This is a genomic window from Pseudomonas sp. TWR2-1-1 (assembly GCF_049897045.1).
Taxonomy (GTDB): Bacteria; Pseudomonadota; Gammaproteobacteria; order Pseudomonadales; family Pseudomonadaceae; genus Aquipseudomonas; species Aquipseudomonas versuta.
Window position 1 is genome coordinate 401,820 of sequence record NZ_JAFCVM010000002.1, and the last position, 178,246, is coordinate 580,065.

At 58.8% G+C, this 178,246-nt stretch carries 154 protein-coding genes and 3 pseudogenes (1 of these 157 running past the window's edge); 62 read left to right on the forward strand and 95 right to left on the reverse strand.

The genetic code is table 11. The features are described 5' to 3' along the window. The 18 genes from tilS to rpsB form a co-directional block, all read right to left on the reverse strand. Positions 1–1,226, reverse strand: the 5' portion of a protein-coding gene (gene tilS, locus ACP7BO_RS06800; protein WP_426209254.1) for a tRNA lysidine(34) synthetase TilS. Its footprint begins 91 nt before the window's first position; 1,226 of the gene's 1,317 nt are visible here — the first part of the coding sequence; its start codon is at positions 1,224–1,226; its stop codon lies off the left edge, out of view. Positions 1,227–1,316: 90 nt separating this feature from the next. Continuing rightward, positions 1,317–2,264, reverse strand: coding sequence for an acetyl-CoA carboxylase carboxyltransferase subunit alpha (locus ACP7BO_RS06805; protein WP_060694724.1), 948 nt, complete (start codon positions 2,262–2,264; stop codon positions 1,317–1,319). 184 nt (positions 2,265–2,448) lie between these two features. Further along, the gene (dnaE, locus tag ACP7BO_RS06810) at positions 2,449–5,970 is read right to left on the reverse strand and encodes a DNA polymerase III subunit alpha (RefSeq protein WP_426209256.1); all 3,522 of its coding nucleotides are present in this window, start codon (positions 5,968–5,970) and stop codon (positions 2,449–2,451) included. 78 nt (positions 5,971–6,048) lie between these two features. Next, on the reverse strand, positions 6,049–6,672 hold the full coding sequence (gene rnhB / locus ACP7BO_RS06815; RefSeq protein WP_060694729.1) for a ribonuclease HII: 624 nt from the start codon (positions 6,670–6,672) through the stop codon (positions 6,049–6,051). An 11-nt stretch (positions 6,673–6,683) separates the two neighbouring features. Further along, positions 6,684–7,814 (reverse strand): lipid-A-disaccharide synthase, encoded by a 1,131-nt coding sequence (lpxB, locus tag ACP7BO_RS06820; RefSeq protein ID WP_426209258.1) that lies wholly within the window; start codon positions 7,812–7,814, stop codon positions 6,684–6,686. A 2-nt stretch (positions 7,815–7,816) separates the two neighbouring features. After that, complete coding sequence (gene lpxA / locus ACP7BO_RS06825; protein ID WP_060694733.1) at positions 7,817–8,593, reverse strand: acyl-ACP--UDP-N-acetylglucosamine O-acyltransferase; 777 nt, start codon at positions 8,591–8,593, stop codon at positions 7,817–7,819. Then, positions 8,590–9,030 carry a 3-hydroxyacyl-ACP dehydratase FabZ gene (gene fabZ, locus ACP7BO_RS06830; RefSeq protein WP_003440450.1) on the reverse strand — a complete coding sequence of 147 codons (441 nt, stop codon included), beginning with the start codon at positions 9,028–9,030 and terminating at the stop codon, positions 8,590–8,592. Before fabZ ends, lpxA begins: the two co-directional genes overlap by 4 nt. Before the next feature lie 109 nt (positions 9,031–9,139). After that, positions 9,140–10,195, reverse strand: coding sequence for a UDP-3-O-(3-hydroxymyristoyl)glucosamine N-acyltransferase (gene lpxD, locus ACP7BO_RS06835; RefSeq protein WP_397454605.1), 1,056 nt, complete (start codon positions 10,193–10,195; stop codon positions 9,140–9,142). Positions 10,196–10,197: 2 nt separating this feature from the next. Next, positions 10,198–10,701 carry an OmpH family outer membrane protein gene (locus tag ACP7BO_RS06840; RefSeq protein ID WP_060694737.1) on the reverse strand — a complete coding sequence of 168 codons (504 nt, stop codon included), beginning with the start codon at positions 10,699–10,701 and terminating at the stop codon, positions 10,198–10,200. Between the two features lie 45 nt (positions 10,702–10,746). Then, positions 10,747–13,107: an outer membrane protein assembly factor BamA gene (gene bamA / locus ACP7BO_RS06845; protein WP_060694738.1), complete on the reverse strand. Its 2,361-nt coding sequence runs from the start codon at positions 13,105–13,107 to the stop codon at positions 10,747–10,749. A gap of 75 nt (positions 13,108–13,182) precedes the next feature. Continuing rightward, positions 13,183–14,535 carry a sigma E protease regulator RseP gene (gene rseP, locus ACP7BO_RS06850; protein ID WP_397454606.1) on the reverse strand — a complete coding sequence of 451 codons (1,353 nt, stop codon included), beginning with the start codon at positions 14,533–14,535 and terminating at the stop codon, positions 13,183–13,185. Between the two features lie 44 nt (positions 14,536–14,579). Beyond that, positions 14,580–15,767 carry a 1-deoxy-D-xylulose-5-phosphate reductoisomerase gene (gene ispC, locus ACP7BO_RS06855; RefSeq protein ID WP_397454607.1) on the reverse strand — a complete coding sequence of 396 codons (1,188 nt, stop codon included), beginning with the start codon at positions 15,765–15,767 and terminating at the stop codon, positions 14,580–14,582. After that, positions 15,764–16,570: a phosphatidate cytidylyltransferase gene (locus ACP7BO_RS06860; protein WP_397454608.1), complete on the reverse strand. Its 807-nt coding sequence runs from the start codon at positions 16,568–16,570 to the stop codon at positions 15,764–15,766. The genes ispC and ACP7BO_RS06860 overlap by 4 nt, the downstream gene beginning before the upstream one ends. After that, entirely contained in the window at positions 16,570–17,325 is a 756-nt protein-coding gene (gene uppS / locus ACP7BO_RS06865) for a polyprenyl diphosphate synthase (protein WP_073509627.1), read from the reverse strand. Before uppS ends, ACP7BO_RS06860 begins: the two co-directional genes overlap by 1 nt. 15 nt (positions 17,326–17,340) lie before the next feature. After that, positions 17,341–17,898, reverse strand: a complete 558-nt coding sequence (frr, locus tag ACP7BO_RS06870; protein WP_426209264.1) for a ribosome recycling factor — start codon at positions 17,896–17,898, stop codon at positions 17,341–17,343. Further along, positions 17,895–18,638, reverse strand: a complete 744-nt coding sequence (gene pyrH / locus ACP7BO_RS06875; protein WP_003440426.1) for a UMP kinase — start codon at positions 18,636–18,638, stop codon at positions 17,895–17,897. The genes frr and pyrH overlap by 4 nt, the downstream gene beginning before the upstream one ends. Positions 18,639–18,844: 206 nt before the next feature. After that, the gene (gene tsf / locus ACP7BO_RS06880) at positions 18,845–19,714 is read right to left on the reverse strand and encodes a translation elongation factor Ts (RefSeq protein WP_060694748.1); all 870 of its coding nucleotides are present in this window, start codon (positions 19,712–19,714) and stop codon (positions 18,845–18,847) included. 206 nt (positions 19,715–19,920) lie between these two features. After that, the gene (gene rpsB, locus ACP7BO_RS06885; protein WP_003440422.1) at positions 19,921–20,664 is read right to left on the reverse strand and encodes a 30S ribosomal protein S2; all 744 of its coding nucleotides are present in this window, start codon (positions 20,662–20,664) and stop codon (positions 19,921–19,923) included. A gap of 265 nt (positions 20,665–20,929) precedes the next feature. On the opposite strand from rpsB, the gene map reads away from it, so the two are divergent. From map to dapC, 3 genes are all read left to right on the forward strand, one after another. Then, positions 20,930–21,820, forward strand: a complete 891-nt coding sequence (gene map / locus ACP7BO_RS06890) for a type I methionyl aminopeptidase (protein ID WP_426209267.1) — start codon at positions 20,930–20,932, stop codon at positions 21,818–21,820. Between the two features lie 65 nt (positions 21,821–21,885). After that, entirely contained in the window at positions 21,886–24,588 is a 2,703-nt protein-coding gene (locus ACP7BO_RS06895) for a [protein-PII] uridylyltransferase (protein ID WP_397454609.1), read from the forward strand. Positions 24,589–24,614: 26 nt separating this feature from the next. Next, a complete protein-coding gene (gene dapC / locus ACP7BO_RS06900) occupies positions 24,615–25,814 on the forward strand; it encodes a succinyldiaminopimelate transaminase (RefSeq protein WP_426209269.1) in 1,200 nt (399 codons plus the stop codon). Between the two features lie 85 nt (positions 25,815–25,899). Here dapC and ACP7BO_RS06905 read toward each other — a convergent pair whose 3' ends face one another. Further along, positions 25,900–27,543 (reverse strand): Na+/H+ antiporter, encoded by a 1,644-nt coding sequence (locus ACP7BO_RS06905; protein WP_397454611.1) that lies wholly within the window; start codon positions 27,541–27,543, stop codon positions 25,900–25,902. A 229-nt stretch (positions 27,544–27,772) separates the two neighbouring features. Here ACP7BO_RS06905 and ACP7BO_RS06910 point away from each other — a divergent pair, with 229 nt between their 5' ends. Genes ACP7BO_RS06910 through ACP7BO_RS06925 form a run of 4 tightly spaced genes read left to right on the forward strand, consistent with a single transcriptional unit; the run spans position 27,773 to position 30,881 of the window. Further along, positions 27,773–28,135 carry an ArsC family reductase gene (locus tag ACP7BO_RS06910; RefSeq protein WP_060694754.1) on the forward strand — a complete coding sequence of 121 codons (363 nt, stop codon included), beginning with the start codon at positions 27,773–27,775 and terminating at the stop codon, positions 28,133–28,135. Between the two features lie 45 nt (positions 28,136–28,180). Further along, on the forward strand, positions 28,181–29,215 hold the full coding sequence (gene dapD / locus ACP7BO_RS06915; RefSeq protein ID WP_397454612.1) for a 2,3,4,5-tetrahydropyridine-2,6-dicarboxylate N-succinyltransferase: 1,035 nt from the start codon (positions 28,181–28,183) through the stop codon (positions 29,213–29,215). Between the two features lie 59 nt (positions 29,216–29,274). Further along, entirely contained in the window at positions 29,275–30,480 is a 1,206-nt protein-coding gene (locus ACP7BO_RS06920) for an aminotransferase class V-fold PLP-dependent enzyme (protein WP_060694757.1), read from the forward strand. Continuing rightward, complete coding sequence (locus ACP7BO_RS06925) at positions 30,477–30,881, forward strand: SufE family protein (protein WP_426209273.1); 405 nt, start codon at positions 30,477–30,479, stop codon at positions 30,879–30,881. The genes ACP7BO_RS06920 and ACP7BO_RS06925 overlap by 4 nt, the downstream gene beginning before the upstream one ends. 140 nt (positions 30,882–31,021) lie before the next feature. Here the strand turns inward: ACP7BO_RS06925 and tcdA are convergent, their stop codons facing one another. Further along, positions 31,022–31,843: a tRNA cyclic N6-threonylcarbamoyladenosine(37) synthase TcdA gene (gene tcdA, locus ACP7BO_RS06930; RefSeq protein ID WP_426209275.1), complete on the reverse strand. Its 822-nt coding sequence runs from the start codon at positions 31,841–31,843 to the stop codon at positions 31,022–31,024. Positions 31,844–32,118: 275 nt separating this feature from the next. Here tcdA and ACP7BO_RS06935 point away from each other — a divergent pair, with 275 nt between their 5' ends. From ACP7BO_RS06935 to ACP7BO_RS06950, 4 genes are all read left to right on the forward strand, one after another. Then, the gene (locus ACP7BO_RS06935) at positions 32,119–34,710 is read left to right on the forward strand and encodes a glycosyltransferase (RefSeq protein ID WP_060694761.1); all 2,592 of its coding nucleotides are present in this window, start codon (positions 32,119–32,121) and stop codon (positions 34,708–34,710) included. Between the two features lie 109 nt (positions 34,711–34,819). Next, positions 34,820–35,971 (forward strand): succinyl-diaminopimelate desuccinylase, encoded by a 1,152-nt coding sequence (gene dapE, locus ACP7BO_RS06940; RefSeq protein ID WP_397454617.1) that lies wholly within the window; start codon positions 34,820–34,822, stop codon positions 35,969–35,971. Further along, complete coding sequence (locus ACP7BO_RS06945; RefSeq protein ID WP_426209277.1) at positions 35,971–36,780, forward strand: putative RNA methyltransferase; 810 nt, start codon at positions 35,971–35,973, stop codon at positions 36,778–36,780. Before dapE ends, ACP7BO_RS06945 begins: the two co-directional genes overlap by 1 nt. Positions 36,781–36,860: 80 nt before the next feature. Further along, entirely contained in the window at positions 36,861–37,241 is a 381-nt protein-coding gene (locus tag ACP7BO_RS06950) for a hypothetical protein (protein ID WP_426209279.1), read from the forward strand. Positions 37,242–37,332: 91 nt separating this feature from the next. Here ACP7BO_RS06950 and ACP7BO_RS06955 read toward each other — a convergent pair whose 3' ends face one another. Continuing rightward, entirely contained in the window at positions 37,333–37,542 is a 210-nt protein-coding gene (locus ACP7BO_RS06955; protein ID WP_397454620.1) for a cold shock domain-containing protein, read from the reverse strand. A gap of 239 nt (positions 37,543–37,781) precedes the next feature. Between ACP7BO_RS06955 and plsB the strand changes: the two genes are divergently transcribed. Both plsB and ACP7BO_RS06965 read left to right on the forward strand, forming a co-directional pair. After that, complete coding sequence (gene plsB, locus ACP7BO_RS06960) at positions 37,782–40,292, forward strand: glycerol-3-phosphate 1-O-acyltransferase PlsB (RefSeq protein ID WP_426209282.1); 2,511 nt, start codon at positions 37,782–37,784, stop codon at positions 40,290–40,292. Between the two features lie 98 nt (positions 40,293–40,390). Continuing rightward, positions 40,391–40,792, forward strand: a complete 402-nt coding sequence (locus ACP7BO_RS06965; protein ID WP_397454623.1) for a YbaY family lipoprotein — start codon at positions 40,391–40,393, stop codon at positions 40,790–40,792. A gap of 138 nt (positions 40,793–40,930) precedes the next feature. Here ACP7BO_RS06965 and ACP7BO_RS06970 read toward each other — a convergent pair whose 3' ends face one another. Both ACP7BO_RS06970 and ACP7BO_RS06975 read right to left on the reverse strand, forming a co-directional pair. Next, the gene (locus ACP7BO_RS06970; protein WP_426209285.1) at positions 40,931–43,996 is read right to left on the reverse strand and encodes an efflux RND transporter permease subunit; all 3,066 of its coding nucleotides are present in this window, start codon (positions 43,994–43,996) and stop codon (positions 40,931–40,933) included. 5 nt (positions 43,997–44,001) lie between these two features. Then, positions 44,002–45,102 carry an efflux RND transporter periplasmic adaptor subunit gene (locus tag ACP7BO_RS06975; RefSeq protein ID WP_060694776.1) on the reverse strand — a complete coding sequence of 367 codons (1,101 nt, stop codon included), beginning with the start codon at positions 45,100–45,102 and terminating at the stop codon, positions 44,002–44,004. 90 nt (positions 45,103–45,192) lie between these two features. On the opposite strand from ACP7BO_RS06975, the gene ACP7BO_RS06980 reads away from it, so the two are divergent. Beyond that, positions 45,193–45,831 carry a TetR/AcrR family transcriptional regulator gene (locus ACP7BO_RS06980; RefSeq protein WP_060694779.1) on the forward strand — a complete coding sequence of 213 codons (639 nt, stop codon included), beginning with the start codon at positions 45,193–45,195 and terminating at the stop codon, positions 45,829–45,831. Between the two features lie 91 nt (positions 45,832–45,922). Here the strand turns inward: ACP7BO_RS06980 and ACP7BO_RS06985 are convergent, their stop codons facing one another. After that, positions 45,923–46,705 (reverse strand): class I SAM-dependent methyltransferase, encoded by a 783-nt coding sequence (locus ACP7BO_RS06985; protein ID WP_426209288.1) that lies wholly within the window; start codon positions 46,703–46,705, stop codon positions 45,923–45,925. Positions 46,706–46,798: 93 nt separating this feature from the next. On the opposite strand from ACP7BO_RS06985, the gene ACP7BO_RS06990 reads away from it, so the two are divergent. Continuing rightward, complete coding sequence (locus ACP7BO_RS06990) at positions 46,799–47,419, forward strand: energy transducer TonB (protein WP_426209290.1); 621 nt, start codon at positions 46,799–46,801, stop codon at positions 47,417–47,419. On the opposite strand, the gene ACP7BO_RS06995 is transcribed toward ACP7BO_RS06990, so the two are convergent. The 5 genes from ACP7BO_RS06995 to ppc all read right to left on the reverse strand — a co-directional run bounded on the left by ACP7BO_RS06995 (position 47,416) and on the right by ppc (position 53,153). Further along, on the reverse strand, positions 47,416–48,279 hold the full coding sequence (locus ACP7BO_RS06995; protein WP_397454628.1) for a DUF72 domain-containing protein: 864 nt from the start codon (positions 48,277–48,279) through the stop codon (positions 47,416–47,418). The genes ACP7BO_RS06990 and ACP7BO_RS06995 overlap by 4 nt on opposite strands. Before the next feature lie 4 nt (positions 48,280–48,283). Further along, positions 48,284–48,580: a hypothetical protein gene (locus tag ACP7BO_RS07000; protein WP_060694788.1), complete on the reverse strand. Its 297-nt coding sequence runs from the start codon at positions 48,578–48,580 to the stop codon at positions 48,284–48,286. Between the two features lie 235 nt (positions 48,581–48,815). Further along, a complete protein-coding gene (gene tsaB / locus ACP7BO_RS07005; protein WP_397454630.1) occupies positions 48,816–49,493 on the reverse strand; it encodes a tRNA (adenosine(37)-N6)-threonylcarbamoyltransferase complex dimerization subunit type 1 TsaB in 678 nt (225 codons plus the stop codon). A 95-nt stretch (positions 49,494–49,588) separates the two neighbouring features. Beyond that, entirely contained in the window at positions 49,589–50,236 is a 648-nt protein-coding gene (gene adk, locus ACP7BO_RS07010; protein WP_060694792.1) for an adenylate kinase, read from the reverse strand. Between the two features lie 286 nt (positions 50,237–50,522). Next, positions 50,523–53,153: a phosphoenolpyruvate carboxylase gene (gene ppc, locus ACP7BO_RS07015; protein ID WP_426209293.1), complete on the reverse strand. Its 2,631-nt coding sequence runs from the start codon at positions 53,151–53,153 to the stop codon at positions 50,523–50,525. Between the two features lie 270 nt (positions 53,154–53,423). On the opposite strand from ppc, the gene ACP7BO_RS07020 reads away from it, so the two are divergent. Both ACP7BO_RS07020 and ACP7BO_RS07025 read left to right on the forward strand, forming a co-directional pair. Beyond that, the gene (locus tag ACP7BO_RS07020; protein WP_060694797.1) at positions 53,424–53,837 is read left to right on the forward strand and encodes a DUF4398 domain-containing protein; all 414 of its coding nucleotides are present in this window, start codon (positions 53,424–53,426) and stop codon (positions 53,835–53,837) included. A 66-nt stretch (positions 53,838–53,903) separates the two neighbouring features. Then, positions 53,904–54,683 (forward strand): OmpA family protein, encoded by a 780-nt coding sequence (locus ACP7BO_RS07025; protein ID WP_060694799.1) that lies wholly within the window; start codon positions 53,904–53,906, stop codon positions 54,681–54,683. A 122-nt stretch (positions 54,684–54,805) separates the two neighbouring features. Here the strand turns inward: ACP7BO_RS07025 and ACP7BO_RS07030 are convergent, their stop codons facing one another. The 19 genes and pseudogenes from ACP7BO_RS07030 to ACP7BO_RS07120 all read right to left on the reverse strand — a co-directional run bounded on the left by ACP7BO_RS07030 (position 54,806) and on the right by ACP7BO_RS07120 (position 74,975). Then, a complete protein-coding gene (locus ACP7BO_RS07030; RefSeq protein WP_397454633.1) occupies positions 54,806–55,126 on the reverse strand; it encodes a hypothetical protein in 321 nt (106 codons plus the stop codon). Continuing rightward, complete coding sequence (locus ACP7BO_RS07035) at positions 55,123–56,034, reverse strand: alpha/beta hydrolase (RefSeq protein WP_397454634.1); 912 nt, start codon at positions 56,032–56,034, stop codon at positions 55,123–55,125. The genes ACP7BO_RS07030 and ACP7BO_RS07035 overlap by 4 nt, the downstream gene beginning before the upstream one ends. Before the next feature lie 112 nt (positions 56,035–56,146). Beyond that, entirely contained in the window at positions 56,147–57,424 is a 1,278-nt protein-coding gene (locus ACP7BO_RS07040) for a flavohemoglobin expression-modulating QEGLA motif protein (RefSeq protein ID WP_060694806.1), read from the reverse strand. A 31-nt stretch (positions 57,425–57,455) separates the two neighbouring features. Next, on the reverse strand, positions 57,456–58,004 hold the full coding sequence (locus tag ACP7BO_RS07045) for a hypothetical protein (RefSeq protein ID WP_426209297.1): 549 nt from the start codon (positions 58,002–58,004) through the stop codon (positions 57,456–57,458). A 12-nt stretch (positions 58,005–58,016) separates the two neighbouring features. Continuing rightward, positions 58,017–58,733: a TetR/AcrR family transcriptional regulator gene (locus tag ACP7BO_RS07050; RefSeq protein WP_397454637.1), complete on the reverse strand. Its 717-nt coding sequence runs from the start codon at positions 58,731–58,733 to the stop codon at positions 58,017–58,019. A 232-nt stretch (positions 58,734–58,965) separates the two neighbouring features. Further along, positions 58,966–60,468, reverse strand: coding sequence for a lysine--tRNA ligase (lysS, locus tag ACP7BO_RS07055; RefSeq protein ID WP_060694812.1), 1,503 nt, complete (start codon positions 60,466–60,468; stop codon positions 58,966–58,968). Between the two features lie 116 nt (positions 60,469–60,584). Then, positions 60,585–61,680, reverse strand: a protein-coding gene (gene prfB / locus ACP7BO_RS07060; protein ID WP_125863035.1) for a peptide chain release factor 2 whose coding sequence is annotated in 2 segments (ribosomal slippage) — positions 60,585–61,607 and positions 61,609–61,680 — 1,095 coding nt in all. Because the reading frame shifts where the segments join, the coding sequence is not laid out codon by codon here. 209 nt (positions 61,681–61,889) lie between these two features. Next, on the reverse strand, positions 61,890–62,894 hold the full coding sequence (locus ACP7BO_RS07065; RefSeq protein ID WP_426209300.1) for a diguanylate cyclase domain-containing protein: 1,005 nt from the start codon (positions 62,892–62,894) through the stop codon (positions 61,890–61,892). Positions 62,895–62,946: 52 nt separating this feature from the next. After that, entirely contained in the window at positions 62,947–63,957 is a 1,011-nt protein-coding gene (locus ACP7BO_RS07070) for a chemotaxis response regulator protein-glutamate methylesterase (protein ID WP_397454640.1), read from the reverse strand. Then, complete coding sequence (locus ACP7BO_RS07075) at positions 63,954–66,242, reverse strand: hybrid sensor histidine kinase/response regulator (RefSeq protein WP_426209303.1); 2,289 nt, start codon at positions 66,240–66,242, stop codon at positions 63,954–63,956. Before ACP7BO_RS07075 ends, ACP7BO_RS07070 begins: the two co-directional genes overlap by 4 nt. Then, entirely contained in the window at positions 66,239–66,925 is a 687-nt protein-coding gene (locus tag ACP7BO_RS07080) for a chemotaxis protein CheW (protein ID WP_397454642.1), read from the reverse strand. Before ACP7BO_RS07080 ends, ACP7BO_RS07075 begins: the two co-directional genes overlap by 4 nt. Next, positions 66,922–68,196 (reverse strand): CheR family methyltransferase, encoded by a 1,275-nt coding sequence (locus ACP7BO_RS07085; protein WP_426209305.1) that lies wholly within the window; start codon positions 68,194–68,196, stop codon positions 66,922–66,924. The genes ACP7BO_RS07080 and ACP7BO_RS07085 overlap by 4 nt, the downstream gene beginning before the upstream one ends. Beyond that, a complete protein-coding gene (locus tag ACP7BO_RS07090; RefSeq protein ID WP_397454645.1) occupies positions 68,193–68,708 on the reverse strand; it encodes a chemotaxis protein CheW in 516 nt (171 codons plus the stop codon). The genes ACP7BO_RS07085 and ACP7BO_RS07090 overlap by 4 nt, the downstream gene beginning before the upstream one ends. Beyond that, positions 68,708–69,874: pseudogene (locus tag ACP7BO_RS07095) on the reverse strand (methyl-accepting chemotaxis protein); the annotation flags it as partial. The pseudogene ACP7BO_RS07095 and the gene ACP7BO_RS07090, both read right to left, overlap by 1 nt. After that, positions 69,851–70,270 (reverse strand): annotated as a pseudogene (locus tag ACP7BO_RS07100) (MCP four helix bundle domain-containing protein); the annotation flags it as partial. The pseudogenes ACP7BO_RS07095 and ACP7BO_RS07100, both read right to left, overlap by 24 nt. Before the next feature lie 261 nt (positions 70,271–70,531). Then, entirely contained in the window at positions 70,532–71,251 is a 720-nt protein-coding gene (locus ACP7BO_RS07105) for a tellurite resistance TerB family protein (protein ID WP_397454646.1), read from the reverse strand. Positions 71,252–71,285: 34 nt separating this feature from the next. Then, the gene (locus ACP7BO_RS07110; protein ID WP_397454647.1) at positions 71,286–72,392 is read right to left on the reverse strand and encodes an NADH:flavin oxidoreductase/NADH oxidase; all 1,107 of its coding nucleotides are present in this window, start codon (positions 72,390–72,392) and stop codon (positions 71,286–71,288) included. Between the two features lie 152 nt (positions 72,393–72,544). Then, positions 72,545–74,254, reverse strand: a complete 1,710-nt coding sequence (recJ, locus tag ACP7BO_RS07115) for a single-stranded-DNA-specific exonuclease RecJ (RefSeq protein ID WP_426209308.1) — start codon at positions 74,252–74,254, stop codon at positions 72,545–72,547. Positions 74,255–74,432: 178 nt separating this feature from the next. Continuing rightward, positions 74,433–74,975 carry a YaeQ family protein gene (locus ACP7BO_RS07120; protein ID WP_016781928.1) on the reverse strand — a complete coding sequence of 181 codons (543 nt, stop codon included), beginning with the start codon at positions 74,973–74,975 and terminating at the stop codon, positions 74,433–74,435. Positions 74,976–75,214: 239 nt separating this feature from the next. Between ACP7BO_RS07120 and ACP7BO_RS07125 the strand changes: the two genes are divergently transcribed. Then, a complete protein-coding gene (locus ACP7BO_RS07125) occupies positions 75,215–76,414 on the forward strand; it encodes a CaiB/BaiF CoA transferase family protein (protein WP_397454650.1) in 1,200 nt (399 codons plus the stop codon). A gap of 98 nt (positions 76,415–76,512) precedes the next feature. Next, complete coding sequence (locus ACP7BO_RS07130) at positions 76,513–77,328, forward strand: TIGR02285 family protein (protein WP_426209310.1); 816 nt, start codon at positions 76,513–76,515, stop codon at positions 77,326–77,328. Positions 77,329–77,493: 165 nt separating this feature from the next. Here ACP7BO_RS07130 and ACP7BO_RS07135 read toward each other — a convergent pair whose 3' ends face one another. From ACP7BO_RS07135 to xerD, 5 genes are all read right to left on the reverse strand, one after another. Beyond that, a complete protein-coding gene (locus ACP7BO_RS07135) occupies positions 77,494–77,898 on the reverse strand; it encodes a response regulator (RefSeq protein ID WP_426209312.1) in 405 nt (134 codons plus the stop codon). A 157-nt stretch (positions 77,899–78,055) separates the two neighbouring features. After that, a complete protein-coding gene (gene thrC, locus ACP7BO_RS07140) occupies positions 78,056–79,465 on the reverse strand; it encodes a threonine synthase (protein WP_397454653.1) in 1,410 nt (469 codons plus the stop codon). Positions 79,466–79,571: 106 nt separating this feature from the next. Then, positions 79,572–80,876, reverse strand: a complete 1,305-nt coding sequence (locus ACP7BO_RS07145; RefSeq protein WP_060694839.1) for a homoserine dehydrogenase — start codon at positions 80,874–80,876, stop codon at positions 79,572–79,574. A 136-nt stretch (positions 80,877–81,012) separates the two neighbouring features. Beyond that, complete coding sequence (locus tag ACP7BO_RS07150) at positions 81,013–81,744, reverse strand: thioredoxin fold domain-containing protein (protein WP_426209314.1); 732 nt, start codon at positions 81,742–81,744, stop codon at positions 81,013–81,015. A 147-nt stretch (positions 81,745–81,891) separates the two neighbouring features. Then, positions 81,892–82,788: a site-specific tyrosine recombinase XerD gene (gene xerD / locus ACP7BO_RS07155; protein WP_060694843.1), complete on the reverse strand. Its 897-nt coding sequence runs from the start codon at positions 82,786–82,788 to the stop codon at positions 81,892–81,894. Between the two features lie 120 nt (positions 82,789–82,908). Between xerD and ACP7BO_RS07160 the strand changes: the two genes are divergently transcribed. Next, a complete protein-coding gene (locus ACP7BO_RS07160; RefSeq protein WP_426209316.1) occupies positions 82,909–84,708 on the forward strand; it encodes a cation:proton antiporter in 1,800 nt (599 codons plus the stop codon). A gap of 38 nt (positions 84,709–84,746) precedes the next feature. Here ACP7BO_RS07160 and ACP7BO_RS07165 read toward each other — a convergent pair whose 3' ends face one another. The 6 genes from ACP7BO_RS07165 to ffh form a co-directional block, all read right to left on the reverse strand. After that, positions 84,747–85,169, reverse strand: a complete 423-nt coding sequence (locus ACP7BO_RS07165; protein ID WP_426209318.1) for an acyl-CoA thioesterase — start codon at positions 85,167–85,169, stop codon at positions 84,747–84,749. Between the two features lie 94 nt (positions 85,170–85,263). Then, on the reverse strand, positions 85,264–85,614 hold the full coding sequence (rplS, locus tag ACP7BO_RS07170; protein ID WP_060694850.1) for a 50S ribosomal protein L19: 351 nt from the start codon (positions 85,612–85,614) through the stop codon (positions 85,264–85,266). 45 nt (positions 85,615–85,659) lie between these two features. After that, positions 85,660–86,412, reverse strand: a complete 753-nt coding sequence (gene trmD / locus ACP7BO_RS07175; protein ID WP_003440270.1) for a tRNA (guanosine(37)-N1)-methyltransferase TrmD — start codon at positions 86,410–86,412, stop codon at positions 85,660–85,662. Positions 86,413–86,414: 2 nt separating this feature from the next. Next, complete coding sequence (rimM, locus tag ACP7BO_RS07180; protein ID WP_426209320.1) at positions 86,415–86,954, reverse strand: ribosome maturation factor RimM; 540 nt, start codon at positions 86,952–86,954, stop codon at positions 86,415–86,417. Between the two features lie 5 nt (positions 86,955–86,959). After that, complete coding sequence (gene rpsP / locus ACP7BO_RS07185) at positions 86,960–87,211, reverse strand: 30S ribosomal protein S16 (RefSeq protein ID WP_003440261.1); 252 nt, start codon at positions 87,209–87,211, stop codon at positions 86,960–86,962. 249 nt (positions 87,212–87,460) lie between these two features. After that, positions 87,461–88,837 (reverse strand): signal recognition particle protein, encoded by a 1,377-nt coding sequence (gene ffh / locus ACP7BO_RS07190; RefSeq protein WP_060694855.1) that lies wholly within the window; start codon positions 88,835–88,837, stop codon positions 87,461–87,463. A gap of 208 nt (positions 88,838–89,045) precedes the next feature. Here ffh and ACP7BO_RS07195 point away from each other — a divergent pair, with 208 nt between their 5' ends. The 3 genes and pseudogenes from ACP7BO_RS07195 (at position 89,046) to ACP7BO_RS07205 (ending at position 92,343) form a co-directional block, all read left to right on the forward strand. Further along, the gene (locus tag ACP7BO_RS07195; RefSeq protein WP_060694857.1) at positions 89,046–89,858 is read left to right on the forward strand and encodes a cytochrome C assembly family protein; all 813 of its coding nucleotides are present in this window, start codon (positions 89,046–89,048) and stop codon (positions 89,856–89,858) included. Positions 89,859–90,053: 195 nt separating this feature from the next. Then, positions 90,054–90,749 (forward strand): annotated as a pseudogene (locus ACP7BO_RS07200) (transporter associated domain-containing protein); the annotation flags it as partial. 277 nt (positions 90,750–91,026) lie between these two features. Then, entirely contained in the window at positions 91,027–92,343 is a 1,317-nt protein-coding gene (locus tag ACP7BO_RS07205) for an MFS transporter (protein ID WP_426209323.1), read from the forward strand. 81 nt (positions 92,344–92,424) lie between these two features. Here ACP7BO_RS07205 and purT read toward each other — a convergent pair whose 3' ends face one another. The 5 genes from purT to ACP7BO_RS07230 form a co-directional block, all read right to left on the reverse strand. Then, positions 92,425–93,606, reverse strand: coding sequence for a formate-dependent phosphoribosylglycinamide formyltransferase (purT, locus tag ACP7BO_RS07210; RefSeq protein WP_397454657.1), 1,182 nt, complete (start codon positions 93,604–93,606; stop codon positions 92,425–92,427). A gap of 73 nt (positions 93,607–93,679) precedes the next feature. Further along, entirely contained in the window at positions 93,680–94,156 is a 477-nt protein-coding gene (locus ACP7BO_RS07215; protein WP_060694866.1) for a preQ0 transporter, read from the reverse strand. 203 nt (positions 94,157–94,359) lie between these two features. After that, positions 94,360–94,566, reverse strand: a complete 207-nt coding sequence (locus tag ACP7BO_RS07220; RefSeq protein WP_426209326.1) for a DUF1289 domain-containing protein — start codon at positions 94,564–94,566, stop codon at positions 94,360–94,362. Next, entirely contained in the window at positions 94,563–95,087 is a 525-nt protein-coding gene (locus ACP7BO_RS07225; protein ID WP_060694870.1) for a gamma carbonic anhydrase family protein, read from the reverse strand. Before ACP7BO_RS07225 ends, ACP7BO_RS07220 begins: the two co-directional genes overlap by 4 nt. A 41-nt stretch (positions 95,088–95,128) precedes the next feature. Further along, positions 95,129–95,731, reverse strand: a complete 603-nt coding sequence (locus ACP7BO_RS07230) for a CoA pyrophosphatase (RefSeq protein WP_003440220.1) — start codon at positions 95,729–95,731, stop codon at positions 95,129–95,131. Between the two features lie 144 nt (positions 95,732–95,875). Here ACP7BO_RS07230 and ACP7BO_RS07235 point away from each other — a divergent pair, with 144 nt between their 5' ends. The 7 genes from ACP7BO_RS07235 (at position 95,876) to nagE (ending at position 104,486) form a co-directional block, all read left to right on the forward strand. Beyond that, positions 95,876–96,433, forward strand: a complete 558-nt coding sequence (locus tag ACP7BO_RS07235; RefSeq protein ID WP_426209329.1) for an NUDIX hydrolase — start codon at positions 95,876–95,878, stop codon at positions 96,431–96,433. Between the two features lie 35 nt (positions 96,434–96,468). Next, positions 96,469–97,035, forward strand: coding sequence for a L,D-transpeptidase family protein (locus tag ACP7BO_RS07240; protein WP_060694873.1), 567 nt, complete (start codon positions 96,469–96,471; stop codon positions 97,033–97,035). Positions 97,036–97,305: 270 nt separating this feature from the next. Next, complete coding sequence (locus ACP7BO_RS07245; RefSeq protein ID WP_397454660.1) at positions 97,306–98,049, forward strand: GntR family transcriptional regulator; 744 nt, start codon at positions 97,306–97,308, stop codon at positions 98,047–98,049. Between the two features lie 27 nt (positions 98,050–98,076). Next, positions 98,077–99,174 carry an N-acetylglucosamine-6-phosphate deacetylase gene (nagA, locus tag ACP7BO_RS07250; protein ID WP_397454661.1) on the forward strand — a complete coding sequence of 366 codons (1,098 nt, stop codon included), beginning with the start codon at positions 98,077–98,079 and terminating at the stop codon, positions 99,172–99,174. A gap of 13 nt (positions 99,175–99,187) precedes the next feature. Then, positions 99,188–100,198 (forward strand): SIS domain-containing protein, encoded by a 1,011-nt coding sequence (locus ACP7BO_RS07255; protein ID WP_397457304.1) that lies wholly within the window; start codon positions 99,188–99,190, stop codon positions 100,196–100,198. 36 nt (positions 100,199–100,234) lie between these two features. Further along, positions 100,235–102,751 carry a phosphoenolpyruvate--protein phosphotransferase gene (ptsP, locus tag ACP7BO_RS07260; RefSeq protein ID WP_397454662.1) on the forward strand — a complete coding sequence of 839 codons (2,517 nt, stop codon included), beginning with the start codon at positions 100,235–100,237 and terminating at the stop codon, positions 102,749–102,751. Positions 102,752–102,782: 31 nt separating this feature from the next. Continuing rightward, on the forward strand, positions 102,783–104,486 hold the full coding sequence (gene nagE / locus ACP7BO_RS07265; RefSeq protein WP_426209333.1) for an N-acetylglucosamine-specific PTS transporter subunit IIBC: 1,704 nt from the start codon (positions 102,783–102,785) through the stop codon (positions 104,484–104,486). A gap of 111 nt (positions 104,487–104,597) precedes the next feature. Here nagE and ACP7BO_RS07270 read toward each other — a convergent pair whose 3' ends face one another. Together ACP7BO_RS07270 and purL are read right to left on the reverse strand one after the other, a co-directional pair. Continuing rightward, positions 104,598–104,909, reverse strand: coding sequence for an NGG1p interacting factor NIF3 (locus ACP7BO_RS07270; RefSeq protein ID WP_397454664.1), 312 nt, complete (start codon positions 104,907–104,909; stop codon positions 104,598–104,600). A 4-nt stretch (positions 104,910–104,913) separates the two neighbouring features. After that, entirely contained in the window at positions 104,914–108,810 is a 3,897-nt protein-coding gene (gene purL / locus ACP7BO_RS07275; RefSeq protein WP_426209335.1) for a phosphoribosylformylglycinamidine synthase, read from the reverse strand. 285 nt (positions 108,811–109,095) lie between these two features. On the opposite strand from purL, the gene mltF reads away from it, so the two are divergent. Continuing rightward, entirely contained in the window at positions 109,096–110,553 is a 1,458-nt protein-coding gene (mltF, locus tag ACP7BO_RS07280) for a membrane-bound lytic murein transglycosylase MltF (protein WP_060694887.1), read from the forward strand. Positions 110,554–110,719: 166 nt separating this feature from the next. On the opposite strand, the gene pdxJ is transcribed toward mltF, so the two are convergent. The 9 genes from pdxJ to lptF all read right to left on the reverse strand — a co-directional run bounded on the left by pdxJ (position 110,720) and on the right by lptF (position 119,256). Next, on the reverse strand, positions 110,720–111,463 hold the full coding sequence (gene pdxJ / locus ACP7BO_RS07285; RefSeq protein WP_426209337.1) for a pyridoxine 5'-phosphate synthase: 744 nt from the start codon (positions 111,461–111,463) through the stop codon (positions 110,720–110,722). Positions 111,464–111,506: 43 nt separating this feature from the next. Beyond that, on the reverse strand, positions 111,507–112,196 hold the full coding sequence (recO, locus tag ACP7BO_RS07290) for a DNA repair protein RecO (protein ID WP_397454667.1): 690 nt from the start codon (positions 112,194–112,196) through the stop codon (positions 111,507–111,509). 220 nt (positions 112,197–112,416) lie between these two features. After that, complete coding sequence (era, locus tag ACP7BO_RS07295) at positions 112,417–113,319, reverse strand: GTPase Era (RefSeq protein ID WP_010655991.1); 903 nt, start codon at positions 113,317–113,319, stop codon at positions 112,417–112,419. Next, positions 113,312–114,001, reverse strand: a complete 690-nt coding sequence (gene rnc, locus ACP7BO_RS07300; RefSeq protein ID WP_060694895.1) for a ribonuclease III — start codon at positions 113,999–114,001, stop codon at positions 113,312–113,314. The genes era and rnc overlap by 8 nt, the downstream gene beginning before the upstream one ends. Continuing rightward, positions 113,998–114,165, reverse strand: a complete 168-nt coding sequence (locus tag ACP7BO_RS07305) for a hypothetical protein (RefSeq protein ID WP_157883481.1) — start codon at positions 114,163–114,165, stop codon at positions 113,998–114,000. Before ACP7BO_RS07305 ends, rnc begins: the two co-directional genes overlap by 4 nt. A gap of 96 nt (positions 114,166–114,261) precedes the next feature. Continuing rightward, positions 114,262–115,116, reverse strand: a complete 855-nt coding sequence (lepB, locus tag ACP7BO_RS07310) for a signal peptidase I (protein ID WP_397454669.1) — start codon at positions 115,114–115,116, stop codon at positions 114,262–114,264. Positions 115,117–115,121: 5 nt separating this feature from the next. Further along, positions 115,122–116,921, reverse strand: coding sequence for a translation elongation factor 4 (gene lepA, locus ACP7BO_RS07315; protein WP_029612404.1), 1,800 nt, complete (start codon positions 116,919–116,921; stop codon positions 115,122–115,124). A gap of 162 nt (positions 116,922–117,083) precedes the next feature. Further along, positions 117,084–118,145 (reverse strand): LPS export ABC transporter permease LptG, encoded by a 1,062-nt coding sequence (gene lptG, locus ACP7BO_RS07320; protein ID WP_060694899.1) that lies wholly within the window; start codon positions 118,143–118,145, stop codon positions 117,084–117,086. Next, entirely contained in the window at positions 118,138–119,256 is a 1,119-nt protein-coding gene (gene lptF, locus ACP7BO_RS07325) for an LPS export ABC transporter permease LptF (protein ID WP_060694901.1), read from the reverse strand. The genes lptG and lptF overlap by 8 nt, the downstream gene beginning before the upstream one ends. 318 nt (positions 119,257–119,574) lie before the next feature. Here lptF and ACP7BO_RS07330 point away from each other — a divergent pair, with 318 nt between their 5' ends. The 5 genes from ACP7BO_RS07330 (at position 119,575) to rlmF (ending at position 126,158) form a co-directional block, all read left to right on the forward strand. Continuing rightward, a complete protein-coding gene (locus ACP7BO_RS07330) occupies positions 119,575–121,065 on the forward strand; it encodes a leucyl aminopeptidase (RefSeq protein ID WP_397454671.1) in 1,491 nt (496 codons plus the stop codon). Between the two features lie 63 nt (positions 121,066–121,128). Continuing rightward, positions 121,129–121,569 (forward strand): DNA polymerase III subunit chi, encoded by a 441-nt coding sequence (locus ACP7BO_RS07335; RefSeq protein WP_397454673.1) that lies wholly within the window; start codon positions 121,129–121,131, stop codon positions 121,567–121,569. A gap of 7 nt (positions 121,570–121,576) precedes the next feature. Continuing rightward, a complete protein-coding gene (locus ACP7BO_RS07340; RefSeq protein WP_060694908.1) occupies positions 121,577–121,969 on the forward strand; it encodes a DNA polymerase III subunit chi in 393 nt (130 codons plus the stop codon). Positions 121,970–122,150: 181 nt separating this feature from the next. Then, positions 122,151–124,997 (forward strand): valine--tRNA ligase, encoded by a 2,847-nt coding sequence (locus ACP7BO_RS07345; protein ID WP_397454675.1) that lies wholly within the window; start codon positions 122,151–122,153, stop codon positions 124,995–124,997. A 144-nt stretch (positions 124,998–125,141) separates the two neighbouring features. Next, positions 125,142–126,158, forward strand: coding sequence for a 23S rRNA (adenine(1618)-N(6))-methyltransferase RlmF (gene rlmF, locus ACP7BO_RS07350; protein ID WP_060694912.1), 1,017 nt, complete (start codon positions 125,142–125,144; stop codon positions 126,156–126,158). A 166-nt stretch (positions 126,159–126,324) separates the two neighbouring features. Here rlmF and ACP7BO_RS07355 read toward each other — a convergent pair whose 3' ends face one another. After that, positions 126,325–126,606 carry an HU family DNA-binding protein gene (locus ACP7BO_RS07355; protein ID WP_003440137.1) on the reverse strand — a complete coding sequence of 94 codons (282 nt, stop codon included), beginning with the start codon at positions 126,604–126,606 and terminating at the stop codon, positions 126,325–126,327. A 386-nt stretch (positions 126,607–126,992) separates the two neighbouring features. On the opposite strand from ACP7BO_RS07355, the gene yejK reads away from it, so the two are divergent. Both yejK and ACP7BO_RS07365 read left to right on the forward strand, forming a co-directional pair. Continuing rightward, entirely contained in the window at positions 126,993–127,997 is a 1,005-nt protein-coding gene (yejK, locus tag ACP7BO_RS07360) for a nucleoid-associated protein YejK (protein WP_060694913.1), read from the forward strand. Continuing rightward, a complete protein-coding gene (locus ACP7BO_RS07365) occupies positions 127,997–128,347 on the forward strand; it encodes a glutaredoxin family protein (RefSeq protein ID WP_060694915.1) in 351 nt (116 codons plus the stop codon). Before yejK ends, ACP7BO_RS07365 begins: the two co-directional genes overlap by 1 nt. Before the next feature lie 164 nt (positions 128,348–128,511). On the opposite strand, the gene ACP7BO_RS07370 is transcribed toward ACP7BO_RS07365, so the two are convergent. From ACP7BO_RS07370 to ACP7BO_RS07405, 8 genes are all read right to left on the reverse strand, one after another. After that, positions 128,512–129,447 (reverse strand): glutathione S-transferase family protein, encoded by a 936-nt coding sequence (locus tag ACP7BO_RS07370; RefSeq protein ID WP_426209344.1) that lies wholly within the window; start codon positions 129,445–129,447, stop codon positions 128,512–128,514. Positions 129,448–129,490: 43 nt separating this feature from the next. Then, positions 129,491–129,766 (reverse strand): GIY-YIG nuclease family protein, encoded by a 276-nt coding sequence (locus ACP7BO_RS07375; protein ID WP_029612406.1) that lies wholly within the window; start codon positions 129,764–129,766, stop codon positions 129,491–129,493. Beyond that, on the reverse strand, positions 129,763–130,233 hold the full coding sequence (locus ACP7BO_RS07380) for a nuclear transport factor 2 family protein (RefSeq protein ID WP_426209346.1): 471 nt from the start codon (positions 130,231–130,233) through the stop codon (positions 129,763–129,765). The genes ACP7BO_RS07375 and ACP7BO_RS07380 overlap by 4 nt, the downstream gene beginning before the upstream one ends. Positions 130,234–130,296: 63 nt before the next feature. After that, entirely contained in the window at positions 130,297–131,589 is a 1,293-nt protein-coding gene (locus tag ACP7BO_RS07385; protein WP_426209348.1) for a CynX/NimT family MFS transporter, read from the reverse strand. A 276-nt stretch (positions 131,590–131,865) separates the two neighbouring features. Next, on the reverse strand, positions 131,866–132,630 hold the full coding sequence (locus ACP7BO_RS07390; protein ID WP_073515014.1) for an amino acid ABC transporter ATP-binding protein: 765 nt from the start codon (positions 132,628–132,630) through the stop codon (positions 131,866–131,868). A 13-nt stretch (positions 132,631–132,643) separates the two neighbouring features. After that, on the reverse strand, positions 132,644–133,741 hold the full coding sequence (locus ACP7BO_RS07395) for an amino acid ABC transporter permease (RefSeq protein WP_060694923.1): 1,098 nt from the start codon (positions 133,739–133,741) through the stop codon (positions 132,644–132,646). Positions 133,742–133,751: 10 nt separating this feature from the next. Further along, entirely contained in the window at positions 133,752–134,933 is a 1,182-nt protein-coding gene (locus ACP7BO_RS07400; RefSeq protein WP_397454686.1) for an amino acid ABC transporter permease, read from the reverse strand. Positions 134,934–134,998: 65 nt separating this feature from the next. After that, positions 134,999–136,027: an amino acid ABC transporter substrate-binding protein gene (locus ACP7BO_RS07405; RefSeq protein WP_397454688.1), complete on the reverse strand. Its 1,029-nt coding sequence runs from the start codon at positions 136,025–136,027 to the stop codon at positions 134,999–135,001. A 421-nt stretch (positions 136,028–136,448) separates the two neighbouring features. On the opposite strand from ACP7BO_RS07405, the gene ACP7BO_RS07410 reads away from it, so the two are divergent. Together ACP7BO_RS07410 and rhlB are read left to right on the forward strand one after the other, a co-directional pair. Then, complete coding sequence (locus tag ACP7BO_RS07410; RefSeq protein ID WP_426209351.1) at positions 136,449–137,105, forward strand: alpha/beta hydrolase; 657 nt, start codon at positions 136,449–136,451, stop codon at positions 137,103–137,105. An 84-nt stretch (positions 137,106–137,189) separates the two neighbouring features. Further along, the gene (gene rhlB / locus ACP7BO_RS07415; protein ID WP_426209353.1) at positions 137,190–138,680 is read left to right on the forward strand and encodes an ATP-dependent RNA helicase RhlB; all 1,491 of its coding nucleotides are present in this window, start codon (positions 137,190–137,192) and stop codon (positions 138,678–138,680) included. A gap of 54 nt (positions 138,681–138,734) precedes the next feature. Here rhlB and moaE read toward each other — a convergent pair whose 3' ends face one another. From moaE to moaC, 3 genes are read right to left on the reverse strand one after another with little or no spacing between them, the layout of a single operon-like run. Next, a complete protein-coding gene (gene moaE / locus ACP7BO_RS07420; protein ID WP_426209355.1) occupies positions 138,735–139,187 on the reverse strand; it encodes a molybdopterin synthase catalytic subunit MoaE in 453 nt (150 codons plus the stop codon). A 2-nt stretch (positions 139,188–139,189) separates the two neighbouring features. Beyond that, the gene (gene moaD, locus ACP7BO_RS07425) at positions 139,190–139,435 is read right to left on the reverse strand and encodes a molybdopterin converting factor subunit 1 (RefSeq protein WP_426209357.1); all 246 of its coding nucleotides are present in this window, start codon (positions 139,433–139,435) and stop codon (positions 139,190–139,192) included. Further along, a complete protein-coding gene (gene moaC / locus ACP7BO_RS07430) occupies positions 139,432–139,905 on the reverse strand; it encodes a cyclic pyranopterin monophosphate synthase MoaC (RefSeq protein ID WP_426209359.1) in 474 nt (157 codons plus the stop codon). The genes moaD and moaC overlap by 4 nt, the downstream gene beginning before the upstream one ends. 147 nt (positions 139,906–140,052) lie before the next feature. On the opposite strand from moaC, the gene ACP7BO_RS07435 reads away from it, so the two are divergent. Beyond that, the gene (locus ACP7BO_RS07435; protein WP_060694942.1) at positions 140,053–140,499 is read left to right on the forward strand and encodes a DMT family transporter; all 447 of its coding nucleotides are present in this window, start codon (positions 140,053–140,055) and stop codon (positions 140,497–140,499) included. A gap of 150 nt (positions 140,500–140,649) precedes the next feature. Here the strand turns inward: ACP7BO_RS07435 and ACP7BO_RS07440 are convergent, their stop codons facing one another. Beyond that, positions 140,650–141,549 (reverse strand): LysR substrate-binding domain-containing protein, encoded by a 900-nt coding sequence (locus tag ACP7BO_RS07440; protein ID WP_397454698.1) that lies wholly within the window; start codon positions 141,547–141,549, stop codon positions 140,650–140,652. A 39-nt stretch (positions 141,550–141,588) separates the two neighbouring features. Here ACP7BO_RS07440 and ACP7BO_RS07445 point away from each other — a divergent pair, with 39 nt between their 5' ends. Together ACP7BO_RS07445 and ACP7BO_RS07450 are read left to right on the forward strand one after the other, a co-directional pair. Next, the gene (locus tag ACP7BO_RS07445) at positions 141,589–142,722 is read left to right on the forward strand and encodes an efflux RND transporter periplasmic adaptor subunit (RefSeq protein WP_426209361.1); all 1,134 of its coding nucleotides are present in this window, start codon (positions 141,589–141,591) and stop codon (positions 142,720–142,722) included. After that, positions 142,719–145,760, forward strand: a complete 3,042-nt coding sequence (locus ACP7BO_RS07450) for a MexW/MexI family multidrug efflux RND transporter permease subunit (protein WP_426209363.1) — start codon at positions 142,719–142,721, stop codon at positions 145,758–145,760. Before ACP7BO_RS07445 ends, ACP7BO_RS07450 begins: the two co-directional genes overlap by 4 nt. Positions 145,761–145,820: 60 nt before the next feature. Here the strand turns inward: ACP7BO_RS07450 and ACP7BO_RS07455 are convergent, their stop codons facing one another. Together ACP7BO_RS07455 and ACP7BO_RS07460 are read right to left on the reverse strand one after the other, a co-directional pair. Next, on the reverse strand, positions 145,821–147,215 hold the full coding sequence (locus tag ACP7BO_RS07455) for a PhoH family protein (RefSeq protein ID WP_397454701.1): 1,395 nt from the start codon (positions 147,213–147,215) through the stop codon (positions 145,821–145,823). Between the two features lie 349 nt (positions 147,216–147,564). Next, positions 147,565–148,686: a polysaccharide deacetylase family protein gene (locus tag ACP7BO_RS07460; protein ID WP_426209366.1), complete on the reverse strand. Its 1,122-nt coding sequence runs from the start codon at positions 148,684–148,686 to the stop codon at positions 147,565–147,567. A gap of 154 nt (positions 148,687–148,840) precedes the next feature. Between ACP7BO_RS07460 and yaaA the strand changes: the two genes are divergently transcribed. The 15 genes from yaaA (at position 148,841) to ACP7BO_RS07535 (ending at position 168,202) form a co-directional block, all read left to right on the forward strand. Continuing rightward, the gene (gene yaaA, locus ACP7BO_RS07465; RefSeq protein ID WP_073509581.1) at positions 148,841–149,620 is read left to right on the forward strand and encodes a peroxide stress protein YaaA; all 780 of its coding nucleotides are present in this window, start codon (positions 148,841–148,843) and stop codon (positions 149,618–149,620) included. A 634-nt stretch (positions 149,621–150,254) separates the two neighbouring features. Then, a complete protein-coding gene (locus ACP7BO_RS07470; protein WP_397454704.1) occupies positions 150,255–151,571 on the forward strand; it encodes a nucleotide sugar dehydrogenase in 1,317 nt (438 codons plus the stop codon). A 105-nt stretch (positions 151,572–151,676) separates the two neighbouring features. Further along, on the forward strand, positions 151,677–153,158 hold the full coding sequence (gene alg8 / locus ACP7BO_RS07475) for a mannuronan synthase (RefSeq protein ID WP_426209369.1): 1,482 nt from the start codon (positions 151,677–151,679) through the stop codon (positions 153,156–153,158). 35 nt (positions 153,159–153,193) lie between these two features. Further along, positions 153,194–154,363, forward strand: a complete 1,170-nt coding sequence (locus ACP7BO_RS07480; RefSeq protein WP_426209371.1) for a PilZ domain-containing protein — start codon at positions 153,194–153,196, stop codon at positions 154,361–154,363. Positions 154,364–154,365: 2 nt separating this feature from the next. Continuing rightward, positions 154,366–155,853, forward strand: a complete 1,488-nt coding sequence (algK, locus tag ACP7BO_RS07485; RefSeq protein ID WP_397454706.1) for an alginate biosynthesis TPR repeat lipoprotein AlgK — start codon at positions 154,366–154,368, stop codon at positions 155,851–155,853. Continuing rightward, positions 155,850–157,325, forward strand: a complete 1,476-nt coding sequence (locus tag ACP7BO_RS07490) for an alginate export family protein (RefSeq protein ID WP_426209374.1) — start codon at positions 155,850–155,852, stop codon at positions 157,323–157,325. The genes algK and ACP7BO_RS07490 overlap by 4 nt, the downstream gene beginning before the upstream one ends. A 26-nt stretch (positions 157,326–157,351) precedes the next feature. After that, a complete protein-coding gene (algG, locus tag ACP7BO_RS07495; RefSeq protein ID WP_073509578.1) occupies positions 157,352–158,923 on the forward strand; it encodes a mannuronan 5-epimerase AlgG in 1,572 nt (523 codons plus the stop codon). Positions 158,924–158,934: 11 nt separating this feature from the next. After that, positions 158,935–160,368, forward strand: a complete 1,434-nt coding sequence (locus tag ACP7BO_RS07500; RefSeq protein WP_060694967.1) for an alginate O-acetyltransferase — start codon at positions 158,935–158,937, stop codon at positions 160,366–160,368. An 8-nt stretch (positions 160,369–160,376) separates the two neighbouring features. Further along, entirely contained in the window at positions 160,377–161,498 is a 1,122-nt protein-coding gene (locus tag ACP7BO_RS07505; protein ID WP_397454711.1) for a mannuronate-specific alginate lyase, read from the forward strand. 199 nt (positions 161,499–161,697) lie between these two features. Continuing rightward, positions 161,698–163,248, forward strand: coding sequence for an MBOAT family O-acyltransferase (locus ACP7BO_RS07510; RefSeq protein ID WP_397454713.1), 1,551 nt, complete (start codon positions 161,698–161,700; stop codon positions 163,246–163,248). 12 nt (positions 163,249–163,260) lie between these two features. Continuing rightward, positions 163,261–164,439 (forward strand): alginate O-acetyltransferase, encoded by a 1,179-nt coding sequence (locus ACP7BO_RS07515; protein ID WP_426209378.1) that lies wholly within the window; start codon positions 163,261–163,263, stop codon positions 164,437–164,439. A 31-nt stretch (positions 164,440–164,470) separates the two neighbouring features. Then, the gene (locus ACP7BO_RS07520; protein WP_060696966.1) at positions 164,471–165,127 is read left to right on the forward strand and encodes an alginate O-acetyltransferase AlgF; all 657 of its coding nucleotides are present in this window, start codon (positions 164,471–164,473) and stop codon (positions 165,125–165,127) included. Between the two features lie 102 nt (positions 165,128–165,229). Beyond that, positions 165,230–166,681 carry a mannose-1-phosphate guanylyltransferase/mannose-6-phosphate isomerase gene (locus tag ACP7BO_RS07525; protein ID WP_397454715.1) on the forward strand — a complete coding sequence of 484 codons (1,452 nt, stop codon included), beginning with the start codon at positions 165,230–165,232 and terminating at the stop codon, positions 166,679–166,681. Positions 166,682–166,908: 227 nt separating this feature from the next. After that, entirely contained in the window at positions 166,909–167,373 is a 465-nt protein-coding gene (locus tag ACP7BO_RS07530; protein WP_060694977.1) for a hypothetical protein, read from the forward strand. 10 nt (positions 167,374–167,383) lie between these two features. Beyond that, positions 167,384–168,202: an SDR family oxidoreductase gene (locus ACP7BO_RS07535; RefSeq protein WP_426209380.1), complete on the forward strand. Its 819-nt coding sequence runs from the start codon at positions 167,384–167,386 to the stop codon at positions 168,200–168,202. Positions 168,203–168,328: 126 nt separating this feature from the next. On the opposite strand, the gene ACP7BO_RS07540 is transcribed toward ACP7BO_RS07535, so the two are convergent. Further along, positions 168,329–169,213 (reverse strand): LysR substrate-binding domain-containing protein, encoded by an 885-nt coding sequence (locus tag ACP7BO_RS07540; protein ID WP_426209382.1) that lies wholly within the window; start codon positions 169,211–169,213, stop codon positions 168,329–168,331. Between the two features lie 109 nt (positions 169,214–169,322). On the opposite strand from ACP7BO_RS07540, the gene ACP7BO_RS07545 reads away from it, so the two are divergent. Both ACP7BO_RS07545 and ACP7BO_RS07550 read left to right on the forward strand, forming a co-directional pair. Beyond that, positions 169,323–170,546, forward strand: a complete 1,224-nt coding sequence (locus tag ACP7BO_RS07545) for an MFS transporter (RefSeq protein ID WP_426209384.1) — start codon at positions 169,323–169,325, stop codon at positions 170,544–170,546. Between the two features lie 14 nt (positions 170,547–170,560). After that, the gene (locus ACP7BO_RS07550; protein WP_060696967.1) at positions 170,561–170,956 is read left to right on the forward strand and encodes a hypothetical protein; all 396 of its coding nucleotides are present in this window, start codon (positions 170,561–170,563) and stop codon (positions 170,954–170,956) included. A 111-nt stretch (positions 170,957–171,067) separates the two neighbouring features. On the opposite strand, the gene ACP7BO_RS07555 is transcribed toward ACP7BO_RS07550, so the two are convergent. Genes ACP7BO_RS07555 through ACP7BO_RS07570 form a run of 4 tightly spaced genes read right to left on the reverse strand, consistent with a single transcriptional unit; the run spans position 171,068 to position 175,856 of the window. Further along, positions 171,068–171,934 (reverse strand): efflux RND transporter periplasmic adaptor subunit, encoded by an 867-nt coding sequence (locus tag ACP7BO_RS07555; protein WP_060694985.1) that lies wholly within the window; start codon positions 171,932–171,934, stop codon positions 171,068–171,070. Positions 171,935–171,944: 10 nt separating this feature from the next. Continuing rightward, positions 171,945–172,145, reverse strand: coding sequence for a DUF1656 domain-containing protein (locus tag ACP7BO_RS07560; protein WP_060694986.1), 201 nt, complete (start codon positions 172,143–172,145; stop codon positions 171,945–171,947). Further along, the gene (locus ACP7BO_RS07565) at positions 172,135–174,321 is read right to left on the reverse strand and encodes an FUSC family protein (protein ID WP_397454721.1); all 2,187 of its coding nucleotides are present in this window, start codon (positions 174,319–174,321) and stop codon (positions 172,135–172,137) included. Before ACP7BO_RS07565 ends, ACP7BO_RS07560 begins: the two co-directional genes overlap by 11 nt. 23 nt (positions 174,322–174,344) lie before the next feature. Further along, positions 174,345–175,856, reverse strand: a complete 1,512-nt coding sequence (locus ACP7BO_RS07570) for an efflux transporter outer membrane subunit (RefSeq protein WP_397454722.1) — start codon at positions 175,854–175,856, stop codon at positions 174,345–174,347. 213 nt (positions 175,857–176,069) lie between these two features. Here ACP7BO_RS07570 and ACP7BO_RS07575 point away from each other — a divergent pair, with 213 nt between their 5' ends. Together ACP7BO_RS07575 and ACP7BO_RS07580 are read left to right on the forward strand one after the other, a co-directional pair. Beyond that, positions 176,070–177,002 (forward strand): LysR family transcriptional regulator, encoded by a 933-nt coding sequence (locus ACP7BO_RS07575; RefSeq protein ID WP_060694992.1) that lies wholly within the window; start codon positions 176,070–176,072, stop codon positions 177,000–177,002. Between the two features lie 142 nt (positions 177,003–177,144). Then, positions 177,145–178,134 (forward strand): 2-hydroxyacid dehydrogenase, encoded by a 990-nt coding sequence (locus ACP7BO_RS07580; protein ID WP_426209388.1) that lies wholly within the window; start codon positions 177,145–177,147, stop codon positions 178,132–178,134. Positions 178,135–178,246: the final 112 nt, after the last annotated feature.

Genomic DNA, 178,246 nt, shown 5'->3' on the forward strand with positions numbered 1-178,246 from the left:
GCCAATAATTGCTCATTTACGTACAGAAGCGGCAATCTGCCACGGGCAAACAATGGCAGCCCCTGTTCATTGAGCAGTCGCTTCAAGTCACGATGACCACGATTTTTCACCGCCATCACCTCGCCCCCCTGACGATAGCGCACTTGCAGCGAACCACCCGGCGCTTGCCCCGGCAATTGCAATTGACCGTTACCCGGCAATGCCAGTGGCAGAAGCGGATTATCCCATTGCACGGGAGCTATCGGCTGGCGCAGCCAGTCACCCGCCAGCCACCAGATTCTCCCGCCAGCACGGTGCAATTGGCCTTCGGCAAGTTTCCACACCGGCTGCGCATCGGCACGCGCATCACGCAAGGCATCCCAGCCGGCCCAATGATCGGTATCTGGCAATCGACCGAGGGCAGCCAACCAGTGACGCAAAGCGTTACGTTGACGGGCGGGAGAAAGGCTGGTGATCGGCGCAAGTTCCAAAGAGGGCAACCCTAGCCAGTCAAACTCGCTGACAGATCCCGCCTCCTGCAGATCCTGCCGGGCCAGTTCATCGAGCAAGCCTTGTGCCTCGGCACAGTGGGACGCGCTGCGGGCCATGCTGGCGGCGGCTTGCGGCCAGCGCCGGGTCAGCAGCGGAAAAATCTCATGGCGCAAATAATTTCGCGAAAAGTCGGTGCGGGCATTGGATGGATCTTCAATCCAGCTCAGGTTGTGCTCCTGCGCGTAGGCCTCCAGATGAGCGCGTGGAACATCCAGTAAAGGTCGACATAGATCGCCTTCGCCCAGACGACGCTGATGCGGCATCGCAGCCAGCCCGCTCACCCCGGCCCCGCGCAACAGACGAAACAGAAAGGTTTCGGCCTGATCATCGCGATGCTGGCCGGTAAGCAGCACTTCTTGCGCCTGGGTAAGCGCCACAAACGCCTGGTAGCGCGCATCACGCGCAGCGCGCTCAAGGCTTGCTCCGGCTTGCACGTGCACGCGCACAACCTGCAGCGGCACTCCAAGAGCATCACAGAGTGCCTGGCAATGAGCCGGCCACGCATCTGCCGCAGCCTGAAGACCATGATGGATATGGATGGCACTCAAAGGAGGCAGAGAATGGATTTGACGCAGTTGAGCGAGAAGATGCAGCAGCACGGTCGAATCAAGACCGCCGGAGAACGCTACATGCCAGGCCCTGGCATTGCGCCAGGGCTCGAGGGCTTTGAGAAGCTGGATTGAGAGGTTGGACATCGCACAATCCTGTAGGAGCGAGCCTGCTCGCGAGCGTTTCAACGCAGCGACGAAGAGCTCGCGAGCAAGCTCGCCCCTACAACGCTCCTGTCAGAGACCGTAGCTCATCAGGCGCTCATAGCGACGCTTGAGCAACGCTTCGTGATCCAGTTTTTTGAGCATGTCCAGCTGAGAAGCCAGCTCGGCACGAATCGAAGCGGAAGCCGCCACCGGATCACGGTGCGCGCCACCCAATGGCTCGGTGATGACCTTGTCAACAATGCCCAGACCTTTCAGGCGCTCGGCGGTAATGCCCATTGCTTCAGCAGCGTCCGGCGCTTTTTCGGCGGTTTTCCACAGAATCGATGCACAACCTTCCGGCGAAATCACCGCATAGGTCGAGTACTGCAGCATGTTCAACTGATCGCAGACGCCGATTGCCAATGCGCCGCCCGAACCACCTTCACCGATTACGGTGGCGATGATCGGGGTTTTGAGACGCGACATCACACGCAGGTTCCAGGCAATCGCTTCACTCTGGTTGCGCTCTTCAGCATCAATCCCGGGGTAAGCGCCTGGCGTGTCAATGAAAGTCAGGATCGGCATCTTGAACCGCTCGGCCATTTCCATCAGGCGGCAGGCCTTGCGGTAGCCTTCAGGACGCGGCATACCGAAGTTGCGACGTACCTTTTCACGTACTTCACGGCCCTTCTGGTGACCAATCACCATCACTGGCTGATCGTCCAGACGGGCAATACCGCCAACAATGGCAGCGTCGTCCGAGAAGTGACGGTCGCCGTGCAGCTCATCGAACTCGGTGAAGATGTGATCGATGTAGTCCAGCGTGTAAGGGCGGCGCGGGTGACGGGCCAGACGGGCAATCTGCCAGCTGGTCAGCTTGCCGAAAATATCTTCAGTCAGCGTTTTGCTTTTGTCTTGCAGACGAGAGATTTCATCGCTGATGTTCAGCGAATTGTCGTTACCAACCAAGCGCAACTCTTCGATTTTGGCTTGCAGGTCAGCAATCGGCTGTTCGAAATCAAGAAAATTCGGGTTCATAAGCATCCGTCTTGGGTCGGCGGCAAAGCATGCCAGAAGATTTAAAACCCAGCATTTGCTGGCGTTTTTAACCGAACTGGGGCAGCCGGTTGATCTGTATCGCGCCTACCTTAAGGGACAGGCGCTCTCAGGTCGAGATTAAAAATTCGGGTCGAGGTCAGGGCGCTTCTCGCACCCCTGACCGTCAACGGTATTGGAGGAAGACGTTGTCTCGCCCAAACTGGTCACGCAACGCTTGAATCAAGCTGTCAGCCGGATCAATTCTCCAGGTCTCGCCAAACTGCAGCGTCGCCCTGGCGCCCACACCGGTGTATTCCATAGTGATCGGGCACGCCCCGCGGTGTTTCTTGAACAAATCGCCCAGCCAGCGCAGTTGATCACCTTTAAGCGCGGACTGTGCAACTTTCAGACGCAGGCTCTCGGCCAGGCTGGTGCGGGCATCTTCCATGCTCATCACCCGCTTGACACGCAAACGCAACCCGCCGGAGAAGTCGTCATTGCTGACCTCACCTTCGACCACCACCATGGCATCGGTCTGCAACAGCGACTGCGCCGAATGGAACGCCTCGGCAAACAGCGATGCTTCAATCCGCCCCGACCGGTCGTCGAGGGTGATGAAGCCCATCTTGTCGCCTTTTTTGTTCTTCATGACCCGCAACGCGATGATCATGCCGGCGACGGTCTGGGTATCCCGGGCAGGCTTGAGATCAATGATGCGCTGGCGGGCAAAACGGCGAATTTCACCTTCATACTCGTCAATCGGGTGGCCGGTCAGGTACAGACCCAGAGTATCTTTCTCGCCTTTGAGACGCTCTTTAAGCGTCAGCTCTTTCGCTTTGCGATGATTGGCGTAGACATCGGCATCCGCCTCGACGAACAGGCCGCCAAACAGGTCGGCATGCCCGCTGTCGTGGGTGCGCGCGGTTTGTTCCGCAGCCTTGATCGCCTCTTCCATTGCAGCCAGCAATACCGCGCGGTTCTGGTCGATACTCGCCTGCCAGGCCTTGGGCTCATCATGGAAAAACGGCCCAAGACGGTCCAGCGCTCCGCTACGAATCAGACCATCGAGCGTTCGTTTGTTAATACGCTTGAGGTCGACCCGGGCGCAGAAATCGAACAAATCGGTGAACGGGCCGTCCTGGCGAGCTTCGGTGATAGCCTCTACCGGCCCCTCGCCTACGCCTTTGATGGCGCCCAGCCCGTAAATGATCCGGCCTTCGTCATTAACCGTGAACTTGAACTCCGAAGCATTCACATCCGGCGCGTCGAGACGCAGCTTCATGGTGCGAATTTCTTCGATCAAGGTCACGACCTTGTCGGTGTTGTGCATATCCGCCGACAGTACCGCAGCCATGAAGGGTGCCGGGTAATGGGTTTTCAGCCATGCCGTCTGGTACGACACCAGGCCATAGGCAGCAGAGTGGGATTTGTTAAAGCCATAACCGGCAAATTTCTCTACCAGGTCAAAAATGTTACCGGCAAGGTCGCCATCAATATTGTTGTTGGCACAACCTTCGATAAAGCCGCCGCGCTGCTTGGCCATTTCTTCGGGCTTTTTCTTACCCATGGCCCGACGCAGCATGTCAGCGCCGCCAAGGGTATAACCAGCCATGACCTGGGCAATCTGCATCACCTGTTCCTGATACAGGATGATGCCGTAGGTCGGGGCCAATACCGGCTTGAGGCCTTCGTACTGGTAGTCCGAGTGCGGATACGCCAGTTCGGCGCGACCGTGTTTACGGTTGATAAAGTCATCAACCATGCCTGACTGCAGCGGCCCTGGACGGAACAGGGCCACCAATGCAATCAAGTCTTCCAGGCAGTCGGGCTTGAGCTTTTTGATCAGCTCTTTCATGCCGCGCGACTCAAGCTGGAAGACCGCCGTGGTTTCAGCTTTCTGCAGCAGTTGATACGTCGGCTTGTCGTCCAGCGGGATGAAGGCGATATCCAGGGGTGGTTCATCCACCTTGGCGCGATCACGGTTGATGGTTTTCAGCGCCCAGTCGATGACCGTCAGGGTCCGCAGCCCCAGGAAGTCGAACTTCACCAGACCGGCAGACTCAACGTCGTCCTTGTCGAACTGGGTTACCAGGCCACCGCCCTCTTCGTCGCAATAAATCGGCGAAAAGTCGGTAAGTTTGGTCGGCGCGATGACCACACCACCCGCGTGCTTGCCGACGTTACGGACTACGCCCTCAAGCTTGCGGGCCATGTCCCAGATTTCAGCGGCTTCTTCATCGACCTTGATAAAGTCACGCAGGATTTCTTCCTGCTCATAAGCTTTTTCCAGGGTCATGCCGACTTCGAACGGAATCATCTTCGACAGTCGATCGGCCAAGCCGTAGGACTTGCCCTGCACCCGCGCCACGTCACGGATTACCGCCTTGGCAGCCATCGAACCAAAGGTAATGATCTGGCTTACTGCGTTGCGGCCATATTTTTCGGCCACATACTCAATGACCCGGTCCCGACCGTCCATGCAGAAGTCGACGTCGAAGTCGGGCATCGATACCCGTTCCGGGTTAAGGAATCGCTCGAACAGCAGGTCGTATTCCAGCGGATCAAGGTCAGTGATCTTCTGTACATAAGCCACCAGCGAGCCGGCACCCGACCCTCGACCCGGACCCACGGGCACGCCATTGCTTTTAGCCCACTGGATAAAGTCCATTACGATCAGGAAGTAGCCGGGAAACCCCATCTGGATGATGATATCCAGCTCGAAATTCAGCCGGTCGACATAAACCTGGCGCCTGGCGTCGTAATCTTCGGTGGTGTCTTTGGGCAACAGAACGCTGAGGCGATCTTCCAGGCCGTCAAAGGACACCTTGCGGAAATACTCATCGATGGTCATGCCATCGGGAATCGGGAAGTTGGGCAAAAAGTGTTTGCCCAGCTTCACTTCGATGTTGCAGCGCTTGGCGATTTCTACCGAGTTGGCCAGTGCTTCGGGCAAGTCACTGAACAGCTCGGCCATTTCTTCGGCGCTTTTCAGATACTGCTGATCGCTGTAGTTCTTGGAGCGGCGCGGGTCATCCAGCGCCCGGCCTTCACCGATGCATACACGGGTTTCGTGAGCTTCGAAGTCCTCTTGCTTGAGGAAACGCACATCGTTGGTCGCCACCAGCGGCGCGCCGACTGTTTCAGCCAGCGCCACTGCCGCGTGCAAGTGCTCTTCGTCATTGGGGCGTTTGGTGCGTTGAACCTCGAGATAGAACCGGTCCGGGAATACGGTCATCCATTCGCGGGCCAGAACCTCGGCCTCTTCAGTGTTGCCACTGATCAGTGCGATGCCAATTTCACCCTCTTTGGCTGACGAGAGCATGATCAGGCCTTCTGCAGCCTCGGCCACCCACTCGCGTTCAATGATGACCTGGCCGTTACGCTGGCCATCAATGAAGCCCCGGGAGATCAACTCGGTCAGATTGCGATAGCCGACACCGTTCATCGCCAGAAGACTGAGACGGCTCACCGGGTTCTCCGGATCCTTGTTCGACAGCCACAGGTCAGCGCCACAAATCGGCTTGATCCCGCCGCCCATGGCCGCTTTATAGAATTTGACCAACGAACACATGTTGTTCTGATCCGTCACCGCTACGGCAGGCATATTCATGCCGGCCAGGGTTTTGATCAGCGGTTTGATCCGCACCAGGCCATCGACCAGGGAGTATTCAGTGTGCAGGCGCAGGTGAACGAATGAAGCCGGCATGGTGATCCTGTCTATAAGCTTTGAGAAACAACAAGGCCCGGATTGTACCGGGCCTTGGCAAAAACATCAGCCTTGGGGCTAAATCTCGAGTGCCTCGCGGGCTTCCCATGCCCGACGCACCGGGCCAAACGAACGCCGATGAATCGGTGTAGGCCCAAGGCGCTCGAGCGCCTCAAGGTGTACCGCAGTCGGGTACCCTTTGTGCCCGCCGATGCCGTAGCCGGGATAGATCAGCTCAAAGGCTGCCATCTCGCGGTCACGACTGACTTTGGCTAGAATCGATGCCGCTGCAATCGCTGGCACCTTGCTGTCGCCTTTAACCACTGCCTCAGCGGGCATCGCCAGCTTGGGGCAACGGTTGCCATCGATCATGGCCAGCTTGGGCGTAATGCTCAGGCCTTCGACAGCACGCTGCATGGCCAGCATGGTGGCGTGCAAAATGTTCAGCTCGTCGATTTCCTCAACTTCAGCCCGGGCAATACACCAGCTAAGGGCTTTTTCGCAGATTTCGTCGTAGAGTTTTTCGCGACGAGCTTCGGTGAGCTTTTTCGAATCGTTGAGCCCTGCAATAGGGCGCGCAGGGTCGAGAATAACCGCGGCTGTCACTACCGCGCCGCACAACGGGCCGCGGCCCACCTCATCGACTCCGGCCACAAGGTCTTCGGCCAGATCGACCAGATTGAAATCCAGTCCGATTTGCATGGTTACTTTACTCATTTTGATTGCGCAATCAGATCCAGCACCGCTTTGGCGGCCTGATTGGAAGCGTCGAGACGCAATGTGCGGTGAATCTCGTCAAAGCCCCGGGTTTGTTCTTCGCCACCGTCCAGCAAGGGCAACAGCGTTTGCGCCAATGACTCTGGAGTCGCCGCATCCTGCAACAACTCAGGCACCAACATCCGTTGAGCCAGCAAGTTGGGCAATGACACGTAAGGGCTTTTGACCAGACGCTTGAGTATCCAGTAAGTCAGCCGTGCGAGGCGATAAGCCACCACCATCGGACGCTTGTACAACAGCGCTTCCAGGGTAGCCGTGCCAGATGCGATCAATACTGCATCACAGGCCGCCAGAGCCAAATGCGAGCGCCCATCGAGCAGGGTCAACGGCAAGTCGCGACCTGTCATCAACTGTTCAATTTGCTCCCGACGTGCAGCATTGGCGCAAGGCAAGACAAACCGTACATCGGGTCGTGCTTGGCGAATTTTTTGCGCAGCATCCAGAAACAAACCACCCAGTTTGCCCACTTCGCCACCGCGGCTGCCCGGCATTAACGCGACCAACGGCCCATCAGGCAAGCCCAACTCGGCTCGTGCAGCGGCCTTGTCGGCCTCAAGTGGAATCGTGTCTGCCAGGGAATGCCCGACGAAACGCACAGGCACGCCGTGCTCTTCATAGAACCTGGCCTCAAAAGGCAGCAACGTGAGCATCAAATCGCAACCTTCGCGAATTTTGAGCACGCGTTTCTGGCGCCACGCCCACACGGAGGGGCTAACGTAATGCACGGTCTTGATCCCGGCACGACGTAATTGAAGCTCGATATTGAGAGTGAAATCAGGCGCATCGATACCGATAAAGACGTCGGGTTTTTCTGCGATCAGGGTCTGAACCAGCAGCTTGCGGCGCTTGAGCAACTCGCGCAAACGACCCAGCACTTCCACCAGCCCCATTACCGACAAGCGCTCCATCGGGAAGTAAGAGGTCATACCCTCAGCTTCCATCAATGGACCACCAACGCCGATAAACTCGATATCAGAATGGTGGGCCTTGAGCGCCCGCATCAATCCTGAGCCCAGAATGTCGCCCGAAGCCTCTCCTGCCACCAGCGCGATACGCAATCTGGCCATGACTAGCGCGTAATGCCGCGAGTGGAGGATTGAATCGACTCGACAAACATTGCGACTTCCGGAAATTGCAGCGCGGGCTCAGCCAGTTCGGCAAGAGCCTGGTCTACGGTCAAACCCTGGCGATAGACCACTTTGTAAGCGCGACGCAATGCATGAATGGCATCTTCACTGAAACCACGACGGCGCATGCCTTCGAAGTTCATGCTGCGCGCTTGCGCGGGGCTGCCGAATACAGTCACGAACGCAGGAACATCCTTGCCAATCGCAGTGCCCATGCCTGAAAAGCTGTGCGCACCGATATGGCAGAATTGATGAACCAGAGTAAAACCTGAAAGGATTGCCCAATCACCCATATGTACATGGCCCGCCAATGCGGCGTTATTGACCAGAATGCAGTGATTGCCGATGACGCTGTCATGGCCGATGTGGGCATATGCCATGACCAGGTTGTGATCACCCAGGGTCGTTTCAGCACGATCCTGAATGGTCCCGCGATGAATGGTGACCCCTTCACGAATAACGTTGTGGTCACCGATCACCAGGCGGGTTTCTTCGCCTTTGTACTTCAGATCAGGTGTGTCCTCGCCTACCGAAGAAAACTGGTAGATGCGATTGTGTTTACCGATCCTGGTTGGGCCCTTGAGAATCACATGCGGCCCAATCACTGTCCCCTCGCCGATTTCCACACCTGCGCCGATGATCGACCATGGGCCGACCTCGACGTCGTCGGCCAGAATGGCCGTCGGATCGATGATTGCGCGAGGGTCAATCAAACTCATAGTTTGCGTTCCGCACAGATAATTTCAGCAGAGCAAACTGGCTTGCCATCAACCGATGCCTGGCACTCGAATTTCCAGATCTGACGCTTGCAGCTCAGAAACTTGGCTTCAAGGATCAACTGGTCACCCGGGGTCACCGGTTGACGGAAGCGCAGCTTGTCGGAGCCCACGAAATAGTAAAGCGTGCCGTCGGCAGGCTTCAGGTCGAGCATTTTGAAACCCAGAATGCCAGCAGCCTGAGCCATCGCCTCAATGATCAAAACGCCGGGCATGATCGGGTGCGCCGGGAAGTGACCGTTGAAGAAAGGTTCATTGATGCTGACATTCTTGTAGGCACGAATGCGCTTGTTCTCGATATCCAGATCCACCACCCGGTCCACCAGCAGGAACGGGTAACGGTGGGGCAGATATTCGCGAATCTCGTTGATGTCCATCATTTCGTGGGGAAGCCTGTAATAAAGATTGGGCGCGCGCGACTAAGGCGCGCTCCTCTAGCAAATCAAGGAAGCAAACCAGTGGCTATGCACACTTGATATGGAAAATGTATTAGCCCTCTGAAGAAGCTTTACCGCTTGGGGTCACTTCTCCAACGTGCTTTTCCAGATGTTTGAGCCGTCTGGCGATATCGTCCAGCTGACGGATACGTGCCGCACTCTTGCGCCATTCGGCCGCCGGTTGCATGGCGGTACCAGAAGAGTAGGCGCCGGGCTTGGTAATCGAGTGAGTCACCATCGTCATACCAGTCAAGAACACGTTGTCACAAATTTCAATGTGCCCTACTAGACCGACTCCACCCGCCAACATGCAGTGTTTGCCGATTTTAGTGCTACCGGAGATGCCCACGCAGGCAGCCATCGCCGTGTGGTCACCGACCTGAACGTTGTGCGCGATCTGTATCTGGTTATCCAGCTTGACGCCATTACCGAGCACCGTATCAGCCAGAGCACCGCGGTCGACGGCAGTGTTGACGCCAATTTCGACATCATCACCGATGGTTACACCACCAATCTGCGCGATCTTTTGCCAGATACCCTTCTCGTTGGCGAAACCAAAGCCTTCACCGCCCAGGACAGCACCTGACTGAATCACTACTCGCTTACCGATGCGTACGTCGTGATAAAGCGTTACCCGCGGAGCCAGCCAGCCGCCCTCACCGATTTCACAACGTGCCCCGATAAAGCACTGGGGACCGACCGTGACACCAGCAGCAATACGTACACCACTCTCAATCACTGCAAAAGCGCCAATGCTGGCCAGCGGATCAATCAAGGCATCAGCAGCAATGACTGCAGACGGATGAATGCCGGGAGCCGCCTTGGGCTTGGGATCGAACAAGTGGGAAATGCGGGCGTACGCCAGATAAGGATCAGGCACCAATAACGCATCACCGACATAATCCTCAGCATCGGCCGGCTTGAGCAGTACAGCTCCAGCATGGCAGTCGACAAGGAATTTTCGGTACTGGGGATTGGCCAGAAAGCTCAACTGAGCTGGGCCAGCCTCTTGTAAAGTGGCTAGCCCAGTAATTTCTTTCTCCGCGTTGCCACGCAAGGTGGCACCGAGGAACTCGGCCAATTGGCCGAGCTTTATAGTCGCAGTCATAATTACTTCAGCTGATTCATGCGCTCGATAACCTGGCGAGTGATGTCGTACTGAGGTTTGACATCAATTACAGCACCACGCTCGAACACCAGGTCAAAGTTGCCTTTCTTGATGACTTCTTCAACAGCGCTATCCAGTTTTGGCTTCAGCTGCTTCAGCATTTCACGGTCAGCAACTGCTTTGGCTTCGTTCAGCTCCTTGGACTGGAACTGGAAGTCGCGGGCCTTTTGCTTGAATTCAAGCTCCAGACGCTCACGCTCGCCCTGCTGCATTTTATCGCCGCCTTTTACCAGACGATCCTGAATACCCTTGGCGCTGCTTTCCAGGCTTTTGAGCTTGGTCAGTTGCGGGCCAAATTTCTTCTCGGCATCCACGGCATAACGCTTGGCCGCGTCGGATTCAAGCAACGCCATCTGATAGTTCAGTACGGCAATTTTCATGTCGGCAAAGGCCGGACCAGCTACCAGAAGCGAAGCCAGGAGAACCAATTGAGTCAACTTACGCACGATGCACCCCTAAAAAAACTGTTGTCTGTATCTAAAGTCAGGCTTTTAGAAAGTCTGGCCGAGGGAGAACTGGAAAACCTGAGTATCGGCGTTATCCGGTTTCTTGACCGGCATCGCCAAGCTGAAGCTTAGCGGGCCCAGTGCAGTCACCCAGGTCACACCGACACCGACAGAGCTGGCCAAATTGCTAAAGCCGATATCGCAATCCTTGGTCTCGCCCTTGCAGTTGGTGTCGAACACGTTACCCACATCCCAGAACACGGAGGTCCGCAGGGAACGCTGATCTTTGACGAACGGCATAGGGAACAGAACTTCGACGCCACCCTGGATCAGCACGTTACCACCGAATGGTAGAGGATCCTGATCCGGGTCAGCGATAGTACCCACGTTACCGGTCTTATCAAAACCACGGCTTGGGGTACTGCGAGGACCCAAAGCGCTGTCCTTGAAGCCACGTACCGAGTTGAAACCACCGGCGTAATAGTTCTCGTAGAACGGCAGACCTTCGGTCGAACCGTAACCGTCGCCATAGCCCAGCTCTGTGTGCAGACGCATGGTGTAGGTGTCGGTCAACGGCTGGAACAACTGGGCACGATAGTCCAGTTTATAGAACTGCAAGTCGCTGCCAGGAATGGTCGTCTCAAACACCAGGCTCTGCGAGCTGCCGCGTGTTGGCAGTACACCCTTGTTCAGAGTCGACTCGGACCAGCCTACGGACGCCTTGAAGTTGAGGTACTTGTCGCCTTCACGGTTTACGAAGTCAAAGATCTCGTCAACGGTGTACTGACCGGTACTGATTTCATCCTGCTGTACGGTCAGACCGTAGGTCAGACGCGAGGTGTCGCTGATCGGATAGCCCATGCTGACGCCTGCACCCAGGCTGTCCACGGAGTAGTTGGCTACGTCAACGTCCAGCTCTTTGTAGTCAGTGGTGCGGTAGAAAACGTTGTAGCCCAGGCTTACACCGTCTGCAGTCCAGTACGGGTCAACGTAGCTGAAGTTGTAGCGGCTCTGGTATTCACTGCGGGTCAGGCCGATGCTGACCTTGTTACCCGTACCCAGGAAGTTGTTCTGCGTGATCGAGCCACCCAGAATCAAACCTGCGCTCTGGGCAAAACCGACGCTGGCGGTGATCGAACCCGAAGCCTGCTCTTCTACGGCGTAGTTCACGTCAACCTGGTCGTCAGTGCCTGGCACTGCCGGAGTTTCAACGTTCACTTCCTTGAAGAAGCCCAGGCGCTCAAGGCGGACCTTGGACTGGTCAATCAGGTAAGTCGACGCCCAGCCACCTTCCATCTGACGCATTTCGCGACGCAGAACCACGTCTTCAGACTTGGTGTTGCCGCGGTAATTGATGCGGTTCACGTAAGCACGCTTGCCCGGATCAACCACAAACGTGATGGCCACAGTGTGGTCTTCAGGATTTGGCTGAGGCACACCGTTTACGTTTGCGAAGGTGTAGCCCTCGTTACCCAGACGACGCGTAATCAGCTCGGAGGTAGTGGTCATCAGCTTGCGCGAGAACACCTGACCCGGCTGGACCAGCAACAGCGACTTGATCTGATCTTCAGGAACCTTGAGGTCACCGCTCAGTTTCACTTCGCCGACGTTGTATTTTTCGCCTTCATTCACGTTGACGGTGATGTAGACGTTCTTTTTGTCAGGGGTGATCGATACCTGGGTCGAAGCGATATCCATATTGATATAGCCACGATCGAGGTAATAAGAGCGCAGACGCTCAAGGTCACCCGACAGTTTTTCACGCGCATACTTGTCGTCATTCTTGAAGAACGACAGCCAGTTGGTGGTTTTCAGTTCGAAGAGATCAACAAGATCTTCTTCCGGAAAGACGGTGTTGCCCACCACGTTGATGTGCTGGATAGCAGCAACCGTGCCTTCATTGATGTTGACCTTCAGGGCAACCCGGTTACGCGGTTCAGGCACCACTTCGGTGTCTACCGTCGCCGAGTAGCGGCCTTGGGCAACATATTGGCGTTGAAGCTCGTTGCGTACACCTTCAAGGGTTGCACGCTGGAAGATTTCACCTTCGGCCAGGCCCGACTGTTTGAGTCCCTTCATCAGGTCATCAGTGGAGATCGCCTTGTTACCGTCGATCGTGATGCTGGAGACGGAAGGACGTTCGACAACCGTAATGACAAGCACATTGCCATCACGACCCAGTTGGATATCCTGAAAGAACCCGGTTTTGAACAACGCACGAGTGGATTCCACCAAACGGCGGTCATCCGCTACTTCACCCACGTTCAGAGGCAACGCGCCAAACACACTACCGGCGGAAACCCGCTGCAGCCCGTTGACACGGATATCAGAGATAGTGAAGGACTCGGCGTGAACTTCGGCGATCATCAGTACGGCGAGAACCGCAGTTAGCAGCAGACGTTTCATGAAGTCCTTTCTTATTCCAACTGGCAATAAACAAACTGCCGCAAAATGCGGCAGATTCGCAATTCAGCGAAGTGTTTACAGACGTCCCAGATCGTTGACCAAGGCTAACAACATCACCCCGACCACCAAACTGATACCGATCTGCATCCCCCAACCCTGCACCCGATCCGACAAGGGACGACCACGCGCCCACTCAATCAGATAAAACAATAAATGCCCCCCATCCAGTACAGGGATGGGCAACAAGTTCAGAACCCCAAGGCTAATACTCAGATAAGCCAGGAAATTCAGGAAATCCGCGACACCCGACTGGGCAGAAGCGCCCGCCACTTTAGCAATGGTTATCGGTCCACTCAAGTTTTTTACCGAGAGCTCACCGAACAACATTTTCTTCAGTGAGTCGAGGGTCAATACACTCATGGTCCACGTACGCTTTGCACTCTCCCCAATTGCGGCGAGCGGGCCGTAGCTGACCTCGCGAATCATCTCCGGTGGCAAATCGACACCTTTGACCCCGGCCCCCAGATAACCTGTTGCAGCCTTGCCCTCACCGCGAGCTGCCAGGGTAACTGGAACATCAAGCGCAACCCCGTCGCGCTCGACATGCACCACAACACGGGCATCTGGCCGGACGCGAACCCAATCCACCACTTGCTGCCAGTCGTTGATGGCCTGATCGTTAATCGCCAACAGCTTGTCACCGGTTTTAAGTCCGGCAGCCTGTGCTGGGCCTTTCGGGTCAAGCTCTGCCAGAACCGCTGGCAACTCGGGGCGCCATGGGCGAATACCCAGTGACTTGATCGGGTCCGGCTCGGCAGCGGCCTTGAGCCAGTCATGCAGGATCAACTGATGCGAGGTCTCGACGTCCGAGCCCGGGCCGCGCACCGCGATCTGAATGGAACCACTTTCACCCAGGCGACGGACCAGTTGCAGATTTACGTTCGACCAGCCGACTGTTGGCTCACCATCTATGGAAACGATTTCCTGGCCTGCCACCAAACCTGCCTGGGCTGCCAGGCTGGCGCTTTCTACGGCACCAATGACAGGACGCACCTGCTGGCTGCCCATCATTGCCAGCACCCAGAAAAACGCCATCGCCAGCAAGAAGTTGGCAATTGGCCCGGCAGCAACAATGGCTATGCGCTGACCAACGGTCTTGCGATTGAAGGATTGATCCAGCTGATCGACCGGAACCTCGGCCTCGCGCTCGTCGAGCATTTTTACGTAGCCACCCAAAGGAATGGCTGCGATGACAAACTCGGTGCCCTGACGATCATGCCAGCGCAGCAAAGGCGTACCAAACCCCACGGAGAAGCGCAGAACCTTGACGCCGCAACGGCGCGCCACCCAAAAGTGACCGAATTCATGAAATGTGACCAGCACACCCAATGCCACCAGGGTGCCAACAATCATATAAAGCGCACTCATCTCGTTTCTCCGCGATCCTGTCCGGTTCCGGCAAGCACCACTTGTCAGCCGTTACGTTTCAACCACTGTTCTGCCCGCATCCGCGCCTTGGTGTCAGCGTCAAAGACTGCTTCCAGCTCGCTTACGGCAACCACCGGCTCACTGTTCAAAACATCTTCAATGATACGGGCGATCTGCGGGTAACGGATTCGGCCATCAAGAAAGGCCGCAACCGCTATTTCGTTTGCCGCGTTCAGCATGGCTGGCGCACTGTTGCCCGCCATGGCTGCTTCACGGGCCAGACGCAAGCAAGGGAAACGCTGCTCATCCGGGCGTTGAAAGTCAAGACGCGCAACCGCAAACAGATCCAGCGGTGCGACACCCGAATCAATACGCTCCGGCCAGGCCAAAGCATTTGAGATCGGGGTGCGCATATCCGGGTTACCCAGCTGAGCGAGCACCGAACCATCCACATAATCAACCAGTGAGTGGATCACGCTCTGCGGATGGATGACCACCTCAACCTGATCCGGCCTGGCATCAAACAGCCAGCAGGCCTCAATCAACTCCAGACCCTTGTTCATCATGCTGGCTGAGTCTACGGAAATCTTGCGCCCCATCGACCAGTTGGGATGAGCGCAAGCCTGATCCGGAGTAACGTGCTCCAGGTCTGCCAGCGGCGTTTGACGGAAAGGCCCGCCAGACGCGGTCAACAGAATCCGACGAACACCAACGGCACCCAGGCCACGCGCAAAATCCTGTGGCAAGCATTGGAAAATGGCGTTGTGCTCGCTATCTATGGGCAACAACACCGAACCACTGCGACGCACAGCCTGCATAAACAGGTCGCCCGTCATCACCAACGCTTCTTTATTCGCCAACAGGATTTTCTTGCCCGCATTCACGGCCGCCAGGGTCGGGCGCAGGCCCGCGGCACCGACAATCGCGGCCATGACCGAGTCAACCTCAGGCGCCGATGCGATCAGGCACAAGCCCTCCTCACCCACCAACACTTCGGTATCGAGCCCTGCAGAACGCAAGCCAGCCAGCAACTGGCTGGCTGAACGATCATCCGGCACCACTGCCACCTTCGGCCTGTGCACCACACACAACGCCAGCAGTTCGGCGAGACGGCTGTAACCGCTCAGCCCGAACACCTGATAGCGATCAGGGTGACGGGCAACAACATCCAGAGTACTCAGGCCAATGGAACCCGTAGCCCCCAGAACAGTAATCTGTTGTGGACGACTCATGACGCCGCCATCCACAGCAATACAGCAAATACAGGGATCGCCGCAGTCAGACTGTCAATGCGATCCAGAACACCGCCATGACCAGGCAGCAGGTTACTGCTGTCCTTGATCCCGGACTGGCGCTTGAACATGCTTTCCGTGAGGTCACCCACCACCGAAATCAATACGATCACGGCTGCACCCACCAGCGCGGCAAACATCTCGGATGCACTCCAGCCGCGCACCACACCGACCACAGCAGTGATCAACAAGCTCAGCAACAAGCCGCCAAACACACCTTCCCAGCTTTTGCCCGGGCTGACTTTGGGTGCGAGCTTGCGCTTGCCGAATTTACGACCCGAGAAGTAAGCACCGATATCCGCGCCCCACACCAGAACCATCACTGCCATGATCAGCCAGTTACCCAGCGCCATTGCCTTGATCAGCACCAGACCCTGCCAGGCCGGCAGCAGGATCAACAGACCGATGACCAGCTTGGTCGCCGTTGTTGACCAATGCACCGACGATTGCGGAAAGGTCAGTACCAGATAAGTTGCCACCGCCCACCACAAGACCGAAGCACCCAGCACCCACGGTGCCAGATCAGGGAATAGGTGCAGGCCAAACAGCAGCACGGCCACGACCAAGGCAAAGGCCACACGCGCCGGCTGGGCTTCAAAGCCCGCCAGACGCGCCCATTCCCAGGCCCCGAGGGTTACAACCAGGCCAATGAACAGCGCGAAGCCGGCCCCCTCAAGCAGGAAAAAACCGCACAAGGCAATTGGCAGCAAGATAAGAGCAGTAATGATTCGTTGTTTAAGCATTAAACCCGGGCTCCAGCCTCAACCTGCTCGCTCGTTTTACCGAAACGTCGCTGGCGAGAAGCGAAATCAGCCAATGCATGACGCATGGCTTCGTGTTTGAAGTCCGGCCAGAACAGGTCGGAGAAGTACAACTCGGAATAGGCCAGCTGCCACAGCAAAAAATTGCTGATGCGATGCTCGCCACCGGTGCGGATACACAGATCCGGCAAAGGCAAATCACCCGTTACCAGGCAGGTTTGCAACAAGGCCGGGGTGATCTCTTCTGGCTGCAATTGCCCCGCCTGAACCTGACGAGCCAGTTGCTGCGCAGCCTGTGCGATGTCCCACTGACCACCATAGTTGGCAGCAATCTGCAGCACAAAGCGATCGGAGCCCACGGTCATTTCTTCCGCTTCACGCATCGCCTTCTGTAGATCGGGATGAAAGCGTGAGCGGTCGCCAATGATCCGCAGACTGATGTTGTTTTCATTGAGGCGCTTGGCCTCACGACGCAGTGCCCTGAAGAACAAATCCATCAAGGCACTGACTTCAGCTGCCGGGCGCTGCCAGTTTTCACTGGAAAACGCGAACAGCGTAAGCACCTCGACCTTGGCCTTGGCACATACTTCAATCACTGCACGAACTGCGTCCACTCCCGCTTTATGCCCGGCAACACCCGGCATAAAGCGTTTTTTCGCCCAGCGATTATTACCATCCATGATGATCGCGACGTGTCGCGGCACCGATGAAGGTTCAGCCTGCTTGGTCTTTTCCATAAAACGCCCAGACCCTTATACGGCCATCAGGTCCGCTTCTTTCTGCTTGGTGGCGGTTTCGATATCAGCTACTGCCTTGTCGGTCAGTTTCTGAATATCATCAGCGGCACGACGCTCTTCGTCTTCGCTGATTTCCTTTTCCTTGACCAGATCTTTCAACTGGCTCAGGGCATCGCGACGAATGTTACGCACGGCGATGCGGGCATCTTCAGCCGCGTCACGCGCCTGCTTGACGAACACCTTGCGGGTTTCTTCAGTCAGGGCAGGCATGGAGATCAGCAGCAATTCGCCCAGGTTGGTCGGATTGAGGTTCAGACCGGCGCTCTGGATTGCCTTGTCTACCGCGCCAAGCATATTGCGCTCGAACGCGACAACTTGCAGGGTACGGGAGTCTTTAACGGTAATGTTCGCTACCTGGCTGATCGGAGTATCCGAGCCGTAGTAAGGCACCATCACGCTGCCCAGGATGCTCGGGTGCGCCTTGCCGGTACGAATCTGGCCAAATGCGTGGGACAGAGACTCCAGCGATTTCTGCATGCGCGTTTGAGCGTCTTTTTTGATTTCGTTGATCATTGTTGACCTTCCTCGATCAGAGTGCCTTCAGCGCCGCCGTGGACAATATTCAGCAGGGCGCCGGGCTTGTTCATGTTAAATACACGCAATGGCATTTTGTGGTCGCGGCACAGGCAGATAGCCGTCAAATCCATTACACCCAGCTTGCGATCCAGCACTTCATCATAAGTCAGATGATCGAACTTCTCGGCATGCGGGTCTTTGAATGGATCTGCGGTATACACGCCGTCAACCTTGGTTGCCTTGAGCACCACATCTGCGTCAATTTCAATGGCACGCAAGCAAGCAGCCGAATCCGTCGTAAAGAACGGGTTACCGGTACCTGCTGCAAAAATCACCACGTCCTTGGCGTTCAGGTGGCGCATGGCCTTGCGACGATCGTAATGATCAGTCACACCCACCATGGAAATGGCCGACATTACGATGGCGGAGATATTCGCACGTTCCAGCGCGTCGCGCATGGCCAGGGCGTTCATCACGGTTGCCAGCATGCCCATATGGTCGCCTGTAACCCGATCCATACCTGCAGCACTCAGCGCAGCGCCACGGAACAGGTTGCCACCACCAATCACCAACCCTACCTGAACACCGATACCGACCAGTTGGCCGACTTCCAGTGCCATGCGGTCGAGTACCTTGGGGTCGATCCCGAACTCTTCAGAGCCCATCAGGGCTTCGCCGCTTAGCTTGAGTAGAATGCGTTTATAGCGAGCTTGATAACCACTGCCCTGCTGAGCCATTGCGAATCTCTCCTGCCGCGTTTTATAAAAAATCTGTGCGAGGCTGTTTACAGCCCGCGCTTACTCTAGCTTGGCACTGCACAGCAGCACCATCGGAACACTATTTTGTAAACCGGTTCCGCCGGGAAGGGAAAATACCTACCCATTTGAAAAGAGGCTGCGCGCGTGAGCGGGCAGCCTCTTCGGGTCGACAGTTTAGAACCGTCTTATTGCTTGCTTGCAGCCACTTGTGCAGCAACTTCAGCAGCGAAGTCATCAACTGGCTTCTCGATGCCGTCGCCTACTTTGAAGTAGGTGAAGGAAACGATTTCAGCGCCGGCTTTCTTGGCCAGTTCGCCGACCTTGATTTCCGGGTTCTTAACGAAAGCTTGTTCAACCAGGCTGGCTTCAGCCAGGAACTTGCTGATACGACCGGCAACCATTTTTTCAACGATTTCTGCTGGCTTGCCTTTGATCTTGTCTTCGTTGAGGCTCATGAACACGGCTTTTTCGCGTTCGATAGCGTCAGCGGAAACTTGCGATGGCAGCAGGAACTCAGGGTTGCTTGCAGCTACGTGCATGGCGATGTCACGTGCCAGCTCGGCGTTGCCGCCTTTGAGTGCAACCACAACACCGATTTTGTTGCCGTGCAGGTAAGCATCAACAACGTCACCTTCGATGCGGGCCAGGCGACGGATGTTTACGTTCTCGCCTACTTTACCAACCAGAACCAGACGATCAGCTTCTTGCGAAGCGATCAGCGGAGCTGCGTCGGTCAGCTTGTCAGCGAAAGCTTTTTCTACGCTGTCAGCAACGAATTTTTTGAAGTCGTCTTGCAGAGCCAAGAAGTCGGTTTGCGAGTTAACTTCAAGAATAACGGCAGATTTGCCATCTTCAGCAACTTTAACTGCGATAGCGCCTTCAGCAGCAACGTTGCCTGCTTTTTTGGCAGCCTTGATGGCGCCCGAAGCACGCATGTCATCAATGGCTTTTTCGATGTCGCCGCCAGCCTTGGTCAAGGCTTTCTTGCAATCCATCATGCCTTCGCCGGTACGCTCACGCAGTTCTTTAACCAACGCTGCAGTAATCTCTGCCATTTCAAAATTCCTCTTGGATAGGTTTTCAACCATTCCACCCGACCGAACGGGCGTTCAATTCGTGTGAAGCAGGCCTCGATGCAACCCTGTCAGCCACAATCTGAAACAGCAACGGCAGGGCAACTTCCAACAAATGGATTTCGAGGTGGCAAAAAGGGGGCCAAGCCCCCTTTTTGCGTACTGAGTAAACGCTAGGCGTTAATTACTCAGCCTTCAACTACCGCTGCAGCCGGAGCTTCTTCGACGAAAACGTCGGTGCCGCCAGCAACGTGGTTACGGCCTTTGATCACAGCATCAGCCATCGCACCCATGTACAGCTGGATAGCGCGGATTGCGTCATCGTTACCCGGGATGATGTAGTCAACACCTTCTGGGCTGCTGTTGGTATCGACAACGCCGATAACCGGGATACCCAACTTGTTAGCTTCGGTGATCGCGATACGCTCGTGGTCAACGTCGATAACGAACAGTGCGTCAGGCAGACCGCCCATGTCCTTGATACCACCCAGGCTACGATCCAGCTTTTCCAGATCGCGAGTGCGCATCAGCGCCTCTTTCTTGGTCAGCTTGGCGAAAGTACCGTCTTCTGCCTGGATTTCAAGGTCACGCAGACGCTTGATGGAAGCACGGATGGTTTTGAAGTTGGTGAGCATGCCGCCCAACCAGCGGTGATCGACGTACGGCGAACCGCAACGGGTTGCTTCTTCAGCAACGATCTTGCCAGCGGAACGCTTGGTGCCGACGAACAGAATCTTGTTTTTGCCCTGGGCCAGACGCTCTACGAAAGTCAGAGCTTCGTTGAACATTGGCAGGGTTTTTTCAAGGTTGATGATGTGGATCTTGTTACGCGCGCCAAAGATGTATTTACCCATCTTCGGGTTCCAGTAACGGGTTTGGTGACCGAAGTGCACACCGGCCTTCAGCATATCGCGCATGTTGACTTGGGACATGGTAGTTCCTTAATAAGTCGGGTTAGGCCTCCACGTATCCCAACGACCAACCAGCAGCTTCGAGCTGAAGGCACCCAGGTCATCGTGTCGATACGTGTGTGGGTTTGTGCTTAGCGGGCTATACCCGGAAAGCGGCGCATTTTATACCACAAGATGCGCAAAAAACGAAACACGGATTCAGACTTTCTTCCTCGCCCTTTTGCACAGGGTCCGCAATAGAGCCAGAATGCCCCATTCTATTAAGAGAAGCGATGGCGAGAGGCTCATGATTATCGCCGACCGTCTGTTAGAATCGCATTTTTATGGCGGTGTGCAGCACCACAGCACCCCCCGAAATCCTGATGATGAGCGCCAACGCGCGAAGAGAGCCCGAATGACCGTCACCCTCAAAACTCCCGAGGACATCGCAAAAATGCGTATCGCCGGCAAACTGGCCGCCGAAGTCCTGGAAATGATCGCCGAACACGTCAAGCCCGGCGTTACCACCGAAGAGCTGGACCGCATCTGCCATGACTACATCGTCAATGTGCAGCAGGCCATCCCCGCGCCGCTCAACTACAAAGGCTTCCCGAAGTCCATCTGCACCTCGATCAACCACGTGGTGTGCCATGGCATCCCGGGCGACAAAGTCCTAAAAGACGGCGATACCCTGAATATCGACGTCACTGTGATCAAGGACGGCTACCACGGCGACACCAGCCGCATGTTCCACGTCGGCAAAGTGCCGGTATGGGCCGAGCGCCTGTCGCAGGTGACCCAGGAATGCATGTACAAGGCCATCGAAATCGTCAAGCCGGGCTGCCGCCTGGGCGACATCGGCGAAGTCATCCAGAAGCACGCTGAAAAGAACGGCTTCTCGGTCGTACGCGAATTCTGCGGTCACGGTATTGGCAAGGTGTTCCACGAAGAGCCGCAAATCCTGCACTACGGTCGCGCTGGCACCGGCATGGAACTGAAAGCAGGCATGACCTTCACCATCGAGCCGATGATCAACCAGGGCAAAGCCGATACCAAAGTCCTGGGCGATGGCTGGACCGCCATCACCAAGGACCGCAAGCTGTCTGCACAGTGGGAACACACCCTGCTGGTGACCGAGACGGGCTACGAGATCTTCACCCTGCGCAGCGATGACACCATCCCTCGCGTCTCGGCCTGACACCTCAAGACATCTATATAGATTCTCCCTATATAAAAGCTATACAGCGATAGGAAAGCCAATCGATGCCGCAGGTGGATCCCGAACTTTTTGACCGCGGCCAGTTCCAGGCCGAACTGGCATTGAAGGCAAGCCCCATTGCCGCTTTCAAAAAGGCGATCCGCCAGGCACGAGAGGTCCTGGACGAGCGCTTTCGCAATGGCCGTGATATTCGACGCCTGATCGAAGATCGCGCCTGGTTCGTCGACAATATCCTGCAACAGGCGTGGGAACAGTTCAGCTGGAGCGACCAGGCCGATATCGCCCTGGTGGCCGTCGGCGGTTATGGCCGCGGCGAACTGCACCCCTACTCCGACATCGACCTGTTGATTCTGCTCGACAACGCCGATCACGAAATTTTCCGCGACTCCATCGAACGCTTTCTGACGCTGCTCTGGGACATCGGTCTCGAAGTAGGCCAGAGCGTGCGCTCGGTGGACGAGTGCGCCGAGCAGGCCCGCGCCGACCTGACCATCATCACCAACCTGATGGAAAGCCGCACAGTGGCCGGCCCCGAGCGCTTGCGCCAGCGCATGCTCGACGTCACCAGCACCGAACACATGTGGCCCAGCAAAGACTTCTTTCTGGCCAAGCGGGCCGAGCAAAAAGCCCGCCACCACAAATACAACGATACCGAATACAACCTGGAACCCAACGTCAAGGGTTCGCCCGGGGGCCTGCGCGACATCCAGACCATTCTGTGGGTGGCCCGCCGCCAGTACGGAACCCTCAACCTGCGCGCCCTGGCAGGCGAAGGCTTTCTGGTCGAAAGCGAGCACGCCCTGCTGGCCTCCTCGCAAGAGTTTCTGTGGAAAGTGCGCTATGCCCTGCACATGCTGGCCGGGCGCTCTGAAGATCGCCTGTTGTTTGATCACCAGCGCAGCATCGCCGAACTGCTCGGCTTTACTGGCGCGGACACCAAACAAATCATCGAAAACTTCATGCAGCAGTACTACCGGGTGGTCATGAGCATCGCCCAGCTCAGCGACCTGATCATCCAGCACTTCGAAGAAGTGATTCTGGCCCCCGAAGATGCTGCGCCGCCCACCCCGCTGAACTCGCGCTTCCAGCTGCATGACGGCTACATCGAGGCCACCAGCGACCATGTGTTCAAACGCACGCCGTTTGCCATGCTCGAAATCTTCCTGCTGATGGCCCAGCACCCCGAGATCAAAGGCGTGCGCGCCGACACCATTCGTCTGCTGCGCGAACACCGCTATCTGATCGACGACGACTTCCGCAAGGACATCCGTAACACCAGCCTGTTTATCGAGCTGTTCAAGTGCAAGATCGGCATTCATCGCAACCTGCGCCGAATGAACCGCTACGGCATTCTCGGACGCTACCTGCCCGAATTCGGCTTTATCGTCGGGCAAATGCAGCACGACCTGTTCCACATCTATACCGTCGATGCGCACACCCTGAACCTGATCAAACATCTGCGTAAATTGCAGTACACCCAGGTGTCAGAGAAATTTCCGCTGGCCAGCAAATTGATGGCCAAGCTGCCCAAGCCCGAGCTGATTTACCTGGCCGGGCTCTATCACGACATTGGCAAAGGCCGGCATGGCGACCACTCCGAGATTGGCGCGGTCGATGCCGAAGCGTTCTGCATCCGCCACCAGCTGCCGCAGTGGGATACACGCCTGATTGTGTGGCTGGTGCAAAACCACCTGGTGATGTCGACCACCGCCCAGCGCAAGGACCTGTCCGACCCGCAGGTCATCCATGACTTTGCCCAGATCGTGGTCGACGAGACCCATCTCGACTACCTGTATGTGCTGACCGTGGCGGATATCAACGCCACCAACCCGACACTCTGGAATTCATGGCGCGCCAGCCTTTTGCGCCAGCTCTACACCGAAACCAAGCGGGCCCTGCGTCGCGGCCTGGAAAATCCGGTGGATCGCGAAGAGCAGATCCGCCAGACCCAAAGCGCCGCACTGGACATACTGGTGCGCAACGGCAACGACCAGGATGACGTGGAACAACTCTGGTCACAGCTGGGCGACGACTACTTCCTGCGCCATACCTCGGCGGATGTGGCCCTGCACACTGAAGCCATCCTGCAACAACCGGCAGATGGTGGCCCGCTGGTACTGATCAAGGAAACCACCCAGCGCGAATTCGAAGGCGGCACCCAGATATTCATCTATGCGCCCGATCAGCATGACTTCTTCGCCGTAACCGTAGCGGCGATGGACCAGCTCAACCTGAACATTCATGACGCGCGCATCATCACGTCCAGCAGCCAGTTCACCCTCGATACCTACATCGTGCTCGACAATGATGGCGACACGATCGGCAACAACCCGGCGCGCATCGAAAAAATTCGCGCAGGGCTGACCGAAGCCCTGCGCAACCCCGACGACTACCCCAACATCATCCAGCGTCGGGTACCGCGCCAGCTCAAGCACTTTGCATTCGCGCCCCAGGTAACAATTCACAACGACGCGCAACGCCCGGTGACCGTACTGGAACTCAGCGCTCCCGACCGCCCGGGCCTGCTGGCCCGCATCGGGATGATCTTTCTGGAGTTCGACCTGTCGCTGCAGAACGCCAAGATTGCCACCCTGGGCGAGCGCGTCGAAGACGTATTTTTCATCACTGACGAAAACAATCAGCCACTGTCCGACCCGCAGCTGTGTATGCGCTTGCAGGAAGCCATCGTTGAACAGCTGACCGTCGACAAAGACTCAACCCCTGAACCGTGGCGCCTGAGCATTTAAGCGCCGCCGAGCGAGACCCGCATCCAATGAACAACGCTCTAAACCAGCTGCAGCCTTATCCGTTCGAAAAACTGCGCGCCCTGCTTGGCAGCGTGCAGCCCAACGCCGACAAACGCCCGATTGCGTTGTCGATTGGCGAACCCAAACACCGCTCGCCGGACTTTGTGGCCAAGGCGCTGGCCGACAATCTGGACCAGATGGCTGTCTACCCCACTACCCTGGGCATCCCTGCCCTGCGCGAAGCCATTGCCAGCTGGGCCGAGCGACGTTTCAACGTGCCAGCAGGCTGGCTCGACCCGGCGCGCAACATCCTGCCGGTCAACGGTACCCGTGAAGCGCTGTTTGCCTTCACCCAGACCGTGGTCAACCGTGGCGACGACGCGCTGGTGATCAGCCCGAACCCGTTCTACCAGATCTACGAAGGTGCAGCGTTCCTTGCCGGTGCCAAGCCGCACTACCTGCCGTGCCTGGCAGAGCATGGCTTCAACCCGGACTTCGACGCTGTATCGGCCCAAACCTGGGACAACTGCCAGATCCTGTTCCTGTGCTCACCGGGCAACCCGACAGGCGCACTGATCCCGCTCGACACCCTGAAAAAGCTGATCGCCCTGGCCGACAAACATGACTTCGTGATCGCCGCGGACGAGTGCTACAGCGAGCTGTACTTCGACGAGCAAACGCCGCCTGTGGGCCTGCTCAGTGCCTGCGTGGATCTGGGTCGCGAAGACTTCAAGCGCTGCGTGGTCTTCCACAGCCTGTCCAAACGCTCCAACCTGCCGGGCCTGCGTTCGGGTTTCGTGGCCGGGGATGCCGAGATTCTCAAGGCGTTTTTGCTATACCGCACCTACCACGGCTGCGCGATGCCGGTGCAAACCCAGCTGGCCAGCATTGCGGCCTGGAATGACGAAGCCCACGTGCGCACCAACCGCGACCTGTATCGCGAAAAATTCGGTGCCGTGCTGGAAATCCTGAGCCCGGTACTCGACGTACAGCGCCCGGATGGCGGCTTCTACCTGTGGCCCAGGGTTGAAGGCGATGATGCAACGTTCTGCCGCGACCTGTTCGCCGAGGAACACGTCACGGTGGTACCGGGCTCGTACCTGTCCCGCGAAGTCGACGGCTTCAACCCCGGTGCCGGCCGTGTGCGTATGGCGCTGGTGGCCCCACTGGCTGAGTGCGTAGAAGCCGCAGAGCGGATTCGCGAATTCATCCTGCGCCGCAAATAACCCCTGAGCCTGCAGGAGCGAGCTTGCCTCGTGATCTTTCAAGATCAAAAGATCGCGAGACAAGCTCGCTCCTACATATGCCGGGCTACTTCACAGTTCCCAGGTTCGCCTCGCTCAAGTCAAGATCGCGCAAGACTTCACTGAGCACGTCATCGCCGATTTCGTGGTGGCGACGCAAGCTGTACAACTCCAGACGCTGCGCCCTGAGTGCCTTGAGCCGCAATCGGCTTTCCAGCTGGTCCATCTGCGACGCCAGCGCCTGGGCTTCCGCCGAGTCATTGAATGCTTCGAGCTGATGCCGGTATTCAGACATGATCCGCGCCTTCAACTCTGCAGCCAAAGCCGCCTGAGCCGCATCCTGCTTCTGGGGGTCGACCACCTCTTCAACCTCCAGCGCATGAATCGCCGCTTCCGCCGTACGCCGCCACGCCTCTCGTACTTCAGCCCGCATGGCATCGTCCGGACTCTTGGGGATACCGCGCAACAACAGGGGCAAGGAAATGCAGGCCACGATCAATGACAGCAAAATCACCCCGGCGGCAATGAAGATCAACAATTCGCGCTCCGGGAAATCCAGGCCTTCGCTGATCAGCAGTGGCACCGACATCACGCCCGCCAGTGTCACCGCCCCACGCACCCCGCCCACGGTCAGCAACCAGCAGGAGCGCGCGGTCGGCACCATGGTCAGCTCCTCCTTGCCCCGCAAGCGGCGCAAGAGGACAGACAGGCGCCAGATGCTCTGCACCCAGATAAAGCGCAGCGCCACCAGGACCATAAAGATCACCACCACATCCAGGCAGCGATACATCAAGGTTGGCCAAAGTGTGGGCTCCAGCCGCACGACGGCCTTGATGATGTCCGGCAACTGCAGGCCCAACAGCAAGAAGATCAGGCCATTGAAGGCAAATTCCAGCAGCGACCACACACTGCGGTTCAGTAACCGGGTACTGGTTTGACGCGGCAACAAATCCAGCCAGCTCTGCATCATCCCCGCCGCTACCGCCGACAAAATACCCGAAGCCCCCAGGCGCTCGGCCAATACATAAGCGGCAAACGGCAGCAGCAGCATGAACACCACATGCGTGGCCGGATCATCCCAGCCGCGTGTAATCATCCACGAGCGCATACGCCCTACAACCCAGCTCAACGCCACACCGATCGCCAGGCCGCCGCAGGCCACCAGCAAAAAAGTCACGCTGGCATTGGCCAGCGAAAACACCCCGGTGATGGCTGCCGCCAGGGCGAACTTGAAGGTCACCAGGCCGGTCGCGTCATTCATCAACGCCTCACCTTGCAACATATGCATCAAGGGTGCCGGCAGCCTGTTTTGAGCAATCGCCGATACGGCCACCGCATCCGTCGGCGACAGTACCGCAGCCAGCGCAAAGGCGACCGGCAAAGGAATGGCCGGCAATAGCCAGTGAATGAAGTAGCCGGCACCGACCACAGTGAACAGCACCAAACCGACGGCCAGCGTCAAAATGGGCCCCCGCAGGCGCCAGAACTCACGCTTGGGCATGCGCCAGCCGTCCGAGAACAACAGCGGCGGCAAAAACAGAAACAGAAATAACTCCGGGTTCAGCGCCACGTGCAACCCCAGGGTTGGCCACGCCAGCACCGCACCGGCAGCAATCTGCACCAGAGGTAAAGGCAGTGGAATCACACGCCCCAATAAACGCGAGACACCCACCAGCATCAGCAAGATGAGGACGGTATAGGCAGTTTGCATATCAGCAGGATTCCCGAACAATAAGCCTTGAAACATATCAGGCAACAATATTTGCATTGCGTACCATAGTAGCCTTTAAGGGCAAACTCTGACCGCTGAACAAAAGTCGCAATGCGACGACATGTCACACAGACATGCCAAGCTTGCACCCGGCCGCGCCCAAGCGCGCTGCACATGGCATAATCTGCGACCGCTCATTTCCAGGCATCTCCACAGGAGGGGCAATTCAGTGACCGATTCGAACAAGACGTTGCACCTTTTCGGCATCAAAGCCTGCGACACCATGAAAAAGGCTCGCACCTGGCTGGATGAACATGCAGTGCGCTACGACTTCCATGATTACAAAGCCGCCGGTATTGACCGCGAGCACCTGACCCAATGGTGCAACGAACACGGCTGGCAAGTAGTACTCAATCGCGCCGGTACAACCTTTCGCAAGCTCGACGACGAACGCAAAGCCGATCTCGACCAGGCCAAAGCCATTGAACTGATGCTCGCCCAACCCTCGATGATCAAGCGCCCGGTGCTTGATCTCGGTGACAAAACCCTGATTGGCTTCAAGCCAGATCTTTATGCGGCGGCCCTTCTTTAAAACAGAGCTAAAGCCCGCCCATTTATTTTTGTAAGAGGTATTTGCATGTCTACTACCCTGTTCAGCGCGGCCTTCGGCGTCGGCACCCAAAACCGTCAAGGCGCATGGCTGGAAGTGTTTTACGCCCAACCGTTGATCAACCCTTCGGCCGAACTGATCGCTGCCATCGCCCCGATCCTGGGCTACACCGGCGGCAACCAGGCGATCACCTTCACCACCGCGCAAGCGGCACAAATGGCAGAAATCGCCAAGCCTATCGACGCTGCCCAAGCGGCACTGCTGACCCGCCTGGCAGAAAGCCACAAGCCGCTGGTCGCCACTCTGCTGGCCGAAGATGCTGCACTGACGTCCACCCCCGAGGCCTACCTCAAGCTGCACCTGCTGTCCCATCGCCTGGTCAAGCCCCACGGCCTGAGCCTGGCTGGCGTGTTCCCGCTGCTGCCGAACGTAGCATGGACCAGCCAGGGCGCCATCGACCTGGGCGAGCTGGCCGAGCGTCAACTCGAAGCCCGCCTGCGCGGCGATTTGCTGGAAGTGTTCTCGGTCGACAAGTTCCCGAAAATGACCGACTACGTGGTCCCGGCCGGCGTGCGTATCGCTGACAGCGCGCGTATCCGTCTGGGTGCTTACATTGGTGAAGGCACCACCGTGATGCACGAAGGTTTCGTCAACTTCAACGCTGGCACCGAAGGCCCTGGCATGATCGAAGGCCGTGTCTCGGCCGGTGTATTCGTCGGCAAGGGCTCGGACCTGGGCGGCGGCTGCTCCACCATGGGCACCCTGTCGGGTGGCGGCAACATCGTGATCAAGGTCGGCGAAGGCTGCCTGATCGGCGCCAACGCCGGTATCGGTATCCCGTTGGGCGACCGCAACACTGTTGAGTCCGGGCTGTACGTCACCGCCGGCACCAAAGTTGCGCTGCTGGACGAAAACAACCAGCTGGTCAAAGTGGTCAAGGCCCGTGACCTGGCCGGCCAGCCAGACCTGCTGTTCCGCCGCAACTCGGAAACCGGCGCGGTGGAATGCAAAACCCACAAGTCGGCCATCGAGTTGAACGAAGCACTGCACGCTCACAACTAAGCGTCTGTCTGCCACTGACGGGGCCAGCCTCTGGCCTCGTCAACAGAGCCTTGAACACCATGCTTTTGCCTTCTCCCTGGCGCGCTGACTTCCCTGCCATCGCCGCCATGCAACGTCAGGACCAGACCTATCTGGACAACGCTGCAACCACGCAAAAACCCCAGGCCCTGCTCGACGCACTGCAGCATTACTACGCCAATGGCGCAGCCAATGTGCACCGGGCCCAACATCTGCCGGGCGCCCATGCGACCCAGGCGTTTGAAAACACCCGCCAGAAAGTGACGCAATGGCTCAACGCCAGCGACTGCGGGCAAATTGTTTTCACCCACGGCGCCACCTCGGCGCTGAACCTTCTGGCCTATGGGCTGGAACACCAATTCAGCCAGGGCGATGAGATCGTTATCAGTGCCCTGGAACACCACGCCAACTTGCTGCCGTGGCAACAACTGGCACAGCGCAAAGGCCTGAGTCTGGTGGTACTGCCACTGGATACCGACGGCGTGATCGACCTCGAAGCCGCCGCCCGCCTGATCACCCCGCGCACCCGCCTGCTGGCCGTCAGCCAGTTATCCAATGTGCTCGGCGTGTGGCAGCCGCTGCCTGCGCTGCTGGCCCTGGCCAAAGCGCAAAATGCACTGACCGTGGTTGACGGCGCCCAGGGCATCGTCCACGGCCGGCATGACGTAAATGCGCTGGGTTGCGACTTTTATGTGTTTTCCAGCCACAAACTCTATGGCCCGGACGGTGTGGGCGTGCTGTTTGGCCGCCATGGCGCGCTGGCCCGCTTGCAGCACTGGCAGTTCGGCGGCGAGATGGTGCAGGAAGCTGACTACCAGAGCGCGACCTTTCGCCCCGCCCCGCTGGGCTTTGAAGCCGGAACCCCGCCCATTGCCGGCGTGATCGGTCTGGGCGCGACCCTCAGCTATTTGTCCACCCTGGATCAAGCAGCCGTTGCAGCCCACGAAGGCGCATTGCACACCCTGCTGATCGACGGATTGAAACAACGCCAAGGGCTTCGCCTGCTGGGTTCGCCACAACTGGCGCTGGTGAGTTTTGTGGTTGAGGGCGTGCACAATGCCGACCTTGCACACCTGCTGACCGAGCAAGGGATCGCTGTACGGGCCGGTCATCACTGCGCCATGCCATTGCTTAAAAGCTTCGGGCTGGCCGGTGCCATCCGCGTGTCGCTGGCGCTGTACAACGATTCGCAAGATATCGAGCGCTTCTTCGATGCCCTCGATCAGGCGCTGGAGTTGCTGCGATGACCTTGCCCGCTGACGCACAGGCCGCCCTCGACAGCTTTGAACACTGCAATAGCTGGGAACAACGCGCGCGCCTGCTGATGCAATGGGGCCAACACCTGCCAGAGCTGAACGAAGCGGACAAAAACGAGACCAGCCGCGTGCATGGCTGCGAAAGCCAGGTGTGGCTGGTCGGTACGCTTCAAGACGGCCGCTGGCAATTTGCTGCCAGCAGCGATGCGCGATTGATCCGGGGTCTGGTGGCACTGTTGCTGGCACGGGTCAATGGCTTGTCCACTGAGCAACTGCAAGAGGTGGATTTGCCCGCCTGGTTCAATCAGTTGGGCCTGAGCCGCCAGCTGTCACCGTCACGCAGCAATGGCCTGAATGCGGTGCTGCAGCGGATGCGGGAACTGGCAAGCTGAACGCATTGCCAGGGTTTGCCCGATCCGATGCTGCAGGTGCGAGCTTGCTCGCGAGCTATTTATCGAGCCAGATTGAATGGCGAGTAAACGCGGCAATCTTGAGAAGCTCGCGAGCAAGCTCGCTCCTACAGAGTTATGCGTTAAGAGCCTGTGGGAGCTGGTTTGACCCGCTCCGAAGGCCGCCGCACACCCGCCACTATCTTGTCCACGGCCTTAGTGGCTGCAACCATGCCAAAAGTGGCCGTCACCATCATCACCGCGCCGAATCCCCCGGCACAATCAAGCTTGACCCCATCCCCGACAAAACTTTTCTGCAGGCAAATGCTGCCGTCAGGTTTTGGATAACGCAGTTGCTCGGTCGAAAACACGCACGGCACGCTGTAATGACGGGTCATGGTGCGCGAGAAGCCATAATCGCGGCGCAAGGTCGATCGCACTTTTGAAGCCAGAGGATCATTAAAGGTACGGTTTAAATCGCACACCTGAATCAGCGTCGGGTCAATCTGCCCGCCCGCACCACCGGTGGTGATGATCTGGATCTTGCGCCGCTTGCACCAGGCAATCAGTGCCGCCTTGGCATTCACGCTGTCGATACAGTCGATCACGCAATCAATATTAGGGGTGATGTACTCGGCCATGGTTTCGCGGGTCACGAAGTCCGCGACCTCATGCACCGTGCAGTCAGGATTGATCTGGCGCAGACGCTCGGCCATCACTTCGACCTTGTCCCGACCAATGGTTGAGCTCAAGGCATGTAACTGGCGATTGCTGTTACTGACGCAAACGTCATCCAGGTCAAACAGCGAAATCTCGCCCACACCGCAGCGGGCAATGGCTTCTGCCGCCCACGACCCGACGCCGCCCACACCGACGATTGCCACATGCGCTGCACGCAGCCGCTCCAGGCCTTCTATGCCATATAACCGGGCAACGCCGGCAAACCGCGGATCTTCTGTACTCATGACCATCACCCTAAAACCGGCGCGCATTATAGGGGGATGACCTGTGGTTTTGTATCTTTCCTAGAGGCGATGCGACCAAGCCTGCTTTAATAACCTTTGGAGCAACTAGATAAGAGCTACAAGTAATAAAGAAAGAACTTAAACAGGCAGTCGCTGCCAAACGCCGGACCTGATTCCGTGCGCTATACGGTAGGTCAGAGCGCAGTGTAGGATGCGCGCCGCTTGGTCTCTGCCGAACGATCTTCGTTCCACTCCTTTTGGAACCCGAAAAAGTTATGTCATCGCGTAAATTTGGACTCAACCTGGTGGTGGTGCTGGCCATCGCCGCTCTGTTCACCGGCTTCTGGGCGCTGATCAATCGCCCGGTCTCTGCGCCCAACTGGCCCGAGCAAATCTCCGGTTTTTCGTACTCGCCGTTCCAGCAAGGCCAGTACCCGCAGAAAGACCAGTACCCGACCGACGATGAAATGCGTCGCGATCTGGAGATCATGAGCAAGCTGACCGACAACATCCGGACTTACTCGGTTGACGGCACCCTGGGCGATATTCCCAAGCTGGCGGAAGAATTCGGTTTGCGGGTCACCATCGGGATCTGGATCAGCCCGGACCTTGAGCGCAATGAGCGCGAAATCCAGAAAGCCATCGAACTGGCCAATAATTCGCGCAGCGTAGTGCGGGTTGTGGTGGGTAACGAAGCCCTGTTCCGTGAAGAGATCACCCCGGAAGACTTGATCGTGTTGCTGGACCGGGTGCGGGCTGCCGTCAAGGTTCCGGTCACCACCTCCGAGCAATGGCACATCTGGGAGAAATACCCGCAGCTGGCCAAGCACGTCGACCTGATCGCTGCGCACATTTTGCCGTACTGGGAATTCATCCCCGTGGACAAAGCCGGCCAGTTCGTACTGGACCGTGCCCGCGACCTGAAAAAAATGTTCCCGAAAAAACCGCTGCTGCTTTCGGAGGTTGGCTGGCCGAGCAACGGCCGCATGCGCGGTGGCGCCGATGCCACCCCGGCAGACCAGGCCATTTACCTGCGCACACTGGTAAATACCCTGAACCGTCGCGGCTACAACTACTTTGTGATCGAAGCCTTCGACCAACCGTGGAAAGCCAGCGATGAAGGTTCGGTAGGGGCGTACTGGGGCGTGTACAACGCTGCGCGCCAGCAAAAATTCAACTTTGAAGGCCCGGTCGTCGCCATCCCGCAGTGGCGGGTACTGGCCATTGGTTCAGTGGTCATGGGCTTGCTGTCGCTGGCGTTGTTGCTGATCGACGGGTCCGCCCTGCGTCAGCGCGGCCGCACCTTCCTGACCTTCACCGCGTTTCTGTGCGGGTCAGTGCTGGTGTGGATCGGTTACGACTACAGCCAGCAATACAGCACCTGGTTCAGTCTGACCGTGGGCATCCTGCTCGGGCTCGGTGCATTCGGGGTGTTTATCGTCCTTCTGACCGAAGCCCATGAACTGGCTGAGGCCGTATGGATTCGCAAGCGGCGGCGCGAGTTTCTGCCGGTTGAAAACGAAGACGCCTACCGGCCAAAAGTTTCGATTCATGTGCCGTGCTACAACGAGCCGCCGGAGATGGTCAAACAGACCCTCGATGCGCTGGCGAACCTGGACTACCCGGACTTCGAAGTGTTGATTATCGACAACAACACCAAGGACCCGGCGGTCTGGGAGCCGGTACGCGACTACTGTGCAACCCTTGGCCCGCGCTTCAAGTTCTTCCACGTTGCCCCGCTGGCCGGCTTCAAGGGTGGCGCGCTGAACTACCTGATCCCGCACACCGCGCCGGATGCCGAAGTGATTGCCGTGATCGACTCCGATTACTGTGTTGATCGCAACTGGCTCAAACACATGGTGCCGCACTTTGCCGATCCGAAAATCGCCATCGTGCAATCGCCCCAGGACTACCGCGACCAGAACGAAAGCACCTTCAAAAAGCTCTGCTACTCGGAGTACAAGGGCTTTTTCCATATCGGCATGGTCACCCGCAATGACCGCGACGCGATCATTCAGCATGGCACCATGACCATGACCCGGCGTTCCGTGCTCGAAGAGCTTGGCTGGGCAGACTGGTGTATCTGTGAAGATGCTGAATTGGGTCTGCGCGTGTTCGAAAAAGGGTATTCCGCAGCCTATTCCCACAATAGCTACGGCAAAGGGCTGATGCCCGACACCTTTATCGACTTCAAGAAGCAGCGATTCCGCTGGGCCTACGGTGCGATTCAGATTATCAAGCGTCACGCCTCCAGCCTGTTGCGCGGCAAAGATACGCAATTGACCCGTGGCCAGCGCTATCACTTCCTCGCGGGCTGGTTGCCGTGGGTGGCCGACGGCATGAACATCTTCTTCACCGTGGGCGCCCTGCTGTGGTCGGCGGCGATGATCATTGTGCCGACGCGGGTTGACCCGCCGCTGCTGATTTTCGCTATCCCGCCATTGGCACTGTTTGTGTTCAAGGTGGGCAAGATCATCTTCCTGTACCGCCGTGCCGTGGGGGTCAACCTCAAGGACGCCTTTGCCGCGGCCCTCGCAGGCCTGGCCCTGTCCCACACCATCGCCAAAGCGGTCCTGTACGGATTTTTCACCACCAGCATTCCGTTCTTCCGCACGCCGAAAAACGCCGACAACCACGGGTTCTGGGTCGCCATCTCGGAAGCCCGGGAAGAGGTGTTCATCATGCTGCTGCTCTGGGGCGCTGCTCTGGGGATTTTCCTGGTCCAGGGCCTGCCGAGTAACGACATGCGCTTCTGGGTGGTCATGCTGCTGGTGCAATCGCTGCCGTATCTGGCGGCGCTGGTCATGGCCTTCTTGTCTTCTCTGCCAAAACCGGTTGAAGCGCCAGAAGAGCAGCCAGCGGCATAAATTCACCGCAACCACTAAACGGCGGCCTCTGGTCGCCGTTTTGCTTTAAGATATCCGCCCTTTTGTGCCTTGCCCGCCTCTATACGCGCCCAGCCTCGGAGTTCACACCATGACGGCCCACGCCGACCTTTCGCCGACCCTGCAACTTGCCTGCGATTTGATCCGTCGCCCTTCCGTGACCCCGATCGACGCCGATTGCCAGAAGCTGATGATGCAGCGCCTGGGCGATGCCGGCTTCAAGCTCGAACCCATGCGCATCGAAGACGTAGACAATTTCTGGGCCACCCACGGTAACCACGAAGGCCCGGTGCTGTGCTTCGCCGGCCATACCGACGTGGTCCCCACCGGCCCGGTACAAGCCTGGCAAAACGACCCGTTCGACGCGCTGATCGATGAACACGGCATGCTCTGCGGCCGTGGCGCCGCTGATATGAAAGGCAGCCTGGCAGCCATGCTGGTCGCCGCCGAACGCTTCGTCGCCGACTACCCGGACCACAAGGGTTCGGTCGCGTTCCTGATCACCAGTGACGAAGAAGGCCCGGCCCATCACGGCACCAAAGCCGTGATCGAGCGCTTCAGGGAGCGTAATGAACGTCTGGACTGGTGCATCGTCGGCGAACCGTCGAGCACCACCCTGGTCGGCGATGTGGTTAAAAACGGCCGTCGCGGTTCGCTGGGCGCCAAGCTCACCGTTCGCGGGGTGCAAGGTCATGTGGCCTACCCGCATCTGGCCAAAAACCCGATTCACCTGGCCGTTCCCGCACTGACCGAACTGGCCGCCGAACATTGGGATAATGGCAACGCCTTCTTCCCGCCGACCAGCTTCCAGATCTCCAACCTGAACTCCGGCACCGGTGCGACCAACGTTATCCCCGGCGACCTGGTTGCGGTGTTCAACTTCCGGTTCTCCACCGAGTCCACGGTTGAAGGCCTGCAACAGCGGGTTGCTGACATCCTCGACAAACACGACCTGGACTGGCACGTCGAGTGGGCCCTGTCCGGCCTGCCGTTCCTGACCGAGCCGGGCGCGCTGCTGGACGCAGTGTCGTCAAGCATCAAGCAGGTCACCGGCCGCGAGACCAAAGCCTCCACCAGCGGCGGCACCTCGGACGGGCGCTTTATCGCGACCCTGGGTACGCAAGTGGTTGAACTGGGCCCGGTCAACGCGACCATTCACCAGGTCAACGAGCGGGTTCTGGCCAGCGATCTCGACGTGCTGACCGAAATCTACTACCAGACCCTGATCAAGTTGCTCGCCTGATGCTTGCCTGCCCTATCTGCTCGCAGCCGCTCAACGCGGTCGACAATGGCGTGGCCTGCCCGGCGGGCCATCGTTTTGACCGCGCCCGCCAGGGTTACCTTAACCTGCTGCCCGTACAGCACAAAAACAGCCGCGACCCGGGTGACAACCAGGCCATGGTTGAAGCCCGTCGTGACTTCCTCAACGCAGGTCATTACGCGCCCGTGGCCAAACGTCTGGCCGAACTGGCCGCCGAGCGGGCGCCACAGCGCTGGCTCGACATCGGTTGCGGCGAGGGTTACTACACCGCGCAAATCGCCGAGGCCCTGCCCGACGCTGATGGCTACGCGCTGGACATCTCCCGCGAAGCCGTCAAGCGTGCCTGCAAACGCAACCCGCAACTGACCTGGTTGATCGCCAGCATGGCCCGGGTGCCATTGGCCGACGCCAGCTGCCAGTTTCTGGCCAGCGTGTTCAGCCCGCTGGACTGGCTCGAAGCCAGGCGCCTGCTCAGCCCGGGCGGCGGCTTGATGCGCGTAGGACCAACCCGCGGGCACCTGATGGAGTTGCGTGAGCGGCTGTACGACGAAGTACGCGACTATGCCGACGACAAGCACCTGGCGCTGGTACCTGAAGGCATGCAGTTGCAACACAGTGAAACCCTGGAGTTCGTGCTCAGTTTGAGTGAACCCCGGGACCGCGCCAACTTGCTGGCCATGACCCCCCATGGCTGGCGTGCCAGTGCCGAGCGTCGGGCCCAGGTCATCGAGCACCCCGAGCCTTTAGTGGTCACGGTGTCGATGCGCTACGATTACTTCGTTCTTCAATAACCCACTTTACGGCCAGGGGCACACGCCCCTGGCCCGACTAATCCGCGAATGGATTTTTCAGATACGCAGTGAGGACATCCATGCGCCAGCCCGATATTGAGATTTACCTGAAAGAGACAAAGTCCGGTCATTCACTCGTCAGAAACTGGCTTGCTGAAGTGTTCGGAAGCTGCACCGAGTGGGAAAAGAAGGGACAGGTCTGGAAATGCACCGCAGGTGACGTGCCTGTGACCTGGGTGCCGAATGCTGTCGGCAACTGGAACAGCCTGTACCTCGAGAGCGATCAAACGCCCTGGGACGACGACATTGCCTGCGCCCAGGCTGCTTTCAAAGCGCTGAACGTGGAAGTGCGTTGCGCACCGGGTACGTGGGAAGAAGAACAGGGTGAAGCTGACGCTGATCGCTGGATTCGTATCAGCGAAGACGGTCAGGAAGAAATCACTTGGAAAACCGGGGCCTGATAGAGCGAAAGCGCTGAATCCATGTGGGAGCTGGCTTGCATCGCAGGCAAGCCAGCTCCCACAGGTTCTTCATCAGCCAGCGGGCCTGTTGTTACAACCCCACGACATCCTCAGCCTGCAAGCCCTTGTCACCCTTGATCTGGGTGTATTCGACCTGTTGTCCCTCTGCCAGGGAGCGATGACCTTCGCCGCGAATGGCACGGTAATGCACGAACACATCGGCGCCATCAGCGCACTGAATAAAACCGTAGCCTTTGGCGTCGTTGAACCATTTCACACTGCCTGTTACGCGCGTACTCATGAATCCTTCCCCCTTTTATTATTGATCGGGCTCTACAATCAGCCCTTTGAGATCTTTCGCTCGAACTTAGCTTTTGCAGACTGGGTCTTACGCAGCATGGCGAAAGATCCCCGAGTATAAGTCAGCAAAAAAAACACTCAATCAATATTAGTTCGCTGCTTTTTTGCCGATTTTCCAGAGATACGGCACACTACCGGCACGAGTAAACACTCGTTTAAATCCACTAACGCAGAAGCCGTATGACCCGCTCCCCATTCCGTCGTCTTGTATTTGGCGCGCTGCGTCGCTTGCTGTACCTGTGGGTGCGGTCGGAGACGATCAATCAGTCGTCTTTATCACTGAATCTGGATCGCAGCCGGCCGGTGTTCTACGTCCTGCAATCGCCCTCACTGAGCGAATTGGCAGTTATCGACGCCGAATGCACCAAGGCCGGCCTGCCACGGCCGGTGCTACCGGTTGCCGTGGGCGAAATGATTGAGCCCGAAGCATTCTTTTACCTGACCCCCGAGCCCGACTGGCTGGGACGTCAGGACAAGCGTGGGGCCCCGCCTGCACTGACCCGTCTGGTAGACGCCTTGACCCTGAACCCGGCCGAAGATGCGCAAATCATCCCGGTCAGCGTGTTCTGGGGCCAGTCACCCGACAGCGAGTCCAGCCCCTGGAAATTGCTGTTTGCCGACAGTTGGGCGGTCACCGGGCGCCTGCGCCGCATGCTGCGCATTCTTATTTTGGGCCGAAAAACCCGCGTGCAGTTTTCCGCACCGATTCACCTGCGCGAGCTGATTGACCTCAACAAAGGCCACGAGCGCACAGTGCGCATGGCTCAACGCATTTTGCGGGTGCACTTTCGCAACCTCAAAACCGCCACCATCGGCCCCGACCTGTCTCACCGGCGTAATCTGGTGAAAGGCCTGGTCAAGGAACCGTCTGTACGCCAGGCGATCCTGGATGAAGCCGAGCGCGAGAATATCTCCCCGGAAAAAGCCAAAGCCCAGGCACTGCGCTACGCCAACGAAATCGCTTCGGATTACACCTACACGGCGATCCGCTTTTTTGAAGTGATATTGAGCTGGTTCTGGAACAAGATTTACGACGGGGTCAAGATCCACGACCTCGAGGGCGTGCAGAACGTCGCTCAGGGTCATGAAATCGTCTACGTGCCCTGCCACCGTAGCCATATCGACTACCTGCTGCTGTCCTACCTGCTGTTTCGCAACGGTCTGACCCCGCCGCATATCGCCGCCGGGATCAATCTGAATATGCCGTTGATGGGCCGCCTGCTGCGCCGTGGCGGGGCATTTTTCATGCGCCGCACGTTCAAGGGCAACCCGCTGTACACCTCGGTGTTCAACGAGTACATGCACACCCTGTTCACCAAAGGCTTCCCGGTCGAGTATTTCGTCGAAGGCGGTCGCTCGCGCACCGGGCGCATGCTGCAACCAAAAACCGGAATGCTGGCCATCACCGTACGCAGTTTCTTGCGTTCATCGCGTATGCCGATCGTCTTTGTACCGGTGTATATCGGTTACGAACGTGTGCTCGAAGGCCGGACCTACCTCGGCGAACTGCGCGGGGCGAGCAAGAAAAAAGAGTCCATTTTCGACATCTTCAAAGTGATCGGCGCCCTCAAGAAACAAAAATTCGGCCAGGTGGCGGTCAATTTCGGCGAACCGATCAAACTTGCCGAGTTTCTGGACGTTGAACAGCCAGGTTGGCGTCAGCAGGAACTTGCCCCGCTGTACCGGCCTGAGTGGTTGCACGCGACCACTAATCGCCTGGGAGAGAAAGTCGCCCGGCACCTGAACGAAGCCGCGGCCATCAACCCGGTCAACCTGGTGGCACTGGTGCTCCTGTCCACCAGCAAACTGGCGCTGGATGACCGGGCAATGGCCCGCGTGCTGGACCTGTACCTGGCCCTGCTGCGCCGGGTGCCCTACTCATCGCACACCACCTTGCCCGAGGGGGACGGTCGGGCGCTGATCGAACACGTAAAAAGCATGGACCTGCTCTCCGAGCAGAGCGATGCGCTGGGCAAGGTGCTGTATCTGGATGAGCAAAACGCCGTCCTGATGACCTACTACCGCAACAACGTGCTGCACATTTTTGCGTTGCCGGCATTACTGGCCAGCTTCTTCCAAAGCGCCTCGCGCATGACCCGCGAGCAAATCCTGCGTTACACCCACGCCCTGTATCCGTACCTGCAGTCGGAGCTGTTTATTCGCTGGTCCGAGGATGAGCTGGAGGGAGTGGTGGACCAATGGCTTGAAGCCTTTGTCGAACAGGGTTTGCTGCGCTTTGAAAACGATGTGTACCTGCGCCCTGCCCCGAGTTCACGGCATTTTGTATTGCTGACGCTGCTGTCCAGGAGCATTGCGCAAACCCTGCAGCGCTTCTATATGGCCATCTCGCTGCTGCTTAACAGCGGCCAGAACACCTTGAGCGCCGAAGAGCTGGAAGACCTGTGCACCATGATGGCCCAGCGCCTGTCGATCCTGCACGGGCTCAATGCCCCGGAGTTCTTCGACAAGAGCCTGTTCCGCCACTTTATCCAGACGCTGCTCGAAGAAGACGTATTGCGCCGCGACGCCAACGGCAAGCTGAGCTATCACGAACTGCTCGGCGAACTGGCCGAAGGTGCTGCCAAACGTGTATTGCCCGCCGAGATTCGCCTGTCGATCCGTCAGGTGGCCTTGCATCGTGCCGAAGATGCCGCGGATGACACGCCGCTGTCTTTGGAAAAACCCTCTTAATAAGTAAACCTGCCTGTCAGATGCACAAGGCGTCTGGCAGGCAGGTGACTTGATTCACTCAACGCCTTGCGTTGAAGCCTGCCCAATGGAGTCTTCCCATGAAAAAAATCCTTGTTCTCAGCCTGACCGCCCTGCTCGGAGCCTGCAGTTCGATGACACCTGCCCCGCAAGCCTCTCTCGATGGTGAAGTGTTTTACCTGCAACGTATCGCCCTGCCGCCTGGCGCTACCCTTGAAGTGAGCCTGCAAGATGTATCGCTGGCCGACGCCCCGGCAGTCACGCTGGCCAGGCAAAGCGGCCCGATCCAAGGCCAGGTTCCGCTGCCTTTTCACCTGAGCTATGACCCGGCCGAAGTCAAACCGGGCCACACCTACGCCGTCAGCGCGCGGATCGAAGACAAGGGCCAATTGCTGTTCATCAACACTGAACGCAACAGCGTTGACCTGAATGCCAAGACCCAGCAACCCATCCGCCTGCGGGTCGATCAGGTTCAACAATAAACACCGCATGATCCTGTGGGGCTGGAGTTGCCTGCATCGCTGGCAAGCCAGCTCCCACATCAACAATGCCCACCCACTGTGGGAGCTGGCTTGCCAGCGATAGATTCACGCCAGCAATGCCCCCACCTCAGGCCAGGGTCAGGCTTTCTTCACCTTGAACCACGCCGCATACAGTGCAGGCAGGAACAGCAGGGTCAGTGCTGTCGCCACAATCAGTCCACCCATGATCGCTACCGCCATAGGCCCGAAGAACACGCTGCGTGACAGCGGAATCATCGCCAGCACCGCCGCAAGGGCGGTCAGTACGATCGGGCGGAAACGGCGTACCGTGGCTTCGATAATCGCTTGCCATGGGTCCAGCCCCGCGGCCTTGTCCTGCTCGATCTGGTCCACCAGAATCAGCGAGTTGCGCATGATCATCCCGGACAGCGCAATGGTGCCAAGCATCGCCACAAAGCCGAAGGGCTTGCCGAACACCAGCAAGAACAAGGTCACCCCGATCAACCCCAGAGGCGCGGTCAAAAACACCATCACCATGCGCGAAAAACTGCGCAGCTGCACCATCAGCAAGGTCAGTACCACCACGATAAACAGCGGAAATCCGGCCTTTACCGAGTCCTGCCCGCGGGCCGAGTCTTCGACCGTGCCACCCACCTCCAGCAAATAGCCGTCAGGAAGTTCTGCACGCACATCTTGCAGTGTCGGAAGAATCTGCTGCACCAGCGTCGCTGGTTGCTCCTTGCCATAAATATCGGCGCGTACCGTCACGGTCGGCAGACGGTTACGGTGCCAGATAATGCCTTCTTCAAAGCCATATTCCAGGGTCGCTATTTGCGACAAGGCGACGCTCTGGCCATTGTCGGTGGGCACGGCCAGGCTCGGCAGCTGCGACAACTCGGTACGCTCATGGGGTGTGCCGCGCAACAGGATTTCGATCAACTCGTTGTCTTCGCGGTACTGGCTGACAGATGAGCCGAGCAAGGTGCTTTGCAGGAAGTGCGACAAGTTCGCCGTGCTCACGCCCAGGGCCCGCGCCCGGTCCTGATCGACATTGAGGTACACCACTTTGCTCGGCTCCTCCCAGTCCAGGTGAACGTTGGCCACATGAGGGTTTTCCCGAACCTTGGCCGCAACCTTGCGTGCCAGCGCCCGCACTTCCTCTATGTGCTCGCCCGTTACCCGCAGCTGCACCGGGTAACCCACAGGTGGACCCGTTTCAAGGCGGGTAACCCGTGAGCGAACCCCCGGAAACTGCTGATTCAGGGTCTCGATCAACCAGGTACGCAGGGTTTCACGATCCTCAATGGTCTTGGCCAATACCACGAACTGGGCAAAGCTGGCCGCTGGCAGTTGCTGATCAAGTGGCAAGTAAAAACGCGGAGAACCGGTGCCCGCGTAAGCCACATAGTTGGCTATCCCGGGGTGATCCTTGAGCAGGCTTTCGAGGTGTTTTACCTGCTCGGTGGTGTTGCTCAACGACGCGCCTTCGGCCAGTTTCATATCGACCATCAGCTCCAGACGGCTAGAGGCCGGGAAGAACTGCTGCGGCACAAACTTGAACAGCACCACCGAGCCCAGAAACAACAGCACAGTCAGAGTAATGACGGTCTTGCGCCGACGTACGCACCACTCCACCAGCCGACGAATGCGCTGATAAAAAGGGGTGGCGTAAGGGTCCGGAACTCCGGCGCCGGTGCCGTGCTTTTGGGCATGAATCTTCGCCAGGTCCGGTAACAGCAATGCCCCCAGATACGGCACAAATATCACCGCCGCAATCCACGACGCCAGCAGCGCAATGGTCACGACCTGGAAGATGGAACGGGTGTACTCCCCGGTGCTCGACTGCGCCATGGCAATCGGCAGAAAGCCTGCTGCAGTAATCAGTGTGCCGGTCAACATCGGGAACGCCGTGCTGGTCCAGGCAAAACTCGCCGCCTTGAGCCGGTCGTAACCCTGCTCCATCTTGATCGCCATCATTTCCACGGCAATGATCGCGTCGTCCACCAGCAAGCCCAGCGCCAGCACCAGTGCCCCCAGCGAGATCTTGTGCAGGCCGATACCGAAGTAATGCATGGCGGCGAATGTCATCGCCAGCACCAGCGGGATCGTCAGTGCCACCACCATGCCGGTGCGCACGCCGAGCGAGAAGAAACTCACCAGCAACACGATCGCCAGGGCCTCCACCAGCACCTGGACGAATTCGCCGACGCTGGATTTCACCGCAGCCGGCTGATCCGAGACCTTGCTCAGTTGCATTCCCGCCGGGAGGTTTCGCTGGATCCTTTCAAACTCGGCCTCCAGCGCCTTGCCCAGCACCAGGATGTCGCCGCCGTCTTTCATCGCCACGGCCAGGCCAATGGCATCCTGCCCCATAAAACGCATGCGTGGTGCCGGTGGGTCATTAAAGCCACGGTGCACATCGGCGACATCACTGATCCGCAACGTGCGCTCCCCCACCCGAATCGGGAACCGCTCGATCTCTTCCACGGTTTTGAAATTACCGCTCACGCGCAATTGCACACGCTCGGTCGGGGTCTCGAAGAAGCCTGCGGCAGAGACTGCGTTTTGCTCCTGCAGAGCCTGTTGCACAGCCGCCAACGGCAGGCCCAGGGTGGCGAGCTTGAGGTTGGAGAGTTCGATCCAGATCTTCTCGTCCTGCAGGCCAAGCAACTCGACCTTGCCCACATCCTTTACCCGTTGCAGCTGGATCTGGATGCGATCGGCGTAATCCTTAAGCACCGCATAGTCGTAACCTTCGCCACTGAGGCTGTAGATATTGCCGAAAGTGGTGCCGAACTCATCGTTGAAAAACGGTCCCTGGATATCCGGTGGCAAGGTGTAGCGGATGTCGCTGATTTTTTTCCGGACCTGATACCACAGCTCCGGAATCTGCGCCGAGTGCAGCGAGTCACGGGCCATAAAGGTCACTTGCGACTCACCCGGGCGGGAGAACGACACAATGCGCTCGTACTCGCCGGTTTCCATCAGTTTCTTTTCGATGCGCTCGGTCACCTGGCGCGAGACTTCCTCGGCACTGGCGCCCGGCCATAATGTGCGGATCACCATGGCCTTGAAGGTGAATGGCGGATCTTCGCTTTGCCCTAACTTGGTGTAGGAAAGACCACCGACGATGGCGAGTAACAGCATCAGAAACAGAACGATTTGACGATTACGCAACGCCCAGGCGGAAAGGTTGAAACCCATCGGGATTACTCCTTGCCTGCAACGTTGATCGTTCGGTTTGAGCGGTCAACCGGACGCACTTGCTGCCCTGGATGCAACACGTGCACCCCGGCCGACACGATCCAATCGTCAGCCGAGAGCCCCTCAAGCACCGGCACGCTTTTCTCGCCGTATGGCCCCACCTGCACGGGCACCTGCTCCAGCTTGTTGCCCTGGCCGACACGCCAGACATAGGTCGCACCATTTTCGGCGCTCAATGCCGACAGCGGCACCGACAACGGGCTCACACCTTCGCTTTGAATGAAGACCCGGGCACTTTGCCCCAGCTCGGCCGGCACCTTGCCTGCGGTGAAGGCGATACGGGCAGCAAAGGTCCGCGACTTGGGGTCGGCCGAAGGTGACAGTTCGCGAATACGGCCGCTGAAGCGCTGATCGGGCTGCGACCACAGCTCCACCGCCACCGGCATGCCAATCTTGAATCGAGCGAAGGCTTGCTCCGGCAAGCTGATCAGCACTTCACGCTCGCCGTCGGCTGCCAGGGTAAATACCGTCTGGCCGGCGGCCACCACTTGACCGACTTCAACCTGGCGCCGGGCGATCACCCCGTCCTGAGGCGCACGCAACACCGCGTAGCTGGCCTGATTGCTGGCCACATCCTGCTCGGCCTTGAGCTGCTGGAGCCGGGCTTCACCAGAGCGATAAAGGTTCTCGGCATTATCGAACTGCGACCGGCTGACCATCTGCCGGTCGAGCAGGGTTTTGTAGCGATCACGCTCCGCACGCACCAGATTCAGATTGGCCTGCCCTGCGGCAACCTGGGCGCGGGTCGCCTCCAGTTGTAGACGCACATCTTGCGGGTCCAGCTCAGCCAGCGGCTGGTTGGCCTTGACCCGCTCGCCTTCCTCGACCAGGCGCCTGGTGACTTTGCCGCCGATACGAAACGCCAATTGCGGGTCAAACCGGGCCCGGACTTCACCCGGATAACTTTGGTTGGCCAGCGCAGAAGGCTGTGGCTGCACCACCATTGCCGGGCTGATGCTGATTTGAGCGGGCTCTTCATGCCCGCACGCGGATAACACAAACACCAGACACACAGGCACAGCGCGGGGCAATACATGGCGCAACATGGAGATGACCTTTCGCTAATAGGGCTTGGAATATTTATACTGGGCGGCATGTTATTAATACCAAACTCACCAGTCCAGTAATAAACGAGAATGTCCGACAATCCTTTACCCCCCAATGCACCCGGGCGCCCCAAGGACATGGCAAAACGCCAGTTGATCCTTGACGCGGCGAAGACCCTGTTTCTGAACCATGGCTATGCCAGCACCAGCATGGACGCGGTCGCAGGCCTGGCCGGGGTGTCAAAACTGACTGTGTACAGCCACTTCACCGACAAGGAGACACTCTTCTCCTCGGCGATCATGGCCAAGTGCACGGAACAGTTGCCGGAATTGTTTTTTGAATTGCCTGGTGGTGCGCCGATCGACGCGGTGCTGTTAAACATTGCCCGAGGTTTTCATGCGCTGATAAACAGCCAGGAGTCACTCAACCTGCATCGACTGATGATGACCCAGGGCAGCCAGGACCCCCAGTTGTCGCAGATTTTCTTTGAGGCGGGCCCAGAGCGACTGGTGCAGGAGATGGAGCGGCTGCTGGAAAAAATCCACCGCACCGGCGAGTTGCAGATTGATCAGCCGCACTATGCGGCCGAGCACTTCTTTTGCATGCTCAAGGGCTCACCCAACTTTCGCCTGCTGTACGGCTGCGGCGAGCCGCTGGACGATGCCGGCGCCGAGGCTCACGTACAGGAAGTGGTGAGTGTATTTATGCGGGCGTATCGTCCGCTCTGAACACACTGTCCCTGTAAGAACGAGCTTGTTCGCGATCTTTTGCTCTTGAAAGCTCGCGAGCAAGCTCACTCCTACAGGGGGAATATCGGGCTCAGGGCTTCAACGCTTTCTTCGGATAAATATCGTAACGGCTCGATTTGCCGTCCAGCGCATGGCTCGGTTTGGGCCCGGCAATGCACGGCGCCTTGCGTGGACGCTTGACCACCACACGGTGACTGGCCAGCGCCAAAGCCGCTTCAAGCAAGGCCGGCGCATCATTGTCATCGCCCACTAATGGCCGAAACAGGCGCATTTCCTTCTTCACCAGGGCTGTTTTCTCACGATGCGGGAACATCGGATCGAGGTAGATGACTTGCGGCGGCTCGCCTTCCCAGTTGCGCATGACCTCAATCGAGTTGCCCTTGAGCAAGTGCATGCGCGACACGATCGGCGCCACTTCAAAGTCGTCCATGCCGCGGGCCAGACCATCTTCAAGTAACGCTCCGATCAGCGGCTGACGTTCGATCAGACTCATTTCGCAGCCCAGGCTCGCCAGCACGAACGCGTCCTTGCCTAACCCCGCCGTGGCGTCCAGCACCCGGGGGCGCACGCCCTGCTGCACACCGACCGCCTTGGCAATCATCTGCCCCGTGCCACCGCCAAACAAACGCCGGTGGGCAGCGCCCCCCTCTACAAAGTCGACCCGCACCGGGCCCGGAGCATCCGGCCCCAGTTGCTGCAACTGCAACCCCTGCGCACCGACTTGCAAGGCGAACTCAGCCTGGGGCTCGGCCAGAGGCAGACCCAGACGTTCAGCCCATTGCCCGGCCAGGGCCTGATAGGCCTCGCCCAACGCTTCGACTTTGATACGACAGCCTGCTGCTTGCTCACTCATCTAAAAACACGCTCAAAAATTTAATGATCGGCAAAGGCTGCCGATAAATGAAATATCCGGCATTTTGCCAGAGCCGGGCGTCGACCGAGAGCTATGTCAGACATTCATTCCACATCCATCGGCTTTATCGCCCCGATTGGCGACTTTGGCCGGCACAATTCGCAGATCACAGGTAGCGTCAACCATCTGTGGAAGGACTTTTACGCCCAGGCATTGGCAGAACAGTGCGCGACGCAAGAGTATCCCGCGATTGATGCAGCCCCGGTGGCCGTGGATGAACAGGCAGAGCCCCATGGTGGCAGCGACCTGCTGGGCACTATCGTGACCCAGCGACATTGCGAAGTGCAGGATACCGAGCTGCAGCCCCCTGAGGCGTTGTTTTTACCGATTGCCGAGTTCGACCCGGATTTGCTGCCACCGCCTGCCACACCGTTTGCCGCAGAAGAAGTGAGTGCGCAGCAGCATCAACAGGACTTCGAAACCACATGGGTACGGCCGGTCGTTATGGCTTTCGGCCATCCGCTGCCTGATCCGGGCCCGGCGCCTGAACCCAAGCCATTGCGCTTGCCGATCGCCGAGTTCGAGCTGGACCTGCTCGACAAACCTGCCGAGCCTTACGAGCCTTTGACCCTGATCGAGCAACAACGGGCCATGGACTTCGACCTGAGCTGGGCCAGGCCGGTGGTCCTCAACAACTTGCGCCTGGCGGCCTAGAGCAGCCCCAACTGCTCTGTCGCCTGGGGTTGGTGCAACTGCGGCAATGCGGGCAGCCCCGGTAACCTTTCGCTCAACTGCTGATGAAATCGCCGCGCCAGTTCCGGTGCGCGGTGATTGTCCGGCGTATGAAGAAATACATAAGGCGTGCGCCCTTCCTCGATCCACCCCGCGACCTTTTCAATCCAGGGCACTAGATACGGGTCGTTGGCTTCCAGCTCTGGGCGACCGATAAAACGCACTTGCGGGAATGGGGTGAACGCAGCCGGACGAGGCGGCACTCTGGGCTTTTTCGCCTGGGCGTGAAGCACCGCCGGATCGGTGGAAGTGCAACTGAACAGCGCCCGCGGATCCAGGCAAATACGTTCAACCCCGCGATCCATCAGCAAGCGATTGAGCAAACGTTCGCTATCCCCTTTGGCGAAGAACTCGGGGTGTCGCACTTCAACTGCTAACGGTCGCTCCAGGGCGTCCATGAAGCTCACCAGCTCTGCCAGACGCGCAGGCCCGAAGCTGGCCGGGAGTTGTAGCCAAAGTGGCGCCACGCGCGCACCCAGAGGTCGCAACAGCTGCAGGAAATCTTCGGCGGCGTGGTTTTGTTCGCGCAGATCACCGCCGTGGCTGATATCCCGGGGGAACTTGGCGGTAAAGCGAAAGTGTTCAGGCAGGCTTTGTGCCCAACGCTCGACGGTGGTTGGCGCGGGGCGGGCATAGAAGGTGGTATTGCCTTCGACAGCGTTGAAGACTTGAGCGTACAGGCTTAAAAAATCCGCTGGCCGGGCATTCTGCGGGTACAGCCCTTCGCGCCAGGCGCTTTCGCTCCAGGACGGGCAACCCAGGTAATAAGGAAGGTCAGTCATGGGGTCAAATGTACAGGTCCAGCACCTGCTCTTCTATTTCCCAGTCGATGAAGCCTGCGGTGGTCAGATAACTGGCCAGAGCGCTGGCTGCGTTTTTGCTCATCGAGCGCTGGAAGATCATGTCTTGCGAGCGAACCAGTGACTGGCTGATGCGCTCACCGCGGGGTTGAGTGCGAGCAGCCTGGGGGACGTTTTCGAATGAGGCTTCGCTGTCGTCCACCGACTCATCCACCAGCGCCTGGCCTTTACGCGGCTTGCGCTTGATCGGATAGGACTGAGAGGAAAAGCCGTCTATGCGCATGGCTGCTTGCTCGGTGGCGGTAGAGGCAATTTAGCGGCGTTGGGTCAAGTAAGCAAATTCCCGCCGCCCGGCCTGTAAACCGCGTTTGCCGGATCGCTGGCAAGCCAGCACCTACAGAAGTGGTGCTGTAATGCCTCCATTCCCTGTGGGAGCCGGCTTGCCGGCGATGGCATTAACCCGCTGAACCGCTGGCAAGCCAGCGTCTACAGAGAATGAGCTGTGCTGCCTGTCTCGATCAACGCTCTGCTTTGGGTGTGGCTACCTTGTCGCGCAGGTACACCGGCTGCGCCAGATCAGCGGCGATCGCCTCACCACGCGCCCAGGCAAATCGGGCCAGGGTCAGCAAGTCTTCGGCATGGGGCAACATGCCCGCATCCATGGCATAGGGCTTGACGTTCAAACGCTCGGCGTAACCCCAGCCGGTGCCCGCGCCAAACCAGTCACCGCCGGCACCGGCCGGTAAGCCGGCGACTTCGGGCGGCAGTACGGCTTCGGCACCCTCGAGGCGCATTTCACCCGCCTGTTCGCGGTAGCAACCCCAATACACTTCGTCCATGCGTGCATCAATGGCCGACACCACCTGGGTAGCGCCATGCTCGCGATAGGCTCGCTGGGCCAATACGGCCAGGTTGGAGATCGGCAAGACCGGACGCTCCAGGGCAAAGGCCAGGCCTTGCACCACACCAATGGCGATCCGCACCCCGGTAAAGGCTCCCGGCCCGCGCCCGAAGGCAATGGCTTCGACGGCTGACAGTTCAACCCCGGCCTCGGCCAGCAGGTCTTTGATCATCGGCAACAACTTTTGCGCATGCAGGCGCGGGATCACCTCGTAGTGGCTCGTGACCTTGCCATCATGCAGCAAGGCAACAGAGCAAGCTTCAGTCGCGGTATCCAGGGCCAGCAAGGTGCTCATCGGTGTTCCCGTCAGAATTCAGAATTGAAAAAAAGTGCAGCAGTATAAACAACAACAGCCCGCAAGCGGGCTGTTGTATCAGAGCAATACGACGATCAGCTCAGTGCTTCAAGTACCTTGCCGGTAATGGCTTCAACCGAGCCAACGCCTTCAATGTGGCTGTACTTAGGCTTGCCCTGGGTGGCGGCCAGGTTCTGGTAGAAATCTACCAGCGGTTTGGTTTGCGAATGGTAAACCGACAGGCGATGACGAACTGTTTCTTCAGTGTCGTCCTTGCGCTGGATCAGCTCTTCGCCGGTTACGTCATCCTTGCCTTCAACCTTTGGCGGGTTGTAGATGGTGTGGTAAACGCGCCCCGAGGCTTCGTGAACACGACGACCGGCAATGCGCTGAACGATTTCTTCGTCGTCTACCGCGATTTCAATCACGTGATCCAGCTCGACACCATTTTTGACCAGTGCTTCGGCCTGGGGAATGGTGCGCGGGAAACCGTCGAACAGGAAACCGTTCTTGCAGTCTTGCTGGCTGATGCGCTCTTTAACCAGATTGATGATCAAGTCATCAGACACCAGGCCACCGCTGTCCATCACGCTTTTAGCGATCAGGCCCAGTTCGGTGCCAGCCTTTACAGCTGCACGCAACATGTCGCCGGTGGAGATTTGCGGGATGCCGAATTTTTCAGTGATGAACTTTGCCTGAGTACCTTTACCGGCCCCGGGAGCTCCCAGCAGAATTACGCGCATTGATATGCTCCTCAAATTTTTATTTAAATGACAACAGACTCGCCTCTTTGGGCCAGTCTCAAAATCGGGTTATGGCCGTCAAAACGGCCAAGGGCTGATCAAGATACACAGCAGGCCGGGCCCACACAAGCAGGCCAAAGTAGGAATAATCTCTAGCAAACGCGCACTTGCGGCCAGGTGTCGCAGGTCGCAACCCCACAATAAAGTGTCGCGCCCGGCCGGGGATCCGCATCAAGTCTGCAGCATCCCTGAACGTATGGGCACGACAACCCGTCCTGCTTTTCCCTTAGCCGGTGTTACGCAAGCCCGCAGCGATCCCGGCCACAGTTACCAGCAACGCTTGTTCCAGAGGGCTGTCCTGGGCCGCTTGCTGGCGCCTGGAACGGGCCAGAAGCTCTGCCTGCAATAGATGCAGCGGATCAAGGTAAGTGTTGCGCAAACGGATGAACTCCAGAGTATCCGGGCTGTGGGCCATCAGTTGCGACTGACCGGTCAAACCCAGTACCACCGCGCACGCCTGCGACAATAAGTCGCGCAGGTGCGCACCCAAAGGAAGCAGTTGCGGGGCGACCAGACGCTCGTCATAGAGCCGAGCGATGTCAGCATCGGCCTTGGCCAGAACCATTTCCAGCATGTCGATGCGGGTCCGAAAGAACGGCCACTGCTCGCGCATTTGTGCCAGCTGCTCGCCCTCCCCCCGCTCCAGCGCCCGGCTCAGTGCAGTTTCCCAACCGAGCCACGCCGGCAACATCAGGCGGGTCTGGGTCCAGCCAAAAATCCACGGAATGGCGCGCAGGCTTTCAATCCCCCCTGCCCGGCGCTTGGCCGGACGACTGCCCAGCGGCAAACGCCCCAACTCCTGCTCGGGGGTGGACTGGCGGAAGTATTCGACAAACTGCGGGTTGTCCCGCACCACCTCGCGGTAAGCCTTGACCCCATCGGCAGCCAGCTCGTCCATCAGCACCCGCCAGCCCGGCTCGGGCAACGGCGGGGGCAGTAAAGTAGCTTCCAGCACTGCCGCCAGATAGAGGTTGAGATTCTGCTCGGCAATGTCCGGCAAACCGAACTTGAAGCGAATCATTTCGCCCTGTTCGGTGGTGCGGAATCGCCCGGCAACAGAACCCGGCGGCTGCGACAGAATCGCCGCATGCGCAGGGCCGCCACCACGGCCCACGGTGCCGCCGCGGCCATGGAACAACAACAGTTCGACATCTTGCTCGCGGCAGATATTGACCAGTTTCTCCTGGGCCCGATATTGCGCCCAGGCCGCTGCCGTAGTGCCGGCATCCTTGGCCGAATCTGAATAACCGATCATCACTTCCTGCGGGCCATGCAGGCGTGCGCGATATCCCGGCAACAGCAGCAGCCGCTCGATCACCGGCCCTGCATTGTCCAGATCGGCCAGGGTTTCGAACAACGGCACCACGCGCATCGCACGCTCGAGCCCCGCTTCTTTAAGCAGCAGCTGCACCGCCAGCACGTCTGAAGCAGCCCCCGCCATCGAGATGACATAAGAACCCAGGGATGCCGCGGGAGCGGCGGCCACTTCGCGACAGGTCGCCAGCACTTCGGCGGTATCGGCACCCGGTTTGAAGTAACCCGGCAGCAACGGTCGGCGGTTGGCCAGTTCGCGGATCAGAAAGGTAAGACGCGCATCTTCGTCCCAGTCTTCGTAACGGCCCAGCCCCAGATAGTCGGTAATTTCAGTCATGGCCGAGGCGTGGCGGGCTGCATCCTGACGCACATCGAGACGCACCAGAAACAAGCCAAAAGTCACCGCACGACGCAGGCAATCAAGTAGCGGCCCGTCTGCAATGCCCCCCATGCCGCAGGCATGCAGCGACTGGTAGCACAGCTGCAACGGCGCCAGCAGATCACGGTTGTCCTGCAATACCCCGTCCGGTGCGGGCTGGGCACTGCTCAAGGCGTTATGCGCCCAGCTGCGGGTCGCCCGCAGGCGCTCACGCAGTTGTTTAAGGACCGCGCGGTACGGCTCGGCACTTTCTCCCGCGACCGCCAACAGCTCTGCAGTGGCTTGCTGCATCGACAGATCGGCTGCCAGTTTGTCGATATCGCGCAGGTACAGATCGGCCGCCATCCAGCGCGCCAGCAACAGCACTTCGCGAGTCACACTGGCGGTGACGTTGGGGTTGCCGTCACGGTCGCCGCCCATCCAGGAAGCAAAGCGGATCGGCGCGGCTTCCAAAGGTAAATGCAGGCCCGTCGCTGCGTGCAGGGCCTGATCGGCCTTGCGCAGCATGTGCGGTACGGCCTGCCATAAAGAATGCTCAATGACCGCAAATCCCCACTTGGCCTCATCCACCGGGGTGGGCCGGGTACGGCGGATTTCTTCGGTGTGCCAGGCCTCGGCTATCAACCGTTGCAGACGCTGTTCGATCTGGGCCTTTTCGGCCCGGGTCAGGTCGCGATGGTCCTGGGCGGCGAGTTGTTCGGCAATGGCATCGTACTTCTGGATCAAGGTACGGCGCGTGACTTCAGTCGGGTGAGCGGTGAGCACCAGTTCGATGTCGAGGCGGCCAATCTGCCGCGCCAGGGTTTCGGGGTCATGCCCTTCTTCCAGCAGACGGGTCAGCAAGGTGGGCAATACCAGTGACTCAAAAGGTTGCGGCCGGCCTTCTTCGCGCCGGTGAATCAACTGGTATTGCTCGGCGATGTTAGCCAGGTTCAAAAACTGGTTGAACGCCCGCGCCACCGGCAGTACTTCATCGTCGCCCAAGGCATCCAGAATCGCTTTCAGCTCCTCGCCCGTGGTACCGCGCCGGTCATCCTTGGCCCCCTGGCGAATACGCTCGATCTTGGCGAGAAACGCTTCGCCGTACTGGTCACGAATCGTATTACCCAACAGCTCACCCAGCAGGTGAACATCATCGCGCAAGCGTGCATCAATATCGGTCATCAGCAATTTCTCCAGCAGATTGCGGGGGGCCAGCTCATGCCCAAGAGTGCGTCGCGAGGGCTGCTTTTGACAAGTCATCCAGCGCCAAAGCCTGAAAATCTGCCTGACCGAACGGTCAAAAAAAAATAGGCAATTTGCCACCTTTTAATTTGAACTATTCAAAAAACGCTCGGGTCACAGCCATTAACCATCGCCGTTAATACCTGTGTTTAAGTACTCCGGGTGATACCACAGCAGTGATGGAACTTGATGTTTCCAAGGAGCTTCCCAATGGAGTTGAAGACCATGATGACCCGCACTGTCAAAACCACCTCACCACGCCTGCGCGGGCTAAAACTGGCTGCGCTGGCAATCGGTACCAGCTTCGTTCTGGCCGGTTGCGCTGGCAATCCACCGTCGGAGCAGTACGCCGTTACTCAATCGGCAGTGAATAACGCCGTAAGCGCTGGTGGCACTGAATATGCGCCGGTTGAAATGAAGTCTGCACAAGACAAACTCAAGCAAGCCGAGATTGCCATGCACGACAAAAAATATGACGAGGCCCGTCGCCTGTCCGAACAAGCGGAATGGGACGCTCGCGTAGCAGAGCGCAAAGCCCAGGCAGCTAAAGCCGAGAAGGCCGTTCAGGATGCTCAGAAAGCGGTTCAGGAACTGCGTCAGGAAGGCATGCGTAGCGTTAAGTAAACGCTGCCCCTTAATTGCCTGCCCCTGTGATGCGGCACTCCTACTCGATAGAAAGGACTAACTATTATGCGTAACCAAGTATTGATCCCTGCCCTGTTGGCACTCAGCGTCGGCCTGGCAGCATGCTCGCACCAGCCAAACGTGAACCTGGAAAATGCCCAGACCAATTTCTCGGCCCTGCAATCCAACCCGGAAGCCACCAAGGTAGCCGCGCTGGAAACCAAGGACGCCAGTGAGTGGCTGGACAAGGCTCAAAAGGCCTATATGGACAAGGAAGACGAGTCCAAGGTTGACCAGCTTGCTTACCTGACCAACCAGCGCGTTGAAGTCGCCAAGCAAACCATTGCGCTGCGCACGGCTGAGAACCAGCTGAAAAACTCCGCAGCGGCCCGCGCCCAGGCACTGCTGGAGGCCCGTGACGCTCAGATCAAGCAACTGCAAAGCATGAATGCCAAGCAAACCGAACGCGGCACCCTGGTGACCTTCGGTGACGTGCTGTTCGATTTCGACAAGGCGACACTGAAGCCAAACAGCCGCGACAGCATCACCACACTGTCCAACTACCTGATCAAAAACCCTGACCGCAAGGTGATTGTTGAAGGCTATACCGACAGCAAAGGTTCGGCTTCTTACAACCAGAACCTGTCTGAACGTCGCGCCAACGCGGTCAAAATGGCGCTGGTACGTGCCGGCGTTGATCCTTCGCGCATCGTGACCCAGGGCTATGGCAAGGAATATCCGGTAGCTGACAACAACAGCAACTCGGGCCGTGCCCAGAACCGTCGCGTAGAAGTGACCATCTCCAACGACAACCAGCCGGTAGCGCCGCGTTCGTCGATGCAGTAAGTCTGTAAGCGCACAATAAAAAGCCCCTCCTGAGGAATCAGGCGGGGCTTTTTTGTGAGCGCTTGCGTGCGGCAATTAACAGCTCGCGAGCAAGCTCGCTCCTACAGATCAAGCGCTTGTTCCTACTGTTGAGGGGTGTTCTGACCCACGCAGTGCACTGCTTGTTTCTTGTTGTTGACCAGCACCCCGGTCAGGCCTTTTTGCTCGGTGTCGAACAGCACGACGATGCCGTCGATGCATTGCGCCACCTGATTGGCCGGCGTCAGCGACACCTTATAGTCTTCCCCGGGAATGGTCTTGAGCATGGTGAAGTCGCTGAGCAGCAGCGCGTCTTCAGGCTTGGCGAAATGCAGGTAACCGTAGTACCACAGGGCCCCTACAGTGCCGATGATGGTGCAAATACCGGTAATGATCAGGGGGATGGCGTTGCGTTCTTCACTCATTGCGGGCTCTGTGCCTCTGTAATCGAATCGGGTGAGGCGGGGTAATTGGGGATTTCGCCCAAGCGACGCACGCCGTTGAAGTGTTGCGGGTCATCCAGGTAACGCAGCATCACTTGACGCCAGGTCGGGTCGGCAAACGTCTGCACATGACCGCCGCGCGTCAGTTGCAGCACCTTGGGCGGGGGCGCAGCTTGATACAGCCGCAGGCCATTGGAAAGCGGCACTATCGGGTCATCCATGCTGTGGAAGATCAGCATCGGCACACCGCCCATTTCAGGCATGGCATACACGGCACTGTCAGCGTCAGGCACCAGCCACGACAACGGCACTTGCAGAGGCCAGGTCAGCCACGAGGTACTCAAGGCAAACTGCCCCACTTCGCGGTAACTGGCCGGTACGCCATCGAGCACCATCGCCTTGAGCCGGGCCCGTTGCGCCGGGTGCTGGCTCAGGTAATGAACCCCCATCGCGCCGCCCAGGCTTTGCCCCAGCACAATCAGCGGCTGGCCTTGAGTTTCGGGCTGTTGCTGCAACCACTCGAAAGCGGCGTCGATATCCTGATACACCGCTGGTAAACCGGGTTCGCCTTGCGACAGGCCATAGCCACGGTAATCAAGCATCAGTACTTGATAGCCCTGCTCGGGCAACCAGGCGGTGGCGCCCAGGTGATAGGCCAGGTTGCCGCCATTGCCATGCAGGTGCAGCACCGTGCCCTTGAGGGGCACGCCGGCTTTGGCGGGCAGCCACCAACCATGCAGGCGCGTGCCATCGGCAGCGGTGAGGGTCACATCACGGTATTTCAAACCAGCGGCAGTCGGCGTAACCGGCTGACCGGGTTCGGGGTAAAACAGCAAGGAGCTGCATCCGCTGAGCGTCAACAGCAGGCAGAGTGCAGCCAGAGTTTTCATTGCATCAAGTACCTGTTTTTTGTAGGAGCGCTCGCGATGCGGATGACGAGATGTTCCAGGTAGTCCGCGGTGATGCTTTCGCGAGCAAGCTCGCTCCTACAGGTGAGAGGGGTTACAGGATGTTGGAGTAATCCGCTTCAATCCGGTCCAGGCTCAGATGGTTGAGGAAGTTGGAGAAGCACATCCAGGCCGCCAACGCGTTCATGTCGCGGAACTGATCGGGCAGGTACTTGGGCGCCACCACCAGGCCTTCATCCACCAACTGGCGCAGGGTTCGCATGTCTTCGAGTGTGGTTTTGCCACAGAACAACAGCGGAACTTGCTCCAGCTTGCCTTTACGCACGGCCAGCTGAATATAGTTGTAAACCATGATGAAGCCCTTGAGGTAGGACAAGTCTTTGGTGAATGGCAGGCCATTTGGCACCGAGCCGCGGAAAACCCGGCTCGCGTTGCCATAGCTCTGCGACATTTCAAAGCCCTGCTCACGGAAGAACTCATACACCTGCATAAAGTCCGCGCCCTCTTCCACCATGTGGATGGCACGGGTGCGGTTGGTGAGTTTGCGCAGGCGGCTGGGGTAAGAGGCAAAGGTGATGATCTCCATCAAAATCGCCAGGCCTTCCTGGGTCACTGTCGACGAGGGCGGGCCCTTGGCGAGAAAGGTGCAAATCGGCTGGTTCTGCCCGTTCAGCGTAGTGCCCACATGCACCAGGCCTTCGTGGACTTCCAGCGCCCGTACATCGCGCTCGTTGAACATCGCGTCGGCGCGGATCTTGATGTAGTCCGCACCCGCGGCGGCGTCCGCGACGATGCCGTCGGACTCAAATACGCGGATGGTTTCTTCGGCTTCGCCAAACACCTTGTTCAAGCGACTTTGCAGCAGGCTCACCGCATCTTTGGCGGTCAGGGTCTTGGCTTCGTCCTTGAGGTCGCCGCGCCCGTCAATGTTGTCCAGGTAATCGGACATCATCAGCCCCAGATCGGCCAGCGTCGGGTCCCCGGCATGGAATGCGTCGGACGCAGCGCCATACAGCTCCTGGGAAATCAGCCCGAAGTCTTCGGTGCCGCGCGCTTCGAGCATGCGCACCACCATGCGGTATTCCTTGCACATGCGGCGCATGATCTGCCCGACCGGATTGAACTGCCCCAGCTGACGGGTGATGTCACGCTCGATGTTCTGGAACTCCAGCTTTACCGCACCGGAGTCAAAGGACAGCGGGCGGCCCAGGTAATAGTCGCGGTTGACCGCCGGCATTTCCTTGCCCTTGGCCTTGAAAAATCCCTGACGGATGCTGTCGTCCCACTTCACCGCATCCAGTACGCGGATCGGGGTTTGTGCCAGTACGATACGGTCTGACAACGTGCGAATCGTGCGCTGGTAGTCGTCCACCCGGTGCTCCTTTAATGGGCTGAATGTTGGGTTACTTGACCACGCGTTGATAGCGGGCGGCTTCCACGAATACGTCGGAGTTGGCAGGGTCGTCCAGGTAGGCAAATACCTTGGCCGAGGGGCTGTCGATCAATGCGCCGGGGCCTTCAGCGGTTTCAATCGAATCACCGCTCAACGCCGACTGGCCCATGGCCTGCTTGATCTGGTCCAGATCAAGATCGTAGACCACCAGTTCATTGTTATCGGTCAATTCAAAGCCGCTCAACGTGTAGTGACCACCCAGCCTGGGCGGCAGCGCGGCCGATGCATACCAGCGGCTGCCATGGCGGGCGACGATGAACCTGTAGCGCTCCTGGGCCTTGGGCTCACCCTTGGGATAGACCACTGCCTGATAATGATTTTTGTCGATGGCGCTGATTTGCAGGTTGCGAGCCTGCCCCCATGCATCCTTGCTGACCCATTTACCCAGCAGCGATTTAGGTGCTGCCTCGGCCACCAGCGGTGCCTCGGTAAAGGTCACCAGACAACCGTTCAACAATAAAAACGACAATGCCATGAGCATTACGCGCCAAGCTTTCATGCCTGCATCCTTCTATAGAGCGGCCAGTACCAAGTGCATGTAACGCGTAAGAATAGCGAGTCGGCCATCATCCGACTCTGGCTGCGCGCCGTTAAGTAGGCCCTGATATTCCATCCGACCGATTATCGCCGTCAAGACATTGGCGTCCTGCTGCGGCTGTTTAGAGCCCAGCACCTGAAATATCTGGCACGTACCCTGCCATAAAATCTGTTGATGGGCCCTGACCAGCAATGCCAGACGCGGGTTCAGCAACGCCGCCTGCAGGAACGCCTGTTCCGCCATGAGGTGCTCACGACGGGTGAGTAACTGGTGCTGAACATAGCTGGCGGCCATGCGGGCAATTTCATCAGCCAGTTGCGCGCGTGATTGCGGGCTGCCATCGCCATAGGCCACCAGCTCACGCAACTGGCCTTCAGTGTTCAGCCACAGCTTGGCCATAAAGGCGGCGCTGCGCTCGACGTATTGGGCGAACGTGTCGTTAAGCAGGTCGTCAATATCCTTGAAGTAGTAGGTGGTCGCCGATAACGGTACGCCCGCTTCAGCGGCAACGGCCCTGTGCCGTACACCGCGCACACCGTCACGCACGACTATGCGCATGGCCGCATCGAGAATCTGCTGGCGGCGCTGCTCACTGCCATGGCGACTGGCCTTGCGCCCTTGATACTGAACACTTTCGGCGACTGCCGTAGCGACATGCGCCGCCCCTTCTTGAGCCCTGGCTAGGTTCACGAAAGACTCCTTGTGTTGAAGACAATGGTGCTACTGAAGAGACTCAATGATTGTGGGAGCCGGCTTGCCTGCGCTGACATCAACTAACCACCCTGCCCCCCCTCCATCGCTGGCAAGCCAGCTCCCACAGCAGGTTGTCCCTGACATCAGGCCCCGGCTCCCGCAATCGGGCCATGACCAGCTGTCAGGCAATAAAAAGCCGCCTCGGTCGGCGGCTTTTTACTTCGTATCGTTACGCCTGTGGCCGCATATGCGGGAACAGGATGACATCGCGAATCGACGGTGAGTTGGTCAGCAGCATGACCAGACGGTCGATACCGATACCTTCACCGGCAGTCGGCGGCATGCCGTATTCCAGTGCACGTACGAAGTCGGCATCGTAATGCATGGCTTCGTCGTCGCCCGCGTCCTTGTCAGCGACCTGGGCCATGAAGCGCTCGGCCTGGTCTTCTGCATCGTTAAGCTCGGAGTAAGCGTTGGCGATTTCACGGCCACCGATAAACAGCTCAAAACGATCGGTCACGTTCGGGTTGTCGTCGTTACGACGGGCCAGCGGCGACACTTCAAACGGGTACTGGGTAATGAAGTGCGGCTGCTCCAGCTTGTGCTCGACCAGTTCTTCGAAAATCATCACCTGCAGCTTGCCCAGACCTTCGAAGCCCAGCACCTTGGCGCCGGCCTTCTTGGCAATGGCACGTGCCTTGTCGATGTCCTGCAGGTCGTCAGCGGTCAGTTCCGGGTTGTACTTGAGGATCGAGTCGAACACCGACAGACGCACGAACGGCTCGCCGAAATGGAACACCTTGTCGCCGTACGGCACGTCGGTAGTCCCGAGAACAAGCTGAGCCAGTTCGCGGAACAGTTCCTCGGTCAGGTCCATGTTGTCTTCGTAATCGGCATACGCCTGGTAGAACTCAAGCATGGTGAATTCTGGGTTGTGACGGGTCGAGACACCTTCGTTACGGAAGTTGCGGTTGATCTCGAATACTTTCTCGAAGCCGCCAACCACCAGACGCTTGAGGAACAGTTCAGGCGCGATGCGCAGGAACATGTCCATGTCCAGAGCGTTGTGATGGGTCTCGAACGGCTTGGCCGCTGCGCCGCCCGGGATGGTTTGCAGCATCGGCGTTTCCACTTCAAGGAAGTCGCGCTGCATCAGGAAGCTGCGAATGTGCGCAATCACCTGGGAACGCACACGGAAGGTGTGACGCACTTCTTCGTTGACGATCAGGTCAACGTAACGCTGGCGGTAGCGCTGCTCGGTGTCGGTCAGACCGTGATGCTTGTCCGGCAGCGGGCGCAGGGATTTGGTCAGCAGGCGCACGCTGGTCATTTCAACGTACAGGTCGCCTTTGCCGGAACGGGCCAGGGTGCCTTCGGCAGCGATGATGTCGCCCAGGTCCCAGGTCTTCACGGCGGCCAGGGTTTCTTCCGGCAGGGTCTTGCGGTTGACGTAGACCTGGATGCGCCCGGTCATGTCCTGGATCACCATGAACGAACCACGGTTAAGCATGATGCGACCAGCAACCTTGACCGGGATGGCGGCTTCAGCCAGCTCTTCCTTGGTCTTGTCGGCGTACTTCTTCTGCAGGTCGGCGCAGTAGTTGTCGCGACGGAAGTCATTCGGGAAGGCATTGCCCTTGGCGCGCTCGGCTGCAAGTTTTTCCTTGCGCAGGGCGATCAGGGTGTTTTCTTCCTGTTGCAGGTCTTGCGGGTCGAGTTGTTGGTCGCTCATGTCTTAAAAAATTCCATCACAGGTTCGTTGCCCCCGCCTTGCAGCAGGGGGAAGCGGGCTTTAGCGCGCCTTGAAGGCATCGCACCGGCTGCGCACTTTACGTGTTGTTACGCGACTTACAGCCCTTGTTTCAGGCTGGCAATCAGGTATTCGTCGATATCGCCGTCGAGTACCTTGTCGCAATCGCTGCGCTCGATATTGGTACGCAAATCCTTGATCCGCGAGGCATCGAGAACGTACGAGCGGATCTGATGACCCCAGCCGATATCCGACTTGGTATCTTCCAGGGCCTGGGAGGCAGCGTTACGCTTCTGCACTTCCTGCTCGTAAAGACGTGCCCGCAACATTTTCATCGCGGTGTCTTTGTTCGCATGCTGGGATCGTTCGTTCTGGCAGCACACCACAGTGTTGGTCGGAACGTGGGTAATACGCACGGCCGAGTCAGTGGTGTTTACGTGCTGACCGCCCGCACCGGACGAACGATAGGTATCGATTCGCAGGTCTGAGGGGTTGATGTCGATTTCGATGTTGTCGTCGATTTCCGGCGAAACAAATACGGCCGAGAACGAGGTGTGACGACGGTTGCCCGAATCGTAGGGGCTTTTACGGACCAGACGATGGACGCCAATCTCGGTGCGCAACCAGCCAAATGCGTATTCGCCTTTGATGTGTACAGTTGCACCTTTGATCCCGGCCACTTCACCGGCAGACAGCTCCATGATGGTGGCATCGAAGCCGCGCTTGTCGGCCCAGCGCAAATACATCCGCAACAGGATATTGGCCCAGTCTTGCGCTTCGGTACCGCCAGAGCCTGCCTGAATGTCCAGGTAAGCGTTGTTGGCGTCCATCTCACCGCTGAACATGCGGCGGAATTCGAGTTTTTCAAGGGCTTCGCGCAGACGTTCGACTTCAGCGGCAACGTCATCGACAGCGGCCTGGTCTTCTTCCTCGGCGGACATCAGCAGCAGGTCTTTGGCATCGGCCAGACCTGTGTGCATCTCATCAAGGGTTTCAACGATTTGCGCCAGAAGGGAGCGTTCGCGCCCCAGTTCCTGGGCGTACGAAGGGTTGTTCCAGACACTCGGATCTTCAAGCTCGCGATTGACTTCGGTCAGACGCTCATGCTTTTGATCGTAGTCAAAGATACCCCCGAATAGTTTCGGAGCGCTCTGACAAGTCCTTGATGCTGTTAAGGATCGGGTTGATTTCCATGGCTGGCGGCACTCGTAGGCGATTTTTACAAAGCCGGGGAGTATACCGTAAACAGCCCGTATCAGCAGCCCGTCTAGCGGGGTAAGACTCGATGAATTCAGGCAGATCGTGCCGTCAGAATCATCTGTAGTGGCTGTCGAGGTATAAGGCCGGGATGAGGTCGCGCACGCCTCCAGGAAACGGGTTGCTACGCAACCCTTCGCCAGCGACTACGACGCAATCCCTACCTGGTTACGCCCATTGTTCTTGGCCAAGTACAACCCTTTGTCCGCTGCGGAAATAAGCTCACGGCAGTTGCCGCCCTGCTGCGGCGTCTGGGTCGCCAGACCAATGCTGATGGTCAGGCTGCTGCCTTCACCGGGTGAGATGTGCGGGATTTTTAGCACTTGCACCGCCTGGCGCAGTTTTTCCGCCACCAGCCGGGCACCGCCCAAGGAGGTATTGGGCAACACAATGGCAAATTCTTCACCACCGTATCGGGCCGGCAAGTCCGATGGACGGCTACTGGCGTCGCGAATGGCCGCGGCCACCTTGCGCAACGCTTCATCGCCATCCAGATGCCCAAAGCTGTCGTTGTAAGACTTGAAATAGTCGACGTCGATCATCAACAAGGACAGCTGGGTCTGCTCGCGCGCGGCACGGCGCCACTCCAGCTCCAGGTATTCATCGAAATGCCGGCGATTGGACAGCCCGGTCAGACCGTCAGAGTTCATCAGCCGCTGCAATACCAGATTGGTGTCCAGCAATTGCTGCTGACTGACCCGCAAGGCGCGGTAAGCCGCATCACGCTGCAACAACGTCGTGTAAGAGCGCGAGTGATAACGGATTCGCGCCACCAGCTCAATGTTATCGGGCAGCTTCACCAGATAGTCATTGGCTCCGGCGGCAAAGGCCGCACTTTTAATCAGCGGGTCTTCCTTGGTGGAGAGCACGATAATCGGGATATTCTGCGTGGCCGGGTGGTTGCGGTATTCGCGCACCAGGGTCAGCCCGTCTAGCCCCGGCATGACCAAATCCTGCAGGATCACCGTCGGTTTAATGCGAATGGCCTGGGCAATCGCCTGATGGGGATCGGCACAGAAATGAAAATCTATGTTCGGCTCCTGCGCCAGCCCGCGACGTACGGCTTCGCCGATCATCGCCTGATCGTCTACCAGCAACACCATGGCCGAGTTTTCGTCACTTTTAACGTCGTCCAACTGCAAGTCATTCATGCGCGTTCACCTGAATTACTACCTTCAAGCCAGTCCTGCGGGGTTTTACCAGTCATTTGGCAAATATCTCCAGCAAGCGTGGCGCAATCTTGTTCAAGGGCCGAATTTCAACAGCGGCATCGATGGCCGCAGCCGCTTTGGGCATGCCATACACCGAACTGCTCTGCTGATCCTGGGCGATGGTGAGAAAACCTTGCTGGCGCATGAGCTTGAGGCCCTGAGCCCCGTCACGCCCCATGCCGGTCAACAGCACGCCTACCGCATCGCCATTCCAGTACCGGGCAATACTTTCAAAAAACACATCTATCGAAGGCCGGTATATTTCGTTCACCGGCTCTGCGGTATAGGCCAGAGTGCCGTTCTTCAATAAACGGATGTGGTGGTTGGTCCCGGCCAGCAGAACCGTTCCCACTTGCGGCGCCTCACCGTCTTGCGCCAGACGCACGTTCAGGCCGCACGAGCTGCTCAGCCACTCAGCCATGCCGGCAGCAAATACTTGATCGACATGCTGGACCAGCACGATGGCTGCGGCAAAGTCCTGCGGCAGCCCTTTGAGCAGGCTTTCAAGGGCGGCCGGGCCACCTGCCGATGAACCGATAGCCACCAGACCGCCGAGTACACCCGAGACCCGGGGTTGAGCAGACACCTGGGCAACCCGCTTTTCACTTTGCCCGATCAACCAGCCAATATTGAGGATCTTGCGCAGCAAAGGGGCTGCAGCCTCTCTGGGGTTGCTCCCGCCGAGCACGGGAGTGTCCACCACATCCAGCGCGCCAAAGCCCATGGCTTCGAACACCCGATGGACATTCTGTTCACGGTCGACCGTGACAATCACGATGGCGCACGGGCTTTCTGCCATGATCCGCCGCGTGGCTTCGACTCCGTCCATCACCGGCATGATCAGGTCCATCAGGATCAGGTCCGGGGTGTTGGCGGCGCACTGCTGTACGGCCTCCAGCCCATTCGCCGCCACCCAGACCACTTGATGGGCAGCCTCGTAAGCCAGCGCCCGGCGCAAGGCCTCAACCGCCAGGGGCATATCGTTGACAATGGCGATTCTCATGTCCGGGCTCCTCCTATGAGTTCAACCACTGCATCAAGCAGGGCATCGTCATGGAAACTGGCTTTGGCTAAATAATAGTCGGCTCCTGCATCCAGGCCGCGCCGACGGTCCTCTTCTCGATCTTTGTAAGACACCACCATCACCGGCATCGATTGCAAACGGCTGTCACGCCGTAAAAGCGTGACCAGTTCGATGCCATCCATGCGCGGCATGTCGATGTCGGTAATCAATAGATCGAAGTGCTCGGCACGCAGGGCGTTCCAGCCGTCCATGCCATCCACCGCCACAGCCACTTCGTAGCCTCGATTGATCAGCAGCTTGCGCTGCAACTCACGTACCGTCAGCGAATCATCCACCACCAGAATTCGTTTGCGGGTCAGTTCTGCAGTGTGCCGGTTACGCCGGTCAATACGCTCAAGACGCCCGGTATTGAGCAGTTTGTCGACAGATCGCAGCATGTCTTCGACATCGACAATCAATACAGCAGAACCGTCGTCGAGCAAGGCACCGGCCGCAATATCCTGGACCTTGCCCAGACGCGGATCGAGGGGCAGCACCACCAGCGTGCGCTCACCGACAAAACGCTCGACAGCCACGCCATACACCGCATCCCTCTCACGAATGACTACTACCTTGAGGGTTTCATCGTCGCTCTGGCTGGCTGGACGTTGCAGCAGCTGACTGGCCGCCACCAGCCCTACATGGCGGCCTTCGTGCCAGAAATGCTGACGGCCTTCGAGCTGGACGATTTCATCGGGCATCAGGTCGCGCATGCGTTCGATATGCGCCAGAGGAAAGGCATACGCCTCGTCGGCCACTTCTACCACCAGACTGCGTACCACGGACAGGGTCAGCGGCACTTCCAGACTGAAACGGCTGCCCTGCCCCGATGTCTGCTCCAGCACAATGGCGCCGCGCAGCAGGCGCACCATGTGCTGCACGGCATCCAGGCCGACACCTCGCCCGGAGACTTCGGTCACGGTGTCACGCAGGCTAAAGCCCGGCAGGAAGAGGAAGGTCAGCAGTTCTTCTTCGCTCAGCTGCGCCACGGTTGAAGCCGTCGACAACTGACGCTCCACGATGGTCCTGCGCAAACGTTCAAGATCAACACCGGCACCGTCATCGCTCAATTGCAGCGCCAGCAACCCCGCCTGATGCGAGATGCGCAAGCGAATCAGGCCTTCGGCAGGCTTGCCGGCCAGCAGTCGCTGCTCCGGCGTTTCAATGCCGTGATCGACGGCATTGCGCAGTAAATGGGTGAGTGGCGCTTCGAGCTTTTCCAGTACATCGCGGTCAACCTGGGTCTTCTCGCCTTCTATTTCCAGGCGGATCTGCTTGCCCAGGGCGCGGCCCAGATCCCGTACCATGCGCTCCTGCCCCACCAGCACATCGGCAAACGGCCGCATGCGACAGGCCAGCGCGGTGTCATAGAGCGATTGCGCCCGCTGGCCCGCCTGCCAGCCAAACTCGTCGAGTTCGGCGGCCTGCTCGCCAAGCAAATGCTGGGACTCAGCCAGTATCCGCCGAGCATCGGATAACGCCTCTTGCACGTCATGGCTCAGGTCCAGCACTTTGAGCTGGTCGCTCAGGTAATCCAGCGCCTTGAGACTGTTGTTTTGCATGCGTTTGAGGCGCTGCAACGTCACCAGGAAGGGTTTGAGCCGCTGGGTTTCGACCAGCGACTTGCTGGACAGGTCGAGCAAGCTGTTCAGCCGTTCAGCCGTAACTCGCAGCACCCGCTCACCACTCTCGCTACGGCGCTGGGAACGGGGCGCAGGCTCAGACGCCAATTCGGGCTCGGGCCGGTGTTCAACCTGCGGCGGGGCCGGTTCAGGCATCAACAACAATTGCGACACATCGAACGCTGGCGCCGCCGCCTGTGCATGCACCTCGTTGCCGTCAAGCAGGCTGTTCATCAGCGTGACATAGGCATCAATATCTTGCGGGCCGACATTGGCACTGCCCGGGGTAGCAATGCGCATCAACAGGTCAGTGCCCTGCAACAAGGCATCAATATGCTCGGGCTGCAGGTACAAACGGCCCTCCTGCGCACTGACAAGGCAATCTTCCATGACATGGGAGACGCTAACCCCGGCGTCCACCCCGACAATTCGCGCGGCGCCCTTGAGCGAGTGGGCCGCTCGCATGCAGGCTTCAAGCTGATCGGCCTGGGTCGGGTTACGTTCCAGGGCCAACAAGCCGGCATTCAGCACCTGAGTCTGGGTCTCGGCCTCAAGACTGAACAGCTCAAGCAACGAGGCATCACGCATTTGCTCGGGGGTCATGTCAGGCTCCGGGTGATCGCGCCCAGCAATTGTTCTTCGTCCAGCCAGCGCAGGCTGCGGGTTTTCCATTGCAGCACACCGCGGGTGTATTTGGCACTGGCCTGCTCGCCCGAGAGTGAGACTGTATTGAGTACATGCTCTTCAATGTTATGGATGCCATCCACCTCATCCACCGGTAACACCACAGGCCCGCCAGGCGCGGCAAGGATCAACATGCGCGGCATGACCCGCAGCGATGTCGGCGCTGTCAGTGTCGGATCCAGCCCCAACAGATCGACCAGTGACAGGCACGGCACCAGGGCGCCACGCACATTGGCCACTCCCAGCAAGGCACGCGAGCGCTGGTGCGGCAGCGAATGAATCGGCTGCAGCGGTGCCACTTCATCCAGGCAGCGCGTGGTCAACCCCAGCCATTCCCCCCCCAGGCGAAAAATCATCAGCGAGCGGGTTGCGACTTTTCGCTCATGCTCCTGCGGGGAGTAATGCTCTAAATGTTCCTGCTCGAATGAGTAACGATCCAGCAAGCGGGTCGCGGCAGCCGAATACACCGAGCAGTTGCGGCAATGAATATGCTCGGGCAGCACCGGACAGGACTTGTCACCGTAAATGCCGATACGGTTCCAGCAGTCATCGATGTCCCGGGCTTCGGTGTGAATCAGGTTATGGGCTGTTATACCGCTCATTGTTTACGCTCGCTGTGAACGGATCGCTCGTTACGGGCCGCGCGCTCCTGCAAGCGTTGAGCGCCGGCTGTATCGCCCTGCGAGGCCAGAAGGGCCGCCAGGTGCGCCAGTGCTTCAGAATGCTGGGGCTCAAGGTATAGCGTCTTGCGATAAAAACTCTGAGCCTCGGCCGCCCGGCCTTCAACATCACTGAGCAGACCCAGCCAGTAATAGGCCTGGGCCTGCGGGCCATGCGCTTGCAAGAGTTGTTCACAGGCCGCGCGAGCCTCATGGCTCTTGCCCTCGTTAGCCAGAGTGGCAATTTGTTCAAGCAGGACCTTGGGCTCACCGCCCCGCGAACTCGCCGGGGCCGGCGCAATGACTTGGGGCTGCGCACGGGGAGTAAAAGGCCGGATGGTCGGTGGCGGTGCAGGCGGCTGCGGACGCACGAGGGGCTTGAATTCGGCCATTACGGGGCGGGCTTCAGGCTGCGGCTCATGGCTATGGCAAAATGCAAACGACTGCGGCGCACCGATCGAGCGCATTCCCAGGCGACCCAGCAGGTTGCCCTCTGCCGGGCCGATAAACAGCACGCCGTCCTCACGGGTCAGTCGCTTGAGTACGTCCAGTGCCTGCTGCTGGGTTTTAAGATCAAAGTAAATCAGCAGGTTGCGACAAAACACAAAGTCATAGGGCGCTTGCCCGGCCAGCAGCGCCGGATCGAGCAAGTTGGCGACCTGAAAACTGACTTGCTCGCAGACCCTGGCCGACAGTTGATAAGCGTCACCTGCATCGCTGAAATAACGTTCGCGAAAATCAGTTTGCTGCCCGCGGAATGAATTTTTGCCATACAGCGCACGCTGCGCACGCTGCATCGAGAGCGGGCTGACATCCAGTGCATCGACCTTGAATTGATGGGCGGCTAAACCGGCATCAAACAGCGCCATTGCAATCGAATAGGGTTCTTCTCCGGTCGAACATGGCAGGCTCAGGATCCGCAGGGCCCGGCGACTGCCGACTTCGGCCAGGCGCTTGGTCGCCAGACGTCCCAACGTGGAAAAAGATTCGGGGTAACGAAAGAACCAGGTTTCAGGCACGATCACCGATTCGATCAAAGCTTGCTGTTCATCCCGGGAGCTGATCAACCGCTGCCAGTAATCTTCATGATCGCTCATGTTCAGCGCCATGCAGCGTTGACGAACAGCGCGCTCGATGATGGCCGGGCCGACTGAGGCCACGTCCAGACCAATGCATCGTTTCAAAAAATCGAAAAACCGTTGGTCGTCACTCATGTGCACACCTGTGGGTCGGTGTCATCGAGTCGCGGAGCGAAAATCAATGCAGAGACTGCCGGGCTCAGCAGTTCATCGACACTGATCCACTGCAAAAGGCCATGCTGGTCTTTGCGCACGGGCCCCAGATACGGTGCGTCGCGGTTATCCAGGCCATAGGGCTGAAAGTCTGCCGGGTTACAGCGCAACGTGTCGCTGGCTTGTTCAAGCATTAACCCCAGCAGTTGCCCGCGGTAGTTGACCAGTACCAGCCGGGTGCTGGTGCGGGCCACCGCGGTTTTACCGAAGGTCATGGCGCTGACATCGATCACCGGCACCACCTGGCCGCGATGCGCGAATACGCCGGCGACCCAATCAGGCGCCTGGGCAATGGGTTTTAGCGGTAAACGCGGCAGCACCTCCACCACATCGGTGGCCGGCAAGGCATAACGTTCATCGCCGATATGAAACACCAGAAACAGGCGATTGTTCGGCGCTGCCACGCCGGCTGGCTTGGCTAGAGGCGCGCTCATCAGACTTTAAAACGCGAAACGCCACTGCGCAGCCCGACGGCAACCTGACTGAGTTCGTCGATCGCAAAACTGGCCTGACGCAAGGATTCGACGGTCTGACTGCTGGCATCGCCCAGCTGTACCAGCGCAAGGTTGATCTGTTCAGCGCCTGTGGCTTGAGCCTGCATGCCCTCGTTGACCATCAACACCCTTGGGGCCAGCGCTTGAACCTGATGGATGATTTGCGATAGCTGCTCTCCCACCTGTGTCACTTCGAACATGCCGCGGCGTACTTCTTCCGAAAACTTGTCCATGCCCATTACACCGGCAGAGACCGCGGACTGAATCTCGCGCACCATCTGTTCGATATCGTAAGTGGCCACGGCAGTCTGATCGGCCAGACGTCGCACTTCGGTAGCGACCACGGCAAAGCCGCGGCCGTATTCACCGGCTTTTTCCGCTTCAATCGCGGCGTTCAGTGACAGCAGATTGGTCTGGTCGGCCACTTTAACGATGGTGACCACCACCTGGTTAATATTGCCGGCCTTCTCGTTGAGGATCGCCAGCTTGGCGTTGACCAGATCGGCGGCACCCATGACCTGATGCATGGTTTCTTCCATGCGGGCCAACCCCTGTTGCCCGGAACCGGCGAGTATCGACGCCTGATCGGCAGCCGAGGTGACTTCGGTCATGGTACGTACCAGGTCACGGGAAGTGGCTGCGATCTCGCGCGAGGTCGCGCCAATTTCAGTGGTGGTGGCTGCGGTTTCAGTCGCGGTGGCTTGTTGCTGCTTGGAAGTCGCGGCAATTTCAGTGACCGAGGTAGTGACCTGGACCGAGGAGCGCTGGGCTTGAGAGACCAGCGAGGTCAGTTCGGTCATCATGTCGTTGAAGCCGGTTTCTACCGCGCCAAATTCGTCCTTGCGCTCCAGGTTCAGGCGCGAACTCAGGTCACCGGAACGCATCACCTCAAGAATCGAAACAATGCGCTTCATGGGAGACATGATCGCTTGCAGCAATAGATAACCGCAGAGGGCGGCAGCGAGTACGGCAATCACCAGCGAAATGAGCATGCTGGCTTTGGCGGTCATGACTGAATGAGCGATGGTGTCGGTCGCTTCAGCGGCCTTGATGCGATTGGCGTCAATCAGGGCATTGAGTTGTTTGCGTCCAGCCATCCAGGCCGGTGCCAACTGCTCGGTGACCATGGCGTGAGCCTGAGCGAACTGCTTGTTTTGATACAGTTCAATTACGTTCGCCAGCACCTGCGCGTATTGCTGGTGAAGCTGCTCAAACGTATCGAAAGAGGCACGGTCTTCTTTGTCAAAAATGGTACTGCGGTAGTTATCCAGCTCGTGCTTCAAGCGTTCTTCGTAGCTGGCGTACAGCTTACGGTCTTCGTTGTTCAGATCGCGCTGGCTGGCCGAACCCACCAGTTGCAGGGTCAGGACATAGCTGTCCACCCAGGCACTGCGAATCATCGAGCTGTAATAGACCCCGGGAACCGAATCGGTGCGCACCGTCTCTTCGCTGGTTTCGATTGAAAGCAGGCGCGAGTAAGCCGCGACGACCATCAACAACATGATGGCGATGATTACCGCAAAGCTCGCCAAAATGCGTTGGCGCAACGTCCAGTTCTTCACAGTCAATCCTCGGGGGCCATTCAAATGATGGGAAGTATAGCCGAGGGTACGCGAGGATTCGTATGGACGTTGAGACGGATCTCACAGCAATAAGCAAATATCTTGACCCTGGAAAACAACACAGCCTGCAGGAGTGAGCTTGCTCACGAGCTGTCCGGAATTTTAAAAGCTCGCGAGCAAGCTCGCTCCTGCAGTAAAGGGTTATACAGCGGCCTGTTTAACCTGGGATTCCAGCTCTGCCTTCAAGCCCGGATCGAGCTTCAGTTGCTTGGCCAGCTCTTGCAGATAGGCCTTTTCCATAAAGCTCTCTTCATCCACCAAAAGCAGGCTGGCGATGTACATTTCGGCTGCGATTTCCGGTGTGCTGGCAGCACTCGCCACTTCAGCCGGGTCCAGTGGCTTGTCAATTTCGGTTTTCAGCCATTGCTGCAAGGCCGGATCACTGTCCAGCTTGCTGAACTCCCCATCAATCAACTGACGCTCACGATCGTCGATATGGCCATCAGCTTTGGCAGCTGCAACCAGCGCCTTGAGAATCGCCTGGCTGTGTTGCTCTACCTGCTGGGGCGCGACCCGGTCGATAGTCTGCGGTTCCGTTTGCGGCGCCTTACCCTGGTTGGCCTGCCAGTTGCCGTAGGCTTTGTAGGCCAATACCCCCAGTGCAGCCAACCCGCCGTAGCTCAGTGCTTGGCCACCATATTTGCGGGCGCTTTTATTGCCCAGCAACATCCCCAGCACACTTGCCGCCAATGCACCGCCTCCGGCACCTGAAAGTAAACCGCCCAACCCGCCGGCGCCACCCAGCAAACCGCCCAGGCCTCCCGGGCTTGAACTTGAGGACTTGCCTTGGGCACCGGTTTTTTCCTGCAACATTTGCTGACCGGATTTAAGCAACTGATCGAGCAATCCACGCGTATCCATAAGCAGCCTCTCGTAAAGGGGTCAGGGGAAGACTTCAGTCGCGCAGATCCGACTCATGTATCGGTTGGTCCCGGTGCGTTGCACGCTGGTACTGGGCCGGCCAGGTTGCCTGCTTGCCACCCAGGTCGTCGTCGGCGTGCAACGGCCAGTACGGATCACGCAGTAACTCGCGGGCCAGCAGGATCAAGTCCGCCTGGCCGGTGCGCAGAATATGCTCAGCCTGAGCGGGCTCGGTAATCATGCCTACAGTGCCGGTAGCGATACCTGCCTCTTTACGCACACGCTCGGCAAAACGGGTTTGATAACCCGGACCAACAGGGATCTCGGCATTGGCTGCCGTGCCACCTGAGGACACATCAATCAGGTCGACCCCCAGCGCTTTGAGGCGGCATGCCAACTCTACAGTTTCATCCGGATTCCAGCCGTCTTCCACCCAGTCGGTCGCCGAGACCCGCACAAACAATGGCAACTCTTCAGGCCACACGTCACGCACGGCCTTGGTCACTTGCAGCACCAGACGAATACGGTTTTCAAACGAGCCACCGTATTGGTCGCGCCGTTGATTACTCAGAGGGGAAAGGAATTGATGCAGCAGGTAACCATGGGCAGCGTGTATTTCAACCACCGAGAAACCTGCCTCAAGTGCCCGCCTGGCCGCATCAACAAAGGCCTGAATGAGGTCATTGATGCAAGCTTCATCCAGTTGCGTCGGCGCAGTGTGCTGAGGGTCAAAGGCTATTGGCGAAGGGCCGACCGGCACCCAGCCGCCATCCTCCACTTTGACGCTGCCCTGCTTGCCCAGCCAGGGACGGTGGGTGCTGGCCTTGCGCCCGGCGTGCGCCAGCTGAATTCCGGCCGCTGCACCCTGGGCCCGAATAAAGCGGGTGATGCGCTGCAAAGGCTCTATCTGTTCATCGTTCCACAACCCCAGATCCTGGGCAGTGATGCGCCCGTCAGGGGTTACCGCCACAGCTTCGGAAAAAACCAGGCCGGCGCCGCCAACCGCACGGCTTCCGAGGTGGACCAGATGCCAGTCATTGGCCAGCCCGTCAACGCTGGAGTATTGACACATTGGCGAGACCGCAATGCGGTTAAGAAGGGTCAGTTGGCGCAGGGTATAGGGTTCGAGCAGCAGACTCATGGGTCACCTCTAATAACAGTGGGCAGGCTCCAGGGAACAAGCGTACCTAGAGCCTAGTCGACAACACTGCAAGAGGTGGGGTTCATCTTTCGTACGGCTTGTGGGAGCGGGCTTGACCCGCTCCCACAAGGATTAAGGGGGATGACCAAGGCTTAACGCGGTTCGATATGGGCAATCATCAGCTGTACGGTTTCGTTGCCGCGAAACTCGTTGAGGTCGAGTTTGTAGGCTAATTCAACCCAGCGAATGGTCGGGTTCGGCCACACTTCACGGTCGACACCGAAGGCAATACCGTCCAGCTTTACGCTGCCACACTCGGTTTTGAGCACCACTTTCAAGTGCCGCTCGCCCACAATGCGTTGCTCCACCAACTGAAACACGCCGTGAAACAGTGGCTCGGGGAAGTGCTGCCCCCATGGCCCGGCATTGCGCAGGGCCCGCGCCAGTTCCAGATTAAACTCTTCTACCGCCAGACTGCCGTCCGACATCAAGCGGCCGGTCAGGTCTTCTTCGCGCAGTTGACGCCGCACTTCGGCGTCAAAGGCACTGGAAAATACCGCAAAATTCGCCTCGGGCAGGGTCAGGCCTGCGGCCATGGCGTGGCCACCGTACTTACTGATCAATTCGGGGTGCTGGGCGGCCACCACGCTGAGCGCATCGCGAATATGAAAGCCCGGCACCGAGCGCCCGGAGCCCTTGAGCATGCCGTCACCGGCATCGGCAAACGCGAACGTGGGGCGGAAATAACGCTCCTTGAGGCGCGAAGCCAGAATCCCGATTACACCCTGGTGCCAGTCCGGATCGAACAGACACAAACCGAACGGCATGCTCTCAACCGGCAACTCCTTGAGCTGCGCCAGCGCTTCACGCTGCATGCCCTGCTCAATGGATTTACGGTCCTGGTTCATTTCGTCGAGCTGCGCAGCCATTTCCCGCGCTGCATTTGCGTCGTCGGTCAGCAAGCATTCGATACCCAGACTCATGTCATCCAGGCGACCGGCAGCATTCAGGCGCGGGCCAAGGATAAAGCCAAGATCGGTGGAGGTAATGCGCGAATGGTCACGCTTGGCCACTTCGAGAATGGCCTTGAGCCCCGGCCGCGCACGCCCGGCCCGAATCCGCTCAAGCCCCTGATGCACCAGGATCCGGTTATTGGCATCCAGCGGCACCACGTCAGCCACGCTGCCCAGGGCTACCAGATCCAGCAGTTCGGCAATGTTTGGCGCCTTGGCGTTTTGATACCAGCCCAGACTGTTCAGGCGCGCACGCAAAGCGATCAGTACATAGAAGATCACCCCTACCCCCGCCAGCGCCTTGCTCGGAAACTCGCAGCCCGGCTGGTTGGGATTGACGATGGCATCAGCCGCCGGCAGCTCGTTGCCCGGCAAGTGGTGGTCGGTGACCAGAACACTCAACCCGGCCGCTTTCGCCGCAGCCACGCCTTCGACACTGGAAATGCCGTTGTCGACCGTAATCAGCAGCTGTGGCTGACGGGTCAATGCAACCTGAACGATTTCGGGGGTCAGGCCGTAACCATATTCAAAACGGTTAGGCACCAGGTAATCGACATGGGCCGCGCCCAGCAAACGCAAACCGAGCATGCCAACGGTACTGGCCGTGGCGCCATCGGCGTCAAAGTCGCCGACAATCAGAATGCGCTGACGCTGTTCAAGTGCCACCACCAGCAGATCCACGGCGGCATCGATGCCCTTGAGTTGCTGATACGGAATCAGCCGCGCCAGGCTCTTGTCCAGTTCAGCTTGCGACTGCACGCCACGAGCCGCGTACAGGCGCGTCAGCAATGTCGGCATTTCACCCAGAAAAGGCAGGATTTCAGGCAGTGGACGAGGTTCGATGCGCATAAGCTGGATGGAGGCTCTTATTAAAAAATGTACTTGTACAGGTCGCTTGAAAACCTAGCGAGCGAAGGCAAGACAAGGCAAAAGCAGGCGAGGACGCGCAGTTTACGGGGTGTAAATGAGCAGTCCGAGCCTGCTATTAACGCAGTATTGTCGAGCGCAGCAGTTTTCAGGTGATCTGTTAACCGCGTTCGCCCTGCAGCCACTGCAACTGGACTTCGTGTTGACCGCGATCGTCGGTCACGAAAATCGTGCCTTCGCTGATCATCACGTCCCACTTGATAACGCGTGGCATGTCTTTAGCGAGAACTTCAAGAATCTCTTGCGGAACGGCCGCAATGTTGACGTTTTTCAGATTTTTGATCGCCGGGATCACCTTGCCTTCCCATACGCGCAAGCTGCCATAGGCCAGCAAACTGGTGCGTTCAGTACGGCGCGAGCACCAGGTCAGGCGATCGGCATCGGGCTGACCAACTTCGATCCAGTGCAAAACGCGGTCATCCAGGCTTTTTTCCCACAGCGCCGGCTCGTCTACATCCGAAAGACCACGACCAAAAGACAGCTGTTCGTTGTACCAGAAGGCGTAGGCCAGAAGACGCACGGTCATGCGCTCTTCAGTTTCAGAAGGGTGACGGGCGATGGTCTGTTTGACGCTTTCATACACCCCGCGATCGAGATCGGTGAGGTTCAGTTCAAACTTGTATGTCGTGGACGGCTGGGCCATGAACGGGCTTCTTGATACGGAGAAAGGCGCCAAGTCTAACCGATACACCCCCGCCTGCGCTCAACTCAACTGTAGGAGCGAGCTTGCTCACGATGCACATTGCGCGGATTTTCTGTTGCCATGCAGTGCTGCCATCGCGAACAAAGCCACTTGTGCAAACGGGGCAAATGCTCAGATAAGACACCTGCGGCTGCCTATGTTAAAAGGCTCTACTCGCTCGCCCTGGACAAGGACAACCCATGCCACTTGCAACCAAACCCCTCTCAGGCCTCAAAGTCGTCGAACTGGGCACTCTGATCGCGGGGCCTTTTGCGTCGCGCATTTGTGCCGAATTCGGTGCCCAGGTGATCAAGGTGGAATCCCCGGACGGCGGAGATCCGCTGCGCAAATGGCGCAAGCTGTACGAGGGGACTTCGCTGTGGTGGTTCGTCCAGGCCCGCAACAAAAAATCCCTGACCCTGAATCTCAAGCATCCCGAGGGCATTACCGTGCTCAAGGCACTGCTGGCAGACGCCGATATCCTGATCGAGAACTTTCGACCCGGGGTTCTGGAAAAGCTCGGCCTGGGCTGGGATGTGCTGCATGCACTGAACCCCAAGCTGGTCATGGTGCGCCTGTCCGGCTTTGGCCAGACAGGCCCTATGAAAGACCAGCCGGGGTTTGGTGCCGTCGGTGAGTCCATGGGCGGGCTGCGTTACATCACCGGCTTTGAAGATCGCCCTCCGGTGCGCACCGGCATCTCGATCGGCGACTCGATTGCCGCATTGTGGGGAGTGATTGGCGCCCTGATGGCGCTGCGGCATCGCGAGGTGAATGGCGGCCAGGGGCAAGTGGTTGACGTAGCCCTGTACGAAGCGATTTTCGCAATGATGGAAAGCATGGTGCCCGAGTTCGATGTGTTCGGTTTTATTCGCGAACGCACCGGCAATATCATGCCGGGCATTACGCCCTCCTCCATTCACACCAGCCTGGACGGCAAGCACGTACAAATCGGGGCCAACGGCGATGCCATCTTCAAACGGTTCATGCAAATCATCGGCCGCGATGACCTGGCCAATGATCCTGAGCTTGCCGGCAATGATGGCCGCGATGCTCGCCGGGACGAACTGTACGGGGTGATTGATCGCTGGGTGGCCTCACTGCCGCTCGAGACCGTGCTCCAACAACTGAGCACCGCACAAGTCCCCGCCAGCCGCATCTTCTCGGCAGAAGACATGTTCACTGACCCGCAATTTCTGGCCCGTGAAATGTTTCTTCAAGCCAAACTGCCTGACGGTAAAGACTTCAAGATGCCGGGCATTGTGCCAAGGCTTTCCGACACACCGGGGTCTGCCGACTGGGTCGGCCCGGAGCTGGGCGCACACAATCATGAAGTGCTGAACGAGTTGGGGTATGACGCAGCAGCCATCGCCGGGCTCAAGTTGGCGGGGGCTATTTGACCGGCTCTTTTTAGTTGCTACGGGAAGAAATCAGCACAATGGCCAATCATGCACAGTGGCGAGGCATTTGCTCAGGTCTGATCACGTCGGCGTTGGTTATGTGGATGCCAGCGGGGCTGGCTGCACCAAAGCTCATCTGGTTGATGCGCGACTTGCCACCCTTGACGGTGCGCGATGGGGCGCAAAAAGGTCAGGGCATCATAGACCGGCTGATGCCGGCATTGATGGCAGGCATGCCGCAGTATGAGCATGTGATCTTGCCGGTTAACCGGGCGCGGGCCATCCGGATGCTCGAAGAGACGTCGCTGGCCTGCGATCCGGCGCTGGTCAGGAATCCCGCTCGCGCCCAGTCAATTACCTATTCGCGCCCGGTCATCGACTTGCATGGCAATGGCCTGACGATTCGACGCGAAAACAAGCAACTGATCGAGCCCTTTGTCCACGGCGACTCGGTGGATCTGCAGGCCATGCTCAAAGCTCAAACCTTGAAGCTCGGCGTCATCGCCAAACGCAGCTACGGCACATGGATTGATACTCAAGTGTCACAAGGCCCCGCAGACCAGCTCTTTATCCACTACGGCAACGACCCGCTGGGCAGCTTGCTGCATATGCAGGATGCAGGCCGCGTTCAGGCGCTGCTGGGCTATTGGCCAGAGATTCAATCGAAGGCAAGACAACAAGGGCTCGCACCCGAGTCGCTGATCTTTTACCGGATCATCGGTGCCCCCGCTTACCAGCCCATTCACATCGGCTGTTCGAACACGCCTGAAGGTCGTGAAGTTATTCGCCGTGTCAACGCCATACTTGCCAGCCGAGAACATCAGGCACTGAACACCTCAGAGGGAACATGGCTTGAGTTCGGGCAAGTGGATGACGTTCAGAACTCCAGCCCGCCATCAGCCACGGGGCAGTGACAAAAAACACGCAAAAAAAACCCCGAGCAGTGGGGAGACAGCTCGGGGTTTAACAAGGTCATGATGACCCGCTCAACAGGCTGCAAGCATCGGAGCAATAAGCTTGATCCTGTTGATGCAAGATCTGACACGGGGAACCTGCTAAAGGTTCCGTCGTTCATGCCCTCAAATCGCACTTTGCGCACAGGCCTGCTGATATGAGTCCAGCAGCAGCCCCAAACCGGTAACGCTCACCGGTTTGGGCAAACATCCCAGGACCTCGAGACCGGCCCTTCGGGCTGCACTTGCCGCGCTGTTCAGCACATCGGCCTCGCCACCGCCAAGAATAATCAACGCCGGCGCTTCATTCTTGACGGCCAGCTCATGAATCAGCTCCAGCGCGGCGGGCCCTTCCAGATGCACATCACAAATGGCTAGATCAATCGCCCCCCGGCTGGCCAGCGAGCAGCGTGCAGACTCAACACTTTCAGCCGTCAGAACGTCAAAAATGCGAAAGGCATTCAACATCTGATGCAGCGCCATCAACTGGAAAGGGTTGTCTTCAAGAATCAGAACTTTCAGGGAACGCATCATGGACCTTTGGAGCATAACGCGGGCTTTGCGCGGGGAAAGCGACTCTAGAAGGGTTTACTAAGAATCAATATAGGATGAGTCCTAAAAGCTCGCAGGAAGTTTCCTGCGCACACAAAAAAGCCCGTCATAGGACGGGCTTCAAAACGCGCAAGGTTTACAGGGCCTTACCGCGATTGCCATGCTGGCTGACAAAGGCCTGCACAGCCTTCAAGTCATTGGGCAGGACTGTGTAGCGCTCTTCGCGCTCAAACAGATCGGCAAGGTGCGCAGGCAGCTCAAGCGCTTTACCGACACCGGCCTTTTCGACGGCATCAGGAAACTTGACCGGATGCGCCGTACCCAGAATGACCATCGGGATATCCAGGCTGCGACGACACTCACGGGCAGCCTTGACACCGATCGCCGTATGCGGATCCAGCACTTCGCCCGTTTCGGCAAACACCTGGGCAATGGTTTCGCAGGTCTGCTCGTCATCGACTGCCAGCGAATCGAACAAACGGCGCGCTTCGGTCCAGCGATCGTCTTCGACGCTGAAGTTGCCGGTTTGCTTGAAAGTTTCCATCAGGCCGGCAACTGCCGCGCCATTACGACCGTGCAAATCGAACAGCAAACGCTCGAAGTTGGAGGACACCATAATGTCCATCGACGGCGAAAGGGTCGCGTGCAGCGTGTCCTTGGCGTACTGGTTGCCGCTCATGAAGCGGTGCAGGATGTCATTACGGTTGGTGGCAACGATCAACTGATTGATCGGCAAGCCCATGTTGCGCGCCAGGTAGCCGGCAAAAATATCGCCAAAGTTACCGGTAGGCACCGAGAACGAAACCGAGCGATGCGGCCCGCCCAACTGCAGGGCGGCATGGAAGTAGTAAACGATCTGGGCCATGATTCGCGCCCAGTTGATCGAGTTCACAGCGACCAGACGCGTACCCTTGAGGAAGTCCTGATCAGCAAAGCTGGCCTTGACCATCTCCTGACAGTCATCGAAGTTGCCTTCGATGGCAATGTTATGGATGTTTTCGCCGAACAGCGTGGTCATCTGGCGACGCTGTACTTCCGACACCCGGTTATTGGGATGCAGGATAAAGATGTCGACGTTTTCGCAGTGCTTGCAGCCTTCAATGGCAGCGGACCCGGTATCACCGGAGGTCGCGCCGACAATGACCACGCGCTCGCCACGTTTTTCCAGCACGTAGTCCAGCAGACGCCCGAGCAGTTGCAGGGCAAAGTCCTTGAACGCCAGCGTAGGACCGTGGAACAGCTCCAGCACCCACTCGTTGCCATTGAGCTGGCGCAGTGGTGCTACCGCTGCGTGGGAAAACGCGCCGTAGGTCTCTTCGAGAATCTTTTTGAAATCAGCGTCAGGGATACTGCCGGTGACAAACGGGCGCATAACCCGAAAAGCCAGTTCGTGATACGGCAAGCCTGCCCAGGAAGCGATTTCCTCCTGGGTAAAGCGCGGCAGGTTTTCCGGTACGTACAAACCGCCATCACTGGCCAGACCGGCCAGCAGGACATCTTCAAAATTCAGGGCCGGTGCCTGGCCACGGGTGCTGATATAGCGCATAAGGGCAAACCTTCGGTTTGAGCGGCAGCGGTTCAGCGACAAGCTGCAAGTAAAAGCCGATCGGCGTTAACCTGCAGCGTGAAGCCTGCCGCTTGCAGCTGCTTAATTAATTAAGATGCTCAACGCGGATGCGAACCACCGGGCCCACTACGCCCTGCAGCGCTTCAAGCGCCGCGATGGCGTCGTTCATGTGCTGCTCGAGCACACGGTGGGTCAGCAGAATCATGGGTACCAGACCGTCATGCTCTTCGACTTCTTTCTGCATGATCGATTCGATGTTGATCCCGCGTTCCGACAAGATGCTGGCCACCTGGGCCAATACGCCCGGATGGTCCTTGGCCTGGATGCGCAAGTAATAAGCGCTTTCACAGGCTTCGATTGGCAGAATCGGGTGATCGGACAGCGCGTCAGGCTGGAAGGCCAGGTGCGGTACGCGATTCTCGGGATCGGAGGTCATTGCACGCACCACGTCCACCAGGTCTGCCACCACCGACGAAGCCGTTGGCTCCATGCCGGCGCCTGCGCCGTAGAACAGGGTTGAACCTGCGGCATCGCCATTGACCATGACCGCGTTCATCACGCCATTGACGTTGGCAAGCAAACGGTCGGCCGGGATCAGGGTCGGGTGAACCCGCAATTCGATACCGCTGGCAGTGCTGCGCGCTACCCCCAGGTGCTTGATCCGATAGCCCAGCGCCTCGGCGTAATTAACGTCAGCCGTGGTCAGCTTGGTGATGCCTTCGGTGTAGGCCTTGTCGAATTGCAGCGGGATACCGAACGCAATTGAAGCCAGAATCGTCAGTTTGTGCGCGGCATCGATGCCTTCCACGTCAAACGTCGGATCGGCTTCGGCGTATCCTAGTGCCTGCGCTTCACCCAGCACGTCTTCAAAGGTACGGCCCTTCTCGCGCATCTCGGTGAGGATAAAGTTGCCCGTGCCGTTAATGATGCCCGCTACCCAGTTGATGCGGTTGGCCGACAGGCCTTCACGGATGGCCTTGATCACCGGAATACCGCCAGCCACTGCTGCTTCGAAAGCAACGATCACGCCCTTCTCTTGCGCCCGGGCAAAAATTTCGTTGCCGTGAACGGCAATCAGCGCCTTGTTGGCCGTCACCACGTGCTTGCCGTTTTCGATGGCCAGGAGCACGAGTTCACGGGCGATGGTGTAACCACCAATCAGCTCGATAACGATGTCGATTTCAGGGTTGGTCGCAACAGCGAATACATCGTTGGTAATGGGGGTACCGGTAATGTCGCACTGAGGGTTTGGCGTACGCATGGCAATTTGCGCAACCTGGATACCACGCCCGGCACGGCGGGCAATCTCCTCGGCGTTACGCTTTAGTACGTTGAAGGTGCCGCCACCGACGGTCCCGAGCCCACAGATACCTACTTTGACCGGATTCACGCTGAACTCCCCATAAAACGGCCGACTCAAGGTCGGCCGTGGAAAACAACCGTGGATTACCACGGTTCTCTATTAATAGCCGGGCCACTGAAGGGCCCCGCCATGATCGTCAAAGGCTTACCGTGACGATGCAGGATTATTTAACACTGAGTGCCAGCTTGCCAACCTGCGCAGCAGGCTGATAGCCCGGAATGACCTGGCCATCTGCCAAAACAATCGCAGGCGTACCATTTACACCAATGGACTGGCCCATGGCGAACTGTTTGGCCACCGGATTGGCGCATTTTGGCGCCTCTACCGTTTTACCATCCGTCATCTTGTCCATGGCGGCTTTCTTGTCCGCGGAGCACCAGACGGCTTGCAGTTGCTTGTCTCCCGGCGAACCCAGGCCCTGACGCGGGAAAGCAACATAGCGCACTTCAATCCCCATTTTGTTCAGTTCAGGGACTTCGGCGTGCAATTTGTGGCAGTACGGACAAGTGGTGTCGGTAAAGACCGTGATGTGCGACTTGGTTTCGCCGATTGCCGGGTAAACAACTGTTTCTGCCACCGGGATGCCATTGATCAATTTGGCGACGCCAATGCGTTCTGCCTGCTCGGTCAGGTTGACCGGCTTACCGTCCTTGAGCTGGAACATATAGCCCTGCACGATGAACTGGCCGTCGGCACTGGCATACAGTACACGGCTGCCCTTGAGTTTGACTTCGTACAGACCGGCCATGGGGCTGGCACTGATGTTCTCGACCGGAACATCCAGTTGCAGTGTTTCAAGGCTCTTGCGAATGGCTTGTTCGGCACCGGTATCGGCAAAAGAAAACGTACTGACCAACGCAATGGCTGCGGCGGCAAAAATCTGGGTCACGCGCATGGGAACTCCTGAAGGCGGACAAACGGCCAAACCTGAAAATCCCGATCTGCAAAAAAGGATTCCGGTGGCGCGCTTTCTGAACCGGCAAAGCCTACCACAGTTGGCTTGCGTGGCCGACTCCGGCCGACGCAAGCGCACATAAACAGCTCAGCCACGGGGGTGATGGCGGGCATGTATCTCTTGCAGGCGGGCACGCGCCACATGGGTGTAAATCTGGGTCGTGGACAGGTCGCTGTGCCCCAGCAACATCTGCACCACGCGCAAGTCGGCACCATGGTTGAGCAAGTGGGTCGCGAAGGCGTGGCGCAAGGTGTGGGGCGACAGGGATTTGTCGATCCCGGCCACCCGGGCCTGATGCTTGATACGGTGCCAAAAGGTCTGCCGGGTCATTTGCTCACCGCGCTGACTGGGGAACATGACATCGCTTGGGCGACCGTTAAGCAGCTCGTGACGGGCATCTCGCATGTAGCGCTCAACCCAGACAATGGCCTCCTCCCCCATGGGTACCAGCCGCTCCTTGCTGCCCTTGCCCATCACCCGCAGCACCCCTTGACGCAGGTTGACCTGTTCCAGAGTCAGGCTGATCAATTCGGTCACCCGCAGGCCGCAGGCATAAAGCACCTCCAGCATTGCCCGATCACGCTGACCAATGGCCTCTCCCAGATCAGGGGCTGCGAGTAGCGCTTCGACGTCTGCCTCTGACAGGGACTTGGGCAACGGCCTGCCCAGTTGCGGCATATCGACCTGCAAGGTCGGGTCGACTGCAATCAGCTTTTCACGCAGTAAATAACGATAGAAGCCACGGGCTCCGGAAAGAAAACGTGCTGTGGAGCGAGGTTTGTAACCCTGCTCCAGGCGCCACGCCAAGTGATCCAGAATCAGCTCGCGCCCGGCACTGGCCAGTTCAAGGCCGCGCTCCTGCAACCAGCCATTGAATAACGCCAAATCGCTGCGATAAGCGTCACGGGTGTTGTCCGACAGCCCCTTTTCCAGCCACAGGGCATCCAGGAAACGGTCGATAAGTGGGTTGTCTATAGCAGGCATTGGCGCTCGAAAAGCGCAGCCCGCAGGCCGCGCATAAATAAAAGGTGAACTGCAAAAGTGGCCGCTAGTCTTTCATGGCCGGCTGATGCCATAAACCACAGGTTCTCACAGGAGCCCCTTATGAATGAACAACAGATTCTGCTGGCTTTGGGGGGAATCGGCATCGCTGCCCTGGGCTCTCAGTGGCTGGCCTGGCGCCTGAAACTGCCAGCCATCCTGTTTTTGCTCTTGACCGGGATTCTCGCAGGGCCCGTTCTGGGCTGGCTTGATCCGCAAGAGCTGTTCGGCCCTCTGCTGATGCCTCTGGTTTCGCTGTCAGTGGCGCTGATTCTCTTTGAAGGCAGCCTGACCCTGCACCTGTCCGAATGGGGTGAAATAGGCAGCGTAGTGCGCCGCCTGGTTACCATCGGCGCCCTCTCGACCTGGGCGGTGATTACCCTGGCCACGCATTGGCTGCTGGGCTTTGACTGGCTGCTGGCGCTGCTGTTCGGCACCCTGACACTGGTTACCGGGCCAACGGTGATTGTGCCAATGCTGCGTGTGGTGCGACCCAAGGCATCGATTGCCAATATCCTGCGCTGGGAAGGCATTGTCATCGACCCCATTGGCGCGTTACTGGCAGTGGTGGTGTACAGCTTCATCATTACCCGCGCTTCAGGCGAGGGCCTGAGCCACAGCCTGCTGACCTTTGGCGGAGTGATTGTATGCGGCAGCCTGTTTGGCATCGTGGGCGGCTGGGTCATGGGGCATATCCTGCGCCGGCAATGGCTGCCGGAATACCTGCACAGCCTGGCCACACTGGCGACAGTACTGGCCATATTCATTGCCTCCAATACGGTGATGCATGAGTCAGGACTGATGGCCGTCACGCTGATGGGCATGTGGATGGCCAATATGAAGGGCGTTGATGTACGCAACATTCTGCACTTCAAAGAAAACCTGAGTATTTTTCTGATTTCGGGCCTGTTCATTTTGCTGGCGGCACGCCTGGACCTGCATGCCATGATCGCGCTGGGGCCCGTGGTGCTGGTGTTGCTGTTGATCATTCAATTTATTGCGCGCCCGCTGAATGTACTGCTCTCGACTTTCGGCTCAAAACTCAACTGGCGTGAGCGCACGCTACTGGCCTGGATCGCACCGCGCGGCATTGTTGCGGCGGCGGTGTCGGCCATTTTTGCAGTTCGCCTGGATCAAGCCGGACATGAAGGGGCGCTGCTGCTGGTTCCACTGACGTTTGCCGTGATCATTGGCACCGTTGTGTTGCAGAGTGCTACCGCTCGCCCCTTGGCACGCCTGCTCAAGGTCGCCGAGCCAGCACCCAGCGGCTTTCTGATCGTCGGCGCCAACGGTCCGGCCCGGGCCATTGGCAAAGCCCTGCAACAACTGGGCAGTCGCGTGTTGCTGACCGACTCCAACTGGGAAAATATCCGATCCGCGCGCATGGAGAACTTGCCGACCTACTTTGGCAACCCGGCCTCGCAACACGCCGAGGTGCATCTGGACCTGGTGGGCCTCGGGCACCTGCTTGCGCTGTCGCCATCAGGTGAACTCAATACCCTGGCCGCAATCCGATTTCGCCATGAATTTGGCCCCAAACGCCTGTACACATTGGCCAGCGGTCAGGAAATCCGCCGCACTGACAAACATCGCGCCAGTGATGAGCATCGCGGGCAATCCCTGGGTAACCCGGCCCTGACCTATACCCAACTGGCCAGTGAACTGCACAACGGTGCCGAGATATACAGCACTCACCTTACTGAAAACTTCACTTGGGAGGATTACCAGGCCTTGCATGGCGATCGCGCCACACTGCTGTTTGCCTGTGACCACAACAGTTGGGTGCATGTGGTGACGCCAGAGAGCGATTTGAAGCCGGGAGCCGGCTGGACGCTATTGGCCTTGATCAGGCAGGATGCCTAGCCTGTTGGAGCCAGGCTGGCTCCAACCTATGTTTGTTATTACTCGCCTTGGCGGGCAAAGCCTGGCAATACCGGCACCGGGCGCTTGTCATCGTCAATGGCAACAAAGCTGAACAAGCCCTGGATTGCCAGCTCGCGACCATCACAGCTCATGCTTTCGACATACACCTCAACTTCAACCTTGAGGCTGGTGTTGCCGACTTTAACCACACGCCCCACCAGCTCAACAATGCAGCCGGCCGCGATCGGATGGTTGAAGTCGATCCGGTCGGTGGACACTGTCACCAGCGGCAAACGGCAGAAACGGGTCGCGGCGATAAACGATACTTCGTCCATCCACGCCAGTGCGGTGCCGCCAAACAAAGTGTTGTGGTGATTGGTGGTCGACGGGAATACCGCCTTGGTGATGCGGGTAACGGACAGTTCGGTACGACGTTGAATTTCTTGATCACGCGAAGACATGCTTTTACTACCTGCAACCAGACAAAGGTCCAACAAATTTCAGGCACAAAAAAGCAGCCCGAAGGCTGCTTTTTTCTGCATCGGGAAGCTGGACTTAAGCCAGTTTTTCCTTGATGCGAGCTGCTTTACCGGACAGGTCACGCAGGTAGTACAGCTTGGCTTTACGAACGTCACCGCGACGCTTGACTGCCATGCTGTCGATTTGCGGGCTGTAGGTCTGGAAAGTACGCTCTACGCCAACACCGTTGGAGATTTTACGAACAGTGAAAGCACTGTTCACACCACGGTTACGCTTGGCAATCACTACACCTTCGAAAGCTTGCAGACGCGAACGATCGCCTTCCTTCACTTTCACCTGAACGACAACAGTGTCGCCCGGGGCAAAAGGAGGGATCTCTTTAGTCATCTGCTCTGCTTCGAGTGCAAGGATGATTTTGTTAGTCATGCTGTGCTCCTAAGGTAGATCGTCTGATCTACCATCGATACGTTGTTAACTATCGTCCCGCTCGCGGATATATTCCTCGAGCAGCTTCTTCTCTTCTCCAGAAAGCGAGCGGCTTTCCAGAAGATCGGCGCGTCGTTCAAAGGTCCGCCCAAGGGACTGCTGTAAACGCCAACGCCGGATGTGTGCATGATTGCCACTAAGCAATACGTCGGGAACACGCTGATCCGCATACACCTCCGGTCGGGTGTAGTGCGGGCAATCCAGCAAACCATCCGTGAAGGAATCTTCCTCCGCGGAGTCCGCATGCCCTAAAGCTCCAGGCAGCAGTCGTGTAACCGCATCAATCAGAACCATCGCCGGCAGCTCGCCACCGGAAAGTACATAGTCACCAATCGACCACTCTTCATCGACATAAGCATCTATAAAACGCTCGTCAATGCCTTCATAGCGACCTGCAATGAGGATTAATGCTTCCTCATTCGCCAGTTCGCGTACCGCCGACTGATTCAGCTGACGGCCTTGGGGCGACAGGTAAATAACCTTCGCCGCCTCTCCGGCTGCTTCTCTGGCCTGAACCAGTGCATCTTCCAGAGGCTTGATCTTCATCACCATGCCCGGACCACCGCCAAATGGGCGATCGTCCACAGTGTGATGCCGGTCCGTTGTGTAGTCACGCGGGTTCCAACAGGTGAGCTGCAACAGCCCTTGTTTCACCGCACGACTAGTGATGCCGTAGTCGCTGATGGCGGAAAACATTTCGGGAAACAAACTGATCACTTCTACGCGCAATTTAGCCACGCTTAGAAGTCCGCATCCCAATCCACCTTCATCTCGCCGGCTTCCAGGTCGATGTTCAACACGCATTGCTCTGTATAGGGCAACAAGCGATCACGATCATCCAGGCTACCCGGGCAAGGTTTGACTTCCATGACATCGTTCGAGCCAGTTTCCATCAGATCTACAACCTTGCCGAGCAATTGCCCTTCGAGGTTGGTCACTTTAAGACCCTGCAGCTGGTACCAGTAGTACTCGCCATCGGTCAGTTCAGGAAACAGGTTGCGCGGCACGCAGATTTCGAATTCGCGCAGAAGACCAGCTTCATCGCGATCATCAAGACCCTTGAGCTTTACGACCAGAAACTTGCCGTTATGAGAACGGCCACTGACCAGCTCTGCCTGTCGTACATCATTACCGCGCCGAAGCGTCAGCTTTTTGTAGTCCAACAGGTTATCAATTGGATCCGTAAAGGAATAAACCTTCACTTCGCCGCGAACGCCATGAATTGAATAAATTTTGCCGATAACGATCAAATCATCAGCAAGATCAGGCGTCACGCTCATATTGCTCAGGCCGCGGCCTTAGCGTTTTCTTTCACAAGCTGAGCAACGCGCTCAGACATTTGTGCACCAACACCCAACCAGTAGGCGAGGCGGTCTTCTTTGATGGAGAAACGAACTTCCTGACCACGGGCAACCGGGTTGAAGAAGCCAATTTGTTCCTTGTGGGAACCATCACGTGGGTTACGGCTATCGGTAACGGTCAAGTGGTAAAACGGGCGCTTTTTGGAGCCGCCAAGGGCAAGACGGATTGTTAGCATGTGTAGATCGTTCCTGTAGTCGGTGCTGCAAATCTAAATGCACAGCGGGCATAGGTGCCCGAAAGGCCGCATATTCTAAGGAATATCCGGACTTTTGCAAATGTCTTTTTCTGGCGCCTAGTCGACATGCCATAAAGATTTGCTATAAGGCCGCCACGAATGGCAGCAGGTCGGCTCCCGCATGTGCGGGTTTGCCGGGTGTCTCGCATAAATGCGAGCTGCCCGAACGCAAGCGCTCGGGCAGGTAAATTACATTTTTGGCATGCCGCCGCCAGGCATCATCGAGCCCATGCCGCGCATCATTTTGGCCATCCCGCCTTTTGCGGAAAACTTCTTCATCATCTTTTGCATCTGCTTGTGCTGCTTGATCAAGCGCCCGATGTCCTGCACCTGAGTGCCGGAACCCATGGCAATACGGCGTTTGCGCGAACCACTGATCAGGTCAGGGTCACGGCGCTCGGCCGGGGTCATGGAGTTGATGATGGCTTCCATTTGCTTGAACTGCTTTTCTGCTGCGCCCTGGGCATTGCCCATTTGCGCCAGATTCACACCGCCCATGTTTGGCAGTTTGTCCATGAGACCGCCAAGGCCGCCCATGTTTTTCATCTGTTGCAGTTGGTCGCGGAAGTCTTCGAGGTCGAAGCCTTTACCTTTCTTGAGTTTCTTCGCCAGCTTGTCGGCTTTGTCTTTATCGAGAGTCTGTTCAGCCTGCTCGATAAGGCTGAGCACGTCGCCCATGCCGAGGATGCGCGAAGCAATACGATCGGGGTGGAACGGCTCCAGAGCATCGCTCTTCTCGCCCATACCGATGAATTTGATCGGCTTGCCGGTGATCGAGCGCACGGACAATGCCGCACCACCACGGGCATCACCGTCGACCTTGGTCAGGATCACACCGGTCAGCGGCAATGCATCACCAAAGGCCTTGGCCGTGTTGGCGGCATCCTGACCGGTCATGGCGTCGACGACGAACAGGGTTTCTGCAGGCTTGACGGCCGCGTGCAGCTCCTGGATTTCAGTCATCATCTCGGCGTCGATGTGCAAACGACCCGCGGTATCGACAATAACTACATCAATGAACTTGAGTTTGGCTTCGGCAATGGCCGCCAGCGCAATGCTCACCGGATTCTGGCTGATATCGGACGGGAAGAACGTAACGCCCACTTCGCCCGCCAGGGTTTCCAGCTGTTTGATTGCCGCAGGACGGTAAACGTCGACCGAGACCACCATGACGGTTTTCTTTTTGCGCTCTTTAAGGAAGCGCGCCAGCTTGCCGGCGGTGGTGGTTTTACCCGCACCCTGCAAACCGGCCATCAAAACTACAGCAGGCGGCGTGACATTGAGGACCAGGTCCTCGTTGGCAGCGCCCATCAGGCTTTCAAGCTCGGCCTGGACGATCTTCACAAACGCCTGGCCCGGCGTCAGGCTGCGCGACACTTCAGTGCCGACAGCGCGCTCTTTGACCGCGCTGACGAAGTCCTTGACCACTGGCAAAGCCACGTCGGCTTCCAGCAACGCCATGCGCACTTCACGCAGGGTGTCTTTGATGTTGTCCTCGGTCAGCTTGGCCTTGCCGGTAACATGGCGCAGCGTCTGCGAGAGACGATCGGTTAAATTTTCAAACATGCGCGATCCTTTCAGGCCCAAAGTAGACCGGGGTTATTGCGGCCCAGCCCGTGTAAAACTGATGCTCGGCGAGCCTGCGGCGTGGGCAGGTCGCGGATTATAGCGAAGACTGGCCGCATACGACACCTTGCCGTCGGCTTATGTGGTCTTTCGTGCATGGGCGGTTGTATGCCAAACTCAGTCCTTTCGGGCTTGCCTAACAGGATTTATGCTCCCCTTGTCACCGAGTTTGCTACCCAGCCTCGCCGCCGCCTGTCTATATGCCGCTGCGACCCTCTATCAAGGTACTTGCCTGCGCCAAGGCGCAAAGGCGAACAAACGCCTGTTGGTGACGCTCGGCATTCTCGCCGTGATCGCCCAGGCCATGAGCCTGTTTACCCACCTGATGACCCCGGCGGGTCTTGAGCTGGACTTCTTCAGCGCTGCCAGCCTGATTGCCGCGGCGGTCATTATCGTTACGCTGGTCGCGTGTGCCCGCATACCGGTAGAGAACCTGCTCCTGCTTCTATACCCGCTGGGGATGCTCACGGTCCTGCTGTCGCAGTTCGCCCCGCCCGGTACGGTCCAGGCCATCGATGAAGAGCCCGGCATCCTTGCTCACATCCTGTTATCGCTGCTGGCCTATGGCATGTTCACCATTGCGGTGGTTCAGGCCTTGCTGCTGACCCTGCAAAACTACCAGCTCAAAAACAAACACCCTAAAGGCCTGATCAAGAACTTCCCGCCCCTGCAAACCATGGAAAGCCTGCTGTTCGGTTTCCTGTGGGCCGGCTGGTCACTGCTGTCACTGTCACTGATCTCCGGCTGGCTGTTTTTGGGCAACCTGTTTGCCCAGCATCTGGTTCACAAAACCTTGCTCGCCTGCCTGGCATGGATAGTGTTCAGCGTGTTGCTGCTGGGGCGCCATCACCTGGGCTGGCGCGGACATAAAGCCATACGCTGGACGTTTGCCGGTTTCTGCCTGCTGATGCTGGCCTACTTTGGCAGCAAGCTGGTTCGTGAATACATTCTGCATATCTGACGGGCGATGATTATGGATAGCTTGCCCCCCGGGCCGATGCTGGCAGTTTTTGCACTTTTGATCGCTGGAGCCGGGCTGCTCGCCGGCTTCCTGTTGGGCAGAAACAGCAAGAAGGTCCTTAGTACGCAAGTGCCGCAGACGCGCCACGAATCCTCCCTGCAAGACGACGAGCAGCCCAGCAGCCGGCCACAACTGCTCTCCGGCATCCATGCGCTGGACAACATCACGGTCAACGACATCCTGATTCCGCGCAGTGAAGTTGAAGGCCTGAACCTCGATGACTCCATCGAAGAACTGATCGAACAGTTGCGCCAGACCAAGCGCACGCGCCTGCCGGTGTTTCATAACGACATCAATCAGGTCGAGGCCATCCTCAATACCCGACACATCCAGCACCTGCTGCCTGATGCCAGCCTCACCAAAGAGGCGCTGTTGTCCGTCTGCACCGAACCCTACTTCGTCCCTGAAAGCACCCCCCTGCAACTGCAACTGCTCAACTTCCACAAGCAACAGCGCCGGCTGGGTGTGGTGGTCGATGAGTACGGTGAGGTGCTGGGTATCGTGACCCTGGAGGATATCCTCGAAGAAATCGTCAGCGAGTTCGAAGACGAGCAAAACGTCGACAACCCGCTGATTGAACCTCTGCCGGACGGCCGCTTTGTGGTGGACGGCGCCGCCTCCATCCGCGAACTGAACAAAACCCTGGGTTGGCACCTGCCTTGCGACGGGCCGAAAACCCTTAACGGGCTGGTCACCGAAGCACTGGAAACCATTCCTGAAACCACTGTTTGCCTGAAAATCGGCCGCTATCGCCTGGAAATTCTCGAGACTGAAGAGAACCGCGTCAGCCGCGTACTGATCTGGCACAACAGCGTCAAACCCGCGGTTTAATCGCCGCGCAAGGTCTTGTTACATTCGAACGGGCCTCCCTATAATCATTTCCGCTTGCACCCCGCTTGCGGGGCAAAGCCAGTCGATTAAAACACCGCATATATTCAGTGGGCGCTGGCGGGCCGGTTCCCACCGACTTATCTCCCTGCCTGAGACTGCGCTCGCCTGACTGACTGGCATTTGCCTCCAAAGGCCAAACGACCATAAAAACCGCTCTGCCCTGTCCGCCGCAAAGGCTGATGAAGGTCACGAGCTTATAACTGTCAGGGATATGCGCATGAGCATCAGCACGACTTACAGCGAAGCCTCGCCCGAGAAGCCGGTCAACTCCACAGCCCGTGTCGCTACGGCCAGTTTTATCGGTACGGCCATCGAGTTCTACGACTTTTATGTGTATGCCACCGCCGCTGCACTGGTCATTGGCCCGGTCTTTTTCCCGCAGACCTCCGGCACAGCACAGATGCTGTCGGCATTTCTGACCTTCGGCATCGCCTTTCTCGCTCGCCCGCTGGGCTCATTTCTATTTGGCCATTTCGGTGACCGTGTAGGTCGCAAATCCACGCTGGTGGCTTCCCTGCTGCTGATGGGCGTGTGCACCACCCTGATCGGCGTGCTGCCGGGCTACGCCACCATTGGCGCCTGGGCACCGATCCTGCTCTGCGTACTGCGCTTTGGGCAAGGGCTGGGTCTCGGTGGCGAATGGGGTGGCGCAGCCTTGCTGGCCACCGAAAACGCGCCCAAAGGCAAGCGCGCCTGGTTCGGCATGTTCCCGCAACTGGGTCCGTCGATCGGTTTTCTCGCGGCCAATGGCCTGTTTCTGGCGCTGGCCTTGACCCTCAGTGATGAGCAGTTCCGCTCCTGGGGCTGGCGCATCCCGTTCCTGCTGAGTGCCGCCCTGGTAATGGTCGGTCTGTATGTACGTCTCAAGCTGGAGGAAACACCGGTATTCGCCAAGGCCGTGGCCCAACATGAACGCGTGAAAATGCCGATCGTTGAACTCTTCAGCCAGTACTGGGCACCAATGCTGCTGGGCGCGGCCTCGATGGTGGTGTGTTATGCGCTGTTCTATATCTCGACGGTATTTTCACTGAGCTATGGCGTTTCAACATTGGGCTATACCCGCGAAACGTTCCTTGGCCTGCTGTGCTTTGCCGTGCTGTTCATGGCCGCTGCCACGCCGCTGTCGGCCCTGGCCAGCGACCGTTACGGGCGCAAACCGGTGTTGATTGTCGGCGGCATACTGGCAATTTTGTCCGGGTTCCTCATGGAGCCGTTGCTCACCCATGGCACGACCTGGGGTGTAGCTCTGTTTCTGTGCATCGAGCTGTTTTTGATGGGTGTGACCTTTGCCCCGATGGGAGCCCTGCTACCTGAACTGTTTCCGACCCGCGTGCGCTATACCGGCGCATCGGCTGCCTACAACCTGGGCGGCATTGTCGGCGCCTCGGCCGCACCGTTTTTCGCCCAGAAGCTGGTGAGCATGGGCGGCCTGAGCTGGGTGGGCGGGTATGTGTCAGGCGCGGCAGTACTCAGCCTGATCGCTGTACTGTGCTTGAAGGAAACCAAAGAGGCAGACCTGAACAAGGTCATCTAAACCTGCAGGAGCGAGCTTGCTCACGAGCTGTGCAAAAAGCTCGCGAGCAAGCTCGCTCCTACAACAGGTTGTTGCGGGGGGTTATAGCTCGACGACAACCGCTTTGGATGAACGCGTGGCCTTGGCCCGTGCCGCCTCAATCGACTCATCCCGGGCCAGTGCCACGCCCATGCGGCGCTGGCCATTGACCTCGGGCTTGCCGAACAGACGCAAGGCGGTATCCGGCTCGCTCAGAGCCGCTCCGAGGTTGGAGAATGCGGTGCGGGTCGACTGCCCCTCCACCAGAATCACTGCCGAAGCCGACGGCCCGAACTGGCGGATCAACGGAATCGGCAACCCCAGAATCGCCCGTGCATGCAGGGCAAACTGCGACAAATCCTGCGAGATCAGCGTGACCAGCCCGGTGTCATGGGGGCGCGGCGAGACTTCGCTGAACCACACCTGATCGCCCTTGATAAACAGTTCGACCCCAAACAGGCCGCGACCACCCAGCGCCTCGGTCACTGCTCTGGCCACACGCTCGGACTCCGCCAGCGCGATCGGGCTCATTGCCTGTGGCTGCCAGGACTCCTGATAATCGCCCTTCTCCTGACGGTGACCGACCGGCGCGCAGAACGTCGTGCCGCCAATATGGCGCACGGTCAGCAAGGTGATTTCGTAATCGAAGTCGATAAAGCCTTCGATGATGACCCGGCCTTTGCCCGCACGACCGCCTTCCTGAGCGTAATCCCAAGCAGTTTTGACATCGTCGGCACTGCGCAGCAGGCTCTGGCCTTTGCCCGACGAACTCATGACCGGCTTGACCACACACGGAAAGCCAAGATCCTGCACCGCTTTGCTGTAATCCTCGAAGGTGTCGGCAAAGTGGTACGGCGAAGTTGGCAGGTCCAGCTCTTCCGCTGCCAGACGGCGAATGCCTTCGCGGTTCATGGTCAGCGAGGTCGCACGGGCGGTCGGGATTACAGTAAAACCTTCAGCTTCCAGCTCGACCAGAGTCGCGGTAGCGATGGCTTCGATTTCCGGAACGATAAAATGCGGCTTCTCCAGCTCGATCACGGCGCGCAGTGCAGCTCCATCCAGCATGTTGATCACGTGGCTGCGATGCGCAACCTGCATGGCCGGGGCGTTGGCGTAGCGATCGACCGCGATGACTTCGACCCCCAGACGCTGCAATTCGATGACGACTTCCTTGCCTAGCTCGCCGCAGCCACACAACATTACGCGGGTCGCTGTTGGCGACAGTGGAGTTCCGATACGGGTCATTTCAGGTCCTCAAGGAAGCAAATCATCGAAGGCGCTCGCAACGCTTGCGCCTGCAGGGAAGAAGGCCGGCATTTTACATGATCCGCGAGCGCTCAGCGGCTTTGCGCAAACGCCAGGCCATGGCCAGCCACACGCAGGTGACACCAGCGAATTTGGAGGCCATCGCGGTGAAGATCACGGCCGGGGTAAAGGCGTCGATCATGCCGAAAAAGATAAAGGTATCGAGGGGGATGCTCAGCGCAGAGCTGATCCACAAACGGTCATGCAACGGGCGCTTGGTAATGGAGAACACCAGCCAGTCAATACACTCCGACACGGCGAACGCGGTGGCGCTGGCCAGGGCAATCGAGGGATCAGAGGTGGCATACGACAGCACCAGCGCTACCAGCATGGCCAGAATGGCGCCGTGGCCGAATCGGGTTTGCACCATGTCACGCAGCACGAACACCAGCCCGCCCCAGGCCGACCAGATGATATCGAGGTGCGGCGCCGCGGAAAACGCGTAGTTAATCAACACGACGCTGGCGATATAAGCGATTAGAAACAACATGGACCTGGCGATACCTCTGAATAAGGCGCACAGGGTACTTGAGTCATGCCTGATTTTGTAGCGTGTACACCGAGGCTGGACAGTTCGACCGTGGGAGCCGGCTTGCTGGGGATTTACAGCCCCGCAGTCAGCCTCGAAGTGCCCATTGCCTGCATCGCAGGCAAGCCAGCTCCCACAGGGTATATCGCAGCCTGCGGCAGGGACTACAGGCTATCCACCGTCCACACCATGCCACTGAATTTCGCACGTTCGTGACACAACGCCAGCACCTCACGCCGCTCGGGGTTGGTCATGCGGCTCCAGCGGGTGATTTCGGCAACCGAGCGCTGGCAGCCGGTACACAGATCATCGTCGTCGAGCGCGCAAATATTCACGCAAGGCGAGGCAACCGGGCGTTCTGCATCACTCATTGATCTTGCACCTGCAAGTCGCGGGCATAACGCTGGCCATTCTTCACATAATGCGCAGCGCTGGCTTCCAGCAGTTTTTTCTGCTCGTCAGTCAGGTCGCGCACCACTTTGCCAGGCGAGCCCATTACCAGCGAACCGTCGGGAATTTCCTTGCCTTCACCAATCAGCGAATTGGCGCCGATGATGCAATGCTTGCCGATTTTTGCGCCATTGAGGATCACTGCATTGATGCCGATCAGACTGTAATCACCCACCGTGCAGCCATGCAGCATGGCGTTATGACCAATGGTCACGCCGGTACCCAGGGTCAGTGGATAGCCCATGTCGGTGTGCATGACCGCGCCATCCTGCACGTTGCTGTCTTTACCGATCAGGATCAGTTCGTTGTCACCACGCAGCACCGCGTTAAACCAGACGCTGGCGCCTTCCTCCAGACGGACCTTGCCGATCAGGGTGGCATTGGGGGCAGTCCAGCTGGCGGGATGGGTTTCGACGAGCGAGTCGCCCAAGCGGTATTTCATGGGGAAGTCCTCAAGGCTGATACGGCTGTCTGCTGACAGTTCTAAATATTGATAAAGCGTTCAGGCGGGGTATGCAGGCTGATATTGACGTCGTCGTAAAGCAAGTTCATCAGCTCTACGATCATGATCGCCGTCAGCCCCCAGATCTTGTACACGCCAAAACGGTAGCTCGGCACATACCAGCTGCGGCCCTGGTAATCGATACGGTGGGTATGCTCGCGCGGGTCCTGGCGAAAGAACTCCAGCGGCACGCTGAACACCGCCGCGATCTCGGCATCATTGGCCAGATACTCAACGTAATCAGGCACCAGCCCGACATAAGGGGTTACTCGAATCCCGTGCAACGAGATCAACGGGCTGAGCGGGCCGATCACCTCGACCAGACCCGGCGGCAAGCCGATCTCTTCTTCGGCCTCACGCAGAGCGGTAAAGATCAGGTCCGGGTCCTCAGGGTCGCGCCGCCCTCCCGGAAAAGCCACTTCACCACCGTGGGTCGACAACCCGCTGGCGCGCAGGGTCAGAATCAGTTCGGGCTCGGCACTGCGGGTTACCGGCAGCAATACTGCCGCCTCGGGAAAATGCCGATCTGTTTCCAGAGTCCGTGGGGTATAGCGGCTCACACGGCCAAGCAGCTCGTCCAGCATAGGTCATCTCGATCCGTCACTTATCGGGCATCATGCACCAAATCGCACCGGGCACCCAAGCCCCGCAGTGTCGCAGCAATCACCGCAACACTTGCCGTCAGCCCGACTCAGCCCCAAGATAAGCGCCTTACCAGAGAACCAAGCATGAAATTTTGCAGCCAGTGCGGCCATTCAGTCAGCCAACATATCCCGCAAGGCGATTCGCGCCTGCGTTATGTCTGCGACCACTGCCAGACCATTCATTATCAAAACCCCAATATTGTTGCCGGGTGCCTGCCCACCTGGGGCACTCAAGTGCTGCTGTGCCGACGCGCCATCGAGCCGCGCAAGGGTTACTGGACCCTGCCCGCAGGGTTCATGGAAAACGGCGAGACCGTTGAACAGGCTGCCCGACGCGAAACCCTCGAAGAAGCCTGCGCCAACGTTGAAAACCTGGCTATCTATACCCTCATCGATGTACCGCACATCAATCAGGTGCATGTGTTCTATCGTGCCGACTTGCTGACTCCGGACTTTGCCGCCGGTGAAGAGAGCCTTGAAGTCCGGCTTTTTGATGAAGCCGACATCCCTTGGTCAGAGCTGGCTTTTCGCACGGTCAGCCGTACCTTAGAATGCTTTTTCGCTGACCGCCCGGGTAACGTCTACCCCGTGCGCAGCGAGGCCGTAGCGCCTCTGGCCGGTCTGACCAAACCCCAACAATAATGTTGTTTGCCTTGTTACTCAGGAATCTCCCTCTAATGCGTTGGTTGCTCGCTGCCCTCTGCCTGTCGTTTGCTGTTACTTGCCAAGCTTCCGTTGTCATTACCGTGAATGGCAAACCCGTCGATAAAAATCAGGTGCTCAAACCGGCCCAGTCAACACAGACCATCAGAGCCGACCAAAAAATCGAAAAAATCCTGGTGCTCAAGTCTGCCCGCAAGCTGCAACTGATCAGCGATGGCAAACCGATAAAGAGCTACCGCATTTCATTGGGCAAACAGCCCAAGGGGCCAAAGCTGCAAGAAGGCGACAAACGTACCCCCGAGGGCCTTTACTGGGTCGACTGGCGCAAGAAAAGCGACAAATTCAACCTGGCGATGCATATCAACTACCCCAACGTCAGTGACGCGGCCAAAGCCCGGCGTGAAGGGCTGAACCCCGGGTCGATGATCATGATCCACGGTACGCCGGACTCCGAAGACAACCCCGAAGAACTGTTCCACACCCTGGACTGGACCGATGGTTGTATCGCGATGAAAAACTACGAAATGCGTGAAGTCTGGAACCTGGTGAAGGACGGCACCCTGGTAGAAATTCGTCCCTGAGCGAAAATAAATTCTGGCGCCCTGGCGCCACGCCCTCCCGCCCGCTCTTAATACCTTTGCTCGCCGTCGGGCCCGAACGGGCCCGCAACTTCTCAGCGCTTTGCGCGCACTCTTAATACCACTTAAACACCATAGAAAGTCACCACAGCCAAACACCCTGTTTTCGGCCAGGAAAGCGCCTGCACGTGCGTTGACTTGGTATTGAAGTGGTATTACTTTCGCGCAATTACCGGGCGACAACACTCTAATAACCGCATCGGATGCACCGCCATGACCAGCCCCATCAACAACCTCGCAAAACTGCGCCCGGACGACAGCCAGTCCACGCCTTTGTACCTGCAACTGGCCCGCAACCTGGAGGCCGCGATCCATGCCGGCCTCTGGAAAGCCGAGCAGGCGCTACCTTCGGAGCGCAGCCTGAGTGAACAACTGGGCCTGTCACGCGTTACGGCTCGCAAAGCCCTGGAAATTCTGTTTGAACAAGGCCTGATCCGCCGCAGCCAGGGCTCCGGAACCTTCATCACCCCGCGCCTTGAACAACCCCTGTCGCGGCTTTCCAGTTTCAGCGAAATGCTCCGACTCAAGGGCTTCGTCCCGGGCTCACAGTGGCTGCAGCGGGAAATCACCCAGCCCAGCCACGAAGAGCTGATCCGTCTGGCATTGTCGCCAACGGACAAAGTCGCGCGCCTCAAACGTCTGCGTAAAGCCGACGACACAGTCATGGCCATCGAAATGAGCGCCCTGCCCGCCTCCCTGATCCCGCAGCCGCAGCTGATTGGCGACTCGCTCTACGAGTACCTGGACAGCATCGGCAAACCGGTGGTGCGCGCCCTGCAACATATTCAGGCGATCAATGCCAGCGCCGAGTTTGCCGCCCTGGTGGGGATTGAGACCGGGACCGCCATGCTGCTGATGACCCGGGTCGGCTACCTCGAAGACAACACCCCGATCGAAGTCACCGATACCTATTGCCGCAACGATTTCTACGATTTTGTGGCTGAACTGCGCCGCTAACCCGATAACACGCCCGGAGGGCCGCTCATGTCCGAGAACAATATCCTCACGCCCCAAGGCTGGGTCCGCGGCCGCCTGCTGCACGAGAACGGCAAGGTCCTGAGCATCGAAGGCACCCCGTGCGATCCGGCGGATAACGATTTGCCCTACTTGCTGCCCGGCTTTATCGACTTGCATGTGCACGGCGGCGGCGGCAAAGACATCATGCAAGGCGCTCCGGCCTTCGAAACGATCACCCGCACCCACTTGCGCTTCGGCACCACGGCCTTGCTGGCCACGACCATGACCGCGCCCAATCACGACATCAGCCGTGTGCTCGGCGCCCTCGGAGAGTTTTGCCAGCAACGCCCCGCCGGCAGCGCCCGGGTACTCGGGGTGCATCTCGAAGGCCCGTTTATCAACCCCGGCAAGCTCGGTGCACAACCCAACTTCGCGCACACCGCGCTGATGGCCGAAGTCGAGGATTACCTGAGTCTGGCGCCGATCAAAGTCATCACCATCGCACCTGAAATCGCCGGCCACATCGAATTGATCGGCACACTCAGCGCCCGGGGCATTCGCATGCAACTGGGGCACACCCTGGGCAGTTACGAAGAAGGCGTGGCCGCACTGGATGCGGGCGCGACCAGTTTTACCCATTTGTATAACGCCATGAGCCCGCTGCATCACCGCGAGCCCGGCATTCTGGGCGCAGCCCTGGCCCATGCCCGCTTTGCCGAACTGATCCCCGACTTGCTCCACGTGCATCCCGGCGCGATCCGCGCCGCCCTGCGGGCCATTCCCTGCCTGTACTGCGTCACCGATTCCACCGCAGCCACCGGCATGCCCGATGGCGAATACCAATTGGGCAGTCACACCGTCACCAAATGCCTGGGCGGCGTACGCCTGGCCGACGGCACGCTGGCAGGCAGCACGCTGACCATGGATCAGGCCCTGCGCAACCTGGTGAAAATCGGCCTGCCACTGGCCGAAGCCTCGCAACGCCTGTCGCAGTACCCGGCGGACTACCTCGGCATTACAGAACGCGGGCGCTTGCAGCCCGGTAGCTGGGCCGACTGCGTGCGCCTGGATCGTTCACTGAATCTCACCGCTGTCATGGTCGAAGGGGAAGCACTTGTCTTTTAACAAACCGTCCAAAATGCTTGAAGAGGCCCGGTCCGCGAGCGAAGCGGTCGAACGTCAATTGTTCAACCTCGAATCGCGCCTGATCGACCTCGCCCGTGACCTGCGGGCCAGCCCGCCCGACGTGGCCATGACCCTCGCCCGCGGCAGTTCTGACCATGCTGCAAGTTACTTCGCCTACCTGACCATGCAGCATGTGGGCGTGCCCGTAGCATCGTTGCCGATGTCCGTGGTGACGTTGCGCCAGTCGCCGCTACGAGTGAAGGGGCAGGCCGTATTTGCCTTTTCCCAGTCCGGCCAGAGTCCCGACATCATCGACAGCCTGAGCCTGCTGCGCGAACGCGGCGCTGTCAGTGTCGCGCTGGTCAATGCCGAAAACACACCGCTTGAAGCCGCCAGCGCGTACACCCTGCCCCTGTGTGCCGGCCCAGAACTCAGCGTCGCCGCCACTAAAAGCTTTATCGCCACCTTGAGCGCCAGTGCCCGCCTGGTGGCGCACTGGGCCAACGATAAAGCCCTGCTCGAAGCTGGCCACCTGCTGCCCGCCGGCTTGCGCGATGCCTGTACACAGGACTGGAGCAAAGCCATCGAGACCCTGCGCGATGCCCAGCAACTACTGGTGATCGGCCGCGGCGCAGGCTTTGCCATCGCCCAGGAGGCTGCGCTCAAATTCAAGGAAACGTCGACCCTGCAGGCCGAAGCCTTCAGCAGTGCCGAAGTGCGCCACGGGCCGATGGCCTTGATAGAAGAAAACTACCCGCTGCTGATTTTCGCCCCACGGGGTGTGGAGCAGGCAGGCTTGCTGACCCTGGCCCGAGACATGCGCCAGCGCGGCGCCCGGGTGCTGCTGGCGGCCCCCGATGATGTGGCCGAACGCGACCTGACCCTGAGCCAGGCAGCGCACCCGGACCTGGACCCGATTCTGGCCATTCAGAGTTTCTACGTGATGGCCGCTGGCCTGGCCCGGGCCCGAGGTCTGGACCCGGATCAGCCGCGCTTCCTGAGCAAAGTGACCCGTACCCACTAAGTTGTCCTCCCCCGCAGGTTTAATGAGTATCGCGCCATGCACAACAATAAAAAGCTCACCCTCAGTGCGCCGCTCAGCGGGCCGGTCATCAAACTCGCCCAGGTGCCGGACGAAGTCTTTTCCAGCGGCGTGATGGGCGACGGGATTGCCATCGACCCACTGAACGACTGTTTGTATGCGCCCTGTGACGGGGTGATCGTGCACGTCGCCAAGACCGCCCATGCCCTGACCCTGCGTGCCGATAATGGCGCCGAGGTGCTGTTGCATGTGGGTCTGGACACCTTTGACCTGCAGGGCGAAGGTTTTCAGCTGCTGGTAGAAAACGGCGCGCAAGTCAGTAACGGGCAACCCTTGCTGCGCTTCGACCCCGATTACATCGCGCAACGCTGCACCAGCCTGATCAGCCTGCTGGTACTGACCAATAGCGACCTGTTCGAGCTGCAATTGCTGGAACAGGACACCGCCGAGGCCGGAGCGCCGCTGCTGCAGGTCGCTGCGCGCCAGGTAGAGGCCGTTGTTACAGCAACCGGCGACCCGGGACAGCAAGCCCGGGGCAGCGTGCGCATCACTCACCATGGCGGGTTGCATGCCCGCCCGGCCGCGCTGATCCGACAAACCGCGCTGGGTTTCAAGAGCAGTTGCCGGCTGCACATCGGCGCTAATTCGGCTCCGTGCCAGAGCATTGTCAGGCTGCTGGCTCTGGGCATCAGCGAGAACGATGAAGTTCACGTCAGCTGTGACGGCGAGGATGCCGACGCCGCGCTGCAGGCCATTTTGGCGGCGCTGGGCAAAACACACGTCAGCCCCTCCCCTGCCCCGGTGCAAGCCGCACCGGCGCCGGTTCGTCCCGCGAATAAACCGGGTCAGTTAAGCGGGGTCTGCGCGGCGCCCGGTCTGGCCAGCGGCCCGCTGTATTTTTTAAGCACCGTGCAACTGCCTCCCGACCTTGGCAATCACGTCCCCGAACAACAAATGCAGGCGCTGCATTCGGCGCTGGAGCAGGTACGCGCAGAAATCCGCCTGACCCTGATCCAGGCCCGGGCTCAAGGCAACCTCGACGAAGAAGCCATTTTCGATACTCACCTGGCATTGCTCGAAGACAGCGAGCTGCTGCAGGCCAGCCACGGCGTGATTGCCCAGGGCCGGAGCGCGGCCCATGCCTGGAGTGCCACGATCGAGCAGCAGTGCGCGATTCTGCAACAACTGGGCAATACCCTGCTGGCTGAACGCTCCAACGATTTGCGTGACCTGCAACAACGGGTCCTCAGAGCGTTATTGGGTGAACGTGCGCAGTGCCAGTTACCCCCGGGGGCCATTGTTGCCGCACACGAACTGACGCCTTCCGATCTGTTGATGCTCAGCGCGCAGAACGTTGCCGGCTTGTGCATGGCCGCAGGCGGGGCCACGTCCCATGTCGCCATTCTGGCCCGGGGTAAAGGCCTGCCTTGCCTGGTAGCCCTCGGTTGCGAGCTGCTGGCGTTGCCGGCCGGACAGCAGGTGATTCTCGACGCCGACAACGCGTGCCTGGAACTGACACCCGCCGCCGGCCGCATCGAACGAGTTCAGCAAAGCATTCTCACCCGCCAGCAACGCTTTGCCCGGCAACAGCTGCATGCCCATGAACCGGCAGTGACCGGCGACGGGCAGCAGATCGAGATCGCCGCCAATGTGGCCTCCAGCCACGAAGCCGCCAGCGCCCATGCCCATGGCGCGGATGGCGTGGGGTTGCTGCGCACCGAGTTTCTGTTTGTCGAACGCACCACTGCGCCCAATGAACAGGAGCAGATTGCGGCCTACCAGGGTGTCGTCGATGCGATGGGCGACAAGCCGGTGATCATTCGCACCATTGATGTGGGCGGCGACAAACAACTCGATTATCTGCCGCTGCCCGCCGAAGCCAATCCGGTACTGGGCCTGCGCGGCATCCGCCTGGCGCAATTGCACCCGCAGATCCTTGACCGGCAACTGCGCGCCCTGCTGCAGGTCAGCCCGGTGCAGCGTTGCCGCATCCTGTTGCCAATGATCACCGAGGTCGACGAGTTGCTGCATATCCGCAGCCGCCTGGACGCCTTGCGCGTTGAACTGGGCCTGAGCCAGCGCCCGGAACTGGGGGTGATGATCGAAGTGCCGGCAGCGGCCCTGATGGCTGAACAACTGGCCGAGCATGCGGACTTTCTGTCCATCGGCACCAACGACCTGTCGCAGTACACCCTGGCCATGGACCGCGATCACGCGGGGCTGGCGTCACGGGTCGACGCCCTGCATCCGGCGCTGCTGCGCCTGATCGCCCATACCTGTGCCGGTGCGGCAAAGCATGGGCGCTGGGTGGGCGTGTGCGGTGCGCTGGCCAGCGACCCTTTGGCCACACCGGTGCTGATCGGGCTGGGGGTTCGCGAGCTGTCAGTCAGCCCGCTGCAAATCGGTGAAATCAAGGCCCGGGTACGGGAGCTTGATGCCGGGATGTGTCAAACACTGAGCCAGAAGCTGTTGAACATGAGTAATGCCAGATCTGTACGTGAGGCCTGTCATCAGTACTGGCCACTTTGCGACTGACAACAACAAAAACAACGACGGAGAATCTCTCATGTATCAATACTTCATCGAAGGTCTGCAACGGCTTGGCCGGGCGTTGATGCTGCCGATTGCGATTTTGCCCATTGCCGGGCTGCTGCTGCGTCTGGGCGACACCGACTTGCTCAACATCGCAATCATCCACGATGCCGGCAACACGATTTTCGCCAACCTGGCGCTGATCTTCGCCATCGGCATTGCCGTCGGTTTTGCCCGCGATAACAACGGCACCGCAGGCCTGGCCGGGGCGATCGGTTATCTGGTGCTGATCTCGACCCTCAAGGCGCTCGACCCCCATATCAACATGGGCATGCTCGCCGGGATTGTCAGCGGCCTGATGGCCGGGGCGCTGTACAACCGCTTCAAGGACATCAAGCTGCCGGAGTACCTGGCGTTTTTTGGCGGGCGGCGTTTTGTGCCCATCGTCACCGGGTTCGCGGCCGTAGCCCTGGGGGCCCTGTTCGGCCTGATCTGGCCTCCGATTCAGGAAGGCATCAATAGTCTGGGGGTGTTGCTGCTTGAAAGCGGCAGCCTCGGCGCGTTCATCTTCGGCGTGCTTAACCGGATCCTGATCGTTACCGGGCTGCACCATATCCTCAACAATATGGCGTGGTTCGTATTCGGCAGCTTTACCACCGAGACCGGGCAAGTGGTGACCGGCGACCTGACCCGTTACTTCGCGGGCGATCCCAAGGGCGGGCAATTCATGACCGGCATGTTCCCGGTGATGATGTTTGGCCTGCCGGCTGCGTGCCTGGCGATGTACCGCAACGCGTTGCCGGAGCGGCGCAAACTGATGGGCGGGATTTTCCTGTCACTGGCGCTGACCGCGTTTTTGACCGGCGTCACCGAACCCATCGAATTTGCTTTCATGTTCCTCGCGCCCTTCCTCTATTTGTTGCATGCGTTGCTGACCGGGCTGTCGATGGCCATCACCAACCTGCTGGATATCCATTTGGGCTTCACCTTTTCCGGTGGTGCCATCGACATGTTGCTGGGCTGGGGCAAGTCCACCAATGGCTGGATGATCTTTCCCGTCGGGCTGGCCTACTTCGTCATTTATTACCTGGTGTTTGATTACTGCATCCGCCGCTTCAAACTCAAAACCCCGGGCCGCGAAGACAACCCGGTAACTGAAACCGCCAACCTCACCGAGAACCAGCGGGCCAACGGCTACATCCAGGCATTGGGTGGTGCGGCCAATCTGATCACCGTCGGTGCCTGCACCACACGCTTGCGCCTGGAGCTGGCCGATCGCAGCAAGGCCCGGGACAACGAGCTCAAGGCGCTGGGCGCCATGGGCGTGATGCGACCGGGGCGTGCGGGCAGTCTGCAAGTGGTGGTCGGGCCAATGGCCGACAGCATCGCCGACGAGATCCGTTTAGCCTTGTCACAGGGCAACCACTCGCCCACCGCCAGTCAGGCGCAGGTTTGTGCGGAGCAACCGACGCAAGAAGTCGAGCCCGAAGCCGCAAAAAAATGGCTGGGCGCGCTGGGAGGCAGCAGCAATGTGTTGCATGTGGAGTGCGTAGCGCTCACCCGCTTGCGAATCAAGCTTGGAGACGAACGTTCATTGTCAGAGAGTCAGCTCAAGGCATTGGGCAGCCAGGGCATCAGCCGGCACGCCGATGGCGTTTGGCATGTATTGGTGGGGGCGCAGGCGCAGGGATTGAGTGAGGCGTTGGGGCGCTTGATCAGGCCAGATCACGCACGCTAAACGAACTGTAGGAGCGAGCTTGCCTCGCGATGGTCTCAATGCGTTCTCTCAGAAACCGCGCATTGTTTGCATCGCGAGGCAAGCTCGCTCCTACAGGTTGGTGTTTGGGTGTTACAAATCCGCCAGACGCCACACTTCATAAGCAGGCGTTTCATAGGGGTGGCTGTGCTTGAGCGCAGCCACTGCCCCATGAATCAGATCATCGGCAACGACCAGCTCAACCTTCCATTCCCCAACGTATTCGACCTGACCGGTTTGCCCGATAAACGGCTGACTGCCGTCCAGCGCGCGAAACTGGCCCTGGCCCAATACCTGCCAGGCGCAGTGGTCATAGTTACCGATCCGTCCGCCACCGGCAGCGAATACAGCATCCTTGACCACTTCGACGTGGCTTGGGGGAACGAAGAAGCTGAGCTTGTACATGCCCTTAGTCGACCCACACACGTGCGTTGCGGAACATGCGCAACCACGGTGCATCTTCGTTCCACTCTTCAGGACGCCATGAGTTCTGCACGGCGCGGAATACCCGCTCCGGGTGCGGCATCATGATTGTCACGCGGCCGTCGCGGCTGGTGAGACCGGTAATCCCGCGCGGCGAGCCGTTCGGGTTGGCCGGGTAGCTCTCGGTAACCTTGCCGTGGTTGTCGACGAAGCGCAGTGCCACGCAACCCGACAGGTCGGCTTGCAGCAGGGCTTCAGGGCTGGCGAACTCGGCATGGCCTTCACCGTGGGCAATGGCGATTGGCATGCGCGAACCGGCCATCCCCTGCAAGAAGATCGAGTTCGACTCCTGCACCTGAACCATTGCCACACGGGCTTCGAACTGCTCGGAACGGTTACGCACAAAGTGCGGCCAGAACTCGCTGCCCGGGACCAGTTCGCTAAGGTTGGACATCATCTGGCAACCGTTGCAAACACCCAGGGTGAAGCTGTCGCTACGCTCTAAGAAGCCCTGGAACGCATCACGTGCACGGGCGTTGAACAGGGCCGACTTGGCCCAGCCTTCACCGGCACCCAGTACGTCACCGTAGGAGAAGCCGCCGCAGGCAACCATGCCCTTGAAGTCATTCAGGTCGACACGGCCGGCCAGAATGTCGCTCATGTGGACATCCACCGCGTTGAAACCGGCACGGTCAAACGCCGCCGCCATTTCAACCTGACCGTTGACACCCTGCTCACGCAGTACGGCAACCTGTGGGCGAATGCCTTTCTTGATGTATGGCGCGCTGATGTTTTCGTTGACATCAAAGCTCAGCTGAACGCTCAGGCCCGGATTGTCTTCTTCCAGCAGCACGTCGAACTCTTGCTGGGCGCAGTCTGCGTTGTCACGCATACGCTGGATCTGGAAGCTGGTTTCAGCCCACTGACGCTGCAGCAGAGGACGCTGACCGGCGAAAACAGTCTCGCCATTGAAGGTGATCGTCACGTCTTCGCAGTTGCGCGGCTGACCAATCACCGACACGCATTCGCCCAGACCGGCCGCGCTGAACTGTGCGAGCACGTCAGCGGTAGCGTCCTGACGCACCTGAACCACCGCACCCAACTCTTCGTTGAACAGGATCGCAGGAATGTCGGCAGCGGTTTCAGCCAGGCCGTCGAGTGCCAGGTTGACACCGCAGTGACCGGCAAACGCCATTTCCATCACGCTGGTCAGCAAACCACCGTCGGAACGGTCGTGGTAAGCCAGCAAATGGCCGTCGGCATTCAAGCCCTGAATCACGGCAAAGAAGGCTTTGAGGTCTTCTGCGTCATCCACGTCAGGCGCCTGACGGCCAAGCTTGCCGTAGGTCTGGGCCAGGATCGAGGCGCCCATGCGGTTCTGGCCACGGCCCAGATCGATCAGAATCAGATCGGTCAGGCCCTTGTCCATGCGCAACACCGGAGTCAGGGTCTGGCGGACATCGAGCACCGGAGCAAAACCGGTCACTACCAGCGACAGCGGCGAGGTAACGGTCTTGTCAGTGCCTTCGTCGTTCCAGCGGGTTTGCATCGACATCGAGTCTTTGCCCACTGGAATGGTGATGCCCAGCTCAGGGCACAGCTCCATACCGACCGCTTTCACGGTGTCGTACAGACGGGCGTCTTCGCCGGGGTGACCCGCTGCCGACATCCAGTTGGCCGACAGTTTGATGTCGCTGATTTTGCCGATGCGCGAAGCCGCGATGTTGGTCAGGGTTTCGCCGATTGCCATACGGCCCGATGCCGGGGCATCCAGCAGTGCCAGCGGAGTCCGCTCGCCCATGGCCATGGCTTCACCGGTGTACACGTCAAAGCTGGTGGCGGTAACCGCAACGTCGGCTACCGGCACTTGCCACGGGCCTACCATCTGGTCACGCGCAACCAGGCCAGTAATAGTCCGGTCGCCGATGGTGATCAGGAAGCTTTTGCTGGCCACGGCCGGGTGATGCAGCACGCGCTCTACACACTCGTCGATGCTCAGGGTGGACGGATCGAAGTCATCGCCCAGTTCGGCTTCGCGCACAGCAGTACGGTGCATGCGCGGCGCCTTGCCCAGCAACACTTCCAGTGGCATGTCCACCGGGTTGTTGCCGAAGTGGCTGTCGGTAACAGTCAGCTGCGGTTCGGCAGTCGCTTCACCGACCACGGCAAACGGGCAACGCTCACGTTCGCAGATCGCTTTGAAACGCTCGAAATCAGCAACGCCCACCGCCATTACATAGCGTTCCTGGGATTCGTTGCTCCAGATTTCGTGCGGGGCCATGCCCGGCTCGTCGTTTGGAATATTGCGCAGTTCGAAACGACCGCCACGCTCACCATCATTGACCAGTTCCGGGAAGGCGTTGGACAGACCACCGGCGCCGACGTCGTGGATGAAGCTGATCGGGTTTTTGTCACCCAGCTGCCAGCAACGGTCGATGACTTCCTGGCAACGGCGTTCCATTTCCGGGTTTTCGCGCTGTACCGAAGCGAAGTCCAGATCAGCCGAGCTCGCACCGGTTGCCATGGAGGAAGCGGCACCGCCACCCAGACCGATCAGCATTGCCGGGCCACCCAGCACGATCAGCTTGGAGCCCACGGTGATTTCGGCTTTCTGTACGTGTTCGGCGCGGATGTTGCCCATGCCGCCGGCCAACATGATTGGCTTGTGGTAACCGCGCACTTCTTCACCACGGGGAGTCGTGATCGACTGCTCGAAGGTACGGAAGTAGCCGGTCAGGGCCGGACGGCCGAATTCGTTGTTGAACGCGGCGCCGCCCAGCGGGCCTTCGATCATGATGTCCAGCGCGGTAACGATGCGCTCGGGCTTGCCGTACGGCACTTCCCACGGCTGTTCAAAGCCAGGGATCTGCAGGTTGGACACGGTGAAACCGGTCAGGCCGGCCTTTGGCTTGGCGCCACGGCCGGTAGCGCCTTCGTCACGGATCTCGCCACCGGAACCGGTCGCCGCACCCGGGAACGGGGCAATGGCGGTCGGGTGGTTGTGGGTCTCAACCTTCATCAGGATGTGTACCGGCTCCTGTACCGCGCCGTACTGGCGGGTTTCAGGGTCCGGGAAGAAACGCCCTGCCACGCTGCCGACGATGACCGAAGCGTTGTCCTTGTAAGCCGACAACACGCCTTCGCTGTGCATCACGTAGGTGTTCTTGATCATGCCAAACAGGCTTTTATCCTGGCTCTGGCCGTCGATGTCCCAGCTGGCGTTGAAGATTTTGTGACGGCAATGCTCGGAGTTGGCCTGGGCGAACATCATCAGTTCGATGTCGTGCGGGTTGCGACCCAGGCCGTTGAACGCATTGACCAGGTAGTCGATTTCGTCTTCGGCCAGTGCCAGACCCAGCTCGACGTTGGCTTTTTCCAGCGCGGCGCGACCGCCGCCCAGCACGTCGATGGCCGTCAGCGGCTTGGGCTCGGCATGGCTGAACAGGCCGGCAGCCTGTTCAAGGTTGCCCAGCACGATTTGCGTCATGCGGTCATGCAATGCAGCTGCAATGAGTTCGGCATCAGCGTCGCTGAACTGACCGGCCACGTAGAACGCAATGCCACGTTCCAGGCGCTGGACTTTAGCCAGGCCACAGTTACGGGCAATGTCGCTGGCCTTACTCGACCAAGGGGAAATGGTGCCAAACCGCGGCAACACCAGGAACAGTCGGCCGCTAGGCTCTTGGACCGGCACACTTGGGCCGTACTTCAAGAGACGAGCCAGGACCTGCTGTTCATCGCTGGTCAGCTCACCGGTCACATCGGCGAAGTGGGCGAATTCAGCATACAAACCAGTGACAGCCGGAACCTTGAGGCTCAGTTGTGCAAGGAGTTTGCTGTGGCGAAAGGCAGAAAGGGCAGGAGCGCCGCGCAGGATCAACATCTTCGGGACAGCCTCGGGAGGGGTATGCTTTGAGGCCCGGCATTCTAGCCTAAACCATCGCTGACGGCACCCGAAACGGCACACCTGAAGCAAGCCAAAGACGGTTAACCGACCAAAGCCTTATTCTTTATGGCTATCAGAGCTTTTGTGGATGGGCGGTCATGATCTTTAAACCACCTCTAATGCCCCATTCCATAAGGGTTTGGCCGTTTTTGGCAGTTGTTATCAGAATGACCGTAAATTGTCGAGATATGGCACCGGGGCTGCTTTGCGTATACTGCGCGGATGTTTTCTCTAACTGCATTCCGCCAGCGTGGAGCCAGATGGCTGTTCGCAACCGGACTCTTCCTGATGCTCGGCGCCTGCGTTGAAAAACCCAGCACCCTTGAGCGCGTAAAGGAGGATGGGGTACTGCGGGTGATTACCCGTAACAGCCCGGCCACCTATTTCGAGGATCGCAACGGCGAGACCGGCTTCGAATACGAGCTGGTGAAGCGCTTTGCCGATGATCTGGGTGTAGAGCTGAAGATCGAAACAGCCGACAACCTGGACGATATCTTCACTCAGCTGGGCGAACCTGACGGTCCCGTTTTAGCTGCTGCCGGTCTGGTCAGCAGCGAGAAACGCCTGCAGCAAGCCAAGTTCTCTCACCCGTACCTTGAAGTCACGCCCCAGATCATCTACCGCAACGGCCAGTCACGCCCCACCACTGCCGCCGATCTGGTGGGCAAACGCATCATGGTGCTTAAAGGCAGCTCCCACGCCGAGCAACTGGCCGAACTCAAGAAGCAATATCCCGGAATCGAATACGAAGAGTCCGACGCCGTCGAGGTTGTCGACTTGCTGCGCATGGTCGATGAAGGGCAAATAGACCTGACACTGGTCGACTCCAACGAAGTGGCAATGAACCAGGTGTACTTCCCCAACGTTCGCGTGGCCTTTGATCTGGGCGACGCCCGCAGCCAGCGCTGGGCGGTGATGGCCGGTGAAGACAACAGCCTGCTCAACGAGATCAATGCGTATCTGGACAAGGTCGAAAAAAACGGCACCCTGCAACGTTTGAAGGACCGCTACTACGGGCACGTCGATGTTCTGGGTTACGTCGGCGCTTACACCTTCGCCCAGCACCTGCAGCAGCGCCTGCCCAAATACGAAAAATTCTTCAAGGATGCGGCCAAAAAGGAGCAGGTCGACTGGCGCCTGCTGGCAGCCATGGGCTATCAGGAGTCCTTGTGGCAGCCCGCCGTCACGTCCAAAACCGGCGTTCGCGGCCTGATGATGCTGACCCAGAACACCGCGCAAGCGATGGGCGTGTCCAACCGGCTGGACGCACAGCAAAGCATCATGGGCGGCGCCAAGTATCTGGCTCTGATCAAGAGCGAACTGGACGACGATATCGAAGAGCCTGATCGCACCTGGTTTGCGCTGGCAGCCTACAACGTTGGTGGCGGTCACCTGGATGACGCCCGCAAACTGGCCAAGAAAGAAGGCCTGAACCCGAATAAGTGGCTGGACGTAAAGAAAATGCTGCCTCGCCTTGCGCAGAAGCAGTGGTACAGCAAAACCCGCTATGGCTACGCCCGGGGCGGCGAGCCGGTGCACTTTGTGGCCAACATCCGTCGTTACTACGACATCCTGACATGGGCCACACAGCCTCAGCTTGAGGGCGACCAGGTCGCTGACGGCAAGCTGCACATACCGGGCATCAACAAAACCAAGCCCAAGGAAGAGCCGCAGCTCTGACAAAAGGCGCCATCTCGTAGCAGCTGCCGAAGGAACGAGGCTGCGTTCGGCGGCGCAGCCGTCGTGATGCCTGGACACTCAATGTAACTGACACACTCGGGCGCCTGATTTGCGGCGACTACGTCGCCGAACGCAGCCTCGTTCCTCCGGCAGCTGCTACGGGTGTTTAAGCCTTTGCCGCCGCCAGAATCAGTGCCTTCATCTCGGCCACTGCCGACTTGAAGCCAACGAACAGAGCATGCGCCACCAAGGCATGGCCAATGTTCAGCTCATTGATGCCCTGGATCGCCGCTACCGCTTCAACGTTGTGGTAGTGCAGGCCATGACCGGCATTAACGATCAACCCTTGCGCCAGGCCAAATGCCACGCCATCAGCCACACGTTGCAACTCTTCGGCCACTTCGGTCGGGGTTTGCGCATCGGCATAACGCCCGGTGTGCAACTCGATAGCGGGAGCACCGACGCGTTTTGACGCAGCAATCTGCCGCTCATCAGCATCGATAAACAACGAGACTTCACAACCGATTTTCGCCAGACGCTCGACGGCAGCCTTGATCCGCGCTTCTTGCCCGGCAACGTCCAGACCGCCTTCGGTCGTCAGCTCCTGACGGGTCTCGGGCACCAGACAGATATGGGCCGGACGAATGCGCTCGGCAAATACCATCATTTCTTCGGTGACGCCCATTTCGAAGTTCATGCGCGTTTGCAGCACATCCTTGAGCAGCAGTACATCACGCTCCTGGATGTGCCGACGGTCTTCGCGCAAATGCACGGTAATGCCGTCCGCGCCCGCCTCTTCCGCGTCCAGTGCAGCCTTGACCGGGTCAGGGTAACGGGTGCCGCGAGCCTGACGCAGCGTGGCTACGTGGTCGATGTTGACGCCGAGAAGAATGCGATTGCTGGTAGTCACGAGGGCTCTCCTGAAGAGTTGAAGATTCGGCGCATAGCATACCTCAGGGCTTGCGAAACAACTCACGACTGGCCAGTGGTTTACCTGCCAGATGCACCGCCAGTGCCTGACGCATCAGGCGCTTGGCCGCCAGCAATGCACCGGGCGCGCTCCAGTCAGCTTCGGCCATGGCGTGCAATTGCTCGCCATGAAACAGCCCCGGCTGCTGCAGCCATACCCTCTCCAGCCCGGCATCCACCTGCAACCGGTACAGGCCGTCTGCCTCCACCGGCTCGCCATGGATATCGAGCGACAATGAAAAGCCGTAGCCCAGATCATCCAGCAAACGCCATTCAAAGGCCCGTAGCAAAGGCTCCAGCGGCCGGCCTTCAGCCAGCGCCAACAAGGTCGCCGCGTAATGATCGAATATCGAGGGGTGCGGATCTTCAGCAGGTAACAAGCGAATCAGCAGCTCATTAAGGTAGAGACCGCTGAACAGCGCCTCACCATTGAGCCAGGTTGAAATACCGGCGCTTTCCATGCGCCCGACGTTTTTCAACTCACCACGCCCACGAAACTCGATCTCCAGCGGCACAAAGGGGCGCGCCAGTGTCCCGGCCTTTCCGCGCGCACTGCGCAGCACCGCCCGCAGTCGACCTTGAGGCGTGAGGAAGTCCACCAGGGCACTGGTTTCACGATAGGGGCGACTGTGCAGGACGTAAGCGAGTTGCGGGATGGGGGTTTTGCTGGACATGGACAGTTTTAATCCTGAAAACCTAGGGCGACTTCCAGGGAGCCATCGCTGGCAAGCCAGCTCCCACAGGTTTTAAACCGGTCTTGTGGGAGCTGACCTGCCAACCCACACAAGTCTTGAACCAGTCTTGTGGGAGCGGACCTGCCAACCCACACAAGTCTTGAACCGGTCTTGTGGGAGCTGGCTTGCCAGCGATTGTCGCGCCGCGGATGGCAGGCTGTTACAGGTCGCCGTAGCCCAGGGAACGCAGGGCGCGTTCGTCGTCGGACCAGCCGCCTTTCACTTTAACCCACAGGTTAAGCATGACTTTGGAGTCGAACAGCAGCTCCATATCCTTGCGCGCTTCGGTACCGATGCGCTTGATACGCTCGCCCTTGTCGCCAATGATGATTTTCTTCTGACCATCACGCTCTACCAGAATCAGCGCGTGGATATGCAGGGTTTTGCCCTGCTGCTTGAACTCTTCGATCTCGACGGTGATCTGGTACGGCAGCTCGGCACCCATCTGGCGCATGATTTTCTCACGTACCAGTTCGGCGGCCAGGAAGCGGCTGCTGCGGTCAGTGATCTGATCTTCCGGGAAGAAGTGCTCGTTCTCCGGCAGATGATCGGCAATCACGCGCTCAAGGGCTTCGAGGTTATGACCGTGCTGAGCGGAGATCGGGATGATCTGGGCGTTCGGCAGTTGCTCTTGAAGCCAGCTCAGATGCGGCATCAGCTCGGCTTTGTCTTCGATACGGTCGGTCTTGTTCAGAGCCACGATCAAAGGGCCGGTCACGTACTGAACACGCTCGAGCACCATCTGGTCCTCGTCGGTCCACTTGGTGCGATCAACGACAAAAATCACCACATCAACGTCTTTCAACGCAGCCGATGCGGTTTTGTTCATGTAGCGGTTCAGGGCTTTCTCGCCACCTTTGTGCATGCCCGGAGTATCGACGTAGACCGCTTGCACGTTACCTTCGGTCTTGATGCCCAGCATGTTGTGGCGGGTGGTCTGCGGCTTGCGCGAAGTAATCGCCAGCTTTTGACCCAAAATGTGGTTCAGCAGTGTGGATTTACCCACGTTTGGTCGACCAACAATGGCGACATAGCCACAGCGTGTTGCAGTTGAATCAGTCATGGCCATTCTCCACGCCAAGGGCTATCAGTGCTGCGGCGGCCGCTACCTGTTCGGCAATACGACGGCTCACACCCTGACCCCGGCTTTTTTCATTCAATAGGGCAATTTCGCACTCAACGAAGAACATGCGGCAATGCGGTTCGCCCTGGATATCCACCACTTCGTAACGTGGCAGGTCACAGGCACGCGACTGCAAGAACTCTTGCAGCCGGGTCTTTGGATCTTTATTGGTGTCGACCAGGGTCAGAGTCTCGAACTCGCTGGCAAGCCAGGCCAATACACGGTCACGAGCGGCTTCCATGCCCGCATCCAGGTAAATGGCGCCGATCAGCGCTTCAAGGGCATCGGCCAAAATCGACTCACGGCGAAAGCCACCGCTTTTCAGTTCGCCCGAGCCCAGACGCAGGTATTCACCCAACTCAAAACCACGGGCCAGCACGGCCAGGGTTTCGCCTTTTACCAGGCGGGCACGCAGACGGGACAGTTGGCCTTCACGGGCCAGCGGGAAGCGGTCAAACAACGCTTCGCCGGCTACAAAATTGAGGATGGCATCCCCCAGGAACTCGAGGCGCTCATTGTTGCGCCCCGCGAAACTGCGGTGTGTCAGGGCCAGAACCATCAGTTCCTGGTCCTTGAAGGTATAGCCGAGCTGACGCTCTAAACGCTCTAAAGAAAAACTCACGATTTACCCACGCTGAGTTCGTGGCCGAATGTCACCACCGGACCGATATTAGGGATCAGTGATGCTCGTTTATCGCATAGCAAATGGACAGGGAACAGGCTGTTCGCCGCCGTCACACTTAACGCTTTGTTCAAATCCACATCCTGAATACTGTTGACCGGCATGCCTGAAGCAGCACCCCGACCTTAAGAACCGCAGACCCGGGATTTATCCGCAGGCCTGAAAAGCATTCGGCGCTGTTATTAACAGCGCCGTCTTGGCTACTTGATCAATCCAACCCGCGAGAAATTAGGCAGGTTGTTCGTCTTGGGTTCCGGCCAGCTCATCCACACAGCGAAGGCCTTGCCGACGATGTTCTTGTCGGGAACCATGCCCAGTTCGTCTTTGGGAATGTTCGGATCATCCCAATAACGGCTGTCGTTCGAGTTGTCACGGTTGTCGCCCATCATGAAGTAGTGCCCGGCCGGAACCGTCCACTCCTTGTCAGGCGGCGCGCGATAACGGCTCATTTCCTTGCGGATCATGTGCTCGACTTCGCCCAGCTTCTCTTTGTAGAGTTCCGCGCTGCCCAGGGTGCCCGGCTCCGTGCCCACCATCTGCTCGGCAACCAGTTGATCATTGACGTACAAATGCTTGTCGCTGGTGTAGCGAATCTTGTCGCCCGGCAGGCCGACTACACGCTTGATGTAGTTGACCGTAGGGTCGCTCGGGTAGCGAAACACCATCACATCGCCCCGCTTCGGATCACCCACCTCGATGATTTTCGTATCAAGAACCGGCAAGCGGATCCCGTAGGAAAACTTGTTCACCAAAATGAAATCGCCCACATCCAGGGTCGGCTTCATTGAGCCGGACGGAATCTGGAACGGCTCAACCAGAAACGAACGCAACACCAGCACGATGAACAACACAGGGAAGAACGATTTGCCGTATTCAACCAGCATCGGTTCCTTGTTGAGCTTTTCGATTACCTGCGTATCAACCGGCGTAACACTGGCTTGATAGTTGGCAATGGCCTTGCGCCGGCGCGGTGCCAGGAAGACCAAATCGAGCAGCGCCAGCAAACCGCACACGGCAACAGCAATGACCAGCAACAGCGGGAAATTTAGTGACATAGGACCTAGCTATCCAACCTGAGCACTGCAAGGAAGGCTTCTTGTGGAATTTCCACGTTACCTACTTGCTTCATGCGTTTTTTACCGGCTTTCTGCTTTTCCAACAGCTTGCGCTTACGGCTAACGTCACCACCGTAGCATTTGGCCAGTACGTTTTTTCTGAGCGCTTTAACAGACGAGCGCGCAATGATTTGGCCACCAATGGCAGCCTGAATTGCCACATCGAACATCTGACGCGGAATCAGCTCTTTCATCTTCTCGGTCAGCGCACGCCCTTTGTAGTGAGCGTTGTCGCGGTGAACGATCAGAGCCAGTGCGTCAACCTTCTCGCCGTTGATCAAGACATCAAGCTTGACCAGGTTGGCCGATTGATAACGGTCAAAATGGTAGTCGAGCGAAGCATAGCCGCGACTGGTGGATTTGAGACGGTCAAAGAAGTCCAGAACCACTTCGTTCATCGGCAAATCGTAAGTCACTTGTACCTGGGAGCCGAGGAACAGCATGTCGTGCTGAACGCCGCGCTTCTCAATGCACAGGGTAATGACGTTGCCCAGGTGCTCTTGAGGCACAAGGATATTGGCACGAACGATAGGTTCGCGAATATCTTCAATGGAAGACACGTCCGGCAGCTTGGACGGGTTGTCCACGTAAATGGTTTCACCCGTTTTGAGCAGCAGCTCGAAAATTACGGTAGGGGCCGTGGTGATCAGGTCCAGATCGTACTCGCGCTCAAGGCGCTCCTGGATGATCTCCATGTGCAGCATGCCGAGGAACCCGCAACGGAAGCCGAAGCCCAGTGCGTCGGAGCTTTCCGGGGTGTACTGCAGCGACGAGTCGTTCAGCGTGAGCTTTTGCAGTGCTTCACGGAAGTCTTCGAAATCGTCAGAGCTGACCGGGAACAAACCGGCGTAGACCTGCGGCTGAATGCGTTTGAAACCAGGCAGTACGTCAACATCGGGCGTGGAGCTCAAGGTCAGGGTATCGCCCACTGGCGCACCGTGAATGTCCTTGATGCCGGCGATGATGAAGCCTACTTCACCGGCTTTCAGATCAGTGGTCGCCGTGTGCTTGGGATTGAACACGCCCACGCTGTCGACCAGGTGCACCTTGCCGGTGGACTTGACCAGGATCTTGTCGCCCTTTTTCACGCGGCCGTGGCGCACGCGAACCAGGGACACAACGCCCAGGTAGTTGTCGAACCAGGAGTCGATGATCAAGGCTTGCAGCGGATCTTCGTAGTTGCCGGTCGGCGCAGGAATGGTCTGCACCAGGCGCTCAAGCACTTCGTCGACGCCCAGGCCGGTCTTGGCGCTGCAAGTCACTGCGTCCGTAGCATCGATGCCGATGATTTTTTCGATTTCGTCGCGGACGCGATCAGGATCGGCCTGCGGCAGGTCGATCTTGTTCAAGACCGGCATGACCTCAAGCCCCTGCTCGATAGCGGTGTAGCAGTTGGCTACGGACTGGGCTTCTACGCCCTGCCCCGCATCGACCACCAGCAACGCACCTTCACAGGCCGCCAGAGACCGGCTGACTTCGTAGGTGAAGTCAACGTGGCCCGGGGTATCAATGAAGTTCAGCTGATAGGTTTTGCCGTCTTTGGCCGTGTAATACAGGGTAACGCTGTGGGCTTTGATGGTGATCCCGCGCTCGCGCTCGAGGTCCATGGAGTCCAGAACCTGGGCTTCCATTTCGCGCTCGGCGAGGCCGCCGCACATCTGAATAAAACGATCGGCCAGCGTCGACTTGCCATGGTCAATGTGGGCGATGATGGAGAAATTGCGGATATGACTCAAATCACTCACGGGTCAACACTCAAAAAAAGTCGCAGGCAGACTGCCCGCCGAAAAATAGCCGGGAATTGTACCTGATCCTCGCGCCAAGCGTCACGTTCACAGGCCAATGGCCCCACACAAAAAAGCCCCTATCGCGAGATAGAGGCTTTTGATTGCATCAAGAGCGGTTAATTAGCGTGCCCTGCGCAACAGCCAGATACCGGCCAGCGCACAAATACCGGCGGGCAGCAGCACCGCAAACAGCGGTGAGAAGCCAAACACCAGACTGGCTGGCCCCAGCAGGTCTTGCGCAATTTTGAACGCAAAGCCCACCAACACGCCGGTAAACACTCGCTGCCCCAGGGTAACGGAACGCAACGGCCCGAAAATAAAGGAGATGGCCATTAATACCAGCGCCGCCGTAACCAATGGCTGCAACACCTTTACCCAAAATGCCAGCCAGTAACGGCCGTTGTTCAGCCCTTGATCTTTCAGGTAGTGGATGTAACTCCACAGGCCGGTGATGGAGAGCGCATCCGGCGCCATGACCACGGTATTGAGCAACTGCGGACTCAACGAAACATCCCAACGCTCTTCAGGCAACTTGATGACTTCAGTGCTGCGGTCATGGAAAACCGTCGTTGCAACGTCGCTCAACAGCCACTGGTCCTGGTCGAACTGGGCCTTCTTGGCGAAACTCGCCGACAACAGATGGCGCTCTTTATCAAACCGGTAGCGGGTTACGCCCAGCAGCATGCCGTTTGGTTGAACAGCGTTGATATGGATGAACTCTTCACCCTGACGGTGCCACAGACCATGCTTGGAACTTTGTGCGTCACCGCCACCTTGCGCCAGAGCACGGTTGGCCTGGGCAATGGTTTCAGTTGCCGGGGCGACATACTCGCCAATCAGGATACCGGCCAGCATCAAGACCAGCATTGGCTTCATGACCGCCCAGACGATACGACCGGTGGACACGCCGGCCGCACGCATGATCGTCAGTTCGCTGTTGCTCGCCAGGCTGCCGAGGCCGATCAGGCAACCGATCAGCGCCGCTACCGGCAACATTTCATACATGCGGCGCGGCGCTGTCAGCATCACAAAACTGAAAACGTCCATGATCGTGTAGGTATCGGAGACGCTCTTCACCTCATCGATGAACGCGAACAGCGACGCCAGCCCCAGAATGATCCCCGTTACCGCCAGGATCGCCAGAAACACGCTTTTACCAATATAGCGATCGAGCTTAACCACGAGCCATCTCCTTCACGCTACGGCGATTCGCCAGCTTCAAGCGCAACGGCTCCCAGTAAAACAACAACAGGCCAATGATCAGGAACAGGCCATGCACCCACCACAAACCGAGCACCGGTGAAATCTTGCCTTTTTCCAGGGCTCCGCGGACCAGAATCAAAGCAGTCACATACGCCATATAAAGAAGGATGGCCGGCAACAACTTGAGGAAGCGCCCCTGACGCGGGTTGACGCGAGACAGCGGAACCGCGATCAGCGTCACGATAAAGACCAGCAGCGGCATGGAGAAACGCCATTGCAGCTCTGCTTGTGCACGAACATCCGGGTTGCCGACAAGATCCATGGTCGGCATCGCATCGCGGTCGGTCACTTCATCGCTGACATCAGGCTTGGGCAGTAACACACCGTAGGTGTCGTACTTGATGGCGCGGTAGTCGGCCAGGCCCGGGTTACCGTCATAACGGTAGCCGTTATCCAGAATCAGCCAGCGACTGCCGTCGGCACGCACTTCCTGGCGCCCCTTTTCTGCAACCAATACAGTAATGCCACGATCCTTGGCCTCCTGACCCGCAGTCTTCTGCGTTATGAACACCCCGTTCAGGTGGGTCCGGTCGTTGGTCAACTGTTCGGTATAAGTGACCCGCGAACCGTCATTCAATGCCTGAAAGCGGCCTGGTTCCAACGTGTCGAATTCGGTCAGGGCATCTTGCTTGTTCAGCAGCAGCTGAAACTGATTGGCGCCTTGCGGGGCCAGGCTCAGACTCAACCAGGCCACAATCAGGGCGACGATGACGGCCGGCACCATGGTAATACCCAGCAAGCGCTGCTGACTCATACCGGTAGCCGACAGTACGGTCATCTCGCTTTCGAGATACATGCGCCCGTATGCCAGCAAAATGCCCAGAAACAGCCCCAAGGGCAGAATCAGTTGCATAAAGCCCGGAAGACGAAAGCCCATGATCAAGAACAACGAGCTCGGATCCATAGCCCCGGATGCAGCCTGGGCCAGGTATTTGATGAAACGACCGCTCATGATGATGACCAGCAGCACAGCGCTGACAGCGCTCAATGTAAGCAGGACTTCGCGGGACAGATAACGGAAGACGATCAAACCAGACACTCCAGGGTCGTCAGGCTAAGGCGGCCAAACAAGCAGCATAACGAGTCGACACAGGCTCAAATAGATGAGCCGGGCCATTTAAAAAGATGGCGCATTATCCTGTGAATGGCCTCGCCTGTCACTGCGCATGCTCACCCAAGTATTCAAAGCTGCAATATGCGCGCAAGCGAGGGTTGTCAGGCCCGACTGACGGGGTTCAAACTGCCCGCCTTGACGCCCGCCTGGATCACAGGTGAAGCGCCTCATTTATCAGGCAAGCAAACACTGCCGTTTGTGCGCACGTTGACCATTTGATTCAGGGACCCGGACATGGAACTGGTTGTAAAAAGCGTCAGCCCAGAAACGTTGAAAACGGCCACTCTCGTGGTCGCCATCGGTGAAGGCCGCAAGCTCGGCCATACCGCCAAAGCCATTGACGAACTCACTGACGGCGCCATCAGCGCGGTACTCAAGCGTGGCGACATCGCCGGCAAAACCGGCCAGAGCCTGTTGCTGCACAGCCTGCCAAACCTTAAAGCCGAGCGTGTTCTGTTGCTGGGCACCGGCAAGGATGAGGAGATGGGCGACCGTCCATTCCGTAAAATCATCAGCACCGCGCTTAACGTCCTCAAAGGCCTGGGCGGCAGTGATGCCGTACTCGCGCTCGACGAACTGGTGGTCAAGGGTCGCGACAGCTACGGCAAAACCCGCCTGCTGGCAGAAACCCTGATCGACGGCGAATACAGCTTCGACCGCTTCAAAAGCCAGAAAGCAGAACCCCGCGCCCTGAAAAAAATCACCCTGCTGACCATCAAGGCCGCACAGGCTGAAGTTCAGCGCGCCATCACCCACGCCCAGGCAATTGCCAGCGGCATGGCGTTCACCCGCGACCTGGGCAATCTGCCGCCCAACATCTGCCACCCGGTCTTCCTCGCTGAACAGGCCAAGGAACTGGGCAAGGAATACAAAGGCCTGAAGGTCGAAATTCTTGACGAGAAGAAGATCAAGGACCTGGGCATGGGCGCGTTCTACGCCGTCGGCCAGGGCAGCGACCAGCCGCCACGCCTGATCGTGATGAACTACTCGGGCGGCAAGAAATCCGAGAAGCCATTTGTCCTGGTCGGCAAGGGCATCACCTTCGACACCGGCGGCATCAGCCTCAAGCCAGGCGCCGGCATGGATGAAATGAAGTACGACATGGGCGGCGCTGCCAGCGTGTTCGGCACCCTGCGTGCCGTTCTCGAACTCAAGCTGCCGATCAACCTGGTGTGCATTCTGGCCTGCGCTGAAAACATGCCAAGCGGCGGCGCTGCGCGTCCGGGCGACATCGTGACCACCATGAGCGGGCAAACCGTGGAAATCCTCAATACCGACGCCGAAGGCCGTCTGGTGCTGTGCGATGCCCTGACCTACGCCGAACGCTTCAAGCCCCAGGCCGTGATCGACATCGCCACCCTGACCGGCGCCTGCATGGTTGCACTGGGTGCTCACACCTCGGGCCTGATGGGCAACAACGACGAACTGATCGGCCAACTGCTGGAAGCCGGCAAACAAGCCGACGACCGCGCCTGGCAACTGCCGTTGTTCGACGAGTACCAGGAACAACTGGACAGCCCGTTTGCCGACATGGCCAACATCGGCGGCCCTAAAGCCGGCGCCATCACTGCCGGCTGCTTCCTGTCGCGCTTTGCCAAAGCCTTCAACTGGGCTCACCTGGACATCGCCGGCACCGCATGGGTCAGCGGCGGCAAGGACAAGGGCGCCAGTGGCCGCCCTGTGCCCCTGCTGACTCAGTACCTGCTGGATCGCGCCAACGCTTGAAGCTGACAATCGCAGGCCGTGCCGTCTATTAACAGGCGGCACGGCCTCGATTCAGGAATTGCAATGACCCAAGAATTAACCAAAGTCGATTTTTACATCCTTCCCAGCGCCGACCCGGCGGCACGCCTGGACTTTGCCTGCAAACTCACTGACAAAGCCTGGCGCCTGGGTCACCGGGTGTACCTGCACTGCAGCGATGCAGCCCAACGTCAGGATCTGGATGAGCGCCTGTGGCGTTTCAAGGGCGAAAGCTTCGTCCCCCACAGCAACACTGAAGACCAACCCGATGGCGTGATAGTGATGGGCCTGACCGAGGCACCTGCCAGCCATCAGGATTTACTGATCAACCTGGACCTTAAAGTCCCCGAATTCTTCAAACGCTTCGCCCGCGTGGCCGAAGTAGTGGTCGAAGACCCCGCCGTCCGACTGGCCGCACGGGAGAGTTTCCGCTTCTACCGCGAACAGGGCTATCCTCTGCAAGACCACAAGCTACAACGACTCTGAGCACACGATGGACACCTCCAATTCGCCGCAAAAAGCTGCACACCTGCTCGATGATCTTGAATCCATTCGCCAGTTACTGGGGGATGAAAACCTGCAGCCGCCCCTGCTGACCGAGATGGTGGGCGGCGAAGGTGCGCAGGTTTCTCAGATCCCGTTGCTTTCTGAAGTCATCAGCGAGGAGCCCGAATCGGCCCAGATACCGCTGGCCGGCATAGCCCCGGCGCCCAAGGCCGAAAAAGCCCCGGACGCCTTGCTGGTTCATCTGGACAAAGAGCTGCGCACCGCGGCGCAAGCGATCATGCAAGATGTGATCAACGACTTCGCCCCGCACATCGAAACCGAAATCAAACGCCGCCTCGATGCACATATGGAGCGCTTGCTCGCCCAGCATCAGAATTGATGCAGACGCAAACCCCGTAGGAGCGAGCTTGCCTCGCGATCTTTTGATTGTTTAAAAAATCGCGAGGCAAGCTCGCTCCTACAGACTTCCCTCCCCATGCAACCCACAACTCGCCCTCTGCCTCCCGCCCCGCTATACTTGCCGGCTTTCCTGAATTAATGCCAATAGGGTCCCGCCGCGCATGGATAAGACCTACCAGCCGCACGCCATTGAAACTTCCTGGTACAAAACCTGGGAAGAACAGAATTATTTCGCCCCGCAAGGCGCGGGCGACCCGTACACCATCATGATTCCGCCGCCGAACGTCACCGGCAGCTTGCATATGGGCCACGGTTTTAACAACGCGATCATGGACGCCCTGATCCGTTTCCGCCGCATGCAGGGTCGCAACACCCTGTGGCAGCCGGGCACCGACCACGCGGGTATCGCTACCCAGATGCTGGTTGAGCGTCAGATCGAGGCACAAGGTCTGAACCGCCACGACCTGGGCCGCGAGAAGTTCCTGGACAAGATCTGGGAATGGAAAGATCAGTCCGGCGGCAACATCAGCCGTCAGATCCGTCGCCTTGGCTCGTCCGTAGACTGGAGCCGCGAGCGCTTCACCATGGACGACGGCCTGTCCGAAGCCGTGAAGGAAGCCTTTGTGCGCCTGCACGAAGACGGCCTGATCTATCGCGGCAAGCGCCTGGTCAACTGGGACACCAAGCTGCACACCGCTATTTCCGACCTTGAAGTGGAAAACCACGACGAGAAAGGTTTCTTGTGGAACCTGCGCTACCCGCTGGCTGACGGCGCCAAAACCGCTGAAGGCCTGGACTACCTGGTAGTTGCGACCACCCGTCCGGAAACCATGCTCGGCGATGCTGCCGTCGCGGTAAACCCGGAAGACGAACGCTACAAGGCCCTGATCGGAAAGTTCGTCGAGCTGCCACTGGTTGGCCGGCGCATCCCGATCATCGCTGACGACTACTGCGATCCTGAATTCGGTACCGGCTGCGTGAAAATCACGCCGGCCCACGACTTCAACGACTACGAAGTGGGCAAGCGTCACAACCTGCCGTTGCTGAACATTTTCGACAAAAACGCAGCCGTACTGCCTGCCGCCCAGGTGTTCAACCTCGACGGCACGCTGAACGAAACCATCGACGGCACCCTGCCGGCCAAGTACGCCGGCCTGGACCGCTTCGAGGCGCGCAAGCAAATCGTCGCCGACTTCGAAGCTGCGGGCCTGCTGGTCAGCGTCGACGATCACGCGCTGAAAGTACCGAAGGGCGACCGCTCGGGCACCATCATCGAGCCGTGGCTGACCGATCAGTGGTACGTATCGACCAAGCCATTGGCAGAACCTGCCATTGCCGCCGTTGAAGATGGCCGTATCGCGTTCGTGCCCAAGCAGTACGAAAACATGTACTTCTCGTGGATGCGTGACATCCAGGACTGGTGCATCAGCCGTCAGCTGTGGTGGGGCCACCGGATTCCGGCCTGGTACGACGAGTCGGGCAAGGTCTATGTAGGCCGCGACGAAGCCGAAGTCCGCGCCAAGAACAACCTGGGGCCGGATGTTGCGCTGCAACAGGACAACGACGTGCTCGACACCTGGTTCAGTTCGGGTCTGTGGACGTTCTCCACCCTGGGCTGGCCGGAAAAAACCGATGCGCTGAAAACCTTCCACTCAACCGACGTGCTGGTTACCGGCTTCGACATCATTTTCTTCTGGGTTGCCCGGATGATCATGCTCACCATGCACCTGGTGAAAAATGAAGACGGCACCCCGCAAGTTCCGTTCAAGACCGTGTATGTACACGGCCTGGTACGCGACGGTCAGGGCCAGAAGATGTCCAAGTCCAAGGGTAACGTCCTGGACCCGCTGGACATCATCGACGGCATCGAGCTCGAAGACCTGGTAGCCAAACGCACCACCGGCCTGATGCAGCCAAAACTGCTGAAGAAGATCGAAAAGCAGACCCGTGACGAATTCGCAGACGGCATCGCCAGCTACGGCACCGACGCCCTGCGTTTCACCTTCTGCTCGCTGGCTTCCACCGGTCGCGACATCAAGTTCGACATGGGCCGCGTTGAAGGCTATCGCAACTTCTGCAACAAGATCTGGAACGCCGCACGCTACGTGCTGGACAAAGGCGAAGACTGCGGCCAGAACGGCGAAGCCTACGAACTGTCACTGGCTGACCGCTGGATCATCTCGCAGCTGCAGCGCACCGAAGCCGAAGTGACCCGTCATCTCGACCAGTTCCGCTTCGACCTCGCCGCTCAAGCGTTGTACGAGTTCATCTGGAACCAGTATTGCGACTGGTACCTGGAACTGTCCAAGCCTGTGCTGTGGGACGAAAACGCCCCGGTTGAACGCCAGCGCGGCACGCGTCGCACCCTGGTACGGGTACTGGAAGTGGCCTTGCGTCTGGCGCACCCGTTCATGCCGTTCATCACCGAAGAAATCTGGCAGCGCATCGCGCCGCTGGCCGGTGTCGAAGGCAAGACCATCATGCTGCAACCGTGGCCGGTGGCGAACGAAGCGCGCATCGACCAGGCTGCCGAAGATGATATCGAATGGCTCAAGGGCCTGATGCTCGGCACGCGCAACATCCGTGGCGAGATGAACATCGGTCCTGGCAAGCCTTTGCAGCTGTACCTGAAAAACGTCAGCAGCGAAGATCAGCGCCGTTTGACCGAGAACGATGCCCTGCTCAAAAAGCTGGCTAAACTCGAATCCATCACCGTGCTGCAAGACGGCGCCGAAGCACCGCTGTCCGCTACCGCTCTGGTTGGCGAGATGGAAGTGCTGGTGCCAATGGCCGGCCTGATCGACAAAGATGCAGAGTTGGCGCGCCTGGACAAGGAAATCCAGCGCTTGCACGGCGAAGTTGCCCGCGTTGGCGGCAAGTTGTCGAACGCCGCATTCGTTGACAAGGCTCCGGCCGAAGTCATCGAGAAAGAACGTGCCAAGTTGGCCGAAGCCGAACAGGCTTTGAGCAAACTGGCAGAACAGCACGCGCGGATTTCCAGCCTGTAATAACGCTGCGCACCTGATCGCGGGCAAGGCCTACTGGCCTGCTGTTCACTTAAGCGAAAGCCGACCCTTCAGGTCGCGCCGACCTTAAGTGAACAGCAGGGTTTGAGGCCTTGCCCGCGATTGCTTTTGTGGAATGAATTGAACATGACGACCCCACGTACCTCCAAAGCCACACGCCACAAGCCCAAGTCCGCTGCAGAGGCCAAACCGGTCGAGCCGCGCGTCAAGCCCAGCCTGCACCCGCGCAACCGTCACCAGGGCCGTTACGACTTCCCGCAGCTGATCTCGGTCTGCCCTGAACTGGCCGAATTCGTGATCATCAACCCGTATGGCAAAGAGAGCATCGACTTTGCCAACCCGACCGCCGTACGCGTATTCAACCGCGCCCTGCTCAAGGCGTTTTATGGCATTGCTCACTGGGACATCCCGGCTGACTACCTGTGCCCGCCAGTTCCTGGGCGCGCCGACTACGTGCACTTCCTGGCCGACCTGCTGGCCAGCATGAACGACGGTGAAATCCCCCGCGGCCAGAACGTGCGCGTGCTGGACATCGGCATGGGCGCCAACTGCGTCTACCCGCTGATCGGCCATAGCGAATACCGCTGGCAGTTCCTGGGCACTGAAGTCGACCCGACTGCAGTCAAGGCGGCCAAGGCCATTGTGCAGTCCAACGGTCTTAACAAAGCCATCAGCCTGCGCCTGCAGCCTAACCCGCAGAAGATCCTGCTGGACCTGCTGGAGAGCACCGAGCGTTTCGACCTGACCATGTGCAACCCGCCGTTCCACGCGTCCCTGGACGAGGCTACACGCGGCAGCGAGCGTAAATGGCGCGCACTGGGCAAGGCAGATCCCAAGCGCAAGCTGCCGGTTCTGAACTTTGGTGGCCAGGCGGCCGAATTGTGGTGTGAAGGCGGCGAGCAGCGCTTTGTGACCCAACTGATCCGCGAAAGCGTGCAGGTGGGCCGCCAGATCCTGTGGTTTAGCGTACTGGTGTCCAAGGCGTCCAACCTGCCGGCAATCCAGACCGCGCTGAAAAAAGCCGGAGCGCGTGAAAGCCAGGTCGTCGACATGTCCCAGGGCAACAAGCAAAGCCGCTTTGTGGCCTGGACATTCCATGACAAGGATCAGCAGCAAATGTGGCGCGAAAAGAACTGGAAGTAAGCACCCTGTAACCCCGTAGGAGCGAGCTTGTCTCGCGATCTTTTACACAATCAAAAGATCGCGAGACAAGCTCGCTCCTACAAGGGAAGACGGTGTTTTCAGGATTTGCACCCATAAAAAAGCCGCGCTTCGAAGTGATTCGAAGCGCGGCTTTTTTGAATCAGTCTTACTTGTTAACAGCGTCAGTCAGGCCTTTGGCCACAACGAGCTTGATAACTTTTTTGGCTGCGATTTCGATGGCAGCGCCAGTCGAAGGGTTACGGCCAGTGCGGGCAGGACGCTCGGTCACTTTCAGTTTGCCAATACCTGGCAGAGTGATTTCGCCGCCATTTTCCAATTGATCAGCAACGATCTGGGCCAGTTGGTCCAGAGCGTTACGCGCGGTAGTTTTTGGCGCGTCGATAGCTTCAGCGATATCGGCGATCAGTTGGTCTTTAGTAATAGCCATTGAGATGTTCCTTCCCTATCAAATTCATTTGGTTTGCAGAGTGCAATGTCAGCCATCGAGCCAGATCTCAAGGGTCTGGCACACCCGCCAGCTTTCACGACGAATCGCGGATGTAGATAGCTAAAACGGGGTTTGGTTCGACCTGACATATGCTGAATGCATGCATTGCGCCGTTTCCGAGCGCAAGACCGGGCAAAACTAGCACAGAGACAGCGAAATATCCGCCTCTACCTAGCCATTTGGTCAGCTTTATAGGCTTAAAACCGTAAAAAAACCGTCAAGCCCCCTCTCAAGCGCCCCAAACCCCGACCCTGCGCTCAGGTGCGGTACACTTGGCGCCTTTGCGGGGTGTGCACCCTGTCCTCTCATTACTCGCCGAGAAGCCCATGCCGATCCGTCACTGCATCGTCCATTTAATTGAAAAAAAACCCGACGGTACGCCCGCTGTTCTCCACGCCCGCGACTCTGAACTGGCCGAGTCTCAAGCCATCGAGAACATGCTCGCTGACCTCAACGAAAGTTATAACGCCAAGCAAGGCAAGGCCTGGGGTTTTTTCCATGCCGAGTCGGGGGCCCATCCGTTCAGCGGCTGGCTCAAGGAATACCTGGACGGTGGTACGGACTTCACCGCCTTCAGCCGCGTGGCGGTGGAGCACCTGCAAAAGCTGATGGAAGAATCCAACCTGTCGGTGGGCGGTCACGTGTTGTTCGCCCATTACCAGCAGGGCATGACTGACTATCTGGCCATCGCCCTGCTGCATCACAGCGACGGCGTAGCAGTGAACGCGGAGCTGGACGTGACGCCTTCGCGCCATCTGGACCTGGGCCAACTGCACCTGGCCGCACGGATCAACATTTCCGAGTGGCAGAACAACAAGCAGTCCAAGCAGTACATTTCGTTTATCAAGGGCAAGAACGGCAAGAAAGTCTCGGAATACTTCCGCGACTTTATCGGTTGCCAGGAAGGGGTCGACGGCCCCGGCGAGACCCGCACCCTGCTCAAGGCGTTCAGCGACTTCGTTGAAAGCGAAGACCTGCCTGAAGAGTCGGCCCGCGAAAAAACCAAGACCCTGGTCGATTACGCCAGCAGCCAGGCCAAGATCGGTGAACCGATGGGCCTTGTCGAGTTGTCCGAACTGATCGACGAAGAGCGCCCGAAAGCCTTCTACGACCATATCCGCAACAAGGACTACGGCCTGTCCCCGGAAATCCCGGCAGATAAACGCACCCTGAACCAGTTCCGCCGCTTCACCGGACGCGCCGAGGGCCTGTCCATCAGCTTTGAAGCGCACCTGCTGGGCTCCAAGATCGAATTCGACGAAGAAGCCGGCACGCTGGTGATCAAGGGCCTGCCTACCCAGTTGCTCGACCAGCTCAAGCGCAACAAGTAATGCTCAATGGCATCTTGAAGAAAGTCCTGTTTGTTCTGGTGGTGGTGGTCATCTTCCAGAACTGGGGCAAGATCGAGCGAGTGCTTCACCCCTCGGCCGCGGTGCCCGAGCAAACCCGGGCCAGTGCCCGGGTGGTGCTGTATGCCACCGAGTGGTGCGGCTACTGCAAGGCCACCCGGCGCTTTCTGGATCAGAAAGGCATCCCGTTCCAAGAGTTTGATATCGACAAGGATGCCGCCGCCCGCCAGGCCTATGAAGCCTTGGGCGGACGCGGAATTCCGATTCTGGACGTGAACGGCACATTGCTCAGGGACTTCAACCCCGATGCGATAATGGCTGCGCTGAAATAACGCTGCGGGTCAGCAAAACCGTAATTTCCCCGAATCTGATCGCCGGCAGACAGACTCCCACCGTTCTTGTGGGAGCTGGCTTGCCGGCGATTCAATTCAGGCAAACCGATTCCCACAGCTGCTTTTGTGGGAGCTGGCTTGCCGGCGATGCAAGCAGCCCGTGCTTATTGACCCACCGCCTCAATCTGGAACCCGATCCGCGGAAAATGCACATGCACCACCCCGGCCCGTGGATCCTCGCGACGCACTACCAGCTCTTCTGCGCCGATGTAGACCAATTCGCCCTCTACCGGATCAACCCCATAGTCCGTTGCCGCAACGGTCACGCGCTGGCCTTTGCTAAAGCCAAACCCCGAATCGAACTCAGGCAAGGCAACCGGCTCGACGCCTTTGGCAACCGCCAACGCCTGCTCGGCAGTCATTTCAATCGGGGTGCCCTGTCCGAAGTCCAGAACGCGCTGCAACCAGGCGCAAACTGCCGGATACGCATCAACCAGAGGTGCAGTCACAGGCGTGGCCTTGAGGAACCACAGCGAGTGCGCCATCGCAAAGTCGGCAATTGAAGGTTCACCGAACAGGTAGTCACCCTGCTCATGCTGCAACTGCTGCTCCAGCCGCGCCATGATCACCGGCCATTGCAATAAAGCCTGCTCGGCGGGGATCCGGGTGGCACTGCCACCGCTGAACAGGCCAGCGCGATCGGCCACGAACGCCTTGAGCATTTCCGGCGGCATTTTGGCAAACCTCACCGCCGCAGACTCTGGCTGGAACACTAGGCTTACTGCATGCTGAAACACCACCGAATCAGCCCACGCGGCAAAGGCACTGACCACCAGCTCCTGACCCAGAGGAAACAGTGCTGGTGCCGATTTCTCCTGCTCCAGTCGGCGCGCAATCAAAGCGGTGTCGCAGTAAATATCCGCTCCGGCCTGCAATACCGGAGTCTTGCGATAACCACCGCTCAGCGCTGTCAGATCAGGCTTGGGCATCATGGGCGGGATGTGTACCGAGTGCCACGCAAGCCCCTTGAAGCCCAGTAGAAGGCGTGCCTTTTGTGCGAAAGGGGAAGCTGCGTAGTGATGAAGAATCAACTCTGACATTCAAATATCCGCCGCAAAAGAGTGAGCCCGCAGCATAACGCACTTAATCAAACTGACCTGCCTGGCTTTGCACCAGGCATTCCTTGGCACTTTTCTTGAGCTTTTTGATCAGTCGTTCCTGGCGCAACGCTTCGCCTTTATCGGGCCAGGATTCGGTATAGACCAGAGCAACGGCCGGGCTGGAAGCGAAAAAACGTGCGCCTTTGCCACTTTGATGCTTGGCAAAACGCCGCACCGGATCATCACTGATCCCGCAATACAGCGAACCGTTAGCGGCCCGTACCAGGTACACAAACCAGGGTCTGGAACTCACCTTCAACGACTGGCCTCAAAGGCTTCGAGCCCCTTGCGCGCCTGGGCCCGAATGGCATTTTTCACCAGTGGCGTCCAGCCCAGCAACAACCCCTTGGTACCCAGTGCCTGACGCGACCAGCGCCACAGATCGAACTGATCATGGTGCTCGCAGATTTTTCCGTCGCGAAACACAAAGCGCGCCTGAATATCGTTGATAACGGTGAACCCGGTCTGCATAAACGTATAAGTGGCGACCCAATGCGCACTGCCACGCTGGGCATCAGCTTGCACCTGATCGAAGGTCAGGCTGAAATCCTTGGCCCGCGAGGTCAGCATGCGCCACATGTCGCTGGCACGGCGACCGCGCAACTCACCGAACACCGGGTCGCTGAACAACACATCCTCGGTGTAACAGGCACTCATTGCCTCAGCATCCAGCCGCTGGAAAGCTTGATAGAAGCGAGTAATCAACGCTTGATGGTCTTGGCTCATGGCAGGGTCCGGGGGGCAGGATTCTACAAAAGATAATCTGCGCAGAGCCGAAACACTATGGCTTCAAATCTTTTCGCTCTGCGCATTCACATACAAGGACCGCCCTGCGCCGAGCCCGGCAGCGATGGCAATGATGCCGATCACGCCGAAAATCCAGCCCACCGCGCTCCAGCCACCGGTCATTTCATGCACCACACCCACCGCCAGCGGCCCCATGGACGCCACCGTGTAGCCGATCCCCTGGGCCATGCCCGACAGGTTGGCCGCCACATGGGCATCCCGTGAGCGCAGCACGATCAAGGTCAGCGCCAGGCTAAACGCCCCGCCCTGCCCCAGGCCCAGCACAATCGCCCAGCCCCACAAGCCATCCAGCGGTGCATACAGGCAGCCAAACAGACCGGCCAGAGTCATGCTCATCATCAATACGATTGCCAGCCGCTGGTCTTTGCCGCGTGTCGACAGCCAGGGGGCACTCAGTGCGGTGATCAGTTGCACAATCACTGAACCCGACATCACCAGCCCGGCCTGAGTCGGGGTCAGGCCTCGACCGATCAGAATCGAAGGCAGCCAGCCAAAAACGATATAGGACAGCGAGGACTGCAAGCCCATATACAGCGTCACTTGCCAGGCCAGAGGATCACGCATCAGGCCACTCACCCGATAGGCCACCTTGTGCGCCCCCTGTCGCTTGCCTGCTTGGGGCAGCCAGAAAATGGCCGCTACCAGCGCAGGTAACGCCCAAAACCCGAGCCCCAGCGCCCAACTGTCATTCAGATAATTGCTCAACGGCACGGTCGCACCCGCTGCCAGTGCGGCCCCCAGGCATAAGGCCATGGTGTAGACCCCCATCATCGTACCGGCATGCCCGGCAAAATCGCGTTTGATGATGCCGGGCAACAACACGCCGATTACACCAATACTGGCTCCGGCCAGAATACTCCCGGCAAAAAGCCCGACTTCCCCCAGGCAACTGCGCAGGGCAATTGCGCCACCCAATGTGAGAAGAATGCCCAGCACTACCCGTTCCGTACCGAAACGCCGGGCAAGGATCGGCGCCAAAGGCGCAAATACGCCCAGGCAAAGCACTGGCAAGGTGGTCAACAAACCCGCCTGGGCTGCAGACAACCCCAGGCTGTCAGACACTTGAGAGAGCAATGGCGCCATGCTCGACAACGCCGGACGCAGGTTCAGCGCCACCAGCACCAGCCCCAACAGCAACAACCACGCACGCACCACCACAGGCGCTTGCTGCACTTGCTCGTCGTCGGCTTCGGCATCGATCAGCAGCTCCTCCAGATCATCCAGATGACGCACCGGTTCGGTGCTGTTTATCGATGGCGAGGCATTGCGCGGCATGGGAACTCCGGTTTGGGCAGTCAAGAAGTCCGGCAGAACGCCATGACTTGATAGCGGGAAGTGTCTGACGTGAAGCAGGCCAGTCAGCACATTCCTCTGATAAGTTTGCCGACATGGTAGTCAGCACCCTGAGCAAGGGCAATCAAGCGCGGGTTAAAAGGTGGGCAAAGTATTGGCGGGGCGGGAGTGGCCAGCGCCACAAAACTGTAGGAGCGCGCTGTTTACGAAGCACAGAAGAGCTCGCGAGCAAGCTCGCTCCTACAGGGATGTGTACTGTTAATGCAGAATTTGATTCAGGAACAGTTTGGTCCGGTCATTTTGCGGGTTGTCGAAAAAGTCGTTCGGGGCGGCCTGCTCGACGATTTCACCCTTGTCCATAAAGATCACCCTGTTGGCCACGGTACGGGCAAAACCCATTTCGTGGGTTACGCAGAGCATGGTCATGCCGTCGTCGGCCAGGCCAATCATGGTATCCAGCACTTCCTTCACCATCTCCGGGTCAAGCGCTGAAGTCGGCTCATCGAACAGCATGATCTTTGGCTTCATGCACAGTGCCCTGGCAATCGCTACGCGCTGCTGCTGCCCACCCGACAACTGCCCCGGGAACTTGTGCGCCTGCTCCGGAATCCGTACCCGCTCCAGATAATGCATGGCGATTTCTTCGGCCTGACGCTTGGGCATCTTGCGCACCCACATCGGCGCCAGCGTGCAGTTTTGCAGGATGGTCAGGTGCGGGAACAAGTTGAAGTGCTGAAACACCATGCCGACTTCACGGCGCACCGTTTCAATCTGCTTGATGTCGTTGGTCAGCTCGACCCCATCGACCACGATGCGCCCTTGCTGGTGCTCTTCGAGCCGGTTAAGGCAGCGAATGGTGGTCGACTTGCCCGAACCGGATGGTCCGCACAATACAATCCGCTCACCCGGCTGCACATTCAGGTTGATGTCCTTGAGCACGTGGAACTGGCCGTACCATTTATTGACGCCCTGCATTTGAATAATGCCTTCAGGGCTCGCAGGTTTCTTGATTGCTTCACTCATGTCGCACTCCTACCTAACGCTTGTGGCCAGTGTCCAGCTTGCGCTCCAGATGCATGGAGTAGCGGGACATACCAAAACAGAAAATCCAGAACACCAACGCCGCAAACACATAGCCTTCGGTCGCCATACCCAGCCAGGTCGGGTCGGCAGCAGCTTGCTTGACGCTGTTGAGCAGGTCGAACAGGCCGATGATGATCACCAGGCTGGTGTCCTTGAACAGGGCGATAAAGGTGTTGACGATGCCGGGGATCACCAGCTTCAAGGCCTGGGGCAGAATCACCAGCCCCATGCTGCGCCAGTAACCCAGCCCCATCGCGGCGGCCGCTTCGTACTGACCTTTGGGAATGGCCTGCAAACCACCGCGTACCACTTCCGCGACATAGGCCGACTGGAACAGGATCACGCCAATCAGGGCCCGCAGCAATTTGTCGAAGTTCATGCCCTCAGGCAGAAACAACGGCAGCATCACCGATGACATGAACAGCACGGTGATCAACGGCACGCCGCGCCAGAACTCGATAAACGTCACACACACCACGCGAATCGCCGGCATGTCCGAGCGTCTTCCCAACGCCAGCAAAATCCCCAACGGCAAAGCACCCGCGATACCGACCGTGGCAATCACCAGGGTCAGCATCAGGCCGCCCCACTGGCTGGTGGCCACGTTGCTCAGCCCCCAGTAACCGCCATGCAGCAGGCTGTAAGCCAGCACCGGGTACACCACCAAAAAGCCCAGGCCGTAGATCGCCTTGTGTTTGAAGCGCGAGATAAACAACGGCGCGATGCCGATCACGGCCAACCACACCGTCAGGTCGACCCGCCAGCGCAAGTCACGCGGGTAATAGCCGTACATGAACTGGCCGAAGCGCTGCTGAATGAAGACCCAGCAGGCGCCGTCCTTGGTGCAGTCGGCCCGGGTAGTGCCCACCCAATTGGCGTCAAAAATCGCCCAGCTCAAGAGCGGTGGCACGATCAACCAGATCAGATAAAAGGCAAACAGCGTAAGCAGGGTGTTGAGCCAACTGGAAAACAGATTGGCCCGGGCCCAGGCGACGATGCCGATGCGGTTGCCCGGCGGCGGCATGTCAGGTTTGAAAACATGAGTCGTCATAGTCCCGTCCTCATCGCTCGATCAGCGCAATGCGCGTGTTGTACCAATTCATCAGCAGCGAAATGCTGATGCTGATGGCCAGGTAAACGCTCATGGTGATGGCAATGACTTCAATCGCTTGCCCGGTCTGGTTCAGTACCGTGCCGGCAAACAGTGAAACCATTTCCGGGTAACCGATGCCCGCCGCCAGCGACGAGTTCTTCACCAGGTTGAGGTATTGGCTGGTCAGCGGCGGAATAATGACCCGCAACGCCTGCGGGATGATCACCTTGCGCAGCGTCGGTCCGGGGCGCAGGCCCAGCGAGCGCGCGGCTTCGGTCTGGCCATGACTCACCGACTTGATGCCCGAGCGCACGATTTCGGCAATGAACGCCGCCGTATAAACGGTCAATGCGATGGTCAGCGCCAGCAACTCCGGTATCAGCACCCAGCCGCCTACAAAGTTGAAGCCCTTGAGCTGCGGCATTTCCCAGTGCACCGGCGAGCCGAAGATCAACATGCACAAGCCCGGAATCAACAGCATCAGGCCCAGCCCGGCCCAGAACTTGTGAAATGGCACGCCGGTCGCTTCAAACCGCTTGTTGGCCCAGCGCGCCATCAGCACCACTGCCACAATCGCCAGCAACACGCTGACCACAAATGGCCAGAACGCATCGGTACCAATGGCCGCCGGCATGTTCAGGCCGCGGCTGCTCATATAGAAAGTGTCAGCAAAGTTGTGACTGTTACGTGGCCCCGGCATGGTCAGGAAGACCGCGAAGTACCAGAACAGAATTTGCAGCAATGGCGGGATATTGCGGAATACCTCAACGTAAACCGTTGCCAGTTTGTTGATCATCCAGTTAGGCGACAACCGGGCAATACCGATAATGAACCCCAGAATGGTCGCCAGGATCACGCCTATTACCGACACCAGCAGCGTGTTCAGCAGGCCGATCACGAACACCCGGGCATAACTGTCCGACTCGGTGTAATCAATCAAATGCTGCGCAATGCCAAACCCGGCACTGCGTTCAAGAAAGCCAAAACCCGAAGTGATACCCCGGTGTTGCAAGTTGGTCTGGGTGTTGTTGAACAGATACCAGCCCATGAAGACCACCAACGCGACGGTGATGATCTGAAATAACCACGCACGCACACGTGGATCGCTGAGGCTGAGCCTCGGCTTGGGTGCGCCGACTTTAGTCTGCATGAAGTGCCCCTGAAAAAATGGATCAGAACATCACCCGGTGGTTGGCCCACCGGGTGACAAGTCCATCAGCGCACAGGTGGTGCGTATTGGATGCCGCCGTTGTTCCACAGGGCATTGAGCCCGCGGTCGATGGCCAGAGGAGTGTTTTTGCCGAGGTTTTTCTCAAAGACTTCGCCGTAGTTACCGACCTGGCTGACGATCTGCACCACCCAGTCTTTTGGCAGTTTCAGGTCCTTGCCGTATTCGCCGTCAGCACCCAGCAAGCGGGCAACATCGGGGTTCTTGGTGGATTTGGCTTCAGCCACGACGTTTTTCGAGGTGATGCCCGCTTCTTCAGCGTTGAGCATGGCGAACAGGGTCCACTTGACGATGCTGAACCAGTCCTCATCACCCTTGCGAACTACAGGGCCCAAGGGCTCCTTGGAGATGGTTTCAGGCAGGACTACATAGTCGTTCGGGTTCGCCAGCTTGCTGCGCTGTGCATACAGCTGCGATTTGTCGGAAGTCAGCACGTCGCAACGGCCGCTTTCCAGCGACTTGGCGCTTTCGTCAGAGGTGTCGAACGTGATCGGGGTGTATTTCAGGTTATTGGCCCGGAAGTAATCCGATACGTTGAGTTCAGTGGTAGTACCGGCCTGGATGCAAATGGTTGCACCGTCCAGTTCCTTGGCACTTTTTACTCCCAGCTTGTTATTGACCAGAAAGCCGACGCCGTCGTAATAAGTGACCCCGGCAAACACCATGCCCATGCCCGCATCACGGGAACTGGTCCAGGTGGTGTTGCGTGACAGCACATCGACTTCGCCCGACTGCAGCGCGGTGAAACGCTCCTTGGCGTTCAACTGGCTGAACTTGACCTTGGTTGCATCGCCAAATACCGCTGCGGCCACTGCGCGGCAGATATCGGCATCGATCCCCAGAATTTTGCCGTCCTTGTCAGGCACCGAAAAACCCGGCAAACCATCGCTGACGCCACACTGCACAAAACCCTTCTTTTTAACGCCGTCGAGCGTTGCGCCTGCGTGAGCAAAACCACTGACACTCAACACGATGGCTGCGGTGGCCAAAGCCAGAGTGGATTTCAACTGCTTCATTCAAACCTCCAAGTGCTGCTTTTGTTGTGTTTGAACAAGACCCGCCGCCCCCTTGTGAGGCGCTGTTGACCCGTGTTGGCTTTTTATTGGGTCAAGCGGCATAAGCCTTGAGCGATAGATGTATCGCACGAACCTTCAAACTGAAGCGCTCACTTGAGCTGCTGAATTCCTTGTCGAACTTCAACGTCAGGCTTTTTTGCAGTCCCCCCGTCGGCAGTAGCCTGTTAGTGTTACCGGCGAAGGTGAACGCATTAACGTCCCTGTCCACATAGCAAAGCGCGTACCACTCTGGAGACTTAATCGTTTCAGGTCGCAATGGCAGAAAAAACGTTCAGGCAGGCGACATCTTCCATAACTTTCTTACGAACACGCACCTTTGCCGCGCACCCATGCAGCGCGCACGCACAATGATGGAGCAGCCATGACCGAACCCCTGATTATCCAGCCCCAAAAGACCGCAGATGCCTGTGTTATCTGGCTCCACGGTTTGGGCGCCGACCGTTATGACTTCATGCCGGTGGCCGAGATGCTGCAACAGACGTTATTGACCACCCGCTTTGTTTTGCCCCAGGCCCCCACCCGCGCGGTGACGATCAATGGCGGTTATGCCATGCCCAGCTGGTATGACATCAAGGCCATGAGCCCGGCACGTTCTATCAGCGAAGAAGAGCTGGAAGAATCGGCCGCCACCGTCATCAAGTTGATCGAAGAGCAGAAGAGCAGCGGAATAGACGCCAGCCGGATTTTCCTCGCCGGATTTTCCCAGGGTGGCGCCGTGGTGTATCACACCGCTTACGTGAGATATGAAGGTGCATTGGGTGGCGTACTTGCCCTCTCCACCTATGCCCCGACGTTCACTGACGTACTGCCGTTAGCCGCCAGTCAGCAGCGCATCCCTGCCCTGTGCCTGCATGGCCAGTACGACGAGGTCGTCCAGAATGCCATGGGCCGTACGGCCTATGAACGGTTGAAGGCTGCAGGTGTGGCCGTAACATGGCAGGAATACCCAATGGGTCATGAAGTGTTACCCGAAGAGATCAGCGACATCGGTGCCTGGCTGACCAAACAACTGGGCTAAAACCGAAACATCCTGTCGTTCACTACGCCGAGCACGCGACTTGCATTACACTGCCCGGCGTACACTCCTTAACCAACTGATGAGATGACCGTGCTCAAAGCACTCAAAAAAATATTCGGTAAAAGCGAGGCTGAGCCACTCGCATCAGCTTCAGTGACACCTTCGAGCACCACCAGCCCGCGCACCGACGCGCAACAGCCTGGTCGCTCTGCTCCTGCTCAAGCCTCGGTGAACACTCCCGACGTACAGCCCGCTCCTGAACCGGTACAGATCGAACAACCCAAAGTTGCAAAACCACGGCGTGAAGCGGCCCCCAAGCCGCCGGTCATTCCCTGGAAACTCGAAGACTTCGTGGTCGAACCGCAAGAAGGCAAAGTCCGCTTTCACGACTTCAAGCTTGCCCCGGAGCTGATGCACGCCATTCAGGATCTGGGTTTCCCGTATTGCACCCCGATTCAGGCAGGCGTACTGGGCTATACCCTCAGCGGCCGTGACGCCATCGGTCGCGCCCAGACCGGCACCGGCAAAACGGCCGCATTCCTGATTTCGATCATCAGCCAGCTGACCCAGACCCCGCCGCCCAAAGAACGCTACATGGGCGAACCGCGCGCGCTGATCATTGCGCCGACCCGCGAGCTGGTGGTGCAAATCGCCAAAGACGCAGCCGACCTGACCAAGTACACCGACCTCAATGTCATGACATTCGTCGGCGGCATGGACTTCGACAAGCAGCTCAAACAGCTTGAAGCCCGTCATTGCGACATTCTGGTAGCCACTCCGGGCCGTCTGCTGGACTTCAACCAGCGCGGTGAAGTGCATCTGGACATGGTCGAAGTCATGGTGCTCGACGAAGCCGACCGCATGCTTGATATGGGTTTTATCCCGCAAGTACGCCAGATCATTCGCCAGACCCCGCCGAAAGCCGAGCGCCAGACGCTGCTGTTCTCTGCGACCTTCACCGAGGACGTGATGAACCTGGCCAAGCAATGGACCACCGACCCGGCCATTGTCGAAATCGAAGCGCTCAACGTCGCCAGCGACATGGTAGAGCAACACGTTTACGCGGTTGCCGGGGCAGACAAGTACAAGTTGCTGTTCAACCTGGTGAACGACAATGGCTGGGAGCGGGTCATCGTTTTCGCCAACCGCAAGGACGAAGTGCGCCGCATCGAAGAACGCCTGGTGCGTGACGGCATCAACGCCGCGCAACTGTCGGGTGACGTGCCTCAGCACAAACGCATCAAGACCCTCGAAGGTTTCCGCGAAGGCAAGATCCGCGTACTGGTGGCCACCGACGTGGCAGGTCGCGGGATTCACATCGACGGCATCAGCCACGTAATCAACTTCACCCTGCCCGAAGTGCCGGATGACTACGTGCACCGTATTGGCCGTACAGGCCGGGCGGGCGCCAGCGGTGTCTCGATCAGTTTTGCCGGGGAAGACGACTCGTATCAATTGCCGTCGATCGAAGCGTTGCTGGGCAAAAAAATCAGCTGCGAAACACCGCCGACCGAATTGCTGCGACCTGTAGTACGGGCCGTGCGCAAGCCCCATGATCCGACCGTAACGGCCTGATCACTTCCCTGTAGGAGCGAGCTTGCTCGCGAGCAAGCTCGCTCCTACAGGGTATTATTTCTTCCAGCGGTCCGCTGCTTCCTCATCGCTCACGCGACCTTCGACCCAACGCGGGCCATCCGCGGTCTGTTCCTTTTTCCAGAACGGCGCCCGGGTTTTCAGGTAGTCCATGACAAAGGCGCAGGCATCGAATGCGGCCTGTCGATGGGCACTGGCCACGCCGACAAAGACTATCGGCTCGCCCGGTTCAAGGGCACCCACACGGTGCAACACTTCAAGCTTGAGTAGCGGCCAGCGCTGCCGGGCCTCCAGCACGATCTTGTGCAAGGCTTTCTCGGTCATGCCCGGATAGTGCTCCAGAAACATCCCCGCCACATCGCGCCCGTCGTTGAAGTCACGCACATAACCGACAAAACTCACCACCGCGCCCACCCCCAGGTTGGCCGCGTGCAGCGCATTGACCTGCGCCCCCGGATCGAAGGCTGCCGCTTGCACCCGCACCGTCATGTTCAGCCTCCCGTCACGGGCGGGAAAAACGCCACTTCGTCGCCGTCCGCCAAGGGCTCGTCAGGCTTGCACAGTTCTTCATTGCGCGCGCACATCAGGTTCGACTCGGCCAATACCTGCCAGGCCCCGCCCCGCTGCATCAGGTACCCGCGCAACTGATCGATGGAGCTGAACTCACCTTCAACTGTTTCGCCATCCAGCCCCAGGGCTTCACGGTAGCGGGCAAAAAACACCACCTTGAGCTTCATGACGCGTCAGCCTGAAAGTGCCCGCTCTTGCCGCCGAGCTTTTCAAGCACGCGCAGGTTTTCGATCGTCATGCCGCGATCGACCGCCTTGCACATATCATAAATCGTCAGGGCTGCGACGCTGGCGGCGGTCAGCGCTTCCATCTCGACTCCGGTCTGCCCCGACAGTTTGCAGCGGGCCACGATCAGTACCGCATCACTGCCCTGGGCACTGAGCTCAACCTTGACGCTGGTGAGCATCAGCGGGTGGCACAACGGGATCAGATCCGAGGTTTTCTTCGCCGCCTGAATGCCGGCGATCCGCGCCACGGCAAAAACATCGCCCTTGGGGTGACCGCCACTGACGATCATTTCCAGGGTTTCAGGGTGCATGCGCACCACGGCTTGGGCCGTCGCCTCACGGGATGTCACGGCTTTATCGGTGACATCGACCATGTTGGCGCGGCCTTGGGAATCCAGATGAGTCAGCACAGGGGGGTACTCCAGAGGGGAGCTGCGATTGTAAACCCGAGGTTCGGTTCAAGGCCATCGACCCCGCGAATACCCCGCATCAGAACATCGAATTGGCCGCCAGCTCGACTTGGCCGTACAACGGTTGAAACTTTGGAGGCCGTACTCATGCCGCTTTTTGTTGCCATTGCCCTGAGCCTGCTTGCCGGTGCTGCAGTGCCCTTGCAAGCCGCCAGCAACGCCCGGCTGGGGGTGACACTGGGGCACCCGTTCTGGGCCACAGTCATTTCATTGCTGGTCAGCAGCGTCGCCATTGCGCTGGTGATGCTCATCGTCAAAGTCCCGCGCCCCAACCTTGGTGCCCTGCTGAGCGGTCCCTGGTGGATCTGGCTCGGCGGCCTGGCAGGAGTGTTTTACATCACCGTCGCGCTGATCAGCGTACCGCGTCTGGGCGCACTCAATTTCATCATGGCCGTGGTACTGGGCCAGCTGATTATTTCGCTGGTGATTGATTACTTCGGCTTGCTCGGGCTGCCAAAGAACACCCCGGGCCTGCAGAAAATACTCGGGGTGAGCGTGGTACTGGCAGGGTTCGTGATTGCCTCACGGGGCTGACGAAATGATTCAACTGCCCCAACGGCCAAAACTGTCCCAACTGTCCCAACTGCCAAAACTGTAGGAGCGAGCTTGCTCGCGAGCTCTTCAAGATCAAAAGCTCGCGAGCAAGCTCGCTCCTACAGGTCGGGAGGTCGGGAGGTCGGGAGATCAGGCGCTGACCTGTTTGACCAGTTCGCGCAGCCAACGATGGGCCGGGTCCTGGTTAAAACGGTTATGCCAGGCCTGCACATAGTTGAACGGGGCAACCGTCAGCGGCGGCTCCTGCGCCACCAGCGTGTCCCCAAGCGGCACGTTGGCCAAGGTGCGGGTGGCCACGGTGAGGATCAGGTCGGTGCCGGCAATCATCCCGGGCGCCGCGCCCCAATGAGGCACGTTGACCGCCACCCGACGTTTTAAACCACGGGCCCGCAACACGTTATCGACTTCACCCCGGGTGTTGCCGTCCATCGACACCAGCAGGTGCGGGCGCGCCAGGTAGCTGTCCAGATCAAGCACACCATTTTCAGGGAGAGAACGGCGGTTGAGCAGGCAGGTAAAGGTTTCTTCAAACAGCACCTCAGTGCAGATATCCGCCCCCAGAGCGGGAAACACACCGATGGCCAGGTCGATCCTGCCCTGCCCGACTTGCTCAAGCATGCCCTGGCGGCTGTCCTGGATCACCACCAGCGAGGTGTCCGGCGCCTGCGCCCTGAGTTGCACCAGCAATTTTGGCAGCACGATCGCCGCCCCGTAATCGGACATGGCGATGCGGAAGGTGCGTTGCGAGTCTGCCGGCACAAAGTCGATGGACTGGCCGAGCAAGGTTTCAATCTGCCCCAGGATCTCCTTGAGCGGTGCCTGAAGGTTTTGCGCCAACGCACTGAGCACGACCTCGTTGCCCTGGCGAATCAGCAACGGATCATCGAGCAACACCCTGAGTTTATTCAGCGAGTGGCTGATGGCCGGCTGACTCAAATGCAAACGGACGCCGGTACGGGTCACGTGTTTTTCAGTCAGCAGCGCATCGAGCACTACCAACAAATTCAGATCGATATTGCGCAGTAACACCCGACTCTCCTGTCTTGGCCAACTCCTAGGGAGCGCTTCATGCTTGAACCCGAACAACACACTGAAACAGCGCGTAAGCCGAGCAAGCTTACCTCAGGCTACGTTTTATACGCGCTTTTAGCCGTGGTGCCATTGCTGCTCGCCTGGGCCGTATGGCGCTGGCAGCAACCGGCGGCCGTTGCTTTTGCAGCGACGCCGGTGAAGGTGGCAGTGGCTACCGTCAGCAACCGGCCACTGGTCAGTTATGTGCAAGCCATCGGCGAGCTGGAAGCGGTGCAAGAAGTCAGCGTGCCCGCCGAGATCGGCGGGCGGATTGTCGAGCTGCCGATTGAGTCCGGACAACGGGTGAGCCGCGGGCAGATTCTGGTTCGGCTCAACGATGCGCCACAGCGCGGGCAATTGCTGCGCTTGCAAGGCCAGCTCGACAACACCCGCACACGCCTGGAACGGATGAAGCAACTGATCGGCGCCAATGCCATCTCCCGTGAAGCGCTGGACAACGCCCAGGCTCAATACACGGCTGCCCGCGGCGCTGTGCAAGAGCTGATCGCCGAGATCGAGCAACGTACGATTCGTGCCCCCTTTGCCGGAACCCTGGGTATCCGGAAAGTGCATTTGGGCCAATACGTGAATGCCGGCGACACCCTGATCAATCTGCTCGGCAACCAGGGCCTGTACGTCAATTTCAGCGTGCCCGAACAAGTTGCATCACGCTTTACTCCCGCCAGCACGTTGCAGGTCGAACTCGATGCCCTGCCCGGCCAGCCCCTGACATCGGTGCTCAACAGCATCGATCCGTTCCTCGACCGCTCGCGCACCCTGAGTCTGCAGGCCCGCCTGCAAAACCCGCCCGACAGCGCCTTGCCGCGCATGTTCGCCCGAGTGCGATTACCCCTGCCCCTGCCCGCAAATACCCTGAGCGTGCCTGAAACAGCCGTCACCTACAGCGCGTATGGCGAGGATGTCTATGTCGTCAACCCTTCGCTTACGCCCACCGTGCGCCGGGTTTCAGTCAAAACCGGTGAGCGCCGGGATGGCCGGGTAGTGATCAGCCAGGGAGTGGCCGCCGGTGATCAAGTGGTGATCTCCGGCCAGATCAAACTCAGTGATGGCGCCAGCATCGAGCCCGTCCTCCATAGCGCCCTGAACGTTGATGCGGGAGCCGGCGAATGAAATTCACCGATATTTTCGTCCGCCGTCCGGTGCTCGCCCTGGTCGTGAGCCTGATCATCCTGTTGGCCGGGCTCAAAGCCTGGATGGACCTGCCGGTCCGTCAGTATCCGTTACTGGAGAGTTCGGTGATTACCGTCACTACCGACTATCCCGGTGCTCCGGCCGATCTGATGCAGGGCTTTGTTACCCAACCGATCAACCAGTCACTGGCCTCGGTGGAAGGGGTGGATTACATCAGTTCCTCGTCGGTGCAAGGCCATAGCGTCGTTACCTTGCGCATGGCCCTCAACCAGGATTCGGCCAAAGCCTTGAGCGAAGTGATCGCCAAGGTCAATCAGGTCAAATATCGCCTGCCGGAACAGGCCTACGACCCGGTCATTGAGCGCTCGGCCGGTGAGGCAACGGCTGTGGCCTATGTCGGTTTTTCCAGCGACACGCTCTCGGCCGCAGCCATGAGTGACTACCTGAGCCGGGTAGTACAACCCTTGTTCGCCACCCTCGAGGGCGTGGCCAAAATCGAGACCTTTGGCGGCCAGCGCCTGGCGATGCGTGTCTGGCTCGACCCGCAGCGCATGGCCGCCCACGGCGTTAGCGCCGATCAGGTTGAGCAGGCGATCCGCGCCAACAACTTCCAGGCCGCGCCGGGGCAGATCCAAGGCCAGTACGTAATCTCATCGATTCAAGTCAACAGCGACCTGAGCACCCTTGATGAGTTTCGCCAACTGGTGATCAGCAACCGCGGCGACCACCTGCTGCACCTGGGAGACATAGCCGAGATCGAACTGGGCTCCGCGGCCTACGAAACCAGCGCCCTGATGGACGGCAAACCCGCCGTACACCTGGGCCTGTACGCCACACCCGGGGGCAACCCGCTGCAGATCGTCGAGGGCATCAAGCGCCTGCTGCCCGAGATCCGCAAAACCCTGCCGCCGGGGGCCGAAACTGCGCTGGCGTTCGAGACCGCGCACTTCATTGAGGCATCAATCATGGAGGTCATCAAAACCCTGATTGAGGCCATGTTGATCGTGGTGGTGATTATTTATCTGTGCCTGGGCTCGTGGCGTAGCGTGCTGATTCCGATCCTCAGCATTCCCCTGTCCCTGATGGGCGCACTGGCCTTGATGGCGCTGGCCGGTTTCAGCATCAACCTGCTCACCCTGCTGGCAATGGTGCTGGCTATCGGCCTGGTGGTGGACGACGCCATTGTGGTCACCGAAAACATCCACCGCCATATCCGCCAGGGTCTGGCTGCGCAGCAGGCGGCGCTGATCGGCGCACGGGAAATAGCCTCGCCGGTCATCGCCATGACCATCACCCTGGCGGCGGTATATCTGCCCATCGGCCTGATGAACGGCCTGACCGGCGCCCTGTTCAAGGAGTTTGCCCTGACCCTGGCGGGCGCCGTGCTGGTGTCCGGGGTGATCGCCCTGACCCTGGCCCCGGTGATGTGCGCCAAACTGCTGCCCGCAGGTGACAACGAAGGCACCATGGGGCTGCTGGCCCGGCGTTTCTTCCAACGCTTGTCGCGCAGCTATCAGCGAGCCCTGGTGCACTCGTTGCGTCGCCGCGGCGCAGTGCTGGGGTTTGGCTTGCTGGTGCTGCTCAGCTTGCCGCTGCTCTATGGCCAGGCAGACAAGGAACTGGCGCCCAACGAAGACCAGGGCAACCTGTTACTGGCAATTAAATCGCCGCAGCATGCCAATCTCGATTTTGTCGAGCGCTACGCCGGGCAACTGAGCCTGCTTCTCGGCGCCATCCCCGAAGCCACAGGCACCTGGATCATCAACGGCACCGACGGCATCGCAGCCAGCTATGCCGGGATCAATCTAAAGGAGTGGAGCCTGCGCGGGCGCAGTGCGGCGCAGATCCAGAGCGAACTTCAGCAGCAGGTGGATGCCGTAGAGGGCAACTCGATCTTCGTCTTCCAGATGCCCCCCCTGCCCGCCTCGACCGGCGGCTTGCCGGTGCAAATGGTGATCCGCAGCACTGAAGATTACCGCACGCTGTTTCAGGCCATGGAAGTGATCAAGCAACAGGCCCGGGCCAGTGGTTTGTTCGCAGTGGTCGACAGCGACCTGGAGTTCAACAATCCGCTGACCGAAGTGCGCATTGACCGTAGCAAAGCCAACAGCCTGGGCATTCGCCTGCAAGACATCGCCAACACGCTCGCGGTGCTGGCCGGCGAAAACTACACCAACCGGTTCGGCCTGCAGGGCCGCTCCTACGATGTGATCGCGCAAACCCGGGCCAGTCAGCGCATGACCCCCGATGCCCTGAACGGTTTCTACATCAACACTGAGGCCGGCACCCAAGTACCGCTGTCGACCGTGGTCAGCCTGCACAACGACATCCAGCCCAATCGCCTCAAGCAGTTCAACCAGCAAAACTCGGCAACCTTCCAGGCAATCCCGGCACCGGGCGTCAGCCTGGGTGAAGCGGTGGCCTTTTTGGCTGCACAAGGCGAACAACTGCCTGCCAGTTTCAACCATGACTGGCAGTCCGATTCGCGGCAATTCATCCATGAAGGCAACGCCCTGCTGCTGACCTTTGTACTCGCCCTGGTTGCGATCTACATGGTGCTGGCAGCGCAGTACGAAAGCCTGCGTGACCCGTTGATCATCCTGATTACCGTGCCACTGTCGATCTGCGGCGCCTTGCTTGCGCTGGCACTGGGCTGGGCCACGCTCAACATCTATACCCAGATCGGCCTTGTGACCTTGATTGGGCTGATCAGCAAGCATGGGATTCTGATGGTGGAGTTTGCCAACGAACTGCAAGTGCTCCATGGCTACTCTCCGGCACAGGCCATCATCCGCTCTGCATGCATTCGCCTGCGGCCGATCCTGATGACCACCGCGGCGATGGTCGTCGGCCTGGTGCCGCTGTTGTTTGCCAGTGGTGCGGGGGCCAGCAGCCGCTTCGGGCTGGGCATCGTGATTGTGGTGGGAATGATCGTGGGGACGTTGTTTACGCTGTTTGTATTGCCGTCGGTCTATACGGTGATCTCAAAGAGACGCCCCCAATACCTGCAGGAGTGAGCTTGCTCGCGAGCGGTATAAAAAGCTCGCGAGCAAAATCGCTCCTACAGGTTAATTGCCTCAGAGGTGAGATTCGGCGTACTCGGCCAGAATCGAACGCGGCACCCCTTGCAGGGCTATATGCACACCATTGGGGAAATCCTTGAAACGCTCCGTCAGGTAGGTCAGCCCCGAACTGGTGGCCGACAGGTAAGGGGTGTCGATCTGCGCCAGGTTGCCCAGGCATACCACTTTCGAACCTGCGCCCGCACGGGTGATGATGGTTTTCATCTGGTGCGGTGTCAGGTTCTGGCACTCGTCAATCAGGATCAGGCTTTGCTGGAAGCTGCGGCCACGGATGTAGTTCAGGGATTTGAACTGCAACGGCACCTTGCTCAGGATGTAATCAACGCTGCCATGGGTGTTTTCGTCCTCCATATGCAAGGCTTCAAGGTTATCGGTGATGGCCCCCAGCCAGGGTTCCATTTTCTCGGCTTCAGTACCCGGCAAGAAGCCGATTTCCTGATCCAGCCCTTGCACGCTGCGGGTACAGATGATGCGCCGGTAACGCTTGCTGACCATGGTTTGTTCGATCGCTGCGGCCAGCGCCAGAATGGTTTTACCCGAACCCGCCGCACCCGACAGGTTGACCAGATGAATGTCCGGATCAAGCAAGGCAAACAGTGCCAGTGCCTGATAGATATCCCGCGGTTTCAAGCCCCACGCTTCCTGATGCAGCAGCGGCTCCTGATGCAGGTCGAGTATCAGCAGGTGGTCCTTGCGAATTTCCTTGATCCAGCCGACGAACCCCTGTTCATCAATGATGAACTCGTTGATATGCACGGCAGGCAGGTTGTCGATCAACTGCACCTGGTGCCAGGTACGACCATGGCCCTGACGGGTTTCGACTTTGCTGACCCGGTCCCAGAACGAGCCCGTCATGGTGTGATAGCCACGGGGCAGCAGCGCCACGTCGTCAACCAGCTGGTCAGTGCTGTAGTCCTCGGAGGCGATCCCGCACGCCCGGGCCTTGAGGCGCATGTTGATGTCTTTGGTCACCAGCACCACACGCCGCTCAGGGTCACGGGTGTGCAGATCAATCAGCTGGTTGATGATGATGTTGTCGTTGAGGTTTTCAGGGAGCAGCGCGTTGGGCTCCCTGCGCTTGTTCATCAGAATCGATAAATAGCCTTTGGGACCGCTTTTGCCCCGCAGGATAGGTACACCCGCCTCGACGTCTTCGGGAGAAGACGCACCCAGTGTCTGATCAATCAGACGAATCGCCTGGCGACACTCCGCAGCCACCAGTAATTTTCCGGTTTTGAGTTTGTCGAGCTCTTCGAGCACGGTCATCGGGATGGTGACGTGGTGCTCCTCGAAATTGAGCAGCGCGTTTGGATCGTGAATCAGAACATTGGTATCGAGTACATAAAGGATTGGCTGGTTGGAAGAAGGAGTGCGTCCGTGATCATCCATACTCGGTCACCTTTGTGGGAGCCATTCGACGCAATACCACAACAGTGCTGCGCCTCGAAGTGACTGCCGAACTCATCTGATGCGTTCAGATGAATACCCTTCCCGATGGGTCCTGGAAGACGCCACCTGTGGTGCAGGTTTCGGCGGTCTGTCTTCGTAATACTCCTAAACGTGTGACAAAAAAAAGGATTTTTAACGAATAAAGAATTTATTTTTCAGAATGACGAATCGCCTTGGCGGATGCCCGAAGCGCAGCTAAAGTCAGAGGTCTATATGTAACTTTTTCTTACCCAAGCCCTGTAGGAGCGAGCTTGCCTCGCGATTTCTTAAACAGCTCGCGAGCACGCTCCTACAGAGGTTTTGCGCAATCCTCCCAGCCAAGCCCGCTCTGCGCCGTTGCCTTCAAGAGCCAGGGCAATGCGCTGCGCACCTTGTCCTGAGTATCGTGAAAAGCAATCACCCCGTGGCGCCACAACAACATCAGGCTCAATACCCGTTGTGCTGACTGCTCGGCCGTCATGCCGCCAGCCATGTCTTGCGAATCAATGTCCCACAGCACCACCTTCACGCCTTGCGATTCAAAGAACCCTGCGCTGTCCGCCCGACGCTGCCCATAAGGCGGACGAAACAGAGGAACGTAGTTCTGAGGCACCCCTTGTTTGACCAACGCCAGGCTGCGCAAAATCGAAGCCTGCCAGTCTTGCCAATGGCTGTGGGAACGATACTCCCAGCCCTGCACGCCCGCGCACTGCCCCTGGTACAGCGCCTTCACTGCTGCTTCGGAGCTTTTATCGAGTCGGGCTTGCAGACTGTTACCCAGAACAAAGAACGTGGCACTGATCGATTGCTTGCGCAGATAGTCGGTCAACCAGTCCGTGTTACCCGGCAACTGCGTCGGGCCGCTGTCAAACGTCAGCATGAACAGCCGGTCATTCATCTCATCGCCGTTGAACTCATGATCCCCGAACAGGCCGATTTCACTGCTGATCTGCGGGAACAGCGCCGCCATGCGCAATTGCTCATCCAGATAGCGCCGGTGAAACTCGCGGGCCGGTTCGGCCCAGGCGGCATAAAAAGAGTCATCGGCGACTTCGAACTTGCCCGCCTGCTCACGCAAACTGTCCATGTCATCGACGTAATAGCAAAACGATGCGTCCTGATCGCAGCTCTGCTGGGCAAAGTTGTAATTGGCCAGCAGCCGCAGCCACAGCTTGCGCCGCAGGCTATCAACCTCATCGATGTTAATGACCTTCAGGTTCAGACGCTGCTTGAGAGCGTTGTCATCAAGCGCCTCGCTGGCCAGCAAGGCGTGAGCGAAGGTCAGGATTTCGGCACGCGAGGCCACATCGAACAAGGCCGGGCTGCTCAATTGTTCGGGCCATGTGCTGCGGTCCAGCGTCGCCGGTTCGTTCGGCACTGCCACTGCCGCCGAACACAGCAGCCAGGCGCAGAAAATAAGAGCAATGCGCACGGATCCGTCTCCCTTTAAAAAACTGCCAGCACTATAACCGCACTCAACCTTTGTAGGAGCGAGCTTGCTCGCGAGCTCGGGACTATCACCACCATAGGTGGAGTCAAACCCCGTCAGCGCCTAGAATCGCCCGACGCTAAAAGGAGACGACCTCATGCTGATGGTGATTTCACCCGCTAAAACCCTCGATTACCAGACGCCGCCGGCCACTGCGCGTTTCACCCTGCCGCAATACCTGGACCACTCCCAGGAACTGATCGGGCAATTGCGCGAACTGAGCCCGCAACAGATTGGCGAGCTGATGCATTTGTCCGACAAGCTTTCGGGGCTCAACGCAGCCCGTTTCGGCAGCTGGACCCCGGCCTTCACTCCCGAAAACGCCAAGCAGGCGCTGCTGGCCTTCAAGGGTGATGTGTACACCGGCCTCAATGCCGTGGACTTCAGTGAAGCCGACTTTGACTACGCACAGACCCATCTGCGCATGCTCTCGGGCCTATATGGCCTGCTGCGGCCACTGGACCTGATGATGCCCTACCGCCTGGAAATGGGCACCAAGCTGGCCAATGCCCGCGGCAAGGACCTGTACGCCTTCTGGGGCACCCGCATCAGCGAATGGCTGAATCAGGCCCTGGCCGAACAAGGCGATGACGTGCTGCTCAACCTGGCGTCCAACGAATACTTCTCGGCAGTCAAAAAGCCGGCCCTGAACGCGCGCATCATCAACACCGAATTCAAGGACCTGAAAAATGGTCAGCACAAAATCATCAGCTTCTACGCGAAAAAAGCCCGGGGCATGATGAGCCGCTTCGTGATCAAGGAGCGGATCAATAATCCCGAACTGCTCAAACAGTTCGACGAGCAGGGCTACCGCTACAGTACCGAACAGTCAAAACCTGACCTGCTGGTTTTCCTGCGTGACCACGCCCCCGAATAACCCCCGCCTTTTTGACGCAGCTCTGCCCCGCAGAGCATGCGTCGCGCTGTAAATCCCCGCCTGAGGCACTGCATGAACTTAAATTCACTCGACAAATGTGAATTTTTTTCGTAATGGCACCCTGTTTTTTAATCGGTACTGGCACTTAACTATTAGTCACGACCAACTACCCGTTATTAAAGGGCCAAACCTTAAGTGCCATCAATATGAAAGCAGTGCCATCTTTTTCGAAATTGTTCATATTCTGGGAAAACGCGATCAACGGACCGGAACTATGTTCATAAGTGCTGCTCAGAGAATCCGTAACATTTATTACAAGGTTTGTAGGAAATGACTTACAACGACGGCACTAACTTCGAGCGTATATACGATTGAATAGACCGTGACCAACACGGTTGACAATCGCTCATCGCGATCCGCATGAAATCGCTTATTAACCAATAAGTTACAGCCAAAAACCGACAATACCAGGTTATGCCTGCGACCCGGCATGCCTTGCAATAAATGATCAGTTGCTCGCTTTAAGCACAACTTAAAACAGTTTGAAACTTAACGATGTCTGTTCCAGACGTTGCGGGCTTTATTCGCCGTAATTCCTGGTACGCCCCTACTTTAGATGACAGAGGTAAATGCGATGCGCATTAGCATATTTGGTTTGGGTTATGTCGGTGCAGTGTGTGCCGGTTGTCTCTCTGCACGTGGCCATGAAGTTATCGGGGTCGATATTTCCCAGGACAAAATTGATCTGATCAACCTCGGCAAGTCGCCCATCGTGGAACCCGGCCTGGGCGAACTGCTGGCCCAGGGCATTCAGACCGGACGCCTGCGTGGCACTACCAATTTTGCCTCGGCGATCCGTGAAAGCGATCTGTCGATGATTTGCGTCGGCACGCCGAGCAAGAAAAACGGCGACCTGGAACTCAACTACATCGAAGCGGTGTGCCGTGAAATCGGTGCAGTACTGCGTGACAAAACCTCGCGCCATACCATCGTGGTACGCAGCACCGTGTTGCCGGGCACCGTGAAAAATGTCGTGATCCCGCTCCTTGAGCAATGCTCGGGCAAAAAAGCCGGTATCGACTTCGGGGTCGCAGTAAACCCTGAGTTCCTGCGTGAAAGCACCGCCATCGCCGACTACGACCAGCCACCAATGACCGTGATCGGCGAATTCGACACCGCCTCCGGTGATGTGCTGCAGGCGCTGTACGAAGAACTCAGCGCCCCGATCATCCGCAAGGACATCGAAGTGGCCGAGATGATCAAGTACACCTGCAACGTGTGGCACGCCACCAAAGTGACCTTCGCCAACGAAATCGGCAACATCGCCAAAGCGGTCGGTGTGGATGGCCGTGACGTGATGGACGTGGTGTGCCAGGACAAAACCCTCAACCTGTCGCAGTACTACATGCGCCCGGGCTTTGCCTTCGGCGGTTCGTGCCTGCCCAAGGATGTACGTGCACTGACCTTCCGCGCCGGCTCCCTGGATGTTGAGGCGCCGCTGCTCAACTCACTGATGCGCAGCAACGAATCGCAAGTACAGAACGCCTTCGACATCGTCGCCAGCCACGACAAACGCAAAGTCGCCCTGCTCGGCCTGAGCTTCAAGGCCGGTACCGACGACCTGCGTGAAAGCCCGCTGGTTGAACTGGCCGAAATGCTGATCGGCAAAGGGTTCGACCTGAGCATCTACGACACCAACGTCGAATACGCCCGCGTACATGGTTCGAACAAAGAGTACATCGAATCGAAAATCCCCCACGTCTCGTCCCTGCTCAACTCTGACTTTGACGCCGTCATCAACAACAGCGACGTGATCATCCTGGGTAACCGCGACGAAAAATTCCGCGCCCTTGCGCAAAACGCCCCCCACGGCAAACAAGTGATCGACCTGGTGGGCTTCATGTCCCAAGCCACCAGCGTCAGCGGCCGTACTGAAGGCATTTGCTGGTAACAAACCGATATCCCCCCGCAGGAGCGAGCTTGCTCGCGATCTTTTGACAGCTCGCGAGCAAGCTCGCTCCTACGGGGCCGCGCTGAACCCAAACGGATACTGATTATGCCCAGGCTTAAAAACGGCCTTCTCCAGGCCGCCGGTTGGCTGTTTTACCTGACACTGTTGATGGGCCTCGCGCTGGCGCTGCCAACATCGATCTTCGACGCCGAGTCGAAAAACTTTATTTTCCTGATTGGCGTCGTGGGTATCTGGCGCTACTCAATGGGTGCCACGCACTTCCTGCGCGGCATGCTGTTTTTATATGTGGTGTACCCGCACCTGCGGCGCAAAGTGCGCAAACTGGGCACGTCTGCCGACCCCTCGCACGTGTTCCTGATGGTCACCAGTTTTCGCATCGACGCCCTGACCACCGCCCAGGTGTACAGCTCGGTGATTCGCGAAGCGATCGACTGCGGCCTGCCCACCACCATCGTCTGCTCGCTGGTCGAGATGTCCGATGAGTTGCTGGTCAAAAGCATGTGGCAACGGCTCAACCCGCCTGCCCGGGTCAAACTGGACTTTGTACGCATCGCCGGCACCGGCAAGCGCGATGGCCTGGCCTTTGGTTTTCGTGCCATCTCCCGCCATCTGCCGGATGAGCGCGCAGTGGTTGCAGTGATCGACGGCGATACCGTGCTCGCCCCCGGCGTAGTGCGCAAAACCGTGCCCTGGTTTCAGCTGTTCGGCAATGTCGGCGGCCTGACCACCAACGAATTTTGTGAAGTGCGCGGCGGCTACATCATGAGCGAGTGGCACAAGCTGCGCTTCGCCCAGCGTCACATCAACATGTGCTCTATGGCCCTGTCCAAACGCGTGCTGACCATGACCGGGCGCATGTCCGTGTTCCGCGCCAACGTGGTCACCGACCCGGCCTTTATCGCCGATGTTGAAAGTGATTCGCTGCAGCACTGGCGTCTGGGCCGCTTCAAGTTTTTGACCGGCGATGACAAGTCCAGCTGGTTCAGCCTGATGCGCCTGGGTTACGACACCTTCTACGTGCCGGACGCCGCCATCTACACCGTGGAACACCCGCCGGAAAAAAGCTTTATCAAGGCCAGCCGCAAACTGATGTTTCGCTGGTACGGCAACAACCTGCGCCAGAACGCCCGGGCGCTGGGCCTGGGGGTCCAACGCCTGGGCCTGTTCACCAGTCTGGTGCTGTTCGACCAGCGGGTGTCGATGTGGACCTCCTTGCTGGGCCTGACCGCCGCACTGATCGCCACGGCCCGATACGGCATCAGTTTCCTCATCGCCTACCTGCTGTGGATCGGCTTCACCCGCCTGGTCCTGACCCTGTTGCTCGCCTGCTCGGGGCACCGGATCGGCCCGGCTTACCCGCTGATTCTTTATTACAACCAGATCGTTGGCGCGCTAGTGAAGATCTATGTGTTCTTCCGCCTCGACCAGCAATCCTGGACCCGTCAGGACACCAAATTGACCCGTGATCTGGCCAGCTTTCAACGTTGGTTCAACACCTGGTCGTCCCGGACCATGACCTTCTCCGCCGGCAGCATCTTCGTCGCCGTGCTGTTGATGATGGTCTGAACCGCTTCGATCGAATTAACCAGGAACAAGACCTTATGAACACTCAAGTAAACGCCAACGTTGTCCACGAATCTGAAGCCCAGCGCCAGCATGCGCGGGTCAAAATCCCGGCCAAGCTGCGCTTTTCCGGCGCCGACCGCACGCCGATGGAGGTCAAGCTGATTGACCTCTCGGCAGGCGGCCTGAGCTTCAACGCTGCCAACCAGCCCTTCAAGGTCGGCGATGTGATCAAGGGGCGCTTACAGTTTGTAATCGACAACCTGGGCCTGACGATGGACGTCGACCTGCTGGTACGCAACACCGACAGCCAGACCGGCCGCGTCGGCTGCCAGTTCCAGAACCTCGACCTGCAAGACATTGCCACCCTGCGCCATCTCATCACCTCGCACCTGAGCGGCGACATTGTGACCATGGGCGAAGTGCTTGCCACCTTGCAGCGCGACAACTTCACCAAGGCGCGCAAGGTCAAGGACGGCGGCAGCGGCATGAGCCCTTTCGGGCGCTTTAAAGCCGTCACCTTCAGCGCCGGGATTTTTGTCGTCGGCCTGCTGGCCTTCGGTTTCGTCGCCAAGTCGGTCTACGGCCTGTACTTCGTGACCCACGCCCAGTCGGCACTGGTCAGCGTACAGGGGCTGAACATCACCATGCCCCGCGACGGCACCGTACAAAGCCTGATCAAGGATGACCAGCTGGCGGCCAACGGCGCGCCACTGGCCACCTTCAGCACCAGCATGCTCGATGTACTCAAGGGCCACCTGGACGAGAACCAGCTGCAACCCGAGAACATCGAAACCCTGTTCGGCAAGCAAATGACCGGCACCCTCACCTCGCCATGTGACTGCGTGGTTGCCGAGCAACTGGTTGCCAACGGCCAGTACGCCAGCAAGGGCGACGTGATTTTCAAACTGGTACCGCGCAACAGTGAAGCCGACGTGGCTGCACGTTTCAGCTACCGCCAGTTTGGCAACGTACTGCCCGGCACCCGCGTCAACTTCCAGGTAGCCGGTGAAGACGCCGTGCGCAGCGGCAAGATCATCAGCAGCACCAGCCTGGACAGCGACAGCCTGTCCTCGGACATCCGCGTGCAAATCAAGCCCGACGCCCCGCTCGACAGCGCCCTCACCGGTCGCCCGGTTGAAGTCAGCAGCGATCGGGGGCCCTCGTTGAACTGGCTGATCGACAAAGCCATGGCTGCGGGTCTTTAACCATGACAAACCTTACCCCCAATCAGCGGTGGGAGCTGGCTTGCCAGCGATTGCATCCCCCCGGTGTTGCAGGCCAACCCCATGGACCGTATCGCTGGCAAGCCAGCTCCCACAAGATTACCGCGCTATGTCTGCTGGCCATCGCGCTGGCCGGCTGCTCCGGCCTGCCCGATCAACGTCTGGCCAATGAAGCGCTCAAGCGTGGCGATATCGCCACCGCGCAACAGAACTATCAAGTGCTCGCCGACCTGGGCTACACCGAGGCCCAGGTTGGCCTGGCCGATATCTGGATGCAAAGCCGCGACACCGAGCAACTGAACAAAGCCGAAGCCACCTACCGGGCAGCGGCGCAAACCTCGCCCCGGGCCAAGGCGCGTCTGGGCCGTTTACTGGCAGCCAAGCCCGGCGCCACCGACGCCGAACTGCACGAAGCGCAAACCTTGCTCAAGCAAGCCTTTGCCAGCGGCGACGCCAGCAGCCTCACACCTTTGGCCATGCTGTATTTGCAGCACCCGCAGAGCTTCCCCGAGGTCAACGCGCAGCAGCAAATCAGCCAGTGGCTCGCAGCCGGCTATCCCCAGGCGGGCCTGGCACAAATTGCCCTGTACCGCATTCAGGGCACCTACGATCAGCATCTGGATCAAGTCCAGTCCATCTGCAAACAGGCGCTGGCCAGCAATGACAGCTGCTATGTCGAGCTGGCCACGGTTTATCAGAAACAAGGCAACACCGAACAGCAGGCGCAGTTGCTCAAGCAACTGCAAAACGCTTACCGCGAGGGCAGCGCATCGGCCCAACGGGTCGACGGCGTTGCCCGGGTACTGGCTGATCCGAGCCTTGGCACTCCCGACCCGGATACGGCCAAATCGTTGCTTGAGAACATCGCACCGATTTACCCGGCGGCCTGGGTCAGCCTCGCGCAATTGCTTTACGACTTCCCGGAGCAAGGCGATGTCGCACAATTGCAGGCGTACCTGGACAACGGCCGCGCGGCAGATCAGCCACGAGCCGAGCTGCTGTTGGGCAAGCTGTACTACGACGGTAAATGGCTGACCCCGGACGCGAAACAGGCCGAGGCGCATTTCCTGCAGGCAGTGGATAAAGAAGTGGCCGCCGATTACTACCTGGGGCAGATCTACCGCCGTGGTTACCTGGGGCAGGTCTACCCGCAAAAAGCCCTCGATCATTTGCTCAAGGCTGCCCGTAACGGCCAGAACAGCGCCGACTTCGCCATCGCCCAGCTCTTCTCCCAAGGCAAGGGGACCCGGCCCAACCTGCTCAACGCCTACGTGTTCAGCCAGCTGGCCAAAGCCCAGGACACCCCGCAAGGCAATGAACTGGCCGCGCAACTCGATGAGCAACTGCCCGTAGAGCAGCGCGCGCAGGCTCAACGCCTGCTGCAAAAAGAACAAGCGGTGCGTGCCACCTTGAGCCAGAACGCCCTGGCCGTGCAGACGCTGGAACAAGACAACGGCGAGGAAACCCCATGACCCTGAACCCTTTTGTGAAAGCCGGCATTGGCCTGTCCTTCGCCCTGCTGTGGTCGTGCCCGACACTGGCGGCCCTGACCGATGAGCAGAATTTTGGGCTGGAGATGAAAGTCACCGCCCAGTCCGAAGACGACCGTGACCTCGGTACCCGTGAAGGCGGTGACGTCAACGGGGTGGGGCTGGACCTGCGTCCATGGGTGTATGGCGAGCGCGGTAACTGGAGCGCCTATGCCATGGGCCAGGCCGTGACCTCCAGCGACATTATTGAAACCGATACCCTGCAACAGTCCGATGAAGAGCAATCGAGCAGCGGCAATGACGCGCGCAAACCGGACAAAAGCTATCTGGCTTTACGCGAGTTCTGGATCGGCTACAAAGGGTTCACCGCTTACCCCGGCGAGCAGCTCAAACTCGGTCGCCAGCGCCTGCACAACGATGACGGCATGTGGCGCGATACCAACATCGAAGCCCTGAACTGGACCTTCGACACCACCCTGCTCAAGGCCAATCTCGGCGCGGCGCAGCGCTTCAGCGAATACCGCACCGACCTCAGCGAACTGGCCCCGGACGATCAGGACCGGTTGCACCTGTACGGCGATATTTCGGCGCAATGGAAACCCGGCCAATGGGTCGGCGTCCGCGCCCACCACAGCCACGATGACGGCAAGCTCAAGCACGAAGGCGCAGAAATCGACGCCCTGGATAAAACCCGAAACGGCGACCTGACCTGGCTCGGCATCGAGGCTAACAGCGACGCCTACAACTACCGCAACACCAACACCGTCAACTACTGGGCCAGCGTCACCGGCATGACCGGCAAGCGCGACAGCCTGGCCACCTCGACGGTCGACGGGCGCACCCTCGCCGGCGCTAAAACCAGTGACGAGGTCGACGGCTGGGCCACCGATCTGGGGGTGCGTTTGCGCCTTGATCCGAACTGGCAAGTGGGCGGTGCCTACTCCCGCGCCAGCGCCAACTATCAGCAGACCGGGCTTGAGAGCAACCGCTCAAGCTTCACCGGGACCCGCTCGCGGGTTCACCGTTTTGGTGAAGCCTTCCGTGGCGAGATGCAGAACATCCAGAGCGCCAGCCTGTTCACCTCGTGGCAGTTGCGCGACGACTACGACGCCAGCCTCGTCTACCACAAGTTCTGGCGCGTCGACGCCAGCAAGCCGGTGGGCAGCAACGGCATCAATGCCGTAGAAAACAGCGAAGATCCCACCAGCGGCCTGCTCTCCAGCACCTCACTGCCGCTGGTCGACGGCAAAAACGACCTCGGCCAGGAAATGGACCTGGTGGTCACCAAGTACTTCAAAAAAGGCCTGCTGCCTGCCGCCCTCAGCCAGTCCATCGATGAGCCTTCGGCCCTGGTGCGGTTTCGCGGCGGTGTATTCAAGCCTGGCGATGCCTACGGCAAAAGCGTGGACTCGTACATGCACCGCGCGTTTGTCGACGTGATCTGGCGCTTCTGATGACAACGCCAACGGGAGTGCGAGAGATGAACCATCCTGCCAATAAAGGCGCGGTCAGCCTGCTGGCCGGCGCCCTGCTGCTGGCAAGTTCAATGGCCTTTGCCAGTGTCGAGCCACCGCGCCCGGGCCTGGCCAAAGAGCTGCAACAGGCCAAGACCTATACCGTGCGTACCGCCCCCAGCGCGCCGCTGGAAATAGCCAAACCGGCACTGCCCGACATCAGCGGCTACACCGCAGAGGCGGCAGCGGCCAAGATCGTGCGCAGTACCGCCGGCAAGGTCAGTGTGCGCCGCATGATGCAGGAAAACGCCCTCAAGGACTTTATCGGCGGCGACAACAAAATGGCCGAATGGGTCGTGCGCCAGGGCGGCATCCCCCAGGCAATTTTTATCGACGACGGCTATGTAAACCTCAAGGATCTGGCTCGCCGCCTGCCGAAACAATACTTCAGCGAAACCGCACCGGGGGTATACCTGGCACGCTTGCCGATCGTGGTCGGGCACAAGGGCATTCTGGACATCGACAGCAGCACCAAAGAGCTGCGCCTGTCTGAAGAAGCCGGTGCGTTCATGGTCAACGACGGCCAGCTGTTCGTGCGCGACACCAAGGTCACCGGCTGGCGCGAAAAGGCCAACGGCCCGGCGACCTTCCGTGATGCCAAGGCGTTTCGCCCGTTCCTGCTGGCCTGGGGTGGCACCGAGACGTACATCGTCAACAGCACAATGGCCAGCTTCGGCTACGCCAACAGCAAGTCGTACGGGGTGAGTATTTCCCAGTACACGCCCAACATGGCCAAGGTGGTCAAACGCGATGAGCCGACTGGCTGGATCGTGGGCTCCGAATTCTCGGACATGTGGTACGGCTTCTACTGCTATGAAACCCGCGACTTTGTGGTCAAGGGCAACACCTACCGCGACAACATCGTCTACGGCATCGACCCCCATGACCGTTCTCACGGGCTGATCATCGCCGACAACGATGTGTTCGGCACCCAACGCAAGCACGGGATCATTATTTCCCGCGAGGTGAACGACAGCTTCATCTTCAACAACCGCAGCCATGACAACAAATTGTCGGGCCTGGTGATCGACCGCAACAGTTCCAACAACCTGATTGCCGACAACCAGATTTTCCAGAACCACACCGACGGCATCACTCTCTACGAGAGCGGTGACAACCTGCTGTGGGGCAACAAGGTGATCAACAACCGCCGCCATGGAATCCGGGTGCGCAACAGCGTGAATATCCGGCTGTACGAAAACATCGCCCTGGCCAACGGCCTGACCGGCGTCTACGGCCACATCAAGGATTTGACCGAGACCGACCGCGACATCGACCTCGACCCGTTCGACACCCAGGTGTCACTGATTCTGGTCGGTGGCGAACTGGCCGGTAACGGCAGCGGCCCGCTGAGCATCGACTCGCCCCTGAGCATCGAGCTGTATCGGGTATCGATGCTGGCCCCGAGCAAATCCAGCGGCATCAGCTTCAACGGCATTCTGGGTGAGCGCCAGGGCGAGATTCTCGACCTGCTGGTGCGCCAGCAAAAAGCCGTGCTGATCGACCCCGTTGAACGCCAGACCGAAATGCGCGACTGAGGATGACTGTTATGCCCCCCCATATGATCAAATTTCTAAGCTTGTCGGGCCTGACCGCCGCCATCCTCGCCGCCGGTTGCGGCGTGCAGGCAGACGAGATTCAAGCCCCGGCATTCAGCGCAGAACCTTGCTGCAACCTGTGCCCGCAAGCCCACGACGCGAAAAACTACACCACCCGCTACCAGCAAAACTTCACCACCCTGGTGCAGGCTGAAGGCGACTGGCTGTTCCGCACCCAGGAAGACCTGCGTACCGAATTCGACACCACGCCGGCCGGCTACAAACGCATGCAGCAACTGCACGATGCGTTCAAAAGCAAAGGGGTGGAGCTGGTGGTGGTGTATCAACCGACCCGCGGGCTGGTCAACCGCAACAAACTGATGCCCGCCGAGCGCGAAAAATACGACTACGACAAGGCCCTGAAAAACTATCAGGCCATGCTCGGGCGCTTCGCCAAAATGGGCTACTACGTGCCCGACCTGTCACCTCTGACCAACGAAAAACAGGCCCACGATTTCTACTTCCGCGGCGACCAGCACTGGACACCTTACGGGGCTGAACGCACCGCCAGAATCGTCGCCGACACCGTGAAAAAAATCCCCGGTTTCGCCGATATCCCCCAGCGTGAATTCGAGACCAAAATCTCCGGGCGCATGGGCAAGACCGGCACCCTGCACAACATGGCCGGCCAGCTATGCGGCACCAGCTATGCCGTGCAGTACATGGATCAGTTCAGCACCGAGCCCAAGGGCGAAGCCGCTGACGGCGACCTGTTCGGCGATTCGGGCAACCCGCAGATCACCCTGGTGGGTACCAGCCACAGCGGCAAAAACTACAACTTCTCGGGTTTTCTGGAGCAGTACATCGGTGCCGACGTGCTCAACGTGGCCTTCCCCGGGGGCGGCCTGGAAGGCTCGATGCTGCAGTACCTGGGCAGCGAAGAATTCCAGAAAACCCCGCCAAAGGTGCTGATCTGGGAATTCTCACCGCTGTATCGCCTCGATCAGGAAATCACCTACCGGCAAATGCTGTCCTTGCTCGACAACGGTTGCGAAGGCAAGCCCGCGCTCATGAGCAACAGCACCACGCTCAAGCCCGGCGCGAACCAGATGCTGGTCAATAGCCGCAACCTGGACCTGCGCAACGCCAATCACCAAATTGACATCCGCTTCGCCGACCCCTCGGTGAAAACCTTGCAAGCCACCCTCTGGTACATGAACGGGCGCCACGAGAATCTGAAAATCGACAAGCCGACCACTTCTGACACCGATGGGCGTTTCGCCTTCGAACTGCGCACTGACGAAGACTGGGCCAGCCAGAATTTGCTGGCCATTGAAATCGAGGGCCCGCAAGCCGGGGCCGAGCCGCAGAAAGTCGAGGCCCGACTCTGCAAACGCAACGTATTCCCCTCCCCTGCGCAATCCCACGCGCAGGCCGGACGATGAGGTATCTGATGCCAACTGCACCGATCACACTACGTTCATTACTGACCCCGGCCTTGCTCGGGCTGGCGATGTTTGCCAGCACCGCCAACGCCGCCGAGGCACTGCGCCCGCCCCAGGGTTATTACGCTGCCGTCGAAGCCTTTAAAACCGGCGATTTCAAAAACGACTGCGAGACCATGCCGCAGCCGTACACCGGCAAGCTGGAATTTCGCAGCAAGTATGAAGGCTCGGACAAGGCCCGCTCGACACTCAATGTCGACTCGGAAAAAGCCTTCCGCGAGGCCACTTCCGGCATCACCACCCTGGAACGCAGCACCAGTAAAAAGGTGATGCAATTCATGCGTGACGGTCGCCCGCAACAGCTCGAATGCACGCTGAACTGGCTTACGGCCTGGGCCGAGGCCGATGCGCTGATGAGCAAAGACTTCAATCACACCGGTAAGTCGATGCGCAAATGGGCGCTGGGCAGCATGGCCTCGTCTTACATCCGCCTGAAATTCTCCAGCTCCCAGCCGCTGGCCCAACATCCGCAGCAAGCGCAGGTGATCGAAGCCTGGTTCAGCAAAATGGCGGATCAGGTGGTCAGCGACTGGGACAACCTGGCGCTGGAAAAAACCAATAACCACTCGTACTGGTCGGCGTGGTCAGTGATGGCGACCGCCATCGCCACCAACCGTCGCGACCTGTTCGACTGGTCGGTGAAAGAGTTCAGGGTCGGCGCCAATCAAGTCGATGCCCAAGGCTTTTTGCCCAACGAACTCAAGCGCCAGCAACGTGCCCTGGCCTATCACAACTACGCCCTGCCGCCCCTGTCGATGATCGCCAGTTTTGCCCTGGTCAATGGCGTTGACCTGCGCAACGAAAACAACGGGGCCCTGAAACGCTTGGGCGAGCGCGTGCTCAGCGGGGTCAAGGACCCGGATGAGTTCGAACAAAAGAACGGTAAAAAGCAGGACATGACCGACTTGAAAGTCGACGCCAAATTCGCCTGGCTCGAACCCTTCTGCACCCTCTACACCTGCACCCCGGACGTCATTGAAATGAAACGCGGCATGCAGCCGTTCAAGACCTTTCGACTGGGTGGCGATTTGACCCGGGTCTACGACCCGGCCCACGAAAAAGGCAAATAACCCGCCACCCTGAACCTTCTGTAGGCGCGAGCTTGCTCGCGAGCTCTTCGAGATCAAAAGATCGCGAGCAAGCTCGCTCCTACAGAGGGGAAAAGGGAAGACGCGAAGAAGGGATTGCATCGATTTACCCCCCCGACTTTTTCATGGGGGGTTTGGGGGGGCCTGGCCCTTTACTGTTGGTCAACACGGAGAAGTCAGGATGGTTTTTTCATCCAATGTGTTCCTGTTTATGTTCTTGCCAGTATTTCTGGCGCTGTATTACTTGAGCGGGCAACGCTATCGCAACCTGCTGCTACTGCTCGCCAGCTATGCGTTCTACGCCTGGTGGCGGGTGGATTTCCTGGCACTGTTTATCGCCGTCACCCTCTGGAACTACTGGATCGGCCTCAAGGTCGGTGCCGCCGGGGTGCGCACCAAACCCGCCCAACGCTGGCTGTTGCTCGGGGTAGTGGTCGACCTGGCGATTCTGGGCTACTTCAAGTACGCCAACTTTGGCGTCGACAGCATCAACGCCATGATGAGTTCGGTGGGTCTGGACCCGTTCATCCTGACCAATGTACTGCTGCCCATCGGGATCTCGTTCTACATCTTCGAGTCCATCAGCTACATCATCGACGTGTACCGCGGCGATACCCCGGCGACCCGCAACCTGATCGACTTTGCCGCCTTTGTGGCGATCTTCCCGCACCTGATTGCCGGGCCCGTGCTGCGCTTTCGCGACCTGGCCGACCAGTTCAATAACCGCACCCACACCCTGGACAAGTTCAGCGAAGGTGCCACGCGGTTCATGCAAGGGTTTATCAAAAAGGTATTCATTGCCGACACCCTGGCAGTGGTTGCCGATCACTGTTTTGCCCTGCAGGCCCCGACCACCGGCGATGCCTGGCTCGGAGCGCTGGCGTACACCGCGCAACTGTATTTCGACTTCTCCGGTTACAGCGACATGGCCATCGGTCTGGGCTTGATGATGGGTTTCCGCTTTATGGAAAACTTCAAACAGCCGTACATCAGCCAGTCGATCACCGAGTTCTGGCGCCGCTGGCACATCAGCCTTTCCACATGGCTGCGTGACTACCTGTACATCACCCTGGGCGGCAATCGCAAAGGCACGCTGACCACCTACCGCAACCTGTTCCTGACCATGCTGCTGGGCGGTTTGTGGCATGGCGCCAACATCACCTACATCCTGTGGGGAGCCTGGCACGGCCTGTGGCTGGCGCTGGAAAAAGCCCTGGGCCTGAACACCAATCCCCGGGCCCTGAACCCGATCCGCTGGGTACTGACCTTCTTCATCGTGGTGCTGGGCTGGGTGATTTTCCGCTCCGAAAACCTGCACGTCGCCGCTCGCATGTATGGCGCCATGTTCAGCTTTGGCCAGTGGTCACTGTCGGAACTCAACAGCGCCAACCTTACCGGCCTGCAGGTCGCCACCCTGATCGTTGCCTATCTGACCCTGGCCTTTTTCGGCCTGCGCGACCTGTACAACACGCCCAAAACAGCCGGTAAAACAGACGCCGACGGCCCTGCCACCGCACAACCGGGCCTGATCAAGGCTGTACCTGGCGATGTGCCGGGCAGCCTGCACCTGCCCGGTTACACCGTCGGCACCGAGGCCACCGTGCAACCGGCGTACTGGGTTGCTGACTGGCCGCGTTACGCCATGCGCACTCTGATCGTGCTGCTGTTTATCGCCTCGATTCTCAAACTTTCGGCGCAGAGCTTTTCGCCGTTCCTCTACTTCCAGTTCTAAGGGGAGCCGACCATGAACCGAACATTACGCATCCTCTACGTCACGTTCTTCTGTGCCCTGCTGGTGGGCCTGGGGCTGCTGGCCACGCGCAGCTTCATCGGCTTCAACACCACCGGCAAAGACACCGTGCTCAACGGCCGCTGGAGCAAAGCTGTCGAAACCCGTTACGACGATGAGTTCCCGATCAAGCGACTGGGCACCAACCTCTGGGCAGCGCTGGATTTCACCCTGTTCAACGAAGGTCGTCCCGGCGTGGTGCTGGGCCGCGATCAATGGCTGTACAGCGACGAAGAGTTCAAGCCGTGGCCCGATGCCGAGCAGCACGTGGCCGACAACTATGCACTGGTCGAAGGCGTACGCCGCACCCTCAAGGAACGCGGGATCAAACTGGTGATGGCGGTGGTGCCGACCAAGGTGCGCCTGTATCCCGAGCATATGGGTGAGCAGCGCCCGGCCGCCATTTATGCCGATCTGTACCGCGACTTCCATGCCCGCCTGGCCGCCAGCAAGGTGCTGGCCCCAGACCTGCTGGGCCCGCTGCAACAGGCCAAGCAGGCCGGTGCGCAGGTGTTCTTGCGTACCGACACACACTGGACGCCGGACGGCGCTCTGATTGCCGCCCAACAGTTGGGGGCTTCGATTGCCGAGCAATTCCCGCTCAGCGGCAACCCGCAGCAGTTTGTGACCGAGGCGCAAAAGGTCGAGCAACACAACGGCGACCTGGAGCGCTTCCTGCCACTGGACCCGTTGTTCAGCAACCTGCTGCCGCCGTCCGAACCGCTGGAAAAGCGCAGCACCCGCCCCGCTGAATCGGCTGCTGACAGCGAAGACTCATTGTTCGCCGACAGCGAAGTGCCGGTGACGCTGGTGGGTACCAGCTACAGCGCCAACCCCAACTGGAATTTTGTCGGTGCCCTGAAGCAGGCACTGCGCAGCGATGTCATCAATGACTCCACCGACGGCCACGGACCGATCCTGCCGATGCTCGCCTACCTCAAAAGCGATGCGTTCAAGAACAACCCGCCACAGGTGCTGATCTGGGAGTTCCCCGAGCGTTATCTGCCGGTGGACAACGAGATTGGCGACGCCGACCCGCAGTGGGTCGCGGACTTGAAACAGGCCGCCGGCCAGCCGCCGCAAGTCGCACAGAACACCGCTGAATCCGAGACGCCCGTCCGGGCGCAAAACTGAAAGAGAGGTACTACTGATGTCATTCAAAGCCATGCCGTTTACACCTGCTCCACGCCGTCTCGCCAAATCCCTCGCGCTGGTTGCGGGCATGAGCCTGCTCTCAATGCAAGCCTGGGCCGGCGGCGATGCCGCCCTCTATGGGCCGGTTGCGCCGAAGGGGTCGAGCTTTGTGCGTATTTTTAACGCCAGCCCTCAGCAAGTCAGTGCCACCGTGGGCAGCACCGCCCTCGACGACGTGCCCCCTCAGGGCAGCAGCGACTTCAGCTTTATGCCCCAGGGTGATTACAGCGCCAAAGTCGGCAGTCAGAACCTGTCGGTGAAACTGGCCGCCGATCACTATTACACCCTGGTCAACAGCGCTAGCGGCCAGCCGCAATTGATTGAAGAGCCACCGTTCAAGAACAAGCAGAAGTCCCTGGTCCGGGTGCAGAACCTCACCGATAAGACCCTGACCCTGAAAACCGCAGACGGCAAGACCGACGTGGTCAAGGCCGTGTCTGCCAAAGGCCGGGGCGAGCGCGAGATCAACCCGGTCAAGGTCAGCTTTGCGCTGTTCGATGGCGACAGGAAAATCAGTGATCTCAAGCCTGTCGCCCTGGAGCGCGGTGAAGCTGCCGTGCTGTACGTCACCGGCAGCGGTGCCAGCGTCTCGCCGACCTGGGTAAAACGCCCGGTTTCGACCCGATAAAAGCCTTCCCTTGTCTGTAGGAGCGAGCTGTGTGCGCGTTGAAAAGCTCGCGAGCAAGCTCGCTCCTACAGGGAAAACCTATTTCAGATTTGGAGAGACAACATGATTCCGGTAATTCTTTCAGGTGGTAGCGGTTCGCGTCTGTGGCCTTTGTCGCGCAAGCAGTTTCCCAAGCAGTTTCTGGCCCTGACCGGCGAGCAGACGCTGTTCCAGCAAACCCTCGAACGGCTGGTATTCGAAGGCATGCAGCCACCGATCGTGGTGTGCAATAAAGACCACCGTTTTATCGTCAATGAGCAACTGGCCAACCGCAAGCTCGAGACCCAGCGCATCCTCATGGAACCCTTCGGCCGCAACACTGCGCCCGCCGTGGCACTGACGGCGATGATGCTGATCAGCGAAGGTCGCGACGAGTTGATGCTGGTACTGCCCGCCGACCACGTACTGGAAGACCGCAAAGCCCTGCAACGGGCGCTGGCCCTGGCCACCGTGGCCGCCGAGCGTGGCGAAATGGTGTTGTTCGGCGTGCCGGCCCTCAAGCCTGAAACCGGCTATGGCTATATCAAATCCGCAGCCGACGGCTTACTGCCAGAAGGCGTGAGCCGGGTCGCATCCTTCGTCGAAAAACCGGATGCCAAGCGTGCCGCCGAGTTCGTCAAAAGCGGCGGCTATTTCTGGAACAGCGGCATGTTTATGTTCCGCGCCAGCCGCTTCCTCGAAGAACTCAAGCAACACGAGCCGGATATCTATGACACCTGCGTGCTGACCCTAGAGCGCAGCCAGCAGGATGTCGACACCATCGACATCGACGAAGCCACCTTCGCCTGCTGCCCGGACAATTCCATCGACTATGCGGTGATGGAAAAAACCCAGCGCGCCTGCGTCGTCCCTTTGACGGCGGGCTGGAGTGATGTGGGCTGCTGGTCATCGTTGTGGGACGTCAATGAAAAAGACGTCAACGGCAATGTCTGCAAGGGCGATGTGGTGATTCAGGACAGTACCAACTGCATGATCCACGGCAACGGCAAACTGGTGTCGGTGATCGGTCTGGACAACATTGTGGTGGTCGAAACCAAGGACGCGATGATGATCGCCCACAAGGACAAGGTTCAGGGGGTCAAACAGATGGTCAACACCCTGAACGGGCAAGGCCGCAGCGAAACCCAGAACCACTGCGAAGTCTATCGTCCGTGGGGCTCCTATGACTCGGTGGACATGGGCGGACGGTTCCAGGTCAAACATATTTCGGTCAAGCCCGGCGCGTGCCTGTCGCTGCAAATGCACCACCACCGCGCCGAGCACTGGATCGTGGTATCGGGCACGGCAGAAGTGACCTGCGACGAGAACGTATTCCTGCTCACCGAGAACCAGTCGACCTACATCCCGATTGCCTCGGTACACCGTCTGCGCAACCCGGGGAAAATCGCCCTGGAAATCATCGAAGTGCAGTCCGGCAGCTATCTGGGCGAAGACGACATCGAGCGCTTTGAAGATGTGTACGGACGCTCGACCCCGGTGACACGTGGGGTGTCGATCAAGACCATAGCCCAGTAACCGTAGCAGTTGCCGAAGGCTACGTCCGGCGGCGCAGCCGTCGTAAAATCCTCGGTCGCGGTCTGTCATGAAAACCGCGACCTCAGGTTTTACGATCGCTTCGCAATCGGACGTCGCCTGCGGCAACTGCTACAGGTTCAGGTTCAAATTCAGGGCGCGGCATCGCGCTTGATGCCGCGGGCTTCACCCCTCATGCTGACAGCTCATCTTCAGATAAGGCGAGCGTCATGCTTATCGGCGTTTTACTGATCATCACCTGGCTCATCCTGTTGCTGCGCTATCCGTCCAAGGCATTGCCGGTGTCGCTGGCGGCAGTGGTCGGTCTGGGTCTGGTGGCCGCATCGGTGGCGTGGCTGGACAACCGCGAAGCCCGGCAACTGGAACGGCTTGAACTGCGTATTACCTACGCCCCCGGCGAATGCCCGGCTGACCGTCCCCTCGCTGTGACCCTGCGCAATGGCAATGACGTGCCGCTGATCGAACTGGGCTGGCGGATCGCTGCCTATGCTCCGGGCGATACCGTCAATCTCGCCGACAACCTCTACACTGCCCCCCGCTATCGTGGCCCTGGCGAACTTCAAGGCGCTGCGACCTGGCATGACTGTTTGCCCATGCCGCCCCTGCGCGCCGGTTATCGCCCGCAAACCCTCGAGTTCCGCGCAGAGCGCTTGCAAGGCAGCTTTTCCAACTAAGGATTTTTTGATGCCCCGTGTCTTGATCACCGGTTGTTCCAGCGGCATTGGCCGCGCCCTGGCCGATGTCTTCCACAAGGCCGGCCATGAAGTCTGGGCCTGTGCCCGCAAACCGCACGACGTGGCCCGACTGGCCACGGCAGGGTTTCACGCGGTGCAACTGGATGTGAATGATCCGGTAGCGCTGGCGCAACTGGCCGAACGCCTGGCGCAGGACGGGCTGGATGTGCTGATCAACAATGCCGGCTATGGCGCCATGGGCCCGGTGCTCGACGGTGGCGTCGAGGGCATACAGCGCCAGTTTGAAACCAATGTGTTTTCCGTGGTCGGGGTGACCCGCGCCCTGTTTGCAGCACTGCGCCGCAACAACGGGCTGGTGGTGAATATCGGCAGTGTCTCCGGGGTATTGGTCACGCCGTTCGCCGGGGCCTACTGCGCCTCAAAAGCCGCCGTGCATGCACTGAGCGATGCCCTGCGCATGGAGCTGGCGCCCTTTGGCATTCGCGTACTGGAAGTGCAGCCCGGCGCCATCGATACCGCGTTCGCCAGCAATGCCAGCGCTCAGGCTGAAGAACTGATTGCCCGGGACTCGCCCTGGTGGCCGATGCGTGAAGGCATTCGCGCTCGCGCCAAGGCTTCACAAGACAACCCGACGCCGGTGGCTGTGCTTGCTAAGGCCGTGTTCAAAGCCACACAAAAATCCAGGCCACCGGCGATATTGCGCTGCGGCAATGGCAGCCGTGCCCTGCCGCTGCTGGCCGCGTTGCTGCCGGGCTGCCTGCTGCAAAAAATCCTCATGAAGCGCTTCGGGTTGAATACCCGGGTGTAATCCCCCCGCGGCCTGATGAGCGGGCTCAGCGCTTGGATCGCCCGGAAACTGAAGAACTGTCACCTGTAGGAGCGAGCTTGCTCGCGAGCCTCTAAAGCTCGCGAGCAAGCTCGCTCCTACAGTTTTTTAGCCCTGGTGTTTCATGAAATCGATAAACACCCGCACCTTGAGCGGCAAATGGCGGGTATCGGGATACAGGGCGTAAACCCCCTGGCGGGTCAGTTGCCACTCAGGCAGCAGGTGAATCAGGCGCCCGGTGCGCAAGTCATCCTCGATCAGCCAGTCAGGCAGGATCGCCACCCCCTGCCCGGTCAGGGCAAAAGCCCGTAATACCGAGGAATTGTCGGCCTTGATCCGCGCCCTGGCGGGGTTGGGTTGATAGGGTTGAGTCGTGGCGCGGCCGACATGGGTGATACTCAACTCCCCGACCCGCCCGTGCTCCAGCCACGGGGTTTGCTCAAGGGCATGCACAGAGTCGATGGGCGCCACGCTGGCGACAAATGCCGGGGTGGCCACGGGCAAAATATCGAAGGTACTCAATTGCACGGCCCGATGGCTGGAGTCGACCACCCGACCGAGCCGCAGGGCCACGTCAAAACGCTCGGAGATCAAGTCCGCGTGGGTCGATGACGTGGACAGGTGCACCTTGAGATCGCGGTGCAAGTCGCGAAACAGTTCCAGCGCCGGCACCACCTTGGCCAGTGCATATTCCACAGTGGTGGTAATGCGTAATGTGCCCTTGAGTTCGGAGTGTTCACTGCGGGCTTCGTCTATCGCCAGTTGCGCCGCTTCCAGCATGCTCAGGCAGTGCAGATAAAAGCGCTCCCCGGCCTCGGTCAGCGCCAGCCGCCGGGTGTTGCGCGTCAACAGAGTCACCCCCAGCTCGGCCTCGAGCCGCTTGATGTTAAAGCTCACCACCGCCCGGGTCTGGCCCAGCAAATCGGCGGCGGCCGTCAGGGAACCGGCTTCGACTACAGCTTTGAAGGTGTCGAATCGATCGAGACTGACCATGCTGAATCTCGCTCATTGTCAAAATAATTTTGACAATCTAGCAGTGCAGACGCCGTTCCTCCAGCCGCAAAAGCAGCCTACTGTGCCCTGCGCAATCAAGGAGCCGGTCATGGCCTATCGCAATAAAATCGCCCTGGTGTATTTGCTGGGCTACGCACTGGATCTGGTGAACATGTTCGCCGCCGCCATTGCCTACCCCGACATCAGTCAGCAACTGCAGGCCTCGGTCAGCCAACTGGGCTGGGTCGCCAATGCCTACATGCTCGGCCTGACCCTGGTCATCATCCCCGGCGTGTGGCTGGCAGCGGTATTTGGCGAAAAACGCCTGATCATGGCCTCACTCTTGTTGTTCAGCCTGGCGTCATGGTGCGTGGCGCAGGCAGGCTCGATTGAGGCGCTGATTGGCTGGCGTCTGCTGCAGGGCCTGGGTGGCGGGTTATTGATTCCGGTGGGGCAAGCCATGGTCTATCGACATTTCCCCGTGCGCGAACGGGCTCGCCTGACCTCGGTAATTTTGCTGGTGGCGTTGCTGGTGCCCGCCTTGTCACCAGCGCTGGGTGGCCGAGTCGTTGAGGCCTGGTCATGGCGCTGGGTGTTTTATGCCAATTTGCCGCTGGCATTGCTGGCACTGTTGCTGGCCGGCTGCTGGCTCAAATCAGAGCCGCGCCCCGCCTCACGCCCGGTGCTGAATGCCCATAGCCTGGCAACCGGCGCCCGGAACATGGGGCGCTTGCTGAAAAGCCCGTTGTTGCGGGTGGCGATGCTCACTTATCTGTTTATCCCCGGGATTTTTATCGGCACCCAGCTGGTGAGCATCCTGTATCTGCATCAACAGGGTTTGAGCCCTGCCCAGACCGGCACCCTGATGCTGCCATGGGCACTGGCATCGGCCCTGGGCATTACCCTGAGCCGCTATCAGTTCAATCATCTCGGACCAAAACCCCTGCTTTTGCTGGGCATGACGGCCCAGGCCACAGGCATTGCGCTGTTGATCCAGGCGGATGTTTCAAGCACCTGGCAGACGATGGCGCTGTACGGACTCATGGGCTTTGGCGGCAGCCTGTGCAGCAGCACCGCGCAAAATACCGCGTTTATCGATGTCAGTGCCCGGCACATGGGCCACGCCAGCGCACTGTGGAATATCAACCGGCAATTGAGTTTCTTGCTCGGCCCGGCGTTGATGATGGGCATATTCGCGGCCTTGACCGTGATCACCTCGACGCCCCGCGCCTTTGCCCTATGCTTTGCCATCGGCGCTGCGTTGACCCTGTTGCCGTTGTTTGCAGTGTTACGCCTCAATACCCCACGCGTGCTGGCCTTGCTGGCACCCTGACCGAAGAGAAATTGATGACTGACTATTCGAGCTACTTCGACCTTGTAACCGAAACCCATGCCGAGATTGAGGGCTGGTTCTCCGGGCTGGAACCTGGCGTATTGCCCATCTTGCTGGGGCGTTTTTCAGCGCAGTTTTCGATGATTACACCCGGCGGCAAAGAGCTGGATATGGACGGTGTAGAAGCGCTGTTTGAACAGCTGCGAGGTGCCCGCCCGGGGCTGAATATCACCTTGAGTGACTTCAAGGGCATCGCCCTGTATGCCGGCGGCGCGGTGGTCAGCTACCGCGAGTTGCAAGAGGAGCACAACGGCAACCGTACCGATCGGCGCGCTACCGTGGTGTTTGAAAAGGATGCCGGTGGCAAGGTGCTGTGGCGCCATTTGCATGAGACTTTCTGCGCCGATTGATACCCCGGGCAGGCCCTGTGGGAGCTGGCTTGCCAGCGATGCAAGCGACTCGGTTGATTGCATTGACCAAGGTGATGCTATCGCTGGCAGCCAGCTCCCACAAAAAAAACATTATTGCGCTGCTGCATCCTGCTGCACGATCACCGTGCAGGTGGTGCCCGCTGCCAGCAGGAAACCGTCGGGGATTTCATCGATGTGGATACGCACCGGCACCCGCTGCGCCAGGCGCACCCAGTTGAATGTAGGGTTAACGTCAGCTACCAGCTCCCGGCTCTCGGGGTTGTCGCGGTCGTAGATGCCACGCGAGATGCTTTCGACATGCCCCTTCAATACTTCGCCGCTCATCATCTGCAGATCGGCTTTGTCACCCACGCGAATGTGCGGCAGTTTGGTTTCTTCGAAGAAGCCATAAACCCAGAACGAGTTCATGTCGATCACCGCCATTTTCGGATCACCGACCCGGGCATAGTCACCGCGGTGCACATTGAGGTTGGTCACGTAGCCGTCGACCGTAGCCAGGACCTTGGTGCGCTTGAGGTCAAGTTGCGCCGCGTCCAGCTGGGCCAGGGCGTGCTGGTAGTCGGCCAGTGCCGAGTCGGCAATGTTGCTGGCGTCGTCACGGTTTTCGCGCGAGATCACCATGCTGTCCATGTCTGCCCGGCGATGGGCGTTGACCTTGCGCATCTCCCAGGTGGCCTTGCGGGACGCCACCAGCGATTGCGCCTGCTTGACCACGATCTCGTAGTGCTCGGGGTCGATTTCCAGCAGTACGTCGCCCTTTTTCACCAACTGGTTGTCCTTGACCGGTACGCCAACCACGTACCCGTTAACGTCGGCGGCGACGTTGATAATGTCGGCCCGTACCCGTCCATCACGGGTCCACGGGGTATTCATGTAATGCTCCCAGAGGGTGCGGCCGATCCATATCGCAAGGGCCAAAACCAGCAAGGTGGCAAGCAGGCTGAAGAACTTTTTCATCGGATCGGTCTCAACGGTAAACAGTGAGCGCCATGGCGCCAAAAAGACAAGCAAACAGGCTCAGGCGCAGCAGCGCCGGGTGCCAGAAGAAGCGGTACAGGTCATAGCCGGAAAACAGTCTGTCAAAGGCCCACGCCAACCCCGCCGCGATAAAAAACATCAGGGTCATGCTGGGCATGTAGACGCCGTGGAAGGCGATTTCACGAGGCATTTTCAAGTCCTTGCTGCCGGGCATAGGCGGCCAGCGGCGATTGCGGATCAAGCAGTGAAGTACGGATAAAGTGCAGGTAGCTTTGCACCCGGACCAGCGCCGAAGTATCAAAGTTACGGGCGAACGGTTCATCGGTGGCCTGAACCCGGCTGATGGCGTGATCAACTGCGATCAGTGCACGTTCAAGGTTGCTGTTGCCCGGCGCAATGAACAGACGCACCAGCGCCCGACCCATGACCCGGATGGCCTGACGCCATGGCTGGGACTCGGCGTAAGCCGGGTGGATCGGCAAAATCGCCTGTTCCTTGCGCAGTTCGATAATCGCGTGGCCGATTTCCAGCACCACAAACATCCAGCGCAGCAAGTTGCGTTGCACCTGCGGATTGCCGGCTGCGAGGCCGTAAGCCTGGTGCATCAGGTCACGGGTGCGGCTCTCAAGACTGGAGCTCAAACCGCGCAACTTGCCGCTGATGGCGTACACCACCTGCTCGCGCAGATCCTGCTCCAGACGGCTCCATAACCAGCGGCTGTTGGGCGGCAGAATAATCGCACCGGCTGCCGCGCAGACCAGCATGCCCAGCACCATCGCGATGTAGTCATTGATGAACTGGTACGGGTTGTAAATGGTCAGGTTGTCCGGAACCGAGCCGGTGCTGAAAAAGATCAGCAAGCCCAGGCCGACCCCGGCGTACTTGGCCCGCGAGGTGAGGAACGAGCCAAATATGATCACCGGCGCCAGCACCAGGCACAGCAGCGGGAAACCGTCGATGCGGGGCAGCACGAAGAACATTTCGACAAAGCCCACCACTGCACCGATAAAGGTGCCGCACGCCATCTGGAAAGCCATGCGTTTAGGGTTGGGGGTGGCCGCGGACAACCCCACGGTAGCGGCGGCAATCAGGGTCATGGTGGCGCCGCTGGGCCAGGCCGTCATCACCCAGTAGGTGCCGAGCACCACCAGAATGAACGCTGCCCGAATCCCCGAGGCGGCCGCTGACCACCAGTTGGTTTGCGAGATGAAGGGTTGGTCCCAATGCTCGCGCTCGTGGGTGTGGGCCACCAGCGAAGCGTGGGTCAACGCGTAGTTGTGCAGGTCGTCAACAAAGCGGAACAACAGTTCATAGGCGGTGTTGAAGTCCAGGAAGTCCGAAGGGCCCGGATCGGTTTCAAGAAAGCTCACCCGCAGTGCACGCACATGCCCCGGCAGGCCGGCCTTGAAGGCCTCCAGCTGCTCGGCCAGCAGCACCGCGTCCTTGTCCGTCAATGAGCGCCCGGCGTAGGTATCGAGCAACTGCGCAAGCAATTCCAGCTCCGGTTCGATGGCCGACACCACTTGCACCACACCGCGGCTGCGAAGACGCGCGAGCAATTGGTGCAGGGCATTGAAGCGGGTAGTGATGGCCATGAACTCACTGTTCAAACGACTCAAACGGCCACTGCGACGACGCATGTGCGGGTCTTCGAACACGGTCACGCTGCGCATGCCTTCCAGGCCCACACTTTCGCTGATAAAGCGCATGTTGCTGTCTTCATAGGTCTCTTGCGAAGACTGGTTGCGCAGCCCCTGGGCCACGAAGCCGGCAAACACACCAAAGCGTTTATACAGCGCGTCATGCATGGCCGCGCCTGCGGTTTTAGGCAGGATGGCTGCACTGACAACGGTAGAGCAGAGGATGCCCAGGGAGATTTCCAGCACCCGCCAGACCGCGGCCATAAAGGCGCCATCGGGGTGGGCCAGCGCAGGCAGGCCGACCATTGCCGCGGTGTAACCGGCCAGGACAAAACCATAGGCCCGGAAGTTACGGCAACGGGCTGCACCGGCCGAGCAGATACCGACCCAGATCGCCAGCGAGCCCAGGAACAATACGGTGTTCTGGGCAAACAAAGCGATCAGCGCAACCATTACTGCCGAGCCGGTCAGGGTGCCCAAAAACCGGTAAAAGCTTTTGGCAAACACCTGGCCACTTTGCGGTTGCATCACGATAAACACAGTGATCATCGCGGTACGTGGCTGTGGCAGTTCAAGACGCATGGCCAGCCACAGGGTCAAAAAGGCCGCGATCAATACTTTGAAAATATGGACCCAGGTCACGCCATCGCTGCGCGCCCAGTCATAAAAGCCACGGCGCCATTCCAGGGAATACAGCCAGCGTACCGGGGCGGGCAAGTGGTTCATTTACAGGCTCTCGGGGTTGAGCATCAATGTACAAACGGCGCCATGAGGGCTGGCGGTTTGTCGGGCACGTAACGATCTTGTTTCGGTACATCGCTGCCGGCACCAAGGCCGCCACCCAGCGCTGTCACCAACTCGGCATGGGCAACCAGGCGTGCGGCCTGGACCTGCTGTTGCACTTGCTGCTGACGAAACAGCAGGGTTTGTGCGTTGAGTACGTTGAGGTAATCGGTCAGGCCGCGCTGATAGGCGAGCATCGCGATGTCGTAGGTTTTTTGGGCAGCGCTAACCGACTCGGCGGCGAACACCTGCTGCTTGTCCATGGACTCGCGCTTGATCAACTGATCGGAAATACCCTTGAGCGCAGTCACCAGGGTCTGGTTGTACTTGGCGACGGCCATGTCATAGCCGCTTGCAGCCACACCCAATTGCGAGCGCAGGCGACCGCCATCAAAGATCGGCAGCGAGATCGCCGGGCCAACGTTGTAGGTGAGTTTCTTCGCGCTCAGGAACTCCAGCGCGCCGCCCCCCGTAGCCATAAAGCCAAGGCTGGCGACCAGGTCGACGTTGGGGTAGAAGTCGGCATGCGCCACATCGATACCACGGGCCTGTGCGGCCACTTCCCAACGGCTGGCAACGACGTCCGGGCGCTGGCCCAGCAGTTCGGCCGGCAGCGTGGAAGGCAGTTTGAGCGCGGTGTTTAATGCCAGCACCGGGCGTTTGAGACGTGCGCCCTCGCCCGGACCTTTACCCGCCAGGGCAGCCAGCTGGTTGCGCGTGAGGGCGATTTCTTCTTCCTGGGCGTCGATCTGGCGATGGATTTCGGGCAGCGGCGCTTGCGCCTGGCTGACTTCGAAATGCGTGCCGATACCGCCGTCCAGACGTTTTTGCGCCAGATCGAGGATCTGCTCTTGCTGGTGCAAGGTCGATTCAATGATGTCGAGCTGAGCAAAGTGCAGCGACAACTGGATATAGGTGCGAATCACGTTGTTCTGCAATTCAAGTTGCGCCTGGCGCGCTTCGGCAACGCTCATGTGCGCCATGTCCACGGCCTGTTCGGTGTTGTTGCTGTCGCGGCCCCACAGATCGAGAGAAAAACTGAAGCCCAGGGCGGCGTTGTTGTCCCAGGTGGTGGCGTTGTCCAGCTCACCCGGACCGTAAAACTGGTCGGATGGCCAATTGTGACGTTTGAGCGTCGAGTCGCCATTGATCTGCAACGACTGCGCCGACTCGGCGATCCCGGCCATGGCTCTGGCCTGCCGCACACGGGCGGCGGCCATGGCCATGGTTGGACTACCCTGCACCGCGAGGCTGACCCAGTCATTCAATTGCGGATCGCCATAAGCGTGCCACCATTGAGCCTTGGGCCAGTTGGCGTCTTGCGCGGCGTTTTGAATGGCCTCGTCGGTGACCAGTGTATTAGCGGCGAGCATCGTGTCTTTTGGACCGATACCACCGAAGCTGATGCAGCCGTTTAATGCTAACGATAAAGCCAGAACACTGAGGGCTTTAAGCTCTCTGCTGATGCGACGTTGCACTGCTGCAAATACCTGAGGGTGATAGGAGGGATAAAACCGAAGAAGACAATTCTAGGCCCTGGCAGGTGCAGCGATAAGCTGGCATAAATGTGAATCTTTATTACCATTCTTGGGATAATCCCTTGGTCTTATGCAAACCTGCCAGTAAACGCTGAAACTTCGTGTCACAATTTGTCGCTGCTTGTTGTCGTTGCCCCTACTTGAGAGCACTCCATGGACACTTTGCAAAATATGCGCGCCTTCAGCTGCGTAGCCGAAGCCGGAAGTTTCACCGCCGCGGCTGCCATGCTGGATACCACCACTGCCAACGTCTCGCGCGCGGTCTCCAACCTTGAGGCCCACCTGCAAACCCGCTTGCTCAACCGCACCACTCGACGCATCGCCCTGACCGAAGCCGGCAAACGTTATTTGCTGCGCTGCGAACAGATCCTGGCCTATGTCGAAGAAGCTGAAGCCGAGGCCAGTGACGCTCACTCGCGCCCGGCCGGCCAGCTCAAGGTGCACACCATGACCGGCATCGGTCAGCACTATGTGATCGACGCTATTGCCCGCTATCGCAAGACTCACCCCGACGTAACGTTCGACCTGACCCTGGCCAACCGCGTGCCGGACTTGCTCAACGAGGGCTATGACGTGTCCATCGTGCTCGCCAGCGAGCTGCCGGATTCGGGGTTCGTGTCACAGCGTCTGGGCATCACCTACAGCATCGTCTGCGCATCGCCCGGCTATGTGAAAACCAACGGCACCGCGGACAAGCCCGGCGACCTGCTCAACCATGCCTGCCTGCGCCTGGTAAGCCCGGTGATCGCACTGGATAAATGGGTATTTGAAGGGCCGGAAGGTCAGGAGATGGTCGTGATCAACTCCTCGCCGTTTTTGGTCAACTCGGCCGATGCGATGAAAACCGCGATTACCAGCGGCATGGGCGTCGGCATATTGCCGGTGTACGCGGCCATCGAAGGCCTGCGCAACGGCACCCTGGTGCGCATGCTGCCCAAGTACCGCTCCCAGGAGCTGAACCTGTACGCCATCTACCCGTCGCGCCAGTACCTGGATGCGAAGATCAAAACCTGGGTGGAATACATGCGCGGTTCGTTGCCGGAGATTCTGGCGGCGCATCAAACCGAGCTGGCGACCTATAGCTGACAGTCAAAACGATCTGGCTGGTGTGATGCCATCGCTGGCAAGCCAGCTCCCACAGGCTTCCTTCATGCCTGAAGGAATTGGCGGATGATCGGCGGGAATGTTAGCGTGCTTACATTCCCGACAGCCGATGAGTCTTGTTCAGATGAGCCTTTCCAGCACCAAGAAAACCGTACTTGCCTTCAGCCGTGTCACCCCCCAGATGGTCGAGCGCCTGCAACAGGATTTCAACGTCATCGTGCCTGACCCCAAGCTGGGCGATCTCAATGCCCAGTTCGATGAAGCCCTGCCCCATGCCCACGGTTTGATCGGCGTCGGCCGCAAACTGGGGCGCAAGCAACTGGAGAACGCCAGGCAGCTGGAGGTGGTCTCCAGTGTGTCGGTGGGTTACGACAACTACGATGTCGACTACTTCAACGAACGCGGGATCATGCTGACCAACACCCCGGACGTGCTCACCGAAAGCACCGCTGACCTGGGTTTCACCCTGATCATGAGCAGCGCCCGCCGTGTGGCGGAACTGGATGCGTGGACCAAGGCCGGGCAATGGCAGGCCAGCGTGCCGCCTGCGTTGTTTGGCAGCGATGTACATGGCAAGACCCTGGGCATTGTGGGCATGGGCAATATCGGCGCGGCCATCGCCCGCCGTGGTCGCCTGGGGTTCAACATGCCCATCCTCTACAGCGGCAACAGCCGCAAGACTGCCGTTGAGCAAGAACTGGGCGCGCAGTTTCGCAGCCTGGACCAGTTGCTGGCCGAAGCCGATTTTGTCTGCCTGGTGGTCCCGCTTAGCGAAAAAACCAGACACCTGATCAGCCGGCGCGAGCTGGGCCTGATGAAGAAAAGCGCGATTCTGGTGAACATCTCTCGCGGTCCGGTGGTGGATGAACCGGCGCTGATCGAAGCCCTGCAAAACGGCACGATTCGCGGCGCGGGGCTGGATGTGTATGAGAAAGAGCCGCTGGCAGAGTCACCGTTGTTTGCATTGAGAAACGCCGTGACCTTGCCGCACATTGGCTCGGCGACCCACGAGACCCGTGAAGCCATGGCCAATCGTGCTTTGGACAACCTGCGCAGCGCCCTGCTGGGCGAACGCCCACAGGATCTGGTGAACCCGCAGGTCTTTAAAGGCTGATACGGCACTGATCTGCTGCTGATCTGATCTGACCCTGTAGGAGCGAGCTTGCTCGCGAGCTGTTTAAACAGCTCGCGAGCAAGCTCGCTCCTACAGGGGGTTCAGGGTTCAG

Excerpts from the sequence above, each read along its gene's own strand:
- ACP7BO_RS07090 (WP_397454645.1), bottom strand. The coding sequence starts at position 68,708 with ATGAGCGCGCCTCTAGCCAAGCCAGCCGGCGTGGCAGCGCCGAACAAT.
- lpxA (WP_060694733.1), bottom strand. The coding sequence starts at position 8,593 with ATGAGTTTGATTGACCCTCGCGCAATCATCGATCCGACGGCCATTCTG.
- ACP7BO_RS06965 (WP_397454623.1), top strand. The coding sequence starts at position 40,391 with ATGAAAAAAATCCTTGTTCTCAGCCTGACCGCCCTGCTCGGAGCCTGC.
- ACP7BO_RS07380 (WP_426209346.1), bottom strand. The coding sequence starts at position 130,233 with ATGAGCCAAGACCATCAAGCGTTGATTACTCGCTTCTATCAAGCTTTC.
- ACP7BO_RS07000 (WP_060694788.1), bottom strand. The coding sequence starts at position 48,580 with ATGCGCATAGACGGCTTTTCCTCTCAGTCCTATCCGATCAAGCGCAAG.
- purL (WP_426209335.1), bottom strand. The coding sequence starts at position 108,810 with ATGTTGATCCTGCGCGGCGCTCCTGCCCTTTCTGCCTTTCGCCACAGC.
- ACP7BO_RS07225 (WP_060694870.1), bottom strand. The coding sequence starts at position 95,087 with ATGAAATACCGCTTGGGCGACTCGCTCGTCGAAACCCATCCCGCCAGC.
- ACP7BO_RS07220 (WP_426209326.1), bottom strand. The coding sequence starts at position 94,566 with ATGAGTGATGCAGAACGCCCGGTTGCCTCGCCTTGCGTGAATATTTGC.
- rimM (WP_426209320.1), bottom strand. The coding sequence starts at position 86,954 with ATGAGCGTGACGCCTGATCTTGCTGATGATTTGATCGTTATCGGCAAA.
- ACP7BO_RS07255 (WP_397457304.1), top strand. The coding sequence starts at position 99,188 with ATGCTTGAAGAGGCCCGGTCCGCGAGCGAAGCGGTCGAACGTCAATTG.
- map (WP_426209267.1), top strand. The coding sequence starts at position 20,930 with ATGATTATCGCCGACCGTCTGTTAGAATCGCATTTTTATGGCGGTGTG.
- ACP7BO_RS06925 (WP_426209273.1), top strand. The coding sequence starts at position 30,477 with ATGACCTTGCCCGCTGACGCACAGGCCGCCCTCGACAGCTTTGAACAC.
- ACP7BO_RS07165 (WP_426209318.1), bottom strand. The coding sequence starts at position 85,169 with ATGTCTTCGCGTGATCAAGAAATTCAACGTCGTACCGAACTGTCCGTT.
- rseP (WP_397454606.1), bottom strand. The coding sequence starts at position 14,535 with ATGAGTGCGCTTTATATGATTGTTGGCACCCTGGTGGCATTGGGTGTG.
- ACP7BO_RS07135 (WP_426209312.1), bottom strand. The coding sequence starts at position 77,898 with ATGCGTTCCCTGAAAGTTCTGATTCTTGAAGACAACCCTTTCCAGTTG.
- ptsP (WP_397454662.1), top strand. The coding sequence starts at position 100,235 with ATGCACAACAATAAAAAGCTCACCCTCAGTGCGCCGCTCAGCGGGCCG.
- ACP7BO_RS07470 (WP_397454704.1), top strand. The coding sequence starts at position 150,255 with ATGCGCATTAGCATATTTGGTTTGGGTTATGTCGGTGCAGTGTGTGCC.
- rpsP (WP_003440261.1), bottom strand. The coding sequence starts at position 87,211 with ATGCTAACAATCCGTCTTGCCCTTGGCGGCTCCAAAAAGCGCCCGTTT.
- ACP7BO_RS07070 (WP_397454640.1), bottom strand. The coding sequence starts at position 63,957 with ATGAGAATCGCCATTGTCAACGATATGCCCCTGGCGGTTGAGGCCTTG.
- ACP7BO_RS07490 (WP_426209374.1), top strand. The coding sequence starts at position 155,850 with ATGACCCTGAACCCTTTTGTGAAAGCCGGCATTGGCCTGTCCTTCGCC.
- ACP7BO_RS07030 (WP_397454633.1), bottom strand. The coding sequence starts at position 55,126 with ATGAGTGAAGAACGCAACGCCATCCCCCTGATCATTACCGGTATTTGC.
- ACP7BO_RS07510 (WP_397454713.1), top strand. The coding sequence starts at position 161,698 with ATGGTTTTTTCATCCAATGTGTTCCTGTTTATGTTCTTGCCAGTATTT.
- frr (WP_426209264.1), bottom strand. The coding sequence starts at position 17,898 with ATGATCAACGAAATCAAAAAAGACGCTCAAACGCGCATGCAGAAATCG.
- mltF (WP_060694887.1), top strand. The coding sequence starts at position 109,096 with ATGTTTTCTCTAACTGCATTCCGCCAGCGTGGAGCCAGATGGCTGTTC.
- ACP7BO_RS07515 (WP_426209378.1), top strand. The coding sequence starts at position 163,261 with ATGAACCGAACATTACGCATCCTCTACGTCACGTTCTTCTGTGCCCTG.
- ACP7BO_RS07565 (WP_397454721.1), bottom strand. The coding sequence starts at position 174,321 with ATGAACCACTTGCCCGCCCCGGTACGCTGGCTGTATTCCCTGGAATGG.
- recO (WP_397454667.1), bottom strand. The coding sequence starts at position 112,196 with ATGTCCAGCAAAACCCCCATCCCGCAACTCGCTTACGTCCTGCACAGT.
- thrC (WP_397454653.1), bottom strand. The coding sequence starts at position 79,465 with ATGCGCTATATCAGCACCCGTGGCCAGGCACCGGCCCTGAATTTTGAA.
- ACP7BO_RS06935 (WP_060694761.1), top strand. The coding sequence starts at position 32,119 with ATGTCATCGCGTAAATTTGGACTCAACCTGGTGGTGGTGCTGGCCATC.
- dnaE (WP_426209256.1), bottom strand. The coding sequence starts at position 5,970 with ATGCCGGCTTCATTCGTTCACCTGCGCCTGCACACTGAATACTCCCTG.
- ACP7BO_RS07195 (WP_060694857.1), top strand. The coding sequence starts at position 89,046 with ATGCTCCCCTTGTCACCGAGTTTGCTACCCAGCCTCGCCGCCGCCTGT.
- ACP7BO_RS07525 (WP_397454715.1), top strand. The coding sequence starts at position 165,230 with ATGATTCCGGTAATTCTTTCAGGTGGTAGCGGTTCGCGTCTGTGGCCT.
- ACP7BO_RS07520 (WP_060696966.1), top strand. The coding sequence starts at position 164,471 with ATGCCGTTTACACCTGCTCCACGCCGTCTCGCCAAATCCCTCGCGCTG.
- rplS (WP_060694850.1), bottom strand. The coding sequence starts at position 85,614 with ATGACTAACAAAATCATCCTTGCACTCGAAGCAGAGCAGATGACTAAA.
- ACP7BO_RS07540 (WP_426209382.1), bottom strand. The coding sequence starts at position 169,213 with ATGGTCAGTCTCGATCGATTCGACACCTTCAAAGCTGTAGTCGAAGCC.
- ACP7BO_RS07340 (WP_060694908.1), top strand. The coding sequence starts at position 121,577 with ATGGACACCTCCAATTCGCCGCAAAAAGCTGCACACCTGCTCGATGAT.
- ACP7BO_RS07355 (WP_003440137.1), bottom strand. The coding sequence starts at position 126,606 with ATGGCTATTACTAAAGACCAACTGATCGCCGATATCGCTGAAGCTATC.
- ACP7BO_RS07045 (WP_426209297.1), bottom strand. The coding sequence starts at position 58,004 with ATGAAAGCTTGGCGCGTAATGCTCATGGCATTGTCGTTTTTATTGTTG.
- ACP7BO_RS06920 (WP_060694757.1), top strand. The coding sequence starts at position 29,275 with ATGCTTTTGCCTTCTCCCTGGCGCGCTGACTTCCCTGCCATCGCCGCC.
- tsf (WP_060694748.1), bottom strand. The coding sequence starts at position 19,714 with ATGGCAGAGATTACTGCAGCGTTGGTTAAAGAACTGCGTGAGCGTACC.
- lpxD (WP_397454605.1), bottom strand. The coding sequence starts at position 10,195 with ATGACTGCGACTATAAAGCTCGGCCAATTGGCCGAGTTCCTCGGTGCC.
- ACP7BO_RS07215 (WP_060694866.1), bottom strand. The coding sequence starts at position 94,156 with ATGTTGTTTCTAATCGCTTATATCGCCAGCGTCGTGTTGATTAACTAC.
- ACP7BO_RS07245 (WP_397454660.1), top strand. The coding sequence starts at position 97,306 with ATGACCAGCCCCATCAACAACCTCGCAAAACTGCGCCCGGACGACAGC.
- ACP7BO_RS06805 (WP_060694724.1), bottom strand. The coding sequence starts at position 2,264 with ATGAACCCGAATTTTCTTGATTTCGAACAGCCGATTGCTGACCTGCAA.
- ACP7BO_RS07075 (WP_426209303.1), bottom strand. The coding sequence starts at position 66,242 with ATGACCCCCGAGCAAATGCGTGATGCCTCGTTGCTTGAGCTGTTCAGT.
- ACP7BO_RS07240 (WP_060694873.1), top strand. The coding sequence starts at position 96,469 with ATGCGTTGGTTGCTCGCTGCCCTCTGCCTGTCGTTTGCTGTTACTTGC.
- ACP7BO_RS07450 (WP_426209363.1), top strand. The coding sequence starts at position 142,719 with ATGAAATTCACCGATATTTTCGTCCGCCGTCCGGTGCTCGCCCTGGTC.
- dapD (WP_397454612.1), top strand. The coding sequence starts at position 28,181 with ATGTCTACTACCCTGTTCAGCGCGGCCTTCGGCGTCGGCACCCAAAAC.
- ACP7BO_RS07345 (WP_397454675.1), top strand. The coding sequence starts at position 122,151 with ATGGATAAGACCTACCAGCCGCACGCCATTGAAACTTCCTGGTACAAA.
- rnhB (WP_060694729.1), bottom strand. The coding sequence starts at position 6,672 with ATGCAAATCGGACTGGATTTCAATCTGGTCGATCTGGCCGAAGACCTT.
- ACP7BO_RS07080 (WP_397454642.1), bottom strand. The coding sequence starts at position 66,925 with ATGAGCGGTATAACAGCCCATAACCTGATTCACACCGAAGCCCGGGAC.
- ACP7BO_RS06955 (WP_397454620.1), bottom strand. The coding sequence starts at position 37,542 with ATGAGTACGCGCGTAACAGGCAGTGTGAAATGGTTCAACGACGCCAAA.
- ACP7BO_RS07160 (WP_426209316.1), top strand. The coding sequence starts at position 82,909 with ATGAATGAACAACAGATTCTGCTGGCTTTGGGGGGAATCGGCATCGCT.
- ACP7BO_RS07405 (WP_397454688.1), bottom strand. The coding sequence starts at position 136,027 with ATGAAGCAGTTGAAATCCACTCTGGCTTTGGCCACCGCAGCCATCGTG.
- fabZ (WP_003440450.1), bottom strand. The coding sequence starts at position 9,030 with ATGATGGACATCAACGAGATTCGCGAATATCTGCCCCACCGTTACCCG.
- ACP7BO_RS07270 (WP_397454664.1), bottom strand. The coding sequence starts at position 104,909 with ATGTACAAGCTCAGCTTCTTCGTTCCCCCAAGCCACGTCGAAGTGGTC.
- ACP7BO_RS07500 (WP_060694967.1), top strand. The coding sequence starts at position 158,935 with ATGCCCCCCCATATGATCAAATTTCTAAGCTTGTCGGGCCTGACCGCC.
- ACP7BO_RS07065 (WP_426209300.1), bottom strand. The coding sequence starts at position 62,894 with ATGAATGACTTGCAGTTGGACGACGTTAAAAGTGACGAAAACTCGGCC.
- ACP7BO_RS07120 (WP_016781928.1), bottom strand. The coding sequence starts at position 74,975 with ATGGCCCAGCCGTCCACGACATACAAGTTTGAACTGAACCTCACCGAT.
- rlmF (WP_060694912.1), top strand. The coding sequence starts at position 125,142 with ATGACGACCCCACGTACCTCCAAAGCCACACGCCACAAGCCCAAGTCC.
- ACP7BO_RS07435 (WP_060694942.1), top strand. The coding sequence starts at position 140,053 with ATGCCGCTTTTTGTTGCCATTGCCCTGAGCCTGCTTGCCGGTGCTGCA.
- ACP7BO_RS06905 (WP_397454611.1), bottom strand. The coding sequence starts at position 27,543 with ATGCAAACTGCCTATACCGTCCTCATCTTGCTGATGCTGGTGGGTGTC.
- uppS (WP_073509627.1), bottom strand. The coding sequence starts at position 17,325 with ATGGAAAAGACCAAGCAGGCTGAACCTTCATCGGTGCCGCGACACGTC.
- ACP7BO_RS07035 (WP_397454634.1), bottom strand. The coding sequence starts at position 56,034 with ATGAAAACTCTGGCTGCACTCTGCCTGCTGTTGACGCTCAGCGGATGC.
- ACP7BO_RS07445 (WP_426209361.1), top strand. The coding sequence starts at position 141,589 with ATGCTTGAACCCGAACAACACACTGAAACAGCGCGTAAGCCGAGCAAG.
- ACP7BO_RS07580 (WP_426209388.1), top strand. The coding sequence starts at position 177,145 with ATGAGCCTTTCCAGCACCAAGAAAACCGTACTTGCCTTCAGCCGTGTC.
- ACP7BO_RS07235 (WP_426209329.1), top strand. The coding sequence starts at position 95,876 with ATGAAATTTTGCAGCCAGTGCGGCCATTCAGTCAGCCAACATATCCCG.
- lysS (WP_060694812.1), bottom strand. The coding sequence starts at position 60,468 with ATGAGCGACCAACAACTCGACCCGCAAGACCTGCAACAGGAAGAAAAC.
- ACP7BO_RS07130 (WP_426209310.1), top strand. The coding sequence starts at position 76,513 with ATGTGGATGCCAGCGGGGCTGGCTGCACCAAAGCTCATCTGGTTGATG.
- ACP7BO_RS07335 (WP_397454673.1), top strand. The coding sequence starts at position 121,129 with ATGACCCAAGAATTAACCAAAGTCGATTTTTACATCCTTCCCAGCGCC.
- recJ (WP_426209308.1), bottom strand. The coding sequence starts at position 74,254 with ATGCGCATCGAACCTCGTCCACTGCCTGAAATCCTGCCTTTTCTGGGT.
- dapE (WP_397454617.1), top strand. The coding sequence starts at position 34,820 with ATGACGGCCCACGCCGACCTTTCGCCGACCCTGCAACTTGCCTGCGAT.
- ACP7BO_RS06895 (WP_397454609.1), top strand. The coding sequence starts at position 21,886 with ATGCCGCAGGTGGATCCCGAACTTTTTGACCGCGGCCAGTTCCAGGCC.
- ACP7BO_RS07330 (WP_397454671.1), top strand. The coding sequence starts at position 119,575 with ATGGAACTGGTTGTAAAAAGCGTCAGCCCAGAAACGTTGAAAACGGCC.
- algG (WP_073509578.1), top strand. The coding sequence starts at position 157,352 with ATGAACCATCCTGCCAATAAAGGCGCGGTCAGCCTGCTGGCCGGCGCC.
- ACP7BO_RS07535 (WP_426209380.1), top strand. The coding sequence starts at position 167,384 with ATGCCCCGTGTCTTGATCACCGGTTGTTCCAGCGGCATTGGCCGCGCC.
- ACP7BO_RS07020 (WP_060694797.1), top strand. The coding sequence starts at position 53,424 with ATGGAGTTGAAGACCATGATGACCCGCACTGTCAAAACCACCTCACCA.
- lpxB (WP_426209258.1), bottom strand. The coding sequence starts at position 7,814 with ATGGCCAGATTGCGTATCGCGCTGGTGGCAGGAGAGGCTTCGGGCGAC.
- lepB (WP_397454669.1), bottom strand. The coding sequence starts at position 115,116 with ATGTCACTAAATTTCCCGCTGTTGCTGGTCATTGCTGTTGCCGTGTGC.
- era (WP_010655991.1), bottom strand. The coding sequence starts at position 113,319 with ATGACTGATTCAACTGCAACACGCTGTGGCTATGTCGCCATTGTTGGT.
- ACP7BO_RS06950 (WP_426209279.1), top strand. The coding sequence starts at position 36,861 with ATGCGCCAGCCCGATATTGAGATTTACCTGAAAGAGACAAAGTCCGGT.
- xerD (WP_060694843.1), bottom strand. The coding sequence starts at position 82,788 with ATGCCTGCTATAGACAACCCACTTATCGACCGTTTCCTGGATGCCCTG.
- algK (WP_397454706.1), top strand. The coding sequence starts at position 154,366 with ATGACAAACCTTACCCCCAATCAGCGGTGGGAGCTGGCTTGCCAGCGA.
- ffh (WP_060694855.1), bottom strand. The coding sequence starts at position 88,837 with ATGTTTGAAAATTTAACCGATCGTCTCTCGCAGACGCTGCGCCATGTT.
- ACP7BO_RS07085 (WP_426209305.1), bottom strand. The coding sequence starts at position 68,196 with ATGAGTGACGACCAACGGTTTTTCGATTTTTTGAAACGATGCATTGGT.
- ACP7BO_RS06945 (WP_426209277.1), top strand. The coding sequence starts at position 35,971 with ATGCTTGCCTGCCCTATCTGCTCGCAGCCGCTCAACGCGGTCGACAAT.
- pyrH (WP_003440426.1), bottom strand. The coding sequence starts at position 18,638 with ATGGCTCAGCAGGGCAGTGGTTATCAAGCTCGCTATAAACGCATTCTA.
- ACP7BO_RS06975 (WP_060694776.1), bottom strand. The coding sequence starts at position 45,102 with ATGTTGCGCCATGTATTGCCCCGCGCTGTGCCTGTGTGTCTGGTGTTT.
- ACP7BO_RS07545 (WP_426209384.1), top strand. The coding sequence starts at position 169,323 with ATGGCCTATCGCAATAAAATCGCCCTGGTGTATTTGCTGGGCTACGCA.
- ACP7BO_RS07110 (WP_397454647.1), bottom strand. The coding sequence starts at position 72,392 with ATGAGTCTGCTGCTCGAACCCTATACCCTGCGCCAACTGACCCTTCTT.
- nagE (WP_426209333.1), top strand. The coding sequence starts at position 102,783 with ATGTATCAATACTTCATCGAAGGTCTGCAACGGCTTGGCCGGGCGTTG.
- ACP7BO_RS07575 (WP_060694992.1), top strand. The coding sequence starts at position 176,070 with ATGGACACTTTGCAAAATATGCGCGCCTTCAGCTGCGTAGCCGAAGCC.
- ACP7BO_RS07395 (WP_060694923.1), bottom strand. The coding sequence starts at position 133,741 with ATGACGACTCATGTTTTCAAACCTGACATGCCGCCGCCGGGCAACCGC.
- ACP7BO_RS07385 (WP_426209348.1), bottom strand. The coding sequence starts at position 131,589 with ATGCCGCGCAATGCCTCGCCATCGATAAACAGCACCGAACCGGTGCGT.
- yaaA (WP_073509581.1), top strand. The coding sequence starts at position 148,841 with ATGCTGATGGTGATTTCACCCGCTAAAACCCTCGATTACCAGACGCCG.
- moaE (WP_426209355.1), bottom strand. The coding sequence starts at position 139,187 with ATGACGGTGCGGGTGCAAGCGGCAGCCTTCGATCCGGGGGCGCAGGTC.
- ACP7BO_RS07480 (WP_426209371.1), top strand. The coding sequence starts at position 153,194 with ATGAACACTCAAGTAAACGCCAACGTTGTCCACGAATCTGAAGCCCAG.
- ACP7BO_RS07150 (WP_426209314.1), bottom strand. The coding sequence starts at position 81,744 with ATGCGCGTGACCCAGATTTTTGCCGCCGCAGCCATTGCGTTGGTCAGT.
- ACP7BO_RS06985 (WP_426209288.1), bottom strand. The coding sequence starts at position 46,705 with ATGAGTGAGCAAGCAGCAGGCTGTCGTATCAAAGTCGAAGCGTTGGGC.
- ACP7BO_RS07400 (WP_397454686.1), bottom strand. The coding sequence starts at position 134,933 with ATGCAGACTAAAGTCGGCGCACCCAAGCCGAGGCTCAGCCTCAGCGAT.
- ACP7BO_RS06980 (WP_060694779.1), top strand. The coding sequence starts at position 45,193 with ATGTCCGACAATCCTTTACCCCCCAATGCACCCGGGCGCCCCAAGGAC.
- tcdA (WP_426209275.1), bottom strand. The coding sequence starts at position 31,843 with ATGAGTACAGAAGATCCGCGGTTTGCCGGCGTTGCCCGGTTATATGGC.
- ispC (WP_397454607.1), bottom strand. The coding sequence starts at position 15,767 with ATGAGTCGTCCACAACAGATTACTGTTCTGGGGGCTACGGGTTCCATT.
- plsB (WP_426209282.1), top strand. The coding sequence starts at position 37,782 with ATGACCCGCTCCCCATTCCGTCGTCTTGTATTTGGCGCGCTGCGTCGC.
- alg8 (WP_426209369.1), top strand. The coding sequence starts at position 151,677 with ATGCCCAGGCTTAAAAACGGCCTTCTCCAGGCCGCCGGTTGGCTGTTT.
- ACP7BO_RS07025 (WP_060694799.1), top strand. The coding sequence starts at position 53,904 with ATGCGTAACCAAGTATTGATCCCTGCCCTGTTGGCACTCAGCGTCGGC.
- ACP7BO_RS07305 (WP_157883481.1), bottom strand. The coding sequence starts at position 114,165 with ATGCCGGTCAACAGTATTCAGGATGTGGATTTGAACAAAGCGTTAAGT.
- ACP7BO_RS07410 (WP_426209351.1), top strand. The coding sequence starts at position 136,449 with ATGACCGAACCCCTGATTATCCAGCCCCAAAAGACCGCAGATGCCTGT.
- ACP7BO_RS07230 (WP_003440220.1), bottom strand. The coding sequence starts at position 95,731 with ATGCTGGACGAGCTGCTTGGCCGTGTGAGCCGCTATACCCCACGGACT.
- ACP7BO_RS06860 (WP_397454608.1), bottom strand. The coding sequence starts at position 16,570 with ATGCTTAAACAACGAATCATTACTGCTCTTATCTTGCTGCCAATTGCC.
- ACP7BO_RS07125 (WP_397454650.1), top strand. The coding sequence starts at position 75,215 with ATGCCACTTGCAACCAAACCCCTCTCAGGCCTCAAAGTCGTCGAACTG.
- ACP7BO_RS07205 (WP_426209323.1), top strand. The coding sequence starts at position 91,027 with ATGAGCATCAGCACGACTTACAGCGAAGCCTCGCCCGAGAAGCCGGTC.
- moaD (WP_426209357.1), bottom strand. The coding sequence starts at position 139,435 with ATGAAGCTCAAGGTGGTGTTTTTTGCCCGCTACCGTGAAGCCCTGGGG.
- rpsB (WP_003440422.1), bottom strand. The coding sequence starts at position 20,664 with ATGTCCCAAGTCAACATGCGCGATATGCTGAAGGCCGGTGTGCACTTC.
- tsaB (WP_397454630.1), bottom strand. The coding sequence starts at position 49,493 with ATGAGCACCTTGCTGGCCCTGGATACCGCGACTGAAGCTTGCTCTGTT.
- ACP7BO_RS06995 (WP_397454628.1), bottom strand. The coding sequence starts at position 48,279 with ATGACTGACCTTCCTTATTACCTGGGTTGCCCGTCCTGGAGCGAAAGC.
- ACP7BO_RS07530 (WP_060694977.1), top strand. The coding sequence starts at position 166,909 with ATGCTTATCGGCGTTTTACTGATCATCACCTGGCTCATCCTGTTGCTG.
- ACP7BO_RS07390 (WP_073515014.1), bottom strand. The coding sequence starts at position 132,630 with ATGAGTGAAGCAATCAAGAAACCTGCGAGCCCTGAAGGCATTATTCAA.
- bamA (WP_060694738.1), bottom strand. The coding sequence starts at position 13,107 with ATGAAACGTCTGCTGCTAACTGCGGTTCTCGCCGTACTGATGATCGCC.
- rhlB (WP_426209353.1), top strand. The coding sequence starts at position 137,190 with ATGACCGTGCTCAAAGCACTCAAAAAAATATTCGGTAAAAGCGAGGCT.
- purT (WP_397454657.1), bottom strand. The coding sequence starts at position 93,606 with ATGACCCGTATCGGAACTCCACTGTCGCCAACAGCGACCCGCGTAATG.
- ACP7BO_RS07455 (WP_397454701.1), bottom strand. The coding sequence starts at position 147,215 with ATGGATGATCACGGACGCACTCCTTCTTCCAACCAGCCAATCCTTTAT.
- ACP7BO_RS06990 (WP_426209290.1), top strand. The coding sequence starts at position 46,799 with ATGTCAGACATTCATTCCACATCCATCGGCTTTATCGCCCCGATTGGC.
- nagA (WP_397454661.1), top strand. The coding sequence starts at position 98,077 with ATGTCCGAGAACAATATCCTCACGCCCCAAGGCTGGGTCCGCGGCCGC.
- ACP7BO_RS07560 (WP_060694986.1), bottom strand. The coding sequence starts at position 172,145 with ATGCCTCGTGAAATCGCCTTCCACGGCGTCTACATGCCCAGCATGACC.
- dapC (WP_426209269.1), top strand. The coding sequence starts at position 24,615 with ATGAACAACGCTCTAAACCAGCTGCAGCCTTATCCGTTCGAAAAACTG.
- ACP7BO_RS07365 (WP_060694915.1), top strand. The coding sequence starts at position 127,997 with ATGCTCAATGGCATCTTGAAGAAAGTCCTGTTTGTTCTGGTGGTGGTG.
- yejK (WP_060694913.1), top strand. The coding sequence starts at position 126,993 with ATGCCGATCCGTCACTGCATCGTCCATTTAATTGAAAAAAAACCCGAC.
- ppc (WP_426209293.1), bottom strand. The coding sequence starts at position 53,153 with ATGACCGATATTGATGCACGCTTGCGCGATGATGTTCACCTGCTGGGT.
- ACP7BO_RS07555 (WP_060694985.1), bottom strand. The coding sequence starts at position 171,934 with ATGAAAAAGTTCTTCAGCCTGCTTGCCACCTTGCTGGTTTTGGCCCTT.
- ACP7BO_RS07505 (WP_397454711.1), top strand. The coding sequence starts at position 160,377 with ATGCCAACTGCACCGATCACACTACGTTCATTACTGACCCCGGCCTTG.
- ACP7BO_RS07105 (WP_397454646.1), bottom strand. The coding sequence starts at position 71,251 with ATGGATACGCGTGGATTGCTCGATCAGTTGCTTAAATCCGGTCAGCAA.
- ACP7BO_RS06970 (WP_426209285.1), bottom strand. The coding sequence starts at position 43,996 with ATGGGTTTCAACCTTTCCGCCTGGGCGTTGCGTAATCGTCAAATCGTT.
- adk (WP_060694792.1), bottom strand. The coding sequence starts at position 50,236 with ATGCGCGTAATTCTGCTGGGAGCTCCCGGGGCCGGTAAAGGTACTCAG.
- ACP7BO_RS07550 (WP_060696967.1), top strand. The coding sequence starts at position 170,561 with ATGACTGACTATTCGAGCTACTTCGACCTTGTAACCGAAACCCATGCC.
- ACP7BO_RS07370 (WP_426209344.1), bottom strand. The coding sequence starts at position 129,447 with ATGTCAGAGTTGATTCTTCATCACTACGCAGCTTCCCCTTTCGCACAA.